At 47.5% G+C, this 230686-nt stretch carries 213 protein-coding genes, 1 tRNA gene, 1 other RNA gene, 1 pseudogene, 1 riboswitch and 5 other annotated features (2 of these 222 only partly in view); of the genes and pseudogenes, 45 read left to right on the top strand and 171 right to left on the bottom strand.

The window, feature by feature from the left end:
* The 3 genes in view from mnmA to cymR are tightly spaced (at most 16 nt apart) and all read right to left on the bottom strand, a layout consistent with a single transcriptional unit that may run on beyond the window.
* Positions 1–381, bottom strand: partial view of a tRNA 2-thiouridine(34) synthase MnmA gene (mnmA, locus tag KNQ11_RS07930; RefSeq protein WP_064299568.1) — the start only. It extends 741 nt beyond the left edge of the window; the window shows 381 of its 1122 coding nt (coding positions 1–381); its start codon is at positions 379–381; the stop codon falls past the left edge of the window.
* A 16-nt stretch (positions 382–397) separates the two neighbouring features.
* The gene (locus KNQ11_RS07935) at positions 398–1525 is read right to left on the bottom strand and encodes a cysteine desulfurase family protein (protein WP_214770977.1); all 1128 of its coding nucleotides are present in this window, start codon (positions 1523–1525) and stop codon (positions 398–400) included.
* A gap of 13 nt (positions 1526–1538) precedes the next feature.
* On the bottom strand, positions 1539–1946 hold the full coding sequence (cymR, locus tag KNQ11_RS07940; RefSeq protein ID WP_029342236.1) for a cysteine metabolism transcriptional regulator CymR: 408 nt from the start codon (positions 1944–1946) through the stop codon (positions 1539–1541).
* A 60-nt stretch (positions 1947–2006) separates the two neighbouring features.
* On the opposite strand from cymR, the gene KNQ11_RS07945 reads away from it, so the two are divergent.
* The gene (locus tag KNQ11_RS07945) at positions 2007–3344 is read left to right on the top strand and encodes a replication-associated recombination protein A (protein WP_214770979.1); all 1338 of its coding nucleotides are present in this window, start codon (positions 2007–2009) and stop codon (positions 3342–3344) included.
* A gap of 11 nt (positions 3345–3355) precedes the next feature.
* Here the strand turns inward: KNQ11_RS07945 and KNQ11_RS07950 are convergent, their stop codons facing one another.
* From KNQ11_RS07950 to KNQ11_RS08045, 19 genes and pseudogenes are all read right to left on the bottom strand, one after another.
* Positions 3356–4120, bottom strand: coding sequence for a tRNA threonylcarbamoyladenosine dehydratase (locus tag KNQ11_RS07950; RefSeq protein WP_023468920.1), 765 nt, complete (start codon positions 4118–4120; stop codon positions 3356–3358).
* Between the two features lie 93 nt (positions 4121–4213).
* Positions 4214–4403: non-coding RNA, 6S RNA (gene ssrS, locus KNQ11_RS07955), on the bottom strand.
* A gap of 74 nt (positions 4404–4477) precedes the next feature.
* Positions 4478–5662 carry a DASH family cryptochrome gene (locus KNQ11_RS07960; protein ID WP_214770997.1) on the bottom strand — a complete coding sequence of 395 codons (1185 nt, stop codon included), beginning with the start codon at positions 5660–5662 and terminating at the stop codon, positions 4478–4480.
* Positions 5663–5952: 290 nt separating this feature from the next.
* A complete protein-coding gene (locus KNQ11_RS07965; RefSeq protein WP_214771000.1) occupies positions 5953–6537 on the bottom strand; it encodes a DNA-3-methyladenine glycosylase in 585 nt (194 codons plus the stop codon).
* Between the two features lie 62 nt (positions 6538–6599).
* Positions 6600–8366, bottom strand: a complete 1767-nt coding sequence (gene aspS, locus KNQ11_RS07970; protein WP_214771003.1) for an aspartate--tRNA ligase — start codon at positions 8364–8366, stop codon at positions 6600–6602.
* The gene (hisS, locus tag KNQ11_RS07975; RefSeq protein ID WP_023468925.1) at positions 8363–9643 is read right to left on the bottom strand and encodes a histidine--tRNA ligase; all 1281 of its coding nucleotides are present in this window, start codon (positions 9641–9643) and stop codon (positions 8363–8365) included. Before hisS ends, aspS begins: the two co-directional genes overlap by 4 nt.
* 42 nt (positions 9644–9685) lie before the next feature.
* Positions 9686–9907, bottom strand: a binding site (T-box leader).
* 45 nt (positions 9908–9952) lie between these two features.
* The gene (dtd, locus tag KNQ11_RS07980) at positions 9953–10402 is read right to left on the bottom strand and encodes a D-aminoacyl-tRNA deacylase (protein WP_058713802.1); all 450 of its coding nucleotides are present in this window, start codon (positions 10400–10402) and stop codon (positions 9953–9955) included.
* Between the two features lie 14 nt (positions 10403–10416).
* Positions 10417–12615, bottom strand: coding sequence for a RelA/SpoT family protein (locus KNQ11_RS07985; protein WP_023468927.1), 2199 nt, complete (start codon positions 12613–12615; stop codon positions 10417–10419).
* A gap of 141 nt (positions 12616–12756) precedes the next feature.
* Complete coding sequence (locus KNQ11_RS07990) at positions 12757–13275, bottom strand: adenine phosphoribosyltransferase (protein ID WP_214771006.1); 519 nt, start codon at positions 13273–13275, stop codon at positions 12757–12759.
* On the bottom strand, positions 13254–15563 hold the full coding sequence (gene recJ / locus KNQ11_RS07995; RefSeq protein WP_214771008.1) for a single-stranded-DNA-specific exonuclease RecJ: 2310 nt from the start codon (positions 15561–15563) through the stop codon (positions 13254–13256). Before recJ ends, KNQ11_RS07990 begins: the two co-directional genes overlap by 22 nt.
* 72 nt (positions 15564–15635) lie before the next feature.
* A pseudogene (gene secD / locus KNQ11_RS16810) lies at positions 15636–17847 on the bottom strand (protein translocase subunit SecD).
* Positions 17848–18000: 153 nt separating this feature from the next.
* Positions 18001–18291: a preprotein translocase subunit YajC gene (yajC, locus tag KNQ11_RS08010; RefSeq protein WP_029342244.1), complete on the bottom strand. Its 291-nt coding sequence runs from the start codon at positions 18289–18291 to the stop codon at positions 18001–18003.
* A 72-nt stretch (positions 18292–18363) separates the two neighbouring features.
* Entirely contained in the window at positions 18364–19509 is a 1146-nt protein-coding gene (tgt, locus tag KNQ11_RS08015; protein ID WP_029342245.1) for a tRNA guanosine(34) transglycosylase Tgt, read from the bottom strand.
* Positions 19509–20549, bottom strand: coding sequence for a tRNA preQ1(34) S-adenosylmethionine ribosyltransferase-isomerase QueA (gene queA / locus KNQ11_RS08020; RefSeq protein WP_023468934.1), 1041 nt, complete (start codon positions 20547–20549; stop codon positions 19509–19511). The genes tgt and queA overlap by 1 nt, the downstream gene beginning before the upstream one ends.
* Positions 20550–20553: 4 nt before the next feature.
* On the bottom strand, positions 20554–21549 hold the full coding sequence (gene ruvB, locus KNQ11_RS08025) for a Holliday junction branch migration DNA helicase RuvB (protein ID WP_023468935.1): 996 nt from the start codon (positions 21547–21549) through the stop codon (positions 20554–20556).
* 4 nt (positions 21550–21553) lie between these two features.
* Complete coding sequence (ruvA, locus tag KNQ11_RS08030; RefSeq protein ID WP_023468936.1) at positions 21554–22147, bottom strand: Holliday junction branch migration protein RuvA; 594 nt, start codon at positions 22145–22147, stop codon at positions 21554–21556.
* A 163-nt stretch (positions 22148–22310) separates the two neighbouring features.
* The gene (gene nadA, locus KNQ11_RS08035; RefSeq protein ID WP_214771011.1) at positions 22311–23408 is read right to left on the bottom strand and encodes a quinolinate synthase NadA; all 1098 of its coding nucleotides are present in this window, start codon (positions 23406–23408) and stop codon (positions 22311–22313) included.
* On the bottom strand, positions 23398–24249 hold the full coding sequence (gene nadC / locus KNQ11_RS08040) for a carboxylating nicotinate-nucleotide diphosphorylase (RefSeq protein WP_323678781.1): 852 nt from the start codon (positions 24247–24249) through the stop codon (positions 23398–23400). Before nadC ends, nadA begins: the two co-directional genes overlap by 11 nt.
* A complete protein-coding gene (locus KNQ11_RS08045; protein ID WP_214771014.1) occupies positions 24164–25633 on the bottom strand; it encodes an L-aspartate oxidase in 1470 nt (489 codons plus the stop codon). Before KNQ11_RS08045 ends, nadC begins: the two co-directional genes overlap by 86 nt.
* Before the next feature lie 98 nt (positions 25634–25731).
* On the opposite strand from KNQ11_RS08045, the gene KNQ11_RS08050 reads away from it, so the two are divergent.
* The gene (locus KNQ11_RS08050) at positions 25732–26814 is read left to right on the top strand and encodes a cysteine desulfurase family protein (protein WP_214771016.1); all 1083 of its coding nucleotides are present in this window, start codon (positions 25732–25734) and stop codon (positions 26812–26814) included.
* 24 nt (positions 26815–26838) lie between these two features.
* Complete coding sequence (locus KNQ11_RS08055) at positions 26839–27381, top strand: transcription repressor NadR (protein ID WP_133207575.1); 543 nt, start codon at positions 26839–26841, stop codon at positions 27379–27381.
* Positions 27382–27422: 41 nt separating this feature from the next.
* On the opposite strand, the gene KNQ11_RS08060 is transcribed toward KNQ11_RS08055, so the two are convergent.
* From KNQ11_RS08060 to KNQ11_RS08170, 23 genes are all read right to left on the bottom strand, one after another.
* Positions 27423–28697 carry a hemolysin family protein gene (locus KNQ11_RS08060; protein WP_231681740.1) on the bottom strand — a complete coding sequence of 425 codons (1275 nt, stop codon included), beginning with the start codon at positions 28695–28697 and terminating at the stop codon, positions 27423–27425.
* A gap of 53 nt (positions 28698–28750) precedes the next feature.
* Entirely contained in the window at positions 28751–30046 is a 1296-nt protein-coding gene (gene obgE / locus KNQ11_RS08065; RefSeq protein ID WP_050677601.1) for a GTPase ObgE, read from the bottom strand.
* A gap of 15 nt (positions 30047–30061) precedes the next feature.
* On the bottom strand, positions 30062–30544 hold the full coding sequence (locus KNQ11_RS08070; protein WP_047393635.1) for a Spo0B domain-containing protein: 483 nt from the start codon (positions 30542–30544) through the stop codon (positions 30062–30064).
* 68 nt (positions 30545–30612) lie between these two features.
* On the bottom strand, positions 30613–30891 hold the full coding sequence (gene rpmA, locus KNQ11_RS08075; protein ID WP_012370976.1) for a 50S ribosomal protein L27: 279 nt from the start codon (positions 30889–30891) through the stop codon (positions 30613–30615).
* Between the two features lie 14 nt (positions 30892–30905).
* A complete protein-coding gene (locus tag KNQ11_RS08080) occupies positions 30906–31244 on the bottom strand; it encodes a ribosomal-processing cysteine protease Prp (RefSeq protein WP_023468945.1) in 339 nt (112 codons plus the stop codon).
* Positions 31245–31247: 3 nt separating this feature from the next.
* Positions 31248–31556 carry a 50S ribosomal protein L21 gene (gene rplU / locus KNQ11_RS08085; protein ID WP_214771019.1) on the bottom strand — a complete coding sequence of 103 codons (309 nt, stop codon included), beginning with the start codon at positions 31554–31556 and terminating at the stop codon, positions 31248–31250.
* 15 nt (positions 31557–31571) lie between these two features.
* Positions 31572–31641: a sequence feature (ribosomal protein L21 leader region), on the bottom strand.
* A 74-nt stretch (positions 31642–31715) separates the two neighbouring features.
* Positions 31716–33056 carry a ribonuclease E/G gene (locus KNQ11_RS08090; RefSeq protein WP_214771022.1) on the bottom strand — a complete coding sequence of 447 codons (1341 nt, stop codon included), beginning with the start codon at positions 33054–33056 and terminating at the stop codon, positions 31716–31718.
* Between the two features lie 63 nt (positions 33057–33119).
* Positions 33120–33923: a septum site-determining protein MinD gene (gene minD / locus KNQ11_RS08095; RefSeq protein ID WP_214771916.1), complete on the bottom strand. Its 804-nt coding sequence runs from the start codon at positions 33921–33923 to the stop codon at positions 33120–33122.
* 50 nt (positions 33924–33973) lie between these two features.
* Positions 33974–34648 (bottom strand): septum site-determining protein MinC, encoded by a 675-nt coding sequence (locus KNQ11_RS08100; protein WP_035406484.1) that lies wholly within the window; start codon positions 34646–34648, stop codon positions 33974–33976.
* A 3-nt stretch (positions 34649–34651) separates the two neighbouring features.
* Positions 34652–35155: a rod shape-determining protein MreD gene (gene mreD / locus KNQ11_RS08105; RefSeq protein WP_023468949.1), complete on the bottom strand. Its 504-nt coding sequence runs from the start codon at positions 35153–35155 to the stop codon at positions 34652–34654.
* A complete protein-coding gene (gene mreC, locus KNQ11_RS08110; RefSeq protein WP_214771025.1) occupies positions 35148–36032 on the bottom strand; it encodes a rod shape-determining protein MreC in 885 nt (294 codons plus the stop codon). Before mreC ends, mreD begins: the two co-directional genes overlap by 8 nt.
* A 14-nt stretch (positions 36033–36046) precedes the next feature.
* The gene (locus KNQ11_RS08115) at positions 36047–37081 is read right to left on the bottom strand and encodes a rod shape-determining protein (protein WP_029342258.1); all 1035 of its coding nucleotides are present in this window, start codon (positions 37079–37081) and stop codon (positions 36047–36049) included.
* Between the two features lie 162 nt (positions 37082–37243).
* Positions 37244–37876 carry a RadC family protein gene (gene radC, locus KNQ11_RS08120; protein ID WP_050677672.1) on the bottom strand — a complete coding sequence of 211 codons (633 nt, stop codon included), beginning with the start codon at positions 37874–37876 and terminating at the stop codon, positions 37244–37246.
* Between the two features lie 46 nt (positions 37877–37922).
* On the bottom strand, positions 37923–38498 hold the full coding sequence (locus tag KNQ11_RS08125) for a Maf family protein (RefSeq protein WP_214771027.1): 576 nt from the start codon (positions 38496–38498) through the stop codon (positions 37923–37925).
* Between the two features lie 107 nt (positions 38499–38605).
* Positions 38606–39328, bottom strand: a complete 723-nt coding sequence (locus tag KNQ11_RS08130) for a hypothetical protein (RefSeq protein WP_214771029.1) — start codon at positions 39326–39328, stop codon at positions 38606–38608.
* Positions 39325–41061 (bottom strand): type IV pilus biogenesis protein PilM, encoded by a 1737-nt coding sequence (locus KNQ11_RS08135; RefSeq protein ID WP_214771033.1) that lies wholly within the window; start codon positions 41059–41061, stop codon positions 39325–39327. The genes KNQ11_RS08130 and KNQ11_RS08135 overlap by 4 nt, the downstream gene beginning before the upstream one ends.
* Positions 41062–41079: 18 nt before the next feature.
* Positions 41080–41835, bottom strand: coding sequence for a prepilin peptidase (locus tag KNQ11_RS08140; protein ID WP_035406466.1), 756 nt, complete (start codon positions 41833–41835; stop codon positions 41080–41082).
* A gap of 57 nt (positions 41836–41892) precedes the next feature.
* On the bottom strand, positions 41893–42363 hold the full coding sequence (locus KNQ11_RS08145; RefSeq protein WP_214771036.1) for a type II secretion system protein: 471 nt from the start codon (positions 42361–42363) through the stop codon (positions 41893–41895).
* A gap of 137 nt (positions 42364–42500) precedes the next feature.
* Positions 42501–43718, bottom strand: a complete 1218-nt coding sequence (locus tag KNQ11_RS08150) for a type II secretion system F family protein (protein ID WP_214771039.1) — start codon at positions 43716–43718, stop codon at positions 42501–42503.
* A 4-nt stretch (positions 43719–43722) separates the two neighbouring features.
* Positions 43723–44769 carry a type IV pilus twitching motility protein PilT gene (locus tag KNQ11_RS08155; protein WP_214771042.1) on the bottom strand — a complete coding sequence of 349 codons (1047 nt, stop codon included), beginning with the start codon at positions 44767–44769 and terminating at the stop codon, positions 43723–43725.
* A complete protein-coding gene (locus tag KNQ11_RS08160) occupies positions 44766–46430 on the bottom strand; it encodes a GspE/PulE family protein (RefSeq protein WP_133207584.1) in 1665 nt (554 codons plus the stop codon). The genes KNQ11_RS08155 and KNQ11_RS08160 overlap by 4 nt, the downstream gene beginning before the upstream one ends.
* Before the next feature lie 8 nt (positions 46431–46438).
* The gene (locus KNQ11_RS08165) at positions 46439–46753 is read right to left on the bottom strand and encodes a hypothetical protein (RefSeq protein ID WP_029342268.1); all 315 of its coding nucleotides are present in this window, start codon (positions 46751–46753) and stop codon (positions 46439–46441) included.
* 15 nt (positions 46754–46768) lie between these two features.
* The gene (locus tag KNQ11_RS08170) at positions 46769–48091 is read right to left on the bottom strand and encodes a G5 domain-containing protein (protein WP_251139645.1); all 1323 of its coding nucleotides are present in this window, start codon (positions 48089–48091) and stop codon (positions 46769–46771) included.
* 229 nt (positions 48092–48320) lie between these two features.
* Between KNQ11_RS08170 and KNQ11_RS08175 the strand changes: the two genes are divergently transcribed.
* From KNQ11_RS08175 to KNQ11_RS08185, 3 genes are read left to right on the top strand one after another with little or no spacing between them, the layout of a single operon-like run.
* Positions 48321–48848, top strand: a complete 528-nt coding sequence (locus tag KNQ11_RS08175; protein ID WP_214771045.1) for a prepilin-type N-terminal cleavage/methylation domain-containing protein — start codon at positions 48321–48323, stop codon at positions 48846–48848.
* Positions 48811–49431: a prepilin-type N-terminal cleavage/methylation domain-containing protein gene (locus tag KNQ11_RS08180; RefSeq protein ID WP_214771048.1), complete on the top strand. Its 621-nt coding sequence runs from the start codon at positions 48811–48813 to the stop codon at positions 49429–49431. Before KNQ11_RS08175 ends, KNQ11_RS08180 begins: the two co-directional genes overlap by 38 nt.
* An 18-nt stretch (positions 49432–49449) precedes the next feature.
* On the top strand, positions 49450–51021 hold the full coding sequence (locus tag KNQ11_RS08185; protein WP_214771051.1) for a type IV pilus modification PilV family protein: 1572 nt from the start codon (positions 49450–49452) through the stop codon (positions 51019–51021).
* 48 nt (positions 51022–51069) lie between these two features.
* On the opposite strand, the gene KNQ11_RS08190 is transcribed toward KNQ11_RS08185, so the two are convergent.
* The 30 genes from KNQ11_RS08190 to KNQ11_RS08335 form a co-directional block, all read right to left on the bottom strand.
* On the bottom strand, positions 51070–51756 hold the full coding sequence (locus KNQ11_RS08190; protein ID WP_214771054.1) for an ankyrin repeat domain-containing protein: 687 nt from the start codon (positions 51754–51756) through the stop codon (positions 51070–51072).
* Positions 51757–51774: 18 nt separating this feature from the next.
* On the bottom strand, positions 51775–55371 hold the full coding sequence (locus KNQ11_RS08195; protein ID WP_214771057.1) for a GEVED domain-containing protein: 3597 nt from the start codon (positions 55369–55371) through the stop codon (positions 51775–51777).
* An 82-nt stretch (positions 55372–55453) separates the two neighbouring features.
* On the bottom strand, positions 55454–56686 hold the full coding sequence (locus tag KNQ11_RS08200; RefSeq protein ID WP_214771060.1) for a bifunctional folylpolyglutamate synthase/dihydrofolate synthase: 1233 nt from the start codon (positions 56684–56686) through the stop codon (positions 55454–55456).
* 54 nt (positions 56687–56740) lie between these two features.
* A complete protein-coding gene (locus KNQ11_RS08205) occupies positions 56741–59377 on the bottom strand; it encodes a valine--tRNA ligase (protein WP_035396608.1) in 2637 nt (878 codons plus the stop codon).
* 50 nt (positions 59378–59427) lie between these two features.
* Positions 59428–59657 (bottom strand) — a binding site (T-box leader).
* Between the two features lie 54 nt (positions 59658–59711).
* On the bottom strand, positions 59712–61022 hold the full coding sequence (hemL, locus tag KNQ11_RS08210) for a glutamate-1-semialdehyde 2,1-aminomutase (protein WP_214771063.1): 1311 nt from the start codon (positions 61020–61022) through the stop codon (positions 59712–59714).
* Positions 61019–62008: a porphobilinogen synthase gene (hemB, locus tag KNQ11_RS08215; RefSeq protein ID WP_023468970.1), complete on the bottom strand. Its 990-nt coding sequence runs from the start codon at positions 62006–62008 to the stop codon at positions 61019–61021. Before hemB ends, hemL begins: the two co-directional genes overlap by 4 nt.
* The gene (locus KNQ11_RS08220) at positions 62005–62685 is read right to left on the bottom strand and encodes a uroporphyrinogen-III synthase (RefSeq protein WP_214723757.1); all 681 of its coding nucleotides are present in this window, start codon (positions 62683–62685) and stop codon (positions 62005–62007) included. The genes hemB and KNQ11_RS08220 overlap by 4 nt, the downstream gene beginning before the upstream one ends.
* The gene (gene hemC, locus KNQ11_RS08225) at positions 62675–63601 is read right to left on the bottom strand and encodes a hydroxymethylbilane synthase (RefSeq protein ID WP_023468972.1); all 927 of its coding nucleotides are present in this window, start codon (positions 63599–63601) and stop codon (positions 62675–62677) included. The genes KNQ11_RS08220 and hemC overlap by 11 nt, the downstream gene beginning before the upstream one ends.
* 83 nt (positions 63602–63684) lie before the next feature.
* Positions 63685–65025 (bottom strand): glutamyl-tRNA reductase, encoded by a 1341-nt coding sequence (gene hemA, locus KNQ11_RS08230; RefSeq protein WP_029342279.1) that lies wholly within the window; start codon positions 65023–65025, stop codon positions 63685–63687.
* A 214-nt stretch (positions 65026–65239) separates the two neighbouring features.
* A complete protein-coding gene (locus tag KNQ11_RS08235; protein WP_050677618.1) occupies positions 65240–66382 on the bottom strand; it encodes an AI-2E family transporter in 1143 nt (380 codons plus the stop codon).
* Positions 66383–66409: 27 nt separating this feature from the next.
* Entirely contained in the window at positions 66410–67843 is a 1434-nt protein-coding gene (locus tag KNQ11_RS08240) for a glycosyltransferase family 2 protein (protein WP_050677619.1), read from the bottom strand.
* Positions 67833–68855: a HEAT repeat domain-containing protein gene (locus tag KNQ11_RS08245; protein ID WP_214771066.1), complete on the bottom strand. Its 1023-nt coding sequence runs from the start codon at positions 68853–68855 to the stop codon at positions 67833–67835. Before KNQ11_RS08245 ends, KNQ11_RS08240 begins: the two co-directional genes overlap by 11 nt.
* A complete protein-coding gene (locus KNQ11_RS08250) occupies positions 68852–69598 on the bottom strand; it encodes a response regulator (RefSeq protein WP_214723761.1) in 747 nt (248 codons plus the stop codon). The genes KNQ11_RS08245 and KNQ11_RS08250 overlap by 4 nt, the downstream gene beginning before the upstream one ends.
* Complete coding sequence (locus KNQ11_RS08255) at positions 69599–72646, bottom strand: hypothetical protein (protein ID WP_251139646.1); 3048 nt, start codon at positions 72644–72646, stop codon at positions 69599–69601.
* Positions 72647–72829: 183 nt separating this feature from the next.
* Complete coding sequence (gene yihA, locus KNQ11_RS08260) at positions 72830–73411, bottom strand: ribosome biogenesis GTP-binding protein YihA/YsxC (RefSeq protein ID WP_023468975.1); 582 nt, start codon at positions 73409–73411, stop codon at positions 72830–72832.
* Between the two features lies 1 nt (position 73412).
* Complete coding sequence (lon, locus tag KNQ11_RS08265; RefSeq protein ID WP_023468976.1) at positions 73413–75722, bottom strand: endopeptidase La; 2310 nt, start codon at positions 75720–75722, stop codon at positions 73413–73415.
* A 69-nt stretch (positions 75723–75791) separates the two neighbouring features.
* Positions 75792–77057: an ATP-dependent protease ATP-binding subunit ClpX gene (clpX, locus tag KNQ11_RS08270; protein ID WP_023468977.1), complete on the bottom strand. Its 1266-nt coding sequence runs from the start codon at positions 77055–77057 to the stop codon at positions 75792–75794.
* A 234-nt stretch (positions 77058–77291) separates the two neighbouring features.
* Positions 77292–78584 (bottom strand): trigger factor, encoded by a 1293-nt coding sequence (gene tig / locus KNQ11_RS08275; RefSeq protein ID WP_029342286.1) that lies wholly within the window; start codon positions 78582–78584, stop codon positions 77292–77294.
* 110 nt (positions 78585–78694) lie between these two features.
* On the bottom strand, positions 78695–79678 hold the full coding sequence (locus KNQ11_RS08280; RefSeq protein WP_149427690.1) for a hypothetical protein: 984 nt from the start codon (positions 79676–79678) through the stop codon (positions 78695–78697).
* A gap of 27 nt (positions 79679–79705) precedes the next feature.
* Positions 79706–80230 carry a hypothetical protein gene (locus KNQ11_RS08285; RefSeq protein WP_231681742.1) on the bottom strand — a complete coding sequence of 175 codons (525 nt, stop codon included), beginning with the start codon at positions 80228–80230 and terminating at the stop codon, positions 79706–79708.
* 102 nt (positions 80231–80332) lie between these two features.
* Positions 80333–80406, bottom strand: a tRNA-Arg gene (locus KNQ11_RS08290).
* Positions 80407–80479: 73 nt separating this feature from the next.
* A complete protein-coding gene (locus tag KNQ11_RS08295) occupies positions 80480–80989 on the bottom strand; it encodes a metallophosphoesterase family protein (protein ID WP_214771069.1) in 510 nt (169 codons plus the stop codon).
* 5 nt (positions 80990–80994) lie between these two features.
* Positions 80995–81588 carry an XTP/dITP diphosphatase gene (locus tag KNQ11_RS08300; RefSeq protein ID WP_214771072.1) on the bottom strand — a complete coding sequence of 198 codons (594 nt, stop codon included), beginning with the start codon at positions 81586–81588 and terminating at the stop codon, positions 80995–80997.
* Entirely contained in the window at positions 81585–82340 is a 756-nt protein-coding gene (rph, locus tag KNQ11_RS08305; RefSeq protein WP_087681203.1) for a ribonuclease PH, read from the bottom strand. Before rph ends, KNQ11_RS08300 begins: the two co-directional genes overlap by 4 nt.
* Positions 82341–83147, bottom strand: coding sequence for a glutamate racemase (gene racE / locus KNQ11_RS08310; RefSeq protein ID WP_023468984.1), 807 nt, complete (start codon positions 83145–83147; stop codon positions 82341–82343). It abuts the gene before it with no gap.
* Between the two features lie 86 nt (positions 83148–83233).
* A complete protein-coding gene (locus KNQ11_RS08315; protein WP_012371023.1) occupies positions 83234–83497 on the bottom strand; it encodes a phosphocarrier protein HPr in 264 nt (87 codons plus the stop codon).
* A gap of 65 nt (positions 83498–83562) precedes the next feature.
* Positions 83563–84018, bottom strand: a complete 456-nt coding sequence (locus KNQ11_RS08320; protein WP_214771075.1) for an acyl-CoA thioesterase — start codon at positions 84016–84018, stop codon at positions 83563–83565.
* A gap of 56 nt (positions 84019–84074) precedes the next feature.
* A complete protein-coding gene (gene sdhB / locus KNQ11_RS08325) occupies positions 84075–84881 on the bottom strand; it encodes a succinate dehydrogenase iron-sulfur subunit (protein WP_023468986.1) in 807 nt (268 codons plus the stop codon).
* Positions 84881–86644, bottom strand: a complete 1764-nt coding sequence (sdhA, locus tag KNQ11_RS08330) for a succinate dehydrogenase flavoprotein subunit (RefSeq protein ID WP_023468987.1) — start codon at positions 86642–86644, stop codon at positions 84881–84883. The genes sdhB and sdhA overlap by 1 nt, the downstream gene beginning before the upstream one ends.
* 19 nt (positions 86645–86663) lie before the next feature.
* Positions 86664–87281, bottom strand: coding sequence for a succinate dehydrogenase cytochrome b558 subunit (locus KNQ11_RS08335; protein ID WP_029342294.1), 618 nt, complete (start codon positions 87279–87281; stop codon positions 86664–86666).
* A gap of 210 nt (positions 87282–87491) precedes the next feature.
* Here KNQ11_RS08335 and KNQ11_RS08340 point away from each other — a divergent pair, with 210 nt between their 5' ends.
* Both KNQ11_RS08340 and KNQ11_RS08345 read left to right on the top strand, forming a co-directional pair.
* Positions 87492–87914: a YslB family protein gene (locus tag KNQ11_RS08340; RefSeq protein ID WP_251139647.1), complete on the top strand. Its 423-nt coding sequence runs from the start codon at positions 87492–87494 to the stop codon at positions 87912–87914.
* A gap of 117 nt (positions 87915–88031) precedes the next feature.
* Complete coding sequence (locus tag KNQ11_RS08345) at positions 88032–88646, top strand: PH domain-containing protein (RefSeq protein WP_023468990.1); 615 nt, start codon at positions 88032–88034, stop codon at positions 88644–88646.
* A 41-nt stretch (positions 88647–88687) separates the two neighbouring features.
* Here KNQ11_RS08345 and uvrC read toward each other — a convergent pair whose 3' ends face one another.
* Entirely contained in the window at positions 88688–90472 is a 1785-nt protein-coding gene (uvrC, locus tag KNQ11_RS08350; RefSeq protein WP_047393598.1) for an excinuclease ABC subunit UvrC, read from the bottom strand.
* Between the two features lie 82 nt (positions 90473–90554).
* On the opposite strand from uvrC, the gene KNQ11_RS08355 reads away from it, so the two are divergent.
* Together KNQ11_RS08355 and KNQ11_RS08360 are read left to right on the top strand one after the other, a co-directional pair.
* Entirely contained in the window at positions 90555–91877 is a 1323-nt protein-coding gene (locus KNQ11_RS08355) for a dihydrolipoyl dehydrogenase family protein (protein WP_214723772.1), read from the top strand.
* 11 nt (positions 91878–91888) lie between these two features.
* Complete coding sequence (locus KNQ11_RS08360; RefSeq protein ID WP_483299364.1) at positions 91889–92269, top strand: VOC family protein; 381 nt, start codon at positions 91889–91891, stop codon at positions 92267–92269.
* Between the two features lie 61 nt (positions 92270–92330).
* Here the strand turns inward: KNQ11_RS08360 and trxA are convergent, their stop codons facing one another.
* From trxA to zapA, 11 genes are all read right to left on the bottom strand, one after another.
* Positions 92331–92642, bottom strand: coding sequence for a thioredoxin (trxA, locus tag KNQ11_RS08365; protein WP_023468994.1), 312 nt, complete (start codon positions 92640–92642; stop codon positions 92331–92333).
* 161 nt (positions 92643–92803) lie between these two features.
* On the bottom strand, positions 92804–93769 hold the full coding sequence (locus KNQ11_RS08370; RefSeq protein WP_149427696.1) for an electron transfer flavoprotein subunit alpha/FixB family protein: 966 nt from the start codon (positions 93767–93769) through the stop codon (positions 92804–92806).
* Between the two features lie 13 nt (positions 93770–93782).
* Entirely contained in the window at positions 93783–94556 is a 774-nt protein-coding gene (locus KNQ11_RS08375) for an electron transfer flavoprotein subunit beta/FixA family protein (RefSeq protein ID WP_050677631.1), read from the bottom strand.
* Positions 94557–94630: 74 nt separating this feature from the next.
* Positions 94631–95209: a fatty acid metabolism transcriptional regulator FadR gene (locus KNQ11_RS08380; protein WP_050677632.1), complete on the bottom strand. Its 579-nt coding sequence runs from the start codon at positions 95207–95209 to the stop codon at positions 94631–94633.
* A 71-nt stretch (positions 95210–95280) separates the two neighbouring features.
* Positions 95281–96954 (bottom strand): AMP-binding protein, encoded by a 1674-nt coding sequence (locus KNQ11_RS08385; RefSeq protein ID WP_050677633.1) that lies wholly within the window; start codon positions 96952–96954, stop codon positions 95281–95283.
* Positions 96955–97152: 198 nt separating this feature from the next.
* Entirely contained in the window at positions 97153–98049 is an 897-nt protein-coding gene (locus KNQ11_RS08390; protein WP_050677634.1) for a YitT family protein, read from the bottom strand.
* Between the two features lie 185 nt (positions 98050–98234).
* Positions 98235–98642, bottom strand: a complete 408-nt coding sequence (locus KNQ11_RS08395) for a DUF350 domain-containing protein (protein WP_023469001.1) — start codon at positions 98640–98642, stop codon at positions 98235–98237.
* Positions 98643–98652: 10 nt separating this feature from the next.
* Positions 98653–101019 carry an endonuclease MutS2 gene (locus tag KNQ11_RS08400; RefSeq protein ID WP_214771082.1) on the bottom strand — a complete coding sequence of 789 codons (2367 nt, stop codon included), beginning with the start codon at positions 101017–101019 and terminating at the stop codon, positions 98653–98655.
* Entirely contained in the window at positions 101020–102735 is a 1716-nt protein-coding gene (polX, locus tag KNQ11_RS08405; protein WP_214771085.1) for a DNA polymerase/3'-5' exonuclease PolX, read from the bottom strand. It abuts the gene before it with no gap.
* 46 nt (positions 102736–102781) lie between these two features.
* Positions 102782–103330 carry a CvpA family protein gene (locus tag KNQ11_RS08410; protein WP_050677637.1) on the bottom strand — a complete coding sequence of 183 codons (549 nt, stop codon included), beginning with the start codon at positions 103328–103330 and terminating at the stop codon, positions 102782–102784.
* 3 nt (positions 103331–103333) lie between these two features.
* Complete coding sequence (zapA, locus tag KNQ11_RS08415) at positions 103334–103570, bottom strand: cell division protein ZapA (protein ID WP_029342308.1); 237 nt, start codon at positions 103568–103570, stop codon at positions 103334–103336.
* 120 nt (positions 103571–103690) lie between these two features.
* Here zapA and rnhC point away from each other — a divergent pair, with 120 nt between their 5' ends.
* Positions 103691–104611: a ribonuclease HIII gene (rnhC, locus tag KNQ11_RS08420; protein ID WP_149427699.1), complete on the top strand. Its 921-nt coding sequence runs from the start codon at positions 103691–103693 to the stop codon at positions 104609–104611.
* A 23-nt stretch (positions 104612–104634) separates the two neighbouring features.
* Here rnhC and KNQ11_RS08425 read toward each other — a convergent pair whose 3' ends face one another.
* Positions 104635–106101: a UDP-N-acetylmuramoyl-L-alanyl-D-glutamate--2,6-diaminopimelate ligase gene (locus KNQ11_RS08425; RefSeq protein ID WP_149427700.1), complete on the bottom strand. Its 1467-nt coding sequence runs from the start codon at positions 106099–106101 to the stop codon at positions 104635–104637.
* 258 nt (positions 106102–106359) lie between these two features.
* Here KNQ11_RS08425 and KNQ11_RS08430 point away from each other — a divergent pair, with 258 nt between their 5' ends.
* Together KNQ11_RS08430 and KNQ11_RS08435 are read left to right on the top strand one after the other, a co-directional pair.
* Positions 106360–106788, top strand: a complete 429-nt coding sequence (locus KNQ11_RS08430) for a MarR family winged helix-turn-helix transcriptional regulator (RefSeq protein ID WP_023469008.1) — start codon at positions 106360–106362, stop codon at positions 106786–106788.
* Positions 106785–107972, top strand: a complete 1188-nt coding sequence (locus KNQ11_RS08435; protein WP_149427701.1) for an MFS transporter — start codon at positions 106785–106787, stop codon at positions 107970–107972. Before KNQ11_RS08430 ends, KNQ11_RS08435 begins: the two co-directional genes overlap by 4 nt.
* Positions 107973–108037: 65 nt before the next feature.
* Here the strand turns inward: KNQ11_RS08435 and pheT are convergent, their stop codons facing one another.
* From pheT to infC, 8 genes are all read right to left on the bottom strand, one after another.
* The gene (pheT, locus tag KNQ11_RS08440) at positions 108038–110434 is read right to left on the bottom strand and encodes a phenylalanine--tRNA ligase subunit beta (protein WP_149427702.1); all 2397 of its coding nucleotides are present in this window, start codon (positions 110432–110434) and stop codon (positions 108038–108040) included.
* Positions 110435–110446: 12 nt separating this feature from the next.
* A complete protein-coding gene (gene pheS / locus KNQ11_RS08445; protein WP_035396564.1) occupies positions 110447–111469 on the bottom strand; it encodes a phenylalanine--tRNA ligase subunit alpha in 1023 nt (340 codons plus the stop codon).
* A gap of 308 nt (positions 111470–111777) precedes the next feature.
* A complete protein-coding gene (locus KNQ11_RS08450; protein WP_369792088.1) occupies positions 111778–112563 on the bottom strand; it encodes a TrmH family RNA methyltransferase in 786 nt (261 codons plus the stop codon).
* Positions 112538–113620 (bottom strand): M42 family metallopeptidase, encoded by a 1083-nt coding sequence (locus KNQ11_RS08455; protein ID WP_064299521.1) that lies wholly within the window; start codon positions 113618–113620, stop codon positions 112538–112540. Before KNQ11_RS08455 ends, KNQ11_RS08450 begins: the two co-directional genes overlap by 26 nt.
* A 12-nt stretch (positions 113621–113632) precedes the next feature.
* The gene (locus KNQ11_RS08460; protein WP_023469014.1) at positions 113633–114115 is read right to left on the bottom strand and encodes a dUTP diphosphatase; all 483 of its coding nucleotides are present in this window, start codon (positions 114113–114115) and stop codon (positions 113633–113635) included.
* Positions 114116–114233: 118 nt separating this feature from the next.
* Positions 114234–114593: a 50S ribosomal protein L20 gene (rplT, locus tag KNQ11_RS08465; protein WP_012371057.1), complete on the bottom strand. Its 360-nt coding sequence runs from the start codon at positions 114591–114593 to the stop codon at positions 114234–114236.
* Positions 114594–114630: 37 nt separating this feature from the next.
* Positions 114631–114825, bottom strand: coding sequence for a 50S ribosomal protein L35 (rpmI, locus tag KNQ11_RS08470; protein ID WP_023469015.1), 195 nt, complete (start codon positions 114823–114825; stop codon positions 114631–114633).
* A gap of 27 nt (positions 114826–114852) precedes the next feature.
* Positions 114853–115383, bottom strand: coding sequence for a translation initiation factor IF-3 (gene infC, locus KNQ11_RS08475; RefSeq protein WP_029342318.1), 531 nt, complete (start codon positions 115381–115383; stop codon positions 114853–114855).
* 434 nt (positions 115384–115817) lie between these two features.
* Here infC and KNQ11_RS08480 point away from each other — a divergent pair, with 434 nt between their 5' ends.
* Positions 115818–117287 carry a catalase gene (locus tag KNQ11_RS08480; protein ID WP_023469017.1) on the top strand — a complete coding sequence of 490 codons (1470 nt, stop codon included), beginning with the start codon at positions 115818–115820 and terminating at the stop codon, positions 117285–117287.
* A 51-nt stretch (positions 117288–117338) separates the two neighbouring features.
* Here the strand turns inward: KNQ11_RS08480 and KNQ11_RS08485 are convergent, their stop codons facing one another.
* From KNQ11_RS08485 to KNQ11_RS08545, 13 genes are all read right to left on the bottom strand, one after another.
* Positions 117339–118544 (bottom strand): glycoside hydrolase family protein, encoded by a 1206-nt coding sequence (locus tag KNQ11_RS08485; protein ID WP_214723784.1) that lies wholly within the window; start codon positions 118542–118544, stop codon positions 117339–117341.
* A 219-nt stretch (positions 118545–118763) separates the two neighbouring features.
* Complete coding sequence (thrS, locus tag KNQ11_RS08490; RefSeq protein WP_029342321.1) at positions 118764–120704, bottom strand: threonine--tRNA ligase; 1941 nt, start codon at positions 120702–120704, stop codon at positions 118764–118766.
* A 310-nt stretch (positions 120705–121014) separates the two neighbouring features.
* Positions 121015–121932, bottom strand: a complete 918-nt coding sequence (gene dnaI / locus KNQ11_RS08495; protein WP_023469020.1) for a primosomal protein DnaI — start codon at positions 121930–121932, stop codon at positions 121015–121017.
* A gap of 12 nt (positions 121933–121944) precedes the next feature.
* The gene (locus KNQ11_RS08500; RefSeq protein ID WP_214771098.1) at positions 121945–123306 is read right to left on the bottom strand and encodes a replication initiation and membrane attachment family protein; all 1362 of its coding nucleotides are present in this window, start codon (positions 123304–123306) and stop codon (positions 121945–121947) included.
* A gap of 72 nt (positions 123307–123378) precedes the next feature.
* The gene (gene nrdR / locus KNQ11_RS08505) at positions 123379–123855 is read right to left on the bottom strand and encodes a transcriptional regulator NrdR (RefSeq protein ID WP_023469022.1); all 477 of its coding nucleotides are present in this window, start codon (positions 123853–123855) and stop codon (positions 123379–123381) included.
* A gap of 13 nt (positions 123856–123868) precedes the next feature.
* On the bottom strand, positions 123869–124237 hold the full coding sequence (locus KNQ11_RS08510) for a hypothetical protein (protein ID WP_023469023.1): 369 nt from the start codon (positions 124235–124237) through the stop codon (positions 123869–123871).
* A 107-nt stretch (positions 124238–124344) separates the two neighbouring features.
* Complete coding sequence (gene speD, locus KNQ11_RS08515) at positions 124345–124731, bottom strand: adenosylmethionine decarboxylase (protein WP_023469024.1); 387 nt, start codon at positions 124729–124731, stop codon at positions 124345–124347.
* Between the two features lie 258 nt (positions 124732–124989).
* Positions 124990–126033: a glyceraldehyde-3-phosphate dehydrogenase gene (locus KNQ11_RS08520; protein ID WP_058264727.1), complete on the bottom strand. Its 1044-nt coding sequence runs from the start codon at positions 126031–126033 to the stop codon at positions 124990–124992.
* Positions 126034–126165: 132 nt separating this feature from the next.
* Complete coding sequence (gene coaE, locus KNQ11_RS08525; RefSeq protein WP_214771101.1) at positions 126166–126771, bottom strand: dephospho-CoA kinase; 606 nt, start codon at positions 126769–126771, stop codon at positions 126166–126168.
* A complete protein-coding gene (gene mutM / locus KNQ11_RS08530; protein ID WP_035396555.1) occupies positions 126768–127598 on the bottom strand; it encodes a DNA-formamidopyrimidine glycosylase in 831 nt (276 codons plus the stop codon). The genes coaE and mutM overlap by 4 nt, the downstream gene beginning before the upstream one ends.
* 16 nt (positions 127599–127614) lie before the next feature.
* Positions 127615–130212, bottom strand: coding sequence for a DNA polymerase I (polA, locus tag KNQ11_RS08535; protein ID WP_214771104.1), 2598 nt, complete (start codon positions 130210–130212; stop codon positions 127615–127617).
* Positions 130213–130424: 212 nt separating this feature from the next.
* The gene (gene pnpS / locus KNQ11_RS08540) at positions 130425–132158 is read right to left on the bottom strand and encodes a two-component system histidine kinase PnpS (protein WP_050677648.1); all 1734 of its coding nucleotides are present in this window, start codon (positions 132156–132158) and stop codon (positions 130425–130427) included.
* Positions 132155–132874, bottom strand: coding sequence for a response regulator (locus tag KNQ11_RS08545; protein ID WP_369815309.1), 720 nt, complete (start codon positions 132872–132874; stop codon positions 132155–132157). The genes pnpS and KNQ11_RS08545 overlap by 4 nt, the downstream gene beginning before the upstream one ends.
* Before the next feature lie 211 nt (positions 132875–133085).
* Here KNQ11_RS08545 and KNQ11_RS08550 point away from each other — a divergent pair, with 211 nt between their 5' ends.
* Positions 133086–133511, top strand: a complete 426-nt coding sequence (locus tag KNQ11_RS08550; RefSeq protein WP_133207611.1) for a divergent PAP2 family protein — start codon at positions 133086–133088, stop codon at positions 133509–133511.
* 59 nt (positions 133512–133570) lie between these two features.
* Here the strand turns inward: KNQ11_RS08550 and KNQ11_RS08555 are convergent, their stop codons facing one another.
* The 11 genes from KNQ11_RS08555 to dnaE form a co-directional block, all read right to left on the bottom strand.
* Complete coding sequence (locus KNQ11_RS08555) at positions 133571–134710, bottom strand: zinc-dependent alcohol dehydrogenase (protein WP_035396552.1); 1140 nt, start codon at positions 134708–134710, stop codon at positions 133571–133573.
* Positions 134711–135165: 455 nt separating this feature from the next.
* Complete coding sequence (mdh, locus tag KNQ11_RS08560) at positions 135166–136104, bottom strand: malate dehydrogenase (RefSeq protein ID WP_214771107.1); 939 nt, start codon at positions 136102–136104, stop codon at positions 135166–135168.
* 22 nt (positions 136105–136126) lie between these two features.
* Positions 136127–137401: an NADP-dependent isocitrate dehydrogenase gene (gene icd, locus KNQ11_RS08565; protein WP_149427711.1), complete on the bottom strand. Its 1275-nt coding sequence runs from the start codon at positions 137399–137401 to the stop codon at positions 136127–136129.
* Positions 137402–137472: 71 nt separating this feature from the next.
* Positions 137473–138585 (bottom strand): citrate synthase, encoded by a 1113-nt coding sequence (citZ, locus tag KNQ11_RS08570; protein WP_053454034.1) that lies wholly within the window; start codon positions 138583–138585, stop codon positions 137473–137475.
* Between the two features lie 218 nt (positions 138586–138803).
* Positions 138804–139274 (bottom strand): DUF441 domain-containing protein, encoded by a 471-nt coding sequence (locus tag KNQ11_RS08575; protein ID WP_023469036.1) that lies wholly within the window; start codon positions 139272–139274, stop codon positions 138804–138806.
* A 59-nt stretch (positions 139275–139333) separates the two neighbouring features.
* Entirely contained in the window at positions 139334–141082 is a 1749-nt protein-coding gene (gene pyk, locus KNQ11_RS08580) for a pyruvate kinase (RefSeq protein WP_050677653.1), read from the bottom strand.
* Positions 141083–141147: 65 nt separating this feature from the next.
* The gene (pfkA, locus tag KNQ11_RS08585) at positions 141148–142116 is read right to left on the bottom strand and encodes a 6-phosphofructokinase (protein ID WP_029342336.1); all 969 of its coding nucleotides are present in this window, start codon (positions 142114–142116) and stop codon (positions 141148–141150) included.
* A gap of 147 nt (positions 142117–142263) precedes the next feature.
* Entirely contained in the window at positions 142264–143199 is a 936-nt protein-coding gene (gene accA / locus KNQ11_RS08590; RefSeq protein ID WP_023469039.1) for an acetyl-CoA carboxylase carboxyl transferase subunit alpha, read from the bottom strand.
* On the bottom strand, positions 143186–144046 hold the full coding sequence (gene accD / locus KNQ11_RS08595) for an acetyl-CoA carboxylase, carboxyltransferase subunit beta (RefSeq protein ID WP_023469040.1): 861 nt from the start codon (positions 144044–144046) through the stop codon (positions 143186–143188). Before accD ends, accA begins: the two co-directional genes overlap by 14 nt.
* A gap of 21 nt (positions 144047–144067) precedes the next feature.
* Entirely contained in the window at positions 144068–144586 is a 519-nt protein-coding gene (locus KNQ11_RS08600; RefSeq protein ID WP_050677654.1) for a FadR/GntR family transcriptional regulator, read from the bottom strand.
* Between the two features lie 102 nt (positions 144587–144688).
* Positions 144689–147850: a DNA polymerase III subunit alpha gene (gene dnaE / locus KNQ11_RS08605; protein WP_214771109.1), complete on the bottom strand. Its 3162-nt coding sequence runs from the start codon at positions 147848–147850 to the stop codon at positions 144689–144691.
* Between the two features lie 146 nt (positions 147851–147996).
* Between dnaE and KNQ11_RS08610 the strand changes: the two genes are divergently transcribed.
* A complete protein-coding gene (locus KNQ11_RS08610) occupies positions 147997–148191 on the top strand; it encodes a YtzJ family protein (RefSeq protein WP_023469043.1) in 195 nt (64 codons plus the stop codon).
* 65 nt (positions 148192–148256) lie between these two features.
* Here KNQ11_RS08610 and KNQ11_RS08615 read toward each other — a convergent pair whose 3' ends face one another.
* Positions 148257–149192 carry a DHH family phosphoesterase gene (locus tag KNQ11_RS08615; protein WP_149427714.1) on the bottom strand — a complete coding sequence of 312 codons (936 nt, stop codon included), beginning with the start codon at positions 149190–149192 and terminating at the stop codon, positions 148257–148259.
* Positions 149193–149255: 63 nt separating this feature from the next.
* On the opposite strand from KNQ11_RS08615, the gene KNQ11_RS08620 reads away from it, so the two are divergent.
* Positions 149256–149564 carry a YtpI family protein gene (locus KNQ11_RS08620; protein WP_023469045.1) on the top strand — a complete coding sequence of 103 codons (309 nt, stop codon included), beginning with the start codon at positions 149256–149258 and terminating at the stop codon, positions 149562–149564.
* A gap of 51 nt (positions 149565–149615) precedes the next feature.
* Here KNQ11_RS08620 and KNQ11_RS08625 read toward each other — a convergent pair whose 3' ends face one another.
* Positions 149616–150926 (bottom strand): DRTGG domain-containing protein, encoded by a 1311-nt coding sequence (locus KNQ11_RS08625; protein WP_023469046.1) that lies wholly within the window; start codon positions 150924–150926, stop codon positions 149616–149618.
* A gap of 155 nt (positions 150927–151081) precedes the next feature.
* On the opposite strand from KNQ11_RS08625, the gene KNQ11_RS08630 reads away from it, so the two are divergent.
* Positions 151082–152185: a M24 family metallopeptidase gene (locus KNQ11_RS08630; protein ID WP_149427715.1), complete on the top strand. Its 1104-nt coding sequence runs from the start codon at positions 151082–151084 to the stop codon at positions 152183–152185.
* A 429-nt stretch (positions 152186–152614) separates the two neighbouring features.
* Here KNQ11_RS08630 and KNQ11_RS08635 read toward each other — a convergent pair whose 3' ends face one another.
* Positions 152615–153340 carry an SDR family oxidoreductase gene (locus tag KNQ11_RS08635; protein ID WP_214771111.1) on the bottom strand — a complete coding sequence of 242 codons (726 nt, stop codon included), beginning with the start codon at positions 153338–153340 and terminating at the stop codon, positions 152615–152617.
* 154 nt (positions 153341–153494) lie between these two features.
* Between KNQ11_RS08635 and KNQ11_RS08640 the strand changes: the two genes are divergently transcribed.
* Positions 153495–153932, top strand: a complete 438-nt coding sequence (locus KNQ11_RS08640) for a universal stress protein (RefSeq protein WP_029342342.1) — start codon at positions 153495–153497, stop codon at positions 153930–153932.
* A 109-nt stretch (positions 153933–154041) separates the two neighbouring features.
* Here the strand turns inward: KNQ11_RS08640 and KNQ11_RS08645 are convergent, their stop codons facing one another.
* The 4 genes from KNQ11_RS08645 to tpx all read right to left on the bottom strand — a co-directional run bounded on the left by KNQ11_RS08645 (position 154042) and on the right by tpx (position 157784).
* Positions 154042–154647 carry a 3D domain-containing protein gene (locus tag KNQ11_RS08645; RefSeq protein WP_050678579.1) on the bottom strand — a complete coding sequence of 202 codons (606 nt, stop codon included), beginning with the start codon at positions 154645–154647 and terminating at the stop codon, positions 154042–154044.
* 304 nt (positions 154648–154951) lie between these two features.
* Positions 154952–156163 carry an acetate kinase gene (locus KNQ11_RS08650; protein WP_023469051.1) on the bottom strand — a complete coding sequence of 404 codons (1212 nt, stop codon included), beginning with the start codon at positions 156161–156163 and terminating at the stop codon, positions 154952–154954.
* A gap of 120 nt (positions 156164–156283) precedes the next feature.
* A complete protein-coding gene (locus KNQ11_RS08655; RefSeq protein ID WP_023469052.1) occupies positions 156284–157192 on the bottom strand; it encodes a class I SAM-dependent methyltransferase in 909 nt (302 codons plus the stop codon).
* A 100-nt stretch (positions 157193–157292) separates the two neighbouring features.
* Positions 157293–157784: a thiol peroxidase gene (gene tpx, locus KNQ11_RS08660; RefSeq protein WP_035396538.1), complete on the bottom strand. Its 492-nt coding sequence runs from the start codon at positions 157782–157784 to the stop codon at positions 157293–157295.
* A gap of 172 nt (positions 157785–157956) precedes the next feature.
* Between tpx and KNQ11_RS08665 the strand changes: the two genes are divergently transcribed.
* The gene (locus KNQ11_RS08665) at positions 157957–158772 is read left to right on the top strand and encodes an NAD kinase (protein ID WP_023469054.1); all 816 of its coding nucleotides are present in this window, start codon (positions 157957–157959) and stop codon (positions 158770–158772) included.
* Between the two features lie 90 nt (positions 158773–158862).
* Positions 158863–159630: a MerR family transcriptional regulator gene (locus KNQ11_RS08670; RefSeq protein WP_214771114.1), complete on the top strand. Its 768-nt coding sequence runs from the start codon at positions 158863–158865 to the stop codon at positions 159628–159630.
* Here the strand turns inward: KNQ11_RS08670 and KNQ11_RS08675 are convergent.
* On the bottom strand, positions 159622–161181 hold the full coding sequence (locus tag KNQ11_RS08675; RefSeq protein ID WP_214771117.1) for an amidohydrolase: 1560 nt from the start codon (positions 161179–161181) through the stop codon (positions 159622–159624). The genes KNQ11_RS08670 and KNQ11_RS08675 overlap by 9 nt on opposite strands.
* Positions 161182–161248: 67 nt before the next feature.
* A complete protein-coding gene (ezrA, locus tag KNQ11_RS08680; RefSeq protein ID WP_214771120.1) occupies positions 161249–162955 on the bottom strand; it encodes a septation ring formation regulator EzrA in 1707 nt (568 codons plus the stop codon).
* A gap of 223 nt (positions 162956–163178) precedes the next feature.
* On the opposite strand from ezrA, the gene KNQ11_RS08685 reads away from it, so the two are divergent.
* From KNQ11_RS08685 to KNQ11_RS08695, 3 genes are all read left to right on the top strand, one after another.
* The gene (locus KNQ11_RS08685) at positions 163179–163664 is read left to right on the top strand and encodes a GAF domain-containing protein (RefSeq protein ID WP_023469058.1); all 486 of its coding nucleotides are present in this window, start codon (positions 163179–163181) and stop codon (positions 163662–163664) included.
* A 233-nt stretch (positions 163665–163897) separates the two neighbouring features.
* Positions 163898–164497, top strand: coding sequence for a 30S ribosomal protein S4 (gene rpsD, locus KNQ11_RS08690; RefSeq protein WP_023469059.1), 600 nt, complete (start codon positions 163898–163900; stop codon positions 164495–164497).
* Positions 164498–164650: 153 nt separating this feature from the next.
* Positions 164651–165178 (top strand): biotin transporter BioY, encoded by a 528-nt coding sequence (locus KNQ11_RS08695; RefSeq protein ID WP_214723802.1) that lies wholly within the window; start codon positions 164651–164653, stop codon positions 165176–165178.
* 262 nt (positions 165179–165440) lie between these two features.
* On the opposite strand, the gene tyrS is transcribed toward KNQ11_RS08695, so the two are convergent.
* The gene (gene tyrS, locus KNQ11_RS08700) at positions 165441–166688 is read right to left on the bottom strand and encodes a tyrosine--tRNA ligase (protein WP_214771123.1); all 1248 of its coding nucleotides are present in this window, start codon (positions 166686–166688) and stop codon (positions 165441–165443) included.
* A 56-nt stretch (positions 166689–166744) separates the two neighbouring features.
* Positions 166745–166951 (bottom strand) — a binding site (T-box leader).
* A gap of 148 nt (positions 166952–167099) precedes the next feature.
* Between tyrS and KNQ11_RS08705 the strand changes: the two genes are divergently transcribed.
* Positions 167100–169661: a transglycosylase domain-containing protein gene (locus KNQ11_RS08705; RefSeq protein WP_214771126.1), complete on the top strand. Its 2562-nt coding sequence runs from the start codon at positions 167100–167102 to the stop codon at positions 169659–169661.
* Positions 169662–169707: 46 nt separating this feature from the next.
* Here KNQ11_RS08705 and acsA read toward each other — a convergent pair whose 3' ends face one another.
* Positions 169708–171411: an acetate--CoA ligase gene (gene acsA / locus KNQ11_RS08710; RefSeq protein WP_035396511.1), complete on the bottom strand. Its 1704-nt coding sequence runs from the start codon at positions 171409–171411 to the stop codon at positions 169708–169710.
* Between the two features lie 146 nt (positions 171412–171557).
* On the opposite strand from acsA, the gene KNQ11_RS08715 reads away from it, so the two are divergent.
* From KNQ11_RS08715 to KNQ11_RS08730, 4 genes are all read left to right on the top strand, one after another.
* Positions 171558–172190, top strand: coding sequence for a GNAT family N-acetyltransferase (locus tag KNQ11_RS08715; RefSeq protein ID WP_149427723.1), 633 nt, complete (start codon positions 171558–171560; stop codon positions 172188–172190).
* Positions 172191–172208: 18 nt separating this feature from the next.
* Complete coding sequence (locus KNQ11_RS08720; RefSeq protein ID WP_023469065.1) at positions 172209–172841, top strand: acetoin utilization AcuB family protein; 633 nt, start codon at positions 172209–172211, stop codon at positions 172839–172841.
* Positions 172838–174031, top strand: a complete 1194-nt coding sequence (locus tag KNQ11_RS08725) for an acetoin utilization protein AcuC (RefSeq protein ID WP_023469066.1) — start codon at positions 172838–172840, stop codon at positions 174029–174031. The genes KNQ11_RS08720 and KNQ11_RS08725 overlap by 4 nt, the downstream gene beginning before the upstream one ends.
* A 105-nt stretch (positions 174032–174136) precedes the next feature.
* Positions 174137–174892 (top strand): maltotransferase domain-containing protein, encoded by a 756-nt coding sequence (locus KNQ11_RS08730; protein ID WP_149427725.1) that lies wholly within the window; start codon positions 174137–174139, stop codon positions 174890–174892.
* Between the two features lie 52 nt (positions 174893–174944).
* Here the strand turns inward: KNQ11_RS08730 and ccpA are convergent, their stop codons facing one another.
* From ccpA to KNQ11_RS08750, 4 genes are all read right to left on the bottom strand, one after another.
* Positions 174945–175955 carry a catabolite control protein A gene (gene ccpA, locus KNQ11_RS08735; RefSeq protein WP_023469068.1) on the bottom strand — a complete coding sequence of 337 codons (1011 nt, stop codon included), beginning with the start codon at positions 175953–175955 and terminating at the stop codon, positions 174945–174947.
* A gap of 158 nt (positions 175956–176113) precedes the next feature.
* The gene (locus KNQ11_RS08740) at positions 176114–177199 is read right to left on the bottom strand and encodes a bifunctional 3-deoxy-7-phosphoheptulonate synthase/chorismate mutase (protein ID WP_023469069.1); all 1086 of its coding nucleotides are present in this window, start codon (positions 177197–177199) and stop codon (positions 176114–176116) included.
* Positions 177200–177397: 198 nt separating this feature from the next.
* Positions 177398–177934: a YtxH domain-containing protein gene (locus KNQ11_RS08745; RefSeq protein ID WP_064299494.1), complete on the bottom strand. Its 537-nt coding sequence runs from the start codon at positions 177932–177934 to the stop codon at positions 177398–177400.
* A complete protein-coding gene (locus tag KNQ11_RS08750; protein WP_029342359.1) occupies positions 177931–178500 on the bottom strand; it encodes a DUF948 domain-containing protein in 570 nt (189 codons plus the stop codon). The genes KNQ11_RS08745 and KNQ11_RS08750 overlap by 4 nt, the downstream gene beginning before the upstream one ends.
* Before the next feature lie 139 nt (positions 178501–178639).
* Between KNQ11_RS08750 and KNQ11_RS08755 the strand changes: the two genes are divergently transcribed.
* Positions 178640–179752: an aminopeptidase gene (locus tag KNQ11_RS08755; protein ID WP_214771128.1), complete on the top strand. Its 1113-nt coding sequence runs from the start codon at positions 178640–178642 to the stop codon at positions 179750–179752.
* A 53-nt stretch (positions 179753–179805) separates the two neighbouring features.
* Here the strand turns inward: KNQ11_RS08755 and KNQ11_RS08760 are convergent, their stop codons facing one another.
* The 7 genes from KNQ11_RS08760 to KNQ11_RS08790 form a co-directional block, all read right to left on the bottom strand.
* The gene (locus KNQ11_RS08760; protein WP_023469073.1) at positions 179806–180246 is read right to left on the bottom strand and encodes a Dps family protein; all 441 of its coding nucleotides are present in this window, start codon (positions 180244–180246) and stop codon (positions 179806–179808) included.
* Positions 180247–180338: 92 nt separating this feature from the next.
* Positions 180339–180854, bottom strand: a complete 516-nt coding sequence (locus KNQ11_RS08765; protein ID WP_023469074.1) for a DUF2179 domain-containing protein — start codon at positions 180852–180854, stop codon at positions 180339–180341.
* A gap of 172 nt (positions 180855–181026) precedes the next feature.
* Positions 181027–182322 (bottom strand): UDP-N-acetylmuramate--L-alanine ligase, encoded by a 1296-nt coding sequence (gene murC / locus KNQ11_RS08770; protein WP_023469075.1) that lies wholly within the window; start codon positions 182320–182322, stop codon positions 181027–181029.
* A 78-nt stretch (positions 182323–182400) separates the two neighbouring features.
* Positions 182401–183327, bottom strand: a complete 927-nt coding sequence (locus KNQ11_RS08775) for a hypothetical protein (RefSeq protein ID WP_214771131.1) — start codon at positions 183325–183327, stop codon at positions 182401–182403.
* 37 nt (positions 183328–183364) lie between these two features.
* Positions 183365–183973 carry a YtpR family tRNA-binding protein gene (ytpR, locus tag KNQ11_RS08780; RefSeq protein ID WP_058264712.1) on the bottom strand — a complete coding sequence of 203 codons (609 nt, stop codon included), beginning with the start codon at positions 183971–183973 and terminating at the stop codon, positions 183365–183367.
* A 53-nt stretch (positions 183974–184026) separates the two neighbouring features.
* The gene (locus tag KNQ11_RS08785; RefSeq protein ID WP_214771134.1) at positions 184027–184824 is read right to left on the bottom strand and encodes a DUF1444 domain-containing protein; all 798 of its coding nucleotides are present in this window, start codon (positions 184822–184824) and stop codon (positions 184027–184029) included.
* A 53-nt stretch (positions 184825–184877) separates the two neighbouring features.
* Positions 184878–185186, bottom strand: a complete 309-nt coding sequence (locus tag KNQ11_RS08790; RefSeq protein ID WP_023469079.1) for a thioredoxin family protein — start codon at positions 185184–185186, stop codon at positions 184878–184880.
* Between the two features lie 126 nt (positions 185187–185312).
* On the opposite strand from KNQ11_RS08790, the gene KNQ11_RS08795 reads away from it, so the two are divergent.
* A complete protein-coding gene (locus KNQ11_RS08795; protein WP_023469080.1) occupies positions 185313–185603 on the top strand; it encodes a hypothetical protein in 291 nt (96 codons plus the stop codon).
* Positions 185604–185686: 83 nt separating this feature from the next.
* On the opposite strand, the gene KNQ11_RS08800 is transcribed toward KNQ11_RS08795, so the two are convergent.
* On the bottom strand, positions 185687–186700 hold the full coding sequence (locus tag KNQ11_RS08800; protein WP_149427730.1) for a PTS sugar transporter subunit IIC: 1014 nt from the start codon (positions 186698–186700) through the stop codon (positions 185687–185689).
* Positions 186701–186857: 157 nt separating this feature from the next.
* Complete coding sequence (locus KNQ11_RS08805) at positions 186858–187928, bottom strand: M42 family metallopeptidase (RefSeq protein ID WP_214771137.1); 1071 nt, start codon at positions 187926–187928, stop codon at positions 186858–186860.
* Positions 187929–188047: 119 nt separating this feature from the next.
* Here KNQ11_RS08805 and KNQ11_RS08810 point away from each other — a divergent pair, with 119 nt between their 5' ends.
* Complete coding sequence (locus tag KNQ11_RS08810; RefSeq protein ID WP_012371126.1) at positions 188048–188350, top strand: PepSY domain-containing protein; 303 nt, start codon at positions 188048–188050, stop codon at positions 188348–188350.
* Between the two features lie 69 nt (positions 188351–188419).
* Complete coding sequence (locus KNQ11_RS08815) at positions 188420–188776, top strand: DUF1304 domain-containing protein (RefSeq protein ID WP_058264707.1); 357 nt, start codon at positions 188420–188422, stop codon at positions 188774–188776.
* Positions 188777–188817: 41 nt separating this feature from the next.
* Here the strand turns inward: KNQ11_RS08815 and KNQ11_RS08820 are convergent, their stop codons facing one another.
* Entirely contained in the window at positions 188818–189333 is a 516-nt protein-coding gene (locus tag KNQ11_RS08820) for a hypothetical protein (RefSeq protein WP_058703918.1), read from the bottom strand.
* A 116-nt stretch (positions 189334–189449) separates the two neighbouring features.
* Entirely contained in the window at positions 189450–190091 is a 642-nt protein-coding gene (gene trmB, locus KNQ11_RS08825; protein ID WP_023469086.1) for a tRNA (guanosine(46)-N7)-methyltransferase TrmB, read from the bottom strand.
* A gap of 176 nt (positions 190092–190267) precedes the next feature.
* On the opposite strand from trmB, the gene cydS reads away from it, so the two are divergent.
* From cydS to budA, 3 genes are all read left to right on the top strand, one after another.
* Entirely contained in the window at positions 190268–190369 is a 102-nt protein-coding gene (gene cydS, locus KNQ11_RS17010) for a cytochrome bd oxidase small subunit CydS family protein (RefSeq protein WP_023469087.1), read from the top strand.
* Between the two features lie 162 nt (positions 190370–190531).
* A complete protein-coding gene (gene alsS / locus KNQ11_RS08830) occupies positions 190532–192223 on the top strand; it encodes an acetolactate synthase AlsS (protein ID WP_149427732.1) in 1692 nt (563 codons plus the stop codon).
* 11 nt (positions 192224–192234) lie between these two features.
* Entirely contained in the window at positions 192235–192948 is a 714-nt protein-coding gene (gene budA, locus KNQ11_RS08835) for an acetolactate decarboxylase (RefSeq protein ID WP_023469089.1), read from the top strand.
* Positions 192949–192988: 40 nt separating this feature from the next.
* Here the strand turns inward: budA and KNQ11_RS08840 are convergent, their stop codons facing one another.
* From KNQ11_RS08840 to pepV, 6 genes are read right to left on the bottom strand one after another with little or no spacing between them, the layout of a single operon-like run.
* Entirely contained in the window at positions 192989–193789 is an 801-nt protein-coding gene (locus KNQ11_RS08840; protein ID WP_087681261.1) for a phosphotransferase family protein, read from the bottom strand.
* 51 nt (positions 193790–193840) lie between these two features.
* Positions 193841–195982: a type I pullulanase gene (gene pulA, locus KNQ11_RS08845; protein ID WP_214771140.1), complete on the bottom strand. Its 2142-nt coding sequence runs from the start codon at positions 195980–195982 to the stop codon at positions 193841–193843.
* Between the two features lie 34 nt (positions 195983–196016).
* Positions 196017–196892 carry a hypothetical protein gene (locus KNQ11_RS08850; RefSeq protein WP_231925647.1) on the bottom strand — a complete coding sequence of 292 codons (876 nt, stop codon included), beginning with the start codon at positions 196890–196892 and terminating at the stop codon, positions 196017–196019.
* 1 nt (position 196893) lies between these two features.
* Positions 196894–197412 carry an RNA 2',3'-cyclic phosphodiesterase gene (gene thpR, locus KNQ11_RS08855; protein WP_133207627.1) on the bottom strand — a complete coding sequence of 173 codons (519 nt, stop codon included), beginning with the start codon at positions 197410–197412 and terminating at the stop codon, positions 196894–196896.
* An 8-nt stretch (positions 197413–197420) separates the two neighbouring features.
* Positions 197421–198569: an MFS transporter gene (locus tag KNQ11_RS08860; RefSeq protein WP_214771143.1), complete on the bottom strand. Its 1149-nt coding sequence runs from the start codon at positions 198567–198569 to the stop codon at positions 197421–197423.
* A gap of 59 nt (positions 198570–198628) precedes the next feature.
* Positions 198629–200026 (bottom strand): dipeptidase PepV, encoded by a 1398-nt coding sequence (gene pepV / locus KNQ11_RS08865; RefSeq protein WP_133207628.1) that lies wholly within the window; start codon positions 200024–200026, stop codon positions 198629–198631.
* 321 nt (positions 200027–200347) lie between these two features.
* On the opposite strand from pepV, the gene KNQ11_RS08870 reads away from it, so the two are divergent.
* Both KNQ11_RS08870 and KNQ11_RS08875 read left to right on the top strand, forming a co-directional pair.
* Complete coding sequence (locus KNQ11_RS08870; RefSeq protein ID WP_023469095.1) at positions 200348–200566, top strand: DeoR family transcriptional regulator; 219 nt, start codon at positions 200348–200350, stop codon at positions 200564–200566.
* Between the two features lie 108 nt (positions 200567–200674).
* Complete coding sequence (locus KNQ11_RS08875; protein ID WP_214771146.1) at positions 200675–201307, top strand: SDR family oxidoreductase; 633 nt, start codon at positions 200675–200677, stop codon at positions 201305–201307.
* Between the two features lie 60 nt (positions 201308–201367).
* On the opposite strand, the gene KNQ11_RS08880 is transcribed toward KNQ11_RS08875, so the two are convergent.
* Together KNQ11_RS08880 and KNQ11_RS08885 are read right to left on the bottom strand one after the other, a co-directional pair.
* On the bottom strand, positions 201368–202087 hold the full coding sequence (locus tag KNQ11_RS08880) for a pseudouridine synthase (RefSeq protein ID WP_214771149.1): 720 nt from the start codon (positions 202085–202087) through the stop codon (positions 201368–201370).
* Positions 202074–203738: a putative polysaccharide biosynthesis protein gene (locus KNQ11_RS08885; protein ID WP_149427736.1), complete on the bottom strand. Its 1665-nt coding sequence runs from the start codon at positions 203736–203738 to the stop codon at positions 202074–202076. The genes KNQ11_RS08880 and KNQ11_RS08885 overlap by 14 nt, the downstream gene beginning before the upstream one ends.
* A gap of 192 nt (positions 203739–203930) precedes the next feature.
* On the opposite strand from KNQ11_RS08885, the gene KNQ11_RS08890 reads away from it, so the two are divergent.
* Positions 203931–205202, top strand: a complete 1272-nt coding sequence (locus KNQ11_RS08890; RefSeq protein WP_050678607.1) for a BaiN/RdsA family NAD(P)/FAD-dependent oxidoreductase — start codon at positions 203931–203933, stop codon at positions 205200–205202.
* Positions 205203–205261: 59 nt separating this feature from the next.
* Here the strand turns inward: KNQ11_RS08890 and KNQ11_RS08895 are convergent, their stop codons facing one another.
* From KNQ11_RS08895 to KNQ11_RS08915, 5 genes are all read right to left on the bottom strand, one after another.
* Complete coding sequence (locus KNQ11_RS08895; RefSeq protein ID WP_214771152.1) at positions 205262–206239, bottom strand: hypothetical protein; 978 nt, start codon at positions 206237–206239, stop codon at positions 205262–205264.
* Positions 206240–206370: 131 nt separating this feature from the next.
* A complete protein-coding gene (leuS, locus tag KNQ11_RS08900; protein ID WP_214771164.1) occupies positions 206371–208776 on the bottom strand; it encodes a leucine--tRNA ligase in 2406 nt (801 codons plus the stop codon).
* A 46-nt stretch (positions 208777–208822) separates the two neighbouring features.
* Positions 208823–209045: a binding site (T-box leader), on the bottom strand.
* Between the two features lie 38 nt (positions 209046–209083).
* Positions 209084–209728, bottom strand: a complete 645-nt coding sequence (locus tag KNQ11_RS08905; protein ID WP_214771167.1) for an HAD family hydrolase — start codon at positions 209726–209728, stop codon at positions 209084–209086.
* Between the two features lie 93 nt (positions 209729–209821).
* Entirely contained in the window at positions 209822–210856 is a 1035-nt protein-coding gene (locus tag KNQ11_RS08910; RefSeq protein WP_214771170.1) for a peptidoglycan bridge formation glycyltransferase FemA/FemB family protein, read from the bottom strand.
* A 183-nt stretch (positions 210857–211039) separates the two neighbouring features.
* Complete coding sequence (locus KNQ11_RS08915; protein ID WP_214771174.1) at positions 211040–212218, bottom strand: MDR family MFS transporter; 1179 nt, start codon at positions 212216–212218, stop codon at positions 211040–211042.
* Positions 212219–212371: 153 nt separating this feature from the next.
* Here KNQ11_RS08915 and mnmM point away from each other — a divergent pair, with 153 nt between their 5' ends.
* Complete coding sequence (gene mnmM / locus KNQ11_RS08920; protein ID WP_255343803.1) at positions 212372–212971, top strand: tRNA 5-(aminomethyl)-2-thiouridylate-methyltransferase MnmM; 600 nt, start codon at positions 212372–212374, stop codon at positions 212969–212971.
* Positions 212972–213021: 50 nt separating this feature from the next.
* On the opposite strand, the gene KNQ11_RS08925 is transcribed toward mnmM, so the two are convergent.
* From KNQ11_RS08925 to metK, 3 genes are all read right to left on the bottom strand, one after another.
* Positions 213022–213726, bottom strand: coding sequence for a serine aminopeptidase domain-containing protein (locus tag KNQ11_RS08925; RefSeq protein ID WP_035396459.1), 705 nt, complete (start codon positions 213724–213726; stop codon positions 213022–213024).
* Between the two features lie 78 nt (positions 213727–213804).
* The gene (locus KNQ11_RS08930; protein WP_023469107.1) at positions 213805–214293 is read right to left on the bottom strand and encodes a GNAT family N-acetyltransferase; all 489 of its coding nucleotides are present in this window, start codon (positions 214291–214293) and stop codon (positions 213805–213807) included.
* 137 nt (positions 214294–214430) lie between these two features.
* Positions 214431–215639 (bottom strand): methionine adenosyltransferase, encoded by a 1209-nt coding sequence (gene metK / locus KNQ11_RS08935; protein ID WP_023469108.1) that lies wholly within the window; start codon positions 215637–215639, stop codon positions 214431–214433.
* Positions 215640–215767: 128 nt separating this feature from the next.
* Positions 215768–215894, bottom strand: a riboswitch (SAM riboswitch).
* 234 nt (positions 215895–216128) lie between these two features.
* Here metK and pckA point away from each other — a divergent pair.
* Entirely contained in the window at positions 216129–217697 is a 1569-nt protein-coding gene (gene pckA / locus KNQ11_RS08940; protein WP_195864591.1) for a phosphoenolpyruvate carboxykinase (ATP), read from the top strand.
* A 24-nt stretch (positions 217698–217721) separates the two neighbouring features.
* Here the strand turns inward: pckA and KNQ11_RS08945 are convergent, their stop codons facing one another.
* The 9 genes from KNQ11_RS08945 to KNQ11_RS08985 all read right to left on the bottom strand — a co-directional run bounded on the left by KNQ11_RS08945 (position 217722) and on the right by KNQ11_RS08985 (position 227905).
* On the bottom strand, positions 217722–218975 hold the full coding sequence (locus KNQ11_RS08945; protein WP_149427742.1) for an EAL and HDOD domain-containing protein: 1254 nt from the start codon (positions 218973–218975) through the stop codon (positions 217722–217724).
* Positions 218976–219149: 174 nt separating this feature from the next.
* Positions 219150–219905, bottom strand: coding sequence for an alpha/beta hydrolase family protein (locus tag KNQ11_RS08950; protein ID WP_214771177.1), 756 nt, complete (start codon positions 219903–219905; stop codon positions 219150–219152).
* Positions 219877–220350 carry an RNA deprotection pyrophosphohydrolase gene (gene ytkD / locus KNQ11_RS08955; RefSeq protein WP_047393467.1) on the bottom strand — a complete coding sequence of 158 codons (474 nt, stop codon included), beginning with the start codon at positions 220348–220350 and terminating at the stop codon, positions 219877–219879. Before ytkD ends, KNQ11_RS08950 begins: the two co-directional genes overlap by 29 nt.
* A gap of 172 nt (positions 220351–220522) precedes the next feature.
* Positions 220523–221872, bottom strand: coding sequence for a glucose-6-phosphate isomerase (locus KNQ11_RS08960; protein WP_050678632.1), 1350 nt, complete (start codon positions 221870–221872; stop codon positions 220523–220525).
* 113 nt (positions 221873–221985) lie between these two features.
* Complete coding sequence (locus tag KNQ11_RS08965) at positions 221986–223152, bottom strand: iron-containing alcohol dehydrogenase (RefSeq protein ID WP_050678634.1); 1167 nt, start codon at positions 223150–223152, stop codon at positions 221986–221988.
* Between the two features lie 137 nt (positions 223153–223289).
* Positions 223290–223682 (bottom strand): S1 domain-containing post-transcriptional regulator GSP13, encoded by a 393-nt coding sequence (gene yugI / locus KNQ11_RS08970; RefSeq protein WP_012371159.1) that lies wholly within the window; start codon positions 223680–223682, stop codon positions 223290–223292.
* A 436-nt stretch (positions 223683–224118) separates the two neighbouring features.
* On the bottom strand, positions 224119–225162 hold the full coding sequence (locus tag KNQ11_RS08975; protein WP_035406099.1) for a ribonucleotide-diphosphate reductase subunit beta: 1044 nt from the start codon (positions 225160–225162) through the stop codon (positions 224119–224121).
* Positions 225131–225619: a flavodoxin domain-containing protein gene (locus KNQ11_RS08980; RefSeq protein ID WP_023469116.1), complete on the bottom strand. Its 489-nt coding sequence runs from the start codon at positions 225617–225619 to the stop codon at positions 225131–225133. The genes KNQ11_RS08975 and KNQ11_RS08980 overlap by 32 nt, the downstream gene beginning before the upstream one ends.
* 18 nt (positions 225620–225637) lie before the next feature.
* On the bottom strand, positions 225638–227905 hold the full coding sequence (locus KNQ11_RS08985) for a ribonucleoside-diphosphate reductase subunit alpha (RefSeq protein ID WP_023469117.1): 2268 nt from the start codon (positions 227903–227905) through the stop codon (positions 225638–225640).
* A gap of 456 nt (positions 227906–228361) precedes the next feature.
* Between KNQ11_RS08985 and KNQ11_RS08990 the strand changes: the two genes are divergently transcribed.
* The 4 genes in view from KNQ11_RS08990 to KNQ11_RS09005 are tightly spaced (at most 56 nt apart) and all read left to right on the top strand, a layout consistent with a single transcriptional unit that may run on beyond the window.
* Entirely contained in the window at positions 228362–228601 is a 240-nt protein-coding gene (locus KNQ11_RS08990; protein ID WP_023469118.1) for a NifU N-terminal domain-containing protein, read from the top strand.
* A 56-nt stretch (positions 228602–228657) separates the two neighbouring features.
* Entirely contained in the window at positions 228658–229452 is a 795-nt protein-coding gene (locus KNQ11_RS08995) for a glycosyltransferase family 2 protein (protein ID WP_214771180.1), read from the top strand.
* A 4-nt stretch (positions 229453–229456) separates the two neighbouring features.
* Positions 229457–229954, top strand: a complete 498-nt coding sequence (locus tag KNQ11_RS09000; protein ID WP_050678638.1) for an Lrp/AsnC family transcriptional regulator — start codon at positions 229457–229459, stop codon at positions 229952–229954.
* A protein-coding gene (locus KNQ11_RS09005) for an aminotransferase (RefSeq protein ID WP_149427745.1) crosses the window boundary here: on the top strand, positions 229951–230686 show its 5' portion. The gene runs 455 nt beyond the window's last position; only the first 736 of its 1191 coding nucleotides appear in the window; its start codon is at positions 229951–229953; its stop codon lies off the right edge, out of view. Before KNQ11_RS09000 ends, KNQ11_RS09005 begins: the two co-directional genes overlap by 4 nt.

Here is a 230686-nt window from a genome sequence, read left to right on the forward strand (position 1 = left end):
GAAATCGGCACCAAGACGCATCGCGTGATCGAGGAAGGCTTTGAACTTGATTTCCTTGTTACACATGACGTCCGGATTCGGTGTCCGACCGAGTTTATATTCATCGAGGAAGTACGTGAAGACTTTATCCCAGTACTCTTTCTCGAAATTGACCGCATAGTACGGAATGCCGATTTGATTGGCTACGGCGATGACGTCTTCATAATCTTCCGTCGCCGTACAAAAGCCGTTCTCATCCGTGTCATCCCAGTTTTTCATGAAGATTCCGATGACGTTATAGCCTTGCTCTTTTAATAAATGAGCGGTCACAGAAGAATCGACACCGCCCGACATCCCAACGACGACTGTCGTTTCACTCGGGGCTTTCGCTCGTGTATTCATTTATTTCACCTCTTAGTTAATTCTGAAACGATTTTACGACATCTTGCAAGGCTTGTGCGAGTAGTTCGACTTGCGCGAGCTCATTTCCGTGACCAAAACTGATTCGGACCGATGCTCGTGTCCGTTCATCTTCGCCATACATCGCCGATAAGACATGCGAAGGTTCGACGGATCCTGCCGTACATGCACTCCCGCTCGATACGGCCATTTGACGCATGTCAAGCATGATCAGGAACGGTTCGATTTCAATCCGCGGGAAGTAAAGATTGAGGACATTCGGCAATCCTTCAACGCCGTTGACTTCGTAAGTGACGCCACTTTCATCCAATCGCGTTAGTAAAACGCTGCGCAGTTGTTTGATGTGGTCCTGTTGTTGATCACGCTCTGCGATCATCAGTTCGAGCGCTTTCGCTAAACCGACGATTCCCGGTACGTTCTCTGTACCAGCACGACGCTTGCGTTCCTGTTCTCCCCCGAACGTTTGAGGCGCTAACTTCACACCAGTCCGTACATACAACAATCCGATTCCTTTTGGACCATTGATTTTATGACCAGACGCGGATAAGAGATCGACCTGTAACGCTTCGACATCGATTGCTTGTTTCCCGAACACTTGCACCGCGTCCGTATGGAACAAAATACCGCGTTCTCGTAAAAATTGACCGAATGCCGCAATCGGCTGAATCGTTCCGACTTCATTGTTGCCGAACATGATCGAGACGAGTGTCGTATCTTCCCGTACCGCTTCTTGCAAAGCAGCCATTGAGACGACGCCTGTATCTGGAACATCGAGATACGTGACGTCATAGCCTTGTTTTTCGAGCTCTTCGAACGCATGTAATACAGCATGGTGCTCAAACCGTGTCGTAATGAGATGACGCCCTTTTTCACGCGCCGCCTCAGCCGCACCGAAAATCGCATAATTATCCGACTCCGTTCCACCGCTCGTGAAAATCAGTTCGGTTGGTTTCGCATTCAATTCTTGTGCGATCTGCCGGCGTGCTTTGTCAATTGCTGCACGAGCAGACCGACCAGCCGCGTGGACACTCGATGGGTTGCCGTACTGTTCGAGCAAATAAGGCGTCATCGCCTCAAGGACTTCCGGACGCATCGGCGTCGTCGCCGAATGGTCAAAGTAATTCATTCGTTTTCACCTCTCAAATATAGAACATGTATCCTGTATCTTCTTCTTCCGCTAAGTCTTGTAGCGTTGTTGAATCGAGTACTTGATCGACTGCTTGCTGGATTTTATCCCAAAGTTTGCGCTTCGTGACCTCGTCACACGCATCGCCTTCGACGACCACGAGTGGTCCTTCAAGCAGACGGATGATTTCACCCGCTGTGATGTTTTGCGCTTCACGACCGAGCTTATATCCGCCGTAAGCACCACGGACACTTTTGACGAGACCTCCATTACGAAGGGGGGCAATCAACTGTTCAAGATAATGCTCAGATAAGTCATACATCTGCGCGATTTTTTTTAGGGATAATGGTTTAGATTCAGCTTCTTTCGCGAGTGCGATCATGATCGTCAGACCATATCGCCCTTTCGTCGAGATTTTCATCATGCGAAGGATCATCCTTTCTAGTATAGTAGTAGCTAAAAGTGGAAGGAGCGTATGTGTATGGCACATTTATTTGAATCCCAGTCACCTGCCGGACCGCTCGCGAATCGAATGCGTCCGCAGAATCTGGATGAAATCGTCGGACAACGCCATCTGATCGGAGAGACGACGCTCCTGCGGCGTGCCATCTTAGCCGATCGTCTCGGAACCGTCATTTTTTACGGTCCACCCGGAACCGGTAAGACGACGCTCGCGCGTGTCATCTCCAGTTATACGAAATCAGCGTTCGAGCAATTGAACGCGGTCACAGCGAAACTGGAACAATTACGGGAAATTCTAAAAGCGGCCGAAGCCCGTCTTCAGTTCGAGGATCAAAAAACGATTCTCTTTCTCGATGAGATCCATCGATTCAATAAGATGCAACAAGACGCTTTACTGCCAGCGCTCGAAGCAGGTACGATCACGTTGATCGGAGCGACGACTGAAAATCCGAGTTTTGAGGTCAATGCCGCTCTGTTATCGCGGGCAACGGTTTTCCGTTTCGAGCCCCCGACAGCAGACGATTTACGAATCGTCCTCGATCGAACCTTAAAGGACGAAGAGCGTGGTCTTGGCAAATATCCGATCACGATCACGAATGACGCGATCGATCATTACGTTAAGTTGTCGGATGGCGATTACCGGGCATTGTTGAATGCGCTTGAACTCGCCGTCTTAACGACACCGGAAATCGATGGTCAGATCACGATCGATCTCGCTGTCGCCGAGGAATCGATTCAACAAAAAGCATTGAAGTACGATAAGGACGGCGATCGGCATTATGATGTCATCTCCGCCTTCATCAAATCGATTCGGGGTTCCGATCCCGACGCTGCGCTCTACTGGCTCGCTGTCATGATTGAAGCGGGCGAAAGTCCGCGCTTCATCGTACGGCGTCTCTACGTCCATGCGGCAGAAGACATCGGTCTGTCTGATCCGCAAGCATTATTGATGGTCGATGCTTGCGCACGCGCGTGCGAGTACGTCGGTTTCCCTGAAGCAAGGATTCCGCTCGCTGAAACCGTCTTATATCTCGCGACGGCGCCGAAATCGAATGCTGTCATCTCAGCGATCGATCAAGCATTGACACTCGTCCGTCGTTCAGACGGTGGTCCGGTACCGCCGCATTTGCGCGATGCCCATCATCCAGGGGCAGCAGCACTTGGAAATGGCGTCACCTATCAGTATCCGCACGACTTCGAACATGCCTATGTGCCACAGAATTACTGGCCGGAGAACCTTGCCCGGACAAAACCAGTCTTTTATCGTCCAAGCCCACGCGGTTTTGAGAAACAACTGCAAGCTCGACTTGATTTTTGGCACAAACAAACAGCCACACATCAGAAAAAGCGACCATAAGGTCGCTTTTTTTAACGAACGCGTTCGATCGTCACGCCGGCTTCACGGACGATCTCATTGATGACGTAGCTCGCTGCGATCAATCCACCAACTGATGGAACAAACGCATTCGAACTTGGCGGCATCTTTGCCTTACGAATTGCAGCCGCATCGTTTCCGACGACTTGACGGACTTCTTCGATGATCTTAACGGGCGGTTCATCAGAGAAGACGACAGGAACACCTTTATGAATACCGGCTTTCCGAAGTTTCGTCCGAATGACCTTCGCTAGTGGATCATAACTTGTATCTTTGATGTCAACGATCTTGATGCGTGTTGGATCCATCTTGTTCGCCATCCCCATGCTTGAGATGATTGGAATGTTACGTTTCTTACATTCCTGAATCAAGTGAATCTTGAACGAGACCGTGTCCGATGCATCGATGACATAATCCGGTTGCTGTTCGAAGAACGACTCGAATGTCTCTTCATTGTAGAACATCTTCAAGCGAACGATTTCAAGATCCGGATTGATTAACGCAAGACGTTCTGCCATCGCATCGACCTTCGGTTGACCAACCGTCGGAAGCAAAGCATGGATTTGTCGGTTGACGTTCGTGATGTCGATATCGTCCTTATCGACAAGAATCAAACGACCTACACCACTGCGGGCAAGCGCTTCTGCTGAGAATGATCCAACACCACCGATACCCAGAATAGCGACGGACTTGGATGCCAATGCGTCAAGTCCAGTTTTACCGATTGCTAATTCATTACGCGAAAATTGATGTAACATCTCATAACCTCACAATACTCATACTGTTTTACTCGGAATTATATCATAAAAAAAAACGTCATGCGACGTGTCAAACAACAAAATAATAAGACGATGGGACCCGAAGTGCCGTGTCGATACCTTATTTTTGAACCTGCTGTGCAGGTGGGTGTCTTATCCGATTCCTATTCGTACGTCCTCCTGCTGTGTTACGAGGCATGTACTACTAGTTGGAACGTCAAACTCCCTATCAAAAAAGAGTGGCTCAAAGATAAAAGGCGGCTCTCGTACAATTCAGGAACCCCATCTGATGCATTTAATATAGCATCCTCCCCTCTGAAATGCAACTACTTCCCACTCCAGAAAAAGATGCTTTTTTCAGGTCCAACGTTTCGTGAAGTGTTGATTCGGATCATATCGTTGTTGTTGGAATGCAGGATCGAATCGTGGTGTGCGTGTTGCATTCCCGACACCCGCGATGAACGCCCAGTTCCCATAGTTCGAAGCGACATCATAGTCGATCAACTGCTGTTCGAAATATCGCGCTCCGATGCGCCAGTCCTGCTTTAATTCATGAATTAGATAACTGGCAACGATCTGCCTGCCGCGGTTCGACATCCATCCCGTCTCGCGAATCTCGTTCATGAAGGCGTCGACGAATGGCACACCGGTTTTTCCTTCTATCCAGCGTTCGACAGCTAGCTGGTCCGCCTTCCACGTGTATTGACCTTCTTGTAATCCGCTCGCACGGAACAGACGGCTTCCTGTCTCACGCATCGTCAAATGGAAGAAGTCACGCCATAACAGTTCGAAATACAACCAGTACGTCGAATCATTCGCTCCCTTTTTTCGCTCGGCTTCCTGCAATTCAGCCATGACGCGACGCGGCGAGAGTGATCCGTTCGCTAGCCAGGCAGACAGCTTCGAAGAATCATTTCGTAAGAACCCATTCCGTGTTTCTTTATAGGTGAATACAGGCTCAGCAAGGTATTCCTGAAGGCGCGCTCTCCCTGCTGACTCTCCACCACGGAACGGGAACGCGATTTCGGGATTCGCTTCGACCGATTCTTCTTTTACTAACTGAATACCGGTTGGTGGATCGAGTGGATCGTAGAAGGTCCCTTTCGCCTCGACACGTTTTCGAAATGCCGTAAAGACGCGTTTTAATTCATCACTTCCGATATCTTCGCGACGATGTAATGTCTGTGTCTCAAAAGAACGGACGGCATACTTGTCTTCGATATACTGTTCACTTGCCGCTTCTTCTGTGCCGGTCATCTTATGGAAATAGACGGTATCATCCGCTTGCAGGTAAGAATCGAGTGTCTCAATTGTCTCCCCTTCTACTATATCTAACGTAATCCCGATTTGAGACAGATGACCCGCTAGGTTCTCTAGTGTCTCTTGTTCGAACCGTGCTTGTTGTGTACCTCTTTTAAAATCGCGTTTCTTTTGGTCTTTAACGTATACGGCACGAATGACGTCTTGTTCTTCACACGCACTCCGAAGTGCCTCATGATCATCGACACGTAAATCATGACGATACCAAACGACTGCTCCCATATTGATCGACTCCCTTCTCCTTATACTATGACCCGACCAAGGTAGATAGAAAACCACTTGATGTGCCGATGAGGTTTTAAGACGTTGTTTTCGTGGAATATGATTAGTACAACAAATCAGAGGAGTGAATGAATCAATGGCAGCAAAACGCGGTAAACTCAGAACATTAATGACGCTCGTAACGACGGTTGGTCCAATCGTCTATAAATTCTATAAAAAACAGCAGTCGAAAAAATCAATCAACAACCCTAAATAAAAAATGGACGTCTCCTTATCGGAGCGTCCATTTTTTAACGTTTACTTACCCCTTCACTCGCCTCTACATAAAACCGCCATGGATAGGCTGTCGCTTCTCCTGCATTCGGAATACCGATCCGTGTCGTCTGGACGATCGCGTCGACCGAGTCAGCAACGAGTCGGAAACGGTCTTGATAAAGATCCTGTCCCGAATCAGCTGTCGTTAGACCGAATCCTTGGCACAGTTTCGCCGGTCCATTGACGAGATTGCGTCGTTGCGCCGCTGTCAACTCTGCGTAGGAACAACCAAAACGACGTTCAGCGACGAGATCGTGCCCACTAATGATTTCCGCACCTCGTAGCAACAGTCCGTATCCTTCCCCTTCATGTCCACAAACGATATTCATGCAGTGATGCATACCATATGTGAAGTACACATAGAGATGCCCCGGTGGACCGAACATCGGTGCCGTCCGTTTCGTTGGTTTTCCGGAAAACGAATGCGCTGCTTGATCGTGAGGACCGAGATAGGCTTCGACCTCGACGATCCGCATCGTCACCTCATCGACTGTGATCTGTGTTCCTAAGAAATCTGGACCGACTTCAACCGGAGACCTTTCAAAAAAGTGTCGTTCCATCCGTTCACCCTCCTTCATGAAACAAGCGAACCTCCCATATCGGAAGATTCGCTTGTCGTATCTTAAGATTGTTTGACTGCTGTTCGAATCGAGAGATCGTTTAATTGCGCATCCGAGACTGGGCTTGGTGCTGCCGTCAACAGATCACTTGCTGATGCTGTTTTCGGGAAGGCAATCGTATCACGCAAGTTCGAACGTCCTGCGAGTAACATAACGAGACGGTCTAGACCAAGTGCGATACCCGCATGTGGTGGTGTTCCGTATTCGAATGCTTCCATCAAGAAGCCGAACTGCTCGTTTGCTTCTTCTTCTGTGAAGCCAAGCAACTTGAACATCCGCTCTTGAATATCCCGTTCGTAGATCCGTTGTGATCCACCGCCGAGCTCGTATCCGTTCAAGACGAGGTCATACGCGACGGCGAGGACTTTTCCAGGATCCGTCTCGAGCAATTCGAGATCTTCACGACGTGGCATCGTGAACGGGTGGTGGTTTGCGTAGAAACGACCATCTTCTTCTTCATACGTGACGAGCGGGAAGTCCGTCACCCAAAGGAAGTTGAAGACCGACTCATCGATCAAGTCCAGTTCCTTTGCTAACTTCTGACGGAGCGCACCTAAGCTGTCTGCTACGATCGATGCTTTTGCTGCGACGAACAACAATAAGTCGCCTGCTTCCGCATCTGTCGCCGCTGTCAGGCGAGCAGTTGCTTCTTCGTCGAAGAACTTCGCGATCGGACCGTTCAGTCCGTCTGCTGTCACTTTGACCCACGCGAGACCTTTTGCACCGTAGATTGCCGTGAATTCTTGTAACTTATCGATGTCTTTCCGCGAGAAGCGCTCAGCTGCACCTTTAACGTTCAATGCTTTGACTTCGCCACCAGCTTCAAGTGCCATGTCGAATACTTTGAATCCTGCCCCTTTGACGGCTTCCGCGACATCAATCAATTCGAGACCGAAGCGTGTATCCGGCTTATCCGAACCATACCGGCTCATCGCTTCCGCATATGGCATCCGTGGGAACGGTGTCACGATATCTTTGCCAAGTGTTTCTTTCATGACACGCGTCATCATCGATTCCATCATCGCATACAAGTCTTCGATGTCCATGAAGCTCGTCTCGATGTCGACTTGCGTGAATTCAGGTTGACGGTCTGCCCGTAAGTCTTCGTCACGGAAACAACGTGCAATTTGGAAGTACCGTTCAAAACCAGACACCATCAGCAATTGTTTGAACAATTGCGGTGATTGTGGCAAGGCATAGAACTCACCTGGGTGAACACGACTCGGAACGAGATAGTCACGTGCGCCTTCTGGTGTTGATTTTGTTAAGATTGGTGTCTCGACTTCCAAGAAGTCTTGCTCATCGAGGAAGTTCCGCATGATGTTCGATGCTTTCGAACGGAGACGGAATGTCTCTTGAAGCGACGGACGACGCAAGTCAAGATAACGATATTTAAGACGTAAATCTTCTGACGTCTGCTCTGCTTCTTCACTGATCGGGAATGGTGTCATCTTCGCTACGTTCAAGATGACGACTTCATCCGCGACGACCTCGACTTGCCCAGTCGGGATGTTCGGGTTCGGATTCTCACGGGCGATGACGTGTCCTTTGATGTCGAGGACATACTCTGAACGAATCGATTCCGCAAGGCGATGTGCCTGCTCGTTTTCCGGTTGGAAGACGATTTGGACGATGCCACTACGGTCGCGGAGATCAAGGAAGATCAATCCTCCTAAGTCACGTCGTTTTTGAACCCATCCTTTAAGTTGAACGTGTTGTCCGATGACTTCTTCTGTCACCTGACCGTTCATATGCGTGCGTCCGATCATTGTGCTTCCTCCTTTAATTTCGCGACGATCGTATCAGCGACTGCTGATAACGGAACGTCCGTCTGTTCCCCTGTAGCCATGTTCTTCAGCGCTGCTGCACCACGCTCAACTTCTTCATCCCCGAGGATGACCGTATAGCGTGCTTTCAAGCGATCGGCTGCCTTGAATTGTCCTTTGAACTTTCGACCGAGATAATCCCGATCCGCGACAAGTCCTTCGAGACGCATCAATTGTAAGAGACGTGTTGCCGTCTTTTCGACTTCGTCACTGCCTTGCGCGACGATGAAGACATCGATTTGATCATCGACTGCCGGTAAGACGTTCTCATTCTCAAGTGCCATCAATAAACGTTCGATGCCGATTCCGAATCCGATTCCCGGTGTTGCCGGTCCACCGATCTGTTCGACGAGACCGTTGTATCGTCCACCGCCACATAGTGTCGTGATTGCTCCGAAGCCTTCTGCTTCTGACATGATCTCGAACGCCGTGTGATTATAATAATCGATTCCGCGAACAAGCGTTGGATCAACGACATACTCGATGCCGAGTGCATCTAAGTGAAGCAATACTTCATCGAAGTAAGCTTTTGATGCCGGGTTTAAGTAATCGAGAATTGATGGTGCTGTTGCCATGCTCGGGTGATCGCGGTCGACCTTACAGTCAAGGACACGAAGTGGATTCGTTTCGAGACGGTTCTGACAGTCCTGACATAACTCGTGAACGACCGGTTTGAAGTGATCGACAAGTGCTGCCCGGTGTGCGGCGCGACTTTCGTTATCCCCGAGTGTATTGATGACGAGCTTGAGGTGCTTCAATCCGAATGAACGGTAGATGCTCATCGCGAGACTGATGACTTCCGCATCGATCGCTGGTTGTTCACTACCAAGTGCCTCGACTCCATATTGGTGAAGCTGACGGAAACGACCTGCTTGCGGACGTTCATAACGGAACATCGGTCCAATGTAGAACAATTTCGTCGGTTGGTTCGGTGAACCGAACAGCTTGTTCGTCACGAATGAACGAACGACAGCAGCCGTTCCTTCTGGACGTAACGTCAACTGGTCTTTTCCGCGTTTCTCAAGCATGAACATTTCTTTTTGAACGATATCCGTCGTCTCACCAACGCCACGTTTGAAGAGTTCTGTCTCCTCAAAAATCGGCGTCCGGATTTCCTTATAGTTGTAACGCTTACTGATATCACGTAATTGTTGCTCGATGTACTGCCAGCGTTCGACTGTTCCTGGAAGGACATCAAACGTACCGCGTGGTAATTTCATCTCAAATTCCTCCTTTTTTGAATACAAAAAAGTCCTCGTCCGCAAAGGGACGAGAACTTGAAGATCCCGTGGTACCACCCTGGTTGTCAAATCACATTTGACCACTCGGTGCAGTTAACGCCTGCGTACGACCTTCCCTACTATCAGTTCAGGAAGATACCTCGGAAGGGTCTTTCATCGAGTTCATCTGTTCGCCCTTCCAGCCAAGGGGCGACTCTCTAAGCAGACAAGGTCTTGATTACTCCTCTTCGTCTTCGGTCGTATGAATCATTTGGTTACGTCTAATATTGCCTCGTCTCTCGGTTCCTGTCAAGCGTTTGCTTCTTTTTCAAGAATCAATGTCACCGGTCCATCATTGACGAGCGCGATATCCATCATCGCACCGAACTGACCTGTCTCGACCGTCAGTCCTTGCGCACGAAGACGTTCATTGAACGCTTCATACAATTCGTTGGCAAGATCCGGTTTCGCCGCTTCCGTGAACGCTGGGCGACGTCCTTTTTTGACATCACCATACAGCGTGAACTGCGAGACGGATAGAATCTGACCGTCGACATCTTGCAACGAGCGGTTCATCCGTTCCTCTTCATCTTCAAACACGCGGAGTCCTGCGATTTTATCAGCTAACCAGTTCACCTGATCGATCGTGTCTTCGTGCGTGACACCGACAAGCAAGAGAAAACCTTGCTTGATTTGACCGATGACCTCCTGATCGACTGTGACACTTGCTTCTTTGACTCGTTGTAATACGACTCGCATGACTCATCCGCTCCTTACGTCATCATGACGCGATGCACAGCATACACGTCAGAGATTTGTTTGATCCGATCAACGACTTTTTGTAAATGGTTGACGTTGTTGATCGCGATCGTCATCGTGATTTTGGCTTGTTTACTGTCGTCGCCTTTCCCGCTGACGGCAACAATGTTCGTATTCGTCGCAGATACCGACTGCAGAACATCGTTCAATAATCCAGCCCGGTCGAATCCAGAAATTTCGATTTCGACGTTATAACTCTTAACGGCTTTGCCTTCGTGTTCCCACTCGACTTCGAGCAAGCGTTCTGGATTTTGTTCATGAATGACGTTCAAACAATCCGTCCGGTGAATCGAGACACCCCGTCCACGTGTGATGTACCCGACGATATCGTCCCCTGGTACTGGATTACAACAACGACTCATGCGAACGAGCATGTTATCGATTCCTTTGACACGAACACCTTCTGGATTTTCCTTCTTCGGACGATCAAACGTCTTCATCTCACTGATCGCTTCGTTCAGTTCAAGATTTTTAGATTCTTTGTCTTTGCGTAACTTTTCCGTCAATTTATGAGCGACTTGGGCAGCTGTCAGACCATGATACCCAACGGCAGCATACATGTCTTCTTCTTGCGCGAAGTTGAACTTCCGCGTCACGTCTTCGAGCGTCTTCTCATTGATGACTTCCTTCGGCTCGAATCCGAGTTTCTTGACTTCTGCTTCGATCAGTTCCCGTCCTTTAGAGACGTTCTCTTCGCGTTGCTGACGTTTGAACCATTGACGGATCTTGTTCTTCGCCTGACTCGACACACAAATCTTGAGCCAGTCCTTACTTGGACCATAGCTGTGTTTTGATGTGACGATTTCAATGATGTCACCTGTCTTCAGCTTATAATCAATCGGTACCATCCGTCCGTTGACTTTCGCTCCGATCGTCCGGTGACCGATTTCTGTATGAATCCGGTAGGCATAATCAATCGGAACAGAGCCTTTCGGCAATTCGATGACGTCGCCTTTTGGTGTAAAGACGTACAACATGTCACTAAAGAAGTCGACTTTGACCGATTCCATGAATTCTTCAGCATCCGCCGTATCCTTCTGCAACTCAAGGATTTCCCGGAAATGGGCAATCTTATCCTCAAAGCCTGATTTCGCTTCCTGTTCCTTACCTTCTTTATACGCCCAGTGAGCGGCAATCCCGTACTCGGCAATAAAGTGCATGTCCCGTGTCCGAATTTGGACCTCGAGCGGCTCGCCTTTCGGTCCGATGACCGTCGTATGCAGCGATTGATACATGTTCGGCTTCGGCATCGCGATATAATCCTTGAAACGTCCCGGCATCGGTTTATATTGCGTATGAATGATTCCGAGAACAGCGTAACAGTCCTTGATTGAATCGACGATGATGCGCACAGCCATCAAGTCATAGATTTCACTGAACTCTTTTTTCGAGTTTTGCATCTTGTTATAAATGGAATAGATATGCTTCGGACGTCCATCGACTTCCGCTGCGATTTGTACATCATCAAGTACTTCGTTGACCTCTTCGATGACCGAACTGACGAGCGCTTCGCGTTCCGTCCGTTTTTGTTTCATCATTGAGACAATCCGGTAGTACTGTTGTGGATTGATATAACGCAAACTGATGTCTTCGAGTTCCCACTTGATCGTCGAGATCCCGAGACGATGCGCAAGCGGTGCAAAGATTTCGAGCGTCTCTTCTGCCTTTTGCACCTGCTTTTCCTTGACCATATGTTGCAACGTTCGCATGTTATGCAAACGGTCAGCCAGTTTGATCAAGATGACGCGAATGTCTTCTGCCATCGCAATGAACATCTTCCGATGATTCTCAGCCAATTCTTCGCGTTTCGATTTATATTTGATTTTCCCGAGTTTCGTCACGCCGTCAACGAGCATCGCGACGTCGGGTCCGAATCGTTCCGTTAATTCTTCGAGAGTAATGTCCGTATCTTCGACGACATCATGAAGAAGCGCAGCGACAATCGTCGTTGCATCCAAACCAATATCGACTAAGATACCGGCAACTTGTACCGGATGAATGATGTAGGGTTCCCCAGAACGGCGGAATTGCCCATCATGTTCGTCTTTCGCGAATTGGTAAGCCCGTTCGATGTCTTTGACTTCAGCTTGCGTCATGTATTCCGCACATCGAGCGAGAAGGTCTTCTACATTTACGATTTGTTTGTTTGTCATCCCTTTTCCTCACCCAGTCCCCGGGATCGTCTGCAACGGAATCCCTAATATATAGTTCTTATTATCGTGAAATCTTGAGAAGATGTCAAAATAAAAAGAAATACCCCCTTGGTCACCATGTACCAAGAGAGTATATATGCTTTAGTCTTCGTAGCGAATCAATGAGAGAATGTCGTATCCTTCGAGTTTCTCACGTCCACCAAGACCATCGAGTTCAATCAAGAATCCGATTCCGGCAACCGTTCCGCCTAATTTTTCAATCATTTGGATCGTCGCTTCGATCGTACCACCTGTTGCAAGCAAGTCGTCAAGGATGACGACGCGTTGTCCTGGTTGAATCGCATCTTCATGCATCGTCAAGACGTCTTTTCCGTACTCAAGACCATACTCGACACGGACTGTCTCACGTGGTAATTTTCCTTCTTTACGGACAGGTACGAATCCGATCTCCATCGCGTAAGCGGCTGGGCAACCAACGACGAATCCACGTGCTTCTGGACCCGCGATGACATCAGCACCTTTACTGCGTGCATATTCGACGAGTGCATCAACCGATTGTTTGTACACTGGTCCGTTCTGCATGAGTGATGTGATGTCTTTGAAACTGATTCCTTCTTTCGGCCAGTTTTCGACCTCTTTTATATGCTGTTTGAACTCCATGTCTTTTCCTCCTGCTTCGCCGCTTCTACCAAAGTATCAAAACGCTCTTTCAACTGAGCGAGTGACGAATAAATGTATTGTTGCTCGAGCTCTTGACGCGCTTCATGACGCTGGTACGTCGGAGCTTCCGTCAGATCTCGTTTTGCAGCATTTGGGTTCACACCCGGCAGCCCGTCCTCCATTGTAACAAGAAAATCAAGTTCCGAGAATACCGAATGCATAAAGTTAATCGATCGTTTCGTCCATTTTCGCGATTTCGACAAACGTACGAGACCAATCCGGAGCTCGTCACGTGGACATTTCGCGAAATACTGGAAGTAATGCTTGAAGTCCTCGCGCGATGGAATCGTCTCGAAATAATAGCCCTCGTCCTTAAAGGCACAATAAATCCGCTCTGCCTGTTGGACGTATGGATAAAATGCCGCTTCTTCTTCCGGTAGATCAAGGAAAACGATATTTTGACGAATCGGTCCGTTCAACGGACGTTCCGCGTACTTCTCCTTCACCTCATCAGTAAAGGCAACGAATGTCGTCGTCTCATGTGGTAACGCGAATAGTTCGCTCAGAGGTCGCTTACCCCCACGGTAATCGAACACTTGAACATCTTCGACAGCGACATCTTGAATCATCAATTGTGGTTTACGGAACCCATTCCATTCATTGATGTTCAGACTGCCCATCAAGTGAATCTCGGATAAAGTCGAGACTTCATCGACAAGGTCGCCGAAGCCGAAGCCGATTGCATCGAGTTCCTTTCCGTCGCCTGATAATAGTGCTTTGACATGCGTCAAATCACGACCGATCCGTTTCATGTCACGAATCTTCGCCTGCTCGATGACGATTCGTGGCGCAGGATTTCCCATCCCGAAAGGCGCGAGTCGCTGAATATCTTCAATCAACTGAATCGAGACATCACTGACCTGTAGACGTAGATCCACATCGATCGTCGCGATGAAGGCATCGTCCGGCAACGTACTTGCTTGTTCATTCAAACGTTGACGTAACGCCTCGACGTCATCGGAAGAGAGCGTCATGCCGGCAGCAGCCGGATGTCCTCCGAAATGCGGCAAGATATCTTCACATTTCGTGAGTTCAGCGAATAAATCAAAGGCTGGAATCGATCGTCCAGAACCCTTCGCTGTTCCTTTTTCAGCATCATGACACAGCATGATGACGGGACGATGGTATTTTTCAACGAGTCGCGAGGCGACGATCCCGACGACACCTGGATTCCAATCTGCCGCATCGACGACGAGTACGCGGTCATCTTTAAAACGTTCTTCGACAAGCGCCGTTGCTTCCTCCGCAATCTGCTTGACGATATCTTGACGTTGTTTATTTTGTTGGTCGAGTTGTTTCGCGAGATGAAGTGCCTCATCTTTGCTTTCCGCTAGTAACATCTCAAGCGCTGGCATCGCCGAATCAAGACGACCTGCCGCATTGATCCGCGGACCGAATGCAAATCCGACTGATTCTTCCGTCAGTTCGTCTTCCGTCAAACTACAAACGTCACGTAATGCAAGGATACCCGGACGTTCACTCGCATTCAGCGCCTCGATGCCTCGTATCGCAAGCAACCTGTTCTCTCCGACGAGCGGCACAAGATCGGCAATCGTTCCGAGCACCGCAAGATCGAGTAACTCGACGGGTTCACGGTCAAGGAGTGCATGTGCGACTTTAAAGGCAACTCCTGCTCCAGCAAGTTTTGAGAATGGATAATCTGAGTCGACACCCGGATGAATTAAGGCAAAGGCATCAGGTAACGTTTCTTTGGCTTCATGGTGATCGGTAATGATTAAGTCGACACCGAGTTCCTTGAGGACATCTGCTTCGTGGATGCCGGAAATGCCACAGTCTACGGTGATGACGAGACTAAACCCTTCTTCCGCCGCCCAGCGAAACGCTGCTTCGTTCGGTCCATAGCCTTCCGTGAAACGGTTCGGGATGTAGCACTCTGCCATCCCCCCGATTTCGATCAAGGCATGCCAGAGAATCGCAGCGGAACTCACGCCGTCGACGTCATAATCACCATAAATCAAAATCATTTCGCCTTCGTTGACGGCACGTTGAATCCGTTCGACGACTTTTGGCATGTCTTTAAAAGCAAATGGATCATGGAATGTCATTTGATCCGTCTCTAAAAAATCACGGGCGGCTTCACGAGTCGTGAATCCCCGTTGGACAAGTAGTTGTGCGACGTGCGGTGAGATTGTGCCATCCGCCGTCAATTGTTCGATCTGTTCTGAATCGATGACTTTATCAAGCCATGTTTTTTTAGCATGGTACATCTCTAACCCTCCAATCAACTTCCCCATTATAATAGAAAATCCGCACCAGCGATAGCTGATGCGGATACTCTTTTAAGAAGCGCGTTTTGTGCGACCAAGTGTCCGACCTTTCATCACAAGCCAGAGCTGCGCGGCGATGAAGATCGAAGAATACATTCCCATGATCAACCCGACAAGCAGGGCAAGACTGAATCCGCGGATCGCTTCGCTACCGAAGATGTAGAGTGCTGCTGCTGTCATGACGACCGTGACGACGGTATTGATCGAGCGGATGATCGTCTGTTGGATTGATTCATTGACGATATGCGCCAATTCATCAAACGAGACTTTCCGACCACCTTTTTCAGCGAGTCCGAGATTTTCTCGTACCCTGTCGAACGTAACGATCGTATCGTTGACGGAATACCCGATGATCGTCAGGATCGCTGCGATGAAGTACAAGTTGACTTCGATCTGGAACAGCGAGAAGAATGCCACGATCATCAACGCATCATGTAGCAATGCGAGTACTGTCGCAATTCCGTATAACGGTTGGAATCTGAACGAGACGTAGATGACGATCCCGAGTGACGCGAGCAAGACGGCATAAATCGCGTTACGCGCGATTTCTTGACCGACTTGAGCGGAAACCGTCGAGATGCTCGGTTCCTTATCATACTGCGCTTCAATCGTTTGTTTCATTTCAGAAATTTGATCCTGACTAAATTCACCAACGAACGTGACGTTCGCTAACTTTCCGCCTTGAGCGAACTGAATGCCATCGATTTCTTCCGCATCGATCCCGGCATCTTCAATGACGGAGCGAACGTCCGCTTCCTTAATTTGATTCTCAGAAGAAATCTCGACGCGAGTTCCTTGCGTGAAGTCAATCCCAAGGTTCAGACCACGGAACGACAACAAGAGTACAGAAACGATGACAAGCGCGATCGTGATCGCGAAATAAATTTTTCGATGTTTGATGTAATCGAATTTCGTAGGATTAAAGCTCACGGATTTCACTCTCCTTTACACCGAACCATGATTTCTTCTTATCGAACCATCGGCTACTGACAAGGAGTTGCATCAGGTAACGTGAGACAAAGACGTTCGTGACGAACGTGACGGCGATCGAAACCATCAACATGATGGCGAATCCTTTGACCGTACTTGTACCAAAGTAGTACAACACGCCAGCAGAGATCAACGTCGTCAAGTTGGCATCAAGAATCGTACCGAATGAACGACGGTTACCGGCTTTGAATGCAGACAAGACGGATTTTCCACTTCGTAATTCATCCTTGATCCGTTCAGCGGTGATGATGTTCGCATCGACCGCCATCCCGACTCCAAGAACGAGTGCCGCGATCCCCGGTAACGTGAGGACGGCGTTGATCCCGTTAAAGAAGATCATGACAAGATAGATGTAGAACAGCAACGTGATGATGGATACGAATCCAGAGATCCGGTAGAACAGTAGCATGAACAAGAAGACAGCGGCTACACCAATTGCTGACGCGAAGAGCGTCTGATCGAGTGCGTCCTGTCCAAAAGCAGCAGAGACCGACGTCGAGTAGATTTCCTCGAGTTTGACCGGTAATGCACCGGCGTTCAAGATCGACGACAATTGTTTCCCGTACTCGGCATCGATATCGCCACCGGAAATGATCGCTTTATCCGAATTGATCGGTTGTGTGACCGATGCATCTGATACGATCTTTGAATTCGCTTTTTGAATTTCTTTTTCATACGAATCGCCTTTCTCGTAATCGAGCCAGATGACGAGACGATTCGCAGGTGGTTGCATTTGTGAGACTTGTTGTGTCACTTCATAGAATTTCTCTTTTGATTTCATCGTCAACTCGACGAGTGGTTCATTCGTGTTTGGATCATACCCGACTTTTGCTCCTTTGGCTTTTAAGTCTGATCCATCCAGCAACAACTTATCGTTGATGTCACGGAATGACAATTGTGCTGTCGAAGATAAGATTTGACGAGCTTCCGTCTGGTCCTTTACGCCAGCAAGCTGGACACGAATCCGGTTATCGCCTTCGATCCGGATGTCCGGTTCAGAGACACCGAGGACGTTGACACGGTTCTCGATTGCCGTCAGCGTCGCACTCATCGCATTTTGATCGATGACGTCTCCTTCTTTCAGCGGTTGTACTTCATACAAGACTTCGAAGCCACCCTTAAGGTCAAGGCCGAGCTTCGTATCCTTCAACAACCATGACGATGTCGTACCGATCAGTACGAGCAACGCGATGACGACGATGAAGAATGTGGCAAGTTTCCCTTTCTTGATCATGCTACATTGTCCTTTCTCTAGTTCCCAGTATATTTTCAGACAACTTTGTTCTCCTACCCTAGCTTACAAAAGAAATGGTAATCTTAGCAAACGTTTTTCTCATATATAAACAGAAAAGACGCTCCGGAATCCGGAAAGCGCCTTTTCAATGCCTTATTCGACAGTTTCGTCGTCCATGACAGTCGTTGATTTTTTCGTCACTTCTGCGACAGCACTTCGGTTGAATGTCAATTGTGCATTACCTGACTTCAATGTCACCGTCATGTCGTCAACTTTTTGGACAACCCCGTGAAGACCACCGATCGTAACGATCGAGTCGCCGCGTGAGAGTTCATTTTGCATCTGACGCACTTGCTTCTGGCGTTTGTTCTGTGGACGGATCAACAAGAAATAGAACACCACGAAGATCAAGATCATCGGGAGGAATGTGATTAAGCCTTCCATCTGATTCAGCTCCTTTTATCATTCAAATCACGTTCATTATACCGTGAAAGAATTGATTTGTCAGACGATTTGTTAGAAATTCTTTGCGTTCGGCAAATTGTAACCGTATTCTTCAAAGAATTCTTCCTTGAAATCAAGCAGACGGTCTTCACGAATCGCTTGACGAACGCCTTCCATCAACTTGACGAGGAAGTGAAGATTGTGTGTCGAACAGAGATGCAAACCGAACGTTTCTTGCGCACGGATCAAGTGATGGATGTACGAACGCGAGTAGTTCTTACACGCGTAGCAATCACATTTCTCGTCGAGCGGACGGAAATCACGTGCATATTTGGCATTCCGGACGACGAGACGTCCTTGTGATGTCATCAACGTACCGTTTCGTGCGATCCGTGTCGGTAAGACACAGTCGAACATATCGATTCCGCGGATTGCGCCTTCGATCAATGCGTCCGGTGAACCGACGCCCATCAAATAACGTGGTTTGTCTTCCGGCATGAGTGGTGTCGTGAATTCGAGCGCCCGGTACATGACGTCTTTTGGCTCTCCGACCGATAGACCACCGACCGCATAACCCGGGAAATCAAGGGCAACAAGATCTTTTGCACTTTGACGACGTAAGTCTTCGTATTCTCCACCTTGGATGATACCGAACAGCGCTTGATCGTGTGGACGTTCGTGCGCTGCAAGACAACGTTCCGCCCAGCGGCTTGTCCGTTCGACGGATGCTTTCATGTACTCGTGAGAAGCTGGGTACGGTGGGCACTCATCAAACGCCATCATGATATCTGAACCGAGTGCATTCTGGATTTCCATCGCTTTTTCCGGTGACAAGAACAATTTGTCCCCGTTCAAGTGGTTACGGAAATGAACGCCCTCCTCAGAGATGTTTCGGAGGTCAGCGAGTGAGAAGACTTGGAAACCACCTGAGTCTGTAAGAATCGCGCCATCCCAGTTCATGAATTTATGCAGACCGCCCGCTTCCTTGATGACATCATGCCCTGGACGCACCCAGAGGTGGTACGTGTTCGCGAGGATGATGTTCGCGTTCATGTCCTTGATTTGTTCCGGTGCCATCGTCTTGACCGTCGCTTGCGTTCCGACCGGCATGAAGACCGGTGTCTCGAAACTACCGTGCGGCGTGTGGACGATTCCTAACCGCGCTCCGGATTGTTTACATGTTTTGATATGTTCGTATGTTACCGCGTGTTTTGTCATTAGTTTCGTTCCTCTCTCGTTAAGAACATCGCATCACCAAAGCTAAAGAAACGATAGCCGTTTGCGACTGCTTCTTCATAGGCATGCAGAATGTGTTCCCGTGTCGATAACGCGGACACGAGCATGATCAATGTTGATTTCGGTAAGTGGAAGTTCGTGATCAATCCATCGATCCCTTTGACTTCCTGACCTGGGAAGATGAAAATGTCCGTCCAGCCCGTTGCTTCGACGAAGTCGCCATGGTCGCGAATGACCGTTTCAAGCGTCCGTGTCGACGTCGTCCCGACCGCGATGATCCGTCCGCCTTGTTTCCGTGTTTCGCGTAGCAAGGCAGCTGAACTTTCCGGCAGTTCGTAGTACTCACTGTGCATCTTGTGACTATCGACGTCGTCGACCGAGACAGGTCGGAATGTGCCAAGTCCGACATGTAACGTCAACGGTGCGATCCGGACGCCCTTCGCTTTTAATGCTTCAAGCAATTCCGGCGTGAAATGAAGCCCGGCTGTTGGTGCTGCAGCACTTCCGCGTTCGCGAGCGTAGACCGTCTGATAACGATCTTGATCCTCGAGTTGTTCATGAATGTATGGTGGCAGTGGCATCGTTCCGAGTTGGTCGAGCACTTCATAGAAAATGCCGTCATAGAAAAACTTCAGGATTCGTCCCCCGTCTTCAAGTGCTTCGACACACTCAGCACGGAGTAATCCGTCACCAAACGACAAAATCGTTCCTGGTTTGACGCGTTTTGCCGGTTTCGCAAGTGTTTCCCAAACATCGTCACTCGTTTGCTTCAAGAGTAACAATTCAATCTTCCCACCCGTCTCTTCCTTCACACCAAAGAGACGTGCCGGTAAGACTTTTGTATCATTGATGACGAGTGTATCGCCCTCCCGGAAGTGGTCGACGATATCATGGAAGTGCTGATGCTGAATCGCACCTGTCTCCCGATCGAGAACCATCAATTTCGAACTCGTCCGGTCGAGCAATGGCACTTGAGCAATTTGTTCTTCTGGTAAATGAAAATCAAATAAGTTTACATCCATTGGTTCAATTTCCTTCTTTCAGTCCTAAATGTTGGCGAGCGAACGGTGTTAAGACACGTCCTCGCGGAGTACGTTGTAAAAATCCTTGTTGCAGTAGATATGGTTCATATACATCCTCGATCGTCTGCGCATCTTCACCAATCGTTGCAGCGATTGTCTCAAGACCTACCGGACCACCGGCAAACCGTTCTGCAAGCGATCGAAGTAAACGATGGTCGACATCGTCGAGTCCAAGCGCATCGACATGCAAGCGATCAAGCGCACTTGTCGCGAGCACGGCATCGATCTCGGTTTGATGGGCGACTTGAGCAAAATCACGGACACGCCGTAACAACCGGTTCGCGACACGTGGTGTTCCACGTGAACGGAGCGCGATGGCTTCTGCTGCAAGACGATCCGCTTCGAATCCGAACAATCGTGACGTCCGGGTCACGATAGCAGACAACTCTGACATCGTATAATATTCAAGCTTCAGCGTCACGCCAAAACGATCGCGGAGCGGTGCCGATAGCATCCCCGCACGTGTCGTCGCTCCGACGAGCGTAAACGGTGGTAAATCAATTCGGACACTGCGTGCGAGTTCCCCTTGACCGATGACGATATCGAGACAATAATCCTCCATCGCCGGATACAGAATCTCTTCGATTGATCGACTCAATCGATGAATCTCGTCGATGAACAGGACATCACCCGGTTCCAGTGATGAGAGAATAGCAGCTAAATCACCCGGTCGTTCAATCGCAGGACCGGCTGTCGTCTTGATGCCGACTCCCATCTCGTTTGCGATGATTGTCGCAAGCGTCGTCTTCCCGAGACCCGGAGGACCATAGAGAAGAACGTGATCGAGTGTTTCCTGACGAATTTTTGCCGCCTCGATGAAGACACTTAAATTTCCTTTTGCTTTCTCCTGCCCGATATATTGCTCGAGCGTCTGAGGACGCAGACTCCACTCTTCTTGATCTTCCGCATGGGCGGATTCTGACAAAATGCGCTCTTCCATGTCCTCACCTCACATTCAATAACAACTGGAGTGCCCGTTTGACATATTGATCTGTCGACAGGACTTCTGCCTGCAACGCTTTTTTGACTTTCTCGACTTCTCGATCACTGTAACCAAGCGCCGTCAGAGCTTCACAAGCTTCATTCAGCTCAGCATTGCCTTGTGCAAACAAGCCTTCACTCGGTACGTAATCCGGTGCGAGCTCGGCTAACTTTCCTTTTAGGTCGAGCGTCATTTGCTTCGCTGTTTTTTTGCCGACACCTGGGAATTTAACGAGATAACTTTCCTTCTCTTGTTCAATCGCTTCAACGAGCGCATCGACATTCCCTGATGCGACGATCGCGAGCGCTCCTTTAGGTCCGATTCCTGTGACACCGAGCAACTTCGTGAATAAGGCACGCTCACGTCGGGAACGGAATCCAAATAAGACTTCTTGGTCCTCACGGACATAATGATACGTATATACGATGATCTGTTCGTCTCCGGTCCGATAAAAAAACGGGTTCGGTGCTACGATCTTGTAGCCAATCCCGCCAACTTCTACCGTCACGAATTCCGCGCAGACATAAGCGACTTCGCCGCGTACGAATTCTATCAATGTGGAACGCTCCCATCTTTAAACAAACTCTCGTGTTATTGTAGCATACATCTTCGTTTGGCTTCAAAGCGTTCTTCAGCAAAAATCAATACATATGTTCGCTCTCTCAAACAGAAGACAAAAAAGCGTGATCGTTCGCACGACCACGCTTTCCCCCTTATTTTTATGAACGCGCAAGCATCCGTTCGAGTGCCAACACGGCATGCCGCGTCGTCTCTGCATCGACCGTGATGATGTTGACCGGGTCACCTGCTTCGACTTGTTCGAGCGCCCACGCCAAGTGCGGTAAGTCAATCCGGTTCATCGTCAGACACGGACACATGAACGGATTGAGTGATACGATATCGAGTTCCGGATGAGTTGACGCGAGTCGATTGACGAGGTTCATCTCTGTTCCGATCGCCCACTTCGTTCCGGGAGCAGCCTGTTCGATTTGTTGAATGATGTACGCCGTTGATCCGTTGAGATCTGACGCCGTCACGACTTCATGCGAGCATTCCGGATGGACGAGAATCTTTCGTTCCGGGTCTGTCTTGCGAAACTGTTCAATCTGACCGACCGTGAATTTCTCATGGACTGAGCAGTGTCCTTTCCATAAGATGACGCGGACGTCCTGGTCTTCCCCGTCAAAAACGAGTTCGTCCTTGATCGGATCCCAAATCGCCATCTGTTCTAACGGAATTCCGAGTGCATGCGCCGTATTGCGACCGAGGTGTTGATCCGGCAAGAAGAATAAGATGTCGCGTTCAGCAAGCGCCCACTCGACCATCTGGACAGCGTTCGATGACGTCACCGTCGCCCCACCGTGACGACCGACGAATGCTTTGATCGCTGCTGTCGAATTGACATACGTCAACGGTAAAATCGACTCCCCGAACCGTTCCGTCAAGATCGTAAAGGCACGCTCCGTTTGCGTATCGTTCGCCATATCCGCCATCGAACAACCAGCACGCATGTCAGGCAAAACGACCGTATGTGACGCATCCGTCAGCATGTCTGCCGTCTCTGCCATGAAGTGGACACCACAAAAGACTGTATATTCCGCTTCTGTCATCTGCTTCGCGACTTGCGCGAGCTGGAGCGAATCTCCCGTCGCATCCGCGAACTGGACGACTTCATCCTTTTGGTAGTGGTGGGCAGGTAAGAATAAGCGACTGCCCATCCGTTCTTTGACCCCTTCGATGATCGCGATCAAGTCTGCTTCTGAATGCTGTAAGTATGACGCCGGAATTCCCTCGTGACGTAATAGATCAAATGACATCTTTTTTTCCTCCTTCGATTTTCATGCTGATATCGAGTGCTGTTGCTGAATGAGTAAGTGCTCCAAGTGAGATGACGTCTGCTCCGCTATCCGCGAAGTCCGATAATGTGTCTACCGTGATCCCACCGGATAGTTCGATTGTGATATGCGGTGGAATCAATTGCCGGAGCTGTTTAATTTCTGCTGGCGTCCGATTATCGAGCATGATGATATCGACTTCTGCAGCCACCGCCTCAAGCACTTCCGCTTCCGTCTCGACTTCAACTTCGATTGGTGTCGTATGTCCCGCGACACGTTTTGCTCGCATCACCGCTTCCGTAATCGATCCCGCGACCGTGATGTGGTTGTCCTTGATCATGACCGCGTCATCGAGTCGTCCGCGATGACTATAGCCACCACCGACGCGAACGGCATGTTTTTCTAGCATTCGTAATCCAGGGGTCGTCTTGCGTGTATCCGTGATTCGGATTCGTCCTGCTGCTACCTCGACCGCTTGACGTGTCTTCGTTGCAATTCCAGATAAACGCTGTACAAGGTTTAAGGCGACCCGTTCTCCGCTTAAAATATCCTGTAACGAGCCAGACCACTCGGCAAGGAGTGTTCCTCGCGTGACGATCGTACCTTCCGCTACATGAATCGTCACGTCGACTTGTAAGAGATGCGCCATCTCCTGAATGATGTCTACTCCGCAAAAGACACCGTCTTCCTTTGCTAAAAAACGACCGGTCCCGCGTTCTTGTCCCGTCAGACATCCTTCACTCGTGATATCCCACTGTCCGATATCCTCGATTAAAAATGCCTCCAGTTGTTGCCGTAACTGCCATTTGTTCAACGTTCTCATCCTCTCCTGTCAATCGACTCCTTGCTCCTTCAAGCAACAGACATGCCGCTACGTGACGTAATCGATTTTCTTCCGCTTCCTGTCCGGATTCGTCTAACGTCCAGCGTTTTAACTCTTCTAAACTATCTTCTATTTGCTTAACATCCATTTCGACACCAATGACCTGCGATAGACGGTCTGTTACAGAACGAAGTGTTCCTGGACGTCGTTTCACTTGTTTTACTGAAAGTTCCGGTAACAACTTAAGCTGTTCTGCTACTGCTTTCCCCATGACGACACATTCAAGGAGCGAGTTCGACGCCAGACGATTTCGACCGTGTAGTCCAATCGATGCTGTCTCGCCGACCGCGTAAAGTCCTTCGACATGCGTCTGCCCCGTCAGATCCGTTTCGATCCCGCCCATTAAGAAATGGATGCCTGGTGCGATTTCAACGAGATCCGGATTTATGTTCAGTTTTTCACATTTTTCGACAAACGTCGGAAACCGTTTTGTCCGATCGATGACGTTTGACGTATCGAGATAGACTGGTTCACGTTTTCGCACCTCATGGATTCGTTTTGCGACTTCATCTCGCGCCGCTAAATCTTGCATCGGATGATCCGCCATAATCCGGTCGCCATTTTTCGTTACAAGCGTCGCTCCTGCACCTCGCAATGCTTCCGTGATCAAACCTTCCGAACGACCTGCATGAACGAGTACCGTCGGATGGTGCTGAATATAACCGAGATCACGAATCGTCGCCCCCGCTTCAAAGGCGAGCGCAATCCCGTCTCCTTGAATCGATGGATCATTCGTCGACGCCGCGAATAATCCACCCACTCCACCGGTCGCGAGAATCGTTGCGCGCGCCACAATCTCGATCGGCTCTCCATCGCTATATCCGACTGCACCTACTACCTGCCCATTTACTTGAATCAACTCTGTGATACGCGTCTGCTCGAGAATCGGAAATGGTACCCGCGGCATCAACGTCTCCATGATCCGTTTACCAGTCTCGTCGCCGCCACAGTGATAAATCCGCGGCAAACGATGTGCTCCTTCACGACCGAGCAAAAACTCTCCTTCGGACTGATCGAATGGAACGCCTTGTCGTAACAAAAATTCCATCGCCTCGGTTCCCGATCGGGTGACGTAATCGACGACGGACGGATTGATATGCCCTTTTGCTGCTTGGCACGTATCTTCAAAGTGACCACGATGATTGACTTCTGCATAAGCGGAAGCAATCCCACCTTGTGCTCGGACGGAATTCGTCTCAAACCGCGAACCTTTCGAGACGAGTAATGCGTCCATCCCTGATGGAAGATGCAGGGCGACTGAAATTGCGGCAAGTCCTGTTCCAATGATCAACACATCCGTCTCAAGCCTTTTATGTAAAGACATATGTTTTACACCTCTATATCTAAATGTTTACTATTGACTTGACAATAAGTTTGGCATACTTTTAGCTGAGTGACAAGACGAAAGGACAGGATTTTTTCATGATCTATCTCGATTACGCAGCGACGACTCCGCTGCATCCACAAGCACTCGATCATTATCAACAAGCCGCTCAGTCGTTCTACGGCAACAGTTCTTCTCTTCATGACATCGGTGGGAACGCTGAACGTTTACTCGAACGAGCCCGTCAGTATCTGATGCAACAATTGGCTCAACAAGAAGGAACCGTCATCTTTACAGGGAGTGGATCAGAAGCGAACTACATCGCTTTGACACATCTGATGCGACAGAGTAACAAATCAGTTGTCTTGACACTTCGATGTGAACACGACTCGGTCTTGCTTCCGCTTGCACGCTGGGCACAAGAAACACGACATCTTTCTTTATTACCGGACGGAACGTTCGATTGGGAACAGTTCGTCGCAGCTTGTACGGACGAAATCGGTGTTGTCTCGATTCAACATGTCAATTCGGATACGGGGTTTCGTTTTCCGGTCGAACGGATCGCAGCATACTGTCAATCGCGCGGGATTCTGTTTCATTGCGATGGTGTCCAAGGATTTTTAAAAGATGCAATCAACATCGACGCTTTTGATGCCTACACGATGAGTAGTCATAAAGTGTATGGACCAAAAGGATTGGGTGCCCTTTATTTGCGGCGTCCACTCTTCAGCCCTTATTACGAGGGACACCACGAATTCGGAATCCGTCCAGGCACAGTGGACGTTCCAGGAATTGCTGCGTTCATCGCTGCCTGTGAGGCGTCTCGATTAGAAAATCCAGGAATCCAAGCTTCAAGCCGTCGATTTCGTGGTATGCTAAAAAAAACATTGTCTTCGTCTCGTTACACGATGATTGAGTCGCCGACGCAACTCGCTTCCATCTGCGCCATCCATACGAAACAACGGGACGGTCAATACGCGTTGCTCGCCTTGAATCGTGCTGGAATCGCGGTTTCCGCTGGTAGTGCCTGTCGGGCTGGAGAAAACGGTCCGAATGCGACATTACGTGCCATCGGCTTTGACGAATCAGCGGCTCATGGGTTGATTCGACTCAGTTTTGGAAGACACACGACGAACGAAGAAATCGAACAGTGCATTGATGTGTTGAACACAATTTCATGACACTGGAGAAAGGTAGGAGACATGATGGGGAAACGCATCTCCGGAGAAGAACGCCGGAAATCATTACTTCGTATGATTGAGGAAAGTGAGCAACCTGTCACAGGAACGGCACTGGCGAAACAAGCAGGTGTCAGTCGCCAAGTGATCGTGCAGGATTTATCATTGTTAAAGGCAAAAGGATATCCTGTCATCGCGACAGCTCGTGGCTATTTCATCAATGATCCGGAAGTCGACGGCTCAAAATTACGTCGCAAGATCGTCTGTCGTCACGGCATCGATCAGTTAAAGGATGAGTGTGACGCCATCGTCGACGAGGGTGTCGTCGTCCGCGATGTCATCATCGAACATCCCGTGTACGGCTTCATCACTGGAGAGTTGATGCTGAAAAGCCGCCGAGATGTCCGCGTACTGCTAGAGCAGCTAAAGGAGACGCAAGCCACTCCACTCTCGAGCCTGACGGACGGAGTCCATATTCATACACTTGAAGCGGAGCATGAGGAAGCACTGGAAGCAGCCATTGCGAAACTCGATCGTCTCGGAATTCTCGTTTCGGAGCTCGATGTCTGAACATACAAAAACCGCCTATTCCTAGGGAATAAGCGGTTTTTTTATCGTTCAATCGGTTCAAGTCGTGTCTCCGGCATCGTAGATGGCGGATCGAACGTTGCTAAGACTTTGCGGACGCGTCGGTTTTCGATATGCAAGACGGTCAACGTGACACGTTCATAACGCATCGCCGTTCCGACGTCCGGCAATTGTCCGCTCTCCTCCATGATCCATCCCCCAAGAGACTGGGCGTCCGTGTCCGGCATCGTCAATTGAAATTGCTGACAGAAGTCTTCAATGTCATACTCTGCTAGACATTCGTATTGCTCTGGACCAATCCGTTTCGTATATTCCAATGATTCGTCGTGTTCATCCCAAATCTCCCCGACGATTTCTTCTAAAATATCCTCAAGGGTGATCAGACCTGCCGTCCCTCCGAATTCATCAAGGACGACTGCCATGTGGGACTGTTTGACTTTGAGTTCCGGTAATAAATCCATCAATCGTGTCTGTGGTACGACGAACGATACCGGTCGAATCCATTCTCGGATATCAACGGAGCCGTTCTTCACGTATGCACGCAGAAAGTCCCGCTCCGATAATACACCGATGACGTGATCAATCGAATCCTTATAGACCGGTAGACGAGAATAGCCACCCTTCTGGACCTCTGCAAGGATGTCTTCAAGCCGCGCATCAATATCGATTGCCTGAATATCCATGCGAGGTGTCAGTGCATCCTCAACCGTCACATGTTGAAAATCAACCGCTTGGTGAACGAGTTCCGCCTCTGCAAGCCCCATGATCCCCTCTTCCTGACTGATATCAACAAGTGCCTTGAGTTCCTGTTCGGTCACGAGCGGTCCTTTCGGATCTGCTCCAATCAACCGAAGCGCAAACTGACGTAAGCGAAGTAACAGAAAAACGAGCGGTCGAAAGCACAATAAGAAGAAACGAAGCGGACGTCCGATTAATAACACGTAACGTTCCGTATGCTCACGGGCATACGACTTCGGAATCAATTCTCCAAACAATAGCAACAAAAAGAACAGCGCGAGAAAGGCAACGGTTTGTGTCGCTATCGTCTCGACGAACTGAATGATCCACCAACCACCAAATAAGATAAAGGCGACGTTGACGATCGTATTCCCAATCAAAATCGAAGTCAGTGTCTCTTCGTAACGTTGAAGTAAGCGAAACACACGGGACGCACGCGCGTCCCCTGCTTCCGATTGGTGCAACAACCGCAACCGATTGACACTCGCGAGTGCTGTCTCGGCTGAGGAAAAGAACGCGGATAACATGAGAATCGGAATTAACCAAACGAATGAAATCATGGGCAATGGGTCCACGATGCTTTCACACTCCGTTTCCTAATGGAATGAATCGCTTAGAATGATGACTCGACGAATTCGAACTCGAAATCACGGATTCGAACGACATCGCCGTCGATCGCACCAAGACGACGTAACTCTTCGTCGACACCCATTTGACGCAGTGTCCGAGCGAAACGTTTAATCGATTCTTCACGCATGAAGTTCGTCATCGTGAAGAGTTTTTCGATTCGTGGTCCTTTGATGACGAAGCAATCGTCTTCATCTTTTGTGATCGTAAAGCCAGCTTCTGGTGCTTCGTAACCGTAGACGACACGTGGTGTCGCCGTTTTCTCTTCGAGTTCCTCAAGACCGAATTCTGGTGTCGCATCAACGAGGTCAGCGATTCGGAATAAGAGATCGCGTAATCCTTGACGTGTTGCTGCTGAAATCTCGAATACCTCAAGATCCGGGAAAGCTTCCTTGAAGGCTTCGAGATGTTCTGCCGCATCCGGCATATCCATCTTGTTCGCGACGACGACTTGTGGACGCTCTGTCAAACGAAGATTATAGTCTGCGAGCTCTTTATTGATGATGTTGTAGTCTTCGATCGGATCGCGTCCTTCCATCCCACTCATGTCGATGACGTGGACGATGACTTTCGTCCGCTCGACGTGACGGAGGAACTGATGACCGAGTCCAACACCTTCACTTGCCCCTTCAATCAATCCTGGCAAGTCAGCCATGACGAAGCTACGGCTATCTTCCGTTTCGACGACACCGATGTTCGGCGTGATCGTCGTGAAGTGATACGCTCCGATTTTCGGACGTGCTGCTGAAACGACCGATAACATCGTTGATTTCCCGACGCTCGGGAAGCCGACGAGACCAACGTCTGCTAGCATCTTCAGTTCAAGCTTCAAGTACTTCTCTTCTCCTGGCTCACCGTTTTCCGCGTGCTCTGGAGCTGGGTTGGCTGGTGTCGCAAAACGTGTATTCCCACGTCCGCCACGTCCGCCTTTTGCGACAATTGCTTGTTGTCCGTGATGGACGAGGTCAGCGATGACCGCGTTCGTATCATCATCGTAGACGACTGTGCCCGGTGGAACCTTGACGATTAAATGCTCGGCTTTACGACCGTGCATGCCTTTTGACATTCCGTTTTCACCTTGAACTGCTTTAAAGTGACGTTTGTAACGGAAGTCCATCAATGTCCGAAGTCCTTCGTCAACTTCGAGGACGACGTGAGCTCCATGACCACCGTCACCGCCGGCTGGTCCACCGTCTGGAACGTATTTCTCGCGACGGAACGCTACTTGTCCACGTCCTCCGTCACCTGCTTTTACATAAATATTTACCTGATCGACAAACATGTCGGATCCCTCCTCTTACTTCTCTTCCTCAAACGGAAGACTTTCAATCTCAATCACACACTCATTTTCCGTCTGCGACTCGATTTCCATCGGCGTCACTAGATCTTCAAGGCGCGACATATCTAGTAGATCCCGATAGATCTCGATGGTCACGCCCTCGTGGAAGGTCACGGATACTTCTCCTACTCCTACATCAATCATGGCGATGGCTGCTTCGACGAGTTGTTTCAACCGCTCATCTTCCATGTGGGGTGCTCCGATGACATCATACGTCACAGTTTTGCCTGACCATTCAGCTTGCAGTAACGCCAGTGCGGTTTTCGGCAATCCGATTCGCCCTAGACGTCCTTCCCGAGATGCTTGCTCCCGGTACGCCGAACAGATCGACTCGACTGCTTGTTCGTCTCCGATCGCGCCATACGAACGGACGAGTTGTATCCGGTTCAACCACTCGTGACGAAGAGTCTTTAATAGATCAAGTACCTGCTGTTCCTCCATCGGTCGTTCCCTCCTAAAAAAAACAGACCCTAACCCTCGAAAGTGGCTAGAGTCTGCTTCGTCGATCCTTATGCTGGGTAAACGCTGACTTGTTTCTTGTCGCGTCCGAGACGTTCGAAACGAACGACACCAGTTGCAGTTGCGAAAAGTGTATCATCGCCACCACGTCCGACGTTCATACCTGGGTGAATCTTCGTACCGCGTTGACGGTAGAGGATTGAACCAGCAGAAACAGTTTGACCGTCTGCACGTTTCGCCCCAAGGCGTTTCGATTGCGAGTCACGACCGTTCTTTGTCGAACCTACCCCTTTTTTCGATGCGAAGAACTGAAGATTAAGTTTCAACATGTGGAATCCACCTCCTATACTTGTTCAAGTTGGATAAACTCACCGTAACTTTCAGCGATGGTACCAAGCTGGACCAAAGTCGCCTCCAGTAACAATTGGGTGCGTTCACTGACATCCGGTGCTAAGTCAGCGTACGGTTCTACATAAAAGTAGCCACCCTCTTGTTGTTCTGCCATTTCAAGGAGCAGGACCTGCCCGAGTAATGCTTCTATGGCATTGTATGCCCCGAAGATCACCGACGAGACGCCGGCGCAGACAAGGTCGAGACCTGGTTCTGCAAACTCGGCATGTCCTGTCACTTCGATGGAGCGGACGAGTTCCGCTTCATCTCGTCGAATCTTGACACGTATCATGGCTTACGCTTCGATTTTCTCGATGCGGACCTTCGTGTAAGGTTGACGGTGACCTTGCTTACGACGGTAGTTCTTTTTCGCTTTCATTTTGAAGACAGTGATCTTTTTCGCGCGAGCGTGTTTGATGACCGTTGCTACGACCTTCGCACCTTCTACGAGTGGAGCGCCGACTTTAACATCGTCACCACCAAGGATCAATACTTCACCAAATTCGACTGTGCTGTCGACGTCTGCGTTTAATTTCTCAACGTAGATTTCTTGGCCAGCTTCGACTTTGACTTGTTTACCACCAGCTTTGATAATTGCGTACATTACGTGCACCTCCTCTTAGGAACTCAGACTCGCCATCACGGGCAGCGAATGCTTTAAAACCCGGTCTGTGCGGTTGTAGTCATTTGGGTGCTTCCAAACGAACTAACGTTATTCAGAATACCAAACGTTCTTCTACCTTGTCAATGCTGTTCTGAAGGATTATTCCGATCGCTTGATGAAATCGAGACAGTCTTGTGACGCCCCCGTGAACAGGACCGCTGGATCGCCTTCGAGCACATGGACTTCGAGCGGTTGACGAGAGATGAATTCGTCCTGCAACAGATGCCGTGGTGCACGAATCACGACCGCTTCCGCATAGGTCGCAATCTCAAGTAACTTCGGTTCAATCAAGCGATAGACACTCAATCGCGTCCACTGCCCGGATTCCTGTGAACGTTCCTGTAGCGATTTCCCGTGACGTTGTCGTGTCAGTTCGCATAAGCCCATCTTCGTAAACCCATAGACTTCGATTTGTTTCGTCTCGAGCGCTGCCCGTTCTTTAAGGAGTTGGGTCACCCGTGTCTGACCTTTACTTGAGCCACGTAAGAAATCGATCGCAATCATGCCACTGATGTTGCGCAACCGTAATTGACGCATGACTTCGACAGCAGCCGCTTCATTTATCTGGTCAAACGTCCGCTTTTGTTCCTTGACGGAAATCGTCTTCCCACTGTTGACGTCGATGACAGTCATCGTCTCGACTTCTTCAATCAAGAGATACGCTCCCCCGTCGAGCCAGACGACGCGTTGCATCGCCTTCTCGATTGCTCCGTCGATTGCTTCCATCTCGGGTAAGCGCCCTTTTCGTAGCGACCGTTCGACAGAAAGACCAAGTAGTTCGAGTCGTTCCTTTTCCTGACGCGTCATGACGAGTGCTTCCATGACGTGCGGAAGACGTTTCGCTTCTTGGACGATCAGTGCCTCGTCTTGTTCAAGACGCGGTGCCTGCATGAGTTCTTTATGTCGTGTCCGTAATGATTGCAATTCTTGCTTCAATTCGTCGATTGATGCTTTTGCTGCCTCCGTCCGGTAGAGAATCCCCTCTTCGTCCGTCGTCGTCAGTTGCTCCGCCAGTTGACGCTGGACGACGAGATCCAGCTTTCGACTGAAACGGATGCGTCGACCGTACGGGAAATAGACGAGATAACGTCCACCATAGGTGATGTTCTGCGTCACTTTGTGTTGTTTCGGTGCAACGCCCTCTTTGACGACCTGGACGAGTAACGTCTGTCCGACCTGGACGGCTTGTCCGATTGTCGGTACGCCCGGATAACGGCGCAACGCTTCAATCGTCTCATTCAGCGGTAAGTAAAGCGGTGTACCGTCGGTCGCAATCAAAAAGGCTGCTCCGAGCGTCGGATGCAACCGGTCGACCTTGGCATAGACGAAAGTGCCAACCCGTATCTCGTCGCGCATCCGCTCATGGTATTCAATCAATCGACCGCCTTCGACCAATGCCAATCGTTCAAGCGAAGCGGTCTGTTCACTAATCCATCGCATACTGATCCCTCCAAAAAAATTAGACTAGGCGCGACGATGTCGTCCTAGTCTAATTTCCCATTCTTATTTCATCCCAAGCATCTTCTTCAATTTGATGAAGAACCCTTTTTGCGGTTGTTCATTTAAATCAAGCAGTGGTACAGATTCTCCAAGAATCCGGCGAGCGATGTTACGGTAGCCGAGTCCAGCCCGGTTATCCGGATTCATCGTCACAGGCACACCACGGTGGGAAGCGGCGATGACTTCTTCATCATCGATGATCAGACCAAGCAGATCGATCGAAAGAATACGCATGATCTCATCGATGTCGAGCATATCGCCAGATGCCATCATGTGTGAACGCACCCGGTTGATGACGAGTTTCGGAACGATGTTTCGTTCTGAGCGCTCGAGCATCCCGATGATCCGATCCGCATCTTGAACGGCTGCTTTTTCCGGTGTCGTCACGACGACGGCTTCATCGGCTCCAGCGATCGCATTCATGAAGCCTTGTTCGATTCCTGCAGGGCAATCGATCAAGACGAAGTCGTATTCGAGTTTCAGTGTATCGATGATTGCCTTCACCTGTTCGGGTGTGACGGAGGACTTATCCTTTGATTGAGCAGCAGGCAACAGATACATCTCTTCAAAACGTTTATCGCGGACGAGCGCTTGGTGCAACTTACATTGCCCTGTCACGACGTCAACGATGTTATAGATACTCCGGTTATCGAGACCAAGCACGATATCCAGATTACGTAACCCGATATCCGTATCAACGAGGCAAACGGAATGTCCCATCAATGCAAGTGCTGTTCCGATGTTTGCAGTCGTCGTTGTCTTTCCGACGCCACCTTTACCGGATGTGACGACGATGGCGCGTCCCATGTTCGTCTTCGCCTCCATATGTACCTGTTCTTTCACTTGTTCCATATCCGTCACCCTCTTTCACTATCAATCGCAAACTGATCCATCCGCGCGAGCGGAACGGTTTGAAGGCGGGAGAATTCCACCCCGTCTTCGCCTAAAAATGCACAACCCATATCGAGAGCAGGAATCGGTGCGTCGTCCGGTTCTTCGTGGACGGTGCCAGCGACTGCGACCCATTTCGGTTGCAATACACTCGCAGCGATGACGGCTTCCGTATTGCCACCTTTACCTGCATGAACGGTACCACGTAAAGCACCGAGACAATAGATACTTCCTGTCGCATGGACGACCGCACCCGGATTGATATCTCCGATGATGACGATCGATCCTTCGACGTCTAATACGTGCCCACTGCGCGCCGTTCCACCGAAGTAATGAAACGTTCGCTCTCCGTACAAGGCTTTTGCCTCGTCCTTCGTGATGCACTCACTATCATAGCCTTTGAAAGAGAAGGAATCATGTCGCGCGACGATAGATTCGACGGCCGTCAACACCCCTTCATCGACATAACGTCGACCGAAGAAGAAGGTGATCGGTACGGCGCGTCCGTTCTCGACGGATTTGTCCGCAAGCGTCAACTCTAAATCGTCAAGAAATTCATCCACACTGCACCTTTCATTCACATAGACGGCGAGGCCACCACGATGACCTTTCATCGTTACATAACGTTTACGCTCAATCATGACTCATCCTCTTTTCTCGTCAAGGGTCGACTGCACGAGTCGGGTCATCGGATAATACAGGATGATGATCCCGATCAGCTGCGCAACCAGACTCCTTGGAATGATCTGTGTCGCAAGTTCCTGGAAGGAGACACCGACACCCACGACCGAAGCCGTGAAGAAATATATATCGAGTTCATACAAAATGGCACTGAACGTGAACGTGACAAGAATCGTCAATACGTTCTCCTTTACATATTTTAGCACGAAGCTACTAAAAAGCGGAATGGCGGATAACGCAAATAAGTAAATGCCGATGATATCGGAGTAAACGAAATCATACAGCAATCCGAAAACGAGTCCGAATCCAAGTGCCTGTTCAAGTTTTCCGTACCGACCGAGGAACATCAGACCGATCAATGTCGCATGGATAACGTACGGCGAACCATCTCCGAGTGGTCCTGCGAACAACGTTCCCTCTAAGATAAAAAGAAGGAACACGGCGAAAAACAACTTAACGTTATTCACGAGTGTCCCCTCCCTTATCGGTCTCAGCGAAAGGTTCCTTCGCTTCGCGCTCAATCACGAAGACATGACCGAACTGTTCGAAGTCTGCTGCCGGTTTGACGTATGCGATTTTCGAAGCCCCATACTGATCGGATTTCACTTCCTCGATTTTTCCGATGACAATTCCGCTCGGATACTTCCCACCGAGACCGGACGTCGTGACGGTCTGCCCTTTTTTCAGCTTCGCATCATTCGGAATCTTCGTGAACTTGAGTAACTTCGACTCTTCATCAAAGCCTTCGATCGTACCGAAGACTCCTTTTCCTTTCGTGTCATCTGCCGTTGCCGAGACGTTATTCGTTCGACTCGTATCCGACATCAACTGCACGAGGGATGTATAAGCACTCGCCTGGATGACGCGACCGATCAGTCCATCTGCTGTTACGACGGCCATGTTCGGCTTGACTCCTTTTTGTTCGCCGATGTTAATCGTGACGAACCGTTGCCATTCGGACGATGTCCGACCGATCATCTCTGCCGGTAACAATTTGTAGTCGCGAATCGATCCGTTCAGGTCGAGCATATCCTTCAATTCTTTATTCTCACGTTCAAGATCACGGACTTTGACGGCATTGCCGGCATAGTCACTTAAGCGTGATTTCAAGTGTTCGTTCTCTTTGTACACGTCACGCACTTCTTTAATCGAAGTGACCGTATCATCAATCCAGCCAATCGGTGTCGCGAAAAGGCGTTGACCGACTCCCACGGTATCACGCACGAAGCTTTGATACCAGTGGGATTGGTTACGCCCTTGTAGCGAAATCCCGATCAAGATCACCAAAAGGAGAAAACTAAGGAGTGTGATGAGCAGTTTTCGATTATTTAAAAATCGCTTCATCGCTCATCCCGTCCTTATCTTTTTTGCGAGATGCCTGATTTCGAACGAAGAACATTCATCATCTCGAGTGATTTTCCTGTACCGATTGCGACACAATCGAGTGCATTTTCTGCAACGAGTGTCAAAATACGTGTTTCGTCTTCGATGACAGCGTCGAGGTTCTTCAAGAGTGCCCCACCGCCTGTCAAGACGATTCCGCGGTCCATGACGTCTGCTGATAATTCAGGAGGCGTCTGCTCAAGCGTGTGTTTGACACCTGCAAGAATCGCTTCGACCGTATCTGAGAGTGCGTCACAAATTTCCGCACTTGTGACTTCAATCTGTTTCGGAAGACCTGTGACGAGATCACGTCCACGGATTTCCATCGTTTCGTTTTCTGACTCTTCATCGATGCGAGCGTAACCGATCGTCATTTTCAACGTCTCAGCTGTCCGCTCCCCGATCATCAAGTTGTATTTCGATTTGATGTAACGAATGATCGACTCATCCATCTCATCACCACCGACACGGATCGATTGGCTCGTGACGATACCACCGAGTGAGATGACAGCAACTTCGGTTGTACCACCACCGATATCAACGACCATCGAGCCTGTTGGTTCTGAAACCGGAAGACCAGCTCCGATTGCTGCTGCGAATGGTTCTTCGATCGTGTACGCTTCACGCGCACCTGCAAGTTTCGCTGCATCTTCGACCGCACGTTTTTCGACTGATGTGATACCACTTGGTACACAGATCATGACGTTCGTCTTAGAAGAGAACAAGCCTTTTTTCTTCGAAGCTTGATCCATGAAATATTTGATCATCGTAGCGGTTGTTTCATAATCCGCGATAACCCCGTCTTTCATCGGGCGTCGTGCAGTCACGTTACCCGGCGTACGACCGATCATGTTTTTCGCTGCGTTACCGACAGCTTCAATTTTCCCTGTATCCGTACGGAAGGCGACGACGGATGGTTCGCGGACGACGATTCCTTGCCCCTTTACATACACAAGCGTGTTAGCCGTACCTAAGTCAATGCCGATTTCACGGCTGAATGATCCAAACATTATTCAAAAAACCCCTCTCTGAGAATACACTTCACTAATTATAACGGAAAAGCCTTCATTGGAAAGCGTTAAAACGTTACAGCTTGTTTACAGTTCGCCTTAGAAAACACACAAAAAAACGTCTGATGGAAAGAATCGAACCTTTCCCTTCAGACGTTATTCTTACATAAATCCGCGCTGTTTCATACTAATAAATTGTCCATGCCCGATGATGATGTGGTCAAGACAACTGATTCCAATGAGTCGTCCCGCCTCAACGAGTCGCTCGGATACCTCGATATCTTCCCGACTTGGCGTCGGGTCACCGGACGGATGATTGTGGACGGCGATGAAGTTCGCAGCCGAGCAGCGAATCGCTTCCCGGAAGACGTCTCGCGGGTGGACGATCGACGTGTTCAATCCTCCAATGAATAACGTCTTTTTCGAGACGACCTCATTTTTCGTATTCAAATACAGGCAGATGAAATGTTCCTGCTGATAGAGGCGCATCTCTTCTAACAACAGTTCGGCTGCGTCTTCAGGTGAACGGATCGTCGGTCGCACCCATTTGGGTTCAGTGACGAGCCGTCGACCGAGTTCTAGTCCAGCCATGATTTGTAGTGCCTTCGCCTTCCCGACCCCCGGTGCTTTTTCGAGCCCACCGACTCCCGCTGCCTCAAGTTCGATCAACGAAGGATAGATGTGCAGTAATTCTTCCGCGATTTCAAGCGGTGTCCGGTCGCGCGTTCCACTTCGGACGAGACATGCCAGTAACTCGACTGTCGTCGCTTGTGCCAAGCCTTTTAACTGAACCATATCCTTCGGCCATTCAATCACAGCATCCGACCTCTCTGTTTCAGGATTACGCAAACATCGGCTTGATGTCAAAGGACGCGAGACGTTTTGTGATCTCGTGGATCGGCAGTCCGACGACATTATAGTAATCGCCCTCGATCGCCTCGACGAACAGACCACCCATCGCTTGGATGCCATAGCCACCCGCTTTATCATAGGGCTCGTTCGTCGCGATATAGCCTTCCATCCACTCGTCTGGTAATGCACCAAAACGGACGTGCGTCGTCACGTCGAACGTCTCTTCCTTCTCTCCGAAGCGAATCGTCACGCCTGTCACGACTTCATGAGCACGTCCTGACAGACGCGCAAGCATCGCCCGCGCTTCAGAAATATCCGCCGGCTTCTCAAGAATCATGTCATCGATCGCGACGACCGTATCGGCAGCCAGAATGACACCATCTGCTGTAATCGCTCGCGCTTTCTTTTGTGATAGATGGCGAACGTATTCATGCGGTGACATCGGGTATGGTGCTTCTTCGACGACATTCGCCGGTACGACTTCATGAGGAACCCCGATTTGTTGTAGGAGTTCCGTCCGACGTGGTGAAGCCGACGCGAGAATCAAGTGTGGTTGCGTTATCATCAGTATCACGTTCTTTCCCGTTAATTTCGAATCGGATAATTCGAGTCATCGTTTAGTCTAACAAAAAACAAGCGGTCCCTAACAGTCTAGGAACCACTTGTTTTATCTTAATTTCCTGTCACATCGACAAACGGATCCGACTTCGGTGTCTTCTCCTCGAGTGGGGTTTGCTTATCCGGCGTCAGCTTCGTCAAATCCGGACGATAATACGATTCGATCTCGACTGTGAACGAGAGCATCTCATCCTCAAGTAAGACCGTTCCACTGCCTGGACCTGGTTCTTCCGGTCCTGACAACTGGATTTGGCGTAAGACCGTGATTCGATCCGTCCGCTCGATTTGTTTTAAGAATGCCATCAGTTCAACATACGATGGGGCTTCAACTGTTAGTGATGCCGGAAGTGGCGTTGCGTTCGCGGTGACCGGTGCAGCGGCAGTTGTTTCAGCCTGGTCCGATTCTGTCGCCATCGCTCCGTCAACTGCAGGCGTTGATGTCACCGGTGACTGTGGTGCTGTCTCTGTCGCCTGACCAAACGTGATCGACTGGACTTTGACACCGGCAATCTGACTCGACGCATTGATCGCATCGATGACGTCATCGTTTGACGCCGTCACTGGAACTTTTTGCTGCAAGAAGCTTGATTCAGCGACGTCGACTTTCTGTTCGTTCGCTTTCGCTTGCTCGAGTACCATCTGTTCTCGCTTCAACGTCGCTTCTTTTTCTTGCAACGTTTGGTGTGTCGTATACGTCGTATAACCGAAGTAACCAACCGCACCGAGGACGATCAAGATCGTTAGACCGAGGAGGATGAAGCTACTATAACGTTTCAATTGTCCGGCACCTCCTCGATTTCAGTCGTTACATTCGGATCAGTCGTCTCCGTCGTATCGGTCTCAGGAGTCGCTTCCGTCGAGCCATCCGTTTCCGATTCAGACGGCTGATCTTCTTTTGGTACTTCCGGATCAGCCTCGTTCGTCTCACCTTTGACGACTTCCGTCGGGTTGACGTTTAACGAGAATTGTCCGATATAACGGGGTTCTTCTGATTTGGCATCGTCAGACGGTGTAATTTCCGTCGTCGGGACTTCTTGTCCGGTCGTCGGATCAACCGTCGTTGTCGTGACGACGTCTGCCTTTTCATTCATCGTTCGTGTCGTCACGCTGGCAAGATTCGTTCCTGAGAAGACTTTATCCGTCAGTAGCTCGCGATAAAAATCGTTCAGTTCATCAAGCGTCTCGAATTGTGTCGTCATCGTCACGGCATGATCTGCTCCATAGGCGAATTGAAGAATGTAACCGCGCTCCGGGAGATAACGGGTAATCCGCTCAAGTGTTGGTACAGCAGGACGAGGCGTCGTTTCGAGTCCTTCGACCGTCTGTTTAAGTTGTGCAACTTCTTGTTTCGCCGATTGATCCGATTCCGACTGCAACTGACGGACGATCTGGATTTGATCGTTCGTCGATTCGACGCGGTCCGCGAATTGATCGGTTTGCCAGTAGAGATAGCCACCGGCGAGTCCTCCGAACAATAAGAGGATCAATGAAGCGACGAGTGGGTACTTCGGTGCTTCATCGTTTTCCGGTAACAAGTTGATGCGGTCTTTTCGCGGTGAAGCAAGACCAGCGAGTGGTAAGTAGGCCCGTGGAATCGACTGTCCGTCAATCGTCATCATGTCTGGAATCTCATCAAGGTTTAAATCGAAGTTTGACCGGAAACGCGTCGCCAGTTCATCACGGAACGGGAAGTCGCCGGCAAGGACGACGTTCGTGATTTCCCGTCCTTCGCGCGCGAGTGAAAAACGATAGAAATCGAGCACTCGTGAGAACTCGAGCAACATCTCGTCTAAGACGAGTTCGACCGTCGGATCATCTGAACGGTAACGGTAATGCAGTTGGTCGTCGATGACATCAACATCCCACGCGTCAGCCGCAAACGTATCAACGGAGCGAATCAAACGCGGCACGTGATCTTCGATGATGATCAGCTGATGGTTTGTTGCATTCGCATTCCAGATCAATAACGTATCGGCTTCCGTTGCGACCGGATGATGGGCTTCAATCCCGAAGTAGGTTGCGAGCGGTTGTGGTTCAGCTGCGACCAGTCGTAAATGCTTTTGTTTGAACAGTTGCGTATATTGCTTCAGCGCCTCGTTTGGCGCGGCATAGAGCATGATTTCTCGCTTGCCGTCTTCTTCCAGAACCGTGTAATCAAAATACGGTTCTTCAAACGGCAAGACGATACTATGTCCAATTTCCATGAATAAGTAACCGCGAATTTGATTCGTCTCGATCGTTTCCGGAATATCGAGTTTCCGGGCGAGAACGAGTGAACCATCAAGCGCCAGCACCGCTTGCGAGCCACGTGGTACTTTCAGCTTCGTCAGTAACCCGTCAAAGATGAAATCAAGCGAGGCTTCCGGTTGCAACCAGCCTCCTTGAAGTGTTCCCGGCGGCAGCGCGACGACTGCCCGGCGCTTAATGACGCCTTTTTTGACGACTGCACCGAAAATTGCGACATCGGTGAAATTAAAGTAAATATAGGTACCTTTACGCCGTTGCGCCATATGTACATTCTTCCTTTCTTAAAGCAGTAAATCGAGGTACCACGATACCCAATCATCCGCAAAATAATATGTCAGTAATGTCCCGACGGCAATCGACGGAACGAAGGGAATTGGTTGTTTCCGTTTCACGCGTCCGAGCCCAAGTAACGTTAAGCCAAGAACGGAACCGACGAATGCCGAGACGAACAAGGCAATGACGACGTGAAGCGGTCCAAGGAAGATCCCGAGTAGTCCGAACAGCTTGACATCCCCTGCCCCCATACCACGCCGGGAAGCAAGAAAGATGACGAATAATAGAACGAACCCGACGATTCCACCAATAATTGGATTATACCAGTTTTCGAGTGGAGAAAGGTAGCGCACAATCAAGGCAATCGGCAAAAAGATAAGTAAAATTTTATTCGGGATCAGCATGTACGCTAAGTCCGACATCGTCAAGATGAATAGCAAGCTCGTCAGGACGAGCGTCAACGCGAGTTCCATCGACCAACCGAACTGCCAGAAGGCATAGGCGTATAGGATCCCTCCGAGTAATTCAAGAGCTGGATACTTGATTGAGATCGACTGTCCGCAAGAGCGGCACTTCCCACCGAGTACTGCGTAACCGAGTACCGGTGTTAATTCGAGCGGTCCAAGAACATGTCCACACGTCGGACAATGGGAGCGTGGATGAACGATCGACTCCCCGACCGGAACGCGCAGACCGACGACGTTCGTAAACGACGTGATGAGTAAGCCTAACAAGAAAAAATAAACCGTGAAGACGATCGTCATGACACGACCTCCCTTTCAAAAAAGTTCAGAAAAAAACCCCCGAGGAGGGGGTAGTAATTACCAACGTTTTAGTGCAGATGGAGCTTTACTAGTAAAGTAGTCTTCATCGCCGTTAAGCGTTACAGAATAAGTATACTTACCAGCAGATTCTGTTACAGAAACAAAAGCATCTGTGTATTTTTCTGGTGAGTTAAACGGATCTTCCATGCTATCGATATACTTATCAAGAACTACACCATCATCTGCAGTGAAAGTCTCTCCGCCTTTTTCAACTCCCATTACAACTGTTTCCCCAGGTTTGATTGGGTTAGATGAAGTGTACAACTTCGCAGCCGATACTAGTTGCTTCGCATCTGAAACGACTGCATCCTTACGCGAGTTCTCGATCAATCCACCGATTGCGACGACAGCGATTGCTGCAATAATTCCTAAGATAACGACTACGACGAGTAACTCGATCAACGTCAGTCCGCGCTCATCGCGCATTTGTTTTGCATCTAACCAGATTTCTTTTAACCGTTCTACCATTACATTATGCCTCCCTAGTACTTTTTTACTGTGCGTGGCTAGTAGGTAATACTATCCAGACGAATACTATTATAGTAGCACCATATTTTTTGTAGATTATGTCTTTTTTTCACAACAGGTAAATGTTTTTACAATTGTCAACTTGCTTGTATATCCGAGTAAATTTTAAACATCGGTACGACGACGGCAATGACGATGACACCGACGATTGCTGCTAAGACAACAATCAAGAGTGGCTCAATAATCGACTTTAATCGGTCCGTTGTTGTCTCGACTTCCGTCTCATAAAAGTTCGCGACTTCCGTCAACATCGTATCAAGACGCCCTGACTCTTCCCCAATCGCAATCATCTGCGTGACGAGAGGTGGAAAATATTTGTTTTTCTCAAGTGGCTCGTGCATCGGAATCCCACGTGCCATCGCTTCGTTGGCACCCGCAATCCCCTTACGGATGATGCGGTTCGTGACGATTCGTTCTGTGATGTCGAGTGATGCCAAAATCGGGACCGAAGCGTTTAACAGTACAGATAAGCCACGCGTCATTAAGGCGATTTGTGACTTTTGAATCAATGGACCGAAGACCGGAATCATCAATAAGAAACGATCAAAGAAAATACGTTGTCGTTCATTTTTCAAATTAAAATACAGTAAGCCAATCAATCCAAACGCAATCAGTAACAGTACCCACCAATAGGCGACGAAGAAGTCGGATACGGCGACGACGAGTTTCGTGATTAACGGTAGTTCACTCCCGAGCTGATCGAAAATCGACGCAAAGGTCGGCACGACGTTCATCATCAAGAAGACGACGACTCCAACGGCAACGAGTGAAACGACTGCTGGGTAAATCAACGCCGAAATGACTTTCCGTTTGATTTCGTATTGTTTTTCAAGTTGAGTGACGATATTATCGAGCGCTTCTTCAAGATTCCCACTCGCTTCTCCCGCCATTGCCATACTGACGAAGAACGTATCAAAGACACGTGGATGTTTTTCGATCGCTTGAGAAAACTGGATGCCGCTCCGCAAGTCATCTTCGACCTCAACGAGTGCGCGTTCGAGTGGTTTCGACTCCGTCTGCTTCCGTAAAATTTCCGTCGCCTTGACGATTGAGACGCCGGACCGCACAAGTGTCGCGAACTGACGCGCATACATGACGAGATGCTCAATTTTCGGTTTTGCACTGAGAAACGTAATCTCTGTGTTCAACCCTTTCGATTCTTGTTTTTCGAGTGAGGTCACAGCAATCTGATCCGTCCGCAATCGTTCTGCGGCTTCTCGTTTCGTCAGTGCTGTTATCTTGCCTTTCTTTCGTTTGCCGGCAATCGTCCGACCTTCATAAATGAATACTGCCATGTGTTCACCCCGATATGTACGGTGATGCAGCAGAAGCCGGAATCAATCCCCGACTGACGAGATCCTGCAATGCCATCTGCATCGTCTGCATGCCGTATTGTTTACCCGTCTGCAGGACGGATTGAATCTGATATTCCTTACCGGTCCGAATCAAGTTCGATACAGCTGGTGTATCGACCATGATCTCGAGAGCTGCGACACGTCCTGTACCGTCTGAACGCGGCATCAGGCGTTGCGAGACGACGCCCGCAAGAACGTTCGCCAGTTGAGCCCGAATCTGATCTTGTTGCTCCGACGGAAAGACATCGATGATCCGGCTGACCGTCGAGGCAGCCGTCGACGTATGGACTGTCGCGAAGACAAGGTGACCCGTCTCTGCTGCTGTCACGGCTGTCGCAATCGTTTCAAGGTCTCGCATCTCTCCAAGCAAAATGACATCCGGATCTTGACGGAGCGCTGACCGCAACCCGGTCGCGAAACGTGGCGCATCGATCCCGATTTCCCGCTGATCGATCAGACTTTTATGATGACTATGTAAGTATTCAATCGGATCCTCAAGCGTAATGATTCGTTTGTACATTGTCTGATTGATTTCATTGATCATCGCTGCAAGTGTTGTCGATTTTCCGGAACCCGTCGGACCCGTCACGAGAATCAAGCCGTGTGGTTTCGTTAAGAATCGTTTTAAGACAGGTGGCAATGCTAATTGCTCAAGCGTCGGCACCTCGGTCGGAATCGTCCGAAACGCCATCGACAAAGCGCCTCGTTGATAAAAACAGTTGACCCGGTACCGGGCGACACCGGTTACACCGAACGAAAAATCGATGTCCCGGTCCTGCTTCAGCTGTAGATACATCTCTTCCGTGATCAACGATTGGACAAAACCATCAATGATGATCGGTTTCATCTTTTCTGTTCCAAACGGTGTCAACGTTCCGTTGATTCGAAAGACGGGTGGTGATCCTGCTGTCAAGTGAACATCGGACGCTCCTCGTTCTTTTGATGAGCGTAAAATATCTTCGATTTGTGCCCGTTCCATCGTACTGTTCATTCTGAAATCACCGTCCGTAAAATCTCTTCCGTCGTCGTAATCCCGTCCGCGACCTTTGATAGACCATCTGCAAGCAGGAATCGTTGACCTTGTCCCTTGACGTACGCTGTGATATCGCTTTCCGTCGATTGGTTCATGATCATCCGGCGTAACACTTCGTCGACCATGATGACCTCTTGAATCGCAACCCGTCCACGGTACCCCGTCATATTACAAGACGAGCAGCCACGACCACGCATCACAGTCGTCGCTTCGATTCCCTCTTGATCAAATAACTCTTGCTCTCGTTTCGAAATCGGATGAACTTCACCACAATCGCGACAGACACGGCGAACGAGTCGTTGTGCAATCAATCCACTGACAGAAGCAGCAACAAGGAACGGTTCGACACCCATATCAATCAATCGCGTGATCGAACTAACGGCAGAGTTCGTGTGTAAAGTCGAAAGAACCAAGTGTCCTGTCAACGAAGCACGAATCGAAATCTCAGCCGTCTCGATGTCTCGAATCTCCCCGACCATGACGACGTTCGGATCCTGACGAAGGATCGAGCGAAGACCGTTCGCAAACGTCAACCCAATCTTCGCGTTGACTTGAACTTGGTTGATCCCATCGACCTGGTACTCGACCGGATCTTCAACAGTGATGATGTTGCGTGACTCGTCGTTCAGCTCATTCAACGCAGCATACAACGTCGATGATTTACCGGAACCGGTTGGACCAGTGATCAAGATGATCCCGTTCGGGCGCTTCAGCATCTCTCGGAACTGTGATTCGTTTCGCGAACTAAAACCGATTTTTGAAATCGAGATGTTCGAGTTCGAGCTGTCAAGAATCCGGATAACGACCTTCTCGCCGTAAACGGTCGGCAAGGTCGAGACACGGAAATCATATGGTAACCCGTTAAAGATATATTTAATCCGTCCATCCTGTGGCAAGCGTGACTCGGTGATATCGAGTTCACTCATGACCTTGATCCGGGTCGTCAGAATGCTTTGGATCTGTTTCGGATAGTTGTTCTCCGTTCGTAATTCACCATCAATCCGGATTCGGATCGTCATCGACGTTTCCTGCGGATCCATATGAATATCCGATGCACGCTGGGCAATCGCGTTCTCTAAAATTTGATTGACGAGCCGGATGATGGGTGCATCTTCGCGTGTCACGACATCACGGGATTGATCCGACTCCATCATGTCGTCGGATTCGAGTAGCTCCCGTAACGACGAATCAATGTCGTAGTATTTCAGGATTGTTCGTCTGATTTCGTCACGCGTCGCGATTCCGACATCGATTGATAGACCGGTCTGCATCCGCAAATCGTCGATCGCGATCAAATCCATCGGATCCGCCATAGCGATGAACAAACGATTTCCTTCCCGGTAGACCGGGACGAGTGTATGTCGCTGTGCGAGGTCTTTTGAGATCAGTTTCGTGACGGCGACATCAACTGGATAGTTGTACAGCTGGATGATCGGAATCTTCAATTGGTGATGTAGCGCCTCTAATAATTGTTGTTCCGTCAAGTGACCAAGTCGAAGCAGTGCATCCCCGAGTTTTTCGGTCGATCGTTTGACCGTCAACGCCTCTTCGACTTGTTGCTCCGTCACGAGGCTTTCTTCGATCAACATTTCCCCTAAACGTTTTCGTTTCATTGCCATTTAACGTGTCATCCTTCCGCGTGCCATGTTTCTTCTTCCTCTAACACATCCGGTTTTTGATGTTTTTCATCCATTACACTCGTCACTGCTGCCGTCAACAGACATAAGACGACAATTCCGACGAGAACGAGTGGGTTCGTAATCCAGTCGAGCTGGATGCTGAAGTAGATCAACGTCACGATCAAAATCGCCGCAACGGATAAAATCGCTTTTGTCGTCACGGTCGTCACGTAAGGGATCGTCACTGCAAACATCAGACCACAGATGATTGTCGCTAGACCGATGATGATACCGAGTTCAATTGCTATCGTCGTCCAGTTCATCTTGTTTCCTCCTTCTTATCCGACAGGTTCCCCTGTTGTTTCACCTTCTACTGGTGAAGCAGGATCACCCGTTTCATTACTATCAGGTGTATCGGGTGACGTCGGACTTGTCGGAGACGTTGGTGTATCTGGCGTCTCAATGCCATCTGTCTGCGGTTCATCCGTCGTTTGGTCATTATTTGTATCCGTTGAATCATTGGAATCATTCGTATCCGTCGAATCATCGGAGTTCGTGTCGTCTTCCGGTTCAGGTACGACGACAGGTGCTTGTTCTTCTTGACTACTCTTTGTGACGATTGCTGGGATGGCTGCGTAGAAATCAAGAGACAATAACTGCTTCTTCTCACCTTGAGCCGTCTTCGTCACGCGATAGACTTCAATCGATTTCCCTTCTTCTCCCGCTTGTGTATCACTCGTCGTTCCAGCTGTAAGCGTTGCAGAATAACGTGTGATCGTCCGGAATGGAATCGTTTTTTCGCCTTCAAGGACGGTCGTGACTGTTTCCTTGAACGGTGTGCCTCGCAATTCAAGCGTGACATCACTTCCATTTTGGGTCGCAATGACACGATAAATTGATGCTTGTGTATTACGAACGGCAAAATCTGTTTTTTCATCAATTTTGACGTCATATCCTAGTGTGATACCGTCTGGTAATACCATATGCGGCATCCGTTCGACGATTTCAAATGGCGTCTTTGCGAACAGTTCGTATAACTTGCTACCGACATACGAGCCTGCGACTGCATCCATACCGTACGTCTTAACATTCATCAATTGTCCCGGCTTGATTTCCACATTCATCATTGCCGTGATCATCTGTTCTTCAGCAGCAGAACGCGTCGAGAACGAAACCGTTGAAACGACCTCCCCTGCCGGATCGACCGCTGCTTCCGATTGAGCAGGATCAAAGTTCCCTTCCTGTAACGTTTTGCTCGTATCGATTAACCATGTCTTAAAGGCAACGAGTTGCTCATCAGAGTAACTGATCGGCTGTGTCGCCATAAAATTCTCAAGCGACGCTTCATCTACCGTCACCATCAAGTCTCCTCCTTTTTTCAAAGAAGCTTTTTTGACAGAATCAGCGGCGTTGATCGTCACGACTTCTGTTGGAATCGGTGTCGTCTCTTCTCCCGTTCCAGTCGTCAGCGGCGTTTTCTTCGTCCACTCCGTAATCGCTTTCTCAACTTTCGATTGTGCTTCCTTTCGATCCATGCCGCTGACTGGAACCGATCCAATCCGTGCCGTCTCAGAAAACGTCGTAGGTGCCGTTGCTTTACCGGTAAAGGAAATCAAGGCAAACGATGGTACGTAAATCAGGGCTACCAGTACAAGTAGCAAAAGTGTATGTATAGCAAAACGCTTCGGATTAATCATCATCTGTTTCCTTTCTGTATGAATTTAATCATTTCAGGTGCCTAGTATTTCCATTATAATGAATATTATGATGAAACATAAGTCCTATCCTGACAAATCCTTTCATGATCTGTGAATAGGTGCTGTTTTTGATTTTCTAGAAAAATCATTTAGGATCTTTCATCCTCATCTATCATGAAGTAGAGGTGAATCCATGCAACGCGAGCAAGGCGGTTTTTCGCTAATCGAAGTATTAGTCAGTATTACGATCTTATCTATCATATCGGTCTCTCTGATCAGCATTTTTTCTCAGTCACTAGCTGCCTCACGCGACAGTACGGAGTTGACGTTTGCGAATTATCTGGCAAAAAACGCAACCTCTTATATCAAGCGAGAAGCTTTAGAAGCGACAAGTGATGAACCCTTCGCCTTCAGTTCTCTATCTACACAGGCAGACAAAGCGACTTATCTGAATGGGAAATATGTCATTCCAGAGCCTACGTCTCCTTCTTGTGAACTATCGGCCATTTGCTCATCAATCTTTACTAATCCTGAAATCAATAATATTGTCTTTGAAGTCAAATACAGTGTGACACCTCGGAAACTCGAAGGAGTCGTTAATCCGAATCTTCTTGACCTCCATGTATTCGTATACATAGAAGGAACAACTGAACCGATTACATCATTGAAAGGATCGATTACGAATGCGACGCTCAATCAAAGTTTTCCGACAACAAAATGACGGCTTCTCGCTCGTCGAACTACTCGTCGCCATCGTCATCGCCTCGATTTTCAGTGCTGTCATCCTGACTGTGTTCATCTCTGGTACGAAAAGCTTTCGGGCAACAGGAATCATCAGTGAACTTCGTAGTGAAGCTGATAGCCGCGTCGGTATCATATTAAATGAAATCGGTGGATTTGATGCAATCCGGATCGATGAAGCAAAACAGCTATCGTTTTATAAAAGAACACTCCCTGTTTTGAATGCCGACACTGGGTTACTTGAGCGTGCCAGTGGATTTGAACCTTTTAACGCAACAGAAGAAGCATCTGCTTCAGAGAAGGAAGTGACACCAGTTCGTTATACGTTCGCAGAACAAACTTTAGACAGCACCGAACTAACATACGAATCGACACCACAGTCGATCGACGACCAAACGGAATTACTTCAAACGTTCAAGTTATCGAGTCCCGAGTATCAAACCATTACATCAGGAACATATCCGGGGCGCTACGTCATTCACGGTATTTTAACGATTACAACTACAATTCAATCGACAGATCAAGAAGAAGTCCAGACCTTCACGAGTACGATTGGATTTTAACTCAGAAAGGAACACGGTATGCGTAAATCCGAACAAGGCTATACATTACTTTTCGTTCTTGTGACTTTAACCGTCCTGTCTGTCCTCGCTGTTGCGACGATTGGCATCAGTTTACAGTCAACTCGCCTAACCGAAATCCGCGAGACGGATATCGATGTCGAGACGACGACACAAAATGATCTTGATTTAGCAGTCGCTTCCCTCCAAAACATCGTTTCAAAGACGACTGGGACTTCACCAACGACTTCTTCTCAAGCATTGTTTGAGAATCTCGACAGCTCTATCGTCTTACCCTTAAAAACAATCGTTCCGAACGTGACCGTCAAGCTAAATGAAGCCGCATCGAACGTTCGTGTCAAAGCGCTTGATTTAACGGCGACAGTTTCAAAACAAAAAGGCGATCAGCCGGCAATCAAAAAAACGTATCGACAACGTGTCTATTTGTCTGCGATTCCTAGTTTTTTGTACTATACATTAGGCTCAGATGATCAAGTCATCTTAAATGGTGCTCCCTTGATCGAAGGTAATATTTTTTCCCGCAACGCTCTGCAAGCAACTGCGACCCCGATATTTAAATACAACGACGAGGATGGAACCTTTACTAATACCAAAGCACTTCCTTATATCGCAGGTCAGGTACGCGTTTTTCAAGAGAAGAATCAGCCATTACTGAAGTGCGGAGATTACCTTGTGTGTGATAAAACGATTTTTGATCCGAAAGGTGCAACAGAGCTAGTATCAACGAAAGAAACACTCGTTCCGTTCGATTTTGATTATGCGTTGAACGACTTTCTGAAACTACCGGTGAATACGCCTCTTACACAAGTCGCGTCTACATTGAAAAACTCCTCGATTCCACAATCTATATTAACGGGACCTTTTTTAACGGAACTTGATACAAAGCGACAAATGATTAGTCCAGCATTAAACACAGGCAATACCGTGACATTGACAGATGATCTTGTTCAAGAAACACTCGAACCTTTAATCATTAACGGGAACTTAACGATCTCTTCCTTGAATCCTTTGACCCAGCCGCTTGAGATCAAACGTCCTCTCGTCGTTCTTGGCAACTTACTGATTCGAGGAAATGTTGGATTCGCAACGACGATTTATGCGACCGGAACAAGTCGTCTGGATGACGCAAACATTCAAGGGCTGACTTCAACAACTAAACAAAATACATTGATTTTACTCAGTAAAGGAAATCTCGTCATTAACCGCGTCAATAAATTTTCGACGCCCCAAACAACTACACCTGATTTAAATGCCTTTCTATATAGTGATGACAATCAAAAAAATACGATTTACTCTGTAGGTTCGACGATGAATGTACGCGGTGGCATTTTTACGAGGGGTAATCTAGAAGTCAACGCCTACCGTGGAAAATTGGACTTACCTGAAAATGCGTTTCCTGCAAACGTAAAAGAACTCGAAAAACTGATGGTCGCTAACAAATCATCTGACTTTGAAGCATCCCGTCTACGTATGGCGTATGATGCGACGGTATTAAAAAATCCAACAGCCTTACTTCCACTCAATCGAGCAGTCCAATTGTATGTCGAAACACCAAAACGCGTTCAACCGTAACACATATAAAAAAGAGTCATTCGCTTGCGACGAATGACTCTTTTTTGACTAAAATTTTGTTGCTCGGTATTCTTTAGCGAGCTTTTTCACCTTTTTGATTTCTACCGTTGCACCGTTCTGTTCTAACATGGCGTACAAATCTTTTCGATTTTGTTTGACCGTTTCATAGACCGGTTTCTCTTTCCCACGATTCGAATCAGCTCCTGCTTCTAGCAACAGTTCAATCGCTGCCTCATTTTGATCTAGTGTCGCATAAAAGAGTGGTGTATGACCAAAGTCATCGATACGATTGAGCTCTTTCTTCGACGCTTCTTTTATCAAAAGAGCATACGCATCAATCGATCGATTCACACTCGTTGCAACATGAAGAACCGACTGACCTTGCGCATTCAGTTGACTGATTTTCGCACCTTCTGCCAACCATTCAGCGACTGTGCTACGCGGCGCAAATTGCGCCGCATAAAACCAGTTCGCTTTATTTTTTACGGTCTGCTCATCAAGAAGGAGGTTTGCTTTGTCAAAAGCGAGTGATTCTTGGAAGCGACGGATGTAACGATTTTTCTCCTTTGTTGATAAAGAAGCATCTTTTAATGCATTCGCAAGTCGTTCTGGTTTTTCTGAACGCAGTCCTTGCTCCAGTGTTGCTTGTTGATTTGATTTCGTAACATATACCGCTCCCCCGATTCCAATAATGATTAAAATCAAGAGGACGACAATAATTCGTCTGCGTTTCATATATAGCGTCCCCACTTCTTAATAAACATCTCCATCCAAGTCTGACGTACCTGATTCAGAACCGATCGTCACCTTGAATGTCGTCGTTAGTGGTGTTTTTTGATTGTCTTTCATAACTTCGAGCACATCTTTGTTTTCTTTTAATGCCGTTACCTTGATACGTGCCACACCTGGACGAAGTGGTTGTAGCGCTTGTCCTGTCGGATCAATTTTGACGTATTCCTTACCCTGAAGCACTTCCAACCGATAGAAGCGTTCCGTCGTCGTCACTGGGAACCAGCGCAGAATCGGTGATTTCTTATCATCTTTCATCGTCATCGCGATATCATCAGCTGTCAGATTAAGTGGGTTCTCACGTACCCGAACGAGCGTCTTCGCGACTGTATCTGGGAAATCCATCAATGTGAGTAACGCTTCGACCGGACCGTTTGGTGTGCCAGTTTTACCCGTGATCGTATAACCCGATGCCGTCTGTTTCAATTCAATTGCATTACTAACAGTTGAAGTCGTAAATGGTAATGGATAGTTCGGATTGAATGTCGCTGTTACATCTTGATTCGATCCAACCCACAGTTCCAGATTACTTGGGGAAACGGATAATTCCGGCAACTTCACTTGAATCGTATACGTCGTTGATTGGGCAAGATAAGTCGAGCTTCCAGCTGTCGCAGGTACGACCGCTTTGACCGTGACTGTGCCTGGTGTCTTTCCTGTCAACTCCAACGTATTCTTAGTTAAGCCACTTGTCGTAACACGCGAATCATTCGTTATGATCCACTGAATCGGCGTATTGCTTCCCGATACCATCGAAGCGATTCCTGTCATTGATTTTGTTTCGCCGACATATAACGTATCTGGAACGTTTCGGACGATGAGTCCTCCGAACACATCATTGATGACAAGTTCAGAAGTCGCCGTCAACTCTTTACCGTTTCCGACTGGTACGACGAGTTTAATTTGTGTCGTCCCGACTTTTTTCGGCTTGATGACACCAGCTTCATCGATGGATGCGATTTCTGAATCTACGATTGACCATTTTAACGTGCCGTACTGACTACCTATAGGGCTGATTTCTGGTAAAACCTTATATGATGGTGTCGTGATATCCATCTTGACGGACGGAATTTTCGCACTTGTCGCATAGGATGGTGTCAGTGCATAACCAATCGTCGGAAAAGCTTGTGGATCATTGGTGACAGTTGTTGATTTATCTTTTCCATTCTTCTTATCCCGATAGACGTTTTTCGTTGATGTCAGCGTATTATCTTTTTTATCAAGTACATGAACTCCTGCAGTATCTTTGGCACGTACTTTGACAGTGAATGTCACTTCTGATTGATCTGCGATCCATTCCCCTTTATGAACACCTGAAATCGCCTCATCGTATTCGATATCCGGGAGTTTCCCTTTAATCGTCTGTCCTGTAATATTCGCTCCAGTCAGACCAGTCGTTGATAAAATTTCAAGATTACTCGGAAATTGTTCGTTGAAAAGGATATTCTCCATTGTCACCGAGAATTGTCCCATGATGTATCCGTTGTTACCAATGGCATCCTTTTGCATCATCGGAGACGTTTTGACGGTGTAGGTGATATCCGCTGTTTCCCCTTTTGGAATCGTAGCTGGATCAATCGAGCGCGAAAGGACGAAAGGCATAGATGCAGCGGGACGAACGACTTGAACCGTTCGTGTCTCAATTGTTTTGGCTCCTCGTTGATCCTCTGCTTCAATCCGGATCGTCACACTCGTCTTCCCTTTGAGCTTTGAATCGAATGATTGACTAACGAACGAGTTATTTTTCAATTTATTGTTTTCAAAAACTTTCTCATCATCAATGTAGATGCGCGTCTTTAACTCACGATCTTGTAGGTCGTAGTCGTTGACTTGATACGAGATCGTCAACGGTTCGTTCTCGAGGTAACTTGATTTATCCGTTGGTAAGATATTCTTGATTAAAGGCTTATGGTTCGCACCAATGAAAGCACGGTACATCGTGTTTGAGAATAGTTCTTTTTCTTGTTGTTGATTAAAGCTCGAAGTATGCCCTGCTCCTGAATACGTAACGTTTCCTTTGGTATACATATAATAGTGGTTGCGTGCATCACCAATTGTTCTTCCGGCAGCCTGATTCGAACTACTGAGGTTGTTTTCACGGATGTTATACCATGGAATCAAGTCCGGTTGTTCAAGATCCAGACCAAAGTATTGATTGTGTGTCGTTGCGATAGCAACCGTATCAGCTAAGGCAAATGGATAAGAAGTCATGACGCCCGCATTTTGTTTGACTGCTTGACCCGATGTTCGAGGTGCCGCGTACCCCATGTTCGTAAAGTTCTTTTGACCTGCGAGATCTGCAAACTTTGCTTCCCAGAATAGCTCTGGTTTGCTGGATTGTGCCGGTCTAAAGATCGTATCATGTGTCAGCATCAAACCTTGCCCCGTATTCGTGAAGTTAAGAATAGCATCTGATGCAGGATCACTTAGTGAAGCTGCACCATACGAATCCTGAAAACCGAAGATTAGCATATCATAGGATGTATTTATATTTTTACTGGCATACGTTTTGTTAAACGTGTCCGCAGAAATGACTTCTACATTGAAGTCATATAACCCATCTTGTTTTAACAATGAGCCCGACATGAATCCATTAATGGATCCATTTGAGCCCGAACGCGTGACTTGTAAAATTTTTGCTTTAGCTTCTTGATCCTGCATTAAAAAGCTTCCCATCTTATAATCCGTTAGCCCATCTTCACTTACGAGTCGAATCATCCAATTCCGTGGTCCCGTATAACTTGGTGCATCAAAGCGATACGATACTGAACCAGAAACTGTAGCTACTTTCTCGTCGACTTTCTCCGACTCATCAAATTGGTCGTTACTATTAAAGTCAATATACAACTGGACACGTGTATTAGCCGTAGTTTGATCAAGCGTAAAATTAAAATCAATTGGTTTATCTGGTGAAGCCGGTGCTGCTTTATCCACCGATGTTAACGATTGACCAGCCTGCGAAACCGCTACCTTGCTTAAACGAGGTCGTTCAATTTTTTCGGATTGTAATCGGGAGACGACCTGTTTTGAATCCGTATAGGCAATCGCAGCACCAGACGTCATGCTTGGCTTAAAAATCGAAGTGAAATTACTCGTTGCATGTGTTAACACATCAGCGTGTAAAAAGACGGGTAATCCTTTTTGAATATAGTTCGTCAAAATCTCATTCGCTTTTAACTTCGTAATATCATTCTCAATTTTACTCGTATTATGTTTTTTGGATGTATCAGATACTGTAATCGAATAACGGTCTGTTCCAGTAAAAATAGATGGATCAAAAACGATCGCATCAAATGCGCCATCAAGTGGAAAACGAGACGCATTCAACTCTTTGACCGTCATCATCTTGATTTCGTATTGACTAGTATTCAAGTCTTTTAACAGTGACAACGATGTAATGGTCGTTCCCGGGTCAATCCGGTTCGTCGTCGACCAGTCATCTCGAATCTCTAAAATCTTAAACTTTTCACCCGTTGCCGCTTTGGAATGTGGCTCATGTATATACGTAAAACTTGAAAAAATCAGTAAGATGGCTAAGGCTAGACGGACCCACTGTTTCATCACTTATCGTCTCCTCATCGTGTCATTGAGATATGGGACTATACTCCCCCATTTCATTATAACGAGAGAATGCGGATTTTCCCTATTTTGTAAAAATAGAAGCGTGATAATGCCGCACTTCACTGATGAAATAGAGTGATCCCGTCACGACGTATGTCCGGTTTACTTCTAATTGCTCGAAGAATGCTTCGACTGTCGTTACGTTTGCTCCGTCTTGCTTCAACTCATCAAGTGTCCGCGCACGCGGAAAATCAAATGTCGTTTCGTAAATATCTGGTGTGATGTTGCGTAACTGCTCAAGCATCGCTGTCCGATCTTTGTCACGCAAAATCGAACAAAGCAACGTCACCGGCTTCGATTCCTCTTTTAAGCGTTCAACGAGTGCCGTGATGCCTTCCGGGTTATGGGCACCATCGAGAATGATCCGTGGTTTGCGGGAGATGATCTCAAACCGTCCCGGATGTTTTGCTTCCCGTAATCCTTTTCGGATTGCCGCTTTCGACCAGCCGAGGCGCCGCGCACAAATGACAGCGTTCGCCGCATTATGAACTTGATGATGGCCTTCGAGCCCTAAGCGTGTCTCTGGTATTCCATCGTATGTCGCCCAGGTACCCGTCTCTTTTAATCGATAACGGATGATCGCTTCCTGACTCCATTTCAACGTTGCATTTCGGTCACCGCAATATGCCATTAACGGCACCGTCAGTTCTTCTTGCAGTTTCCCGGCAATGACCGGTGTCCCCTGTTTAATGATCCCGAACTTTTGTAAGGCGATCTCTTGGAGCGTATCTCCGAGAATCGCTTGATGATCGTGGCCGATTGATGTGATGATCGCTGCGACCGGCTTCTTGAAGACGTTCGTCGAATCATACAACCCACCGAGTCCGACTTCATAGATGACGAAATCCGGACGAATCTGATCAAAATAATAGAAAGCAAGTCCTGTTAATGCCTCGAACTCAGTGACCGTACCGAGTGCCGGATCGATGCGCCCGATGGCAGCTTGAACAGCGATCGCAGCTGCGACGAGATCATCTTCTGCAATCGGTACCCCGTTCAACATGATCCGTTCCTCGAACTGAATGATATACGGCGACGTAAACGTCCCGATTCGTAATCCTTCCGCTATCCCCATCTCACGTAAGAACGCAACCGTCGATCCTTTTCCGTTCGTGCCAGCGACATGAATCGTCGGAATCGCGTCCGGGTCAATCTGTAATCCCAGTAACATCGCCTGCATCCGTTCAAGACCCGGTTTGACACCGAATGCTAGTAAGCTCGATAACCAATCCAATACATCTTCTCGCGTCCTCATGCTGTTCGCTCCTTTAAAAAAAGTGGCTCAAGGAGACTTGAGCCACTGCTGTAATTAGTGTGAGAGTTCGTTGATACGTGCTTCGACAGCTTGACGTTTTTCCGTATAATCAAGTGCCTTCGCTTTTTCTTCATCAATGACATGTGCTGGTGCTTTGCCGACGAAGCCAGGGTTGTTGAGTTTTTTCTCGACCCGTTCGACTTCTTTCGTATACTTGACGAGTTCTTTATTCAAGCGCGCGATTTCTTCCTCGATGTTGATCAAGTCCGCGAGTGGGATGAACAATTCTGCTCCCGTTACAATCGCACTCATTGCTTTTTCTGGCGCCGGCATCTGTTCTTCAATCCGGAGTTCAGACGCGTTCGTGAACTTTTGCAAGTACGAGCTGTTTGACGACAAGTCGTCTTGAACACGTGCGTCATTCGTCGAGATGAACAGTTGGATCTGTTTCGACATCGGTGCGTTCACTTCCGCGCGGATGTTACGAACCGAACGGATGACGTTCTGAACTGCTTCGAATGCTGGAACAGCTTCCGGGAAGTCGAGTGATGCCTCGCGTGTTGGCCATGCAGCACGTGTGATCGTCTCACCTTCATGCGGTAAGTGTTGCCAGATTTCTTCCGTGATGAACGGCATGAATGGATGCATCAGACGCATGATCCGGTCGAGCGTATAGGCAAGAACCGAACGCGTCGTCTGCTTCGCTGCTTCATCTTCCCCGTTGAGCGGTAATTTCGCCATCTCGATGTACCAGTTACAGAAGTCTTCCCAGATGAAGTGATAGAGAATACGTCCCGCTTCACCAAACTCATATTTGTCCGACAGACGCGTCACATCGTCGATCGTCGTCTGTAAGCGTGTCAAGATCCATTTATCTGCGAGTGACTTCTCACCTGTCAAATCGATCTGATCAAACGTTAGACCATCCATGTTCATCAAGGCAAAACGGCTTGCGTTCCACAGTTTGTTCGAGAAGTTCCATGTTGCTTCGATCTTTTCCCAGTAGAAACGGAGATCGTTCCCTGGCGTCGATCCTGTCGTTAGGAACCAACGAAGTGAATCGGCACCATACTTCTCAATGACATCCATCGGGTCGATTCCGTTCCCGAGGGATTTCGACATCTTGCGTCCTTCCGAATCACGAATCAATCCGTGGATCAAGACGTCTTGGAATGGACGTTGTCCTGTAAATTCATACGATTGGAAGATCATCCGTGATACCCAGAAAGCGATGATGTCATAACCCGTAACGAGTGTCGATGTCGGGAAGTATTTTTGATAATCCGCTGCGTCCGTGTTCGGCCATCCCATCGTCGAGAACGGCCAAAGCGCTGAAGAGAACCACGTATCAAGAACATCGTTGTCTTGCTCCCAGTTCTCGATATCGGCTGGTGCTTCCTTGCCAACGTATACTTCGCCTGTTTCTTTATGGTACCAAGCCGGAATCCGGTGTCCCCACCAGAGTTGACGGCTGACACACCAGTCACGGATGTTTTCCATCCAGCGCACATACGTGTTCTCAAAGCGTTGTGGAACGAAGTTGACCTTGTCTGGTCCTTGTTGCTCCTCGAGTGCTTTTTGCGCGAGTGGTTCCATTTTGACGAACCATTGGAGTGAAAGATACGGCTCAACGATCGCGTCTGAACGCTCCGAGTGACCGACAGAGTGCAAGTGTGGTTCGATTTTGATTAGAACACCTTCTGCTTTTAAATCTTCAACGATTTGTTTCCGGCATTCGAAGCGATCCATACCTTCGTATTTCCCTGCGTTCTCGTTCATCGTTCCATCTTCATTCATGACGAGGACACGTGGTAACTCGTGACGGTTACCGACTTCGAAGTCGTTCGGGTCGTGCGCTGGTGTAATCTTAACGACACCTGTACCGAACTCCATGTCGACATAGTCATCGGCAACAATCGGAATCTCGCGACCAACGATTGGTAACGTGATTGTTTTTCCGACGAGGTGAGCATAACGCTCATCCTTCGGGTTCACGGCGATCGCTGTATCACCGAGCATCGTCTCAGGACGTGTCGTCGCTAGTTCAACGTGACCTGAACCGTCCGTTAGTGGATAGCTGAAGTGATAGAACGCACCTTCGATATCCTTGTAGATGACTTCGATATCCGAGATCGCTGTTTTCGTCGCTGGGTCCCAGTTAACGATGTATTCGCCGCGGTAGATCAAGCCTTTTTCGTAAAGTTTCACGAAGACTTCTTGAACCGCTTCCGACAATCCTTCGTCGAGCGTGAAGCGTTCACGCGAATAATCGAGTCCAAGACCAAGTTTTGCCCATTGTGCACGGATCGTTGACGCGTACTCTTCTTTCCATGCCCATGATTGCTCAAGGAATTTCTCACGACCCATTTCAAGACGTGATTGTCCTTCTGCCCGCAGTTTTTGTTCGACTTTTGCTTGCGTCGCGATACCGGCATGGTCCATTCCTGGTAGATAAAGGACGTCAAACCCTTGCATCCGCTTCATCCGTGTCAGCATATCTTGTAACGTCGTGTCCCACGCGTGACCAAGGTGCAATTTACCTGTGACGTTCGGTGGTGGAATGACAATCGTGTACGGCTCTTTTTCTGGATCCTGATCGGCTTTGAAATAGTCACCTTTCACCCAAAAGTCGTACCATTTTTCTTCCGTTGCCTGCGGATCATACTTCGTTGGCATTGATAATTCCTGCATCCTGATCGCTCCCTTTTTGTCCATAATAAAAACGGCTTCTCTCGTCCTATGCTAAGGACGAAAGAAAGCCGTTGCTTTTTTCCGCGGTACCACCTTAGTTCATCCAAAATCGGATGCCCTCGAGCCACGTAACGTGTGGAGGACGGATATCGCTCGTAAGACTCACGATACCAGCTCGTGGGGTGACCTTCCTCCTGTTCGCCCGTCACATCTTTCAGCCAAGGATGTGTTCTCTACACCGGTACGAATACAGGACTACTCTTCCCGTCATCGCTGTTGCCATTTTCTTCTTTACTCATTTTAGCCGAGAGTTCAAGTAATCGTCAAGAACTGCTTAACGACCAAATTCAACTTGGAGTTCTTGGAACGTCAATTCGACGGCTTCGATCGTCCGTTCGATGTCTTCGTCCGTATGGGCGATCGACAGGAAGAGACCTTCGAATTGTGACGGTGGTAAGAAGACACCACGCGCCGCCATCTTTTGATAATACGAACGGAACATCTCAAGGTTCGATGTTTTCGCTTTTTCGAAGTTCGTGACACGTTCATTCGTAAAGAAGACACCAAACATCGCGCCTGCGCGGTTCGTCGTCAGCGGAATGTTATATTTCGCCGCAGCATTCAGGTAGCCTTCTGACAAACGGCTCGCTTTCCGGTCGAACTCTGCATAGTGTTCTGGTTTCAATTGTGTCAATGTCGCTAGACCCGCTGCCATCGCGAGTGGGTTCCCGGATAATGTACCCGCTTGATAGATTGGACCTTGTGGTGCGATCTGTTCCATAATGTCACGACGTCCGCCGTAAGCCCCGACTGGCATGCCGCCGCCGATGACTTTACCGAGACATGTGATGTCCGGTGTGACACCGAAATGTCCTTGCGCACAGTGGAATCCGACACGGAAACCGGTCATGACTTCGTCAAAGATCAATAAAGCGCCGTTTTCCGATGTGATCTCCCGTAAGCCTTCGAGGAAGCCTGGTTCTGGTGGCACGAAGCCCATGTTCCCAGCAGCCGGTTCGACGATGACACCAGCGATATCGTCGCCGTGTTTTTCGAACGCGATCCGGACAGCGTCCAAATCGTTGTATGGAACCGTCAGCGTCATGCTCGCGATTTGCGCCGGAACGCCTGGTGAATCCGGTAGTCCGAGTGTCGCGACACCTGACCCTGCTTTGATCAAGAGCGAGTCGCCGTGACCATGGTAACAGCCTTCGAATTTGAGGATTTTCGTCCGACCTGTATAGCCGCGTGCGAGACGAAGGGCAGCCATCGTCGCTTCTGTCCCTGAGTTGACCATCCGGACGACTTCGACCGATGGAACACGGCTGATGACGACTTCCGCCATCGCTGATTCGATTTCCGTTGGTGTCCCGTAGCTCCAGCCACGTGTCGCTTGTTCTTGGATCGCTGACGTGACGATTGGATCGGCGTGACCAAGGATCATCGGTCCCCATGACAAGACGTAATCGATATACTCTTTTCCGTCGATATCATAGAGCTTCGATCCTTTCGCATGATCTGCGAAAATCGGTGTCATCCCGACCGATTTATAAGCACGAACCGGGCTGTTGACGCCACCCGGCATGAGCGGGAGCGCCCGCTCGAATGCTGCTTTTGATTTTGAGTTCTGGTTAATTAAGCTCATTTCGACCCCTCCAGGTAACGACAAATGTCTTTTGCGAAATAGGTGATGATTAAATCAGCGCCTGCTCGTTTAAAGCCAAGCATCGTCTCAAGGACGATTCGTTCTTCGTCGATCCAGCCGTTCAAGGCTGCTGCTTTCACCATGGCATACTCACCCGATACGTTATAGGCGACGATCGGTAAATCGATTCGTTCACGCACATCACGAATGATATCCATGAAAGCGAGCGCTGGTTTGACGATCATGAAGTCAGCTCCTTGATCGACGTCCGCTGTTGCTTCACGGAACGCTTCACGACGGTTCGCTGGATCCATTTGGTAGCCTTTCCGGTCGCCTTCTCCTGGTGCGGAGTTTGCCGCATCACGGAATGGACCATAATAAGCAGACGCATATTTAACGCCGTAGCTCATGACAGGAATATGGCTGAAGCCATTCTCGTCCAACCCTTGGCGAATCGCTGCGACGAATCCGTCCATCATTGATGATGGAGCGATGACGTCAGCACCCGCCCGTGCTTGCGAGATCGCTGTCTTGACGTGGAGCGGTAATGATGCATCATTATCAACCGTACCATCGGCGACGATACCGCAGTGACCCGTTGACGTATATTCACATAAGCATGTGTCGGCAATGACCGTTAGCTGCGGTGCAACCTTCTTAACGAGACGTGTCGCTTCTTGAACGATCCCATGATCGTGAAACGCACCTGATCCTTGCTCGTCTTTTAAATGGTCGTGCGGAACACCGAATAAGATGACGGATTCGATTCCAAGTGCAACGACTTCTTCGATTTCAGCCGTCAAGTGATCGAGTGATAAGTTGAAGACGCCAGGCATCGAGCTGACTTCGCGTTTGATATCTTCGCCTTCAGCGACGAAGATCGGATAAATCAAATCTGATTTATGCAATTGATTCTCGCGGACGAGTGACCGGAGTGATGCGGTATGACGCAAACGACGGTGACGTGCGTATTCTAATGTGTTCATGCTGATTCCTCCTCAATGATACGATCAATCATGCCGTCTACCGTGAATTCACGGGCGACATGGATCGGTTGAAGTCCGGCTGCTTTTGCTGCTTGCTCCGTAATCGTCCCAATGACGATGAACGTCGTCTGTGGGGATAATGGAGCAATCGCTTCGACAGCGGAAGGACTCTGCAGTCCAATATAGGCGGCAGTTCTGACAAGTGCTTCAGGTAGCCGACGGGTGACGGTTTCATACGTGATGATATCTTCGACCGTATATCGATTCAGTTTTCGTAACTGATCGACCGGTGCTTGCCGGGATCGGTTCCCTCGTGCAAAGACGATATGATCGCCGTCAGACAAGTGTGGTCCGAGTTCTGCGACGAGTGCGTCTCCTGTAAAGGTCGACGGACAGAAGTCTGCTGTTCGACCGTACTTCGCAAGTGCGTCTGCCGTCTTTCGTCCGACGACCGCGATACGCGTTTCTGCTAATTCAGGCAACGCATCAGCAATCCGGTGGACACCATTCGGACTCGTCACGATGAGCCAATCAATTCCCTTCGGCAATGTAAACGAAACCGGTCGCGTTTCAATGACAGGATAATGCACTGACTCGATCGCGACGGCGCGCAGTCGCGCCATCTGCTCGGTCGTCGGTGGTCGGCTGCCCGTGAAGAGTACCTGCTTACAAGTCATCCGGAAGTGTCGCGAGAATCTCACGACCGCCCGAAGCAAGCAGACGTTCGGCAACATCTTGACCGAGTTGCATCGGGTCTAGACCTGATTCGCGCTCGAGTAGGATTTGCTCTCCATCGACGGATCCAATGAATCCGACGAGTGTCGTTGACATGTCTTCGTTGATCGTTGCAAATCCACCGACCGGAACGTGACAACTACCTTCGATCGCCGCTAAGAAAGCGCGCTCTGCGTAAGCTACTTTTTCTGTCATCTGATCATGGATCAGGTGCAAGAGATCACGTACTTCTTGGTCATGTTCGCGACATTCGATACCGAGGATTCCTTGACCGACGGCTGGAATCATGTCATCTGTCGAGAGATATTCCGAGACGACGTCTTCAGACCAACCCATCCGTTGTAGACCAGCTGCTGCGAGTAGGATCCCGTCAAACGGACCATTCTTTAATTTATCGAGTCGTGTGTCGATGTTTCCACGAATCGATTCGATTTTTAAATCAGGGCGGAGTTTTAGCAATTGCGAGCCACGACGTAAGCTACTCGTACCGACAACCGCACCTTCCGGCAAGGAAGCAAGACCTTCGCCTGTTTTCGTAATCAAGGCATCACGCGCATCGACACGCGCTGGTGTTGCACCGATGATGAGACCGTCCGGTAATTCAGAAGGTAGATCCTTCATGCTGTGAACGGCAAAATCGATTTCTTCGTCAATCATCTGTTGCTCGATCTCTTTTACGAATAATCCTTTACCGCCGACTTTCGAGAGCGTCACATCCAAAATACGGTCCCCTTTTGTGATGATGTTCTTGATTTCGAACTCATACGGCGCGCCGGCTTGTTTCAACTGGTCAATGACCCATTTCGTCTGTGTCATCGCTAGCTTCGAGCTTCGCGATCCAACAATGATTTTTCGCATGCTAAAATCCCCCTGTACAATGATAAAGGGGCGGCACAAGTCCGCCCCATGCATTTTCTATTGTAACACAAATCGTGCTTTGTTCACCGGTTCACAGCTTTTGCGGAAGGTGTCGTCTCTTCTGATGTCATCACGTCATCTTCGAGCCCTTCGAACAAGTCTTCGTTAAGTGCGAACGTATCCATGAACTGCGCAATCCGCTCATCGGCATCTGGCTTCGCTGCCGCATCTTTAATATAAGACAACGGTTCACGCAACAACTGGTTGATGATTGATTTCATGTGTTTGCCAATGACGGTTTTTTCACGTTTCGACATCTCCGGTAACTTCCGTTCCAAGCTTTGCATCGTTTCTTGTTGAATCCGTAACGCCTGGTCTCGTAATTCCGTGATGATCGGCACGACACCAAGTGTCGTCATCCAACCTTCGAACTCAGCGATTGCCGCTTCAATCCGTTGTTCGATCTTCGCTGCTTCCTTCATCCGTTCCGCCATGTTTTGTTGGACGATTGATGTCAAATCATCGACATCGTACAAATGAACACCTGGCAAGTCACCGACGGTCGGTTCAATATCGCGTGGTACGGCGATGTCGATCAAGAGGAATGGACGATCGTGACGGAACAGCTGTGCTGCCGCGATGTCTTCCCGTTTGATGATGGCACGTTTTGCACCCGTTGAAGAGATGACGATGTCTGCCCGAAGCAAACCGCACTGCATCTCGTTAATCGAATGTGCCGATCCTTCGAACCGATTCGCGACCTCTTCTGCTTTAGCTAACGTCCGGTTAAAGACCGTGATATCGCGTGCCCCTGCTTCATATAGGTTAAGCGTCGTCAATTCGCCAGTTTCTCCCGCACCGATGACGACGATTGATTTATCTTCAAGCGATCCGAGTAACTGTTCGGCAAGCGTGACAGCAGCAGCACTGACAGAAACGGCATTTTCACCGATTCCAGTTTCTGCGTGAGCCCGTTTGGCGAGCGTGACCGCTTCTTTGAAGAGTTTATTGAAAACCGTTCCTGTCGTTTCAAGCTTTTGCGCCATGAAGAAGCTTGTCTTGACTTGACCAAGAATCTGCGTTTCACCGACGATCATCGAATCAAGCCCACTTGTCACGCGGAACAGATGCTTCATCGCATCAAACCCTTCATGAATGAAGAGATACGGCTCGAGTTCCTCCATCGTCAAACCGAACCAGTTTGCAAGGAAACGTTTCGTATAATACCGTCCTGTATGTGGCTGATCCGTCACGACGTACAGTTCCGTCCGATTACATGTCGAGACGATGACACTTTCAAAAATACTTTTTTCATCGCGCAATGCGACGACCGCTCCCTTCATCTCATGCTCCCCAAATGAGACTTGTTCGCGTATTGATACAGGCGCTGTTTTGTTATTCAAGCCGACCACTACGATATGCATGCGCTCTACCCCTTACGTCCAAAGATTTCGTTCCGATCTATCTTTTCGTTCTCTATCCTACATTATAACCATTATAAAAAAGATTCCAATCAATTTATAAACTAAAATGAGTCGAAGTTGTGAAATCTTCTTCATTTTTTCTCTTCTTCTACCTTATCCCTCTCTCATGAAAATCACAAACCCTCTGCTCCTAAAAAGAGCAGAGGGTTACACTTTACTTCAAGGATTCAGGTGATACCGTCACGTCCGGTACGTCGAGACGCTGCTGACGTAAACGATAGATCCGAGCGATATTTTGAACGACGACTTTTGAAACTGCGTATGTTGGAACCGCCAAGATGACACCGATGATTCCACCGATTTTCCCAGCAACGAGCAAGACGATGATGATCGTCAACGGATGAACCTTGAGTGTCTTTCCTTGGACATAAGGAGAAATCAAGTTCGACTCGATTTGCTGCGCGACGACGATCGTGATGATCGCATAGACGGCTTTGATCGGATCATCGATGAACCCGACGATGACCGCCGGTACGGCACCGATGTAGGGACCAAGATACGGAATGATGTTCGTGACCGTACAGAATAAGGCAAGCAGTAACGCATATTGAATATCTGCGATGAAGAAGCCAATCAATGACATGAGACCGACACAGATCGAGACGATGACCTGTCCATTGACATAATGCTTCACTGTCACGTGCATGTCGTGCAAGATTTTACGCGTTTCTGTTTCATAGCTTTTCGGCAACAGCTTCACGACGGAATCCGGAAACTTATAGCCGTCAAGCAACATGTAAACTAAGATGAACGGCACTAAGACGATGATTAAGACGGTCGAAGAGATGACACCGAAAATCGTTCCGACAGACGTCGAGACAGACTTAAAGACTGTACCGATATACGATGTTGCTTCATTCGTCCACTTGTCAAACAAGTCCGTGTTCTCGTGAACCCATGTCGAGATGAATCGGTTGTTCATCAATTGATCGCGTAAATTTAAAGTCTGATCACGCAATTCAACGACGAGTGTCGGAATGCTCGTCGCAAAATCCGTCACCTGTTCGACTAAGATGGGTCCGATTGATGCAACCGCAATCGTCAGGATCGAAATGAAACCAAGCAAGACGATTAGCACGGCAAGACCACGCTTCTTGACTCGTTTTTGTAGTGCGTCCACAATGCCAAGCGTAAAGTAATAGAAGATCCCTGCGATGATCAATGGCGGGAAGATCAAGGCTAACATGACACGAATTGGCTGGAATAAAAATGAAATTTTCGTTCCAACCCAGATGACGAGAAAAATCACTAATATCCAGATTAATGCTTTAAACCACTTGTTTCGTAACAACTCCACCTAACTTATCCCCCTCATACCTATTCGTCAGCCGACTTTTTCCTCGGTGACGTCTTCGAGACGCTGACGCTCCATCTGACCCCAGTTTCCTCGACCAGTCAAGAATTGAATCAATCCTCCTAGCTTGAAGAAGACGAGAATCGGACGGTACCAGAACGACTCGGTTAAGGACCATAGATACAACCGAATCAATTCCTTGACGTTCTTGAATCGGTGCATCGTCCACTCTTCCAATAATACGGCACCTGCTGACAATAGGGAACCATAGAGTAAAGCGACGACCAGCAAGACGATCCCAAATTCAAAGTTGAGTGTACCGACGAGTAGGTTGAGCGGAATGATGAAATAACCGATCAGTTCGACGATTGGTCCGAGTAGTTCAATCAAAAAGAAATACAACATCGAGACGCTACCAACAGAACCATATTTCGGATTGCCAATCATTCGTTTATGCGTCCACAACGTCTCAGCAAGACCACGATGCCAACGTGTTCGCTGTGACCGTAACACTTCCATCGATTCTGGAGCCTGTGTCCAGCAGACTGGCGCCGGAACGTACTCGATGCGTTTATCGAGCTTATTTTCCTTCATGTACCGGTGTAAGCGGACGACAAGCTCCATGTCCTCACCGACGAGACCTTCTTTATATCCACCAGCCTGTACGACAATATTCTTTTGGAACAATCCGAAGGCGCCGGAGACGATCAATAAGATATTGAAACGACTAAGACCAAGGCGACCGAACAAGAATGCACGGAAATACTCGATCATCTGCATCAGGACGATCCGTTGCTTCGGTGTCCGAATCTCAACGATTTCGCCGCCTTCAATCGTACAACCGTTAACGAGGAAGATCGAACCACATGTCGCGACGACTTCTTCATCTGACTCAACGATCGGTTTCATGACTTTTAATAACGCATCGCGCTCTAAAATCGAATCCGCGTCGAGCGAACAGAAATAGGGATAACTCGAGTAATCAATACCGGCATTCAAGGCGTCTGCCTTTCCACCATTCTCTTTATCGATGACAATCAAACGACTATCAATGCGGGAACGGTAGACTTGTTTGACCGGCTTTGAACCAATCAAGATACGTGGATATTGAATTTCTTTTTCCAACTCATACGCGCGAAACAGCTCATCCATCGTTCCGTCTTTTGAACCATCGTTAATGACGAGTACCTCATGCTCTGGGTAGTCAAGGGCTAGCAAGGCTTGGACACTTGAGACGATCGTATATTCTTCATTATAGGCTGGAACAAGGATACTGACCGGTCGTGTATAGAGAGACCGCATCAATGGTAAATAGGAGCTTTCTTTTCGGCGGAACCGTTGCCGTCGCACCATCTGAGCAGAAATCAGATACAGCGTCGAATAGAATACGATGACGAGTAACATATAGATCAATACTGTCCATGAGAGGACTTCAATAATGGCTTGGATTGTCTCAGACGACATGATGCTTCATCTCCTTTGCCAACCGTTCGGTCGCTTTTTGACGCGCATAGCGGTCGGGGTGTGTACTTGAAACCTTCGCCAACTGTTCGATCCCACCACAAGCAAGTAACGCATCAAAGGCTGCCGTCCGGACCCACCATGATCGACTGCCGACAAACGGCAGGATCGCTGGTATCGCATCATCTGGAACGACGTGCTCTAAGAAACGAAGGGCAAGCATTTGCTCAACCCAACTTGATTCTTCTTCCAAGTAAGGCACATACAATTTCCAGTCTTCCTCAAGTCCAATCCGTGTGAGCGCGCGAAGGGCTCGCTTTCGGACTTCTGGATTCTTATCAGTCGTTTTATCGCGTACGAGCGCGATATAACGTGTCTCATCTCGATCAAAGATCAACTGGAGTATTGCTAGTCGAAACGATAGTGTAAGTTCATCGAACGATGTGACCCATTCTTGTAAGTCGTGACTACGACCGATCGCAAGAATCGCACCAAAGAAGCTGATATCATTTTCTTGTTTAGCAATCGCAATCGCATCTTGCGGGGATAAGGAGACAAGTGTCCGGACGATGACATCGCTCTCCTCTTTTTCAATTGCCTTTCCCCAACGGGCATGAATCATCGGTGCGACTGCGACCAAACGGAATTGAGAAACGGCTTCATAGGCGTTCAAGCGACGATCAATCCGCCGATGCTTCAATTGTTGCTCATAATACGCTTGCATATTAGAAGCGACGAAAGCTTGTATACGTTCAAGATGCACCGGCGTTGCCGTCAAGTTAGACAACGCGAACAATTCAAGCTCCGCTAAATCTTCGTTTCCTTTTTGAATCGTTGGCATGTCTTGACGTTCACTTGTCGCATAGTCATAGATGTCATCTCGAAAGGCAAGCTGCCAATCGCGACGCGCATGCTCACGATTGGCGCGTTTTCGTTTTTGAACGACAAGATAGATCAACGCTCCACCTTGTAAGAAGATGAGTACGACGATGAATACTAGAATCGCCTGCATCATCGGCCGTCCTCGACTTTGCGAATCCACGCACGGAACTCTTCGATTTTCAGTGGAAGCGTCATGATGTAATCAACACCACGATCAATCGCTAGGACATGATCACGTTCGCGGTTATACATCGAGATCATCATCGATTGGAATGGTGCGACACTCTGTTGTTTCGCTCGCAGCAGTAATTCCAATCCATCTGCTCGCGGCAATGCGGACGTGAACACGAGTAAGTACGGACGGGATGCTACATACTCATCAAGGAACGTCTCCGCTCGCTCGAACGTCATGAAGCGTTCGAAACGGTCCGTCAATTCCCGTTCCATCATCCGACGGATATGCGGATCTTCCGTTACGACGACAACGTCTGCGATATGATGGATCTTCTTATAACGCGCAAGGCGATCGAGAACAAGCTCCCTCGACAGCGTCGCCGGCAGAACTTCACGTGCGTTCTCTAACCCATAGAAAGAGGGTTCCGTATTAAAGTAAACGACGGGAATCCGCTCCTCAATGACGGGTTTGCTCGCGAGAACGACATCGGCATAAGAGATGTCCGTCCGCACGCACCATCCTTCCTCGATCAGACCATTGACCGTCTCCGGCATTTGTCCGACCGTGTGTACGAATAAGGTATTCGTCGTTGATTCTCGGACAGCCTCTTCCGTCCATTCGATCGTCGAACTGACCTCACGATCTTGAGTTGTTGATTCAAACGACTGATTGATTAATTTCCACATCTCTTCACGTCGCATTTAGTTTCCTCCCTCAGTGAATGCTTTTTTCATCGTATGATAGATAGGTTTCAATTCTTCCCGTTGCTGTGGATTCGTCCACTCGGCCCAGTTGTAGAAACCACGATTCTTCTCTGGAATACGTGTCTCACCGACTTGACCTGTGACTTCGATTCCTTCCGTGATCATCTTCGATTCGAGTCCATCTTTCCAGAAGTCTCCGATGATTTCATGTTTACTTGGATCACGCATATTCAAGACCATCCATGGAATACGAAGTTCAACGGTTGGTTTCGTGACATCTGAGATATCCGTTAAAATGTCATCTGGTTCTCCTTCATGTAAAACACCTGTGTCCCATTTGACGGCTGGTTTGACGATTTTTTTCGTCACCGGGTCTCGTCTTGCATAATCGAGCATTTGATAGATCGGAACGAACTTGCCGCTGTCTTTTTGATCAGACGGAGGTTTCACCATCTCAAACGGCATCTTCAGACCGTAGTGGTATCGGAAGATGTCATAGCGAGCATCGACATCGATACGCGCTGTCTGATCGATCGTCAGGCGGTATTCAGCTCCTTCGTCAAGCGTCAACGAACCGACTTTCGTGTTCCCATCATTCGGTTTCGTCGATAGTGCAAGTGTCGTCGGCTCTGCTTTCTTCCGGTCGATGCGTAAGTAGAGATAAGCCTCGTCGGAAGTCATATAAATCGCTCGATCCTTATTTTCAGCTACTGGTGCATACCCTTTCCAATCATCCAATTTCCCATCAATGATGATGTCTGAACGGAGGAATCCAAGCATCCCGAAATGTTGTTCACTTGTTTGAACATTCGACCAACGTGGACGGGTATCCGCATCGTCATAATCCATTGTGTTCCATGTTCGTTTGAACCATTCGTCTTGCCAGATGAAGACCAGTCCACCAGCCGTCTTGACGTCCTTGATGTCTTGATAGAGCTGCGCGACGAGTTCGCCTTGTTTCTTTTCACTGACATGTCCTTGGTCGAAACCGTTCGGTCCAAGGTGTGTCTTCCCGCGTGAACTTGGAATACCGAATTCCGATACAAGTAACGGCATATCATGATAGTCTTTCATTTCTTTCAAATAACGAGCGTAGGATTCAGAGCTCTTATCTGCTTTTTGACTGTATTCTTCCTTGATAAACGAAGGGTAATACGGATAGATGTGATAAGACGCAAACAAACCACCTGAGAAATCCTTCGTTGCTTTTAAATGATTGAAGTCGATCGAGACGAGATCTTGCTCTTCTTCGACCTCTTTCGGGTGTTTCAATGGATCCGTCGTCGGCCAGTTCGTCGAACCAATTGGTCGAGTCGTTCCGTACTCTTTGATTTCGTGTGCTGTCGCTGTATCCATCCGACCAGCAAGCCACGATTCGAACGGTGACGCCTCTTGTGTCGTCGTCACGTATTTCCCTTCGAATCGCGTGCCTTTGTTCTTTTTATTCGTCTCGACGACGGCTTCCGGTAACCATTCGATTCCGAAGACGAACGCTGAAACGTATTGCGAGACGTCTGAAGTATATGTTCCGGAAGCATGACCGACGACTTCCTTGACGACCGCGTTACCATGAATGACATCGACCATTCGTTTGGCTTCCGTATCGGTCATCTTCAAGAAGTCTGGCTCAAAAGCGTTCTTCAACTCTTCGAATGGTTTTTCCTCGACCCACATACCTTGCATCAAATAAATCGGTTGCTTCGCCCGTTCGTTATACGCTTTTAATGCATCGTAAAAAGCAGGAGGATGCAATGTATACACGCGAATCGTATTGACACCCAACTCGCCGATTTCCTTTAGCCAACGATCGTATTCATTACGACTGATGGCATGTTCCCCGGGAAATGCACCCGGTCGACCGAGTCCGACGTTAACGCCTTTGACGAAATACGGCTTCCATTCGCCATCTTGATACATCTCAAGCGTGTCTTGTCCTTCTCGTGCCCGAGTTCGTAATTCCTGATTGCCGACTTTCGTTTGTGAGAGTGGTTTTACTTTTGCAGCTTGCGTGGAGACACGCTTCGCATCCTCAAGAATCCGAGTCAGTGTCGGCGCATACACCTTCCAGAAGAATGCCGACTCACTTTCTGCACTATCAAGAATGAACTGTTTGCGGAACCAATCGAGTCCACTGTATCGATAGTAGCGCGGGATGTCCGCGACATCTGTATAGTCACCAGCAAAATAATGTCCACTTCCTTGTGTGACATACGCAGGAAATTCAAGCGGCAACTGATATTTCCGAAGCATCGCTTGGGTCTGTTTTGACGGTTTCCAAGAAAAATGCGCTTGTTGCTCGCCGCCATCTAGCTCTAAAATCTCAAACCAGTAGTTATAACGCACCTCATCTTTTGCATTGCCCTTGTTTTTATCCCATTTATAAAGTAATGGTGTGTCATCATTGACGAAAAAAGCTTTTTCCGTTGAGTCATTGATGAAGACATAACCTGGACCAGATAGTTTAAATTCTTTTTCTTTCGCCTGCGCTTTTAATTGCGACACAACATTCTTCTCAAGACCTTGCAATTTTGTTAAATCCGGGAAAAATCGACCGATCCATCCTGTCCATGCCGTCCCGAACAATTGGCGAAACGCATTGGACCGTTCGACTGACGTCGGACTTGCCGCCGTATTAAACTCCGCTACGACCGTTTTCCCTTGCGAAATCGCTTCGGTCGCGAGATCAACGTCTTCTGCCGTCAACCCCCCACGGTGTTCTTGTTTACCGTTGGCCTCATAGGATTTCCCATACGTATCCGTAAACAACAGCACATCTGCTTTAGAAGCCTGTTGTAGCATTTGCTTCCCTTGTGTACCGTCATAACGATTAATGTAATCCGAATACTTATAATCTTGCTCTTGCGCATTTCGGATTTTCAAGTGATTCAATAACCACGTCGTTCCAGCGTGCTCTCGCTCATCTGTACCGTTCGTATAATCAAATAGCGCGATATTTAATGTCTTTTCCTGCTTTAAGAACCAAATGGCAAATGGTGTCAGAATAAGTAATATGACGATTGCAAACGTCCATTTATAACGCCTCATATTGGCATAGCCTCCCACTAAAACAATTTGTTCCTATCATTGTAACGTGAATTAAATAATGTTCATATAATGGAAATCAAAAATGATGGAAGGAAATGATTAGATGCTATTTATAGATTACTTTAACCCTAATTAAAAAACGTTCTGCTCTCCTATTGCCGGAGAACAGAACGTTTCGTTATTTTACAGTAGACGATAAATCGCTTCCCATGCGGCATCGACGCCTTCTCCTGTCTCAGATGAGAAAGGAATCAAGGTATCTTGACCGTCAAATTGCAATTTACGTTTGATTGCCGCGATATGTTTATCACGTTGACTCTTTTTGATCTTATCGAGTTTTGTCGCAACGACGATGACCGGTAGATCGTAATACTTCAAGAAATCATACATCGTCACATCATCCGCAGACGGATCGTGTCGGATGTCGACGAGCTGTACGACACCTTTGAGGATTTCCCGTTGCGTGAAGTACTTCTCCATCATCTTGCCCCATGCTTCACGCTCCGTCTTCGAGACTTTCGCATACCCGTAACCAGGTACATCGACGAACATGACTTCATCATTGATGTTGAAGAAGTTCAAGGTTTGCGTCTTACCTGGTTTCGAAGATGTCCGTGCGAGTGCTTTTCGCTGGACCAGCTTATTGATGAAGGAAGACTTTCCGACGTTCGATCGCCCTGCGAGTGCCACTTCTGGCAACAATGGCTCCGGATAATGTTCCGGATTGACGCCACTCGTAATAAAATCAGCTTTATAAATTTTCATGTTACTCTCCTTTTAATGCATGTTCGAGCACTTGCTCCATCGTCGCGACCGGAATGAATTCCATTCCTGCGCGAACGCTTTCCGGGATATCATCGATGTCCCGCGTATTGTCTTGCGGCAGCAGAACGGTCGTCAAGCCCGCACGATGTGCTGCGAGTGACTTCTCCTTTAATCCACCGATCGGTAAGACACGTCCACGCAACGTGATTTCACCTGTCATCCCGACATCCCGGCGAACCGGACGTTTTGTTAAAGCGGAAATCAATGCTGTCGCGAGTGTGATCCCAGCAGATGGACCATCTTTTGGTACAGCACCTTCAGGAACGTGGATGTGGATGTCTTGCGTTTCGTAGAAATTCGGTTCGATGCCAAGGGACGTCGCATTCGCTCGGACGAAGCTATAAGCGGTCTGAGCCGACTCTTGCATGACATCACCGAGTTTCCCGGTTAACTGCAATTTCCCTTTACCCGGAGCAAGGCTGACTTCGATCGTCAACGTATCGCCCCCAAAAGCAGTATACGCTAAACCAGTCACCGCGCCAATCATATCTTCGAGCTCGCCTTGACCATAGCGGTAGATCGGTTTGCCTAAGAAATCATCCAGATTACGTTTTGTCACCGTCACCCGTTTCTTCTCACCCATCGCGATTTGTTTCGCTGCTTTCCGACAAAGTGAGCCGAGAACACGTTCGAGATTCCGGACACCGGCTTCTCGTGTATAACGCCGGACGACTTCTTCTAGCGCGTCTGCCTTGACTGTTAATTGACTCTTTTTCAGACCATGTTCAGCCAGTTGCTTCGATAAGAGATGACGAACGGCAATTTCCGTTTTCTCTTGTTCCGTATAGCCACCGATTTGAATCAGTTCCATCCGGTCGAGCAATGGTCCGGGGATATTCGAGACATCGTTCGCTGTCGCGATGAAGAGAACATTCGATAGATCGAACGGTTCTTCGATATAGTGATCAGAAAAGCTGTTGTTTTGTTCTGGATCAAGAACTTCAAGCATCGCGGACGACGGGTCACCACGGAAGTCATTTGACATTTTATCGATCTCATCGAGCAGGAAGACCGGGTTGTTCGTTCCTGCTTGTTTTAAACCACGAATGATTCGACCTGGCATCGCACCGATATATGTCCGGCGATGTCCACGGATCTCCGCTTCGTCGCGCACGCCACCAAGTGAGACGCGGACGAACTTCCGCTCGAGCGCTGTTGCAATCGAACGGGCAAGCGACGTTTTCCCGACTCCCGGAGGACCAGATAGACAGAGAATCGGTCCACGTAATGAGTCCGTTAATTGACGAACGGCAAGATACTCAAGGATCCGTTCTTTGACCTTCTCTAGACCATAATGGTCCTTTTCAAGCTGTTCCGAAGCAGCTGAGACGTTCAAGAAATCATCGGTTGCTTCATTCCATGGCAACGAGAAGAACCATTCAAGATAGTTACGAATGACGCCATGTTCGGGACTCGTCGCTGGTACGACAGCTAAACGACTGATTTCCTTCTCAACGTTTGCAACCGTCGTTTCTGGTAAATCAAGCATCGCTAGCTGTTCCCGGTATTTCGTCGCATCACTTTCAACAGAAGCCGACTCGCCACCGAGTTCTTGTTGAATCGTCTTCAATTGTTCCCGCAAGTAATACTCGCGTTGCGATTGTTCAATCGTCTTCTTCGTCCGTTCACGCATCTCGCGTTCGAGTTCGACGACTTCATATTCGTGCTTCATGACGTCAAGCAACATCAACCCTCGTTCGACTGGATCCTGTTGTTCGAGAAACTCCTGTTTCTTCGAGATATCGATTGGTAACTTCGACGTGATATAGTCCGTTAATGAGTCGAGACGTTCGTATGTCTCGAACCGACGACGTTCATCCGTTCCGATTCCTTTGATCCGAGAGACGAGCTGACCGAACTGTTCTTTAATCAGACGAACGAGTGCTTCTTGTTTCGCCCCTTTGATGTCCATCTTCTCGATTGGTTCGATGACGGCTTGATATCCCTCGTCCGTCTCCTCGACGTTTTCAATCCGGACGCGTTCCTTCCCGATGACGCGGACACGGACCGTATCATTCCCGAGTTCACTCATCTTCGCGATTTGAACGAGTGTACCAACCTGGTGCAGCCCGTCGACAGACGGCTCTGCTTCTGGGTCACGTTGCGTGACGACGACGAGATCAATTTCGTGTTCCTTTGATGCAAGTAAGGCTTTTAAGGATACCGGACGCCCGACATCAATCGTCAATCCGATCAACGGATACGCAACGACACCGCGTAACGGTAAAAGTGGATATTGTTTTTTCTTCATTCGAATTCCTCCTAAACAAAAAGACTCGGAAAGGCGTACAAGTAGCCTCCGAGCCGATTTGTCACGGTGTTACGCCGTTTCTTTTTCTTTCCCATGTTCAATTGTACCATCTTTCAACTCAAGCGTTGGACCGCGTTTACCAGTCAACGTTTCTGCTGTAATGATGACTTTCGCGATGTCTTCACGCGATGGGATTTCGAACATGATATCAAGCATAGTTTCTTCGATGATGGAACGAAGACCACGCGCACCTGTTTTACGTTCGATTGCAAGTTTTGCAATCTCAAGAAGTGCATCTTCCGTGAAGTCGAGTTCGACATCATCGAGTTGAAGCATTTTCTTATATTGTTTCACGAGGGCGTTTTTCGGTTTCGTCAAGATTTGAACGAGTGCCTCTTCATCAAGTGGCTCGAGCGTCGCCATGACCGGCAAACGACCGATGAACTCTGGAATCAAACCGAACTTTTGAAGATCTTCTGGTAATGCAGCTGCCAGAATTTCTTTTTGTGTAAGGTTACGGTTCTCTGAATCGTTTCCGAATCCGATGACTTTTTTACCAAGACGACGTTTGATCGACTGATCGATACCATCGAATGCGCCACCGACGATAAACAAGATGTTCGTCGTATCGATTTGGATGAATTCTTGATGTGGGTGTTTTCGTCCACCTTGTGGCGGTACACTCGCAACCGTTCCTTCCAAAATCTTCAGCAAGGCTTGTTGGACACCCTCACCAGATACGTCACGTGTAATCGACGGGTTTTCTGATTTACGAGCGATCTTATCGATCTCATCAATGTAGATGATTCCTTTTTCAGCCTTCTCGACATCATAGTCCGCTGCTTGGATGAGTTTCAACAGGATGTTCTCGACGTCTTCACCGACATAACCGGCTTCCGTCAAACTTGTTGCATCTGCAATCGCAAACGGTACGTTCAAGATACGTGCCATCGTTTGGGCAAGAAGTGTTTTACCGCTACCTGTTGGTCCAATCATGACGATGTTCGACTTCGAAAGCTCGACATCATCTGCGCGACCACCAGCATTGATTCGTTTGTAGTGATTATACATCGCTACAGACAACGACTTCTTCGCTTTTTCTTGACCGATGACATAATCGTCAAGTGTCGTACGAATTTCATGCGGTTTCGGAACATTCTTTAGCTCGACTTCTTCTTCAGTGCCGAGTTCTTCCTCTACGATTTCATTGCAGAGTTCGATACACTCGTCGCAAATGTAAACGCCAGGTCCAGCAACAAGTTTGCGTACTTGTTCTTGTGTCTTTCCACAGAAAGAACATTTTAGCTGACCTTTTTCTTCGTTAAATTTAAACATAAAGGTCCACCCCTTTAACGTGGAAATTGTATGGATGCCTGTAGCATCCCGTCTCACGTTTTACTATTTATGATTGTAGCATGAACAAGGAAAGTCTTTCAAATCCTGGACGAACGATTTACAGTTTGATGTTCTGAACCAAGGATCGTTTGTCCTTGTTTGACCTATCGTACAAAAAAATCGACTCCAAGACCAGAAATTGGGCTTGAAGTCGATCGAAAACCATGAAATGGCTTATTTTGCTTTTGCGTTGTCGACGAGAACATCGATAGCTTTACGGAATTGAAGATCGCCTTTAAGCGTTTCAAGACCACCTTGTGGTGCAAGCATCGTTTCAAGTTGATCTGCAGGGATGTTGTAGAGTTCTGACATTGATTGAAGTTCAGCTTGAGTTTCCTCATCTGTTACTTCGATTTTTTCGTCAGCAACGATTTGCTTGAGGACGAGACGTGCTTTAACACGCTCTTCCGCTTGCTCTTTCATTTCAGAACGCATTGCCTCTTCTGTCGTTCCAGTCAACTGGAAGTACATGTTGAGGTCGATACCTTGTGATTGAATACGTTGTGTGAACTCTTGAACCATACGCTCGACTTCGTTTTCGACCATGACTTCTGGAAGATCAACTGTCGCGTTTTTCGTAGCCGCTTCGACTAACTCATCGCGCATTGAAGCATCAGCTTCTTGTTTGCGTGTGTTTTCGAGACGCGTACGGATTTTTGTTTTCAACTCGTCGAGTGAAGAAACTTCTTCATCCATTTCTTTTGCGAACTCATCTGTCAATTCAGGGAGCTCTTGTGCTTTAACTTCGTGGATCGTTACTTTGAATGTAACTGGTTTTCCAGCGAGTGATGCTTCGTGGTATTCCTCTGGGAATGTCACTTCAAGATCTTTTTGCTCGCCAGTTTTTAAACCGACCATTTGCTCTTCGAATCCAGGAATGAAGTTTCCAGAACCGATGACGAGTGAGTAGTTCTCAGCAGTTCCGCCGTCGAATTGGTTTTCCCCATCGAAACCTGCGAAGTCGAATACGACTGTATCGCCATTCTCGATGACGCCATCTTCTTTAACGACGAGTTCTGCACCGCGTTCTTGTAATGTTTTGAGTTCAGCGTCGACGTCTTCGTCAGTAACGTTCGTTTCAACTGCTGTGTACTCAAGACCTTTGTACTCACCGAGTGTAGCTTCTGGCTCGATGACGAACGTGATTTTGAATTCGACTGGCTTGCCTTTTTCGAGTGTTTCAACGTCGATGTTCTCAAGCGCGATTGGCTCGATTCCTGATTCGACGACTGCACCTTCGATTGTGTCCTTGTAAAGGATATCGAGTGCATCTTGGTACAGTGCTTCTTCACCGTACATTTTGTTGAACATTGCGCGTGGCATTTTTCCTTTACGGAAACCAGGTGTGTTCAAAGTCTTAACGACTTTCTTGAACGCTTGGTCTACCGCTTTATCAAATGCTTCAGCAGGCGCTTCATACGTGAGGACGCCGAGGCTACCTGATTGTTTTTCCCATTTTGCAGTCATGCTGAGTCCCTCCAAAATTGTCAATTAGCGTACATGTGTGTACAACAAGTCACATTATAGCACAATCGTTCTGACGATTACCACTGTTGAACGAATCGTTTCCAGATGTCTCAATCGAAGTAAATCTGCTCGAATGCGATGACTTCTGGATAAAGGATATGTGCCGCTCGGTATAACCGCTTCGCCAGCGGACTGAGGATACGTTCCGGTTCTTCACGTTCAAATGTCAGACCTGCGAGTTCTTCGCAGGCTGCGAGCCATTTCTCCATATCTGATCCGATTCGTTCTCGTTCTTCAAGATGAATCAGTTGATCCGATCGCAAGACGAGCAACGCTCGGAACGGATCCATTCGCTCTAACGTATGCATCGATGCCAGTAACGCTTGTTGCTCCTGTTGATGTACCATCAGGATTTCTTCTAACTCTTCACGTGACGAGATCGTCCAGTCTACAGCTAAGTGTGGTACATGAATGCTTATCGGATATGACACGTGATCCAGCACGCTTCCTAATAACAGATCAATGACGAGTAGACTTTGATGTTCGGTCTCTTGCGCCTGAAGATATTTCTGGGTGATGTATGCAATGAGCTCAGAGGTCCGTTCGAATTCAATACCGGTCAAATGGCGCATTTGTTCGACCCAACTGCCATGTCGCAACACATGCATCAGTTCCGTTGCTGATGTTACCTCACGCTGCGCAACAGGGTTGTTTTGAACTGCCGGCTTTTGTTCGCGAACACGCATCTGTTGTTTGATTTCATCTAATCGAAGCGCGAGCCCATACGGCAGATACGGTGACGCCGAGCGCAAAGCGAGTTTCATCGGATAACGTTCTCCGAGTTCATAAAGAAAGAGTGCGAGCACTTGCTCGACACCCTCGACTTCAAGAAATCGTTCTGCCACTGTTTCAAATCGTTCCCGGTCATGCATTAAGAGTGGTTGAATGACATAGAGCCGGTGTAATACATCTTCTCCTGTCAATTGGTCAGTCTCTAATTCCATAATCAATTGTTCTTGTTTAGAAGCGGGCAAACGAAGAATCCGCGCTCGCTCTACTTCTAGTTCATGTTCCATCCAGCGCGATGTCCCCATATTCCGGCACTCCTTCATGTTCACTTCTTATTTCGTAAATGGATCGAGTAAAGACGTCCAGTTCGTGATCGCTTCTTGAAGTTGTCCTGCCTGCTCGATTCCTAATCGATTCAACGTATCTAATGAGACGTCAGCTTCGAGTAATCGAGCGATGTCTTCCGATTGATTCACGTACTGCTCGAGTTTTGCACTTAAATTCTGCAATTCTTGCGGCGGATTTTCAAGTCCCGCTAATCGTTGATCGATTTGATCCAGTTCTTGATTGAACTGATCAATCGTTCCGTTTTCCTTCAACTTTTCGATTTGTTGATCAAGTGCTTGTTCAGGGTTCGCGGATTCACGCGCTGTCGTAGCCGCCTCATTCAAGGAAGCCGACAAATCTGACGTGACTTGGGCCGTATCTTTCGCAATGCCTTGAAGTTCTCCAGCGTAATCGACACTATTTTTTACATCGTTGACTTGTTGTTTTGCATCGTCGACTGTATTTGAAATCTCACTACATCCAGCAAGAAACGTACTTAGCACGAGGACTGCTCCAACTTTCTTCCACATTGCATTCATCCCTTTCGAGTTCATGATACCTTAATTATAATCGAAAATCGGAATAAAAAAAAGAGACCACCCTCGTAAGGGCAGTCTCTATTTTAATTATAGCGTCCCAAGAGGGATTCGAACCCCCGACCGACGGCTTAGAAGGCCGTTGCTCTATCCTGCTGAGCTATTGGGACGTGTCAACACGAATAAACTATACTAGAACAATTCTTTCGTGTCAATCACATTACAAACATTGCATTTATTTTATTACAAAAATGTTCCGTCCAGATGCAGGGCATTCACTCGATCGCCATTCACATCGAGAAACTCGACAGAATAACGGTTTTGATCCACTTCAAGAATCGCATACGTCTTGTCTGGTCGATGACGTGGCATCCGGATTGAACCTGGATTGATGAATAACACGCCGTCCCGATATTCAGCCTTCGCAACATGGGAATGACCATAACAGACGATGTCCGCCTGCTTTTCCTTCGCATGATGCTGCAAGACATCTAGACTGTATTTGACGTCCTGACGATGTCCGTGGACACAAAGGATGGTACGACCATCTATTTCCGACATGACTTCTTCCGGAAAATCGTGTCCGTAATCGCAATTCCCTCGCACAACACGATATGGATATAATGATTCGATGTCGCGCGTCAATTGGGAGTCCCCACAATGAAATGCCAAATCCACGTCTTGGTGACGTTCGAATATCGTAAGCAGTTCTTGTTCTAGTCCATGGCTATCACTAACGATCAACGCTCTCATCTTCATCACACTCCTAAGAAAGTAGTTAAGTCCTGTTCGAGCTTGCGCAATGCATTGCCACGATGACTAATCATCGCTTTTTCTTCTTTCGTCAACTCAGCAGCCGTCTGTCCGCTTGCCGTGACGAACAATGGATCATAACCGAACCCGTTCGAACCCGCCGCTTCAAAACCGATTCGCCCTTCCATCGTTCCACGAACCGTCAATGTCTCACCCGTTGGTTTCGCTAGCGCGAGGACACAAACGAAGCGCGCCGTCCGCTCTTCCTCCGGAACACCTTCTAACTTTTCAAGTAGTAGAGCGTTATTCGCCGCATCCGACTTTTCAAGACCCGCGAATCGTGCCGAGTAGACACCTGGAGCGCCATCTAAAGCATCGACTTCAAGACCTGAATCATCAGCAAGTACCGCGTGGCCAAAGTAGGCTGCTGCCTCTGTTGCTTTTAAGAGTGCATTCTCCTCGAATGTCTCACCTGTTTCGTCCGTTTCCGGAGCATCGGCGTGATCGAGTAACGATTCGACCGTATAACCGAGACGACCCAGCATGCTTTCAAGTTCCTTCACTTTACCTGCATTGTGTGTTGCGACGATGACCTTCATCTATGTTCCCCCACTTCTTCTCCTACATACCACCAAGAGACACCGAGTGCATCTCGACCAGCATCAATCAGTTCCTTAATTCCTTTTTCCCCAAGTTCGAGCATATCGAGCATCTCTTGACGGGAAAATGTCGACTCTTCTCCTGTTGCTTGCATCTCGACGATTTTCCCCGATGAGGTCATGACGAGATTGAAGTCGACTTCAGCCGCAGCATCCTCTTCGTAGCATAAATCGAGCAAGACATTCGACTCGACGATTCCAACCGAGATCGCTGCGATGCCTTCCTTGATTGGCGTATCCGTCAGTTTCCCGGCTTGGATCAATTGATCGACTGCTCGGACGAGTGCCAAGAAACCACCAGTGATTGATGCCGTTCGTGTGCCACCATCTGCTTGAATGACATCACAATCGATCCAGATTGTTCGTTCCCCAAGTTTCTCTAAATCGACGACTGCCCGAAGCGATCGGCTGATGAGACGTTGGATTTCCATCGTCCGTCCCGTCTGCTTGCCGCGGACGGCTTCTCGTGCGGTCCGCTGAGCCGTTGCACGTGGTAACATCGAATATTCCGCATTGATCCAGCCCTGGCGTTTACCGCGAAGGAACGGTGGCACTTTCTCCTCGACGGTCGCCGTACAGAGGACTTTCGTATCGCCCAGTTCAATCAAGACAGAACCTTCTGCGTGTTTATTGACATCAATCGATAATTGAATAGGACGGAGATGGTCCGCCGTTCGTTGGTCTATCCGCATTTAATCTTCCTCCGTTCCAAGCACGATGCGCTCCGCATGGATGGTCTGATCGAGCCAATCCGTCGCAATCTGATCAAATGAGCGGATATCGCCTGTCGCGTAATAACGATGTTCCGGAATTTGTGTCACATCTGCTGAAATCGTATTGTAATCAAGTAGTGCTGCTACCTCGAGCGCTGTCTCGTCTCCTGAAGAGATTAGTTGGACGCCTGGTCCGATGACCCGTCCAATCACATCTGCTAGGAGCGGGTAATGGGTGCACCCGAGGATCAATGTATCCATATCGTAATTCATCAATGGTCGTAATGTATTGGCAACGACACGCTCGACGTACGCACCGTCTGTCTGCATCGACTCGACGAGCGGGACGAATGGCGGGCACGCTAACGATTCGACGACGACTTGTCCTTCGACGTGGCGTAACGCCTTCTCGTAGGAATTACTTGTAATCGTCATCTTCGTTCCGATGACACCGATTCGTTTCGTACGCGTCACCTTGACTGCCGCACGGGCCCCAGGATCAATGACACCGATGACAGGTATATTTAAACGTTCTCGCGCTTCTTTTAGGACGACAGCCGTGGCTGTATTACAGGCGATCACGATCAACTTCACATCTTGTTGCACGAGATAATCAATCATCTCCCACGTAAACTCACGAATCTCCTCTTCTGGACGAGGACCATACGGACACCGTAATGTATCCCCGACATAGATGATTCGCTCATGGGGCAACTGTCGCATCAATTCACGTGCGACCGTCAACCCACCGACTCCGGAATCCAGTACTCCAATCGCTCGATTCACTCTTCTCCACCTCTTTCTCTCATTCCTATGGTAACAAAAAAGGACGACGGTGCAAGACCGGCGTCCGAGAATGTACGATTACAGGATTACTGAGCAAGACCTTCGCTAGTCAGCATATCTGAAAGAGTCGTGATTGCTTCAGAAGCATCGTCACCGTTTGCAACGATTTTGATATCTGAATCTTTCGCGATTCCGAGTGAAAGAACACCCATGATTGACTTCAAGTTGACAGTCTTCCCGTTGTATTCCAAGTTGATGTCTGATTGGAATTTAGAAGCTGTGTTGACGAGCTGAGTAGCCGGACGAGCGTGAATGCCTGAATCCGCGATGACTTTGAATGTTTTTTCCATGATTAAGAAATCTCCCTTCACTAATAACGTACTAGTGAGTCGTTTTCGAATATGTGAACTCATTATCAAATGATAACGGATTCGAATCGATTCTGCAAGGAATTTTTATATGCTTCACTCCACGGGAATGCTTTCCCGGCACGGTCGATTTGTACCATCGATGTCCGTCCTGTGAACATCAGTTCACCTTGCTCATCAAATGCCGCATAGTGGACGTCACACGATGCACTACCGACATGTACCGGATACGCATAGACAGCGAGACGTGCCCGTGGGTAGACTTGGCGAATGTAATTACACTGGGCATCCGCAACGACGATGATGCCGTCTTCTGCAAGCGAATATCCTGTTTCCTCTAACATCAATGTACGAACGTCCTCAAAATAGACGAACGGTACCCGGTTATTCATATGACCATAGGCATCCGTCTCCGCAAAACGAACGGCGACATCGAGTCGTGTGCCACGTTTCATCTGTTCAAGCCATGATTCAAGTTCTGGAATATAAGCTGGTACGCGCACAATGAGTTCCTCCTGTCTGAATGAAAAAAGAAGGAGCAAGCTCCTTCTTTGATAAATCATGAACTAACGGCTTCACCTGTCCGTCCTTCGTCACTACCGAAGAACTTCTTGAATGAATGAAGTGTCGTCTGACGGTTCATCGCTGCGATCGAAGTCGTCAGCGGAATCCCTTTCGGGCAAACCTCGACACAGTTTTGAGCGTTACCGCACTGCATGATCCCGCCGTCTTCCATTAACGCTTCAAGGCGTTCTTCCTTGTGGAAGGCACCTGTTGGATGCGAGTTGAATAGACGAACTTGTGAGATCGATGCCGGTCCGATGAATGTCGAACGATCGTTGACGTTCGGACATGCCTCGAGACACACGCCACACGTCATACATTTCGATAACTCATATGCCCATTGACGTTTGTTTTCTGGCATACGCGGTCCTGGTCCTAAATCGTACGTTCCATCGATTGGGACCCATGCTTTGACCTTTTTCAACGCATCGAACATGCGTTGACGGTCGACTTGAAGGTCACGAACGATCGGGAACGTCTGCATCGGTTGCAGACGGATCGGTTGTTCGAGTTTATCGACGAGTGCCGTACACGACTGACGTGGTGTACCGTTGATGACCATCGAACAAGCGCCACAGACTTCTTCTAGGCAACCCATGTCCCAGTTGATCGGCGTCGTTTTTTCACCAGCTGCATTGACAGGGTTCCGGCGAATCTCCATTAAAGCAGAGATGACGTTCATGTTCGGACGGTACGGAATTTCAAACGCTTCATCATACGGTTTACCATCAGGTCCATCTTGACGTTGAACGATGAATTGAACCGATTTTTGCGTAGTAGATGATTCGAGTGGTGTCGCCATTATGCTTTCACCTCTTTCTTCGACTTCTTGCTGTAGTCGCGTTTCCGTGGTGGAATCAACGACGTGTCGACGTCTTCATAGAAGATTTCTGGATGACCATTCGTATAACGCGCCATCGTCGTCTTCAAGAACTGTTCATCATTACGTTCCGGGAAGTCCGGTTTGTAGTGTGCTCCGCGACTCTCGTCACGTTTTAAGGCACCGAGCGTGATTGCTTCGGCTAGGTCGAGCATGTGATCGAGCTGACGAATGAACGATGCCCCTTGGTTACTCCAACGTGCTGTATCCGTTGCCGAGATACGTGTGAAGCGATCGCGGAGTTCCTTGATTTTTGTAAGCGTTTCTTCGAGCTTATCGTTATACCGGACGACCGTGACGTTATCCGTCATGATCTCCCCAAGCTCACGGTGGATTTGATACGCATTTTCCGTACCTTCCATTGATAGGATATCGTTGAAACGGTTGATTTCTTCGATCTTATGCGCTTCGACGACGTCCTCGCTCATCTCATGAACCGATGTCTCGAGTTCGTTCATATATGCGATTGCAGATGGTCCAGCGACCATTCCGCCGTATACCGCAGAGAGAAGCGAGTTCGCTCCGAGACGGTTACCACCGTGCATCGAATAATCACATTCACCAGCTGCGAACAATCCAGGGATGTTCGTCATTTGATCGTAGTCGACCCATAGTCCACCCATTGAATAGTGAACAGCTGGGAAAATCTTCATCGGTACTTTTCGTGGATCATCACCGACGAATTTCTCGTAGATTTCAAGGATCCCACCGAGTTTGACATCGAGTTCTTTTGCGTCTTTATGTGATAGATCCAGATAGACCATGTTCTCCCCGTTGACGCCGAGTTTTTGATTGACACAGACGTCAAAAATCTCGCGTGTCGCGATATCTCGTGGAACAAGGTTTCCGTACGCCGGATATTTTTCTTCAAGGAAGTACCAAGGTTTACCGTCTTTATACGTCCAGACGCGACCACCTTCACCTCGTGCTGATTCACTCATGAGACGTAATTTATCGTCTCCAGGAATCGCTGTCGGGTGAATCTGAATGAACTCACCGTTCGCGTAGATTGCTCCTTGACGATAGACAGCTGCTGCTGCTTGTCCTGTGTTGATGACCGAGTTCGTCGATTTTCCGAAGATGACCCCAGGACCACCTGTCGCGAGGATGACAGAATCCGCGGCAAATGCCTCGATTTCCATCGTCCGGAGGTTTTGACAAACTGCTCCACGACAAATGCCATTGTCATCGATGATGGCGCGAAGGAATTCCCATCCTTCATATTTTTCTACCAAACCTTGCGCTTCGAACTTACGAACCTGTTCATCCAATGCGTACAACAGTTGTTGCCCAGTCGTTGCCCCAGCGTATGCCGTCCGGTGATGCAACGTTCCTCCGAAACGTCGGAAGTCGAGTAAGCCTTCCGGTGTCCGGTTGAACATAACACCCATCCGGTCGAACATATGAATGATCTTCGGTGCTGCTTCCGCCATTTTTTGAACAGGTGGTTGATTTGCGAGGAAGTCCCCACCGTATACCGTGTCATCGAAATGCTGGTATGGTGAATCCCCTTCCCCTTTTGTATTGACCGCTCCGTTGATGCCACCTTGTGCACAAACAGAGTGTGAGCGTTTGACGGGTACGAGTGAGAATAACTTAACTGGTACGCCTTGCTCCGCTGCTTTTATCGTAGCCATCAGACCGGCAAGCCCTCCGCCGATGATGACAAGATTCTTGTTCGCCATGTTGTCAGTTCCCCTTTCCTTACAACACGCCTGCAAACGTTAAGATCGAGCGTACGCCTACAAACGATAAACCGATGAATACGAGTGCTGCCACGTAAGACATCGCCCGTTGAGATGCTGGTGACTGCGTGATTCCCCATGTGATGCAGAACGTCCAAAGTCCGTTCGCAAGGTGGAATGTCGTCGCCAAGATCCCGACGATATAGAACGCGAGCATGAATCCGTTATCGACGATGTTCTGCATCATGCTTGCATCCACTGGTGTTCCCATCGCAGCGGCAATACGTGTTTCCCAAACGTGCCACGTGATGAACACGACAAGGAATACACCGCTGAACCGTTGCAGTACATACATCCAGTTCCGGAAGTATGTATAACGCCCTGTGTTCGCAGAACCGGTGAATGCGATATACACGCCGTAGACGCCATGCAAGATGATCGGAATGAAGATGACAAAGATCTCTAAGAACAATCGATACGGAACGTTCCCCACGAATTCCGCGGCCTTATTGAAGTCTTCCTCACCACGTACGATGAAGTAGTTCGTCGTTAAGTGCGAAAGTAAAAATAACCCGATTGGAATGACGCCGAGCAGTGAGTGTATCTTACGACTCACGAAATCACGATGATTCGCCATCCAAATCCCCCCTTTTGTTTGCCAATCAACCGTTGGCGCATTTTGGTAGAAAAGCGCTTTCATAAGGAAATTCGTCTTTTCATCACTTATTCTACTCCTGTCCTTTTTAGAAGACAACCCGAGCCGTTGCATTTAACTGCAAATTTTTTTAGGAAAACAATGACCGGCAAGAATCATCTCGGTATAATGGTTCACAGATAGGAGTGAATCATGATGGATGCTACACCAAATCAAACACCACTTTTCGGTATCGAATTGATCCGAGATTATGTGCTGACCGATCTTCTCGGATCGGATTATCGGCAAGTCATCTACTGGGCAGGTAAACGTTTAGCGCGTCAATTCCCTGTCGTAGATGAATCTGAATTAGCCTCATTTTTTGAACAAGCAGGTTGGGGAACGCTCGAAATCAAGAAACGTAAAGGAACTGCCATCTCATTGGTGCTGTCTCCTCCTGATACGACGAGAGATGAACGACCACAAGGGTACTTCCAACTCGAAGCCGGTTTCCTCGCTGAACAGTTCTCTCGTTTTAACGGATGTGTCGCGGAAGGATATGCCGAGTTAACTAAAGAGCTCGTTCAAATCACGGTCCAAATCGACCCTAAAGATCCACTCGAACCGCTCAAGTAAAATTTACATAGAACGTGACAGGAATCTTAATTTTCAACATCGAAATAGATTCATGAAACCTTTTGCAGCAAGTGCTCGTAAAATCAGTCGTACACAAATCGCGAGGAGGAACTTCACATGTTCAAAAAACTAGCAGCAGATTTAACGGGATTCAGTGATATCGGACAAGTCATTCATCCTGATGATTTCGACAAGGCAGCCGCTGACGATTATGTCTTACATGAAGACGGCGAGAAAATCTATTTCTTGATCAAATCCAAATCTGACGAGTATTGCTTTACGAATCTGGCTTTGATTCACCTCGATGGTGAAAGTGCCGTCAGTTCGAAACGCGTCTTGTATCGCTATCCTTACGCACACTATCCGATTCGCCACGTCATGTTCGAAACGGCGGGAACGGTCGATCTTGATGTCGAGATTAAATTCGAGATCGGTGGCAAACATTATTCGATCGACGTCGATAAGAAACAACTCGAACATGTGAAAGATCTTTACAAAACACTTCTTGCGATCGCTGAAAAACAGTATGAAGGACAAAAGATGCTCGAATTCGCAAACAGCTCATTGAATCATTCGGTCACGATTCTCGGCGGACTTCGTCAAGGTGATATGAACGTGCCGCAAACATTCAAGGAGTTGTCTGAACAATCCTTCGAGTGGCTACAAGGTCACTACCATCAGTGGAACCAGCGTGACTTCGGTTCATACTACGAGAAGTACATCAACAACTAATTATTTTAAAATGCCGCCCTCTTCAAGAGGACGGCATTTTTTCATTCTTCATTTGCTTGACTTAAATATTCAGCGACGGTTTCCGCTAACTTGACAGGTAATCCTGCTTCCGCCAACTGTTCGATCGTTGCGCGTCGCAAGCTACGCATCGATCCGAAATGACGAATCAACTGCTGGCGTCGTTTCGGTCCGACTCCTGGTATCTCGTCGAGCAAGGAACGGGTCATCCCTTTTGAACGGAGCGAGCGATGGAACGTGATCGCAAACCGGTGGACTTCATCTTGCATGCGTTGAAGTAGATAAAACGCACTTGAACGCGGACTTAGTTCAATTAACCGTGCACCTTCTCCGAACAACAACTGACTCGTCCGGTGTTTGTCATCCTTTTTTAATGACCCGACCGGCAGGGATAAACCGAGTTCATCTTGAATGACTTCTAAAGCAGCATTCAACTGTCCGACTCCTCCGTCAATCAGGACGAGATCTGGAAGGCGCGCTCCTTCAAGTAACAACCGACGATACCGACGGCGCACGATTTCCCGCATCGATTCATAGTCATCGGGTCCTTGCACCGTCCGGATTTTGAACTTCCGGTATTCCTTCTTAAGCGGTTTACCGTCTTCAAAGACGACGAGCGCCGAAACGGCATCCGCACCTTGAATGTTCGCGTTATCGATGATTTCGATCCGTGACAGTGGATGAACGTCAATCGCATCGGCGAGTTCTTCGACTGCTTGAACGGTCCGTTTCTCGTCTTTCGCTAACAACTCGAAGCGTTCAGAGATCGCATTTTCAGCATTCTTCGTCGCTAAATCAAGTAATTTCCGTTTTGATCCTCGGACCGGAACGTGAATTTTAATCGATAGCGCCTCTTTGAGCAGCAACTGATTGACGAGTGGCGGTACATATACTTCACTTGGTTTGATGTTCTTTTCGTAGAACTGGACGATGAAACTCTCGAGCTCTTCTGCCGGCGTACCATAGATCGGGAAAAGCGAGACATCACGTTCGATCATCTTTCCGCCGCGAAGGAAGAAGACTTGGACACACATCCAGCCTTTATCGACATGGATCCCGAATACGTCACGTGACGTCAGATCCGCTGTGATCATGTTTTGTTTGTTCATGATCGACTCGATCGCCCTTACTTGATCGCGCAATTCTCCGGCACGTTCGAATTCCATCGTTTCGGCCGCGTCCGCCATCTTCTGTTTCAAGTCTTCGACAAGCTCCTTCGTATCGCCCGACAAGAAACGTCGGATTTCCGAAACGAGTGCCTTTTGTTCCGACTCGAGATTCGGGATTTCGCATGGACCGAGACACTGACCGATGTGGTAATACAGACAAAGTTTTTTCGGCATCGGCTGGCATTTACGTAGCGGATATAAACGATCTAGCAGACGTTTCGTCTCGTTTGCCGCATACGCATTCGGATAAGGACCAAAATAATGACCACCATCTTTTTTCAACTTACGTGTCGTGATCAGGCGAGGATATGTCTCATTCGTAATTTTCAAGTACGGATACGACTTATCATCCTTCAACATGATATTGTACTTCGGATCATGTTTCTTAATAAGCGTCATCTCAAGCAACAACGCTTCTAGTTCACTAGCTGTGATGATGTATTCGAAGTCACGGACTTCCGCGACGAGACGTTCCGTCTTAATATCATGTGCTCCCGTGAAATAGGAACGGACACGATTCTTGAGATTTTTTGCTTTTCCGACATAGATGACTTCGCCGAATTCATTTTTGTGCAGATAACATCCTGGCTCATCAGGCAAAAGGGATAGTTTCGCTTTGATATGTTCTTGATGTCCCAAATAAATGTCTCCTTTCACCGTTTTTAGTTTTATTCGTTCGGGTAAATACCATACATTGATTATGACATACGGAGGATGAAAAATGCGTACATATGATTGCATTGTGATCGGAACAGGTTCCGCTGGAAATCAAGCGGCTTATAAATTCGCTGAAAAAGGACTACGTGTTGCCATCGTGGAGAACTTCACTCCAGGTGGCACATGCGCACAACGTGGATGTGACGCCAAAAAAATCTTACTGACGGGTAGTGAGACGAAAGACGCTGTCGAGCGATTGCTCGGATACGGCGTAAAGGGGCTGATTTCGATTGATTGGCGCCAATTGATGGAGCGAAAGAATGAATACACACGCGCCATCCCGGAGCAAACACGGAAGCGGTACGCGGAAACGGACATCGACTATTTCCATGGAGAACCGCATTTCGTGTCTTCACATCGCCTTCGAATTGGTGAAGACGAAATCGAAGGGAAACAGTTTTTAATTGCAACCGGTCTAAGACCTCGCGAATTATCTGTACCCGGTAGTGAGCGTTTCATAACAAGTAATGAGTTTCTTGAACTGAAAGAACTTCCACGACGACTCGTCTGCATCGGCGGTGGTTATATCTCGTTCGAGTTCGCCCATCTCGCTCGTATTGCTGGCGCAGACGTCACGATCGTCTTACGTTCTAACCCCTTAAAACAATTCGAGAGCGAATTGGTCGATGTGTTGTTAGAAGCCACACGGGCACTTGGTATCTCGATCATCAAAGAAGCAAAGGTCGTCGCTTACGAAGAGGAATCCCTTCATTTATCGAACGGCGACGTATTGAAGACCGACGTCGTCTTGAATGCGACCGGACGTGTCGCGAGTATCGACCAGCTTGGTCTCGAAGCCATCGGCGTTGCGCATAACGAAAAAGGAATCCATGTCAATGCGTACCTTCAGTCTTCCGTCGAACATATCTATGCCGCAGGAGATGTCGCTGTCAGCGGGAATCCCGCATTGACGCCGTTTGCTGGAACCGAAGGACGACTCGCTGCCGATAACATGCTCGAAGGGAACAACCGGAAACTGGAGCTGCTCCCTGTACCAAGCGTCGTATTCACTGCTCCGAACCTCGCCCTCGTCGGTGAAACGGAAGCTGCTTTGAAAAAAGCAGGTATTCCTTACCGTGGTCGCTTGATCGATACGTCCTCCTGGCAAACGAACGCACGGATCAAAGACATTTTTGCTCGGGCGAAAGTGCTCGTTGGAGAAGATGATCAAGTACTCGGCGCACACTTCATCGGTGTCAATGCAGCGGAACTAGCAAACTATTTCTCGTTTGCGATGCAACACCGGATTCCAAGTACTTCGATGCAACAGACTGGATTCGCTTATCCGACACCGGCTTCAGACATCGCTTCGTTATTCGAGGATTGACAGGAGGATTTTTGATGATTCAATACGTCTATACGATTTTATACGTTGAAGACACTGCACGAACGCTGACATTCTATCGAGACGTTCTTGGCTTATCCGTCAAGGCGGAGCACGGGAGCTACATCGAGTTCGAGACCGGTCAGACGACACTCGCCTTCAATACGCGTGAAGACGTGCAACAGTTGATTCCGGATTACATGATACCGAGTGGAAAAACACAACAGACGTTAGAGATTGGTTTCATCACGGATGACGTCCCTACTCTATTTCAGAAGGTGGTGGAGGCAGGATATGAGACCGTCCTCGCGCCTGCACAAAAACCGTGGGGGCAAGTCGTCGCCTATGTTCTCGACCCCGATGGTCACCTGATCGAACTTTGTACGCCAATGTAATCTAAAAAAAACAGACCGTTCTGCCTGTGCAGAACGGTCTGTTTTGATATGCAGGAAAGAATTAGTTAGATGTTTCAACGAATTCTTTAAGTGCGTCTTTTGGCATGAAGCCCATTGTTTTGTTGACAGGTTGTCCATCTTTGAAGAGAACGAGTGTCGGGATACTTTGAACTTGGAATGCTCCAGCTACTTCTGGGTTTGCATCTACGTCGACTTTGACGATTTTTACATCTTGCATGTCAGCATCGAGTTCTTCAAGAACAGGTGCGAGCATACGACATGGTCCACACCATGTTGCCCAAAAATCAACAAGGACGAGACCTTCTTGTGTTTCTTCTTTAAATGATTGGCTAGTTGCGTGTACGATTGCCATTGATCATAACCTCCTAATGAGTAGATCCACCCGGTAAAAAAATGGGTGATCTCTTTATTGATTCGAGTATATCATAGCAGTCTCTTCCAACAAACGAAACTGCTCACGCGAAAAATCTGCAAAAACAACCGGCACCATGATAATGGCACCGGTCTTCAAACTCATCCGTGAACGAGCATTTTTTTGAATTCAGCTGTCAATAGTGGCACGACGTCGAACAAATCACCGACGATGCCATAGTCAGCGACAGAGAAGATGTTCGCTTCCGGGTCCTTGTTGATCGCAACGATCACTTTGGCATTTGACATCCCTGCTAAGTGTTGGATCGCACCTGAGATCCCACACGCGATATAAAGGTCCGGTGTAACGACTTTACCTGTCTGACCGATTTGAAGCGCATAGTCGCAGTAATCTGCATCACAAGCACCACGCGAAGCACCCACTGCTCCTCCGAGGACATCTGCTAGTTCTTGTAACGGTGCGAAGCCGTCCGAACTCTTGACGCCTCGTCCACCTGCGACGATGACTTTTGCCTCTGACAAATCAACGCCGCCTGTTGCTTTGCGTACGATGTCTGCGACGATTGTCCGTAAATCCTTCAGTTCAACCGTAACCGACTCGACCGTTCCTTGTGAACTACCTGCTTCGAGCGGATCGATGTTGTTCGGACGGACTGTAAAGAGTGTCTTGCCTTCTGCGACTTTAACTTTTTCAAATGCTTTCCCCGAGTAGATCGGGCGAATGAATGACGCATCTGCGCCTTCCCCTTCAATCGCCGTCACATCACTGATCAAACCGGCTTGTAGTTTTGCCGCGATCTTCGGTGATAGATCCTTGCCGAGCGACGTATGACCGAAGACGAGCACGTCGGGTGACGTTCGATTCATCAACTCGAGGAAGACTTGTCCATAACCGTCTGGCGTGTAGTGTAAAAGACGCTCATCCTCGACGATGAGGACTTGGTCAGCTCCGCGTGATGCTAGAGCATCGGCATCCTTTGCGACATCGTGTCCAATCAGGACCGCGATGACTTCATCTGCGACACGTCGCGCTGCTGCGATTGCCTCAAACGACACATTCCGTAAACTACCATCCCGTGATTCTGCGAGTACTAATGCTTTTGTCATTCGTTTCTCCCCCTTAGACCACTTTTGCTTCGTTACGTAATAATGATGCGAGCTGCGCGACTTGCTCGTTCAGTTCACCTTCGAGGATCTTACCAGCTGCTTTGTTCGGTGGTAAGAAACGCTCAATCGTTTCTAGACGTGGTGCGAGTTCGTCTTCATCAAGTTCGAGATCATCGAGTTCGAGTTCTTCAAGCGGCTTCTTCTTCGCTTTCATGATTCCCGGAAGACTTGGATAACGCGGTTCGTTCAACCCTTGTTGCGCAGTGACGAGTAACGGAAGTGTTGTTTCGATCGTCTCCGTATCCCCTTCAGCGTCGCGTGTCACGACAGCTTTCGTACCGTCGAGCTCTAGTTTCGTGATCGTCGTCACGTAAGGGATATCAAGTAGTTCTGCGACGCGAGGCGCCACTTGACCACTTCCGCCATCGACTGCGACGTTTCCGGCGATGACGAGATCAACCGTTTGTTCCTTCAAATAACCAGCGAGCACTTCAGAAATCGTGAAATGATCTGCCTCTTCGATATCATCTTCAATCGATATACGAACTGCTTGATCCGCTCCCATTGCGAGTGCTGTTCGTAATTCCTTGTCCGCATCTTCCGGTCCGACCGTCACGACCGTCACCGTTCCCCCTTGTGCATCACGGACACGAATCGCTTCTTCTACCGCATACTCATCGTATGGGTTAATGATGAACTCAGCGCCATCCTCATCGATTTGACCATTCTCGAGTTGGATTGCTTCTTCCGTATCGAATGTGCGTTTCAACAGTACATAGATTTCCATCTCATGCTCCCCCTTGTCGTCTATTCACCATCATTCTTTGTATCCGCTTACATAGTTGTTGTCATGAAAAGGGCTTAACTCAGCCCTTTGATCAACATCCGATGAATCCCGTCGCGTGTCTCAAGCAACTCATATTTGAATCCACTTGCCATCCAGCTCGTCACGACCTCATCGATCGTTCCGAAAATCATCTGACGTGCTAATCGATAATCCAGATCGTTTGAAAACTCACCTGTCGTCATCCCGTGCTTAACGACCCGGTCAATCAGATGCAAGTACGGCTTTAAGACGGCAGCGATGTTTTGACGCATGTCTTGGTTCGATTGACGCAACTCAATCTGCGTGACGACCGCTAAATCATAGTCGACGGATAATTGCTCGAGGTGTGCCTCGATCAATGCTGCCAATTGTTCCGTCGCTGATGTATGGCTCGCGATTTGTCCTTCGGAATATTCGATGAAGCTTCCCATTTTCGCTTGGAATAGCGAAATCAAGAGATGTTCTTTATTCTTGAAGTACAGATAGATCGTTCCATCCGCAACCCCGGCTTCCTTTGCGATGGCAGTCACTTTCGCTCCATGGTAGCCGTTCTTGGCGATGACTTTTACGGCGGCATCAATGATGCGGTCACTCTTTGACATTGTTCGTTTCATTCCACTATCTCCTAACGCATAAAATGAATGATGGTTCATTCATATTTATTCTATCATGTCATTTTATCCTGTCAACTGCTTTCTTCGAGTTGTTTGGCACGTTCTTCTTCAACGAGAACACGGCGGAGAATCTTACCAACGAACGTCTTCGGTAACTCTTGCCGGAATTCATACTGCTTCGGCACTTTGAACGATGCTAACTGTTTACGACAGAATTGATCGAGTTCTTCTTCCGTGACCGTCATCTCATCCTTGACGACGATGAACGCCTTGACGGTCTCTCCGCGGTAGACATCCGGAACACCGATGACGACCGCTTCTTTAACGGCTGGGTGTTCATATAGGATTTCTTCGACTTCACGTGGATAAATGTTGAATCCAGAAGCAATGATCAAATCTTTTTTCCGATCGACGATTCGGAAATAATGATCCTCACCGATATATCCAAGGTCTCCCGTATGCAACCAACCGTTTCGCAGAACAGCTTGCGTATCTTCTGGTCGTTTCCAGTATCCTTTCATGACTTGCGGACCTGTGACGATAATCTCACCAATCTCACCTGGAGCAGCTGGTGTCTCTCCGTCCGCTTGGACGATTTTCGCTTGCGTATCGGGTACCGGAATACCGACCGTTCCAGGAATCCGACGATCCCAGATACAGTTCGTATGCGTCACCGGACTCGTTTCAGACAGACCGTATCCTTCAACGATCCGCCCACCCGTCAGCGCTTCGAATTTTTCCTGCACTTCGACTGGTAGAGGAGCTGAACCAGAAATACAGGCTTCAATCGAAGAGAGATCATACTTCTTCAGCTTCGGATGATTCAATAGACCAACATACATCGTCGGAGCACCTGGGAACAGATTCGGTTTTTCCTTATGAATCGTCTTGAGTACCTGTTCGATATCGAATTTCGGAACGATGATTTGTTCATAGGCATTAAATATGCCGAAATTGAGGTTACACGTCATGCCATAGACATGGAAATAAGGAACGACTGCTAACAGCTTCCGTCCATCTCCTCGATTGTATTTATAGAACCAGTTGTCGATCTGTTCGACGTTTGCACTCAAGTTAAAGTGTGTCAACATGACACCTTTTGGAGCGCCTGTCGTTCCACCCGTATATTGGAGAACCGCGACGTCCTCCTTCGGTTGAATCGCGACTGGTGTAATCGGTTCATACCCCCGCAAAGATAAAAACGGGATCGAACCTGTCGTATCAATGATGATGTTGTTATCTTTCCGTGCTTTAATCGGATAGAGTTTATTTTTAGGGAAGGGAAGGTAATCCGCGATACTTGTCGTCACGACGGTCTTGAGTGTCGTCGACGCCTTGACACGAGACGCTTTCGGATAGAGTAGATCGAGCGTCACGAGCATATGTGCTCCTGAATCGACGAGAATCTGTTCAAGTTCACGGTCTGTATAGAGTGGGTTCACTTGGACGACGATACCACCTGCATAGAGAACAGCATAATAACTGATCATATACTGGGGACAGTTCGGTAACATCAGTCCGACGCGATCCCCTTTTTTTAGTCCGTGCTCTTGTAATAGGCTCCCAAGTGCGCGGGCCTCGTCACGTACTTCACGAAACGTCATACGTTTTCCTAAGAAACTCAAGGCACGTTGTTCTGGAAAATCAGTCGCTGCCTCATCGAGTGCCTGATAAAGAGGTAATTCTCGATAATCAATCGATGCGGGTACTTGCTCGGGATAATCAGATAACCAAACGGATTCCATACGTTTCCCTCCCTGATAATGAATTACTATTCATTTTTATTATACGTTGAATCGAATTCGACATGCCAGTAAAATCCAAAAAAAGAAATCAAATCTGCTTGTTTTTTTCGATTCGTTCAATTAGAAATCATCATACAAAAAAGCAGCACCACCCTTTCTCGTTTCCGAAAAAGAAGAAGCACTGCTTTTTAATAGACATCACCGGGATGGATACGTAAATCCTTCACCAATGACTTCGCGCACTTTATGAATGACGACGAAGGCGCGGGGATCCGCTGCTTCGACGATCTGTTTCAACGGTGCCAGTTGTCGTTTATCGACGATCATATACAACATATCATTCTTTTGTTTCGTGAAATGACCGTGACTGTGGATGACCGTCGCGCTACGACCGAGTGTCTCTGTCAGGATCGTCGCGATCTCCTCTTGGCGATGACTGATGATCGTGACCGCTTCGCGGACATTTAATCCTTCGCTGACGAGATCAATCAAGTACGAGCCGATGATGATTGCAATCAACGTGTATAGCATCGTCTCTTCTCCGAACAGAAATCCTGATGCACCGACGACCGCGACATCGATGATGAACATCGAGACCGCGATACTGAGATTCAAGTATTTATTCATCAGTCGAGCGATGATGACTCCCCCGCCCGTCGTTCCTCCAGCACGAATGACGAGACCAATCCCAACACCAATCAGAATTCCCGCATAGACCGTACCGATTAAACGGCTATCTGATGAAGTTGCAAGACTTGCTGTTGAGGAGAGGACAAATGATGTGACGGCGACCGAGATGACGGAGTAAAGCATCGTCTTCCGGCTGAGGAATCGATAACCGACGACGAACAGCAAGGCGTTCGCAATCAGGGAAACAAGTCCCGTATCCCAGCCATAGAGATAGTAGAAGATGACCGTGATCCCGATCAATCCACCTTCAGATAAATCGTTCGGAATCGTAAAGTAGTTGATTCCAAAGGCGAGAATCGCCGATCCGATGATGACCCAGAAGATGTCCTTCCAAGAAATCAATTGCATCGCCTCAAAAGCACGGCGTCTCGTTTCTGTCGTTGTTGATGTTTTTCGTACGTTCATATGCGTTCCTCCTTTTTTGATTAGGCGTGGCTTCCAATAAAAATTCCGTACTGAAACGATGTCAGTACGGAATGATCACACGGTAAGACCGGTTCTTTTAATTAAATACAATCCAAAGGATACCGACGACCAAAAAGGCGATCGAAACCCCGAACATGATTTTCGCTAAACGTTCTAACACGGATTCACCCCACTAACGCTGATCCGATGACGTAGGACATGCCGATCGATAAGGCACATGAAATGATACCGACAGCAATGTTGCCGTTCTCGATTTCACGGTCTACCGGCAAATTCGGTGTCAGGAATTCAAAGATCCAGTATGTCGATATCAACAGTAAGAAGCCAAAAGCACTTTCAAGAAATATCGACCCGACCCGTTCTTCCCCTTGAACAGCGAAATGAACGATATTGGCGAGTCCGATGATTTTTCCACCTGTTGCTAACGCAACGGCGATGTTGCCACTCTTGATATGTTCCCAGTTTTTATACCGGGTTGTCAACTCAAAAAGTGCAAGTCCTAAAATGATCAGTAATCCCGCGACCGAATAGAGCGCTGTCGTATAGACATAGACGTTCTCAAAAATGTTCATCTTGCTTTCCTCATTTCAGTTCGATGATCGTCACACCGTGTCCGCCTTCACCTTGACCACCTAAGCGGTGACCTTTGACGTGACGATGACCTTTCAAGAATTCTTGGACACCTTGACGCATCGCTCCCGTACCCAGACCATGGATGACACGAATGTGGTCGTAGTTCGATAACAAAGCTTGGTCCATGAAGCGTTCGAGCTTCGATAATCCTTCTTCAACACGGACGCCACGTAAATCCAGTTCAGCTGAAGGCGCCGATTGTTTCGTCACACTCGTACCACCAGAACGCCCTTTTGTTTGAGGACGTTTTGGAGTACTGCCGATCTTCGCGAGATCTTCCGGTTTGACATTCACCTTCATGATGCCGACTTGAACAGTGTACTCGCCGTTCGCCTGTTGGTTGATGATATAGCCTTTTTGATTGAACGTCGTGACTTTGACTTCTTCGCCTTTATCAAAACGTGGCGTTTGATCGTATTTCGCTTTTACTTTAGCAATCCGCTTCTCTTGCAGACTCGGCTTCGCATCTTCAAGTTTTTTACGTGCCTCGATCAGTTCATGCTCTTTGACGGCACCAGCATCACGCAATTCTTTCAAACGTTTAATGACGCCTTCAGCCTCTTTTTGGGCACGTTCGACTGCACGTGCTGCTTTTTCTTCCGCTTTTGCCAGAATCTCATTTTTCTCTTCCTGAATCTCTGCTTGTTCTTGCTCGAATTGCTCACGCTCTGCAACGAGTCGTTTCTTCTCTTCTAGCAACTGAGCCTCTAACGTTTCAGCACGCTGTTTCGCTTCTTCCAGTCGTTCGATCATCGTTTCGACGGATTGGGCGTCACTACCGATTTGACCACGTGCCGCGTCGATAATCCGGTCTTCAAGTCCGAGACGTTTTGAAATTTCGAACGCGTTCGAGCGTCCCGGTACACCGATGAGTAAGCGATACGTCGGACTGAGTGATTCGACATCGAATTCCATCGACGCGTTGACGACTCCTTCTCGGTTATAGCCGTATGCTTTTAATTCCGAATAGTGCGTCGTCGCTGCAACACGTGCTCCGCGGCGTTTCACTTCATCAAGAATTGCAATCGCTAGGGCAGCCCCTTCTGTCGGATCCGTTCCCGCTCCTAATTCATCAAACAGCACCAAACTCATGAAATCGATTTTCTCCATCATCGAGACGATGTTCGTCATGTGCGAGCTGAACGTCGACAAGTTTTGTTCAATCGACTGTTCATCTCCGATATCGGCATAAATCGCATCGAAGACACTGAGCTCCGTCTCATCTGCTGCCGGCACGTATAGTCCTGATTGCACCATCAATTGCAAAAGACCAATCGTCTTTAAAGTAACTGTCTTACCACCGGTGTTCGGACCGGTGATGACGAGTGATGTAAAATCGCCACCCAGCGAGACAGTGATCGGTACGACCTCTTCTTTTGGAATGAAGGGATGTCGTGCTTCCTTCAGAATGATATGGCGATTTTCATTCAAGCGTGGTTCGACCGCTCCGATCTGATGACCATACAACGCTTTCGCCATGATGAAATCAAGTTCTGCTAGTACATCGAGGTTGATGCGCAGCGAGTCGCCGACACTCCCGACAAGTGCTGATAATTGGGCAAGGATTCGTTCGATTTCCGCCCGTTCTTTCAAACGCGCTTCTTGAATCTCGTTGTTCGCAGAGACAACGGCTTGTGGTTCGATGAACAACGTCGCACCGGACGCCGACTGATCATGAACGATCCCACCAAACGCTTGACGATATTCTTGTTTGACCGGGACACAGTAGCGATCATTTCGCATCGTCACGATGGCGTCAGACAGCATCTTCGCTTTACTGCGTAAGACACTATCGATTTTTGAACGAACTTGTCCTTCGAGCGAACGCAACTGACTACGTAACGCTCGTAATTTATCACTTGCCGAATCTTGAACAGTTCCTTGGTCGTCAATGGCATGGCGAATCCCCTGTTCGATCTCAACGAGCTTCGTGATCTGTTCGATTCGACTGTCGAGTCGTGGTAATCGTAGATCCGGATGATCTTCATGCAATCGTTCTTGGAACGCCTTCACTTGACGTCCTGAATAGACGACGTCTGCAACGGATAAGAGTTCACTCGTCGAGAGGACCGAACCAATTTCTGCCCGTTTCACTTCACTGCGGACATCTGTCAATCCACCGAACGGGTAACGGTCACGCAATCGGTAAACCGTCGTTGCTTCCGTCGTGACGGCTAACAATTCCTTGACCTGCTCGAACTCTTCCGCTGGATGCATCGCTCGAACGAACTGTGCTCCAAGTGAGCTTGCTGTGAACGATAACATGTTTTCTTTTAACTTCTCATATTCTAAGACGCGTAATGCGTTGGCATTCATTTAATCCACTCCTAAACGTTTTCGACCGAAGAAGGCAAGTGCTGCTTCAGCGCTCCACGTATTGATGACATCAGACGCCTCCAAATAGGCTTTACGTGCATGGAGGACTCCAAGTTTCATATCTTCTAACATTTCTGGTCGGTGTGTATCCGTATTGATCAAAATTTTCACACCAGCAGCCTTCGCTTTTGCTAGGGAACTTGCCGTCAAATCGAATCGTGCAGGGTTTGCATTCATCTCAAGCGCTGTTCCTGTCTCGGCTGCTAGTTCGATCAAGCGATCGACGTTAACGGCATAGCCCTCTCGTCTACCGATGATTCGTCCTGTCGGATGGGCAATCAGAGAAATGTAAGGATTACGACACGCATTCTCAAGCCGTTGCATGATCTCTTCTTCCGTCTGATCGAATTTCGAATGAATCGAGGCAATGACGTAATCCATCTCTTTTAAGAAATCATCTGCATAATCGAGCGACCCATCAGGCAAGATATCCATCTCGACGCCACATAAAATCGTCATCTCGGGATGTTTCTTGCGTGCTGCTTCGATTTCGACCCGTTGCGCACGTAGACGCTCTTCCGTCAATCCATTGACGAACTTCATATACTTACTATGGTCGGTGATCGCCATCCATGTATACCCTCGTGCAGCACACGCATCGACTAGTTCTTCAACAGATAATGTTCCATCTGACCATGTCGTATGCATGTGCACATCTGCTTGAATATCCTGTTCCGTTAAAAGGTGTGACAAATCCTGCTCGAACTCTTGACGCCCTGCTCGTAATTCAGGTGCGATGAACGGTAAGTCGTACCGCGCAAACAATTCTTCTTCCGTCTTCGGCTGTACTAATCCTTGCTCGGTTTCAACGCCATATTCAGAAATGCTCTCTCCCCGTTCTTTGGCGAGCTGACGCATCCGGACATTGTGATCCTTCGAACCCGTGAAGTGATGTAATGTGGATGCGTACGCCGCGTCATCGACGATTCGGAAATCAACCGCGATATAATGGACGTCTCGTTTTAAGACGAGTGATACTTTCGTGCTGCCGGCAGCGATGACTTCATCGATGAGCGACAGTTCCAAGAGTTGCTCCTTGATCCGTTCCGGTTCGTTCGTCGAGAGGATGAAATCAAGATCCTTGCACGTCTCTTCTGCTCGGCGGAAGCTTCCACCAACTTCGAAGCGAATGATTTCATCGAACGACGCAAGGGTCTGATTTAATTCCGCAACGACCTTCCGCATGACACCATACGGTAATCGTTCTGGTCGTGTTTCAAACGTTTCGAGCGCTTTGACGTACTTTTCGACCGTCTTCTTACCGAATCCAGGCATCGCTTCGACTGTACCATCCGCTAATTTCTCTGCAAAGGAATCCGCATCAATGACGCCGACTTCATGCAATTTAGCAAGTTTCTTCCCACCAAGACCTGGGATCTTCAGTAAAGCAATCAGTCCTTCCGGTACTTCTTGTTCGAGTTCCGTCAGTGCCGTACTCGTTCCCGTTTCCCGGTACTCCTCAAGAACAGCAGCCGTTCCTTTACCAATCCCCTTCATCGCCGTGAAATCGTCGATTGCCATGAAGTCAGCATCGGATGCCTCGAGGATACTTGCTGCTTTTCGGAAAGCATTGATCTTAAACGGATTTTCCCCTTTAACCTCTAGATAGACTGAGATTCGTTCTAAGTGACGCATTGCATCTTGAATCGTACGCATGTGCAATTCTCCCCTCAAAAAAAGCTCCCATTTAACGGGAGCATGTTTATTTTATCAATCCAACTTTGTCCATCAGCCAATTCGCAAGGAGCGGTGTATGTTGGATGATGAAGCTTGCCAAACTCGAGTCTGCGATCGCATCCTGTATCGACTGAATCGGAACGAATGCTGCGAGGAACAAGAGTAAGAAAATGAAGATGTACATCTCGATAAAGCCGAAGACGCCACCTAATAATCCTTTGACTTGTTTTAAAATCGGAATGTTCGTCAACGAATCAAACATCGACAACAAGATTGCTAAGATGATTTTTGTACCGAAGAACAGGACGACGAACCAAAAGGCTTTGTAGAACACCTCATCGAGTCGTGCTGAACTTGGAATTGCGAACATCGTCAAGTCGATTCCCGCATCATCTAGTGTCGACGGATACGGTACCCACAAACGGAATTTCGTCGCCAATTCTTCATAAAACGACAAGGCGACGATGAAGGAAATGATCAGGCTGAGCAAATGCCCGGCCTGCAATACGACTCCCCGTCGGACACCCGTCATGACGCCTAAGGCGAGAAGTAATAAGATAACGAAAGAAATCATAGTTTATAGTTCACCCAAATTCTTTTTTATTTTTACGTAATCACTACCAATATTAAGCGCCGCTAGGACGGCGATTTGACGAACGTCGAGTTGTGGTGCTTGTTCTCGGATTTCTCGAATTTTCGTATCGACGAGGAGACCCACTTCGCGTACGTGTTCTGGCGACTCCGTTCCGACAATCGTATAATCATTGCCTGCGATATGAATCGTCGTCCGGTTCAACCCTTCTGAATCAGCCATTTTTCTGTCCTCCTCATACTTTGCTTCTTTCATATAGTACCATCATTTTCGTTTTAGGAAAAGAAGTCCCCCATCGGTCTTAAGGATGGTATGCTTAATCCCGGAAAGGGAGGTTATCTCGTGGGAACTACCGTTTTACGCTTATCTAAAGAAAAGCAAGACCTCGTCATACAAGAGTTTAAACAAGGACAGACGAAGAGTCCACCGTATGCCCGCTTCGCCGCTAAAGTACCTGGATGTGTCATCACGATTTACAATTCTGGAAAAGTGATGTTTCAAGGAACGGAAGCTGAAACCATCGCTTCACGCTTCGGTACGGCTACACCGACTAAATCGAAGGAACCACTTGTTTCAACGTTACCAAATGGTTTCTCGGAATGGTCCGTCGCTGGCAGTGACGAAGTCGGAAAAGGCGATTTCTTCGGTCCACTCGTCGTCGTCGCTTCCTTCGTTGATCGAAAGCAGATTGCACTTCTTCACGAACTCGGTGTTCGAGACTCCAAACATCTGAACGATACCGAGATTCGTCGGATTGCTCGCGATCTCCATGCTGTCATTCCGTACACATATCGTATCCTACACAATCCAGAATACAATCAGATGCAACGAACGATGACACAAGGAAAGATGACTGCCCTGATGCATAATGATGTACTCGAGCGACTTCTTGACCAACTGGAGACGAAACCAGAAGCGATTTTGATTGATCAGTTCGCTGAAAAGACTGTTTACTACAAACACTTGTCTGGTGTCGTCAATCCCGTTCGAGAAAATGTCTACTTCTCGACCAAGGCGGAACAACTCCATGTCGCCGTCGCTGCCTCATCCATCATCGCTCGCGCCATCTTTTTGAAGGAGATGGACAAGTTGAGCGAGACAACAGGTGTCGTCATTCCGAAAGGTGCTGGTGCTAAAGTGGATCAAGTCGCCGCTTCACTGATCTTACGTTATGGAGCTGACAAACTTCGTGACTGGACGAAAGCCCATTTTGCGAATACGAAAAAGGCACAACAACTAGCCACGAAACGAAACCGACCATGACCTTAACGGAATGGTCGGTTTTTTTAAATGACGGACTCCCCTTCAGACAGTCGTTCTAATTCCGCAAGAAGTATATGTTTTTCATTAAAAGGAATCGTTTTTGTACCGATTCGTTCTACCTCATCATGACCTTTCCCGACAATGACGATTCGTTTCCCTTCGTGCGCCAGATGCGCTGCTTGTACGAGCGCTTCATGACGGGACGTATGACAACCTACTAAATGTTCACGTGGAATATCAACGATTAGCTCTTCGATGATTCGATCCGGATTCTCTGTCCTCGCATCATGGACCGTTGCGATGATGTGTTCACAATATTTGCTTGCGATCCGCCCCATCTCCGCTCGTTTCGTTCGATCACGCTCTCCAGCTGCACTTAAAACGACCGATAGCGACTCTCCGGAAGAAGTGAGTGCCTGTAAACATTTTTCTAGACCATCCGGTGTATGGGCATAATCGATATAAATCTCACAAGGTGCCCAGTCCAGTCGTTCGAGTCGTCCTTTCGGCAATTCCAGTTCTGGAATATGACGAATCAAGGTATAGAGATTGGCATCGCCTGCCCGCAACAATCCCATCGCCGCCGCTAAATTCGCTGCATTGAATTCACCTAGTAAAGCTGTCGGCACACGCGTCGTCGTCTCGTCGATCCGCACATTGACGGTGTCCGTCAACCACTCGACCGCGATCTGTGACGTCCGGTGTGGTTGCGTCGTATACCAGATGACGGGTTGTAAAGGCGCAGCTTCTCGCATGACGCGACTCCAACCATCTTCTCGATTCAAGACGATGGTCCGACCATTTGACGTAGCAACTTGTTGAAACAACAAAGCTTTCGTCTTGGCGTAATCCTCCATTGAATGATGGTAATCCAGATGATCATGCGTCAGGTTCGTAAATGCTGCCGAGTGGAAAGACACTCCCTCGACTCGACCTTCGGCTAATGCGTGAGAAGACACTTCAATGATGCAATCAGTCACGCCTTTTTCAACCATTTCATACAACAGTCGATGTAAGATGATGGCTTCAGGCGTCGTATTCGGCGTCTCAATGAGTTCCTCATCAATTCGTGCACCGACCGTGCTGATCATGCCGGCTTTTATACCTGTTGCTCGAAAGAGATCATACGCCAATTTCGTCGTCGTCGTTTTTCCATTCGTTCCGGTTACACCGTATACACGCATCTTTTGACTCGGTTGATTGTAAAAGCGATTCGCGACTTGACCTGCAAGTCGTTTCGTATCCGGCACAGTAATGACGGGAACCGGGCAATCCGGAAACGATCGTTCAGCTAAAATCGCCACAGCACCGTTTTGGATTGCCTGATTGATATAATCGTGACCATCAACCGTGTAGCCGTTGATACAGATGAATAATCCGCCAGGTCTGATTTGTCGCGAATCGGTTGCGATATTCGTGATGAGTGGATTGATTGCTTCCTTTATAGTGAATGGTAATAGTTCAGTCAGGAGCTTCGCTAGTCGATTCATGATGTACTCTTCCCTTCTTTGTCTCTTCTCTATGTCAAGATGAATTAGTCAACCGATCACATAAACAGTCGTATCCATTGTTTCAAGTAAATCAAATACTCTTTTACGGAACATACCCGCTTTAAGACTTGCTTAATCTTTTATCATGCTAGAAAATTATTCTCTTCAATGCATGAAATGAGCGTTTCTTCCCTTGCACCTCTTAATCAGCTTTGATACACTCTTAAAGTTAACTAGTTAACTAAAAGGAGAAATAGGATGCTCTATACACAAGAAGATGTACTCGGACAACTATCAAAAGTCTCACGTCTCGTAAAACGAGAGATTGATGCTACCTTGCTTCCCTACTCGTTACATACGGGTCAATGGGCACTAATAAAAGCAGTTGCATTACTACAACCTGTTTCACAAGTCCAACTGGCCGATTATCTAATCATTGAAAAACCAGCTGTGACGAAAACCGTCTCACGTCTTGAGACGCTTGGTTTCATCACTCGGATAAAAGAAGGACGAACACACTTTGTCTCATTGACACCTCTAGCCATTGAACGGTTCGACCAAATCGATGCTGCGGTCCAAGAGACCCACCAACGCTTACTCGCCTCCTTCTCCCTTACCGATCAGCAACAGCTCGGTGAGTGGATGACGCACCTACTTACTCTACATCGACAGGAGGAATCTTCATGATCGCTCGGTTATTCTCGCGTCATTACGTCATGACGCTGATCATTAACCTATTGCTCTTCATCACGTTTTATCTACTCAATGCCTCACTTCCACTACTCGCTGCTAAGCAGTTTCCGGTCTCCGCTTCAGCCCTCGGATGGATTGTGACGAGCTTCATCCTGGCAACCGTCTGTTCTCGTCCACTGATTGGTCACTGGTTAGATCGTTATGATTTAAAGCGTGTCTTAATGGTCTCTGCAAGTCTCTTTGCATTAATGAGCCTCTGCTACTTGCTTGTCTTACCACTGGAATCATTCTTCTATTTAATCGTCATCCGTGTCATCCATGGCTTTAGTTTCGGGATGCTATCTTCTTCAATTAGTCTCGCCGTTACGACATTGATTCCAAAGACACGTCAAGGAGAAGGGATGGGCTATTTCGTCCTATCGATGAACTTGGCATCCGTCCTTGGTCCCGTCATCGGTCTAACCTTCATCCAGGAAAAAGCATTCATTCTTTACTTCGTGACGGTTGCCGCCCTAGCGATCATCTCCTTCTTGTTAATGACGCGTCTGCCACTGACGAGTCAACATATCCCAAGCACGTCCGCGTTTCGTTTAAGTCAGTCTCTCTTCTTATCGCGTCCGCTTTTGTTGGTGGCGACTCTGTTGGCAGGCGTTGCGATCTCTAGTACATCTGCGTTCATTTCACTGTACACGGACTCGATCGGTCATATCGCATATGCTTCTTATTTTTATGCGCTAGTGGCTCTCGGGATGGTCGCGATTCGACCGATTGCTGGAAAACTGTTCGACCAGCGAGGAGCTGCATTCGTGTTGTTGCCATCGTATGTTCTTTATATGATGGGCTTTGTCATTCTCGGCATGTATCCTTCATTGGCTGGTTTATTGCTTGCAGCCGTCATTATTGGAGTCGGTTCTGCTTCTATCTTCCCTGGTCTTCAAACCGTTCTCTTGAACTTCGCACCTCCCGCACAGAAAGGAAAAGCCATCTCGACCTTTTTCCTTGCTTATGACACAGGTTTTGGAATCGGTGCCTTGATTCTTGCTACGGTCGCAAGCGGTATCGGCTATTCCAATATGTTCTTGTCCTGTAGTCTGATTGTTCTCGTAAGTGGTCTACTGTATTTCACCTTTACGAAACGACAAGCTGCTTCATCTGAAACAGAAGAACTTGCTTCTTGAATCTGTCGTCAAACGAAAAACAGCCGCCTTCCTCTGAAAGGAAAGCGGCTGTTTGTTTATCCTGATTATGCGCGAAGTTCCGCATTGAACGTTTCTTTCACTGCATCTACGACTCGCTGTTGCGCTGTCGTGATTTCTTCATCGACTAACGTCCGTTCTTTGTTTTGATAACGGAGGGAGAAAGCAAATGATTTTTCATTCTCTCCGACGTTCTCACCCGTGTAGACATCGAACAATTCGATCGTCTTAAGAAGTGGACCGGCTGCTTCCGTCATGACATCGATGATGGATTGCGCCGTCACTGATCGCTCGACGACGATTGCTAAGTCGCGTGTCATTGATGGGAAACGTGAGATTTCCGAGTAGACCTGCTCTTCTTTCGAACGTAGTGCCATCGCCTCTAATTCAAAGACGTACACTTCTTTTAGACCATACTGTTCTTTTGACAGACCAGGATGCACTTGACCGACGAATCCGATCGCTTCTCCGTCAAGCAAAATGCGCGCCGTCCGTCCTGGGTGCATCGATGGAATGCTCGCTGCCTCGAACGTCAACGTGATACCGACTGCAGAAGCGAGTGTCTCGACGATTCCTTTCATGACGAAGAAATCTGTTTTGACGAGCGTTCCGTGCGCACGGTGTTGTTCTGACACACCGACTGCGACGCCACCGATCATTTCTTGTTCAATCGGGAGTGTCTCAAGTGACGCATCCCGTTGCAGATAAACACTGCCGAGTTCATAAAACGCGACATCGGCATGCTGTCGTGCGACATTATGCTGCGCGACTTCAAGGAGTCCCGGAATGAGTGACGTCCGCAGTGTCGAACGTGCTTCACTGATTGGCATCGCCAGTTTGACCGGATGCAAATCTTCTCGTTCATTGAATTGCATCGCGCGTTGTTCGCTCGTCAATGAATACGTGATGGCTTGCGAAAGACCTGCTCCCTGCAATGTCCGGCGTAAATGACGACGGTGAATGTTCCGTTTTGGTAAGAAGCCACGGCTCGCTTCAGACGGTAAGCTTGAAGTCAGTGCATCATATCCGTAGAGACGAGCGACTTCTTCCGCTAAATCAGCTGGAATTTTCAAGTCTTGGCGGCGAGTCGGTACGCTGACTGTCAAGGCATCACCCGATAATTCAACACCGAGACCAAGACGTTCGAGTAACGTTTGCATGACCGTTCCTTCGATCTCCATACCAAGACGGTGATTGATGTACGAGACACTCGCTTCAATCAAGTGATCGTCAAGCTCGAGCGTTCCAGCTTGAGCGACACCAGCCTGAACCGTTCCACCCGAGAGTTCAGCAATCAAAGTTGCAGCCCGATCGAGTGCTAACAAGACACGACGTGGATCAACGCCCTTTTCGAAACGGGCACTCGAGTCCGAGCGAAGTCCAAGAACACGGCTCGTCTTCCGGACGGAAATCGGTGCGAAGTAAGCTGATTCTAAAATGATCGATGTCGTGTTTTCATCGACTTCGGTATTCGCTCCACCCATGACACCAGCAAGCGCGACCGGGTGTTCACCGTCAGTGATGACCAGCATCGAAGAATCGAGCGTCCGCTCTACTTCGTCGAGCGTCGTGAACGACTCTCCTGCGTGCGCTTGACGCACGACGATCCGTTTTCCGAGTTTTTCAGCATCAAATGAATGAAGCGGTTGACCTGTCTCGAGTAAGACGAAGTTCGTAACGTCGACGACGTTGTTGATCGGACGAATGCCGTTCGCAATCAAGCGGTTTTTTAACCAAGTCGGTGACTCTTGAATCGTCACGCCTTGAATTTCTCGTGCCGCGTAGAACGGGCAGTCCTCTGAATCAAGCGTCACGTCGACTGCCGTCGCAGTTTCTGCTTCGTTGACTTCAACGACCGGGAAAGTCGGTGTCGTATCGTAAAGCGCCGCCACTTCGTGTGCGACACCATACATGCTGAGGCAGTCCGAACGGTTCGGCGTTAATCCAAGCTCGAGGATTTCATCACGTAGACCGAGTAACTCCAAAACGTCTTGTCCTGGTGTGACTGGTTCACGGAACGTATGGATCCCGTCCTGCTCATCTTCTCGGATATATTTCTTTTCGAATCCGAGTTCTTCGAGTGAACAGATCATCCCTTCTGAGACGACACCTCGCAATTTGGCACGTTTGATTTTAATACCTGGCAGGCGAGCTCCGACGCGTGCGACGATGACATCTTGTCCGGCTTCGACGTTCGGTGCACCACACACGATTTGGACCGGTTCGTCTTGCCCGATGTCGACCGTCGTGACATTCAATTTATCTGCTTCTGGATGTTTTTCTTTCGTTAATACACGTCCGACGACGATGTTGTTCAACGCTTCATCCCGGACATCTACGCCTTCGACTTCGATTCCGCTCTTTGTAATCAAATCAGCCAAATCTTGTCCTGATGTGTGACTGACATCCACATATTCGTTCAACCATTGTTTTGAGACTAACATCTGCGTTCCCCCTTAAAACTGTTCGCTGAAGCGAACGTCATTCGTATAGAAGTGGCGAATATCATCGACACCGTATTTCAACATGGCAATCCGTTCGATACCCATTCCGAATGCGAAACCTGACATTTTCGTGCTATCATATTCGGCCATTTCGAGAACGTGAGGGTGAACCATTCCAGCGCCCAGAATTTCAATCCATCCCGTCTGTTTACAGATGTTACATCCTTTACCGCCACATTTGAAGCACGAGACGTCGACTTCGACGGACGGCTCCGTGAACGGGAAGAAACTTGGGCGTAAGCGGACTTCACGTGCTTCACCGAACATCTGCTTCGCGAAGGCTTCAAGCGTTCCTTTTAAGTCTGCCATCGAAATCGATTCTCCGACGACGAGTCCTTCGACTTGCATGAATTGGTGCGAATGTGTCGCATCATCTTCGTCTCGACGATAGACTTTACCTGGGCAGAGAATGCGGATCGGTTCTCCTTTCGAAGCGAGCATCGTCCGTGCTTGGACCGGTGACGTATGCGTTCGCATCAAAATTTCTTCCGTGATATAGAACGAGTCTTGCATGTCACGTGCCGGGTGATCCTTCGGTAAATTCAACATCTCGAAGTTGAACAGATCTTGCTCGACTTCTGGACCTTCGGCAATCGTATAACCGAGTCCGACGAAGATGTCTTCGATCTCATCCGTCACCTGTTGCAAGAGGTGCGCATGACCGACCTTTTTCGGACGTCCTGGTAACGTGACGTCAATTGCTTCCGCTGCCAGTTTCGCATCCATTTCTTGTTGTTTGACAGCTGTCAGACGTTGTTCCAATTGCTCCTGGATCGCTTGACGGACCGTATTAGCGATCTCACCGACGACTGGTCGTTCTTCCGCTGATAACTTTCCCATTCCTCGTAATACTTCTGTGATTGGTCCCTTTTTCCCGAGATACTTGACTCGGACGTCATTGAGATCTTTTTGTGTTGTTGCCTGATCGACTAATGTCAACGCTTCATCGCGTAATGCTTCTAATTGCTCGCGCATCTTTCCCACTCCTTTAGTTGAAGATATAAAAAAACGTCCCTCCGGCAAATGCCGAAGGGACGATGTAAACACCGTGGTACCACCCTTGTTTGACTTTTCAATCGAAAAGTCCTCCAATTGCGCGATAACGGGCGCATCCCGTCACGATCTCTCGTGCGACTCCGGAGTGAATTCGGTTAGCAGATTCACGAAGCAGTTTTCAGTCTACGACCGCTTCTCCCTGATTGAATCGTTCCCTAACGTACTCTGTTCCATCAACGTCCATGATGTATTCCTGATGTTCACTTTAGCATGAACGCTTGTCGGTTTCAATCCACGCTTGCAAAATGATAAAGCAAAATGCCAGCCGCTACTGCCGCATTCAATGACTCCGCTTTACCACGAATCGGGATGTAGGCACGCTCATCACAATAAGAGAGCAATTCTGGCGCAACGCCTTGTGCTTCGTTCCCGATGATCAAACCGAGTGCATCCATCGGTGCGATCGTTTGATAAGACGTCGCTCCTTCTAACGCCGTGCCAATTACCGCAATTCCTTGCTCGTGCAGTGCATTGACTGCCTCTTCGAGCGGCATGGAGATAACCGGTAGATGGAACAGCGATCCTTGCGTCGCACGGATGACTTTTCCGTTATAGACGTCAACTGTTCCCGGTCCGACGACGACACCATCGAATCCAGCTGCGTCAGCTGTCCGAATCATCGTCCCGACGTTCCCTGGATCTTGCAGACGATCGAGCAACAAATAGCGTCCTCGTTCTAATTGCGCCGAAGCTTGTTTCATCTCACAGACAGCGAAGATGCCTTGCGACGTTTCAGTCTCAGCCAGTACTTTGATGACGGCATCATCAATCGTAAAGACATCGGCATTTCGTTTCCAAGAACCGGGTACTTGATACGATTCACGCACGATCAATTCCTTGACGATTCCAGCGCGAACAGCTTCTTCAATCAAGTGTTCTCCTTCAATTAAGAAACGGTTCGTCTGCAGACGTCCTTTTTTCGTTAAGAGTTTTTTCCATTGTTTAACGATTTCGTTCTTTGCTGATGCGATGTGCTTCATTGTTTTATTACCCCTCGTAGATCGCTTGGACAGTCTCCGCATCCAGACGTTTTGTCACAGCAACGACTAGATCGACGGCTGCTTCGAAATCGGCTTTATGCATGATTGAGACATTCGTGTGCAGGTAACGAATCGGTACAGTCAATGCAAGTGATGGAACACCTGTATTCGATAAGTGGAACTTCGCTGCATCCGTTCCGCCACCTGGTGTTAAGTCCAGTTGATACTTGATATTTTCTTCTGTTGCGACTTTCGTCACGAAATCGATCAATCCACGATGTGCGATCATCGACGCATCGAACATGATGACTTGAACGCCTTCACCTAATTTCGACAATGCTTCACGATCGGTCATTCCTGGCGTGTCACCCGGGATACCTGTATCGACAGCAAAGGCGATTGATGGTTTGAGCAGGTGCGCGACAGTTTGAGCCCCACGTAATCCGACTTCTTCCTGAACAGTCGCGCCTGCGAAAATCGTGTTCGGATGTCCATCTGCTTTTAAGCGTTTGATTGCTTCGATTGCGATGGCACAACCAATCCGGTTGTCCCACGCTTTTGCCATCAAGAAGTTCTCATTTTTCATCACAGTAAATTCGCAATGTGGAACGACCGTATCACCCGGACGAATTCCCCAACCGTCGACTTCTTCTTTTGATGAAGCACCGATATCGATGAACATGTCTTTAATGTCGACCGGCTTATTGCGCGCTTCCGGTGGTAAAACATGAGGTGGTTTTGCACCGATTACACCTGGAATGACTTCACCAGATGACGTCACAATATTCATACGCTGTGCCAAGAGGACCTGACCCCACCAACCGCCGAGTGGTTGGAAACGAAGGAATCCTTTTTCATCAATCTTCGTGACCATGAATCCGACTTCATCCATGTGACCCGCAATCAATACACGTGGTGCATCTTCGCCTGCGCCTTTATGTTCAGCAAAGAGACTACCGAGACCATCTTGGTGGAATGCTTCTGCATGAGGTTCTAAATATTCACGCATGAGGCTCCGGACTTCTTTTTCGTTTCCCGGTACACCTGTTGCGTCCGTGAGACGTTTTAGCATATGTAATTGTTCGTTCATCTGATTTCCTCCTTAGTAACCGTTGTCTTGTCGCACATGGTTTGCTTCATTTTTAGAAATGTAAGCCTTGAAAATCATATCCTGTGTAAAGCCTAGTGTAGCACCTAATGCAAGGTATGCACCAATCAGAACATCATAACTTTGTTCCGTCCGCGAGATCGCAAAGACGTTCGTTTTGTTATAGACGTCTAAAAAAGCATCTGTTGCTGTCAAATAGAAGTCACCTTCAGTAAAATGACTTTTCTTGTAATCAAGTGCTAGACCTAGTGAGAGTAGAAAATGGACGCCATCGACATATTCCTCAAGAATTGTGACTTGAGCGGATGGTCCCTTCTTCGACCAGAACTTAAAGCAACGTGTCTCGTTCGCAAGTTCACCGAGTTCGACCAATAAGGCGAGCAGACGCTCGTCGAATTGATTGCCTGTCAATTGATGTTCTGACTGAATCCGTTTATCCAACTGTTCTTGCATCTCAAAAAGTGTCAACCAATCCATCTTTAATTCTCCTTCTATCTAAAAAAATCATATGACCGTCTCATCGACGTGCCTTCTTATTTTATCATTAAATCGAAAAAAACGTCGGAGAATTAAATTCCCCGACGAATTGTAGAACTTAAGCGTTCAATTTTGCTTTTGCTGTGTCAGCAAGTGAAGCAAATGCAGTTGCATCTGTAACTGCGAGGTCAGCGAGCATCTTACGGTTAACGTCGATACCTGCTAATTTAAGACCATGCATCATGCGGCTGTAAGAAAGACCGTTGATACGTGCTGCCGCATTGATCCGAGTGATCCAGAGGCGACGGAAGTCACGTTTCTTTTGACGACGGTCACGGTAAGCGTACATGAGAGATTTCATGACTTGCTGTTTCGCAACCTTGAAGAGTGTATGTTTCGAGCCGTAGTAGCCCTTAGCTAATTTGAGTTGTTTTTTACGACGTTGACGAGTCGTATATCCGCCTTTTACGCGTGGCATATAAATTCCCTCCTAAATCTGTATACGATTGGATAAATTACTTCGCGATCATGTGACGGATGCGTTTGAAGTCACCCGTAGATACCATGCTAGCTTTACGTAATTTACGTTTCGCTTTTGTTGATTTGTTACCGAACAAGTGGCTTGTGTAAGCACGACCACGTTTCAATTTGCCAGAAGCAGTACGTTTGAAACGTTTAGAAGCACCGCGGTGCGATTTCATTTTAGGCATGAGAGATTCCCTCCTACTTCGATTCGATTAGTCTTCTTTCTTAGGAGCAAGCACGAGGAACATGCTGCGTCCTTCCATCTTCGGTCTCTGTTCCACAACACCGAACTCACTTAAATCCGTTGCGAGGCGTTCGAGAACGCGTTTACCGATTTCCGAGTGAGTGATGGCACGACCGCGGAAACGAATGCTCGCTTTCACTTTGTTACCATTCTCCAAGAATTTCTTCGCATTACGGAATTTCGTTTGGAAGTCGTTCTCCTCGATCGTCGGGCTAAGACGAACTTCTTTCATCTGAATCACTTTCTGATTCTTCCGAGTTTCTTTGTCCTTCTTTTGCATCTCGAAACGGTATTTACCGTAGTCCATGATCTTACAAACTGGCGGCGTCGCTTGTGGAGCGACCATGACGAGGTCAAGTTCCGCTTCCTCTGCGAGACGTAGCGCTTCGTTGCGTGATTGGACACCTAGTTGAGCACCATCCGCTCCGATAAGACGAACTTCCCGGGCACGGATGCTTTCATTGATTAACAGATCTTTGCTAATGGTTAGCACCTCCATCGTGCATTGCACGAAAAATGAATGATAGAAAACGCTATAAAAAAAGCGTCGGCAGTTCTTCCCGCCCACACTCATAAGGAACGTCAAAGCATAGCAGTCGCTACACGTTGCGTATCTTCATGATGAACCAGTACGAGTCGTCATACATGGTGAGAAGCGGGATGCTTCTGCTTTGTTGTCATTTCACTTTGCTATCATAGCACTTGTTTTCCCGTGATGTCAAGCCGCTTTCTATGTTCTTACAGAACGTTGCTCACATACTTGATTATAATAGCAATCCTTTGACGGATAAGCAAGAAGTTTCTAACCTGTTTTTCACGGGTACACTCTTAACATGGAAAAAAAGATTCAGAACATTCGCAAGCAAAATTGTTTATTTAGAATGATTATTGTTTTATAATCAATTTAATCTTACATAAGGGGGAGAATAACAGATGACTGAAAAACGATTAACGACCAATCAAGGTGTACCAATCGGAGACAACCAGAATTCACGTACGGCTGGACGTCGCGGACCAACGTTATTAGAAGACTATCAATTAATTGAAAAGATGGCCCATTTCGACCGGGAACGTGTACCTGAGCGCGTCGTACACGCTCGTGGATTTGGTGCTCACGGTGTCTTCACTGTCAAAAACTCAATGAAAAAGTACACGAAAGCAGCGTTTTTACAAGAAGAAGGGACAGAAGTTCCTGTCTTTGCCCGCTTCTCGACTGTTATTCACGGCACGCATTCTCCAGAGACGCTCCGCGATCCACGTGGGTTCTCTGTCAAATTCTACACAGAAGAAGGAAACTGGGATTTCGTCGGGAACAATCTTCCTGTCTTCTTCATTCGTGACGCAATGAAGTTCCCGGATATGGTGCACTCGCTTAAACCAGATCCGCGCACGAACATTCAAGATCCTGACCGTTATTGGGATTTCATGACACTTCGTCCGGAATCGACGAACATGCTCATGCATCTCTTTACGGATGAAGGCATTCCTGCAAGCTACCGTAAAATGCGTGGTTCTTCCGTCCACTCATTCAAATGGGTGAACGCTCATGGCAATACGGTTTACGTCAAACTACGCTGGGTACCGAAAGCTGGTATTCATAACCTCTCAGCAGAAGAAGCAACGGAAATTCAAGGAAAAGACTTTAACCACGCTTCAAACGATACGTTCCAAGCGATTGAAGACGGAGATTATCCGGAATGGGATCTGTTCGTACAGGTACTCGATCCAGCTGACGTCGATCAGTTCGATTTCGATCCGCTTGACGCGACAAAAGATTGGTTTGAAGATGTCATTCCGTTCCAACACGTCGGTACGATGACATTGAACAAAAACGTCGACAACTACTTCGCTGAAACAGAATCTGTCGGCTTCAACCCAGGTGTCTTGATTCCAGGGATGTTACCATCTGAAGATAAGTTGTTACAAGGTCGTCTGTTCTCTTACTCAGACACACAACGCTACCGTATCGGAACGAACTACCAACAACTTCCGATCAACTGTCCGTTCGCACAAGTGAACAACTACCAACGTGATGGTGCAATGCCAGTCGGTCAGCAAACGAGTCCGGTGAACTACGAACCAAACCGTTATCAAGAAGAACCAAAAGAAACACCAGAGTATACGGAAGAAAACCAGCCGTTACTTGATGATAAACACGGTCGTCTCGAAATCGAGAAGACGAACAACTTCGGTCAAGCCGGCGAAGTATACCGTCGTTTGACAGAAGACGAGCAAGCAGCTCTTCTGAAGAACCTCGTCAATGATCTCGAGCAGGTTCGCCATGAGAACACAGTCTTGCTCGCAATCTGCAACTTCTACCGTGCTGATGCTTCACTCGGTCAGAAACTATCAGAAGCGCTTCAAGTCGATATCGAACCGTTCTTGCAACAAATGCGTTCGTAATATGACAGACACAAGCACCCTCGACGCTAGTCTTGGGTGCTTTTTTGTGTCTTAGTATGGAATGAAATCGTAGCGTTCTGCCGTCTTGTACGTGAACTCATTAAGTTTCTTGAATAAGACGATTTGATCGAGGCCAACCTGCTTGACTGTATTTTGTTGCATATAACGTTTTTGCTCTGCCGTGAACGTATTATAGATCGGAGCATAGCCATTGCTTTGGAACGGTTGCATTTGAATCGCCCGATCTGCGTCTTCAAATCGATTGTAGCGAATCGTTCCTCCGACAACTCCTCTACCGAGAATCGTCATCGCTTTTCCATCCGCCCGGTGCACGTTTCGAATCGTATTATAACGGACCGTTGGATTCTTCCAGTTCATCATCGAAATCGCATAATCCTTTGTTCCATCAATCGTATTTTTTTCGATCCGCACATTCGTGTGTAATCGATTTTCTGTATATTGATGTGTGCCAATTGCCACGTTGATGTTACGAAACAGGTTATTGCGAATCGTGATATCTGCATTCGGAGTTCCATCTTGTTTCGACCACTTCCAGTTGAACCCCTTTGTGATTGGGTCTGGTGTATCGAGATTAATCGATTCATTCGGACCTGTATTCGGTATCATGACGGCGTCGACGAATTTCATGTTTTCGATGACTGCCTTTTTCGTCGCATCAAGTTCCATTGCATGTGAACCCTTTTGATTCCGTACTGTGATGCCACCAATATACAAGTTTTGATTATGAGCAATAGCGAACGCTGAACCACGCGTATATCGATTCAAGTCGATTTGTGCATTCCCTTTTCCGATGATTTTAACGTTTTGTGAGCCATCATACTTTCCGACCTTTTTGTTCAAACGCAATACGGATGGAGCAACAAGATCAAATACACTGGTCGTTGAACTAATCTTCGTCGTTCCTGTCTCCGTCGTCTTCTTGATGATGACGCCATCTTCCAAGATCACCGTCGTATTGGACGGAATACCGACACGTAGTGGAGACAGATATGTTCCTTTCGTCAAGACGAGTGTCCCGCCCCCCTCTTTTTCAAGACGTTCCAAATAAGAGCGCATCGTATAATGGTTGCGCGTCTTTGCGTTATAAGTCGTATATTTACGAATCGTCGGGTCAATCGCTTCTGTTTTTGGTGTGATCCGGTACGTCTTTTTAGTCGTCGCCGCATCCGCTTCACCCGGATGAATACCGATTACCAATGAAGAGGTGATGAGAACAGCAAGAGTCGTCTGTTTCATTTTTTGTAACTTCCTTCCCATCCTTCAAAACATTCCATCCAATGAAGGTTTATTATAGCATTTATCCAATTAAAGGAAAAATAATTTTCGGTTATGTTGAATAGATTCAGCTGAATGATCTACCTTTGTCATCGGCATGCCGCTTCCTTCTTTTAAGTATCACATCACAAAAAAAGTCCGCCCTACAGTAGCAGGACGAACTCTTTCATGAGGCTAGAATTATTTTGAACGGTTCGCGATTTCTTGCTCTAAATCAGCGACGAATTGTTCAAGTGATGCGTTGCTTGAGTCTTTTGAACCGTAGCGACGAATGTTGACTTCGCGCGATTCGACTTCTTTGTCACCTAGAACGAGCATGACTGGTACTTTATTGACTTGTGCTTCACGAATCCGGTATCCGAGTTTCTCGTCACGGAAATCTGTTTCGACACGAATTCCTTTTTTCAGCAAGATCGCTTTGATTTCACGGGCATAGTCTTCATGCACTTTAGAAACCGGAATCAATTTCACCTGGACCGGTGCGAGCCATGTTGGGAACGCGCCTTTGTATTCTTCGATCAAGTATGCGACGAATCGTTCCATCGTCGAAACGACACCACGGTGTAAGACGACCGGACGGTGATCTTGTCCGTCATTTCCTTTGTACGTCAATTCGAATCGCTCTGGTAAGAGGAAGTCGAGTTGGACTGTCGAAAGCGTCTCATCTTTACCAAGTGCTGTCCGAACTTGCACGTCAAGCTTTGGTCCGTAGAAGGCAGCTTCGCCTTCTGCTTCGAAGTATTCGAGTTCGAGCTCATCCATTGTTTCTTTCAACTCACGTTGCGCCATTTCCCAAATCGCATCGTTATCGAAGTACTTCTCTTTGTCCGCTGGGTCACGGTACGAAAGACGGAATTTGTAATCCGTGATTCCGAAGTCAGCATAGACTTCTTGAATGAGGTGAACGATGGCTTTGAACTCATCTTTCATTTGGTCAGGACGGACGAACGTATGTCCATCGTTAAGGACCATATAACGAACACGCTGAAGACCAGTCAAGGCACCAGACATCTCATAACGGTGCATACCACCAAGCTCCGCGACACGAAGCGGTAAATCACGGTACGAACGCGGTTCGTTCTTGTAGACCATCATGTGGTGTGGACAGTTCATCGGACGAAGAACGAGTTCTTCATTGTCCATCTCCATTTTCGGGAACATGTCATCTTGATAGTGATCCCAGTGACCCGATGTCTTGTATAGATCGACTGAACCGAGAACCGGTGTATAGACGTGCTCATATCCAAGTTCGAGTTCTTTATCGACGATATAACGTTCGACCGTCCGACGGATCGCTGCTCCTTTTGGTAGCCACATCGGGAGTCCTTGACCGACTTCTTGAGAAGTGAAGAACAAGCCAAGTTCCTTCCCGAGTTTACGGTGATCCCGCTCTTTCGCTTCAGCAAGGAAGTGGAGATGTTGTTTCAACTGATCTTTTGTCGCCCATGCTGTACCGTAAATCCGTTGTAACATCTTGTTTTTTGAATCCCCACGCCAGTAAGCACCAGCAATGCTCATCAATTTGAAGACTTGTAGCTTCGCTGTTGCTGGAACGTGTGGTCCACGGCAGAGATCGAAGAATTCGCCTTGACGGTAAATCGTCAAATCCTGATCAGCAGGAATCGATTCGATCAATTCGACTTTCAACGGATCATTGAGTTCTTTATAGATTGCAAGTGCTTCGTCACGCGAAACGACTTCGCGTTCGATCGGCAAGTTCTCACCCGCGATTTTATTCATCATTTTCTCGATTTCTGGTAAGTCTTCTTCTGTCAGACGACGTTCCATATCGATGTCATAGTAGAAACCATTCTCGATTGTCGGTCCGATCCCAAGATGAATCGTTTCATCTGGATACAGACGTTTGATGGCTTGTGCCATCAAGTGAGCTGAAGAGTGACGAATCAAGTCGAGCCCTTCTTCTGAATCCGGCATGATCAATTCGATTGTGCCGTCCTCTTCGATTGGACGACGGTAATCGATTGCGTGCCCGTTTAGTTTGGCAGCAAATGCTTTTTTACGAAGTCCTGGGCTGATTGAAGCAGCAACTTCTTCTGCTGTCGTACCGACTGCGAATTCCTTTACGGCGCCATCTGGAAATGTAAGTGCGATGTTTGACATGACTGTTTCCCCCTTTAACAAAATAAAAAAGACTCATCCCTAAAAAGGGACGAGTCTTAATCTCGTGGTACCACCCTCGTTCCCGGACCAATGTTGGTTCGGCTCGAACACGCGTTAACGGGCGTGAAGCGCAAACGGATTAGCCCCGTTCGTGCTATGAGGGAGTAAAGACATGAATGATGCCATGAGAAGCTTCCACCATTCTTCTCTCGCTAGTTTGGTTCATTTCATACTTCATATCCTCAATCGTTGCATCGTCTATTGACGTGTCATTAGTATAACGAATCGGTCGCTTCCTTGACAAGGAAAATTAGTAGCGACGTCGATTTTCACCGAGGAACTCGATCGGTTGCGTCGTCGTCCGGATCCGCTCCATCAGTCGTGCGGCCTTTAATTTATCACCTTGATCGTTCGTAATCCCGAAATGGAGCTCGAGTTCATCATAAGATAAGTTTGAGCTGAACAATGTCGGCAGACGATGCATCATGCGGTATTGCAAAATAATTCCGAACAATTCATCTCGTACCCACGGACTGATCGATTCTGCACCGATATCGTCAATCAACAAGACTGGAATCGTTTGGAATCCTTCAAGGAACGTATCGAACGAGTCCGACCGGATCCGTCGTTTCGCTTCAGCAACGAATCCCGGGGCATGGACGAGAATCGTTGCAATCCGTTCTTTCTTTAGTGCATTCCCGATCGCAGCCAAGAGATACGTTTTCCCGACACCAAAGCTACCGTGCAGGTACAGTCCCTTTACATGCTCTTTTGAGCGCAAATGATTGAGGAACTGCGACGCCGCACGTAAAGCGAGCTTCCGGTCCGTCGTCGACAAGTCGAAATCGCTGAAGTTCGCATCGCGCACTTCGTCCGGCAGGAACAGACTCTTGAACTTTTTCTCAAGTGCACGTTCATCTTCTCGGTCTTTGAGCGCTTGTGACTTCTCATACGAAACGACGATCTGTCCTTTCTCGACGTGCAGGATCGGCTGATAGCCTTCGATGACGGCTTTACTTTCGATCAGTCGATTCCCATCCATCTGTTCCGCGTATTCGTTCAGTTTGAGCATTCCCCGCTCGATCATCCGTTGATCGATCTCTGGATGGGTCCGTAAGAACATGACGACCCCCGGATGAGACAACACCCGTTGTTGAATCGCTCGAACCGATTCTGCAACGTCCGGTCGACTTAATATTTTTTCGATAGATGATTGGATATGTTCCATGTCCCGACTCCTTTAGTTCCCCTTCAGTTCTCGTAAGATTCGTTCCATCTCTTCATCGTCTGGAACATCCGCTTCGAAACTCGCTTTTTTAGAGGCTTCATACTGTTGCTGTTTCGCCTTCTCTTCTTGCAACCACTTCGGATTCGGACCGCCGTTCGTATTGCTGGCCCGTCCCCGACGTCCACCAACGGTCTGACGCGCTCGTTCTTGTTTTTGCTCCTGCTTCTTCGCAATCAAATCATCTTGCTCCTGCGTCTTCGCCAGTGCCTCGGATGCTGTCACGTACCCTTTCTGTTTCCAATCATCGACGATGGATAAGAGGAAGTTCTTACTGAAGCGATTGTCTTTTTTGACGACGAGCGCATAGTAGTAGGCGGCATTGACGATCCCAGACGACATCTCATAATCGATGATCAATTGTTGGATCAACTCTTCATCTCGCTCTGATAACGCTTTGACCTTCCGCAACTTCGCGACATAATGCTTCGGATGGGTGCTTTCCATCGTTTCTGTCGCTTCGACGTCTCCGACCTCGATTGTATCGAGTGAGGCGACCTTCGCTTTTTTCTCGCGGCTGAGTTTTTGTTTCGCTGACAACATCATCTGTTTGCAACGTTCTTGTTTCTCAGCATCGGTCATCGGCAAGTATGCTTCGTGACGGAAACGGGCATTCAACAGTTCCGCCATCAATGCTTCATTCGACTGCGTGACGTACGCAAGCTTTACGAGCAGATGATCGATTGCCTTTGAGTAAAAGTTCCGTGGTAAAAAGCGATCGGTTTGACGTTTCATCTCTTCTAAATCAAACGAATAATCGAATTCATATACTGCTCGTTCCTGTTTCGCATAGGCCTTCGGTTGATGCGCAGAAGCAAGACCAGCTTTCACATCGAACACTTGATCAAACCTGACCGTCCGATCAACGATATTCTTCGGAAGCGGCTCGGTCCGGAAACGATGCTGTAACGACCGGAACCGGATTTCACCGACGCGGTAGAATAGCAGACTCGATAACACTCCGTCATTCAAGAAAGTGTTTGGCGCAAGCGGCACTCGGATTTGATAGATGTAGCGATACGCGGCTTGGCGCGCTTCGAACGTCCGGATCAAACCGATCCCTTCTAGCTTGAATAACTCTTCCTTGAATTCATCGACGGAAAAACCAAGTAGCGTTCCGAGTTCTGCATGGGAGATGTATTGGGATTTTGTTTTTCCCGGAATCATCTCGCTCCAAAACGTTTGATAGAGTCCAAGTGCTTTGACACCAATGATCGGCTGGTACAAATAATATAAAGATTGATAGGCTTCACGGTCGACGACACCATTGCTCATCACTAAGCAAAGATCGGTACCGGAAAGTTCACGTTCTACCATCTGACTCGTCCTTTCCTTAGGGAGAAAAAGAGAGGTGCGCTGACCGGACAGACGACCTCTCTTATATCACGTTCAATTTTCACGGTCATTTTCTTGATGTCGCTCCATCAGCTCAGAGAGCTCTTGGAAGAAGACATTGATGTCCTTGAATTGTTTATAAACACTCGCAAAGCGGACGTATGCCACTTCATCGACGGAAGCTAATTCATTTAACACGAGACGTCCGACCTGCTCACTTGGAATCTCATGCTGAGCCGTCGCCCGCAATGCCTTTTCGACCCGACTGACGACTGTTTCTAGCTGTTCAATCGAAATCGGTCGTTTTTCACAGGCACGCACTAGTCCCCGCAAAATTTTATCACGATTGAACTCGTCGCGTGTTCCGTCTTTCTTTACGATGATTAAAGGGGTCTGTTCGACCATTTCGAAAGTCGTAAAGCGATAGCCGCAAGACTCACATTCACGTCTCCTCCGAATCGAACCGAAATCCTGGACCGGTCTTGAGTCCAGTACTTTTGTTCCGTTAAAATTACAGGCTGGACAGCGCATGCCGTACCTCCGTTCACGTGATTTCTTTTGTTCCAATCATTTTTAATCGATATCCCGCATCAAGTGATGCATAGATTCGCTCGATGTGTTTTTCGAGATCAGGTCCGAGAAGACTTTCACGATGTAAGAATAGATCGACGGCCGTACGTCCGCCCGCCACCATAATGACGGTCGCGAGTCCGTCGACTTCTTTTAATGTAAAAGCGAGTTCTCCACGTTCCGCGTCAACACGACGAACTGTCCCGCCCTCTTGCTTTAAGATATTTTCTAAACCAGCAAACAACATCTCGACTGTTGCCGCATAGTAGTGTGTGCGTAAATTTTCGTTTTTATGTGTATCGGATGTCTCTAGCTGTTTTTGCAAGCGTTCCTTCAGTCCCATGGTCATCCTCTTTTCTTTGTTTCTTCTACTATTAAGAATAACAGACGTCAGACATATTAAAAAGCCCTCGTCTGAACGACGAGGGCTTGACGAATTCGTGTGTGTTGTCAGTTGACGTGCTGGACAGTAGCCGCTGGAACTTGAACTGGTCCCATACCACGTGGAATTTCGACATTTTCACGGATTTTCGCATCGAGCTTTTCAGCAATGTAGTTCGCTGCGATGGCTGGATCGATCCGATCCCCACAAGTAAAGACATCAACCGATGCATACCCGTGCTCTGGGAAACTGTGAATCGTCAAGTGCGATTCAGAGATAATGACGACGCCACTGACGCCGTGTGGTGCAAACTTGTGGAATGCTACTTCTCGTACTTCTGCACCTGCTTGAAGTGCTGCGTCAACGAAAAGTCGTTCAACGAATTCCATGTCGTTCAATTTTTCAGGATTACAATCCCAAAGTTCTGCAATAATGTGTCTTCCCATAGTATCCATTTGTGGATCCCCCCTACATTCAATGGTCTTCAAAGTAGTTGATCACTTACTTTGCGCCTGAGTCGTTCGCACCCACGGGGGAAAGTTAGTCCAGAGAGGTCCTAACCCTTTAAGCTGCGATTGCCAGACCGATTGAAGTTCACGATTTGAATTATAGCGAGTATCAAAAAGATACACAAGGATAAATTTCAAAAATTAATACATTTCTAGAAAAAAAACGGGACAGGTCCCGTCGTTACTGGGATCTGCCCGTTGTCATTAATTCAATTCAAGTTCTTTTTCAACCGTTCCCATCGCCTCTAAGTGCGCCGAAACAAGGTGTACGAGGTCGACGACGCGGCAGGAGTAACCCCATTCATTATCGTACCAAGCGAGGACCTTCACTTGACGACCACCCATGACCATCGTCGAGAGTCCATCGACGACCGTCGAACGCTCTTCTCCGTTGAAGTCGATCGAAACGAGCGGTTCCATCGTCATTCCGAGAATGCCTTCAAGCGCACCGTCCGCTGCTTTCGTGAACGCTTCGTTCACTTCAGCAACTGTCGTATCGCGACTGACTTCGACGACGAGATCGACGAGTGAGACGTTTGGTGTCGGAACACGAAGCGCGAGTCCATTCAATTTTCCTTCCAAATGTGGCAAGACGAGAGAAATCGCCTTTGCCGCACCTGTCGATGTTGGAATGATCGATGATCCACATGCACGGGCGCGTCGTAAATCCTTATGCGGATTGTCAATATTATTTTGATCGTTCGTAAACGCGTGAACCGTCGTTACGAGACCCGATTCGATTCCGAATGCCCGGTCGATGACTTGCACGACAGGTGCGAGACAGTTCGTCGTACACGATGCGTTCGAAACGATAGCATCTGTTTCATGATCATACATGTCGTCATTGACACCCATGACGATCGTCCGGACATCCCCTTTAGCAGGTGCCGTGATGACGACCTTTTTTGCGCCTGCCACTAAATGCTTCGCAGCACCCGTATCTGAGTTGAACTTTCCTGTCGCTTCGACGACGATATCGATGCCGAGTTCCCCCCACGGCAATAGTTCAGGATTGCGTTCACTGACGATTTGAATTTGTCTTCCGTCAACCATCAACGCCCCATCGATGATGTCGACCGAATAATTGAATTTCCCATGTACCGTGTCGTACTTGATTAAATGTGCGAGTGTTTCGACTGGATAACTTGCATTGATTGCTACGACTTCGCTTTTCCCCTCAGCGATCAGACGTCGAAAGACCATTCGACCAATTCGACCAAAACCATTGACTGCCACCTTGACTCCCATGTGCGGATCCCCCTTCAATGTGACGGATGTAGCTCCGTTTACAGATAGAACTATATCATGAAATGTAAGCGATTTCATTATGTTCTCTAAAAAAAGTGAGAGAAGATGGAAACTTCTCTCACTTCACACTTTTCATGTACCACTCTCATGCTTATCGGTGTCATATAATACTAACCACTTATCAATTTGTTGATATAACGAATCAAGACTCCCATCATTGAAGAACACATCATCCGCAAGCTCTTTTTTCTGTTCAATGCTAAGTTGCGAATGAATACGTGCATATGCTTCTTCTTCCGATAGGTCATTACGTTGCATCAATCGTCTTAACTGCATGTTTTCCGGACAATACACGACTACGACACGGTCGAACAGCGTCCGCCAATCGCCTTCAAGTAACAACGGAATATCAAATACGACGAGCGAATGTCCTGAACGTTCATAGGCATCTGCTTCATCAAGCATCTGTCGTCGAATACTTGGGTGCATCAACTGATTCAGCTGTTGTCGTTTTTCGCTATCCTGAAAAATGATTTGTCCAAGTTTTGGACGAACGAGACGTCCTTCCTCGAATGCTTCCGGGAAGGCCATCTTGACCCCATCATAGGCTCGCCCTCCTGGTTCAATGACTTCTCGCGCAACAAGATCCGCATCGATGACCGCTATTCCTTTTTGCTTCAGATAACTAGAGACCGTACTTTTACCGGTGGCGATACTGCCCGTCAGACCAACCCTCATAAGGCGACCTGTTGGCACGTCGGACAGAAGTGCGTTCCTCGTCCACCGACTTTGATTTTTTCAATGGCAGTGCCGCAACGGGGACATGGTTCGCCCTTTTGACCGTATACCGCGAGTTGAAGCTGGAACTCACCTTTTCCGGAAGGTGAGACATAACTTCGGATCGTACTTCCCCCTGCTTCTACCGCTTGTCGTAAGACGTCGACACCGGCTTGATGGATGCGTGAAATATCATCAAGCGTCAAGGCACCAGCCTTCGTCAACGGATGGACACGTGCCGCATGCAGGGTCTCATCGACATAGATGTTACCGAGACCAAGGAAGATGGATTGGTCGAGCAGTGCCGTTTTGATTGGACTTCTTTTTTTACGAATTAAATTCTCCGCTAACACTTCTGCTGTGAACTCCGGATCAAACGGTTCACGCTCCAGCTGTGCCAGTGGAGCAGTCTGCATCGCTGTTTCCTTATCACGCAATTCCATCGTTCCGAACTTCCGGACGTCATTGTAATGCAGCTCCGAACCATCCGTGAATCGGAAGACGACATGGGTATGTTTATCCCGCTCGACCGGTTGTGGATACGGGAAGTACTTCCCTTCCATCCGCAAATGGCTGACGAGATAAAAACGATCAAAATCAAAGAGTAGGAACTTACCGCGACGTTCGACGCGTTCGATCCGTTCTTGATGTAAGGCATCTGCAAATGGTGCCACTTCCATCCCCCGAATCATTTTCGGGTGGTAGACTTTGACGGAAGAGACTGTTTTTCCAGAGACCGAACGTTCTAAACTGCGGCGAACGGTCTCGACTTCAGGTAATTCAGGCACGTCTATTCCTCCTTGCTTACTTCGTTTCGTACCACGTATGTCCTGCGCCCCCATCGACGCGTAGCGGTACGGATAGTTCGACGGTCTGCTCCATCGCTTGTTTGACAAGCGCTTGTAAAGCGTCGAGTTCCTCGTCTGGTGCTTCAAAAATCAATTCATCGTGTACTTGTAATAACAAACGCGCTTTCAGATCAGATGCCTGTAAGGCAGCATGAACATCAAGCATCGCTTTTTTAATGATATCCGCAGCCGAACCTTGAATCGGCGTATTGATTGCCGTACGTTCCGCAAAACCGCGTAAGTTGAAGTTTTTCGAATTGATATCCGGAATGTTACGGCGACGGTTCATCAACGTTTCGACGAATCCATTCGCTCGTGCCGTTTCAATCGCCGTATCCATGAACTGTTTGATTTGCGGGAACAGCTCGAAATAACGATCGATGAACGATTGTGCTTCCTTCCGCGTGATGTTCAAGTTTTGTGACAGTCCATAATCGCTGATTCCATAAATAATGCCGAAGTTGACGGCTTTCGCCTGACGCCGCATATTTCCTGTGACATCCTCCGGTTCAACACCAAAGACACTACTTGCCGTTTGAGTATGGATATCCTCATCATGTAAGAATGCATCGACAAGCGTCTGATCCTGCGACATATCGGCCATGACACGTAATTCGATTTGTGAATAGTCGGCAGCGTACAGTGACCAGCCTGCCTCACTCGGAACGAAGGCTTTTCGAATCTTCCGTCCTTCTTCGATCCGAATCGGGATATTCTGAAGGTTCGGATTGACCGAACTTAAACGACCTGTCTGGGCAATCGTCTGAGCAAAACGGGTGTGAATCTTTCCGTCTTCCTTGATGACTTTTTGTAAGCCTTCGACATACGTCGACTGTAATTTTTGGAGCTCCCGGTATAACATGATGTGATCGATGACCGGATGCAGCGGACGCAGTTTTTCAAGGACGTCTGCGGCAGTCGAGTAGCCGGTCTTTGTTTTCTTGAAGGCGGGCAGTTCGAGTTTTTCAAACAGAATCACACCAAGTTGTTTCGGTGAATTGATATTGAACGACTCACCTGCCGCTTCAAAGACCAACGTCTCAAGTTCTGTAAGACGCCCGGCAAGATCTGCTTGCATCGATTGGAGCGTCGCGACGTCGACACGAATCCCGGTCCACTCCATCTCAGCGAGGACACCTGACAATGGACGCTCTAGTGTTTCATACAGCTCATATTGCTGATTCGCCTTCAACTCTTCCCGAACTTTCGGGAACAATAACTCAATCATCCGTGCCTTTTCTGCAAGATAAGGATGTAATACGTCATCCGCTGGGGCTAGACGTTTGGCTCCCTTACCGAGGACTGCTTCTTCGTTCGGTGCCATCAATGCATAATGACCAGCAATTGAAGCGAGCGTCGTGCCACCACTTAAGTTCAATAAGTAACCCGCTAATAACAGATCCTCATAACCGTTTAAGGTTAAGCCGTGCTTACGCAACGTGAATGCGACTTGTTTGGCATCAAGACAAATCTTCCGATGTTCCGACTCGATCCATTGGCGGAATGCCGGATCCTCGACCAGCGTTGGGGCAGCAACATAGATCGTGTCAGGCGTTGCGATCGCAAACCCGATGATGTCCTCTTCCATGTAATCCTCTCGCAACTGTTCAGCAAGCAACACCGCATCGGTGACGTCTTCAGGAAGTGAAGTGATCGTCACGACGTTCAACTGCTCTTTATCCTCTTCTTTGACGACAGGGGCGAATCGATTCGTCAACGATTTGAAGCCGAGCGACTGGAACAACGAATACGGCACTTGGGTATCAACGTCGCGAATTTGCAAATCATCTAGCGTCGTCTCGAGCGGGACATCGACTTTAATTGTCGCAAGTTCTTTCGATAGTCGTGCTAACTCTTCGTTCGCGATGACTTTTTCCTTCTGCTTACCTTTTAAGTCTTCAACATGTTCATACAGTCCTTCGACAGAACCATATGCCGAAATCAATTTAACTGCCGTCTTTTCACCAATCCCAGGAATCCCTGGAATATTATCCGACTTATCCCCCATTAACCCTTTCAGGTCAATCATTTGAATCGGTTTGAGACCACCATACGTCTCTGCGAACAGTTCCTCCGTCATGCACTGGACGTCCGTGATCCCACGCTTCGTGATCAAGACTTCGACCTTATCCGTGACAAGTTGAAGTAAATCTTTATCACCTGTGACGATCCGCGTCCGATCCGTCGGCATCGTTCGTGCGAGCGTACCAATCAAATCATCTGCCTCATAACGATGGAGTTCCATCATTTGAATACCGAGCGCTTCACAGATATCCCGGACGATCGGGAATTGCTCACGTAGTTCGGACGGTGTCTTTTCCCGACTTCCCTTATACTCCTGATAGACATCATGACGGAACGTTTCACTCGAAGCATCAAAGGCAACGAGCATATGTGTCGGTTGTTCTTCCTCGAGCAACTTCAATAACATCATCGTAAAGCCATAAGCTGCGTTCGTATTTCGTCCTTGCGCATCCGTCATTGGTGGTAAGGCGAAAAACGCCCGATAGGTCAACGAGTTCCCATCAATCAATAGCAATTTATTTTCCATCATCTACGCCCCTTTAATCGATTTTCTGTTCCTATTGTATCACTCTACACACATTTGTTCGCTAAAAATGACCAAAAAAAGACGATTGACTCACGGGGAGTCAATCGCCAAGGGCATGACGACATGGGAGCTGATCCAGTCGCCATACAGATGATGAAGAAGGTACTTTCATCATAAGATACGTCTATTAAGGAAATGTGAATCCACTGTGAAATTCAGCCATGTTTTGGTAAACGAATCGTAAATGTCGTCCCTTTCTGCTCTTCTGAAGCGACTTCGATTTCACCATGATGAAGGTCGACGATGTGTTTGACGATAGCTAGTCCAAGACCCGTTCCCCCAGAATTGCGGCTTCTTGCCTTATCGACGCGATAGAAACGTTCGAAGATCCGTTGGGTTTCTTTCGGATGGATGCCAATTCCGTCATCTTTGATGATGAGCTGGACAGACTCTTCCCCATCCTCGAGCTGAATCCAGACGTTGCCACCATTTGGCGTATAATTCAACGCATTCGCGACCAAGTTGACGACGACCTGTTTCAATCGATTCAAATCTGCTCGAATGAAGACTTCCTCTTCCGTTTCGATATGAATCGTCATCTCTTTTTCTGTTGCTCGTCGGTCCAGGAGTGCTGCCGTTTCCCGAACGAGACTTGTCACATCAACGATTGCTGTCTCGAGTTGATAATTATCCTGTTCTAGACGAGAGAGTTCAAGCAAGTCTTCCACCAATGTCTGCATCCGTTCCGATTCGTCATGAATGATCCGTAAAAATTGTTCTCGGATTTCCGGAACCTCTTGCGCACCATCGAGTAACGTTTCCGCAAACCCTTTGATGGACGTCAACGGTGTCTTTAATTCATGGCTGACATTCGCGACGAAGTCTTTGCGCATTTGTTCCAGTTTTTTGATTTCCGTGATGTCGTTAAAGACAACGGTCGTTCCCTGCACGCGACCGTTCTTATCGAAAATCGGAGCGGCACTGACCATGAACGTCCGACTATTGATGCCGAATCGCACACTCGACTGCTTTCGATTTGGTTTTTCCGTCAGATAGACATCTTCAATCACCTGGCTCATCTTTTCGTTTGGAAGTACACGATAGTACAGCTTCCCGCTAGACGGTTCATGAATGTTGAACATTTCCCGATACGTCCGGTTGACGAGCAGGACATAGCCTTTTTCATCAATCAACATGAGACCGGCTCCCATGTACTCGATCAAGGATTCAAGACGCGCCCGTTGCATCGCTTCACCAGAAGATGCGTTCTCGAGATTGCGCGCTAGTAGATTGATGGAGCGCCCTAAATCGCGTGATTCGTCGGGTGCCGACAACTCATAGACGCGTGACTTGTAATTTCCATGCGACAGTTCGTGCAGGACATCGGTTGCCTCCGCGATCGGTCGAAGGAATCGTTTCGTCGATCGATAAATCGTCAAGAATATAACCAATAACGACGCAACTAGAGAAAGGATGATGACCGTCCAAATCCGTGAATAAATGACGTTTAAGTCTTTTGCGTAACGAATGAAACTGACGTACACCTCGCCACCGTCCGCTGTCGGAACAGGCTTCGTGAATTGGACGACACTGTCATCTGTTTTCGATTCAAACGTCCCCTCATCAGGAATCGCTGAAAAATTAAGAGTCGCGACTTTTAGTTTCGTCACATCAACCGGTGTACCAGCAATGATCTCACCCCGACCATTGAATAAAATCATGTCGAAGTTCGATTCAGCGTACAATTGATTTACGTACTGGGCCATCTCCGAAACATCGCGTCCTTGTAAGATTGTCTCGACAAGAGAAGTCTCATCCATCAATTTTTCTTTTTCATTTTGGACATAGAACTCTTTGAAGGATTGTCCAAGTAAGAAACCGAGTGCAATCAGCACGAGACTGATGAACGAAAACATTTTAAAGATGAACCGCTTGCGATACTTACTCATTCCGGTTTCGGCTCCTCCATCTTATACCCGAGACCACGAATCGTTTTGATATAAATCGGTTTTTTCGTATTCGGCTCGATTTTTTCACGAACATGACTAATGTGCACATCCACGATTCGTGTATCGCCGACGAAATCATAGTTCCAGATTGCGGATAACAGTTGATCTCGTGTCAGGACACGTCCCTTATTTTTAGCAAGATATACGAGCAATTCGAATTCTTTAGGTGTCAGTTCAAGACGCTCTTCTGCTTTGAAAGCTTCGTAGTTATCTGGAACGATCTTGACATCACCAATCAGAATCGTCCCATCCGTCACTTCTTCCGAAGGTGTTGTCTGATGACTCATTCGTCGTAAAATTGCTTTCACACGGGCGACGACTTCACGTGGGCTAAATGGTTTTGTCAGATAATCGTCCGCACCGAGTTCAAGACCAAGGACTTTATCGAACTCATCATCCTTTGCCGTCAGCATCAAGATCGGCGTATTGATTTTCTGTTGGCGTAGCCGTTTACATACTTCAAGACCGTCGAGTTCCGGCAACATGAGATCCAGTACGATCAGTGCGGCATCTTGTTTTTCCGCTAATTTTAAACCTGACATCCCATCATGTGCCGTTTCGACGATGAAACCAGCCTGTTCTAGATTAAACTTCAATAGTGTTGCAATCGACAATTCATCATCTACCACGATAATTTTATCTTTCAAACCTTGCATCCCCCTCAAGTTTCGTTCTTTCGAATGAGGAATTCCGTGGAATCCGCTTCGTCTGTCTTCATCTTACCGACTTTCACAGGAAAATCACAAATCTTTCTGCTGTTTCTTTACACAATCTTTAAAGGAGATGCCGAATCCAACTAGATCGTTCGTGTAAAAGCTAATAAAATGGGGAAACAATACATATCGTTAATTGTAGGAGGTAGAATGTATGGAATGGAACCATCCCCTTTTTGCAGCCATCACGGCGTGGTTCATCGCTCAAGCAGCGAAGCTTGTCACGAGTTTGGTTCGGACACGAAAGTTCGACCTGGAAATCATGTTTGCTTCCGGTGGTATGCCTAGTTCACATAGTTCGACTGTCGTCGCCTTAGCCGTTGTCATCGGTTTTCAGGAGGGCTTCTCGTCTTCGATTTTCGCACTGGCTGTCATCTTTGCGACAATCATCATGTATGATGCGACCGGTGTCAGACAAGCAGTCGGTGTTCAGGCAAAACTACTCAATGATTATTTCAAAGGAATTCGCCATGAGACTCCTCTCCTGAATGAGCTCGTCGGTCATACCGAATTTCAGGTGTTCGTCGGTCTGTTACTCGGACTAGCCGTCGGTATTCTGTGGCCCGTCTTCTTCTTTTAATCCTATGATGTACAACAGCCCATCCAAAAATCGGATGGGCTGTTTGAGTATGATATAGCTTATGGTTTCAAGACGACCTTGATACATCCATCTGTCCGATCATTAAATGTCTGATAGGCAGAAGCAGCATCATCAAGTGCCACTCGGTGTGTCACGATATCCGTCGGATCAAATTCTTGATTGATGATTTTCTGGAACAGTTCCGGCATCAAATGAACGACTGGTGCTTGTCCCATTTTCAGCGTAATATTTCGGGTAAAGAAATCGCCAAGCGGAAACTGATTATATTTTTTAGCGTAGACGCCTGTCAACTGCACAGTACCAAATTTCCGGACAGCGTCCTTTGCAATGTCAATGGCACTCAACGTTCCACCTTGCAGACCAATCTTTTGTTCAATTTTTTCTACAGGGGACATCTTCCCATCAAAACCGACGCAATCAATGACGACGTCTGCTCCACCTTGTGTTAGCTCTTTAATATACGCACCACTTTCTGCGTGATCCGAGAAATTTACTGTCTCGACTTTATTCGTGACTTTAGCATGATTTAATCGATACACTTGATCATCCACCGCAATGACTCGCTTTGCTCCTTGCATCCATGCAAATTTTTGTGTCATTAGTCCAACTGGTCCTGATCCGAGTACGACGACCGTATCTCCTTTTTTCACACCCGCATGCAGGACACTCCAATACGCCGTAGGTAAAACGTCAGATAAGAACAATAATGCCTCATCTTCTAATTCGCATGATTCAGGAATCACGAGTGGCATGAAATTCCCGAACGGAACTTTTAAATATTCCGCCTGACCACCGGGATGTCCACCAAACTCTTCTGTAAAACCGAAGTACCCACCTGTATCGACATGGGGATTTCCGTTCGAGTTATCACATTGACTCTCCATATCATGTTCACAAAAGAAACAGTGACCACAAGCAACATTAAACGGTAACACGACGCGGTCGCCACGCTTGACCTTCGTCACACCTGGTCCAACCTCTTCAACGATGCCCATCGGTTCATGACCAATGACATAATCTTTGTGAGCCGGCATATTTCCTTGATAGATGTGTAAATCTGATCCACAAATTGCAGTCGATGTGATTTTGACGATGATATCATCGTTTTTATCAATCGATGGATCCTGGACTTGTTTAACTTGAACATCTTTTGCTCCTTGGTACGTTACGGCGCGCATGTGGCATCCCCCTTAGTGGAATAAAATGACGTACCTTTGTCCTTACCCTAATACAATCATCTTTTCTACATGTTTATTAAAATTGGAACTTTTCGCCTATGTGTATCGTATGTTGTGAAAACACACTTTACACAATAAACCTATGAATGAAAGGAGGCACTCACGTGGCACGATGCACCGTTTGTCGTCAATCCTGGTCTGCTCGAACAATCTATCATTTAATCTGGTCTGCTCACGGACTGCCCTGTCCACATTGTCAAAACTCACAACACCTACATATGGAACACCAAGGTTACTTCCTTCGAATCGGATACTTGATTCCTTGGCTGACGTTTCTTCTTATATTGGTCTGCCCTTGGTATGCCAAGTTATCGCACTATGCTTCTCCTCATCGATTATGACGAGATGAAAAAAGACGAGCTTGTCGAAAGTGACAAGTTCGTCTTTTTTTAGAATCAAGATTTTAATAAGTCGAGTACAGAGCGGACTGTAGAGGCAGAGCGATTCAAAGCCTCTTGCTCCTCAGTCGTCAGTTCGAGTTCATAGACATGCTCGACACCGTTTCCGCCAAGAATGACCGGTACACCGAAATACATATCGTCATATCCATATTCGCCTTCGAGATAAGCAATGGCAGGTAGAATACGTCGCTGGTCCTTCAAGATCGCCTCGACCATCTCAGCAATTGCTGCTGCCGGTGCGTAGTAAGCGGAACCGTTTCCGAGTAACTGAACGATTTCACCGCCGCCTTTACGTGTTCGGTCAACGATCGCATCTAACCGCTCCTTGGATATCAGTTTCTCGATTGGAATACCTCCCGCCTGAGAATAGCGCAGTAGTGGCACCATGTCATCCCCGTGTCCGCCGAGTACGAATCCCGATACATCCTTTACAGAAACGTTCAGTTCCTCTGCTAAGAATGTCCGGAAGCGTGCTGTGTCGAGGACACCGGATTGACCGATGACACGCTCTTTCGGAAAACCAGATGCTTGATAGACCGTATACGTCATCGCATCGACAGGATTCGTCAAAACGATGATGATCGATTCCGGTGCATGCGCAACGATTTCCTTCGTCACAGCTGTCATGACGGCAGCATTCGTACTCACGAGGTCCTCGCGGCTCATACCCGGCTTCCGAGCGATACCGGCAGTGATGACGACGATATCCGCACCGTTGATGTCGGCATAGTTCGATGTCCCTTTTACTGAAGCATCAAACCCGAGGATCGGCGCTGCCTCTTGTATATCGAGCGCCTTTCCTTTCGTCGGATTCTCTTGCTCAGGTCGGTCGACGAGGACGACATCTCCTAGCTCTCGCTGAGCAAGATAGAGTGCTGTCGTTGCGCCCGTAAAGCCACTTCCTATGACTGCGATCTTCTTCCGTCTGTTCATCGACTCATTCCTCCTGATCGGATTACATGTTTTTGATGAGTTCGTCCGCGAATTCAGAACACTTCACTTCAGTCGCACCATCCATGAGACGTGCGAAGTCGTATGTGACGACTTTCGATTCAATCGATGTTTCCATCGATTTGATGATGAGATCTGCCGCTTCGTTCCAGCCGAGGTGACGGAACATCATTTCGCCTGACAAGATGACAGACGATGGGTTGACTTTATCAAGTCCAGCGTATTTCGGTGCTGTACCGTGAGTGGCTTCAAAAATCGCATGACCTGTCATGTAGTTGATGTTTGCTCCAGGTGCGATTCCGATACCACCGACTTGTGCAGCAAGTGCATCCGAGATGTAGTCACCGTTCAAGTTCATTGTCGCAACGACATCGAACTCTTTTGGACGAGTCAAGATTTGTTGTAAGAAGATATCAGCGATTGAGTCTTTCACGATCAACTTACCAGCAGCTTCTGCGTCTGCTTGTGCTTTATTCGCAGCATCTGTTCCTTCTTCTTCCTTGATGCGATCGTACTGGTTCCAAGTGAAGACGTGCTCTGCGTATTCACGCTCAGCAAGCTCATAACCCCAGTTTTTGAAAGCACCCTCAGTGAACTTCATGATGTTTCCTTTATGAACGAGCGTCAACGAAGCGCGTTTGTTCTCGAGTGCATATTCGATTGCTGCACGAACGAGGCGTTCTGTTCCCTCTTTTGAAATCGGTTTGATTCCAAGACCAGATGTCTCAGGGAAGCGGATTTTATTGACACCCATTTCGTTTTGAAGGAACTGAAGCAGTTTTGCAGCGCCTTCGCTACCTTCTGCGTATTCGATTCCTGCGTAGATGTCTTCAGTATTTTCACGGAAGATGACCATGTCTGTATCTTCTGGGCGTTTAACCGGTGAAGGAACACCTGTGAAGTAACGAACTGGACGAAGACATGTGTACAAATCAAGCTCTTGACGTAGAGCAACGTTCAACGAACGGATTCCGCCGCCGACTGGTGTCGTCAGTGGTCCCTTGATTGCGATGATGTGCTCACGAATGAGATCGAGTGTCTCTTCTGGTAACCAGTTGCCTGTTTTGTTGAATGCTTTTTCACCAGCGTAGACTTCTTTCCATTCGATTTTCTTCTCACCGTTGTATGCTTTTTCAACTGCCGCATCAAACACACGTACAGCTGCGTTCCAGATGTCAGGTCCTGTTCCGTCACCAATGATGAACGGAATGATTGGAGCGTTTGGAACTTGAAGTGTACCGTTAGTTACTGTGATGTTTTCGCCTTGAAGTGTAGCCATGTCTAAAAATCCCCCTTAAGTAATTGTAATCTACATCAAAAATCAGGAGAGGATTGCTCCTCCCCGTCCTTTTAACGTTCTTCGATGGACACGTATGTCCGGTGCGTTTCACCCGTGTAGTCTGCACGCGGGCGAATCAGACGGTTATCGCTATACTGCTCTAAAATGTGCGCCAACCAACCTGACATCCGACTTACTGCAAAGATTGGAGTGAATAGTTCTGTATCAAGTCCAAGTGCATGGTACGTAGAAGCGGAATAGAAATCAACATTTGGTTTCAATCCTTTTTCCGATTGGACGATTTCGTCGATCTTAACTGACATCTCATACCATTTCGGCTCCCCGATTTGAGCAGTCAGCTGACGACTCATTTCTTGAAGGTGCTTCGCACGTGGGTCGCCGTCCTTGTAGACACGGTGACCGAAGCCCATGATTTTTTGCTTGTTCTCAAGTTTATTATGAACATACTCGTCAACCTTTTCAACCGAATCAATTTCTAACAACATCTTCATGACGGCTTCGTTCGCGCCACCGTGAAGTGGTCCTTTTAATGCGCCCATCGCTGCCGTCACACCTGAGTAGACGTCAGAGAGTGTCGCGACACACACGCGTGCTGTGAACGTCGAAGCGTTCAACTCGTGGTCAGCGTGAAGAACGAGCGCTTGGTTAAAGGCTTTTTCTGCAACTTCCGTTGGCTCTTCACCAGTCAACATGAACAAGAAATTTCCTGCGTATGAAAGACCTGTTTTAGGTGCGATCGGCTCTTGTCCTTTTTTGATACGAGCGTAAGCTGTGACGAGTGTTGCGATTTGTGCCTGTAATTTGATGGCTTTAGCGTAATTCGCCTCAGTCGACATATCTTCCGATGTCTCATCGTAAAGCGCGAGTTGAGAGAGCGCTGTTCGAATCGTCGCCATCGCATTCGCCGACTTCGGTGCTGCCTTCATCGTTTCAAGAACGGCAGTCGCAACCGTTGCTTCGGAAATAAGTGCTTCCGATAGTTGCTTCAATTCCTCTTCTTTTGGTAGACGGTCGTTCCACAACAAGAAGACGACTTCCTCAAATGAGGCGTGCTCCGCCAAATCATCAATCGTATAACCGCCATACGTCAATTGACCATCGATGATCGAACTGATTTTCGATGAAGTCGCGACGATTCCTTCTAAACCTTTAGTTTGCGTCATGACAATAATCCCCCTTTTTTTCCCCAGAAATTTAAAACGCTTTCATTTCCGTATTGAAAAAAAGACGTCCACTCAAGAGTCGTTCCCCATGCTTGTAGCGCTGTACTCTTGAATAGACCATCTTGTTTCTGTTCTTAGTATAAACAAAAATACCCAAAAAGTGAATGAACTTGCATACTATTATCAAAAAATTAATTCAGTTACTTTGCTGATTCGGCTCATCCTGTGAACGCTTTTGCGATGACATCCCACATTCCAATGACGAGCGCCGCGATTCCAGCACCAATCAATGGTCCGACCGGTACCCCACGGAAAAGTCCTACTGCAAGAATCGTTCCAGCTAGCAAGGCTGTCGTCACGAGTGGATCTTCTTTCATCAGTCCAACACCGTGTGCCGCGACGATTGCAACAAAAATTCCTGATAAAAATGAGATGATGCCGATATGTCCCCGAATACTTTGGAGCAACTCCTTAAATCCGATATCCCCTGCTGCAATCGGTACGAGGATCGCTGCCGTGATCAATGTGACGCCCCACGTGATTCCTTTTGCCTGCAAGGACGGAAACAGTCTACCATCCAGCCCGATTGCCTTGATGATCAGCAGGAAGGCTGCAGCAATGATTAATGATTTATTTTGTGCGATGACCCCGATGAAGACGAGGGCAATCAAAAAAAGATAAGCTTCCATACGTCCTCCTCATACAAAAAAAGACGGACATGACCTAAGTCACGTCCGTCATGAATGGATTATGCGTTATATAGTTTACCTGTCAATGGATCGATTGAGATCATTTGACCGTCTTTGAAGACTGTCAATGCATCTTCGACACCAACGATGACTGGTTTACCGAGTGATGGTCCAACGATTCCAGCATGGCTTGTCAATCCGCCATCAACTGTGATCATCGCTGCAGCCATCTCGATTGCAGGCATCATGTCACGATCAGTTGAGTTCGTAACGAGGATCATGCCTGGCTTCGCTTTAGAGTTTGCTTCTTCAGCATTGTTTGCGATGACGACTTCGCCAACGACTCCACGCTCACCGATCCCACGACCGTTTGCGATCTCTTTACCGACGATGTGGATTTTCAACATGTTCGTTGTACCAGCAGTCAAAGCAGGGATACCAGCTGAGATGACGACGAGATCACCGTCTGTGACGAAACCAGCGTCTTTTGCTGTGTCCGCAGCAAGTGTCAACATGTCATCCGTGTTGTCTGAAAGATGATCAACGACGATTGGGTACACGCCCCATACGATGTTCAACTGACGTGCGACACGTGCGCTTGGTGTAACAGCGACGATGTTTGGCTCTGGACGGTATTTCGAGATACGTGCAGCCGTGTAACCCGATTGTGTCGGTGTCAAGATTGCTTTTGCGTCCAAGTTGATCGCAGTGTGCGTAACCGCTTGAGCGATTGCATCCGTCACTGTGTGCTCACTACGTGTCTGACGATCTTTCAACAAGAGCTTGTAGTCGAGCATTTTTTCTGTACGTTTTGCGATCGAATGCATCATTTGGACAGATTCGATTGGGTAGTCCCCTGCTGCTGTCTCACCTGAAAGCATGATTGCATCCGTACCATCAAGAATCGCGTTCGCGACGTCTGATGCTTCAGCACGTGTTGGACGTGGGAAACGTTGCATCGAGTCAAGCATTTGTGTTGCTGTAATGACTGGTTTACCGAAGTCGTTACAAAGCTTGATCAAGTCTTTTTGAGTTGGCGTGACTTCTTCCGTTGGAATCTCGATACCGAGGTCACCACGCGCTACCATCAAACCGTCCGAAATCGCAAGGATTTCTTCGATGTTATCGACACCTTCTTGGTTCTCGATTTTCGGGAAGATTTTGATGTGGCTCGCGTTGTTTTTCTCAAGCAATTGACGAATCGCAACGACGTCTGACGCACGGCGCACGAAAGATGCCGCGATCAAATCGATATCGCTCTTGATACCGAACTCGATATCCGCAATATCTTTTTCTGTCAAAGCAGGAAGGTTAACCTTCACGTTTGGCAAGTTAACGCCTTTTTTCGTCTTGATGACGCCTTCGTTTTCGATTGAACAACGAAGCTCACGGTTCGGAAGTTTTTCAGTGACACGAAGACCGATGAGACCGTCATCAAGCATGATCATCGAACCAACTTCGACGTCATCATAGAGTCCTTCATACGTGACAGAGAATTTATCTTTCGTTCCGACGATTTCGTTTGCGTCTCCGCTAACGATGATGACTTCTTGACCACGTTCGAGAAGCGCTTTTCCTTCTTCAAACGAATGTGTACGGATTTCTGGTCCTTTCGTATCAAGAAGAATCGTAACGATTTTGTTTGCTTCTTTCGCTGCACGACGGATATCCGTGATACGTGCACCGTGTTCTTCATAATCGCCGTGTGAGAAGTTCAAACGAGCGACGTTCATACCTGCTTCAATCATTTCTGGAAGACGTTTTTCTGACGCTGGTCCAATCGTACATACAATTTTAGTTCTACGCATATTCCATAAACCTCCTACGGTGTTTGGCCAAGTTCTCTTGTCCATTCCAATCCTATCGACGTTCGTTAAATCGAAAGCTGTTTTGAAAGCTCGAGAATATCAAGATCCAGCTCATGTTTATTTTCGTCGAGTGCCTCATCGATATCGAGATCGATCATCTTACCACCACGTACACCTACGACACGTCCTTGTTTTCCTTGAAGTAGGATTTCGATGGCATGCGCCCCCATCCGACTTGCAAGTACACGGTCCGCTGCCGTTGGTGCTCCACCACGTTGAACGTGACCAAGAACCGTGACGCGTGTATCGAGACCTGTTTCTTTTGCGATAGCGTCTCCAACGTCCTGAGCACGACCTGCACCTTCAGCGACGATGACGATTGAGTGTTTCTTACCGCGATTGACACCACTTTGAATGCGATCGAGGACTTCTTTTAAATCTTCAGGACGCTCAGGAACAAGAATCGATTCTGCTCCACCAGCAAGTCCTGCATATAATGCGATATCACCCGCATCGCGTCCCATGACTTCAATGACATACGTCCGCTCATGCGACGATGCCGTATCACGGATTTTATCGATCGCTTCAAGCGCCGTGTTGAGCGCTGTATCAAAACCGATCGTATAGTCCGTTCCAGGAATATCGTTATCGATCGTACCTGGAAGTCCAATTGTCGGGAAGCCAAGTCCCGTCAATTTTTGGGCACCACGATACGACCCGTCTCCGCCTACGACGACGAGTGCATCAATTTCAAATTTCTTAAGATTGACGACCGCTTTTGCTCGTCCTTCTTCTGTACGGAACTCAGGGCAACGTGCTGAACGTAGGAACGTTCCGCCTCGTTGAATGATGTCACCGACTGACCCAAGGTTCAACTGGACGATGTCCCCGTTGATTAATCCTTGATAGCCGTTATAAACACCAAATACTTCTAAGCCATGAAAAATCGCTTTACGCGTGACAGCACGCACCGCGGCATTCATACCTGGTGCATCGCCGCCACTCGTTAAGACAGCAATCCGTTTTAAACTCACGTTAATCACCTCTCCATTAATCTGAATCTAAAATAGCACGTTGTTTTCTTGTTTTACAACAGGGCAGATTGCATAAACTTTCACTTGTTTTTTCATTACCGATTCCGGAAATGAGGAATATCAATCATGATAGCGATTACATGGTGCTTATGTGCCAATTTGGTGATATTTTTCGGTCCGCTGATCAATGAGCTCTTCCTTGGTCAGGTGAACCAATGATTCGAGCTTCTGTACCAATACAGTTTTTAATTTATCCGCCTGTAATGACACATCGAGATGCGCCCCTCCGACGACTTCTGGAATGATGGCATCAGCGATCCCGAGTCGTAATAAATCAGGTGCTGTGATCTTCATCGATTCTGCCGCTTTCTCCGCAAGACTTGCATCTTTCCACAACAATGCTGCAGCACCTTCAGGAGAGATGACCGAATACGTTGAATTCTCGAGCATCAAGAGTTGGTCACACACTCCGATTCCTAAAGCACCACCTGATCCACCTTCACCGATGACGATTGAGATGATTGGAACCGTCATACCAGCCATCTCAAACAGGTTTTTCGCGATGGCCTCACTCTGACCACGTTCTTCTGCTGCACGTCCTGGGTAAGCCCCTTTCGTGTCGATGAACGTAATGATCGGTCGATTGAATTTCTCCGCTTGTTGCATGAGACGTAGTGCTTTTCGATACCCTTCCGGATGTGGCATCCCGAAATTACGACGAATGTTTTCTTTTGTATCTTTTCCGCGTTGATGACCGATGATCGTCACCGGACGACCATTCAGTGTTCCGATTCCACCGACGATTGCCGCATCATCATATCCATGACGATCGCCGTGCAGTTCGATGAAATCTTCACAAATGGATTCAATGTAATCGAGTGTTGTTGGACGTTCTGGATGACGTGCCAATTGAACGCGATTCCACGCTTTCATATTCCCGTAAATATCGAGTTCTAACCGATGAAGGCGTTCTTCAAGAAGTTGAAGTTCTTCCTTGAAGTCTAGTCCTTGTGTTTCCGCCATATCATGGAGCTCAAGAATTTTTTCGCGTAACGCGATGACTGGTTGGTCAAATGGTTGCATGGTTCGTTCCCTCCGCATGTAGCTTTAAGATTCGCGTATAGTACGTTTTCAGATCATGTCGTGATACGACATCGTCCAGTTGACCTGCTTGTAATAAGAATTCTGCTGTTTGGAAATCTTCCGGTAGTTTTTCACGTATCGTCTGTTCGATGATCCGTCGACCTGCAAATCCGATCAACGCCCCCGGTTCAGCGATGTTAAAGTCACCGAGCATCGCAAAACTTGCTGATACCCCGCCGGTCGTCGGATGAGTCATACAAGAAATATAAAGTAGTCCAGCATCTGAATGCTGTTTTAAGAAGAGACTCGATTTCGCCATCTGCATGAGACTAACCATTCCCTCTTGCATCCGTGCTCCACCTGAAGCGGAGAAAATCGTGACAGGTAGACGATGTTTCGTTGCGTAACGAACCGCTTCAGAAATCGCAGCACCAACCGCTGCACCCATCGAACCCATCCGGAATCGTGCATCCATGACACAAGCGACGAGTGGGTGACCATTCACATTCCCGACGCCACAGACGATCGCTTCCTCAAGACCCGTTCTGACTTGGTCGCCCTTTAATTTTTCCGGGTAATCCTGGAATCCAAGCGGATCCGCTTGAACTGCCGGTAAGTCGAAATACGTCACCGAACCTTCATCGAATAATTGCGTAAAACGTTCTTGCGCGGTCAACGGGTGATGATACCCACATGAACAGACACGTAAGTTCGCCTCCAGTTGTTTCGTATATTGGATTAATTTACATTTCGGACACTTCGTCATTAGGCCAACTGGCACATCGACACGCTGCTCCTTCGAAGTCAGCGTGACGAACTTTTTAGGTTTTCGAAAAAATGCTTGCACGTTCAGTTCCCCCTTGTCATCCTATGGGCGGTTCAAGAGTTGTTCCCGTTCCGCCTGCGTATAGAGTTCCCCTTGACCGAAGCTTTTATGGAAGGCATTGACTTGTCGCCAGATTCGTTCAAACAAATCGTTATCGACCGTCTGAATCAACGTCTCACGAAACGCTGCATCGGATGATACGACTGGTGCAAGCACCGAAAGGTCATCCAGCTGCGCGAGCGCTGCTTGCTCAAGCAAGCGGAGCGTTCCTGCCAAGTCTTCGAACTTCGAATCGCCAGTCACTAAGAATTGAGCGATGATTTGAATATAGGTATGATCGTCACGGTTCAAAAGAAAGCTTCCGCCTCCATGTCGTGTCTCGACGATCCCTAAATAAGCGAGCGTCCGTAATGCTTCTCGTACGGACGGTCGACTGATGGATAGTCGTTCTGCCAGTTCCCGTTCCGATGGAATACGGTCTCCTGGAACTAATCCATCTTGTTCGATCATCAATTTAATCGCCGCGATATTGGCTTCAAACGCATTTCGTTTCTTCTCCATATCGATACGGCACCACCTTTCTGACCCTTCAGTCGGTTGCTTCAATTGGTGGCATTGGTCAGACCAATTACCCCTTATTATAACAAATCTTATTACCTAGTACTAGTTTGAGCGGGGGACATTTTTCAGGACGACACGATCCTCGCCAAACCGAATACGTAGCCGAGCTAGTAATTCCTCATCATGCTGAACTGCATAAAGCGGCGGTAATGATTTCGTCTCGCGTGAATCCGCGTAGCGAACGACGACTGGAATATCGCCTGGTGCCGCTTCAAGTAACTGCTCGAGTGCGGCCAGCTCATTTTTTGATGTTAACTTGACGAACAGCACATCTTGCCCAAGCGGACGGAGACGTTCCAAAATGAACTGGCGCTCCCCATCGCGATCTTGAACTTTTAGTTCAATCAGTAAGACGTTCCCTAAATAAAGCGATCGACGGAATCGTTCATATTGATTCGGGAAGACGACGACCTCCTCATTCGAATACCCGTCGACTGCCTGAATGACCGCCATCGTTTGACCACGTTTCGTCTTGAACTCTCGAATCTGATCAATATAACAGACTAAATAATGTGTTTCCGAACCGACTCCAAGGTCATGGAAATAAACAGATTCAACCGGAGCTTTCATCGCTGTCGTCAATGGCGAATACGTCAGCCAGAATCCAAGCGCTTCCCGTTCTAATCGTGCCCAGTCGGAATCGCTTCGTTTCGATGACTTCTGTGTCCGGCGTTTCCCGAGGGTTGCCAGTTCGTCCGGAAGTAATGTATTCGATGACTCAGTGAAATACTCGAGTACCTCTTGTTCGGCGAGTCCGCGATCGCCGTGCGTCGCTCGGTCTAGCGCACCACTGTAGAGTAACAATTCAATTTTCGCACGTTCCTTCTTGCCCCATCCGACGTGGGTCAATAGATCAGCAATCGTCGCTGTGTGCTTCGATGCTTCCTTTACACGCTCGAACTCTCGTTCTGAAATGCCTTTGATCACATGGATACCGAGTCGAATCCCTTTGCCTTCTAGTGAAGAACGGTAATCCGAAATCCAGACGTCCGGCGATAGGACAGGGAGACGTCGTTCACGCATCAATCGGACGAGGCGCTCCGGTTGTTCGACCGAGACGAGCAAGAAAATGTGCGGGAAATGCGCTTTGATATACCCGAGGGCATAACTAATCTTTGAATAGGCGACTGCATGGCTTCGGTTGAATCCATACCCAGCGAATCGCTCAATTTGTTCATAGAGTGATTGTGCGATCGCATCATCGAATCCATTCGACTTTGCTCCTTCGAGAAAACGAACCCGTTCCTGTTCGAGCGAATCCGTACTTTTCTTAGAAATCGCACGTCGTAATAAATCTGCTTGTGCCAGTGTAAATCCAGCCACTCGACGGGTGATTTCCATGACTTGCTCTTGATAGACGATGATGCCATACGTTGGTGCAAGTACGTCTTCTAATACGGGATGCAACATTTGATAAGGTTGACCAGCTTTTCGTTTCGCGTACAGATCAATGAATTTCATTGGTCCCGGACGATAGAGTGACATCGTTGCCACCAAATCCTCGAACCGATTCGGTTTGACTTCGCGCAACGTCTGTTTCATACCTGTCGACTCGAATTGGAAAATGTCATCCGTCTCGGCGCAGGCAAAGACTTGGAATGTCGCGCGGTCTTCTTCCGGTATTTGCGCGAGCGTAAAGGATGGCTGTTCCCGACGAATCAATTCTTCCATCCGACGCAAACGACTGAGATTTCGTAGTCCTAACAAGTCAATTTTCAACAATCCTTGACGTTCCAACGCCTGCATCAAGAACTGCGTCACATACCGTTCATTTGGTCCCGTTTCAACAGGTGTCGTCTCGACGAGCTGTTCAGATCCAATGACGACACCGGCCGCGTGAACCGAACGTTGTCGCGGAAGACCCTCGACCGCTTGCGCCAGTTGCAACAATTGCCGGCGCTTTTCGCTTCCAGAGAACCAACGATATGTCTGTTTATTTTGTTCGATCCCTTGTAACGTCGTTGATTTTCCAAGCTGTTTAACTGCAGCATCTAACTCATCCTTCGAAAATGCTAGCGTCCGTCCGACGTCTCGCAAAGCGGCTTTGGCACCGAGCGTCGATAATGTACCAATTTGAGCGACGTGGTCTTTTCCGTAACGCGTTACGAGATCCTCTAATACTTCTTCGCGTCGTTCATCTTCGATATCGATATCGATATCCGGCATGGAAATCCGCTCGGGGTTCAAGAATCGTTCGAATAGTAATCCATATTTCAATGGATCCACCGTCGTGATCCCAAGCGCGTAGCTGACAAGTGATCCAGCTGCTGAGCCCCGACCGGGTCCAACGAAGATGCCTTTCGCTTTTGCGCTACGTACGAGTTCTTCAACAATTAAGAAGTAATCGGCAAATCCTGTCTTATGGATGACTGATAGTTCATAAGCGAGGCGTTCCCGTGCTTCTTTACTTTCATAACCATGTGCGAGTAAACCTTCCTCAGCACGTTTCCGTAACAACGCATTCGAGTCTTCCGCGACACGTGGCAGTGGACGTTGTTGAAACGGTAATTCTAAGCGTTCAGAAGTCGCAGCAAACTGCTCTATCATAGTAATTTCTCGCTCGGTAAAGTCTTCGAGTAATTCTTCTCGGGTCTTTAAATGCATCAGACGATCTGTCTTTTGGTCTTGGAACGTCGTCGCCTCACCAATCGCACGTATTGCTTGATACGCTGGCGCTTCATCTCGACGAATGTAACGAACAGGATCGACTGGGATGGTCTCAACACCAAGCGCTGCTGCTACTTCGCGGTAACGCGCACGACTCTCTCGTTCGACCGTTGAGCGACTAGAGGTCACGCCCATATATGTACGCGCTCCTTGAACGTGTCCCATCCATTGAACGAAGGAACGACGTAGACGCGTCGCATCTTCAGAGGCTTGACGCAGTGGCACAAGCACCGCGATCAGTGATGAAACTTCAGTCTCCCCTTGTTGACTGGCTAGTCGATACAGTTGACGCAGTCCATCAGAAGAAAAAGCAAACCATAAGATACAAAATTCTTCTTCTTCGATTCGCTGCTCCCATCCGACGATCGGTTGCATATTTCGACGCTGACATGCATCGATGAATGCGGGAACTCCTGTCAATGTCGTTTCACAGATGACCGCTCGTCCGATGTGTCGACGGACTAGTTCATCGAGATAGGGCTCGATTCGAACTAAACTCTGCAATGGACTAAACTGCGTTCGAACATTTATATGCATCTTCCATTCTCCTTTCTCTTCTGATGGATGTTTTTAAAAGTTTTCAGAACATTCATATCTAACTGACTCAAGTACTCGCCATCTGATTTATTATTCGATACAATAAGTATAGAAATATCATGACGGGTACGGAAGGAGCGTTTCTCATGATTTTGAATCGCAGTCAAATCGCACGTGAAAAAGTCGAACAATTAAAGCTCGGTGTTACCGCTTTTACTGAAACGGAAGAAATCGCTGAGAAGATTCGCAAATCTGTCGCTGAACTTCAACTGAATGTCATTGAAGATCACACAGATCGTGGCGTTTGGTTCATTCCGCAAGACGAAACAAAAACGCAATAAGCGTAAAAAGGCTGTTCGCTTCGCTTCCTCAATGAGAGGAGTGAGACCGAGCAGCCTTTTTCCATTTAAAACTGGAAGTTAGCAGCGACCTCGTCCAGACGACGGATGACACGTTCGACCTCACTCAACTGTCCAATCGTTGCACCAGACGCCATCGGATGTCCACCACCATTGAATTCTTTTGCTACTTCATTGATGACGGGACCCTTCGAACGAATCCGGACGCGAACCTCCGTGTCCGTTTCAAGGAACAATGCCCAACACTTCATGCCTTTTAAACCGGCAAAACTATTGACGAGCAACGATGCTTGCTCAACCGTCGCCCCAAACTGCTTCAACGTATCTTGTGTCAATACGACATAACCGACACCTTGATCCGTCAATTGAATATGTTGAAGGACATATCCTTGTAAATGAAGCGCTGCAAGTTCTGTTTCGTACATATTGCGATACAACCAGTCCGTATCGATTCCTGCATCAATCAATTGCGCTGCGACTTCAAATGTTCGTTTCGTCGTACCACGGAATTGGAAACGTCCTGTGTCACCGACGATCCCAGCGTAGAATTGAATGGCAGCTGATGTTGGAATCTCGTATCCCCATTCGTTCAATAAATGAACGAGCAATTCCGATGTCGAACTCATCGTCGTATCGACGAGTTGCACTGGTGCGTATGGATCTTCATCCGGATGATGGTCGATTTTAATGACGTCTTTTCCTGTCATCGCAACCTTCCCGTCAATCCGCGCTTGATTCGCTGTATCCAGAATCACGACTAACGCCTCTTTGTATAATTCATCGTCTACTTGATCGAGCTCTCCCATGAATGACAATGATGTCGCCATCTCACCTGCTGACAAAACTGTTTTTTCAGGGAACTGATTTTGTAGAGTCAATTGTAAGCCGAACTGACTACCGAGTGCATCGGGATCTGGTCGTTCATGACGATGAATGATGATCGTATCTGCCGCTTCAATCATTTGTTTGATTTGCTCTTTCACTGTGCACAGCTCCTCTAATCTTGATATGATATGAGATGAAGACAAAAAGGAGGTCCTTTTAACATGCAATTCATCCTCATCGCCCTCATCGTTTTCTCGCTTGGTGGGTATTTGTTAGCAAAACGCCGCGCGTTCCATACGAAAAGCACGAACCGAAAATACTTGTTCAATACGCAAGCGAGCATTTGGTTGAGCTTGTTCGTCATCCTATTCGCCGTCAACCAGTTCGTTTCCGGAAACGGATTAACGACACTCGTCGGGAAAATCGTTTGTTCCATTTTAATCATCGTCGGTGTTGCTTCATTCATCGCCGGATTCATCCGTTACAAAAAGATTTATCCGTATGTCGTCCGCGAGATGGAGCAATCCTGAGCTAGATTCAGAGGAACCGAAGTCCATTGACTTCGGTTCTTTTTGATTCATTTAACGATCGATGAGTTGGGATGTCACGAGTGCCTTCGCAACGATTTGTGTGCCTTGATACATCTCGACATCGACTTTCCCGAATTTTCGACCGACGTCAAAGACATTCGCCCGGATCGTTACCGTGCTCTCGATTTGAACAGGTTTAATGAAATAGATGCTGACGTTCTCGATGACAAGGTCACCTTTTTTCATATGGCGCAACATTCGCGTCGCTCCTTCGACTAGAAGCGTCGTCAACACCCCACTCGAAGCAGTCCCCATGAAGTTCGTCATTTGCGGCGAGACCTCAAGCGATAAGTACGGTCCCCGTTCGTCCTCTGCCGCCTTGATCTGTCCTGTAATTAGATCGTCGAACGTCTCTCCGACTTGTGGCTGACGATTCGCGAGTTGCAGTGCCTTGAGGACGTCTTGACGGCTAATGATCCCGAGCAATCGACCGTACTGGTCGATGACCGGTAACATCTCGATTCCTTCCCAGACCATCTGATGCGCAGAATTCGTGACACTCGTTCGAATACCCACCGTGATCGGATGACGGGTCATGACTTTTTCAACAGCCCAATCATGCGGACGGTCAATGATGTCCTTCGCTGTCACGACACCGACGACCTTCATTTGTTCATCGATGACGGGATAACGGTTGTGTTTCGTCTGCTCATTCAACTCGTGCCAGCGTGAAATCGGATCCGTCGTCTGTAAATAGAACGTATCATGCAACGGAATTAAAATATCCGAAACGAGTAAAATCTCCTTTTTGATCAATCGATCATAAATCGCACGGTTGATCATCGTCGCAACCGTGAACGTATCGTAGGACGTCGAAATGATCGGCAACTCCATCTCATCCGCTAATCGTTTTGCATCCTCCGTCGTATCAAAGCCACCGGTAATCAATACAGCAGCTCCTGCTTCAAGCACGAGTTCATGTGCTTTTTCGCGGTTTCCGATGATGACGAGACTATCGACATCGATATAGCGCATCATGGCTTCGAGCTTCATTGCGCCAATGACGAATTTCGTCAGCGTCTTGTGTAATCCATTTCGACCACCGAGCACCTGACCGTCAACGATGTTCACGACTTCCGCGAATGTCAGCTTCTCGATATTTTCTTTTTGTTTCTTTTTAATCCGAATCGTTCCGACTCGCTCAATCGTCGAGACGAACCCTAAATTTTCTGCTTCCTTGATGGCGCGATAAGCCGTCCCCTCGGATACGGTCAAATCCTTCGCGATTTGTCGGACGGAAATCTTTGTTCCGACATCAAGATCTTCGATATGTCGAATGATCTGTTCGTGTTTCGTAGGCATACTGTATCCCTTCTTTTCCTTTTTTCTACTCTCCTGTCATTATACTGTACTACTCTAAAGATGAAAACGTGTACTAGTCTGATTTACGATAAATGTTTTTCGAACCGGACGATGATATACTTATGTAGAAAATGAGTAGAGAGGTGGAATCATATATGAGCGAACGTACGAACCAAATCAGTGAATTCCTGAAAGAACAAGGAATCGACTTAGCCGTCGTCACTTCGAAGGCAAATGTCTTTTATTTCTCAGGAGTCTACGCTGAACCCCACGAACGTGTCATGGCGGTCCTCGTCGATGTAACCGGCAAACATGTATTATTCTGTCCGGCACTCGAAGCAAGTATCGTTGCAGCGAGTCCTTGGGAAGGAGACGTCGTGACGTATGAGGATCACGAAAACCCGTTTGATCGATTAGCAGAATTATTCGCGACATTCGAACACTCGAATAACCGAATCGGTATCGAAGGGGAACACATGACGTTCAGTCGCTATCAGGAACTAAGCTCACGTCTCGAGAACGCAGCCATTCTTGATATCGGTGAGTCTTTACAAGCGCTTCGTCTGAAGAAAACACCGGAAGAAATCGCTATTCTTCAAGAAGCCGCAGCACTTGCGGACGAAGCAATCGAAATCGGTAAACAAGCGATTCGCCCGGGGATCACGGAAATCGAAGTCATTGCGGAAATCGAATATGAAATGAAGAAAAAAGGTGTCCGCGAGATGTCATTTGATACGCTTGTTTTATTTGGTGCAAACAGTGCTGATCCGCACGGTGTACCCGGCGACCGTGTCATCCAAGAAGGCGACTTCGTCTTATTCGACCTCGGCGTCGTTTGGAAAGGCTACTGTTCCGATATTACACGGACCTTCATTTATGGCGAAGCGAACGAAGAACAGAAAAAGATCTATGAAACGGTTCGCCAAGCACTTGAAGCCGCGACAGAAGCGAGTCAGATCGGCACGACACTCGGTTCATTAGATAAGGCAGCCCGTGACGTTATTACAAACGCTGGCTACGGACAGTACTTCACGCACCGTGTCGGGCACGGACTCGGAATCGAGGTTCATGAATTCCCGTCTCTCGCGTCAAACAATCTACTGACGGCTGAAGCTGGTATCGTCTACACACTCGAACCAGGCATTTATGTTCCAGGTGTCGGTGGCGTCCGTATCGAGGATGATATTCATCTCACTGCGGAAGGTCCAGTTGCGTTAACTCGCACACCAAAACATCTTCAATCCATTCCGTCATCTTAACTCAAGACAAACACCTAATCCATCTCTTGGATTAGGTGTTTCTGATTATAGACAAAATGGCTGACTAAAAAAATGTCTCGTCTTTTCACGCCCTTTCCTCAAGCGAGACACAAGCCAGTTTTCCCGCTTCATTCAAGCAGGAAAACGGGTCTTGTTTGTCTCTGACAGCGCAAAATTGCGCTTTTTCCTGTAGGAGTGGCGTGTGACGCGTCATTCTTTTTATACCGAAGGATTTGAGGAGCGTTTTGTTCACTCGACATCGCTTCCTCGGGAAAAACAAGCAAGAGCGACCCTGCAGCGGAGCGATGCTTGTCCCAGGAAAACGATTCGAGACGAACAAAAAAAGCGCAATCCTTCTCGTTAGAGAAAAATTGCACCTTATCTTCAGTCTCAAACATCTAATCCATTGCTTGGATTAGATGTTTTTGCTTATTTACGGGATTGATGGACGACATTGACGCCACCTGTCACATCGAGGATTGCTCCCGTAATCATACTTGATTCTTCTGCCAACAAGAAGGAGATCGCGCGAGCGATATCTTCTCCGACACCCGTTCTTCCGACCGGCGTCGCCTCATCTTGCTCCGCTTCAGAAATTTGCTTCGTCTTATTGTCACCGACGATGTTTCCCGGGTTGACCATGTTGACCGTGATGCCGTGTTCCGCTTCTTCAAGCGCTACACTCTTCGTCAAACTCACCATCCCGCTTTTAGCAGCAGCGAACGCCGCCCGGCATACCCATCCCGGCGCTGTTGCACTCTCCGGGAAACCGTACGTAATGATTCGACCATAGGCTTGCTTACGCATGACGGGTAATACTTGACGTAACAGCCAAAAACTAGCTGTCAGATTTCCGGTGATCACTTCATTCCATTCCTGATCAGTATAATCCACTAATGCTTTTCGTTCGAATATATAAGGTCCTGCATTAAGTATCAACGCATCAATCCGACCATGCTCGTTGATTGCTTGTTGGGTTGCGCGTTCCAATTCTTCTTGATTCGTCACATCCGCTTGAATCGTCATGAGATTCGGATGTGTAAATTCGGGTTCGGAACGATGAAACGCCGTCACTTTCCAACCTTCTTCCAGTAACTGGCGCGTCACTCGTTCTCCCAGTCCTTTTGTACCTGCTGTAATTAACGCGTGCCTCATCTTGGCATCGCCCCCTTTCACTGACTCCATCTTACGACGGAACGGAAAGGAAGGACAATTTTTAGAACTCACTGAATGTTTCATCCGCTCCTAGTAAGAGAATGGTATAATTAGGGTGTACTCATCATATCGATTACGAAGGGATGGATTCATCATGGCAATCGTCTATCATAATGTACTCGTAGCAGTAGATGGCTCAAAAGAGGCAGAACGTGCCTTCGAGACGGCAATCGATGTTTCATTGCGAAATGATGCAAAATTGATCATCGCACACGTCATTGATACACGGACATTCGCAACAGTTGAAGCCTATGACCGCACCATCACGGAACGTGCCGAATCTTACGCGAAGGAATTGCTAGACGAATACGTCAAGACCGCTCAAGATCGCGGTGTACAGGAAGTCGAAGTAGCGATTGAATACGGCTCACCGAAAGTAACGATCGCTAAAAAGCTTGCCCCTAATCACGATGCCGATTTAATCATCTGTGGCGCAACTGGTTTAAACGCTGTCGAGCGTTTCTTCATCGGTAGTGTCTCTGAAAGCATTACGCGTTACGCAAAATGTGACGTCTTGATTGTCCGTTTATGAATCACTCTTCTACAAAAAGCCTTTCTTCCTTCATTTCAAAGGAAGCAAGGCTTTTTTGACGAGCTACTTAATCAAAAAAACCATCGAACCAATGTCCGATGGTTTAAAATCATTTGTATTTTACTGTAACCGTACGACGACCCCAGTTGAATGCTTCTGAACGAGAGTAGTAAAGGATATCCATCTTCTTCCCTTTGATGGCACCGCCAGTATCAGCAGCTGTATACGTCCCTTTTAATTTCCCTTTGTAATACACTTTCACTGTCGAACGAAGTGGAATGACACGTGGATCAACCGCTACGACTTTCTTTTTCGAGCTTTTGATGTTCCAACCGATTGCTGTCAGATTACCACTACCTGGATCATACGGTGTGTAAGCTGTTGCGCTCACGTTCGTGATTGTTTTCCAACCACCTGTCGATTGTTTTTTCGAACTGCTTGACGTTACGACTTTCGAGTAGCTTGCGCTAAGGTAAGCTGTTTTACCTTTGTAACTTACTTTATACCAGTTACCTGTTTTTGCTTTGTACGATAACGTTTGGTTCTTATATAGAAGACCGAGCTTTTTCGAAGAAGTAGTAGCTTTCTGACGAATGACTAGGCTATCGACTGTTGACTTGACGCTTTTCTTAGTTGCAGCCTCTGCTTGAAGACCTGCAAACGAACTGAGTGCTAACACGACCGTTAAAACACTTGCGAGCATCCGTTTCATCATGTATTTTCTCCTCCATCATTGTTTCGTGTTTGTTAACTGAGATTAATATACATGACAAAACGAGGGAGTGCCGTTACATATAGACCACAAAAATATGTCTGTACTATTACTTTTATGTTACAAACGACTCATTTTTTTAAGAAATCGACCTTTTTTGGGTTTATTTTTACAAAGATGACGATTCATTTTTCGTTATATGACAAACATCGTAACAATAGATCGTACGTTCGTATATTTCCTTTCATAGATTTCATTAAAAAAAGGACTGAATCGTTGGAATAACGACTCAGTCCTTTTGAAACGATTATGCGTTTTGAGCAACTAATCCACCAACACGAACCGTGTCGCGTGCAATCATCAATTCCTCATTCGTTGGAATGATGATGACTTTAACTGGTGAGTGTGGGTAGTTAATGAAGAGTTCTTCTCCACGAGCTCCGTTGTTGAGTGATGGATCCCAGTAAACGCCCATGAATTCAAGACCACGTAAGACACGCTCACGGATTGAATCTGAGTTTTCTCCGACGCCGGCTGTGAAGATGATCGCATCGACACCGTTCATCTCAGCAGCGTATTGCCCGATGTAACCGTGGATACGGTTCGCAAAGATACGGAGTGCCATCTCTGAACGATGGTTCCCTTCTTTAGCAGCTGTCTGGACATCACGCAAGTCACTTGAAAGACCTGAAAGACCGTAGATTCCAGACTCTTTGTTCATGACGTTCAAGACGTCTTCTGCTGTTTTCCCTGTTTTCTCCATCAAGAATGGAATCAACGCTGGGTCAAGTGAACCAGAACGTGTTCCCATCGTGATCCCTTCAAGCGGTGTGAAGCCCATTGTCGTATCGATTGATTCGCCACCTGAAACTGCTGCGATTGATGCTCCGCTACCTAGGTGACATGAGATCAAACGGAGGTCTTTTAACGGACGACCGAGTAATTCAGATGCACGTTCCGTAACGTATTTGTGGCTCGTACCGTGGAAACCATATTTACGGATACCGTATTCTGTATAGTAATCATACGGCAAGCTGTAAAGGAAGTTTTCTTCTGGCATCGTTTGGTGGAACGCTGTATCGAAGACTGCCACTTGTGGTACTTCCGGAAGTAATGCTTGGAATGCCCGGATTCCGATCAAGTTTGGTGGAATGTGAAGTGGTCCGAGCTCTGTGTAAGACTCGATATCGTGCATGACTTCATCTGTAATCAATACAGAGTCTGCATATTTTTCTTTACCATGAAGCACACGGTGTCCAACACCTTTAATCTCATCGTAAGACGAGATGATTCCGAACTCCATTAATTTTTCGAGTGACAACTCGACTGCTTCTTTATGTGTTGCAAGCGGGAGGACATCTGTATACTTTTGTCCTTCACCATATTTAATCGTAAAGATTGCATCGTCTTTACCGACGCGTTCAACGAGTCCGACTGCGATCATCGTTTCGTTCGGCATTTCGAGCAATTGGAACTTCAAAGACGAACTACCTGCGTTTACCGCCATAATTTTTGCCATGATTTTTCCCCTTTTCCATTTGAATCCAATGAACATTCACATCTGTTTAGGTTTTCTTCTATTTCTGTTCTACAACTAGAATAGTCAAATTAACGACAGATTTCAATCACTTTGCGTAATTCATTTTAATTCTGTGTTAATCCATTCATCAATCTGTTTCACCATACCACCAAACGCGCGGGCATCTGTGAACGATGGCAACTCAGCAAGCAATGCTTGTTTTGGCATCTTCATACCGGCTAAATGATTACGGACGATCAAATAACTTTTTGCTGCCTGTTCTTGTTTGAACATCGTGAGCGGCAACTGCAAAATACCGATGACATGCGCTTTGGATTCGAAGTACTGTTTCAACTTCCCTTCCGTATCATGCTGGAAAAGACCGTTCGGGATGACGAAGACACCGAATCCACCTGGTTTGACGTATTGCATCGCTTGTTCAATCAACAAGAAATGACTGTAGCTCATGCCTTCGTCTCGTTTCAAGATGTAAGAAGCGGCAGCCTCTTCATCCGGATAATAACCGACAGGAAGATCAGCCATCGCAAGATCAACTGGATCTAACAATAATGGTCGTAACGCATCTTGATGGGTATACGTGACTGGATAGTCGAGTAATTCCGTTACCGCTGCCGATAAACGAATCAATGTCTCATCCACCTCGACCGCCTCAGCAGATGTACCTGTCGAAAGTTGACTTAAGACAGCATGTAACATGCCACCTGTCCCACTCCCCAACTCAAGTAGTCGGATGTCCTCCTTACCTACCAATTTCCCGATTAGATAACCAGCAAACAAAGCGACGCTATCTGGCGTCGGCAAATGGTTCGGTTGCGCTTGTTTCATCCCTTCTAGAATAGCAAGCGATACTGCCTTCCGAATGACTTCTTTGTCTACATTTTCAGTATGACGATCGTTCAATCGATCAATCACCGTCGTCAACGCTTCTAAATAGGGCATATCAAGATCACGTTCGATTTGTTTTGTTTGACGTGTTAATTCCTTATATAACTTTTCTAACGGCTCCATGTACGTCATCCTCTCCAAAACGAAACGGCCCCCCGTAGAGCGGGAGCCGTTTCTATCATTAGTTCTATTGTAACGCTTCAGCGGCGTTTGTAAACCATTCTTACTTCGCTTCACGTGCTGCAGCGAGTGCTGCTTCGAAATTGACTTCGTCTGTTGATTCTTCAAGATATTCAACGTACGTAATCTCGTTGTTTGAATCAAGAACGAAAACAGAACGGGCAAGCAGGCGTAATTCTTCGATGGCTACGCCATACTGTGTACCGAATGAAAGATCACGGTGATCAGACAACGTCACGACTTGATCGAGACCGCTTGATGCGCACCAGCGACGTTGTGCGAATGGAAGGTCGTTTGAAACCGTCATGACCGTCACACCTTCGATTGTTGCTGCTTCTTCATTGAATTTACGTGTTTGCGCATCACAAACGCCTGTATCGATCGATGGGACGACGCTGATGATCCGGACACCTTGATATGTATCACGTGTTACCGGTGATAAGTCGTTAGCTAACACTTGAAAGTCAGGTGCTGTTTGTCCGACTTGAACCGCTGTACCTTGAAGTGTGATTGGATTTCCTTTAAACGTTGCCATTATGAATTCCCCTTTTCCCCTGATTGGATATACTATATTTTCTATTTAACTATAGGAATGATCCGCGAAGATGGCAAGCATTCTGCCATAATTGATGGACTTCAGTACCCGTCTTTCTAAAAAACAGGTATAATGAAAGAGTTCATGAAACGCTTTCAAGGGGGAATTGACCATGGCTCGAAATAATGTCTACCTGTACTACCGAAATACACAAAGACACGAGACGCAGGTGCGAAAGTTGATTGATGTCGGTACACGATACGGACTGAACGTCGTCCAAGATCACCGACAAGCAAACATCATCGTCTCGATTGGTGGAGATGGGGCTTTCTTGCAAGCGGCACGCTTCACAGGTTTCCGTGATGATGCGATCTATGTTGGATTCGCTGAAGGACCCAACTCGTTCTACTGTGATTTTGATATCAATGATCTTTCGGCGGTCGAAGCCATCTTTAAAGAGACAGGCAACCGTGTCTCGGATGGCGAAATCGAAGTACGTCGTTATCCACTGCTCGAAGCATCCATCAACGGTGGACCACCGATGCTCTGTCTGAACGAATGTTCCGTGAAGTCGAGCATCATCAAATCACTCGCAATCGAAGTCTATATCGACGACTTCCTGTTTGAGACATTCCGCGGGGATGGAATGGTCATCTCAACACCAACGGGCTCTACGGCTTATAATAAGTCACTCTCTGGTGCGATCGTCGATCCATTGATTCACTGTCTTCAAGTCAGCGAAATTGCTTCCGTCAACAACAACCGGTACCGGACACTCGGTTCTGCTTTCCTACTGAACCGTGGACGGAAACTTTCGTTACGCATCATCGAGGACGGAAACGACTATCCGATCATCGGGATGGATAACGAAGCACTCAGTCTCACACGAACAGATTCAGTCGATATCCAGCTTTCTGAAAAAGAACTGAAAACCGTCAAATTGACGAACAATACATTTTGGCATAAGATTCAACGCTCGTTCTTATGACCATAAAAAAATCTGCCTCCTCGGGGCAGATTTTTTTATTGCGTCTTCCGTTACGTCACCCTTTATACTCCAATCAAAGGAGGTACACAAATGATGTATTCCACTCAGGAAATCGCCAAACTGACCGGCGTCACAAAACGAACACTCTATCATTATGAGACGATCGGTCTCCTCGTGCCAAAGCGTACCAATGCTGGTCACCGAAGTTACAGCAGAGAGGATCTTTTACGTTTACAACAAATCCTGCTCTACCGCTCTCTTGATTTCCCACTGTCAGAAATCCAAAGATTACTCACGCAATCTGATTCCAATCATCATACGACACTGAAAAAGCAGATTGCACTCCTTCAAGAAAAAGCTTCGCATTATCAAATGCTTGCTCGACTCGCTGAACAGACATTACTCACCTTAAAAGGAGGAATTCCGATGAAAGACGAACAATTATTCCGCGGTTTGCGCCACGAAGAGATCGTTACGCATGAAAAGCAACATGCAGATGAAGTCCAGCAACACTACGGTGACACTGACGCCTATCGAATCAGTGCAAAAAGACAACAACAACGAACACCGAAAGAGAAAGAACAACTGAGCAGCATGCATAAGCAACTCGATCAGCGCTTGACGACCCTTTACCGCGACGGGCACGCGACGACGGATCCGGACGTTCAACAAGTCGTCAAAGAACAACATGATTTCATCGATACGTACTATTACCCGTGCGCATTATCTCTCTTTGCCTCACTCGGTCAGATGTATGTGTCTGACGAACGATTCCGTGCCTATTACGATGCGTATGCACCCGGACTTTCGACGTTCTATTCGGAAGCTATTTCACACTATGCGCAAACATCACACTAACGCGGCTTCCGCCTGATAAACGGTTTTTCCAGCTTGGACTGTCTCGACCAAACGGTTATTCAAGATGGCTTCCCCACGCAAGCGATAGAAGTCTTCTTCAAAGATGACGAAGTCGGCATCATAGCCTGGTAAGAGCAATCCTTTTCGACCGTGTGTTTCCGTCGCGAGATGTGGATTTTTCGTAAAGAGCAACAAGGCTTCAAACATCGATAACGTCTCGTTCGTCTTATTGACACGCCCTGCCGTTCCTTCCGTCGCTGCATAAAGCGACCGTCGGACATCGGGGTCAGAGATCGGCGCATCTGCTCCGCCGCACAACAGTGCGCCGGTCTCAGCTAACGAACGTAAACGATAACTCCAGTCTAAGCGGTTCAAGCCGAGTCGATCGACGATGAAGTCGGCGTCATCTAGTAAAAAGACTGGTTGAACGTCAATCAAGACCGGTAACTTCCGAATTCGCGCAAGCGTTTCTGGTCGGACGACTGTCGCATGAATGATGCGATCTCGTTTCCCTTTTGGTGCCGGATACTTCTCGAGCACCTGTACGAACCGCTCGATCGCTAAATCACCGATGACATGTGCCGCGACTGTGAACCCGTAACTACGTGCGCGTTTGACGAGTTGTTCGAGTTGTTCTGGCGTATGCACTTCGATACCACGTGTCGTCGGATCATCGGAATAACCACGACCGAGAAGAGCTGTTCGTCCTCCGAGCGCGCCGTCGACGAACAGTTTCATCGCACCGATTGACATCGTTGACGGTAAAGTAGGTTGTTGTTGCACGAACTCATCGATGACAAGATGATGCACGAGCAGATGCGTATGGAAGCCTGTCTCTTGCGTCACTTCCTTATAAGCTTGCAAAATGTCCGCGACATCTCCGTGATACGACAAGTCTTCTGTGTGTGCCGCAATGATGCCATATTGGTATAAGTTCTTAATCGCTGATCGAAGGGACGCTTTATTCCGCTCCAAGTTTCCAGCTTGTAACGCATATAGAGGTTCAAGCGCCGCATCGTACAAGAATCCGTCAGCTTCTCCATTATCCGATAAACCGACCTTTCCACCTTCGATGACAGTCGACGCTTTATATCCGAGCTGTTGGAACAAGACATCGTTGACAAGTGCTGTATGCCGGTCTGTTCGTTTCAACAAGGCAGGTGCGTCAGGGAACAACTGATTAAGCCATGCTTTCGTCGGTGCACGATCAAGCTTCGTTTCGTCATAGCCTTCTGCCACATGGATCCCATTGACTGGTTCCGCCTTGAGAAAAGCTTGCCCTAACGCTTCAAGCGTCGTATAGCGCGAGGCATCGACACGATTGATCGCTTCCCCGTAACCGATCAGATGAATATGCGCATCCGTAAAGGCTGGATATACAGCTTTTCCGTTCAAGTCGTGAATTTGATCAATGCGTCTACCGAAACGGCGGCGTAGCTTTCCTTCCTCTCCCATCGCGATGATCCGCGTCTTCTCGACGAACATCGCTGAATGGACATCCTCTTCGTGTGCCATCGTTCGAATCAATCCGTTTACGTATAGTGTTCCCATTCCACTCACTCCTCTTTTTACAAAAATAGGGTGACCATGACGGTCACCCTGAATTGTCGATCCTGATTTAAACGTGCAATGTTTCTTCTGGTGCACACGACCGTTTAATACGTTCGATCGCGGCCGGATCGTATTCATTTAGGACACGTTCCGCTAAGACAATCGTTCGTTCATAGTCTCCCGCTAAGAACTTCGTTTCCGCGATCGTCAGCGACATATGTATCTCGTTGTCGTGGCGACGGTACCGGTTCGCATACTGGACGAGCCGTTCGGCATACGTGACTTCGAACACTAATGTATCTAACCGTTCTTGCACATGTTTAAACGTTTCTTGGACGTCTTGACTTTGTGCGACGATCGATCGAACGTTAAACGGTAACTCCTCTAACCGTGTTTCAAGTGTCTGCAGTGAACGATTCGCATTTTTGAGCGCTTCTTCCACCTCAGCCGGTAAGTTCGGTAATCCGAGTCGTTTCAGACGGAGACGTGTTTGCGACAGCTGATGACGCCATTCGACGATTCGTTCGCGAACTTCCGTCTCTTCTTTTCGAAGTGCCTGGAGTTCGACCGTAAAGCGTTCGTACTGAATCATCAACTGTTCTTCGAGGCGAATCGCATCGCGCATCTGATCTTCGAGCATACTGAACGGGATGATTTTTCCGGCAATCGACTCATCAAGATCTTTCGCTGCTTCAAAGAGCAGCTCTTCGTCACGCTGAATCGTTTCATAGTGAATCCCTAAATCTGCTGAGATTTCATATTTTTCACGTAAGATACTGAACTCTTGTGCCAATTGATGAATCCGTTCACGCATCCGTAGCGCTTTTTGTTTCAAGAATTGGTTTTCTTTTTTCACTTGATGACGCGCATCGACCTCACGACGGAACGTATCATACATTTGATCCACATCGGCTGATAACTGTTGAATCGCCTCTTCCAAACCATCGACTTCTAGCATTTCGATTTTTTCAGAAAGGCTTAGACGTTGTTCCTCGAACCGTTTGATCTCGGATTGGAGACCGAGTGGTTCAAGTGGATACCCATCTAACGACATTTCCTTATAGCCTGCTCCGAGCTGATCAATCCGTTGACGTAATTCATGAGCAAGAATCTTCCATTGTTTCGGTACAAGTTCGACGAGTTGACGCGTCGTTGCTACTTCTTGCTCGAGTAGCAAGCTTGTTTCATACGCCTTCGTCACTTCACCTGAAGCTTCGTACTGACACATCTCATTCCAGTGCGCATCGATTTGTTCACTCCGTTCTTCGAGACGCGCAAGCGCCGGACCGAATGAGTTCGCTTGAATCAATAATGATTTCCGAACTTGCCCTGAATCGGCTTCCCCTTGCGCTTTCAGTTCGGCTAGAACCGATTGATTCGTTTTGAACGTCGACATCTCGACGAGCATCTCATCGATCAACCCTTCGAGTTCCGCAATCAATTGTTCCGTTACTTCGAGGTCATTCTTGACGGCGATGAAACGATATTTATCGAGCGCTTCCTCCGCCCGGTAAAGGGTCTCATCGATTTGGGCGACGTGGACCGTTAATAACTCTTCCCACGCTTGATGCCAGGAGCTGAACTTCGTCTCCGTCTCACCCGCCATCGGTAGTTGCTTTAAGTCCTGCAACTCCTTTGGAATCGATGCACTGACGATGCCTTGTTTGCGCATATCAAGTTCATCGATTTTCGTGTAGTATTTTTTTCGACTGATCATGCTAAATAGCATGACGAGTAATACGATGACGATGACTCCGATCACCCATGCCCACATTTGTCACGACCTCCACTCTGTCCTACGACTTTAGATTTTCTCTAAATCGCAATAATCTTATCCTTATAATAGTATAGCGCAACCGTTTTGCATAGATTTACAAGGGCTTTTCCTGATTTCTTCCGCTGTTTTGAATCCTTTTTCCAAAAATCAATTGTTTGTCAGCCACGCGAAAACTCGTTAAACTAAAAAAAATACGCTTTTTACGGGAGGAATTTTTATTATGTTCGAAACAAAGACATATGAAGGTGACCGGACGAAACAATACGACATGCTCTCAAAACAACTGGATGCGCTATTAATGGGAGAAGACAATCAAGTTGCAAACTTATCGAATGCGAGCGCGTTGCTCAACCAGTTCCTCGACCGTATCAACTGGGTCGGCTTCTATTTGACGGATACGGAGCAAAACCAACTCGTCCTCGGACCATTCCAAGGACTTCCAGCATGCGTCCGTATTCCATTCGGTCGTGGTGTCTGCGGAACGTCCGCAGCAGAACAGACGACACAACGAATCGAAGATGTGCATCAGTTCCCAGGTCACATCGCATGTGACGCGGCTTCGAATTCAGAAATCGTCATTCCACTCGTCAAAGACGGACAAACGATCGGTGTCCTCGATATCGACAGCCCAGAATTCAACCGTTTCGACGAAGTCGATCAAGCTGGTCTAGAAGCATTCTGTACGACACTGCTTCGCCATCTGTAATTCTGATTGACAGTCGATTGTCCACACCGTATACTTGTAAAAGTGCAGAAATGATAACGATAGCGGTCAAATCGCTTACGTATCACATTTCATGACTCGGTGAATAACCGGAGGGGCATCGTGTAACTTTGCTATCAAGCGAGGGTGCCACATCATGAAATGGGCGTAATGTGGGTTTGATGGCGTTATTATTTTTATGCAAATAATAACGAACAATAAGGAGGAGTCTTATTATGGCTCGCTATACAGGTCCAGCTTGGAAACTCTCACGTCGTCTCGGTATCTCACTTACTGAAACAGGAAAAGAAATCGCAAAACGCCCTTACGCACCAGGTCAACACGGTAACAGCCGTCGTAAAGTATCTGAGTACGGTCTTCAACTTCAAGCGAAGCAAACACTTCGTCACATGTACGGAGTAAACGAACGCCAATTCAACCGTATCTTCAACGATGCTGGCAAAATGCCTGGTATCCACGGTGAGAACTTCATGTTCTTACTCGAAGCACGTCTTGATAACGTCGTTTACCGTATGGGTATGGCTCGTACACGTCGTGCTGCTCGTCAGCTCGTCAACCACGGTCACATCCAAGTTGATGGACAACGCGTTGATATCCCATCATTCCGCGTGAAACCAGGTCAAACGATCTCAGTTCGCGAAAAATCGAAGAACTTTGTCGTTATCAAAGAAGCACTCGAAGTTGCTCCAGCAACTAAAGACTTCGTTACTTTCGATGCTGAGAAGCTCGAAGGAACGTTCGTCCGTCTTCCTGAGCGTTCTGAATTGAACGATCAAATCCAAGAACAACTCGTCGTCGAGTACTACTCACGTTAATCGATTGTTCCAGCACTCACTTCGGTGGGTGCTTTTTTTATGCCTATGACTAAAATGTATACCTGGTCTTAAAAAAAGAGTGACGTCATTCATTCGTTTGTGTTAACCTTTAAATATAAATAGTTAACACAAACAGAAAAGAGGACTTCATTTATGAAAACAAGAGATTTAACATTCGTCGCCCTTGGTGCTGCCATCATCGCAGCCGTCAGTTCTTTGCCACAAATTCAACTTGTCGGCGCTGTTCCGATCACGCTCCAGATGCTCGCGATCATGACGGTCAGCGCGATTCTCGGCGGAAAACGTGGTGGACTTGCTGTCTTAATCTTCTTATTACTCGCAGCAGCTGGTCTACCGGTGCTTGGCGGAAAAGGCGGACTAGCCCCATTCGTCGGACCAACCGTTGGTTATTTGATTGCCTTTCCGATTGCTGGATTCTTCATCGGTCTTGTTGCTGAAAAAACGCGTCGCTTCGTTCCCCTCTTCATCGGGATGATCGTCTTTGGTCTTGGTTTAGTCTACTTGCTTGGAACATTTGGTCTAATGGCTGTACTCGATCTATCGTTCAAAGATGCTTTTGCGATTAACTATCCTTTCGTCTTATGGGATACGATCAAAGCTGTCATTGCCACGACGATTGCCGTTCGCTTGTTGCCACTCCGTTTATTCCGAACAGCTTAAAAATATGGGGCTGACTCATAAGTCAGTTTATACAAAGATAAGGGTGGCAGATTCATAATCTGCCACCCTTATCTCGTAAAAAGAAGAATGACTCGTTGCACGCAACTCCTACAGGAATAAGCGCATTTTTGCGCTGTCAGAGATAAACAAGACCCGCTTTCCTGCTGGAGTGAAGCAGGAAAACTGGCTTGTGTCTCGCCTGAGGAAAGGGCGTGAAAAGACGAGTCATTCTATTTTTGAGTTAACCCCATTTAATTGATCATCAAGCATGCTCGACGACGAAGTATTTTTTCTTTCCGCGACGTACGATCGTAAAGCGACCGATTGCATCAGCTTCCGTGATTTCTTTCGTTAAATCTTGCTCGCGTTCTCCGTTTAGGTAGATTGCACCGTTCGTGACGTCTTCACGTGCTTGACGTTTTGACGGACTGATCTTCGCCTCAACGAGAACGTCGACAAGGTTTGTCACTTCACCGAGTGTAAAGCGCGGCATTCCTTTGAACGCATCTTCGATATCTTCGACTTGCAACGATTTAATATCTCCACTAAAGAGTGCTGTCGTAATACGTTGTGCTTGTGTCAGACCTTCTTCACCATGGACGAGAACGGTCATCTCTTCTGCAAGACGACGTTGCGCGACACGCTTCTCTGGTGCTGCCTTGACTTCTTCTGCGAGCGCGTCGAGTTCTTCGTGCGTTAAGAACGTGAAGTATTTCAAGAACTTGATGACGTCAAGATCGTCAACGTTGAACCAGAATTGGTAGAACTCGTACGGTGACGTTTTGTCAGCGTCTAACCAAACCGCACCACCTGCTGTCTTACCGAATTTTTGACCGTCTGCTTTTGTAACAAGCGGTACCGTCAAACCGAATGCTTTTTCTTCATGACCCGCACGACGAATCAATTCCATCCCTGCTGTGATGTTCCCCCATTGGTCACTTCCTCCGACTTGAAGGCGGCATCCTTTGTCTTCGTAGAGTTTCAAGAAGTCAAACGATTGAAGTAACATGTATGAGAACTCAGTGAATGAGATCCCGTTTTGAAGGCGTGAGTCAACAGAGTCTTTCGCCAGCATGTAACTGACCGGGAAGTGTTTTCCGATATCGCGTAAGAAATCGATGATCGTCAAATCTTTCGTCCAGTCCAAGTTATTGGCGATCGTGACCGGGTTTTCTCCTTCAAGTGGTAAGAAACGTGACAACTGGTCCTTAATCCGATTCGCGAACTCTTCGACGATATCCGATGTATTCAACGAACGTTCTGTTGCGCGACCACTCGGGTCTCCGATCATTCCCGTTGCTCCACCAACGAGACCTACGACATGGTGACCTGCTTGTTGGAATCGTTTTAAGACTAAGATCGGCAACAAGTGTCCGATATGCAATGAATCAGCTGTTGGATCAAAGCCTGTGTAAAGCGTCGTTGGTGTCTCGAGTAATGTCTTCAATCCTTCTTCATCCGTCATTTGGTTAATTAAACCGCGAAATTCTAAATCCTCTAATAACGTCATTGTGTCTCCTCCTAAAGTTCACTTTTAACAATAAAAAACCGCCCCTTCGTCTAAGACGAAGGGACGGAAGATTCCGTGGTACCACCCTGATTGCCCTTTACATAAAAGGACCACTTGGTTCGTCGATAACGGGACGGACCGCTTGATTTCTCAAGAAACTCCTGGAAGCGTAATTCGTAAGTTCACTGTGTCCTAGTTCGCAGCACCACTAGGTCTCTGTCACAGGGAGTGACTTACTACTGTATTCCGATCACTGTTTAACGTAATATATGAAAATAAGATGGTTTCATGATACGTCGAAGACGAATCCGCTGTCAAGTCCGATTTCACTGGTGGATTTATGGTATAATACGTCTATCTGTGATTTAATATTAATTTACACCTAAGTTTAAGATGCAAAGGAGATCATTTATGCGCGAGAACTGGTTCAAGTTTTGGAATCACCCCCGGACGAAAGCCGTTCGGCACTGGTCGAATATCACATACGATGTTTCGTGGAACATCATTTTATTCCTCATCATAGCAGTCCTTCTCATCGGCAGCTTCTCTGTCGGAGCGGCTGGAGGATATTTCGCTTCCCTCGTCAAAGATACGAAAGCCCCACCTTTGACTGAGATGAAACAAGAAGTGAACAGTTATGCGGTGACAAGTCAAATTTATTGGGGAAGTGGCGAAAAGCTGACGAACATCTCAACGGATGAAGAACGTCAGCCGGTCGATATCAAGAACATCTCCCCTTATTTAATTGATGCGCTTCTATCAACGGAAGACGTAGATTTTTATCAACATGATGGAGTCGTTCCAAAAGCGACTTTACGAGCAGTCTTACAAGAATTGACGAATTCAGCGTCACGCACCGGCGGAAGTACGCTGACACAACAATTAATTAAAAACCAAATCCTGACGAACGAAGTTTCATTCGAACGGAAAGCAAAAGAGATCATCTTAGCGCTCCGCCTTGAAAATGCGATGTCAAAAGATGAAATTTTACAGGCATACTTGAATGTCGTCTCATTCGGACGAAATTCACTCGGGCGTAACATCGCTGGTATCGAAGCTGCTTCCCAAGGGGTCTTCAACAAATCAGCGAAAAAACTGACGTTACCACAAGCAGCTTTCCTCGCTGGTATTCCGAAAAACCCTTACTACTACACACCTTATCTACAAGGCGGTGTCGTCAAAAAAGACTTGACGCCAAGTGTCAATCGGATGAAGACCGTGTTGAAGCGGATGTATGTCGCAAAAAACATTTCGAAAGAACAATATGAAAAAGCAATCAAACACGACATCACGAAAGACTTCGCGAAACAGTCGAAACGTTCGCGTGACACGTATCCGTATGTCTATGATTTAGCAGAACGTGAAGCGACGAAGATCATGACGAAGTACTTGATGAAACAAGATGGTGTGAAAGAAGACGAAGTCAAACCGTCTGAACTGGCAGAAGTCCGGGCAAACTATCAAGATCAAGCACTGGTTGCACTCCGTCAAGGTGGATACAAAGTTCACATGACGCTAGATAAAAAAATTCATGAATCGATGCAACAACCTGCGAAGAACAACGGGAACTTCCCTGGTGGCATGCAGTACAAACAAGTCGTCGATCCAAAAACGAAAAAAACCGTTTCGAAACAAGATCCAGAAGAAACAGCAGCAGTCATGGTTCAGAATGAGACGGGGCGTATCCTCGGATTCGTTGGTGGACGTTACCTTGATGGAAAAGCCGATGATTTTAACCGAGCATTCCAAGCGAAACGTCAAATCGGGTCAACGGCAAAACCAATTCTCGTCTACTCGAACGGGATTGAAAATCGTTTGATCACTCCGGCATCTACTGTCAATGATGAAGAGTACTACTACCAGACCGTACCACGTCAACCAGGTGATCGTCCGATCAAGAACGAAGGTGGACGTTATCGTGGAAACGTGACGGTTCGTACAGCACTTGAACTCTCATTAAACGTACCTGCCGTTAAGATTTACGAGAAGATGAACATGTCGAACTCGATTCAAAAACTCGTCGATATGGGTGTTGAAGTACCGGATGCGATTCGTTATGCTCCTTCGGCGGCACTCGGAACGATGGAGATTACACCGGTCGAACTTGCTGGTGCTTACGCGACACTCGCCAACTATGGTGAATTCGTGCAACCATACGTCATTTCGAAAATTACGAAAGACGGAAAAGATATCTATAAAGCAAAACCGAAGAAAAAACGAATTTATGAACCACGAACAGCTTACCTGACACTTGATATGATGCGTGGCGTCTTCTCAAAAGGTACAGCAACGTTTGCAAAAGATCGATTGAACGTTCCTGGAGATTGGGCTGGTAAGACAGGTACGACGAACGATGTCAAAGACTCTTACCTTGTCGGTTCCACTCCTGGTGTGACGCTTGCCGTTTGGACAGGACACGATCAGAACAACTCGCTCATCGGTCCAACGACGTATTACCAACGAACACAAACGCTGTGGTCACAAATGGCGAATGCGACGTATGCCGCGAACAGTAGTTACTTCAAATCCGGTGCCCGCTTCACACAACCATCTTCTGTAACAGCAAACGACTTTAAGAACAGTGGTCGCTTCAAAGAAGAAGATAAGAAGAAAAAAGCGGAAGAGGCAAAGAAAAAAGCCGAAGCGAAGAAAAAGAAAGAAGCAGAAGAAAAGAAAAAAGAAGCAGACGCACAGAAAAAAGAAGAGCAACAGAAAGAACAAGATCAGGCGAAAGAAAAAGCGGAAGCTGATGCTAAGAAAAAAGCAGCCGACGACGCCAAGCGTGCTGCCGATGCAAAAGCAAAAGCCGAAGCAGAGGCAAAAAAGAAAGCGGAAGCGGACGCTAAGAAAAAAGAAGCTGATGCTAAGAAAAAAGAAGCGGACGCTAAGAAAAAAGAAGCGGACGCTAAGAAACAGCAAGAACAACAGAAGAAACAAGATGAAAAGAAAAACGATGCTGCTTCTGAAAACTAACAAAAAGGATGAATCACCTGTTGCGGTGATTCATCCTTTTTTACGTTCAATCTTCCATCGTCGACAGATCACCTGTTTCAAGATTCAACTCCCATGCTTTTAGAACACGGCGCATAATTTTACCACTTCGTGTCTTCGGCAATTTATCCCGGAAATCGATTTCTCTCGGTGCCGCGTGAGCAGCAAGCCCCTCTTTGACGAATGCTTGGATTTCTTGTTTTAGCTCATCCGTTGGCTCGTAACCATCACGCAAGGCAATGAATGCCTTGATGATTTCACCGCGGACTGGATCTGGTTTCCCGATGACTCCAGCTTCTGCGACAGCTGGGTGCTCGACGAGACGACTTTCGACCTCGAACGGACCAACCCGTTCTCCAGCCGTCATGATGACGTCATCGACACGTCCTTGGAACCAGAAGTAACCTTCGTCATCCATATAGGCAGAATCCCCTGAGACATACCATCCTTTAAAGAAATACGATTCATATTTCTGCGGATTGTTCCAAATTTGACGCATCATCGATGGCCATGGTGTTTTTAAGGCAAGGTTCCCCATCCGAAATGGCGGTAACTCATTTCCTTGATCATCAATGATCGCAGCCTGAGTTCCTGGAATCGGTTTCCCCATTGATCCCGGTTTGATGTCCATCGACTTGTAGTTACAAATCATCATCGCGCCTGTCTCCGTCATCCACCATGTATCATGGATCCGTTGATCAAAGGCTTCTTTCCCCCAACGAATGACTTCCGGGTTCAACGGTTCTCCGACAGACAATACATGACGAAGACTTGAGAGATCATGATGATTTGCAACATCCGCTCCTGCTCCCATCAACATCCGGAAAGCCGTTGGTGCGCTATACCAGACCGTTACCTTGTACTTCTCGATGACACTGTACCAGAAATCCGGATTGAACCGTCCACCGACGACGATGTTCGTCGCGCCATTCAAGAATGGTGCGAAGATACCGTAACTTGTTCCTGTGACCCACCCCGGATCAGCCGTACACCAGTAGACATCATCTTCTTGGAGATCAAGTACCCATCGCCCTGTCATTAAGTGCTGAATCATCGCATTTTGAACGTGGAGCACACCTTTCGGCTTCCCTGTCGATCCTGAAGTGTAGTGCAGGATCAATCCGTCTTCACGATCTAACCAGACCGGTTCGAATACATCGGATGCTTGCTCGAACGCTTTGCGGAAATCGAGTAATGTGTCCGATTCTTCGACATCTTCGTCGACAAGTACTACCTTTTCAAGTGATTCCAGTTCCCCAACTGGAACACGTGGGAGCAATGCCTTCGTCGTCACGAGTAACTTCGCTTCAGAATCAAGCAAGCGATCACGGACCGCTTGTTCCATGAATGCTTCAAATAACGGACCGACGATTGCGCCTACCTTCAGTGCGCCAAGCAAGGCAAAATACAATTCCGGTGAACGTGGCATGAAGATGAAAATACGGTCACCCGTTTTGACCCCTGCATCGACTAATACGTTTGCCGCTTTATTCGTCAATCGTTTCATATCTGCATATGTGAATCGTTGTTCCGTCGTTCCATCGAAATAGATCAGCGCATCCTTGTTCGCCCGCTCGCCTTCTGCGTGGCGGTCGATTGCTTCATGAGCCATGTTGACTTTCCCCGTTGTCGCCCATGAAAAGTACTGCTCAGCATCTTTCCAGTCGTACGTGTTCGTTTCATCATACTCTGCTAACCAATGCTTCCCCGGAAGCGCTTTCAAAACTTTCATGTCTCGTTCCTCCCCTTCTATGTTTTCCTCTTTATTATAAGCTAGTTATCCGTCAGTTCAATCCATTTGCCGTCAATTTGTTAAAAAATCCCTCTCTTTGCTCAAGCGCTTTCGTCTATAATGAATAGGAAGGTGGTGACGCTTACATGTTTGAAAAACAATTCAATCATCGGACGCATGAAACATCACTCGGTCCTGTTGACATCGAAGGTCCCGTACCGAGTCAAACACTAGCAATGTATACACTCGATTCAGGGTTGACGGCTTTTCGTCCACCCGCTGAACAACATCAAGCGCTCGTTGAGATTGCAGACCTTGAGGAAGGACGGATCATCGTCGCCCGTCAAGGAACGGAAATCATCGGTTATGTGACTTACTTATACCCTGATCCATACGAAACGTGGAGCGAAGGAAACAATCCGTACATCTTGGAACTCGGAGCGATCGAAGTCTCCTCTCGGTTTCGCGGACAACAGATCGGTAAAAAATTGCTTGAAATCTCTATGCTCGATCCAGCTATGGAACACTATTTGATTTTAACGACTGAATATTATTGGCATTGGGACTTAAAAGGGAGCGGACTATCGGTCTGGGATTACCGAAAAATCATGGAGAAGATGATGAACCATGGTGGTCTTGTCTTCTTCCCGACCGACGATCCGGAAATCGCCTCCCATCCTGCCAACTGCCTGATGGCGCGTATCGGAAAACACGTCTCACCTGAAGTCGTCGCTCATTTTGATGCGCTACGCTTGAGAAGACGTTTCATGTATGACTGAGCTCGAGGAGGAATCGTCATGTTAATCGAACAAATCATGAATACGACGTGCATCACGATGCAACCGACGAATTCCATCGCGCATGCGGTCGAACTCATGCAACGTCATCAGATTCGTCATGTTCTTGTCGTCAATGCCCGCCATGAACTCGTCGGTCTTGTCGGACTAAAGGAAATTCAAAGCGCAAGTAGTATCTTTCATCCGGATACGGCAAAACAAGACCTACAGTATCCGGTCTCAAGCATCATGATTGAAAGTCCTGTCACGGCTCACCCGCTCGATTTTCTCGAAGATGCGGCTGTGCTGTTTTATGAATATCGATTGACGTGTCTGCCAATCGTCCGCGGTCGACGCCTTGTCGGTGTCGTCACGGAAACGGATTTGTTGCGGACATTCGTTCAATTGACGGGTGCACTCGAACCAAGTTCTCAAATCGAAATCCGTGTTGAGAACACTGCTGGAACATTAGCAAAGATTGCCGCACTGCTTGCCAAAACGAATATCAATATCTTAAATGTACTCGTATATCCAACAGACGATCCGTATGTCCGGATCGTTGCGTTTCGTGTCCAGACGATGAATCCGATTCGGATCATCGAAAAGTTGCGCAAAGAAGGATTCGATGTACTTGGACCGGATGTGAGCAGATGAAGGATTTTGCCTATCTGTACAGTCCTGAAGAGGCGACTTATCGGTTTTCGGAGACACATCCATTCAATCCGATTCGCCTCGAATTAACGGTTTCTTTGCTTGAAGCGATGCATCAATTAGATGACATTCCTTGTATCGCGCCACGTCATGCGACTGATGAAGAATTGTCACTCGTTCATGATCAGGATTATATTGCTGCCGTCAAAGCAGCCGGGACCGGAGCATTAACGCCTCTGAAGGCACAGATGTATGGTCTTGGGACAGAAGACACCCCTTTGTTCCAGGGGATGCATTCGGGCGCTTCTCTCCTTGTCGGCGGCACGATCGAAGCATGTGACCTCGTCTTATCTGGTCAATATAAACGGACCTTTCATATCGGTGGCGGCTTGCATCACGGATTCCGTGGGCGTGCCTCTGGTTTTTGTGTCTATAACGATACCGCTGTCGCCATGGCAGCCATGATTGAAAAATATCACTGTAAAATTCTTTATGTCGATACGGACGCTCATCATGGCGATGGAGTACAATGGGCCTTTTATAATCGAAAGGACGTCATGACATTGTCTCTCCATGAGACGGGTCGCTACTTGTTTCCAGGAACGGGAATGGTGACGGAACGAGGGTCTGAAGAAGGATATGGATTTAGCTGGAACGTGCCACTGGACGCCTTTACGGAAGATGATTCGTTTTTACTCGCTTATGAGACGGCACTCTTTGAAGCCTGTGAATTGTTCCAACCGGATCTCATCATTACGCAAAATGGTGCCGATGCACACGCGCTTGATCCATTGACTCATTTATCCTTAACGATGAAAAGTTATGAGCAGATCCCTCAAATCGCCGTCGCTGCAGCAAATAAATATACGAATGGAAAAATCGTTGCTTTAGGAGGCGGTGGCTATGACTGGTATCGTGTCGTCCCCCGCGCGTGGAGTCAAGTTTTTGCTGCCATGACCGGACAAGCTCCGTTTCGTGGAGAGATTCCTACTTCATGGCAAGAACGTTGGAGTGGGCAAGAAACACCCCCACCAACACACTGGCATGATCCAACACCACTCTACCCCGCCATTCCGCGACGACCTGAAATCGAAGAAAAAAATTGGGAGACTGTTAAACGACTAATTTGGCCGTTCGTGAGCGATGAACGTAAGAAACAATTGACTGCGACTTCCCCTTACTCCGTTGATTAATCGACTTTATATCTTCACATTTATTTCGTTCGGAGTTCACAACTTGTTGCTATACTAAATATGGAATTTTTACTTAGTAAATGAATAATAGTTGGGGGAATCATCATGAAAAAGGCATGGCTTTATTCCGGTCTTATTCTATCGACGGGGATCGTACTCGCAGGGTGCGGCAATGAAAAACAGGCAATGGATCACGATAACATGCAAGGGTCAGGAAAACCGACGGTCGAGGTCAACGTCAATGTTCCGGCCAAGACAATGGAAGAAGATAAAGTTGTTTTTAAAGCGTCAGCTGTCGAACAAAAGAAACCAGTCAATCTTGAGGACGTGACATTTGAAGTTTGGGAAGCCGGAAAACAAGACGGTGCCCATCAAAAGTTCAAGGCAACCTTGAAAAAGACGGGTTCTTATCAAGCAGAAGCTAAGCTTGCTGAAGGTGAGTATGAAGGACTGTATCATATCAATGATAAAAAAGGACTCCATCATATGGATAAGATCTCATTCGTCGTCATGGATCATTCACATGAAAAAGAGGAAGCATCGCACGAGCATGGACATGATCACGAAGCCGTCGACGGTCTGTCTGTCCATTACATGGGCGCAACAAAAGCGAAAGCTGGTGCTGAACTTCCCGTCTCCTTTCATGTTTTCCTCGATGGGAAACCGCTAAAAGCGAACGTACAAGTGGAAGTCATTGAAACGGGCATTGAAAAGCATAACTACGTTCCTCTAGAAAAAAAGGGCGATGCCTACAGCGGGAAAGTGACATTGACTGCACCTGGTCAGACGACGGTTCGACTCCATGTCGAAAATGACCAACTCCACCATCACCAAGATGAACTTATTACCGTCGCGAAATAAAAAACGTCTCTTTTTTCAAGCAGCTTGCTTGAGAGAAGAGACGTTTTTTCGATTAAGGACGTGTCGAATCCCGTTGTTCGATCCGGTGTGGTAACGTGACATCGTTCGTTTCAATTTCTTCTTTGTTCAAGATTTTCGTCAATAGACGCATCGAGACTGCTCCGATATCATACATCGGTTGAACGACAGTCGTCAGTTTCGGACGAATCATCGTCGCAAGACGTGTGTTATCGTGTCCGATGACTTCGAAGTCTTCCGGTACACGGTGTCCAGCATCCTGTAAGGCATGGATGACACCAAGAGCCATCTCATCCGTTCCAGCAAAAATCGCGCGTGGGCAATCTTCTCCAAGTTCAAGCAATTGATTCATCGCCTTCATTCCTGAATCATACGTATAGTTTCCAAGGACGACATTTTGCTCGTTAAACGGAAGATTTGCTTCTTCGAGTGCTCGGCGATAACCCGCAAATTTCTTTTCACCATTGATTTGCTGTTCGAGTGGTCCAGTGATGAATCCAATCCGTTCATGTCCACGGTCGATCAAAGACTTAACAGCATCGTGCGCAGCACTCTCATAATCGATGTTGACGGCAGGAAGATCATAATCTTGATTCAACGTCGCAGCAAGAACGATCGGAACTGGTGATGTTTTGAACTCACGAACGAGATCCTCATGCAAACGTCCGCCCATGAAGATGATTCCATCCACCTGTTTTCCGAGTAATGTATTGAGCAAATGAATCTCTTTTTCCCGATTTTGGTCGGAGTTACATAAAATGATGTTATATTTATACATTGTCGCGACGTCCTCAATCCCGCGTGCTAAATCCGCAAAGAAGATGTTCGAGATATCGGGCACGATGACACCGACCGTCGTTGTTTTTTTACTTGCCAGTCCACGGGCAACAGCGTTCGGACGATAACCAAGCTGTTCGATTGCGTCTTGGACCTTCTTTCGTGTAGATGGTTTAACATTCGGGTTTCCGTTGACGACACGCGATACAGTCGCCATCGAAACAGCAGCCTCTCGCGCGACATCGTAAATCGTAATATTACTATTCAAAACAAATTCCTCCTTTAGTATGATCCATCTCAAGTGTTTTCATTTCGTTTTCATTTTTAGGCAACACGAAAGGAAGACAGGAAAAGATAGTTTTCTTTTCCCATTCTTCCTTCATTGTAAAACGTTTTCATTCGCTTTAGGTTACCCTTTTTCGGAAATCATTGAACGTTTAGTGCCGGAAAGGTAGTCGTCAAGTTTTCGATGAACGTATCGAATTCTTGGAAATCGAGTTGTTGGTTCGCATCAGACAACGCAAGTGCTGGGAACGGATGGACTTCGACCATGACAGCGTCTGCTCCAATCGCGTATGCCGCTTTTGCTGTTGGCAAGAGTAAATCCTTACGTCCTGTCGAGTGCGTGACATCGACCATGACAGGGAGATGCGTCTCTTGCTTCAGAATCGGAACTGCTGAGATATCAAGCGTGTTCCGTGTTGCACGTTCATACGTCCGAATACCACGCTCACATAAGATGACTTGATCGTTACCACTCGCCATGATGTACTCAGCCGCGTACATGAATTCCTCGAGTGTTGCAGAAAGACCTCGTTTTAAAAGAACCGGTTTATTCGTACGACCGACTTCCTTGAGTAAATCGAAGTTTTGCATATTGCGTGCGCCGACCTGGATGATGTCGACATATGGTAAAGCAGATTCAACGGCGCTCGGTGTCATGATTTCAGTGATGACATGCAAACCGTGCGCGTCCGCTGCTTTTTTCAACATCTTTAGACCTTCGAGTCCTAGACCTTGGAAGTCGTAAGGCGATGTACGTGGTTTGTACGCTCCGCCTCGCATGAACTTCACGCCATGTTTCGCGAGCTGTTCCGCGACCTCAAATACTTGTTCTTCGCTCTCGACCGCACACGGTCCAGCGATTAATTGTTGCGAACCGTCTCCGATGACGGCATCTCCGATCCGGATGATCGTATTCGTCGGTTTTTGTTTCCGTGATACGAGTAATTTCCGAGTCCGATCTTCTCCTTGTAATTCGAGAGAAGCTTTGAAAATTTCTTTAAATACATGCTGAAGGCGTCCTGTTTCAAAAGGTCCATGGTTATTAGCGGCAATTGATTCGAGCATTTGACGTTCTCGAACAGGGTCGTATCGATCAAGCCCTTGTGCTCGTTTGACTTTTCCGATTTCAACGGCAATTTGACCTCGTCTGTTCATCAATTCCAATAATTCTGCATTCACTAAATCGAGTTCATCACGTAATCTTTTTAATTCTGCATGTTGATCCATGTCCTACCACTCCCTAATCAGCATATAGCTCGTAATAGCAACTAATTATAGCGAACTCTTTCCCTGTTGTACATAAAGAAGCTGCATGATTTCTTAAAATATGAAAATAAATTACGTTTTTTCATATAATTTTTTTGTGTTTTCTCTATAAGGAAACATAAAAAAGAGCCCTCATGATGAGAGCTCCTCATGTATTGATTATTTCTTATGGTTCACATCAGACTGCGGATCATTGTCTTCCTCTTGTTCGTCCGCTAACTGTTCACGTAACTCCGAAAGTTCAACGACCGTCTCCGTGTCGATCTCTTCTGCAACAGACGCCCCATCCACTTCGTCGCCGATTTCACGTTCGATGTCACGTACGAGTTGCTCCGCTTCTGCGAGAGCAGCATCAATGCTTGCTTGATCCTTCTCAAAGCCCGCATATTGTGCCGCTTCTTGAACCGTTGAATTATTCTTCGCTTTTTCAATGACAGGTGCTGCCTTATCTTTCGCTAGTTGAATCCACTCACCTACGAGTGGCTCCGCTTTTTCACGGACAACTTGTGTCTGTTCCGTCAAACGTTGACGCGCAGGCGCCGTACGCTCGTCAATCAGATTGCGTACTTCACGACCTGATTTTGGGCTAGAAAGGAGAGCTGCCGCAGCACCAATCAATCCACCAACGATGACTCCGGCAAGGAAGCCTCCTCCTTTAGAAGAATCTTGTGCTTGATATGGGTGTTGTTTCGTCATGATTTACGATCTCCCTTCAACTCATCTGGAATGCTTTCAACGTCCGGTACTGACACGACTTCCGGTGTGACCGGCGCCTCTGCCTTTTTCCGGAATCGACGACGTGGCTTTTTCTCAACCGTCGTCGTTGCCGTCGAATGATTTTGAACCGTAGTCTCTGCCGGTTTATTTTTCTTAAATAACTCTACAGCGACTGAGCCCCAACGGACTGCTTGCGCAATCTGTTCTTTATTCGTATCCGCCGCACCAGCAACCGTATCGGATACTGTCCGGACAGAATCTGTCACTTTGTTTAAAGACGTACCGAGTTCTTCGATCGAGTTTGCGACAGGTGCAAGCAATTCTGTTTTTTCTTCAATCGTATCGACCAGACGATTCGTCTTATGTAACAACGCTGTCGTCTCCATCATGATACCGTCTAATTGACGTTCAAGTCCTGCTGTCGTGTTGGCTACATTGTTGAGCGTCTTACTCGCAGCACCTAATACACGGGCAAGGAAAATGACGAGCACTACGAATGCGATCGCAGCGACTAATCCGGCGATTCCGCCTAATGTGATTTCCATGGTTCTTGCCTCCAATTTTTTTGCATAGTCTTTTGTTGTTAGTTCGACATGTAGCAAGTCGTTCCTGCTACTCCAAATGGTTTATTTCCGTTACAATGATAAATGAAACCTACATAATCCATTTCGAGGGGGAAATTTCATGCGTGACCCACGTCTTACTCAACTGGCAACGAATCTCATTAACTATTCAGTTGCCCTTGAACCTGGTGAAAAAGTATTGATTGAAAACTTCGGCATCGAACGCGAACTGGTCGAGGCACTCGTTGAAGCTGCCTACGCGGCTGGCGGACATCCGTTCGTTTTACTTAAGGATAATCGTATCCTACGAAAATTATACCGAAATGCTTCAGAAGAGCAACTCCAATTGATGGCAGACATCGAACGCAAGCAAATGCAAGCGATGGACGCATACATCGGACTACGTGCTGGTGATAACATCAATGAATTGTCAGATGTGCCGGCTGAACAGATGAAACTTTACGGTCAAACGATCGGTAAGATGCACACACAAGATCGTGTCAAAGGAACGAAATGGGTCGTACTTCGTTTCCCAACTGCATCGATGGCGCAACTTGCGAATCAATCGACAGAAGCATTCGAAGACTTCTACTTCGATGTCTGCACGCTTGATTATGAAAAAATGGGACAAGCGATGGAACCACTCGTCGACTTGATGAACCGGACGGATCGTGTTCGTCTCGTCGGACCAGGAACGGATCTAACGTTTTCAATCAAAGACATCCCAGCCATCAAATGCGCCGGAAATGCTAACATTCCAGACGGTGAAGTCTTTACGGCACCCGTCAAGGATTCGGTCAACGGTATCATCTCATATAACACACCATCTCCGTATCAAGGGTTCACGTTTGAAAACGTCAAACTGACGTTCAAAGATGGTAAAATCGTCGAAGCGACGGCGAACGATACGGATCGGATCAACCAAGTCTTCGATACAGATGCTGGTTCTCGTTTTGTCGGCGAATTCGCGATCGGCGTCAATCCCTTCATTCAGCATCCAATGAAGGATATTCTATTCGATGAAAAAATCGATGGCAGCTTCCACTTCACACCAGGTCAAGCTTACGAAGAAGCCTACAACGGTAATGACTCATCCGTTCACTGGGATCTCGTCAACATCCAACGTCCTGATTACGGTGGTGGAGAAATCTGGTTCGACGACGTATTGATCCGTAAAGACGGTCGTTTCGTTCTTCCAGAACTTGAAGTCCTCAATCCTGAAAACCTGAAATAAGAAAAAGCGGATGGCTCGTCCTTCATTAGGACGGGGTCATCCGTTTCTTTATCTTATTTTTTCAATGTCGCACGAAGCATCCAAATTTGTTTTTCGATTTCCTTCGCTTGACCAAGTAGATCATCTTCAACCGTCACGTCTTGTGCCTCAAGATGTTCAATCGCATCGAGCATCTCTTTTCGGACTTGTTGGAAGTCTTTGATGACAGAATCAATCATCTCATCTGCCGATAATCCCGATTTCGCTTCTTCAAGCGTTGTTTGCTCTAAATACTCTTTTAGTGTCGCAGAAGGTGTTCCGTTATTCATCAGGAGACGTTCTGCAACGACATCATATTGTTCAGACACCCATGTATAAAGTTCTTCAAGCTTCTCGTGAAGCGTTAAGAAGTCTGGTCCTTTAATGTACCAATGATAATTGTGGAGTTTGACGAACAGTACCCCATAGTTTGCTACCTGTTGATTCAAAGCTGATTTTGCATGATTACTAATCATCTGATATTCCCCTTTCCTGATTTCAAATGACGTTCTATTTCATCTTTATCCTTAAATAACAAAGAATAAACATCATTCTCAGGAAAAGTGCTCTATCGAGGACGCTTTAATCCTTTCAACATATACCCACCTTTGAAGTCGACGGAATCGAATGCGACGAGGAATGCTTTCGGTTCGTATTCTTCGACGAGATTACGAAGCACTTTCATACGTGTTCGAGCCGCGAGCACATCTAACCGATAACGGACACCGTCTCGTCCTTGACCTTGATAATGTGTCACACCAAAACCATTATCGCGAATGACTTGAATCAGTTCCGCTGGAAATTCTTGCGTATGCACTTGAATCATATTGTAACCGATGGCGAGTTTTCGCTCGACATATCCACCGACGAGTATTCCTAGACCAAATCCAAGCGCGTAAACGACCATACCGAGTGTCGTTAAGTCTTGGAATACGATTCCTAGTGCAAAAATGTAAATCAATGTTTCGACTGTGCCAAATAATCCGGCAATGACAGTTCGCCCTTTGACGAGCATGATCGTCCGTAATGTCAAAACAGGAACGTAAATCAACTGGAGCAATAAGATGAGTAAAATCTGTCCCATGGTGTCTTTCCTTTCTGTTAATAACTTCAACACATACACACTATTTCAAACTTTTTTTCAAGATGCAATCCTATTTTAGATTTTCCTCATCGGTTTTTTGAAATTACTATCATAATTCAAAAATACGACAAAAAAAGTGCCACTCGAGTCGAGTGACACTTTTGATTCTCGCTTATTTCACACTTTGATACTGATGCTGATACGTTTGGATATCGCCCGCTCCCATGAACAGAAGCACAGCATTTTCATGCTGACGTAGAACAGAAACGTTATCGCGCGTCAGAATAGAAGCTTGCGGGATTTTCTCCTGCAGATCTTCGACGCGAACTTGCCCTTCCTGCTCACGTGCCGATCCAAAGATTTCGCATAGATATGTCGCATCTGCTTCACGTAAAGAAGTCGCGAAATCATCCATGAATGATTTCAAGCGTGTGTACGTATGCGGTTGGAAAATCGCAATGACTTCGCGGTCCGGATATTTCTTCCGTGCCGACTCAATCGTCGCGCTGATTTCCTTCGGATGGTGCGCGTAGTCATCTACTAGGATTTGTGTGCCGAATTCCGACTCACTGAAGCGACGTTTTACACCACCAAATGTGGCTAAACGTTCAGCAACGTCGTCTTTGCTCAATCCTTCGTACTGACAGATCGCAATGACAGAGAGTGCATTCAAGACATGATGACGACCGAATCCTGGAATGAGGAACGTGCCGTAGAAATCATCACGTAAATAAACATCAAATGATGTACCATCTGGCGTTGACGTCGCGTTTTCCGCGCGGAAATCATTGTTTTCTCCAAATCCATAATAGAGAACAGGTACATTCGCTTGAATGTTTTGAAGATGCTCATCATCTCCACAAGCAACGATCGCTTGCTTAACCTGCATCGCCATTTCTTGGAATGCCGAAACGACGTCATCGATTCCTGTGAAATAATCCGAATGATCGAAGTCAATATTCGTCATGATAGCGTAGTCCGGCTTGTAATATAAGAAGTGACGTTTGTATTCACATGCCTCGAAGACGAATGCTTTCGCATCCTCTACTCCTGCCCCTGTCCCGTCTCCGATCAAGAAAGCTGTCGGCGTGATACCGCTCAAGACGTGTGAAAGCAAACCTGTCGTCGACGTTTTTCCGTGTGAGCCTGTAATGGCGACCGAACGATATTCATTTGCTAGGTGTCCTAAGAAATCGTAATAATGATGGATGGTTAAACCAAGTTCATTTGCCCGTGCGATTTCTGGATGATCATCTCCAAAAGCATTCCCTTGGATGATGACATAATCTTCTTTGATGTTATCCGCATTGAACGGGAAAAATGGAATTCCCTTAGCCCGTAACGCGTCTTCAGTAAAAATGTGCTTTTCGATGTCTGAACCTTGCACCTCATGATTCATCTCATGTAGTACTTGGGCGAGCGCACTCATCCCTGTTCCTTTGATTCCAACAAAATGATACTTTGTCATATAAAAGCCCTCCAATTCACGTTCCGGTCCGTACCATCGGGCTCGGGTACAAAACCTGTACCATTATAGCAAACCGATTTATTTTTTACCATGTAAATTATTTTGTTCTCGACGTGCGCGATACATCGCCATCAAGTCTTTCGTCGTCATGACGACGTTAACAGGCGGTCCGACCGGTTTTTTCACTTCCGACTGAACAGGCTTATCCACCTCAGTAACAGATGGATCTTGATCTACTTCAATAGCAGATGGATCAAAAGTCGGTGCGAAGCTCTCCGCTTGTTGCTCAGCTTCTTTTTCATCAGCAGACTCTTCACTTGATGTCTCTGTCGGAACAACTAATTGTTCCGCCGTCTCACTGTTGGAAGATGTTTCAGTTCCGTCCGTTTCTTCTACTTCGGTTACGGTCGGCACTTCTTCTCTTACGAGCTCTTCACTTGTGTGAGGTTCCGGTACAAGTAATTCGACGTCCGTCACCGGTACAAGACCAGCATTCGCTTCGTCTGATACGACTTCTGTCGGATCAGCTGATTGTTCCATCGTCTCACTGTTGGAAGATGTTTCAGTTACGTCCGTTTCTTCTACTTCGGTTACAGTCGGTACTTCTTCTCTCACGAGTTCTTCACTTGTGTGAGGTTCCGGTACGAGTAATTCGACGTCCGTCACCGGTACAAGACCAGCATCTGCTTCCGCTTCTTCTAATACGACTTCTGGCGCGATCAGTTCTTGATCCGTCAAAGCAACCTCATCAGTATTTCCCTCTTCGACTGTTTCCGAAACCTGCTCACTCATTTCCGTTTCTTCCGCAGCTTTTACGGTTTCCGATGCAGATTGCTTCGGACGTTGGAATCCATAAATCGGTGAAGGCACATCCGTTAAAACGAAGCGATCTTCACGCTCCTCTTTTTTCGGACGTTCTACCGGCTTTGTCTCACGTTCCCCTGCAAGCTCTCGACGAATCCGGGCAGCCTGCTCTTTTAGTGACTGTTCATAACGATTACTCATACGTTCACCCCTCCATCTTGTTAAAAAATCGGTCGAATCATCGACCGATTGAGAATGCTTCCCCTACTGCTTTTGTATCATCGAGTACAAGAATCCCTTTTTCTTGTGGTGCATCGACAAGTCCGAGCTCACGCGCTGAACAGAGCATACCGCTTGATGGTACGCCGCGTAACGCTGAAGGACGGATGATTAACCCAGACGGCATGACCGCTCCCGGTTTAGCAACGACTACTTTTTGACCCGCCGCTACATTCGGTGCTCCACAAACGATTTGTAAAGTTCCGTTATCTACTTCTACCTGACAGACCGATAATTTATCAGCATCCGGATGCTTCTCGCAAGAAGCAACGAACCCAACAACGAATTTCGGAGAATAATCCACTTGTTCGAGTGACAATTCGATATCTCGACTCGCCAGTTCCTTTTGGATGCGTGTTGCCAATTCTTCCGTCAATTCAACCGGTCCTTGTGTCTCGATCGTAAACGTAGTCGAAGCATCAAACAGGTTGTAACCGACGACACGATCACCATGCTTGATAGTTGCTACATCTCCTTCACGAGTCGCTGTCACTTCCGCACGTGGTGCGTCTTCCAAAATGATCATTAAGACGTCGCCGACGCCCTCTTTATTATAAAACACATTCATTCAATCCATGACTCCCTTCCGTCTTTCTCACAATGCCTATTGTATCAGATTCTTCACTCTTTCGGCTGCTTGTTTTTCGCAAGGACGAAGACCGGCTCCAGATTGCCATTTTCATATAAGAATGGCAGTGCCGTGACCGGTACACGACCGTTCGAGAAGAAGTCAAACATCAATTGCTGTAAGACATCATATCCGGCGTCATTCCGAATATCAGCGAAAATCAGGACATCCTGATGCGGAATTCCGACTGCGAATTCTCCTTCGATTTGCGCCGCATAATCGGCTAATAAAGTCTTGTTCAAAACACGACTCGCCTCATATCCGTCGCCGAGACTCAAGAAATAAAAGATATTCCCTGCGACTTCGTCTTGTTTAAATGGCGCTTCAAGCGATTTCACATTAAAACGCGCTGCTTCTGATAACTGTTCAGCTGTCCATTCAGCAGACGCCAGTAACTCCTCATCAATCAAACGATACGTCGCCCCTAAATCAAGTGCGTACATGATTTTCGTCTCACCCGTATGTGGTGTACTGACGAGCGTCTTCCCTTCTTTTGTCGTATCGGCAAACGATTTAGCGCGAATGACAGGAAAGATTTTTTGTTCTTGTCCAACGAGTGAGATTTGATCCGTTTGTCCGAGTACAGCACGGATATATTCGATCGTCTCTTCGACTGCGATGACACCTCTTCGTTTTGCTTTTGCGACAAGCGGATTCAATCCGACATCAACGCCTGATTTATCGTGCTTTCGCTCAATTCGTAATACAGACTTTTCACGATCGAAATATGTCGTGTACCCTTCTTCTTCAAATGTTTGTGTCATCATTCTTCGGATTTGTTGTAGTTCCATTCGAATTCATCCTTTCTATCATGAAAAAAAGCGAGTCAGCGCTCGCTTTTTTCTTAAACCGTCTCTAAAAATGCTGTCACCTGTTCTGGTGTCTTACGCTCTTTCCCGACATAACGCCCTGTCTCTTCACCATCGCGGAATGCAACAAAACTCGGAATTCCGAAGATGTCCATTTCCTGGGCAATTTCAATATGATCGTCGCGATCGACGTAGTAAAACTCGAAGCCGTTAAATGTTTGCTCGATTTCCGGCATGAACGGATCTAAGAAGCGGCAATCCGGGCACCAGTTTGCTGAGAATAAAAAGACGGCATTTCCTTGTTTTGCTGTATCGAATTCTTGTTTGGATTGTAATGTTTTCATGATGATTTCCTCCTTTGATTTCCCTAGAAGTCATTGCCCTCATCATAGCATATTCAATTGTGGCTGTGCGTTTTCGTGCTTGGTTTGCTATACTGCAACTAGAAAACACCTGGAAAGGACTTCACTATGGCAGATCAACCAATCAAACATCCGTTCGAACGCTTCGTCGGCTTCGTTGGCATGACGAGTTGTTTACGTTACGGCTATTCCTTCATTGATTCCGAACGAAGCTTACCCGAAATCTTTTTGTATTTGGTCGTCGGTTTTGCGATCATCATTTTACTCGAAGCACTCGGAAAACGACTCGCTCGAAAATTGCCTGTCGTACGCATGCGGTATTTGACTCCACTTTACCTCATTTACCTCTACGTTTTCTTTACGAGTTTTTATTCAAGTTCATTCGGATTCTCTTTATGAAAAAAGCTGATTCAAAAAGTCATATGCTTGTTCGTCCACCATCCGGTCAAACAGGCGTATCCTTTAGAATCAGCTTTTTGTATTTAATATTCGATTTTTAAATCGCCATCTTGAATCCGACCGAGACGTCGTAATATGCGATAAATGAAATAACTGATGATGCCGGGCGCAAGGAAACAGAGGACAGCGACTGCTAGGTAATACTCCATTTCGAACCCCATCGTTTTTAATAACATCAATGGACCAACGAATCCGCTCGTACCCATACCAGAACCTTCCGGATTGCTCTCAAGCATTAATAGAACAGTCGCAAATGGCGCTAGGATTGCACCGGCTACAGTTGGTGGTAGAAGAATCCAAGGATTTCGAATGATATTCCCTACTTGTAACATCGATGTTCCAATCCCTTGAGCAACCACACCACCGATTCCGTTATCACGGTAACTGATGACGCCAAACCCAATCATCTGTGCCGCACAACCGATCGTCGCTGCCCCTGCAGCAAGTCCATCCAAACCAAGCATGATTCCAAGCGCAGCACTCGAAATCGGCGCTGTCAATGCAAGACCCATGACGGTAGCAACGAAAATTCCCATGAATAACGGTTCGCGTTCCGTTCCCCAACGAATCAACTCACCGAGATCCGTCATGCCTTTTCCAATCCACTTTCCTGCGTAACGTCCGGCAACGAATCCGGCTAGTAACGTAACGAACGGCGTCAATAAAATATCGAGTCGCGTCGTCTTTGAAACGAGTTTTCCGACCTCTGTCGCAAGAAGCGTTGCAATGTAACTACCTGCTGGTCCTCCTGCTTCATATCCGAACGCACCAACGGCAACTGCTGCGAACAAGATCAGCGGTGGTGCCTCAAGTGCAAACGCTACAGCCACACCGATTGCTGGCCCAGTCAGTGCGATCGCCTGCTCTCCTAACTGAATGAGGAACTTCGCCTCTACACCACGATCGACCAGTCCCTCACCAATCGTTCGGATGATGAGACCCATGATCAACGAACTAAACAAACCAAGTGCCATATAACTTAATACGGTGATGAAATATACTTTAGGGCTAAGTGAGATCCCTTTTTGTTTGAACATCTTGTCACGTCCTTTTCTTAACATCGCGTATCATTATATCAAATCTCCTTTCTATCCGACTACATTGTTTTTCCAACTGACAAGACAGTTCATGCTTACGTCGTTCTTATTAAACAAAAACAGACAGCGGATTCACATCCACTGTCTGTCATGTCATTCACTTGACTTGTAGCGTCGCGAGTGTCGTCGTATCGAGGTTCGTGACGAGTTTCCGAAGCAATTCCTTCGCCGCATCATAATCATCTGTATGCATGATCGATGCATGCGTATGGATGTAGCGTGCTGGTAAACCAACGACTGTCGTTGGAATCCCATTATTCGAACGATGGATGACACCACCATCGGTTCCACCTGCACCGACATAATATTGGTATGGAATCTTGTTCGATTCTGCCGTATCGAGGACGTAATCCGTCATCTCTTTTGAGAGGAGCATGACACTGTCTTTAATTCGAAGCAATGGTCCTTGTCCGAGTTGACCAAATTCCGTTTTGTCTCCTGATGCATCATTGGCAGGAGAAGCGTCGACGACGAACGCGACGTCGGGATCGATGAGTGCCGTCGCTGTTTGCGCACCGCGCAATCCAACTTCTTCTTGAACCGTTGCACCCGAGAACAAAATGTTCGGATGATCCGCCGCTGTCGTCTCTTCCAACAATTCAATCGCCATTCCGACACCATAGCGGTTATCCCATGCTTTCGCCATGATCTTCTTCGGATTCGCCATCGGTGTGAACGGGAAGAATGGTACGGCAGGAATACCTGGACGTACTCCAAACGATTCTGCCTCTTCTTTTGAGTCTGCACCGATATCGATGAACATGTCTTTGATCGCCATTGGCTTATTGCGCACTTCTTCTGTCAATAAGTGTGGTGGAATCGATGCGATGACACCAGGGATGACACCGTTGTCCGTACAGATCGAGAAGCGTTGCGCAAGCAACACTTGGCTCCACCAGCCACCGAGCGGTTGAATCCGCAACATTCCGTTCTTCGTGATTTGCGTCACCATGAATGCCACTTCGTCCATGTGCCCGGCAACCATGACTTTCGGCCCTGTCGCATCGCCTGTTCGTTTTCCAAAAATCGAACCAAGCCCATCCGTAACGATCTCATCCGTGACAGGTGTGATGCGCTCGCGAACGAACTGACGAACGTCGTGCTCAAACCCCGGTGCCCCGTTCAATTCCGTCAGTGTTCGAAATAACTCTCTCGTTTTTTCATTCATATGTATCGCCTCCTGCTTCTCATTATACAAAAAATTGCTTCTATCACTTAACCTTTTGTTTCTCTCTGAACGAATTATTTGGTACAGTAGGAATAGAACCTGTAAGGAGGGGAATTTTAATGAAAAAACGCTATTGGATTATCGGATTGGCAGCAGCTGTCGTCGCCGCTTTCGCAGTGAAGAAAGCCGTTGATAACAAACAACTTTCTGCCGAGGAAGCGCTCGAAATCACGAAACGCACATTTTCAGCAAAAGGACGTGTCCAAGGTGCATGGATCTCTGCAACACCAGAGGCTTACGCATATGAGTCACGTGACTACCAAAGCTACAAAGGTGGCATCTCGGTCCTTGAAGGTGATGACGAAAAAACGTATCAATTCACAGTTGATGCCGAAACTGGCGCTTTACTCGAATACGCTTAATCAAAAGACCGTGCTTCGATCGATGAAGTACGGTCTTTTTTCCACGTTCATCTGAAGGAGGTATGATTCATGTCGATTCTTGCTACGCTGTTCGTTATCCTCGTTGCTTTGGAACACTTTTATATTTTAGCACTTGAAATGTTCTTTCTTTCTTCCAAAGCGGCTCGTCGAACGTTCGGTTTAACGGACGAAGCTGTTGCATCACAACAAATTCGGACACTTTTTGCGAATCAAGGCTTATATAATGGATTTTTAGCAGCCGGACTAGTATTTGGTCTGATTCGTCAGGATGTGGCTGTTCAATTGTTCTTTTTAGCATGTGTCATTATCGCTGCGCTTTATGGCGCCGTGACTGCCAATCGCTCCATTTTACTCAAACAAGGCTTGCCTGCCATACTTGCTTTCATCTTCGTGTTGCTTGCATGAGAAAAGCCTCTACCCGATCGGATAGAGGCTTTTTTTCTTAATTAACGCGGGTTGTCGTTGCGTTCGTAGATCGGGTTCATGTATTCCGTCGTCGAGTATAGACGTGGAACAACGATGTATAAGATGACCGCTGGTACAGCGATGATCAACAACATCAAGAGCATCGGTAACCAGTAGACGACTTTTTGTTGAAGATTATCCGAGTTACCGTCGATGTATTCTTTTACGCCATCAACTTTTGCAGCATCGGCACTCGTCAACAATTTACCGCTATCGGCATTGAAGAAGTGGATTTCACGTTTGATCGTGATGAAGATGCCGTCACGGACTGTCTCGATGACAGCGATTCCGCCAATGACTTCTTCTCCTTTTTCATTCGTGAACGTCTTCGGATCCTCGATTTCGACCGAACCTTTTTTATAATCGTAATGCGTCGTTGGTAATTCCTCATTTAATGCTTTCGTCATTTCTGAGGTATCAACCGCAGCAAGTACCGATTGACCGATACTTAATGCGAGAAAGAGCGCCGTTACGAAGGCTAAGCTTTTCTGCCACATCCCCAAATTCCCCCTTTACCTATAAGTACAAGTTCTTCAGTCAACAACATTGTACCAATTAATAAGAAAAAAGTGTGAAAGAAATACCAGGAAAATAAGAAAACTTTTTGTCTAAATTAATTTTGGTACGTTGCTTCCATCCGATAAATCGGTTGACCCATTGATGAAAAACGCTCTTCGTACTCTGTTCGGACGTTATCTTCCGGTTCATTCGCATGTAAATCAAGTGACATCCAGTCGAAGCGCATGCCGTATGCTGACATCGTCATCAAACTCGATTCGAACAACTTCCGATTATCTGTCTTGAAGTGGATTTGACCTTTCGCCGGTAAAATATCTTCATATGTCGAGAGGAATGTTTTATACGTCAAGCGGCGTTTCGCATGACGTGTCTTTGGCCATGGATCAGAGAAGTTCAAGTACACGCGGGACACTTCACCTTTTTCAAAGTAATCACGTAGGTCTTTTGCATCGACCGTCAAGACGCGAACGTTCGATTGTGGTGTTTCGACCAATTTTTGAACGATCGTCACGGCAACGCTTTCGAATAGTTCGATCGCGATGAAGTTGATATCCGGGTGTTGGTGCGCCATTCCGGTAATGAAAGCTCCTTTCCCTGATCCCACTTCGATGTAGATCGGGTTATCATTCTTGAACTCGCTAGCCCATGCTCCTTTAAGAGATGCTGGTTCTGCTATATAGATCGAGGATTGTTCCTTCATATAATCCTGCGCCCATGGTTTATGTCGTAAACGCACTATCGTTCATCCTTTCCAAACTTAAATTATCCGCAGATAAGTTTATCATGATTCGGGTAATTATATAAGAACTTCTTCGTTTCCTATCGAAGAATGTTCAGCAGTTCGTCACTTGAGAAATAGTGAGCATTCTAATACACTTAAGGTACGTAAGAACCGAAAAGGAGGGCTATACTGTGGATGATTTCTTGATTAGTTGGGCATCTCCCATCGTTCTCGTCTTGGGAATCACTGCTTTGTTCGTCTGGGCGACTTTCGGAAAAGTCGACGTCGAATAAGGGCAATCTCTGTACCTTGTGTAATCATACACAAGGTACTTTTTTTATTTTCTAAATGATTTTAGGTTGGTTTTACCATGAAACAGATGTATACTTTTTTTGAAACAGATACTTTATTACAGCTATCGAACACCAAAAACGTTGGTAAAAAGGAGAATTGTAATGAACGAAAATAAAAACAGTGATTCAAAAGAACTAGTACAGAAGAAAACAGGTGCGGATCTCGTCGTCGATTCACTCATCGAGCAGGGTGTCGATTACATCTTCGGTATTCCCGGCGCCAAAATCGATTCCGTCTTCAATGTGTTACAGGACCGGGGACCTGAACTGATTGTTGCACGGCACGAACAAAATGCTGCATTCATGGCTCAAGCCATCGGACGCTTAACGGACAAACCGGGTGTCGTCCTTGTGACATCTGGTCCTGGGGCATCAAATTTAGCGACTGGTCTTGTGACAGCGAACTCTGAAGGTGACCCTGTTGTCGCAATTGCCGGAGCTGTCACGCGAGCCGATCGTTTAAAACGAACACATCAGTCGATGGACAATCAGGCACTCTTTACACCGATTACGAATTTTAGTGCTGAAGTGCAAGATGCCGACAACATTCCAGAAGTATTATCGAATGCTTTCCGAACAGCTGAAACGACAGCTGGAGCTGCTTTCGTCAGTATCCCGCAAGACGTCGGGCTAAGCGAAGCGAACGTCACGGCGTTCCGTGCAGTTGAAGCACCAAAGCTTGGTGTTGCACCAGAAGCATGGGTCGATGAAACAGCCCGTCTGATTCAAGAGGCAAAACTCCCTGTCTTGTTACTCGGTATGCGTGCGAGTCAACCAGACGTCGTACACGCGATTCGTTCGTTACTCAAAAACGTCTCGATTCCTGTCGTTCAGACATTCCAAGCAGCCGGCACATTATCACGTGAGCTTGAATCGAATTTCTACGGACGTGTTGGATTGTTCCGCAATCAGCCGGGGGATGCGTTACTTGCAGAAGCGGATCTCGTCCTCTCGATCGGATATGACCCAATCGGTTATGACCCGAAATTCTGGAACCAACCAACGCACGATCGGACGCTTGTGCACATCGATCAAATGCGTGCTGAAATCGATCATTTCTATCGTCCAGATCATGAGCTTGTCGGTGATATGGCGAAAACCGTCGATGCGATCGCTGAACGCCTACGACCACTCACATTACCTGAAAGCTCTGTTCAGTTCCTTGAAGGATTACATCAACGCCTTGTCGATCGCGATGTTCCTCCTGTCGCGGATTCTCCGTTGACGCATCCACTTTATTTCATGAAGACGTTGCGTGAAAAAATTGCGGACGATGTCACCGTCACGGTCGATGTCGGCTCACATTATATTTGGATGGCACGTCACTTCCGTTCGTACGAACCGCGCCACCTCCTCTTTAGTAACGGGATGCAAACGCTCGGCGTCGCACTTCCATGGGCAATCGCAGCTACACTCGTTCGTCCCGGAAAGAAAGCTGTCTCGATTTCAGGTGACGGCGGATTCCTCTTCTCTGCAATGGAACTTGAGACAGCTGTCCGTTTGAACTCACCACTCGTCCACTTCGTCTGGCGCGACAGCGGATTTGATATGGTCGCGTTCCAACAAGAGATGAAATACAAACGGAAATCCGGTACGTCATTTGGTGACGTCGATCTCGTCAAATATGCGGAAAGCTTTGGAGCAAAAGGACTCCGCGTCAATCATCCTTCGGAACTCGCAGCAATCATGGATGAAGCACTCGCGACAGACGGTCCCGTCATCGTCGATGTACCGATCGATTACCGTGACAACATCGCGCTCGGAGAACAAGTTCATCTCGATCAATTGAACTAAGGAGGATTCACATGGCACACGATAAAACACTCGTCCAGATTTCAACGATGATGGCACTGCTTGACGGCGTATTTGAGAGTGAAGTCACGTATGCTTCCGTCCTTGATCAACGTGATTTCGGTATCGGAACGTTTGACCACTTAGACGGTGAGATGATTGGATTCGATGGTCAATTCTATCAACTCCGCTCAGATGGTAGTGCTCGACCGCTCCAACCTGAGACGACGACACCTTTCGCGACATTAACCCGTTTCGAGCCGGAACAAACCCTGACCGTGACGGAAGAGATGTCAAAAGCGACGTTTGAGCACTGGCTGAACGAACAACTCCCAACGATCAATAGCTTTTATGCTATCCGGATTGACGGAACATTCACGGAGGTTCAGACACGCACCGTCGCACGCCAGGAAAAACCGTTCGTTCCAATCACGGAAGCTGTCGCTTCTCAAAGCGCTCGTACGTTCGAGCACACGGAAGGAACGCTTGCCGGATACTATACACCACGATTTGGTCACGGTATCGCCGTCGCCGGATATCACCTTCATTTCATCGATGCTGCTCGCGCAGGTGGTGGTCACGTCTTTGACTACACAGTTAAGAACGTCACCGTCACATTCGAAGAAAAGCCGCAACTTGATTTACGTCTACCGACGACAGCGGCTTATCGATCGGCAGATCTCGAAAGTCACGATATTGAAAAAGAGATTAAAATCGCAGAAGGTTAAGCAAAAAAGCGTGTCGTTCCCTTTCGGAATGACACGCTTTTTAGTCGTTTGAGTATTCAAGTAGCTGTTCAAGAAAATGATAACTGTCGTCGACATCCGGATGACGCGTATCTTCATACCAGTAGAGTGACAATACTGCTTGCGCTACGACATACCAGTGCATGCGTCGCTTCAAATCACTCGTCAAAGGATGTCCATAATGTTCGAACCATTCTGGCCAAGCCGCTTCGTCGACATAACTATATAACATCATTCCAAGATCGTACGCACGGTCAGCAATGATCGCATCATCCCAATCGTTCAGATAGAGTTGGCCGTCTGCTCCCGTCAACCAGTTATTATGGTTCAAATCTGAATGACAAACGACCTGCTCATCCGTTCTGACCTGCTCCAGATTTTGTTCGAGGTAAACCATCGCATGTTCCACGAGCTCCGGATCCTCTAAATCATCCGGTTGAAAGTACAAACGACATTGTCGCAATAACTCATCAGGTTCGATCGGGCGCTGGTCAAGCTGTTGTAGCATGAACAGTAATTCCTTCGAATCATGGATTTTCCCAAGCAAACGTGCTACTTCAGGACGTTCCATCATTTCGGGCTCCAACTCGTCGCCTTCAATGAACTGTTGGGCGCTGATGACGTCCCCACTATAAATCCGTTTCGTCCATAATAGCTTCGGAACGATTCCGTCTGCGGATAAAATCGCCAAAAACGGCGATGAATTTCGTTTTAAGAACAACTTCGATTGTCCGGTTGAAGCGATGTACGCTTCTCCTGTGATTCCACCTGCTGGCGTAAGGGTCCAGCCTTCGCCAAGCGCATCTAAAATATCTAATTCCATTATAATCCGCTCAACTTTTTTAGTAGATTTGCCTAAGGCACAATGCTTATCTTAACACGTTGCGATCGTCGTTGACAACGGAAGGACCTGAATCCTGTCGACACCTTTCAGAAGCGGGTCGACCGAGGCCTCATCCCCTTGTACATGCACATTCCAGCGCGAATGATCAAGTGAGACTTCAATGATTTCTCGCGTCGTATTGTAAACGATGAGCGTGCGTTGCCATGCATCATACGAGTGGACCGCTCCAAGTTCATAAGCAATGACACCCGGACGTAAATCGATGAAATGAAGCAACTCGCGAATCTGATTCGCTCGGTGCAACCGGAATCCGCCATGCATTCTGCGAATCTGCAAAATCGTCTTGATGTATGTGACAAGGGACAGATGATCATCCCGCCGTTCCCAGTCCATTCGATTGATCTCGTCTGATGCGTTATAGCTGTTTTCAACACCTTGTTTCGTGCGCAAGAACTCTTGACCTGCGTGAAGAAACGGAATCCCTTGCGCAAACAAGGCAATCGTCTGAGCTAGGCGACTCATCCGCAATAATTGCTGTTCATCTGCCTCTGGACAAGATAACTTTAATTTATCGTATAACGTATGATTGTCATGCGCCTCGACGTAATTGATGGAATAGGTAGGTTCCGGAAAACGTCCGTACGTTTGATTGTCGATATGGACACTTCCGGCAATCCCGTTTCGGACCTCCCCTTCCTTCCAGCCATCTCCCGCAACGAGTCCTCGGTCGAATTCACTGAACGTCGATCCTTTTAACGCGTCACGGAACACATCATTAAAATGGGCGATCCGCGGCATTTGCGCAGCGGAGGCACTCATCGCCTTTAATCGTTCCGGTAACGCTGTCGCAAGATCCCATCCTTCTCCATACACCAGAATCGTTGGATCAATCGCATCGAGCGCCGCGCGAACATCATTCATCGTCTCAATGTCATGGATCCCCATCAAATCAAATCGAAAGGCATCAATCCGGTAGACTCGAGCAAAGTACGTCAAACAGTCAACGATCAGGCGGCGCATCATGAATCGCTCAGATGCGGTATCATTTCCGACACCCGTTCCGTTCGATAGTGTTCCGTCTACTTCGTAGCGGAAATAATAACCAGGGACAAGCTGTTCGAGAGAGGAGCGTTCTCGAATGAAGACGTGATTCATGACGACATCGAATGTGACACGAATGCCTGCTTCATGGAGTCGCTCTACCATTTCCGCGTATTCTCTGACGCGAACGAGTGGTTCAACCGAACTCGCATAACTCCCAGCTAGCCCGAACCAAAGCATTGGGTCGTATCCCCAGTTATATGGAGACCGCGTTCGTTCATCGGTCGTCTCAAAAAAGTGAACTGGTAGCAATTGCAGATGGGTGATCCCGAGATCCAGGAGATAATCAAGTCCCGTCGCATGACCTCGAGGAGAGCGCGTTCCTCGTTCCGTCATCCCTGCGTATTGACCCGGATGACTTGAACCAGCTGAGTGATCGATCGTGAAATCACGGATATTCGCTTCGTAGATGACAGCGTCTGACGGTTTGACGAACAGAGGACGCGCGACGCGCTTCGGGAACCACTTGGTCATCGTCCGTTCGACGTCAACGATGACGCCGTATCGACCATTCTCCGATATCGCACTAGCGTACGGATCAACGACCTCCTGTGTGCCAAGGTATGTCGTCACTTCATACCGATACCAGCACTCTGCGATATCTTGTTCCAGTTGAAGATGATAGGCACCTTGCTCTTGTCGCTCCATCTCATGCTTTCCGAGCAACCGTTCATCTTGATCGTACACGACACACATGATCCGTTCTGCGACCGGTGACCAAACAGCAAAGTGAAATGCACCCTCTTCTTCCCAGACACCGAGCTTCCCTTCGTAACGGTACTTGCGCTCGAATGCTTCCGTCCGGACTAACCGGTCGGGAACGACGCGGATCGACCGACCTGCTCCGAATACCTCATATCGGCATTCTAGCTCGACCGATTCCAGAACCGTCAATTCATAAACCACCAGTTGTTCCTCACGGTGTGTCTCGACTTGCTGGATCGCAAGTGATTGTCCATCACATTCAAGCGACCAGTGGATTGACGGATTGCCTTCGACCTCGACCCGGATGCTCTGGAACGATAAGAACTCCGCCCGGATCACTGGTATCGCTACTTCTTGATTCGTCATCTCTTTCGCAACGACAATGCCGTCGCTCCCTCCCTTACTCTTGAATTCGAGACTGTCCCTCACTTTGAATCGCCATGTGAAACGGAATCGATACCGTCTCTTTTAGAATTTTTTCACACACCCGCATCTGAAATGCCTTTGTATGTGTCGCATTCGCATTCATCCGTTGCACCCAGTTCGGAAAATCGACTTTATTGACATACGTCGTCGTCGTTTCTTTTGGAATTTGATCAAAATAACCTGAAGGGGCGAGGATGACTCGTTCGATCGGCAAGACGTAATCTCGTCCGAGTACGACCCGTAAAATATCTTCTGTCCGCTTTAAACCGATGTTCGGATTCAAGATTTGTTTCGCAGAAGCCTTAAACGGCTGCTCCCGCCATAACTTATCTCGTCGGATATGATAGATACTTTCGTCGCCATCAAGCCATTCCATGATATAGATTGCGGACGGACCGACGACGAACGGACTCAACTCGACTTCTCCGACCTGATATTGGATGACCGCTCGATAAAACATCGCATACTGTTCATTTAGTAGATGCAGCATCTGGTAGAAGTCTAAATGACGTTTCAATGGAATCCGCCAAATGTCCTCCTCTCCTGCTCCGCCAGTGACGTTCAAGAGTTTTTGTAACTCGAGACGTTTTTTGTACCATTTATCAAACGCTCTTCGAGATAATTGTTTACCCGGAAGTTGAATGACTTCACTTTTTTTCATCACTTGCCACCACTTCTTTGGACGGATGAGCGTTTCTCCTGGAAACAACTCTCCTGCCTCCCATCTGCGATAGACATGGGCATAATCAAGTGCCTGGTGTTCACCGAATCGTTTCGTCATCTCTAGCGGATTTTTTTCAAATCGACTATCTAAGTCATATAGTTTCATCAAAATTGCGATGGGGATCACCTCATTCCTCTTCACCTAGATGAATCCGGTAAACCGGCTCATATCGAGGTGAAACCTCTGGTCGTACTTCAAATAGAACGAGTTCACGAACAGTCCACTCTACTGATTGTATCGGACTCGTCTCCCATTCGGCTGCCTCAGTGCGCCATTTTTTCGCGATCGTGACATGCGGAACGAATGGTCTGGTCGAATTCGGATCAATCTGTTCCACTAATTGAAACAATTCTTCCGATTCCGTTCCAAATCCTACGACGCGTGGTCGTTCATCCCGACCGAACGTGATCAAACGATCGAATCGTAGCACGAAGGGTTCCATCGTACGCGCGATCTGCCGTAACTGCTGTTTCCACGACTGCTGTTCTTTTTCCTCCAATGGACCGAAAAAACGAAGTGTTAGATGATACTCTTCTAACGTATAGACGTTACGAAAGTACTCAGGTAGCGATAACCGTTCAGCAAGATTCGCCAAATCTTTAGAAGGGATCGGCAAAGCAATGAAAAAGTGTCGTTCTTGTCTCATCGTCGCGTTCACTCCTTCATACGACCACTGATACCATACAGAATCGCGCCTAGGATACTACTACTTGTATATACCCAAAAGACGGTATAGATTGTACTCTCCTCGAGTACAAAACCACTCATCAGATTAAACAACGCTGTCGCGAGTCCCGTCGTCGTCGCCATATATGTACTGACGGCTGTTGCGACCATCGTCTCTGGAACGAGCGATCGCACATAATCTAAGGCGACAGGGATCAACAGACCAACGATCATTCCTTGCATCGCAGATAATACCCAAAGCATGACGATTGGAAGTTCTAAAGCAATCATCGCCGTCCGCGTAGCCGACAACAAGGAGACGAATACAAGAACCGGAATCGCTCCGAATCGTAATAACAGACGCGAGGCGATGCGCATGAACGGAATTTCGCACAGAACGGCGACAAAGAATAATGTTCCGACGAGTGCCGTCGTCTCGCCACGAATCGTGACGTAGCTCCCAAAGTAATAATTGTTGGCGAAGATTGGTCCAAAGATCAAACTCCCCCCTGCTAGGAACAACAAGAAGCGTCGATTCGAGAAGAGCTGTTTTAACGGTACTGGTTGCTGATGTGAAACATGGACGCTGCCCGTCTCTTCAATACCGATCAGCACAAGGAAACCGAGAACCCATGCTGCGCCAGTTGCGTAAAAAATCAGATTTAGTCCGCCACCCTCAGTGATTTGTCCAAGAACAAAAACAGCTAAAGCGAACCCTGCTGAGCCGAAAAGACGCAAAGCGCCATAATCCACCTTACGCTTTCGCGTGTACTCAATCGCTAATGTATCCACGAGCGGAATATGCGCGCACTGGAACAACGCCCAGACGCAAGAAATCAACAATAAAAGTAGATAAGCAGACGTCAGTAAGTAACTGAGTGTAAAAATACCGGCAGCAAGCATCGCGACGAGTAAGAGTCGTTTCGGCTTCCCGAGTCGATCCGCTGCGATTCCCCAGACAGGTTGTAGGAAAATGGAGAGAATCGGTCCAATCGCAACGATTGTTCCAATCTCTGAAGCCGACAGTCCGAACGCGTCGTTCGAGAAATAAAGCGCGAGGTACGGAATGAGTGCTCCTTGTCCAAAGAAAATAAAGAAATATAAGGCTTGGAAATGATAGGTTTGACGATTTTTCACACGGAACTTCCTTTCAAGAAGCAATCCCCCCATCTTTACGATGCGGGGATCATCAATCATTATTTTGCGAGTTCATAAATCGCTTCTGCATAGATTGCGACAGCAAGCAATAGTTCATCAAAATCAACATATTCATCGACTTGGTGGGCAACTTCAGGACCACCAGGGAAGACTGGACCAAAAGCAACTCCCGCCGTCAATGAACGCGCATAAGTGCCGCCACCAATTGCTATCAGATCAGCTGATTGGTTCGTGTGGCGCTCATAGACGGCACTTAGCGTCTTGATCAATTCATGGTTTGGATCAACATGGTGCGGAGTCATATGCGTACGCGTCTGCAATTCAAAACCATATCCTGCCGCGGCTTCCTTGATGATTTGCAGACGTTCCGTGAAGTCTGCCGTATACGGGTAACGGATATTGATCGATGCCGTTCCTTGCTCTTCGGCGTAACGGAATACACCGCCGTTGATCGTTAAGTCACCTGTCTCGTCTGAAGCAGCGACACCGATCGCTACACCGCGAGAATCCCGGAACATATGCGTCACGAGTTGAATATAACGACGACCGTTATAATCCAAGTGAAGCGTGTTGAGGAAACGCGCCAAATGTAAGGCCGCATTTTTACCGTTGTCTGGCTCCATCGCATGGGCTGCGACACCGTTCACATCAAGAACGAGACCTTCCGTTTCTTGCTTGACTGTCCCCGTCAAACCTTGTTCTTCAAGATAAGCATGGAAATCCGTTTCAAGTGTTCCTACTTCGACGACACGAAGAAGCGCCTGGGCATGACCCGGAACCATGTTCGGACGTTCGCCACCTTCAAAACGAACGAGATGATAGCCTGTATCAGATGCTTGCGCTGGTTTCCCTTGAATCAATAACCCGTCATAGAGTCCTTTTTCCGCATTGATGATCGGGAAGTCGGCATCTGGTGCAAAACCGAGTGTTGGCATCTCTTCATGTTTGAAGTAATGATTGACACAACGCCATTCACTCTCTTCATCCCCTCCTGCAATCAGACGGATGCGTTTCGAGAGTGGTAAGCCAAGTTCTTTGACGATTTTCAAAGCATAATAAGCTGCCATCGTCGGTCCTTTATCATCGATTGCTCCACGCGCATACAGTTTTCCATCTACAAGCGTCGGATTGAACGGACCGTATGTCCAGTGATCGCCACCAGCTGGTACGACGTCTAAGTGACAAAGAATACCGAGTAACTCTTCTCCTTGACCATACTCCAAATGTCCTGCGTACCCATCGACATTTTTTGTCGTGAATCCATCGCGTTCCCCTGTCGCGAGCATCCAATCGAGTGCACGTTTGACTTCATGACCAAACGGCGCACCCTCTTCGATCGTGGATTCGTCGAGTACACTCGGAATCCGTAATAGTTCTTTTAAATCTTCTAATAAGTCCTCGCGACGTGCGAGTACTTCCTCTTTCCAATTCACCATCTGATTTCGCTCCTTCATTACTGGTTTTGGATTCGTTTCCTATACACCTTCCTAGTATAGCGAATATTCGTTCAGATACGAACATCCAAATTCTGTTTTCTTTTTTATTTATTGAAATGACGAACATTCAAACGAAATAAAACCCTAATCATCGACTTTACAAACCATTTGAATATGTTTTTTATGCTAACGTTCGGTTAAATTACTTGCATTTTAATATCAAAACGTTATACTAAAGGCGAAACAACTGGATATTGCATTGTCTTTTGTCACCCGAAGCTTTAGAACACTATTCTATCCATTGGGGGAGTGGTTATACCAATGAAAGATTCTACAGACCGTATGTTGACCCGGATTAAATCGATTTATCTCTACATCCAAGAGAACGGAGCTACTACGACAGCAGAGTTGGTTGAAGAGTTTGGCATCACTTCAAGGACCGTCCAGCGGGATTTGAACGTGCTCGAATACAACAATCTCATTGTGAGCCCTCGACGCGGTACATGGACGTCGAGTAAGAAACAAAAGCAAGCGGGTTGATCCACTGTTTCACTATGTATATCTTTCGATGACGCGATTCTTCGCGTCTTTTTTTGTTATCTTTTTTAAAACGTGGGGTATAGCTATTGGGAGAAGGAGATGATAAGCATGAATATTTTAATCATTGGAGCAAACGGAACGACGGGACGCAAAATGGTCGAATTGATCGCTAAACAAGGAGATCACCAAGCGATCGCTGTCGTACGAGAAGAAAATCAAATCAACGATTTGATTGCACTCGGTGCATCTGAAGTCAGACTTGGGGATTTGACGAAGGATGTCAGTGGCGTCGTCAGTAACACGGACGTCGTCATCTTTGCAGCGGGTGCTGGTGGCGCATCGGACGAATTGACACGTGCCGTCGATCAGGAAGGTGCGATCAAAGTCATCGATGCAGCAAAAGCGAACGGGATCGATCGTTTCCTAATGCTCAGTTCAGTCGGTACAGAAGAACCAAAAGGCGAACTAAAAGTATATCTCGAATCGAAAGCAACAGCAGACGCTCATCTACAGGAAAGCGGACTCGACTATACGATCGTCCGTCCTGGTCCACTCAGCTACGATGACCCAGCAGGTACTGTTGAAACGAAAGAGCATTTTGATTCATACGAAGATCGTAAGGTGTCTCGTGACGATGTGGCGGCGCTGTTCGTTCACTTGATCGATCACCCGACACAGTCTCGTGTATTCGAAGTACTCAGCGGTCCTTATCCGATCGCAGAAGCACTACGTAATCAATAATTGAATCCCACAATAAAAGGCGATGGAATGCACATTCATTCCATCGCCTTTTCGTTTTCCTTATTCAGGTTGCCAATCAAACAAGGATAATTCATCCGGTGTCAGTTCCCGGTAGTCCCCGAGTGCAAGTGCCGGATCAAGCTCCAAGCGACCAATCGAACGCCGTTTCAAGAATGTGACCTCTTTACCGAGGGCAAGCATCATCCGTTTGACTTGATGAAACTTCCCTTCCGTGATTGTCAATTCAAGCGTTGAATCTGTTTCTGTCGTCGATAAGATAACGAGTTTTCCTGGCTTTGCCTGATAACCGTCTTCTAAGGTGACGCCTGCCGCAATTGCCTCGACGTCTTCTTGCGTCAACACACCTGTCACTTCCGCATAATACGTTTTTTCGACGTGTTTCTTCGGAGACATCAAGGCATGATTGAACGATCCATCGTTTGTCAGTAACAACAAGCCTTCTGTATCCTTATCAAGTCGTCCGACCGGAAACGGTTTGAAATACGTCACGTCTTCAAACAACAGATCAATGACGGTCTCATCTCGTTTATCCTCCGTCGCACTAATGACACCCGGTGGTTTATTCATCATCAAGTAGATGTATTTTTGATACGTGACCGGTTCGCCGTACATCAGAACCTGTTGCGTCTCGACATCGACATGTTGTTTCGGATCACGTACGATCTCACCATCGACTTGAATTGCCCCTGCCTTGAGCAGAAGTTTTACTTCTTTTCGGGAGCCTGCCCCCATGTTGGATAATAGTTTATCTAGACGCATGACCTCGTCCTCGTTTCAATGAAATTTTACGTCCTAATACGACTTCTGCTAATCCACTCCAAATCGAGAGTCCAGCGAAAATCACGATTCCAACTGCCGCACCAATGATCAGGATCAACAGAGATGCCCATGTAGTCTCTGGTAAGAAGGACACCATTCCCCACTTCACGAGTGCAACACCTGCTCCCATCAATGCACTGATGATTAGAATCAATGATGTCCGGCGCAAGACGGTACTGAATGGGAACTTCACCGTTTGTGTGATCCGGAAGAACATCAATCCCGTCGCAACGAGATAACCGATGATCGTCGCATAACCAGCACCCGTTCCATCACCCGTCAAATGAATCAACGGCGCATTCAAGAGATACTTCGCAAGTAGTCCAGCAAGTGTTGCGATGATCGTGAAGTACTGACGGTTAATCCCTTGAAGGACTGCTGCCGTAACAGAATACAAGGCAAGGAACAACGCACTCGGCGCATAACTTAATAGATAGACCCAGGCCGCTTGATCTTTCGGGAAGAGCACATGGAACGTTTCTTCACTGAGGAGAATCATCCCGACGACTGCCGGAATCGTCACGAAAAAGACGAGTTGATAAATCTGTGAGATTTGAGCCCGTACTTTCCGCATATCCCCTTGCGTGAAGGAAGCTGTCAACAGTGGAGTCGCAGATAACGACAATCCTGTTGCGACCGACACCGGAATCAAGACGATCTTATGACTATCCGCAATCAGATAGGCAGTCGCGTTTCCGGCCGCTTCGAGCGTGTAACCGATACTTTGTAATGCGGCATTCATCGTATTTTGGTCGATGACTTGGTAAAGGGGTGTCGAAAGACCGACCATGACGATTGGAATCGCATACGTCAATAATTCCTTATACAAATCCGTTAACGGGCGATCCGGCGAACGGACGGTTTGAGTAGCACGTAGTTCCTGCAAGCCGCTGGCACGTTTGCGGAAATAATAGATCAGAACCGCAACACTACCGATTGCACCAATGAAAGCGCTGAACGTTGCAATCGTTGCGGCAAATGCTGCACCTGAATCAAATAAATAAATCGCGATGCTGACTCCTGCAAGCAGGAAGATGATCCGGACGATTTGTTCCAAGATTTGCGAAATCGCTGTTGGTCCCATCGATTGATACCCTTGGAAGTAACCTCGGGTCATACTCATCGGTGGAATCAAGAGTAAAGCGAAACTCACGCCACGAATCGTCATCGTGACGGCATCAACGTATGCAGCTGAATCAACGTCACCACCTGGAATCGCCCGGTGTGCTAAATACGGTGCGAGAAAGAATAAAGCGAGGAAGGAAACAATCCCGGTCAAGGACATGATTTTCAGACCAGACCGATATAATCGTTCACTCGTATCATACTCTCCTAATGCATTGTATTTGGCGACGAATTTCGAGACAGCGACAGGAATCCCCGCTGTCGCGAGTCCGATCATGATCGCATAATAGTTGTAGGCATAGGTATAGAACATGATGCCTGTCGCGCCGACCATGAACTGAAATGGAAAGAGATAAATCAAACCCAGTGCGCGGGAAATCAGTGACGCACCGGACAGGAGCATCGTTCCACGAACGAATCCTGAATTGCCGGAAGAAGTAGACTGCTTATTACTGACTGTGGACATGGTAACATCCCTCACGCTTTCTAATTTTTAAACTCGACACTCTGATCGTGACTGTCTCATTATACAAGTTCTCTCGTACACAATTGCAAATCATTATACCGCTGTCTATCTTGAATTGAAAGAGACGGTTTGTTTACAGTCGCAACTTCTGCTAAAGTGAAACAAGCAGAATTCTATGAATGAGGTGACCTTATGTACGATGTAATCGTAATCGGAGGCGGACCGAGCGGCTTGATGGCAACGCTCGCCTCTTTACAGGCTGGAGCTCGAACGCTCCTGCTCGATAAAGGAAATAAATTAGGTCGGAAGCTTGCGATCTCTGGCGGCGGACGTTGTAACGTCACGAACCGAAAACCACTCGACGAACTCGTCCAGTCGATTCCAGGAAACGGACGTTTCCTTTATAGTGCCTTTTCTCAATTCAATAATGAATCGATCATCGAACTCTTCGAAGGGTTTGGTGTCGCCCTCAAAGAAGAGGACAATGGACGGATGTTTCCTGTCTCGGATAAAGCAGCAGATGTCGTCCGTGTATTGATCGATCAAATCCGCGCGCATGGTGCCGAGATTCAAACAGACGCGCAGGTCGCTACGCTCGACTTCCATCCAGACGGTTCTTTTGCAGCTGTCATCTTAGAGAACGGCATGCGTCTTGAAGCAAAAAGTTGCATCGTTGCAGTCGGCGGACAATCTGTTCCACATACCGGTTCGACAGGTGACGGCTACCCGTGGGCTGAAAAAGCGGGTCATACGATCACGGAACTCTTCCCAACGGAAGTTCCAATTTTGTTAGGTGATACGTTCATTCATGAAAAAACATTACAAGGGCTGTCGCTACGTGACGTCGCCTTAACGGTCCACGGCAAAAAAGATAAAGCAATCAAGACACATACGGGTGACTTACTCTTTACCCACTTCGGTTTAAGCGGTCCGATTGCTTTACGCTGTAGCCAGTACACGATCAAGGAGCGCAAACGTTCGAAGGAGACGATCGTCCATCTATCAATCGATCTCTTCCCGGACGAATCCCTCGGTGCGTTAACCGAACGCTTCCAAGCCGCGCTTGCAGCAAATCCCAAGAAAACGGTACGCAACGCCCTCCGCGGCTTCGTGCCGGAACGTCTGCTTGAACTTCTATTTGCTCAAATCGGCTTTGGCGATGAAGTCTGCACACAAGTCAAGAAACAGGACTGGACGGACTTCTTGCAAAAATTAAAGCGATTCCCACTTAAAGCAACGGGAACGCTCGACTTTGATAAAGCTTTCGTCACGGGTGGTGGCGTCTCAATCAAAGAGATTGATCCAAAGACGATGATGTCGAAAAAAGCGGAGCGGTTATTCTTTGCCGGGGAGATTCTTGATATCCACGGCTATACAGGTGGTTACAACATCACCGCTGCATTCGTGACGGGTCATTGCGCCGGTAGTCACGCCGCAGAGATGGCACGTGATACTGTCTTTTAATATGAACAAGACCCGATTCTTCTGCTTAGCAGAGGAATCGGGTCTTGTTCTGTCAGGATTTAATCAATCGGTGTAAACGATCGGCTTGAGAATTTATCCGTGACGACTAACGCGAACAACTCATTATCTTGCACGAAAATCCCTTTCGAACCATATACTTTCGGACTGGCTGTCTCGCCCGTGATCGTTTTGTCCTTTCGATCGATCGAATAGAGATAGAGCGCTTCTGAATCGAGTGTGTAGATCCGACCTTGTCGTTCAGCAAGACCAATCGGACGGAACTCGGACTCGAACGATTTCTTCGCATCACTTCGCATCCCACTCGCCGCTTCAATCTTCTCACGTTTGATGACTGATAGATAAGGCGGTTTCTGTTTTTTCTTCAATGCACGTTTTTTCTTTTCCGAGGCGTCAGGATCAATCTTGATCTTATCCTCTTTCATCGCGAAATAAGTCACCTCGATTCGTCCCAGTGCTCGAATATGATTAATCGTATAGAATTCTTTTTTCTTCGCATCATATCCAAGACCATGGAAACTATCCCGTATCGTCGTTCCTTGTACTTTTTCACGTTTTTCTTCGCTCCAGACACCGTCTTTTCGCGTAATCGTGACCAGAATCTGATTCGACGTCAATAGCGCGACTGTCTCCCCGTCAACGAGCGTCATACCGTCTAAACCAGCGAGCAACAACTTTCCTTCTTCTAACTGGAAAGATGCGTTGATGCGTTCTCCGGTTCCACTGATTTCAAAGAAACGATAATCGTCTGTGACGACGAGGTACGAACCAATGGAATCATCATATAACATGTGTTGGACATTTTTGATTAATGGCTCTTCCGGGTTCGGAATAGCTGAAGGCGTTTTCGGTGGCACCTGTTTAACGGCTGCCTGATGCTTTGATTGCGTCTCGATTTTCGCGAACGTTTCTTGAATACGTGACAACGTCTCTGGCTTCGAGAAGACGAGCAGTACGCAAAGGATCAACCCCGAAACGACAGCAAAAATCGTTGTATAGACTATATAAGATCGTTTCATTGATGGTACTCGCCTTTCTTTCTCGGTTTCTGATTCAGTGTAGCAGAAGGTCGTTGAAAAAAAAAGCGGACTTGCGACGGAAATGAAGAAACCCCCTCCATTCGCATCAAACGAATGAAAGGGGCTATGGCTTAGTTTGCCACGATATTGATTAATTTTTTCGGTACGACGATGACTTTACGAACTGTTTTGTCGCCGATCCATTCTTGTGTCTTTTCATCAGCAAAGGCAAGTGCTTCGATTTCTTCTTTTGTCGCATCGATGTTGATTTCGATTTTCGAGCGAACCTTTCCGTTCACTTGAATGACGAATTCCATCGTATCGCTGACGAGTTTCGATTCATCGAATGTTGGCCATGCTGCATACGTCAATGTCTCTTCAAATCCAAGTTGTTCCCAGAGTTCTTCACCAAGGTGTGGTGCGACTGGCGTTAACAATTGGATGAATCCACGAAGGAAGTGACGCGGAAGAACCGGCTGTTTGTTTGCTTCGTTGACGAAGACCATGAGTTGCGAAATTCCGGTGTTGAACTGGATGTTCGCGAAGTCTTCCGTGACCTTCTTGACCGTCTGGTGGTACGTCCGCTCGAAGTCAGCATCGACTTCTGTAACGTCCTGAATGTCTGCTGTCCGTTCGAACAAGCGCCAGACACGATCGAGGAAACGACGCGCCCCGTCAAGACCGTTCTCCGACCAGGCAACTGATGCATCGAGTGGTCCCATGAACATTTCGTACAAGCGTAATGTATCCGCACCATGCGATTTGACGATTTCATCCGGATTGATGACGTTACCGCGTGATTTCGACATCTTCTCATTGTTCTCTCCAAGAATCATCCCTTGGTTGTACAACTTCTGGAATGGTTCTTTTGTTGGTACGACGCCTGCATCATACAAGACTTTATGCCAGAAGCGCGCATACAACAAGTGGAGAACGGCGTGTTCCGCACCACCGATGTAAATATCGACTGGAAGCCAGTATTTTAATTTTTCTGGATCCGCGATCGCCTCTTCATTGTGCGGATCGATGAAACGAAGATAATACCAGCAACTTCCGCCCCATTGTGGCATCGTATTCGTCTCGCGACGCCCTTTCATTCCTGTTTCAGGATCCGTGTAATCCAACCAGTCTTCCGCAAGCGCAAGTGGTGATTCGCCTGTACCAGACGGTTTGATTTCCGGGATGATTGGAAGTTCAAGCGGTAATTCCTCTTGGCTGAGCGTTTTCATCGAACCATCTTCCATATGAACGACTGGAATCGGCTCACCCCAATACCGTTGACGACTGAACAACCAGTCGCGGAGACGATACGTGATTTTCTTACGTCCTACTTGATTCGTTTCGAGTTCAGCGATCATCGTCTCGATTGCATCTTGTTTTCCAAGTCCATCGAGCATATGCGAGTTGACGTGTTCGCCTTCTCCTGTGTAGGCCGCTTCATCAACGTTTCCGCCCGCGACGACTTCAACGATTGGCAAGTCGAATTGTTTCGCGAATTCATGGTCGCGCTCATCGTGTCCTGGAACCGCCATGATTGCACCCGTCCCATAAGAAGCAAGGACATAATCAGCGATCCAGATTGGAAGACGATCGCCTGAGATTGGATTGACGGCGAAAGCACCCGTGAAGACACCTGTTTTTTCCTTCGCTAAATCCGTCCGCTCGAGGTCCGACTTCGTTTGGACTTGCGAAATGTACGTATCGACGGCTTCCTTGTGATCCGCTGTCGTGATGTCAGCTACGAATGGATGCTCCGGCGCAAGCACGAGGTACGTCGCACCAAAAATTGTGTCCGGACGTGTCGTAAAGACCGTGACTTGTTTTTTGTGTCCATCAATCGTGAAATCGATCTCAGCACCTTCTGATTTTCCGATCCAGTTCCGTTGCATCTCTTTGACAGAATCCGGCCAATCAAGGTCATCGAGATCTTCAAGAAGACGATCCGCATATTCCGTGATTTTCAAGACCCATTGACGCATCGGGACACGCACGACCGGATGATTTCCGCGTTCAGATAATCCGTCGATGACTTCTTCATTCGCAAGAACGGTTCCGAGTGCTGGGCACCAGTTGACCGCGACTTCGTCCACGAACGCAAGTCCTTTTTCATACAACTTCGTAAAGATCCACTGTGTCCATTTGTAGTACTTCGGATCTGTCGTGTTGATTTCACGATCCCAGTCATAGGAGAATCCAAGTTCTTTCAACTGACGCTTGAACGTCTCGATGTTTTTCGCTGTGAATTCACGTGGGTCATTCCCTGTATCGAGGGCGTATTGTTCTGCTGGTAATCCGAACGCATCCCATCCCATCGGGTGAAGGACGTTGTATCCTTGCATCCGTTTCATCCGTGCGAGGATATCCGTTGCTGTGTAGCCTTCCGGGTGACCGACGTGGAGTCCGGCACCTGACGGATACGGGAACATATCAAGGGCATAAAACCCTTCTTTTTCTGGATCTTCTGTCGTGACGAAGGCGTTGTCTTGATCCCAACGCGCCTGCCATTTTGGTTCGATTTCGCGATGATTGTACGGCATGTCTTTTCCTCCTCTAATCTAAAAAAACCGGTCCTCCGTCCCTAGGAATAGGGACGAAAGACCGGTTTGGCTTCCGCGGTACCACCCACGTTGTCTGTCTATGACAGACCGCTTGATTCACGGATAACGGTGTGAAAGACCGGATTCGCTACTACGACTTCACGAATCGTGCTCCCTGACGAGTTCACGGTTGTTACCGACTGGTTCGCACCTTCCACCAGCTCTCTTGACGGCACCTTTCCCCTACTACTTCAGTTCCATGCAATTGACTATCTTTTCCTAGTGTAATCTGTTTCTTCCTCAAGCGTCAACGCTTCCGTAAAATTTCCTCGATTTCTGCATGCGATCGTGCTACATGATCCGCTTGTTCTAGACGTTGCATCGGCATCCGATCATCGAGAAGCGCAATCACTTCCATGCCTGCTGCTTTTGCGCCGCTCATCCCGTTTGCAGCGTCTTCAATGACGAGACAATCTTCAGGCGCGTGCCCGATTCGTGATGCTGCAAGATGAAAAATCGCAGGATCAGGCTTTGAACGCACGACTTCTTCTCCACTGACGTAATGCGTGATTGGAAGCTCATAATGACGGATGACGCGTTCGATTTTTTGAAGCGAACTCGAGGAGGCAATCCCGATATCGTAACCAAGAGACGCCGCTTGCTCGATGACTTGTTTGACTCCCTCTTTTAAACCACATTCCTCCGGTTTTGCATGAATTTGAAACAACCGATGTTCTTCTTCTAGTAACGCACTAGCTGTTTCTTTTAGCTGATGCTGGGCGACAAGCTCTTCCCACATCTCATCACCTGTTTTTCCCATGAACGTCGCATACTGAACTGGATCGAGCGGAATCGATAACGTTTTGAACATCTGCTGATGGACCTCGAAGTAGCGAATTTCACTATCTAAAATGACCCCATCCATATCAAAAATAAGACCTCGTTTTTTCAAGACACATCCCCCTTAATGATCTATCATGATTTCAGCATATCAAAAAAACGACTACACGATGTAGTCGTTTCGCCTTCTTCATTTAGTTACTGTTTAACTTGTCGCCATTTGGACACTAGTTTGTCGGTAAGCTGGAAAATAATCCGAATCAGCATCTGACCCGTATCGTACACATAACTGATCGTATATGGCTGGTTGAAGAATGGATTTTCCTTGATGATACTCAAATAAACGATACCCGGTGTAACGGCATTTACTCTCAAAGAGACTATCCCGTTCTTGATATCCACCCCCGAGATGTTGTTCGACGAGACCGCGTGCTTTCGTCTGAAGAATCGCTTCGTACTCGAGTCGCTGATTCGGGAACATCTTCGCTTCGTCCCGCTTACAACCAATCAAATGACCGTGGGCATATTCTTTTCCGAGCAATACGAAGTATCCACCAACAGGTTCTCCGTCGATTTCCGCAATCAGTAACAATGGCTCACAGAGTGGATTTGCTTCAAATAATTGTTCAAAATAACTGTCCGTAAAATAGTAATGAGCCGAAGCATTCTTCCGGTCCATCGTTTCATGATACAACGCTACAAAGACAGGTAGGTCGTCTCGTGTTCCTGTTCTAACGGTTAAAGGAGAGGCAAGCGATTTGCGAATCATACTTCTCGTCTTCTTATGAAATGTCTGCATGATGTCTTCTATTGAAGGGCGTAAATCGATACTCGTCGTATGACGGATGAAGGAGACTTTCGTCCAATCCCGCATGAAGCGTTCATTACCCGTCAATGGATTAAAGCGAATCATTTCCGAGACAATCGCTTCTCGCTTTGCCCACCTTTCAAACAATAGACGTGCATGCTGCATTTCAGTCGCGGTCAGTTGACCGATGATTTCCGGTCCACCATAGCCATACGGCGTGATGAGATCTGAATAAGGCGTATCAAAAATTCGGCGCTTCAAAAAGGGATAGAACAGTGTTCCTGCATCACCTTCATAACGGAATAGCACCGCTTGCTCAGACGGTCTAGCGTTGAGCGTGACATATTGGTGACTGTAGAAGATATCAAGAGGCTGTTGCTGTACGTGTGTCGTCCAAGTTGCGGCATCTGTGATGAATTGACACCTTTCCATTCGTGCACCTCCAGTCAAAAAGAAGCAACGTTCATATGACCTTTCTTTTTCAAGTTCTTGATTAGAAAGTACCCGTTTCTTTGCCGAAATATTCCATATTATTAAATGTTTATTTTATGATTTTCGAACGAATGACGTAACAAAAGACAGCGGTCATAATGTCCGCTGTCTTACAGATGATGCTCATGATGTGATTTTTGGAATAGCACGAAGGAAGACGACGCCCGCTAACAGAATCAATCCAATTAATGTCAAGAAGACCGCTGACATACCTGATACATCGTAGATCAACCCTCCAACGGTCGGACTGATCATCCGCCCCGCTGAAGCAGCAATATTGACGTACCCTTGGAATTCTCCTTCTTTTCCGATCGGCGCGAGTCTCGCTGCCATAGCAGGAACTGCTGGCCAGATGAACATCTCACCAATCGTCAGGATGATCATCGCGACGAGGAACATCTTGAAGCCGCCTGCGAACGGAACGATCAGATAAGACAAGAGGAAGATTCCTGTACCGGTCATCAATTGTCGCTTTAAGTCATCTCCAAACCAACGAAGAATTGGTGTTAGTAAAGGTTGTGCGAACACGATGAGTGCTCCGTTGATCGTCCAAAGAATCGAGTACTCGGAAATCGTGACACCGAGCGATTTCGTGTGTACGGCAAAGGTTCCTTGCCATTGCACATAAACGAACCAAAGTAAGGCATAACCAATCGAGACGAGCAACATCGTCCGTGCCGCACCGCGTGCAAGGGGTGTGCGTGTCGTTTCGATCTCGTCATGCGCCGCATGCATCCGCGTCGGTGCCTGAATCCAGGACAAACCAACGAACAAAATGATGGCAAAGGCGATGTAGAGGACGAGATTGGCGATGAAGATGTACTGAATCGAAAAGGCAGCGATTTGACCACTGACTGCTGTCCCGAGCGCTACACCGACGTTTTGTGCGACATAGATCGCATTAAAGGCACGGCGCCCGCCTTCCGGCCAGATGACACCCGTCATCGCGTAGATCGTCGGAAAAACCATCCCACCGACGAATCCAATCAATCCAAGCATCGCGACGTATCCGAGGTACGTCTGATGAAACAGCAACAAGCCGACGGAAGACAGGACAAGTCCGATGACACTGATGACAAGCGTCTTCTTGCCACCGAGACGGTCAAACGCTTTTCCACCTAAGTAGTTTCCGACGATTGCTAAGGCCGAGTTGACGAACAATGCCATCCCTGCTTTTGTCATCGACTCTCCTAAATATTCATGAATATATAATGTATTAAACGGCCATAAAAAAGAGGATCCCGTCGTATTGATGGCCATCGCAAGGACGAGGATCCAGACCGCTTTTGGTAATTTTGGCATACCTGTGGTCCTCCTATTTCATTCTCAACCTTGCCACTTTACGCAATCCGTCCCCTAACTGTCAAGCCACTTCGCTTTTCGTCAACGAATCAAAAAATGATATAATGCAGAAAGAATCTTGCACATACTGAACCATTACTAGAAAAACAGACCATAGGAACAGGAGTCTATGCCATGTCACTTGCCCGTGTACTACCTTATACGAAACAATTACTCGAGTCCGTTATCGAACCCGGAGACTGCGTCGTCGATATGACTGCTGGAAATGGACATGATACACAGTTTTTAGCAGAACGCGTCGGTCCAGAAGGTCGAGTCCTTGCGTTCGACGTCCAGGCACAAGCCATCGAGGAATCGACGCGACGTCTCGACGAAGCCGGAATGTTAGCACGCGTCGACCTTTATCATGAAAGCCACATCCATGTCGGTGCCCGTCTTTCGGACGAACAACGTCCTGTCCGCGCCGGTGTCTTCAATCTCGGCTACCTGCCTGGAAGCGACAAATCAATCACGACGACAGGAGAAGAGACGCTCGAAGCACTCGATGCCCTCCTCCCGGTCCTCGCTCCCGGCGGTCTTGTCGTCCTCGTCGTCTATCACGGTCACCTGGAAGGAAAACGTGAACGCGACGCTGTCCTCGATTACGTCACAGCCCTTGATCAGCAAGATTATGCCGTTCTCCAGTACCGTTTCTTGAATCAACAAAATCATCCCCCGTTCATCATCGCGATCGAGAAAAAAGTACGCGGATGATGGGACACAAAAAAGTGATGCCCTTTTTTAGAGGCATCACTTTTATTATTTCATTCTTCAACAAGCTTAAAGAACAACATTAATTTTTCTGCAAACCGAGTGTTCAACCGTTCGAAACTAAAATGCGGAAAACCGTGTAGACGTTGTAAGTAAATCTGATCGCCACCCATTTTCCGGCATACTTCAAGCGTCAACTTGACGTCTGCGAACTGATCGTCTGGTGCATAAAAACAAGCCAAGTTCACACGCGGCAGTTTTTTTCGTTCCTCGTCATGTACGACGATCTCTTCTTCGATTTCCCGGTACTGTGCATAGGTCAGTTCACCGATGCGAACGGTATCTTCCGTACTTTGACCAAACGGCAACGTACCGAGTGGCGCATCGGGCCGGAAACGATCAAATGCACTCGCGAAGACTTGTTTGACGCCTCCGAGTTGTTTCGAAGGATGCCAATCAAATAACGGTGAAATGAACGCAAGGCTTGCGACCGGTAATTCATATTCTTGCAACAGACGATTGACGACGAGTGCGCCCATGCTACAGGCGACGATATGAATCGGTAGCTTGCGTTTCCCGGCTTCACGTAATGCTTCTTTTAACAGTTGACCATGCTCTTCAAACGAGATGCGACGTGGTGCGTCGACAAGTAATACTTCATACTCTCGTTCGAGTACCCGAATCAAGGCTTCACTCGGACGGGCACGCAGTTGTAACGGATAAACTAATACGATGATTCCTGTTGGTTGTTCAACCACAAACTCACCTCTTCACTTCATACTTCCTTTTTACGATACCTTATTTCAAACGCACACGAAACCGTCCCAAGACGGATTTCATGAGGCGACATGGCGAAGACGAATGACAGATTCTACTTGCCCAAAGACTTCTTCCGTCATCTCACTGAGTTCTTCAAAACCGAATGAGGTTAAGAACTGACGTGCTTTATAGTTACGTGCCTCCACGTATACTTCGAGTGGGACGGCTCCTTGTCGTTCGAGTTCACGGATCAGCCGTCGTCCGATTCCGTTTTGCTGATATTTCGGCAAGACGTACAGACGAATGATCTCCCACGTTCCCTCAACATCAACAGCATGAATGAAACCGACGATTTCCTCATCGATGATTCCGACATAAAAATACTCTCCCCGTGCTTCTTCCGCCGTCCGGATCGCACGAACGACTTCTTCTTGCGGATACGCCTCCTGCACGAAATGCGCTTTCGAACGTTCGGAATAGATTTCTGCATACGTATCCAACCAAGATGTGACGGCAATGTCATGAATACGTCCTGCATCAGCTGGAATAGCTTCGCGTATTTCCATAATCGGAACCCCCCTTTGTATTCATACGAATCGACTCATGTACTTTTACCCTCTTCTAGAAAAAACATTCGTTTCCTGCAAAGTTCCACGGAAACAAAAAAGTCCGAAAACCCGCGTAGGGTTTTCGGACTTTTTGATTATGCGAAACGTTTTGCTTGTTCTTCAAGAACTGCTGCTTTATCTGTTTGCTCCCATGGAAGCTCAACATCTGTACGACCGAAGTGACCGTATGCAGCTGTTTGACGATAGATCGGACGACGGAGATCAAGCATGTTGATGATTCCAGCCGGACGAAGATCGAAGTTTTCAGCAACCAATTCGACGAGTTGCGCTTCAGGAAGTTTTCCTGTACCGAATGTATCAACCGCGATTGATACTGGGTGCGCGACACCGATTGCGTACGCGAGTTGAACTTCTGCTTTGTCTGCAAGACCTGCAGCAACGAGGTTCTTCGCGACGTAACGTGCTGCGTATGCAGCTGAACGGTCGACTTTTGTTGGATCTTTACCTGAGAATGCTCCACCGCCGTGGCGTGCGTATCCACCATACGTATCAACGATGATCTTACGACCAGTTAATCCAGCATCTCCTTGTGGTCCGCCAATGACGAAACGACCAGTTGGGTTGATGAAGAATTTCGTTGCTGCGTCGATGTATTCAGCCGGGATAACCGGTGTGATGACGTGTTCTTTCAAGTCAGCTTGGATTTGCTCAAGCGTGACTTCTTCTGCATGTTGTGTCGAGATGACGATCGTATCGACACGAACTGGCTCGTTGTTCTCGTTGTATTCGACCGTGACTTGTGTTTTTCCGTCTGGACGAAGGTAGTCGAGTTGACCGTTTTTACGCACTTCTGCCAAACGGCGTGCGAGACGGTGTGAGAGCGAGATTGGAAGTGGCATGAGTTCTGGTGTTTCTTTCGTTGCATAACCGAACATGAGACCTTGGTCTCCTGCACCGATTGCATCGATTTCTGCATCAGACATGCTACCTTCACGTGCTTCAAGCGCTTGGTCGACACCAAGAGCGATGTCTGCTGATTGCTCATCGATTGATGTCAATACAGCACACGTGTCAGCGTCGAAACCGTATTTCGCGCGTGTATAACCGATTTCACGAATCGTTTCACGAACGACTTTTGGAATGTCGACGTAAGTCGATGTCGTGATCTCACCTGCAACGAGAACGAGACCTGTTGTAACAGAAGTTTCTGCCGCAACACGCGCGTTTGGATCCGCCGCGAGGATTGCATCAAGAATTGAATCCGAAATTTGGTCACAGATTTTATCTGGATGACCTTCAGTGACTGACTCCGACGTGAATAGTCGGCGATTAAGGTTTGTCATGTATGACCCTCCCAAAAAAGAATTTGACGGTGTACTCATTTCCCCTAGTTGAGTGGGACGGTAAAATGAAAAAAACCTTTCCAAGTCCAAAAAATGGTCAGGGAAAGGTTGTGCGTTCTTCCTTTACCCTCTTATCGTTCGAAGTGTTTACTTCGCTTCAGGAGAGCACCTTTTCCCTCATTAATATGTGAATTAATGTAGGACGGTTGCCGGGTTTCTTCGGGCCTTGTTCCCTCCACCTGCTCAGAATAAGAGTATCCGTTACGAATTACATGATATAAAGTTGTACCTACTCTGTCAAGCAAGGTTTCAAATTCTAGTCGAAACTTTTTGAAAGAGATGTTAAACTGTTAATGCTGAAAGCGTTTCCAGATAAATAGAAATCAGCACCAGAAAATGATTGCTCTCTCTTTAGTATGTCATATATAATAAATGTGTCATACTAAATACAGTGAGCCAAAACCAACGTAGGGGAAAGGTGGGGTCAGGATGCCGATGACGGTCCTGAATATCGAAGAACTACTCAAGAAAGAGCATGTGTTCAAACAACTATCTGTTGCTGAACTTGTCGAACATGCGATTCGAAACGAAGAAGGTGTCCTTGCTGAGAACGGCGCATTATCTGTAGAAACGGGGAAATTTACAGGTCGTTCACCAAAAGATAAGTTCATCGTCCGTGATTCTTCCTGCGAGTCTCACATTGATTGGGGTCATGTCAACCAACCAATGGATGGAGACAAATTTGAACAATTGTTGCAAAAGGTTCTTCGTTACATGAACGAAGCCGATCAGCTCTACTACACAGAAGCTGCTGCTGGAGCAGATACGCACTTCACCCTTCCGGTCCGTGTGCTCACACAATACGCTTGGCATAACCTGTTTGCCAAACAACTTTTTTTACGCGAGTATCCTGAAGTGGCTGCCTTCGAACCGTTCACGGTCGTCTATGCGCCACATTTCAAAGCAGATCCTGCCGTTGACGGAACGAACTCTGAGACGTTCATCGCGATGTCGTTCGAACACCGGATCGTCTTGATCGGTGGAACGGAATACGCGGGAGAAATCAAAAAATCAATCTTTTCCGTCATGAACTATCTCTTGCCACAAGAAAATGTCCTTTCGATGCACTGCTCGGCAAACGTCGGACACGAAGGCGACGTCGCCTTGTTCTTCGGTCTATCCGGTACTGGTAAGACCACCCTCTCAGCAGACGATAGCCGTCAATTGATCGGCGACGATGAGCATGGTTGGTCGCACGACGGTGTCTTCAACATCGAAGGTGGATGTTATGCAAAGACCGTTAACTTATCACGCGAAAAAGAACCGCAAATCTTTGACGCGATCCGTTTCGGAACCGTCCTTGAAAACGTCGTGCTCGACGAAGCCCGTCACCCTGATTACGATGACACATCGTTGACGGAAAATACGCGTGCTGCTTATCCGATCACTGCAATCGATAATATCGCTGTTCCGTCACGTGCTGGTCACCCGAAGACGATCGTCTTCTTGACGGCTGATGCGTACGGTGTCTTGCCTCCGATCAGTAAATTGACGAAAGAACAAGCGATGTATCACTTCCTATCAGGATATACATCAAAACTCGCTGGAACAGAACGTGGGGTCACGGAACCGGAAGCAACGTTCTCAACATGCTTCGGTTCACCATTCCTTCCACTGATGCCTGAAAAATATGCGACGATGCTGGGCGAATTGATTGATCGTCATGGTGTCACTGTTTATCTCGTCAACACAGGCTGGACAGGTGGTGCTTACGGAACAGGTAGCCGCATGAAGCTATCCTATACACGGACGATGGTCAACGCTGCCGTCAACGGTACACTCGCAACGATTCCAACAGAAGAGCACCCGATTTTCGGACTTCATATGCCACTGGAAGTTCCAGGTGTTCCAAGCGAGTTACTCAATCCAGTACGCGTCTGGTCGAATCCGGACGAATACGACACACAAGCGCGGTCGCTTGCTGAGAAATTCCAACATAATTTCCTTCGCTTCGAAAGTGCGACGGATGCGATCAAGTCAGCTGGTCCACGCCTATAAAAAAAGAGCCTTCGGGCTCTTTTTTTATAGGATAGAATCCGTTCTTTCTTGAAGATGTGTTTCTTTTTGTTTAAGCCATTCCTGACTTTCTGCTAGTAGCGCATAGGCTCGTGGAAGTGAGACACCTAAACGTTGACTGAGTAGTTCGAACTGATCAAAATCACCGCGATCTGCACTGATCACAAGCACTAAACAATCCCGGAATGGATGATCTTTTCCTTGTAGGACAACCTTCAAGGAATCTTCGATTGGTAATTGACCAATGATGTCGTCGATATCCACAGACAATAACGCATCAATATGTGACAGCAATCCGATCATGTAGGCACTCTCTGACTTCAACGTGCGTGTTTCTTTTGCAAATAGCTCGCAAAGCTTAGCACAATGTAAAGAAGACCGGAGTAACTCATTTGACCATTCGTAAGGACTAGCAAGCTTCATCTCACGCAAGACGATTAACGAAATCCAGCTTTTGAGTTGCGAGAAGCCAAGTAGTGAAATGGCTTGACGAACAGAGCTGACTGTATTTCGTAATCCCATTCCTGGAGAATTGATCAGTTGCAGTACTTGAATGCTGATATACGGATTTGCTTCAATCTCATCAATGACTTCATCGTATTTTTCATCCGTATCGAGCCATTTTAGCATCTTCAGCAATACCGGCAATTGAGGAGGGACAGCTTTTCCCTTCATCAACATCGGCTTAGCATAAAAATAGCCTTGGAACCAGTCATATCCCATTTCAAGACAACGTGTGTGATCTTCATGTGTCTCGACTCGTTCGGCAAGCATCTTGATATGGGGATAATTACGCCGGACGATATGCAGGATCGCACTTTGCTCGCGAGGAGAAATCGCCTCGATGTCGATTTTAATTAAATCAATTAGCGCGAATAATTCTGTTCCATGTTGACGAAGTAAATCGGTCACAAAATCATCGAGTGCTAGTGTAAAACCTGCTTCTTTCCAACTGTGCAACACAGATAACATCTCTGTATCGATATCAACAGTTTCTAAAATTTCGATAACGAACCGTTTTGGATCTAAATAGTGAATCAGATCACTTTTCAAGAGATCCGCTGTAAAGTTGACGAAAAGTTTTTTACCTTCAGCGACATGCTCTACACCCATATGAACGAGTGTATTCGTTAAAACATCCATTGTCGCTAGATCACCGTCGAATACATTCATTTGTTTGACGGAACGATACAGCAACTCGAATGCATCAACTGCTCCGATTCGGTCAACGATGGGTTGACGTGCTAGTAAGATATCCATCGTCCTCCATCCCCCTCTACATTACTCATATGGTTCTAATTATATCAAAATTTATTTTTCAGGAAGTTTATTGTTTTTTACAACGAATCAATATTCTTTTTTTCCCATTATGTATGTAAGTTCAATTCTTCAGATGACAAAAAAACCGATACGACATTCATCGTACCGGCTAAATCATCGATTATAGATACCAGTCTCAAACCAATTCAACACATTCCGCGTCACACGCAACTTGTCATGAATCGGAAATTGATGGGCATAGGCATAAGTCTGAAGCGTCGTATGCTCAGGATGACGTGCAGCATAAGCGGTTGCGTGTCGTAAGCGAACGTTTTCATCGTATGCACCGTGAATCAACAATACTTCACCTTGAGGTGCGACATGGAGCGGCGAGCGAACCGCGTATGCATCAGGAACCGTATCAGGTGTACCTCCCGTGTATCGTCGCAGCATCTTCTGCATCGTCTTCTGTTCGTCATACGTCCACGTCAACTCCGTCACCCCTGCCCAGGACACCGTTCGGGCGACTGGACGGTGATGCGCAAGGAGCAACGCCATCTGTCCACCACGTGAAAATCCAAATGCGTGAACATGTGAGACACGTTGCTGCAACCAGTCAAAGGCACTGCAGGCGTCTTCGATATCGTGATGTCCAAAGTCTTCTTTTCCCGTACCGCCTAGATTCCCTCGATAGAAAGGTGCCATGACAAAAAAGCCTGCCTGTGCGAACGCGAGCAGTCGAGTCGGTCGGACCATTCCGATCGAACGCGTTCCACCACGCAAGTAGAGAATCCCCTGACCGTTCGCAACTTGCGGGAGTACGATATAGGCACCGACCCGTTCTCCGTCCGCTGTGGTATAAAACATCCGAAACGTCCGAAACGGACCTTGCCGCGGAAGTTCAAACCAATCGGCGTTCGCTAAGTACACGGAGTGTCTCCGGAAGGACACGGTCCTTCATCATAAAGCTGTATTGTCGATTCGTATCGAGACGATCAGGGAGTTCCTCGAATAGAAAAGCACCATCTGTTTCATCCACAGCAAGATGAGACGACAATGATCCGATTTGCGCGAAATAGATGTTTTTGATGATCGTATCACCTTTTCCAGCAACACGATACTGTCCGACATATGAGAGAGAATCGATTTTCCCACCCGTCTCTTCCATCACTTCGCGACGTGCGGCTTCTTCTGCCGTTTCCCCTGGTTCAACCTTTCCACCAGGAAATTCATACCCCCGCTGCTTATGATGGGTCAGCAACCATTTTCCTTCGTACACGGCAATGACCCACACGTGCAAGGGACGATCCGAGAACGGATGGTCATCAAAACTTAACTCCACTTGATTTTGATAGTAATCCAAGAATGTAATCACGTACGTGCACCTCATTTCTTCTTCTAACTTCACTTTACCTGTTTCACGGGTATTCTAAAAGTGAAAACGCTAGGATTACCTGTAAATCTGGAAAATGATAGCCTACTATCATCCGGTAAAAGCAAAAAAACAGCCGATGTTCCACTAGGGAACGATCGACTGTCATTTTACATTACTTCAAACGTGCTTCGAGTTCTGCTTTTTCTGCTTCGAATCCTGGTTTACCAAGAAGAGCGAACATGTTTTTCTTGTACGCTTCAACGCCTGGCTGATCGAATGGGTTCACTCCGAGGAGGTAACCACTCATCGCACAAGCTTTTTCGAAGAAGTAGAACAGGAATCCGAGGTGATACGGTGTCATCTCTGGAAGTTCGACTGTCAAGTTCGGTACTTGTCCGTCCGTGTGCGCAAGCAACGTACCTTCTGCTGCTTTATCGTTGACGAATTGAATCGACTTCCCTGCAAGGAAGTTCAATCCATCGAGATCCTGAGCGTCTTCTTCAACAGTCAACGCATGACGCGCTTGACCGACTTTGATGACTGTCTCGAACAGGTCACGACGACCTTCTTGGACGTATTGTCCCATCGAGTGGAGATCCGTCGAGAAGTCGACTGCTGCTGGGAAGATTCCTTTGAAGTCTTTTCCTTCTGACTCGCCGTATAATTGTTTCCACCACTCCGATACATAATGAAGTGCTGGTTCGTAGTTGACGAGAAGCTCGATCGTCTTCCCTTTCGCATAGAGCGCATTTCGTACGACCGCGTATTGATACGCTTCGTTGTCAGCTAGGTTTTCGCTCGCATAGCGCTCTTGCGCGTCACGGGCACCTTGCATCAACTCTTCAATTGAAATACCAGCTGCTGCGATTGGTAATAGACCAACCGGTGTCAAAACAGAGAAACGACCGCCGACATCGTCCGGAATGACGAATGTTTCATATCCTTCAGAGTCTGCGAGTGTTTTTAATGCACCACGCGCTTTATCCGTCGTTGCATAAATCCGGTGTTTTGCTTCTGCTTTACCGTATTTCTCTTCCATGAACGATTTCAAGAGACGGAACGAAATTGCTGGTTCTGTCGTCGTACCCGATTTCGAGATGATGTTGACCGATACATCTTTTCCTTCGAGGACTTCGAATAAATCGTGCAGATACGTCGATGAGATATTATGTCCTGCATAGATGATTTGTGGTGCTTTGCGATCTTCTTTTGATAACAAGTTATGGAATGAGTGTCCGAGCATCTCGATCGCAGCACGCGCTCCGAGATATGAACCGCCGATTCCGACGACTAACAACACATCAGAATCCGACTTGATTTTTTCTGCAGACGCTTGAATGCGTGCAAACTCCGCTTGATCGTAGTTCGTCGGAAGATCCACCCATCCTAAGAAATCACTTCCTGCGCCTGTTCCTGCATGAATCGCATGGTGAAGCGTCTTTACCGTTTCCGCCATATGATCTACTTCATGTTGACCTACGAATTGTAGGGCTTTCGAATAATCAAAACGTACTGTTGACATGCCATCGTCCTCCTTATTCATTCGCAACGAAATGCGACCTTCCTTTTCATTAAAACGCAAGAAGGAAGGTCGTTCAAGTCTTTTGTGAAATGAGTAGCAAATGTTACAGATTGTTATAGGGCAGCTGTCACGATTTGACGAACATCTTCGTTTCCGAGTGATTTGAAGTTTCCGAAGTCGCCGCGTGTCATTGCTGACTTGACGATTGCGTCAACTGTATCTTCTTTGATGTCATAATCAGCGAGACGATTCGGTGCACCGAGTGATGTCCAGAAAGCACTGATTGCATCGATTGTAGCGTGTGCCGCTTCCATCTCTGATTTACCTTCCGTATCAACGTTAAAGACGTTCTCACCGAGTGTCACGAAACGATGTGCATTTGATTCGTCAAGCACGTGGCGCATCCAGTTCGGGAAGAGGATCGCAAGTCCACCTGCGTGCGGGATATCGTGAACAGCTGAGACCGCATGTTCGATGTTGTGTGATGCCCAGTCTCCACGTGCGCCCATTTGAAGGACACCGTTGAGTGCCATCGTACCAGCGAAGAGAATCGTGCCACGAAGTTCAACGTTCTCGAGATCGTTGACGAGTTTTGGTGCTGCTTCGACGACTGCTTTCATGACACCTTCTGTCATCCGTTCTTGGACCGGTGCATGCGCAGGGTGGAAGTATTGCTCGAGGCAGTGGCTCATCATATCGACGATACCGTAGATTGTTTGATCTTTTGGCACACTGACTGTGTACTTCGGATCAAGGATCGAGAATGTTGGGAACGTAAGCGGGCTACCCCAACCGTATTTCTCTTGTGTCTTCCAGTTCGTGATGACGGATCCAGCGTTCATCTCAGAACCTGTTGCTGCAAGCGTCAAGACTGTTCCGAATGGGATGACTGTCTCTGGTGTTGCTTTGCCGATGACGAGATCCCACGCTTCGCCTTCATAAGGAATACCAGCAGCGATCAATTTCGTGCAGTCGATGACAGAACCGCCACCGAGTGCAAGCAATGCGTCAACGCCTGCTTCACGTGCGATTTTGATACCGCGCTCTGCTGTCTCGATACGCGGGTTCGGTTCGACACCGTCGCATTCGACGTACTCGATTCCTGCCGCGTTGAGTTCACGTGTGACATCATCATAGACGCCGTTCCGTTTAATACTGCCGCCACCGAAGACGAGCATGACTTTCTTTGCACCGAGTGCTTCGAGTTGTGGTTTCAGTTGGCTGACTTGTCCGTCACCAAAAATAAGTTTCGTTGGATTGCGATATTCAAAGTTTTCCATCTGTGTTGCCTCCTCAATAAGTAATGAACACCTTACATTATCCACACATTCCCCTTTCGCATCTAATTTAATGCTTATTCTGTGTAAAAATCGCATAAAAAAAAGAGAACCGACCGATGTCGATTCTCTCATGTGGCTTATTTTTGGAAGTTTGATTTTTCAATCCATTCTTCCAATTTACCTTTAAGAACGTTGAATCCAGGTGCTTCTTCTTGTTTGAAAGCAGGACCTGCATCGCGACGTCCAGCGTTTTTGCGTGGACCTTTCGCGCGTGCTTCACGTTTTGGAGCTTCCTGAGTTGCTTTGATCGAAAGCTTCATTTTTTTGTTAGCTTCGTCGATGTCGAGAACTTTAACAGTTACTTCATCGCCAACTTTTACGTAATCGTTGATGTCTTTTACGTAATCGTGTGAGATTTCTGAGATGTGGACGAGACCTTGTGTTTGCTCGTCAAGTGCTACGAAAGCACCGAAGTTTTGAATACCAGTTACTTTACCAGTAACGACTTGGTCTTTTTCAAAGTTTGCCATAATGTATACACTCCCTAACTAAATTCATCAACTTATAATAACACACTTTTCTTGTATCGTAAAAAATATTTTTGGAATTTGTTTATTTTTTATTTCACAAGGGAACATTTTAATAGCAAGACTTCAAGTATTCCCCCTGATTCTGCCGAACTTTCCGAGTTCGGCCCTTTTTTTGTTCTTTTGCTCAATTGACCTAAGTGACAAAGAAAAGTAATGCTTGAAACGAGAAAGACGAAAGACAGATAAGACTATCAAAAAAAACGGACAGTCTCGGTCTGCTCACTTTCCGCGGACAAGCCCTCATGCCGCTTCAGATGCGTCGCATCTTCCAGGGTCATGATGACTTGTTTTTCCGCAGGAGTCGAGCAGAACCTCACCTGTCCTAGCGTAAAGGAAATATAGAGTAGAAGCAATCATCAATTGATTTATTTATTACTTACAGATCGTCAAATCCATTTGCATCGGTTACTTTCGCATACGAACGTGATTTTTGTTCGAAGAAGTCCGATTTCGTCGCGTTCATCGAATCATCTGAATACGCACGAATCCATGGCATGACGTCTTCGTCGTGCCCTTCATAGAGATCCGACAAACCGATGACGCGAAGGCGTTTGTTCGCGAGATATTTAACGTAATCACGCATCTCACTGACGTCAAGTCCGTCTAAATCACGTAAAACGTATTCGCTCCACTCGATTTCAAGATCAACGGCACGCTTGAACGTGTCATAGACGAATTGTGTGAATGAGCCATCGGCATCAATTTCCGGATGCTCCGACAAGACAGCACGTAACAATTGGCTGATGAAGTACGAATGTTGCAGTTCATCACGTTGAATATAACTGATCATCGTCGATGTTCCGACCATCTTTTGGTGACGCGCTAAGTTATAGAAGAAGGCAAAGCCTGAATAGAAGTTGATTCCTTCAAGAACGATCGAAGCAACGAGCGATTTCGCGAAGTTCTCTGGAGTCCGGTCATTTTGGAAATCTTCGTATAAATCAAGAATGAATGCATTACGCTTCATGACCATGTCATCGTCTTTCGCGATATCAAAAATCCGGTTTTGTTCAGCCAATGGAACTAAGCTGGATAAGACGTAGCTGTACGATTGATTATGCACGACTTCCTGTTGCGCGATGATTGCGAGAATCGCATGAACGGACGAATCCGACGTGAACATTGCCGATTCCAAGATATAACGTGTCTGAACCGAGTCAAGGATCGAGAGTAGCCCGATGATTCGTTTGAATGCATCCTGTTCCCGTTCACTTAATTGATTCCACTGTTGCATGTCCTTCGACATCGAGATCTCATCTGGGATCCAGAAGTTCGATAACAGTTGTTTGTAAATCGAATAAAACTGTGGATACGCAATGTCGTTCCAGTTGACGATGGCACTCGTTTCGCCACCGATGATCGCTGTCGCGCGATTTGGATGACGTGCATCAAGCAGTTTGATTTTTTGTAGCTGTTCCATGTGCTTCGACTCCTTCTTGCTGTAATTGAAGAATGGTCCGTTTCGTCCATTCCTTGACGAGATGTGGGCGATTGCGTGGTGACTGTTCGATTTTCAAAAGTTCTCCAGCAAGCGGTACACCGAATTTCGAGAGATGATAGGCCATCTCATCAACGGCGCGACAATATTTGACGAACATCTTGTCCCCTGTTCCAAAAACAGCTGCCTGCGGAATCGCATGCGAACTCTCCTTTAGAACGGTTCTGAGACAATCGCGCATATCGTCGGGTAGTTGCCCATCTCCCCACGTATACGAACCAAAATAGACGATATCATAAGGCATTAACTGATACGTCGTCACTTCATCCGCAAACAACATCGTCGGCTCGATTCCCATCTCAGAACACGTCTTCGCGACGAGTTCTGCCACCTCCTCCGTGTTTCCACTCAATGACGCATATACGATTGCTGCCTTCATGATATCGTCCTCCTTATCTTATGATGAACACGATTCACATTCGTCGATTTCAACCGTCGTCGAACGCGTGTAGTAGATCGTCTTCATCCCGAGTTGCCACGCTTCCATGTGCATCTCGAGTAATTCTTTCGCCTTGACGTTATTTTTCACGTACAGATTGAAACTGATCGCTTGGTCGATGTGACGCTGACGCGAAGCATTTTGACGGATGCTCCATAACTGGTCGATTTCAAACGCTGATTTATAGAACCAGTTCGTTTCCGGCGTTAAATCTGGAACGGTGACTGGAATCTTATAGTTTTTCTTCTCTTCCGAGTAGACTTTTTTGTAGATTGGATCAATCGATGCCGTACTACCCGCAATGATTGCCGTCGATGAGTTCGGTGCGACTGCCATCAAGTATGCGTTACGCATTCCGTACGCCGTGATGTCGGCTTGGAGACGATCCCAATCGAGTTCATCCGTCGTTTTGTAGTGGCGACGTTTGATGTACTCTCCTGTTTGCCATTCTGAACCTTCGAAGAGACGGTACGCGCCTTTCTCTTTCGCAAGTTGCATCGACGCATCGATCGTCAAGTAAGCAATCTTCTCGTAGAGACGGTCTGCGTATTGTACCGCTTCGACCGATTCCCAACGGATGCCTTCGAGCGCGAGCAGATGGTGCCAACCGAACGTCCCAAGACCAACGGCACGGTATTTTTGATTCGTCAATTGTGCTTGCGGGACATCGATCGTATTCAAGTCGATGACGTTATCAAGCATCCGCATTTGAATCGGAATCAATCGCTCGAGGACATCAGAACGAACTGCACGTGCAAGTGCGATCGATGACAAGTTACAGACGACGAAATCCCCTGGTGTCTTCGTGACGATGATCTTACCGTCTTCCGTGTATTCTTCCGTCACGGTCGTCGGGCTCATGTTCTGCATGATTTCTGAGCACAGGTTTGACGAGTAGATCATGCCTGCATGTTTATTCGGATTCGCACGGTTAACGGCGTCACGGAAGAACATGTATGGCGTCCCTGTCTCAAGTTGCGAACGCATGTAGCGTTTGACGAGATCGATTGCTGGAACTGTTTTTTTGCTGAGGCGTGGCTCGTTGACACACGCTTCGTATCGTTCCGTGAAGCTGCCACCTTGTTCCGTCTCATCGAAGTAATCCTCGAGGCTAAAGCCCATGACTGTCCGAATTTCGTGTGGGTCAAATAAATGCCAGTCTTCTCGTGCTTCGACGGCACGCATGAAACGGTCCGGTAAGTTGACGCCTGTGAACAAGTCGTGTGTCCGAAGTCGCTCATCCCCGTTGTTGAGCTTCGCGTCCAGGAATTCGAGGATATCTTTATGCCAGATGTCGAGATACACCGCGATCGATCCTTGGCGCATACCAAGCTGGTCGACGCTGACTGCCGTGTTGTTCAATTGTTTCATCCACGGGATGACACCACTTGAGACGCCTTTGAAGCCTTTGATGTCTGATCCGCGTGAGCGAATCTTACCCATGTAGACGCCGATTCCGCCGCCACCTTTAGAGAGTGTCGCCACGTCCGTGTTCGAGTCGTAGATGCCACGTAGCGAATCATCGACTGTATCGATGAAACATGAAGAAAGTTGACCGTAAGACTTACCAGCGTTCGAAAGCGTCGGAGTCGCAACTGTCATGTAGAGATTCGACAATGCCCAGTAAGACTCTTTGACGAGTTCTAAACGACGTTCTTTCGGTTCGTTCTGCATCAGTGTCATCGCGATGACCATGAATCGTTCTTGTGGTAGCTCGTACAAGTTTTTGACGTGATCACGTGCGAGGTACCGGTCTGCCAGTGTTCGAAGACCAATGTATGTGAACAAGTGGTCGCGGGATGGATCGATCGTTGCCGACAGTTCGTTGATGTCTTCCTTCGAATACGCATCTAGTAAATGTTTCGTGAAGATGCCGATTTCTGTCAGTTTTTCAATCAGCGTATACAGCGAACCATACCGTTCTTCTGCTGCATATCCGCGATTTTCACCTGCTTCAAGGTATAACCGATTTAAGTAAGTCGCTGTCGCTACGAATGTCCAGTTCGGCTCTTCTGCCTTCAACATATCGAGTGCGTGCATCGTTAACAGTTCATAGACTTGATCGGCTTGTAGGGATTTTCCTTCAAGCGCTCGGATGGCACGTTCAGTATAGCGGTCGATATCAAGCTCCGGATACGTTTCCGTTGCTTGTCTAATCACGACATATACGTCTTCTATTGTCATTGCACCCTTAAAGATGCGTGCTGTATTCAGTGGAGATGCCACTATGAACCACTCCCATTCTCTATCGTTAAACAGGTTCGCATTACACGATGAAATACGCTAAACTAAAAAAAGACGTCCTACATATAGAAGGAACTCTACAACTCTCACTCTATATATAGACGTTTTTAGCGTTTTTAAACCTGTTAATCTACAAGATATAGGTTATCACTGAAATTCAAAAAAATAACCCCTTGCTTTGAAATTCAGGTCAAACAATTTGAAAAAGGCATCATGACGCCTTTTGAGATATATTGAGATAGCGAGTAAAATGTATTATAAGGTCAAGTGAACCGTTAAAATAAAGATGGTCCATTTCTCCTACTAGAAGAAAAATATTCTCTTCGAATTTTCTGATATACTGAACGTATCGATCTTCCGTCTATCAGGAAGAAGGATTCAATCCATCTATCACGAAAAGACGGCATATACGTATGTACGTTGAAAGGAGCTTACCTCATGCAAGTCGATTACACACCAAATCCGAATTCCGTCAAAATCACGCTCGAAGAACAACGCTTCGGCGCTAAAAGTACGAGTGTCAAAAAAGAAGATACACCTGAAGATGCGTTGCTCGCATCATTGATCGCCCTTGATGGCATCGACAATCTATTCGCTTACGGCGACTTCGTGACGGTTACGAAAGAACCAGAAGCAGAATGGAACGAACTGCTACCACGCATTGAAGCAAACATGTAAAAAACAAGAAGACACCTGTTCCTGGACAGGTGTCTTTGTTCAAGGAGCGATCACTGATGCCAACCGTATCCATCATCATTCCGACGTACAATCGTCCTCGTGAACTAGCAGAAGCGCTAGAAGCGTTGACGCGTCAACACTATCAAGACTTCGAAGTCATCGTCTTAAACAATAATGGAGACGATGTCTCAGCATTGACGACTGCGTATCAGGACCGTCTTCAACTGACCTATGTCGAGTTACCTGAAAACCACCATGTTCGTGCTCGAAATCATGGTGTCACGCTCGCTTCCGGTCGGTATATCTTACTTCATGACGATGACGACCTCTTATTACCGAGTCACCTCGAAGAAGCGGTCGGCGATCTCGAAGCTGGTGCCGACCTCACCTATACGGACGCGGAACTCTTTACGTACCGCTGGGAAGAGGATCACCGGATTGCAATCGATTCTGAGCCATTCGCGTATCCGTACGATCCGGAGACGATTCGAGAAGACTCGACGTACATTCCGTCCGGGTCACTCTATCGTAAATCGCTCCACGATCAACTCGGTCCATTTGATGAGGACGTCTTCAACTACTGGGACTGGGATTGGATCTTACGCGTCGGCAAGGATCATTTAATACTGCATCCGGCGCGCGCGACCGTCTTATATGCTTTCAATCCGTCGGGTAATCATGAATCCGCGCGTCAGGATGCAGCGCGACGTGTCTTTTTTGAACGCCTCGTTGAAAAACACCAACTTCCGACAAATGAAATGAAGAACTTCCATATCGTCCAGGCTGAGCGACGCGCACGATTGCGCCAGACCCGCCGTACCTTCAATGGTCAATTGACAGAAAGTGAGTGATCCCATGTACACCGAAAAACAACTCGAATTATTAGCATTATTAACACAAAATGGTCCGATGGACGTGGACTTGCTTGCGCAAATGCTCGACTGGGAAGCGTCAGAAGTAGCAGCTTCCATCGAGACATTCAAACGCGACGGTGTCCTACTCGGTTACACCGCTGTCATCGACTGGCAAAAGATTCATGCCCATCATGGCGTGACAGCTTTCATCGATGTCAAAGTCACACCGAAACGCGGACGCGGGTTTGACGAGGTAGCGGAGCGCATCCATCGTTTCCCGGAAGTGACGTCCCTTTATCTGATGTCGGGCGCATACGACTTACAAGTCGTACTTGATGGCAAATCGCTACAAGAAGTCTCTCAATTCGTCTCGGAAAAATTATCGACGCTCGACTCCGTCATCTCGACGACGACCCATTTCCGCTTGAAGACCTACAAGCACGATGGTGTTCTCTTCAGTCAGGATGATGATGACAAACGATTGAAGGTGTCTCCATGAAGTCTCTATCTGAACGTGTCGAACAGTTAGCCCCATCCGGCATCCGTCGTTTCTTTGATTTAGCAGGATCGATGGAAGACGTCATCTCCCTTGGTGTCGGCGAACCTGATTTCGTCACGCCATGGAATGTTCGCGAAGCGAGCTTCGCAGCACTCGAGCAAGGTTATACAGCGTATAGTGCCAACGCCGGTTTACTCGAGTTACGTCAGGAAATCGCGCTCTATATGCAAGAAAAATTCACCATCTCCTATTCGACGACGGAAGAAATCATCGTTACGACTGGAGCATCAGAGGGACTCGACCTTGCCTTTCGTAGTTTGATCAATCCAGGAGATGAAGTCATCGTCGTCGAACCGGCATTCGTTTCGTATGCTCCCTTGATCGAACTCGCTGGAGGCATTCCTGTCGCCGCTGCGTGTCATGCAGAAGACGGTTTTGCGATTCAACCGGAAACGATCGAACAATTGCTGACAGATAAGACGAAAGCGATCATTTTCTGTTTCCCATCGAATCCGACAGGCTCGACGATGTCGCGCGATCAATTAGCGGACCTAGCCTTACTCGTCCAAAAGCATGATCTATATGTCATCAGTGACGAAATCTATGCGGAACTGTCCTACGAAACGGAAGCGATCTGCTTTGCGACCCTTCCCGGTATGCGAGAGCGGACGATCATCATCAACGGTTTCTCGAAAGCCTTCGCGATGACAGGATGGCGGCTCGGTTTCACTT

This window comes from Exiguobacterium sp. s39 (genome assembly GCF_018618925.1).
Classification (GTDB): domain Bacteria; phylum Bacillota; class Bacilli; order Exiguobacteriales; family Exiguobacteriaceae; genus Exiguobacterium_A; species Exiguobacterium_A abrahamii.

Excerpts from the sequence above, each read along its gene's own strand:
- KNQ11_RS08575 (WP_023469036.1), bottom strand. The coding sequence starts at position 139,274 with ATGGAAGCTTATCTTTTTTTGATTGCCCTCGTCTTCATCGGGGTCATC.
- ruvB (WP_023468935.1), bottom strand. The coding sequence starts at position 21,549 with ATGGAAGAGCGCATTTTGTCAGAATCCGCCCATGCGGAAGATCAAGAA.
- KNQ11_RS08125 (WP_214771027.1), bottom strand. The coding sequence starts at position 38,498 with ATGATAACGCAACCACACTTGATTCTCGCGTCGGCTTCACCACGTCGG.
- clpX (WP_023468977.1), bottom strand. The coding sequence starts at position 77,057 with ATGTTTAAATTTAACGAAGAAAAAGGTCAGCTAAAATGTTCTTTCTGT.
- KNQ11_RS08765 (WP_023469074.1), bottom strand. The coding sequence starts at position 180,854 with ATGGGACAGATTTTACTCATCTTATTGCTCCAGTTGATTTACGTTCCT.
- acsA (WP_035396511.1), bottom strand. The coding sequence starts at position 171,411 with ATGAAAGTTTTGAAAGCGCTTCCGGGGAAGCATTGGTTAGCAGAGTAT.
- hemB (WP_023468970.1), bottom strand. The coding sequence starts at position 62,008 with ATGAACACATTAGAATACGCACGTCACCGTCGTTTGCGTCATACCGCA.
- thrS (WP_029342321.1), bottom strand. The coding sequence starts at position 120,704 with ATGTCAAACATCGCACTTACATTTCCAGATGGCGCCGTAAAGGAATTC.
- yajC (WP_029342244.1), bottom strand. The coding sequence starts at position 18,291 with ATGGAAGGCTTAATCACATTCCTCCCGATGATCTTGATCTTCGTGGTG.
- KNQ11_RS08695 (WP_214723802.1), top strand. The coding sequence starts at position 164,651 with ATGAAAACAAGAGATTTAACATTCGTCGCCCTTGGTGCTGCCATCATC.
- KNQ11_RS07960 (WP_214770997.1), bottom strand. The coding sequence starts at position 5,662 with ATGGGAGCAGTCGTTTGGTATCGTCATGATTTACGTGTCGATGATCAT.
- KNQ11_RS07935 (WP_214770977.1), bottom strand. The coding sequence starts at position 1,525 with ATGAATTACTTTGACCATTCGGCGACGACGCCGATGCGTCCGGAAGTC.
- KNQ11_RS09000 (WP_050678638.1), top strand. The coding sequence starts at position 229,457 with ATGTACACCGAAAAACAACTCGAATTATTAGCATTATTAACACAAAAT.
- pheT (WP_149427702.1), bottom strand. The coding sequence starts at position 110,434 with ATGTTAGTCTCAAAACAATGGTTGAACGAATATGTGGATGTCAGTCAC.
- radC (WP_050677672.1), bottom strand. The coding sequence starts at position 37,876 with ATGGTTCAGTTAAAAGGCTTGGCACAAGCGACGACAGTCGAGTTACTG.
- KNQ11_RS07965 (WP_214771000.1), bottom strand. The coding sequence starts at position 6,537 with ATGGAACGACACTTTTTTGAAAGGTCTCCGGTTGAAGTCGGTCCAGAT.
- KNQ11_RS08805 (WP_214771137.1), bottom strand. The coding sequence starts at position 187,928 with ATGAATGAAAAAACGAGAGAGTTATTTCGAACACTGACGGAATTGAAC.
- KNQ11_RS08335 (WP_029342294.1), bottom strand. The coding sequence starts at position 87,281 with ATGGCGAATCATCGTGATTTCGTGAGTCGTAAGATACACTCACTGCTC.
- KNQ11_RS07985 (WP_023468927.1), bottom strand. The coding sequence starts at position 12,615 with ATGACAAACAAACAAATCGTAAATGTAGAAGACCTTCTCGCTCGATGT.
- rplT (WP_012371057.1), bottom strand. The coding sequence starts at position 114,593 with ATGCCACGCGTAAAAGGCGGATATACGACTCGTCAACGTCGTAAAAAA.
- KNQ11_RS08100 (WP_035406484.1), bottom strand. The coding sequence starts at position 34,648 with ATGATTGAGCGTAAACGTTATGTAACGATGAAAGGTCATCGTGGTGGC.
- KNQ11_RS08545 (WP_369815309.1), bottom strand. The coding sequence starts at position 132,874 with ATGCAAGGTTTGAAAGATAAAATTATCGTGGTAGATGATGAATTGTCG.
- KNQ11_RS08295 (WP_214771069.1), bottom strand. The coding sequence starts at position 80,989 with ATGAGAGCGTTGATCGTTAGTGATAGCCATGGACTAGAACAAGAACTG.
- KNQ11_RS08140 (WP_035406466.1), bottom strand. The coding sequence starts at position 41,835 with ATGACGATCGTCTTCACGGTTTATTTTTTCTTGTTAGGCTTACTCATC.
- pulA (WP_214771140.1), bottom strand. The coding sequence starts at position 195,982 with ATGACGAATCAAGAAGTAGCGATACCAGTGATCCGGGCGGAGTTCTTA.
- KNQ11_RS08200 (WP_214771060.1), bottom strand. The coding sequence starts at position 56,686 with ATGAGGACGCGAGAAGATGTATTGGATTGGTTATCGAGCTTACTAGCA.
- KNQ11_RS08245 (WP_214771066.1), bottom strand. The coding sequence starts at position 68,855 with ATGATGCAGGCGATTCTAGTATTCATCGTCGTACTCATCTTCTTACAA.
- KNQ11_RS08255 (WP_251139646.1), bottom strand. The coding sequence starts at position 72,646 with ATGAGGCGTTATAAATGGACGTTTGCAATCGTCATATTACTTATTCTG.
- KNQ11_RS08785 (WP_214771134.1), bottom strand. The coding sequence starts at position 184,824 with ATGGAACTACAACAAATCCGAAGAATGATGACACAAACATTTGAAGAA.
- zapA (WP_029342308.1), bottom strand. The coding sequence starts at position 103,570 with ATGGCTGATTCAGAAGGGTTGAACCGGACGACGATTCATATCGCAGGC.
- dnaI (WP_023469020.1), bottom strand. The coding sequence starts at position 121,932 with ATGGAACATATCCAATCATCTATCGAAAAAATATTAAGTCGACCGGAC.
- KNQ11_RS08485 (WP_214723784.1), bottom strand. The coding sequence starts at position 118,544 with ATGAAACAGACGACTCTTGCTGTTCTCATCACCTCTTCATTGGTAATC.
- KNQ11_RS08410 (WP_050677637.1), bottom strand. The coding sequence starts at position 103,330 with ATGATTTCTTTCGTTATCTTATTACTTCTCGCCTTAGGCGTCATGACG.
- KNQ11_RS08725 (WP_023469066.1), top strand. The coding sequence starts at position 172,838 with ATGAAGGATTTTGCCTATCTGTACAGTCCTGAAGAGGCGACTTATCGG.
- sdhA (WP_023468987.1), bottom strand. The coding sequence starts at position 86,644 with ATGGCGAACAAGAATCTTGTCATCATCGGCGGAGGGCTTGCCGGTCTG.
- KNQ11_RS08775 (WP_214771131.1), bottom strand. The coding sequence starts at position 183,327 with ATGAGTAATCGTTATGAACAGTCACTAAAAGAGCAGGCTGCCCGGATT.
- KNQ11_RS08670 (WP_214771114.1), top strand. The coding sequence starts at position 158,863 with ATGATGTATTCCACTCAGGAAATCGCCAAACTGACCGGCGTCACAAAA.
- KNQ11_RS08790 (WP_023469079.1), bottom strand. The coding sequence starts at position 185,186 with ATGAAAACATTACAATCCAAACAAGAATTCGATACAGCAAAACAAGGA.
- KNQ11_RS08315 (WP_012371023.1), bottom strand. The coding sequence starts at position 83,497 with ATGGAAAAAACATTCAAAGTCATCGCGGATTCAGGCATTCACGCTCGT.
- KNQ11_RS08480 (WP_023469017.1), top strand. The coding sequence starts at position 115,818 with ATGACTGAAAAACGATTAACGACCAATCAAGGTGTACCAATCGGAGAC.
- cymR (WP_029342236.1), bottom strand. The coding sequence starts at position 1,946 with ATGAAAATCTCGACGAAAGGGCGATATGGTCTGACGATCATGATCGCA.
- KNQ11_RS08425 (WP_149427700.1), bottom strand. The coding sequence starts at position 106,101 with ATGAATCGACTAGCGAAGCTCCTGACTGAACTATTACCATTCACTATA.
- KNQ11_RS08675 (WP_214771117.1), bottom strand. The coding sequence starts at position 161,181 with ATGGGAACACTATACGTAAACGGATTGATTCGAACGATGGCACACGAA.
- tgt (WP_029342245.1), bottom strand. The coding sequence starts at position 19,509 with ATGACAAAACACGCGGTAACATACGAACATATCAAAACATGTAAACAA.
- KNQ11_RS08685 (WP_023469058.1), top strand. The coding sequence starts at position 163,179 with ATGTTCGAAACAAAGACATATGAAGGTGACCGGACGAAACAATACGAC.
- rpmI (WP_023469015.1), bottom strand. The coding sequence starts at position 114,825 with ATGCCTAAAATGAAATCGCACCGCGGTGCTTCTAAACGTTTCAAACGT.
- KNQ11_RS08640 (WP_029342342.1), top strand. The coding sequence starts at position 153,495 with ATGGCAATCGTCTATCATAATGTACTCGTAGCAGTAGATGGCTCAAAA.
- murC (WP_023469075.1), bottom strand. The coding sequence starts at position 182,322 with ATGACAAAGTATCATTTTGTTGGAATCAAAGGAACAGGGATGAGTGCG.
- KNQ11_RS08635 (WP_214771111.1), bottom strand. The coding sequence starts at position 153,340 with ATGAGGCACGCGTTAATTACAGCAGGTACAAAAGGACTGGGAGAACGA.
- KNQ11_RS08045 (WP_214771014.1), bottom strand. The coding sequence starts at position 25,633 with ATGTCTTTACATAAAAGGCTTGAGACGGATGTGTTGATCATTGGAACA.
- KNQ11_RS08730 (WP_149427725.1), top strand. The coding sequence starts at position 174,137 with ATGAAAAAGGCATGGCTTTATTCCGGTCTTATTCTATCGACGGGGATC.
- KNQ11_RS08150 (WP_214771039.1), bottom strand. The coding sequence starts at position 43,718 with ATGGCAGTATTCATTTATGAAGGTCGGACGATTGCCGGCAAACGAAAG.
- KNQ11_RS08550 (WP_133207611.1), top strand. The coding sequence starts at position 133,086 with ATGGAATGGAACCATCCCCTTTTTGCAGCCATCACGGCGTGGTTCATC.
- KNQ11_RS08135 (WP_214771033.1), bottom strand. The coding sequence starts at position 41,061 with ATGGCGCAACGGCGTAAAGGTACCTATATTTACTTTAATTTCACCGAT.
- KNQ11_RS08160 (WP_133207584.1), bottom strand. The coding sequence starts at position 46,430 with ATGGCAATGAAACGAAAACGTTTAGGGGAAATGTTGATCGAAGAAAGC.
- hemC (WP_023468972.1), bottom strand. The coding sequence starts at position 63,601 with ATGCGAAAAATCATTGTTGGATCGCGAAGCTCGAAGCTAGCGATGACA.
- KNQ11_RS08385 (WP_050677633.1), bottom strand. The coding sequence starts at position 96,954 with ATGGAATCCGTTTGGTTATCTGATTATCCCGAGCAAGTACCCGCATCG.
- KNQ11_RS08090 (WP_214771022.1), bottom strand. The coding sequence starts at position 33,056 with ATGCGATGGATTAGTGAACAGACCGCTTCGCTTGAACGATTGGCATTG.
- KNQ11_RS08375 (WP_050677631.1), bottom strand. The coding sequence starts at position 94,556 with ATGGAAATCTATGTACTGTTGAAACGCACATTCGATACGGAAGAAGCA.
- alsS (WP_149427732.1), top strand. The coding sequence starts at position 190,532 with ATGAACGAAAATAAAAACAGTGATTCAAAAGAACTAGTACAGAAGAAA.
- KNQ11_RS08300 (WP_214771072.1), bottom strand. The coding sequence starts at position 81,588 with ATGAAGGTCATCGTCGCAACACACAATGCAGGTAAAGTGAAGGAACTT.
- KNQ11_RS08610 (WP_023469043.1), top strand. The coding sequence starts at position 147,997 with ATGATTTTGAATCGCAGTCAAATCGCACGTGAAAAAGTCGAACAATTA.
- pepV (WP_133207628.1), bottom strand. The coding sequence starts at position 200,026 with ATGGTGAATTGGAAAGAGGAAGTACTCGCACGTCGCGAGGACTTATTA.
- KNQ11_RS08895 (WP_214771152.1), bottom strand. The coding sequence starts at position 206,239 with ATGAAACGATCTTATATAGTCTATACAACGATTTTTGCTGTCGTTTCG.
- citZ (WP_053454034.1), bottom strand. The coding sequence starts at position 138,585 with ATGACGCAAACTAAAGGTTTAGAAGGAATCGTCGCGACTTCATCGAAA.
- leuS (WP_214771164.1), bottom strand. The coding sequence starts at position 208,776 with ATGCCGTACAATCATCGCGAAATCGAACCAAAATGGCAGGCGCGTTGG.
- KNQ11_RS08800 (WP_149427730.1), bottom strand. The coding sequence starts at position 186,700 with ATGTTCAAACAAAAAGGGATCTCACTTAGCCCTAAAGTATATTTCATC.
- yihA (WP_023468975.1), bottom strand. The coding sequence starts at position 73,411 with ATGAAAATTTATAAAGCTGATTTTATTACGAGTGGCGTCAATCCGGAA.
- KNQ11_RS08630 (WP_149427715.1), top strand. The coding sequence starts at position 151,082 with ATGAGCGAACGTACGAACCAAATCAGTGAATTCCTGAAAGAACAAGGA.
- tig (WP_029342286.1), bottom strand. The coding sequence starts at position 78,584 with ATGACTGCAAAATGGGAAAAACAATCAGGTAGCCTCGGCGTCCTCACG.
- KNQ11_RS08455 (WP_064299521.1), bottom strand. The coding sequence starts at position 113,620 with ATGAACGAACAATTACATATGCTAAAACGTCTCACGGACGCAACAGGT.
- KNQ11_RS08155 (WP_214771042.1), bottom strand. The coding sequence starts at position 44,769 with ATGAACAGTACGATGGAACGGGCACAAATCGAAGATATTTTACGCTCA.
- KNQ11_RS08620 (WP_023469045.1), top strand. The coding sequence starts at position 149,256 with ATGCAATTCATCCTCATCGCCCTCATCGTTTTCTCGCTTGGTGGGTAT.
- KNQ11_RS08980 (WP_023469116.1), bottom strand. The coding sequence starts at position 225,619 with ATGAAGGCAGCAATCGTATATGCGTCATTGAGTGGAAACACGGAGGAG.
- KNQ11_RS08345 (WP_023468990.1), top strand. The coding sequence starts at position 88,032 with ATGTTCAAAAAACTAGCAGCAGATTTAACGGGATTCAGTGATATCGGA.
- speD (WP_023469024.1), bottom strand. The coding sequence starts at position 124,731 with ATGGATACTATGGGAAGACACATTATTGCAGAACTTTGGGATTGTAAT.
- KNQ11_RS08945 (WP_149427742.1), bottom strand. The coding sequence starts at position 218,975 with ATGGATATCTTACTAGCACGTCAACCCATCGTTGACCGAATCGGAGCA.
- KNQ11_RS08885 (WP_149427736.1), bottom strand. The coding sequence starts at position 203,738 with ATGTCCACAGTCAGTAATAAGCAGTCTACTTCTTCCGGCAATTCAGGA.
- ezrA (WP_214771120.1), bottom strand. The coding sequence starts at position 162,955 with ATGTGGGCATGGGTGATCGGAGTCATCGTCATCGTATTACTCGTCATG.
- yugI (WP_012371159.1), bottom strand. The coding sequence starts at position 223,682 with ATGGCAAACTTTGAAAAAGACCAAGTCGTTACTGGTAAAGTAACTGGT.
- KNQ11_RS08285 (WP_231681742.1), bottom strand. The coding sequence starts at position 80,230 with ATGTGGAAGAAAGTTGGAGCAGTCCTCGTGCTAAGTACGTTTCTTGCT.
- KNQ11_RS08875 (WP_214771146.1), top strand. The coding sequence starts at position 200,675 with ATGAATATTTTAATCATTGGAGCAAACGGAACGACGGGACGCAAAATG.
- KNQ11_RS07950 (WP_023468920.1), bottom strand. The coding sequence starts at position 4,120 with ATGTTACATCAATTTTCGCGTAATGAATTAGCAATCGGTAAAACTGGA.
- KNQ11_RS08745 (WP_064299494.1), bottom strand. The coding sequence starts at position 177,934 with ATGACGAAACAACACCCATATCAAGCACAAGATTCTTCTAAAGGAGGA.
- KNQ11_RS08650 (WP_023469051.1), bottom strand. The coding sequence starts at position 156,163 with ATGGCAAAAATTATGGCGGTAAACGCAGGTAGTTCGTCTTTGAAGTTC.
- KNQ11_RS08965 (WP_050678634.1), bottom strand. The coding sequence starts at position 223,152 with ATGGAAAACTTTGAATATCGCAATCCAACGAAACTTATTTTTGGTGAC.
- KNQ11_RS08165 (WP_029342268.1), bottom strand. The coding sequence starts at position 46,753 with ATGAACTGGACGACGATAGCAATTGAACTCGGTATCATCATCGGTCTA.
- pckA (WP_195864591.1), top strand. The coding sequence starts at position 216,129 with ATGCCGATGACGGTCCTGAATATCGAAGAACTACTCAAGAAAGAGCAT.
- metK (WP_023469108.1), bottom strand. The coding sequence starts at position 215,639 with ATGACAAACCTTAATCGCCGACTATTCACGTCGGAGTCAGTCACTGAA.
- infC (WP_029342318.1), bottom strand. The coding sequence starts at position 115,383 with ATGGAGGTGCTAACCATTAGCAAAGATCTGTTAATCAATGAAAGCATC.
- KNQ11_RS08175 (WP_214771045.1), top strand. The coding sequence starts at position 48,321 with ATGCAACGCGAGCAAGGCGGTTTTTCGCTAATCGAAGTATTAGTCAGT.
- KNQ11_RS08600 (WP_050677654.1), bottom strand. The coding sequence starts at position 144,586 with ATGGAGAAGAAACGAAATGCGTTTGAAGCCAATATCGCGGCGATTAAA.
- KNQ11_RS08740 (WP_023469069.1), bottom strand. The coding sequence starts at position 177,199 with ATGGATCAACATGCAGAATTAAAAAGATTACGTGATGAACTCGATTTA.
- KNQ11_RS08205 (WP_035396608.1), bottom strand. The coding sequence starts at position 59,377 with ATGCAGGAATTATCAATGCCAACGAAGTATGATCCGCAGGCAACGGAA.
- ytpR (WP_058264712.1), bottom strand. The coding sequence starts at position 183,973 with ATGAATGTGTTTTATAATAAAGAGGGCGTCGGCGACGTCTTAATGATC.
- queA (WP_023468934.1), bottom strand. The coding sequence starts at position 20,549 with ATGGATGTAAACTTATTTGATTTTCATTTACCAGAAGAACAAATTGCT.
- KNQ11_RS08795 (WP_023469080.1), top strand. The coding sequence starts at position 185,313 with ATGGCAGATCAACCAATCAAACATCCGTTCGAACGCTTCGTCGGCTTC.
- KNQ11_RS08715 (WP_149427723.1), top strand. The coding sequence starts at position 171,558 with ATGTTTGAAAAACAATTCAATCATCGGACGCATGAAACATCACTCGGT.
- KNQ11_RS08355 (WP_214723772.1), top strand. The coding sequence starts at position 90,555 with ATGCGTACATATGATTGCATTGTGATCGGAACAGGTTCCGCTGGAAAT.
- KNQ11_RS08390 (WP_050677634.1), bottom strand. The coding sequence starts at position 98,049 with ATGAACGTACGAAAAACATCAACAACGACAGAAACGAGACGCCGTGCT.
- mreC (WP_214771025.1), bottom strand. The coding sequence starts at position 36,032 with ATGAAGCGATTTTTAAATAATCGAAAACTGCTCATCACACTCCTTAGT.
- KNQ11_RS08840 (WP_087681261.1), bottom strand. The coding sequence starts at position 193,789 with ATGGAATTAGATATTTTAGATGCGCTTGGCGAAGGCTGGACCCTTACG.
- KNQ11_RS08990 (WP_023469118.1), top strand. The coding sequence starts at position 228,362 with ATGCAAGTCGATTACACACCAAATCCGAATTCCGTCAAAATCACGCTC.
- pheS (WP_035396564.1), bottom strand. The coding sequence starts at position 111,469 with ATGCGCGAGCAATTAGAAGCATTACGCGATGAAGCGTTGACATTAGTC.
- KNQ11_RS08435 (WP_149427701.1), top strand. The coding sequence starts at position 106,785 with ATGATCGCTCGGTTATTCTCGCGTCATTACGTCATGACGCTGATCATT.
- KNQ11_RS07990 (WP_214771006.1), bottom strand. The coding sequence starts at position 13,275 with ATGGAGTTCAAACAGCATATAAAAGAGGTCGAAAACTGGCCGAAAGAA.
- KNQ11_RS08930 (WP_023469107.1), bottom strand. The coding sequence starts at position 214,293 with ATGGAAATACGCGAAGCTATTCCAGCTGATGCAGGACGTATTCATGAC.
- polA (WP_214771104.1), bottom strand. The coding sequence starts at position 130,212 with ATGATGGAAAATAAATTGCTATTGATTGATGGGAACTCGTTGACCTAT.
- KNQ11_RS08760 (WP_023469073.1), bottom strand. The coding sequence starts at position 180,246 with ATGATTAGTAATCATGCAAAATCAGCTTTGAATCAACAGGTAGCAAAC.
- minD (WP_214771916.1), bottom strand. The coding sequence starts at position 33,923 with ATGGGACGCGCCATCGTCGTCACATCCGGTAAAGGTGGCGTCGGAAAG.
- KNQ11_RS08880 (WP_214771149.1), bottom strand. The coding sequence starts at position 202,087 with ATGCGTCTAGATAAACTATTATCCAACATGGGGGCAGGCTCCCGAAAA.
- KNQ11_RS08755 (WP_214771128.1), top strand. The coding sequence starts at position 178,640 with ATGCGTGACCCACGTCTTACTCAACTGGCAACGAATCTCATTAACTAT.
- KNQ11_RS08220 (WP_214723757.1), bottom strand. The coding sequence starts at position 62,685 with ATGACTTGTAAGCAGGTACTCTTCACGGGCAGCCGACCACCGACGACC.
- KNQ11_RS08820 (WP_058703918.1), bottom strand. The coding sequence starts at position 189,333 with ATGTGGCAGAAAAGCTTAGCCTTCGTAACGGCGCTCTTTCTCGCATTA.
- KNQ11_RS08280 (WP_149427690.1), bottom strand. The coding sequence starts at position 79,678 with ATGGGGACATCGCGCTGGATGGAACATGAACTAGAAGTAGAGCGAGCG.
- KNQ11_RS08655 (WP_023469052.1), bottom strand. The coding sequence starts at position 157,192 with ATGGAGCCGTTAGAAAAGTTATATAAGGAATTAACACGTCAAACAAAA.
- hemL (WP_214771063.1), bottom strand. The coding sequence starts at position 61,022 with ATGAGCTTAATTAACCAGAACTCAAAATCAAAAGCAGCATTCGAGCGG.
- rpsD (WP_023469059.1), top strand. The coding sequence starts at position 163,898 with ATGGCTCGCTATACAGGTCCAGCTTGGAAACTCTCACGTCGTCTCGGT.
- KNQ11_RS08145 (WP_214771036.1), bottom strand. The coding sequence starts at position 42,363 with ATGGTAGAACGGTTAAAAGAAATCTGGTTAGATGCAAAACAAATGCGC.
- tpx (WP_035396538.1), bottom strand. The coding sequence starts at position 157,784 with ATGGCAACGTTTAAAGGAAATCCAATCACACTTCAAGGTACAGCGGTT.
- KNQ11_RS08720 (WP_023469065.1), top strand. The coding sequence starts at position 172,209 with ATGTTAATCGAACAAATCATGAATACGACGTGCATCACGATGCAACCG.
- KNQ11_RS08395 (WP_023469001.1), bottom strand. The coding sequence starts at position 98,642 with ATGAACATTTTTGAGAACGTCTATGTCTATACGACAGCGCTCTATTCG.
- dnaE (WP_214771109.1), bottom strand. The coding sequence starts at position 147,850 with ATGCATATAAATGTTCGAACGCAGTTTAGTCCATTGCAGAGTTTAGTT.
- KNQ11_RS08180 (WP_214771048.1), top strand. The coding sequence starts at position 48,811 with ATGCGACGCTCAATCAAAGTTTTCCGACAACAAAATGACGGCTTCTCG.
- KNQ11_RS08070 (WP_047393635.1), bottom strand. The coding sequence starts at position 30,544 with ATGGAGGAACAGCAGGTACTTGATCTATTAAAGACTCTTCGTCACGAG.
- KNQ11_RS08185 (WP_214771051.1), top strand. The coding sequence starts at position 49,450 with ATGCGTAAATCCGAACAAGGCTATACATTACTTTTCGTTCTTGTGACT.
- KNQ11_RS08915 (WP_214771174.1), bottom strand. The coding sequence starts at position 212,218 with ATGCCAAAATTACCAAAAGCGGTCTGGATCCTCGTCCTTGCGATGGCC.
- KNQ11_RS08995 (WP_214771180.1), top strand. The coding sequence starts at position 228,658 with ATGCCAACCGTATCCATCATCATTCCGACGTACAATCGTCCTCGTGAA.
- KNQ11_RS08370 (WP_149427696.1), bottom strand. The coding sequence starts at position 93,769 with ATGACAAAAGCATTAGTACTCGCAGAATCACGGGATGGTAGTTTACGG.
- mdh (WP_214771107.1), bottom strand. The coding sequence starts at position 136,104 with ATGAACAGACGGAAGAAGATCGCAGTCATAGGAAGTGGCTTTACGGGC.
- accA (WP_023469039.1), bottom strand. The coding sequence starts at position 143,199 with ATGCAACCATTTGACCAACCAGTCATCGCGTTACGCGAAAAAATTCTT.
- sdhB (WP_023468986.1), bottom strand. The coding sequence starts at position 84,881 with ATGGCGACACCACTCGAATCATCTACTACGCAAAAATCGGTTCAATTC.
- hemA (WP_029342279.1), bottom strand. The coding sequence starts at position 65,025 with ATGCATATCGTAGTGGTCGGCTTGAATAACAAAACAGCGCCTGTATCA.
- trxA (WP_023468994.1), bottom strand. The coding sequence starts at position 92,642 with ATGGCAATCGTACACGCAACTAGCCAATCATTTAAAGAAGAAACACAA.
- KNQ11_RS08055 (WP_133207575.1), top strand. The coding sequence starts at position 26,839 with ATGGGGAAACGCATCTCCGGAGAAGAACGCCGGAAATCATTACTTCGT.
- KNQ11_RS08815 (WP_058264707.1), top strand. The coding sequence starts at position 188,420 with ATGTCGATTCTTGCTACGCTGTTCGTTATCCTCGTTGCTTTGGAACAC.
- KNQ11_RS08115 (WP_029342258.1), bottom strand. The coding sequence starts at position 37,081 with ATGTTTGGATCATTCAGCCGTGAAATCGGCATTGACTTAGGTACGGCT.
- tyrS (WP_214771123.1), bottom strand. The coding sequence starts at position 166,688 with ATGACGTTATTAGAGGATTTAGAATTTCGCGGTTTAATTAACCAAATG.
- KNQ11_RS08910 (WP_214771170.1), bottom strand. The coding sequence starts at position 210,856 with ATGGAAAGGTGTCAATTCATCACAGATGCCGCAACTTGGACGACACAC.
- pnpS (WP_050677648.1), bottom strand. The coding sequence starts at position 132,158 with ATGAGTAAGTATCGCAAGCGGTTCATCTTTAAAATGTTTTCGTTCATC.
- KNQ11_RS08750 (WP_029342359.1), bottom strand. The coding sequence starts at position 178,500 with ATGGAAATCACATTAGGCGGAATCGCCGGATTAGTCGCTGCGATCGCA.
- KNQ11_RS08400 (WP_214771082.1), bottom strand. The coding sequence starts at position 101,019 with ATGAATGCCAACGCATTACGCGTCTTAGAATATGAGAAGTTAAAAGAA.
- KNQ11_RS08340 (WP_251139647.1), top strand. The coding sequence starts at position 87,492 with ATGATGGATGCTACACCAAATCAAACACCACTTTTCGGTATCGAATTG.
- KNQ11_RS08190 (WP_214771054.1), bottom strand. The coding sequence starts at position 51,756 with ATGAAACGCAGACGAATTATTGTCGTCCTCTTGATTTTAATCATTATT.
- hisS (WP_023468925.1), bottom strand. The coding sequence starts at position 9,643 with ATGAAATTACCACGCGGTACGTTTGATGTCCTTCCAGGAACAGTCGAA.
- pyk (WP_050677653.1), bottom strand. The coding sequence starts at position 141,082 with ATGCGTAGAACTAAAATTGTATGTACGATTGGACCAGCGTCAGAAAAA.
- KNQ11_RS08810 (WP_012371126.1), top strand. The coding sequence starts at position 188,048 with ATGAAAAAACGCTATTGGATTATCGGATTGGCAGCAGCTGTCGTCGCC.
- nadA (WP_214771011.1), bottom strand. The coding sequence starts at position 23,408 with ATGTCATTTGATCTATTACGTCACGAGGGAATTCCGGCGTCATACTTA.
- rpmA (WP_012370976.1), bottom strand. The coding sequence starts at position 30,891 with ATGTTGAAACTTAATCTTCAGTTCTTCGCATCGAAAAAAGGGGTAGGT.
- KNQ11_RS08870 (WP_023469095.1), top strand. The coding sequence starts at position 200,348 with ATGAAAGATTCTACAGACCGTATGTTGACCCGGATTAAATCGATTTAT.
- dtd (WP_058713802.1), bottom strand. The coding sequence starts at position 10,402 with ATGCGAGTCGTATTACAACGAGTCAAAGAAGCAAGTGTCACAGTCGAT.
- KNQ11_RS08500 (WP_214771098.1), bottom strand. The coding sequence starts at position 123,306 with ATGGTAGAACGTGAACTTTCCGGTACCGATCTTTGCTTAGTGATGAGC.
- obgE (WP_050677601.1), bottom strand. The coding sequence starts at position 30,046 with ATGTTTGTCGATCAGGTAAATATTTATGTAAAAGCAGGTGACGGAGGA.
- KNQ11_RS08460 (WP_023469014.1), bottom strand. The coding sequence starts at position 114,115 with ATGGATTGGTTGACACTTTTTGAGATGCAAGAACAGTTGGATAAACGG.
- KNQ11_RS08960 (WP_050678632.1), bottom strand. The coding sequence starts at position 221,872 with ATGTCAACAGTACGTTTTGATTATTCGAAAGCCCTACAATTCGTAGGT.
- budA (WP_023469089.1), top strand. The coding sequence starts at position 192,235 with ATGGCACACGATAAAACACTCGTCCAGATTTCAACGATGATGGCACTG.
- KNQ11_RS08975 (WP_035406099.1), bottom strand. The coding sequence starts at position 225,162 with ATGGAACAGCTACAAAAAATCAAACTGCTTGATGCACGTCATCCAAAT.
- rph (WP_087681203.1), bottom strand. The coding sequence starts at position 82,340 with ATGCGGATAGACCAACGAACGGCGGACCATCTCCGTCCTATTCAATTA.
- KNQ11_RS08380 (WP_050677632.1), bottom strand. The coding sequence starts at position 95,209 with ATGAAACGAACAATGTCAAAGAGTGACCGCATCATTGATGCCGCCGTA.
- nadC (WP_323678781.1), bottom strand. The coding sequence starts at position 24,249 with ATGAGAACGTTGAACAAATGGCAGTTACGGCAACAACTGGAGGCATTT.
- KNQ11_RS08645 (WP_050678579.1), bottom strand. The coding sequence starts at position 154,647 with ATGATGAAACGGATGCTCGCAAGTGTTTTAACGGTCGTGTTAGCACTC.
- KNQ11_RS08705 (WP_214771126.1), top strand. The coding sequence starts at position 167,100 with ATGCGCGAGAACTGGTTCAAGTTTTGGAATCACCCCCGGACGAAAGCC.
- recJ (WP_214771008.1), bottom strand. The coding sequence starts at position 15,563 with ATGTACCATGCTAAAAAAACATGGCTTGATAAAGTCATCGATTCAGAA.
- KNQ11_RS07945 (WP_214770979.1), top strand. The coding sequence starts at position 2,007 with ATGGCACATTTATTTGAATCCCAGTCACCTGCCGGACCGCTCGCGAAT.
- thpR (WP_133207627.1), bottom strand. The coding sequence starts at position 197,412 with ATGAGACAAGAACGACACTTTTTCATTGCTTTGCCGATCCCTTCTAAA.
- KNQ11_RS08240 (WP_050677619.1), bottom strand. The coding sequence starts at position 67,843 with ATGTCGTCTGAGACAATCCAAGCCATTATTGAAGTCCTCTCATGGACA.
- nrdR (WP_023469022.1), bottom strand. The coding sequence starts at position 123,855 with ATGCGCTGTCCAGCCTGTAATTTTAACGGAACAAAAGTACTGGACTCA.
- KNQ11_RS08625 (WP_023469046.1), bottom strand. The coding sequence starts at position 150,926 with ATGCCTACGAAACACGAACAGATCATTCGACATATCGAAGATCTTGAT.
- KNQ11_RS08430 (WP_023469008.1), top strand. The coding sequence starts at position 106,360 with ATGCTCTATACACAAGAAGATGTACTCGGACAACTATCAAAAGTCTCA.
- KNQ11_RS08665 (WP_023469054.1), top strand. The coding sequence starts at position 157,957 with ATGGCTCGAAATAATGTCTACCTGTACTACCGAAATACACAAAGACAC.
- KNQ11_RS08890 (WP_050678607.1), top strand. The coding sequence starts at position 203,931 with ATGTACGATGTAATCGTAATCGGAGGCGGACCGAGCGGCTTGATGGCA.
- KNQ11_RS08510 (WP_023469023.1), bottom strand. The coding sequence starts at position 124,237 with ATGGGACTGAAGGAACGCTTGCAAAAACAGCTAGAGACATCCGATACA.
- icd (WP_149427711.1), bottom strand. The coding sequence starts at position 137,401 with ATGGCTACACTTCAAGGCGAAAACATCACAGTAACTAACGGTACACTT.
- KNQ11_RS08250 (WP_214723761.1), bottom strand. The coding sequence starts at position 69,598 with ATGCGACGTGAAGAGATGTGGAAATTAATCAATCAGTCGTTTGAATCA.
- KNQ11_RS08050 (WP_214771016.1), top strand. The coding sequence starts at position 25,732 with ATGATCTATCTCGATTACGCAGCGACGACTCCGCTGCATCCACAAGCA.
- KNQ11_RS08060 (WP_231681740.1), bottom strand. The coding sequence starts at position 28,697 with ATGATTTCATTCGTTTGGTTAATTCCGATTCTCATGTTATCCGCGTTC.
- KNQ11_RS08555 (WP_035396552.1), bottom strand. The coding sequence starts at position 134,710 with ATGCGCGCCGTAACGTACCAAGGAGCAAAAGATGTTCAAGTTAAACAA.
- KNQ11_RS08195 (WP_214771057.1), bottom strand. The coding sequence starts at position 55,371 with ATGAAACAGTGGGTCCGTCTAGCCTTAGCCATCTTACTGATTTTTTCA.
- lon (WP_023468976.1), bottom strand. The coding sequence starts at position 75,722 with ATGAAGAAAAAACAATATCCACTTTTACCGTTACGCGGTGTCGTTGCG.
- coaE (WP_214771101.1), bottom strand. The coding sequence starts at position 126,771 with ATGAGGGTTGGTCTGACGGGCAGTATCGCCACCGGTAAAAGTACGGTC.
- KNQ11_RS08080 (WP_023468945.1), bottom strand. The coding sequence starts at position 31,244 with ATGATACGTGTCAAGATTCGACGAGATGAAGCGGAACTCGTCCGCTCC.
- aspS (WP_214771003.1), bottom strand. The coding sequence starts at position 8,366 with ATGATCGGACGCACGCATATGAACGGTCAGGTGACAGAAGAAGTCATC.
- KNQ11_RS08520 (WP_058264727.1), bottom strand. The coding sequence starts at position 126,033 with ATGGGAGTCAAGGTGGCAGTCAATGGTTTTGGTCGAATTGGTCGAATG.
- polX (WP_214771085.1), bottom strand. The coding sequence starts at position 102,735 with ATGCGTACGATTCAAGATGCAATGCGTCACTTAGAACGAATCTCAGTC.
- rplU (WP_214771019.1), bottom strand. The coding sequence starts at position 31,556 with ATGTACGCAATTATCAAAGCTGGTGGTAAACAAGTCAAAGTCGAAGCT.